This window comes from Novosphingobium sp., from assembly GCF_036820275.1.
Classification (GTDB): domain Bacteria; phylum Pseudomonadota; class Alphaproteobacteria; order Sphingomonadales; family Sphingomonadaceae; genus Novosphingobium.
In genome coordinates this window covers 112,342-276,540 of sequence record NZ_DAISLT010000003.1, presented here as the reverse complement: position 1 = coordinate 276,540, position 164,199 = coordinate 112,342, and the positions used below count along the sequence as shown (strand labels likewise).

General features: G+C 65.9%; 148 protein-coding genes, 2 tRNA genes and 1 pseudogene (1 of these 151 only partly in view). 62 read left to right on the top strand and 89 right to left on the bottom strand.

Annotated elements, in window-relative coordinates; all coding sequences use genetic code 11:
• The 6 genes and pseudogenes from V7066_RS04085 to V7066_RS04060 form a co-directional block, all read right to left on the bottom strand.
• Window positions 1-382, bottom strand: a pseudogene (locus V7066_RS04085) (hypothetical protein); the annotation flags it as partial.
• A 112-nt stretch (window positions 383-494) separates the two neighbouring features.
• Complete coding sequence (gene tilS / locus V7066_RS04080; protein WP_334181957.1) at window positions 495-1,472, bottom strand: tRNA lysidine(34) synthetase TilS; 978 nt, start codon at window positions 1,470-1,472, stop codon at window positions 495-497.
• A 4-nt stretch (window positions 1,473-1,476) separates the two neighbouring features.
• Window positions 1,477-2,415, bottom strand: coding sequence for a tetratricopeptide repeat protein (locus V7066_RS04075; protein ID WP_334181956.1), 939 nt, complete (start codon window positions 2,413-2,415; stop codon window positions 1,477-1,479).
• Between the two features lie 145 nt (window positions 2,416-2,560).
• The gene (locus tag V7066_RS04070) at window positions 2,561-3,457 is read right to left on the bottom strand and encodes a helix-turn-helix domain-containing protein (RefSeq protein WP_334181955.1); all 897 of its coding nucleotides are present in this window, start codon (window positions 3,455-3,457) and stop codon (window positions 2,561-2,563) included.
• A 246-nt stretch (window positions 3,458-3,703) separates the two neighbouring features.
• Entirely contained in the window at window positions 3,704-5,980 is a 2,277-nt protein-coding gene (gene ptsP / locus V7066_RS04065; protein ID WP_334181954.1) for a phosphoenolpyruvate--protein phosphotransferase, read from the bottom strand.
• A gap of 204 nt (window positions 5,981-6,184) precedes the next feature.
• Window positions 6,185-6,340, bottom strand: a complete 156-nt coding sequence (locus V7066_RS04060) for a YdcH family protein (RefSeq protein WP_086490165.1) — start codon at window positions 6,338-6,340, stop codon at window positions 6,185-6,187.
• Window positions 6,341-6,564: 224 nt separating this feature from the next.
• Here V7066_RS04060 and V7066_RS04055 point away from each other — a divergent pair, with 224 nt between their 5' ends.
• The 5 genes from V7066_RS04055 (at window position 6,565) to V7066_RS04035 (ending at window position 9,856) form a co-directional block, all read left to right on the top strand.
• The gene (locus tag V7066_RS04055; protein ID WP_334181953.1) at window positions 6,565-6,762 is read left to right on the top strand and encodes a YdcH family protein; all 198 of its coding nucleotides are present in this window, start codon (window positions 6,565-6,567) and stop codon (window positions 6,760-6,762) included.
• A 121-nt stretch (window positions 6,763-6,883) separates the two neighbouring features.
• Complete coding sequence (locus V7066_RS04050; RefSeq protein WP_334181952.1) at window positions 6,884-7,336, top strand: DUF1465 family protein; 453 nt, start codon at window positions 6,884-6,886, stop codon at window positions 7,334-7,336.
• A 42-nt stretch (window positions 7,337-7,378) separates the two neighbouring features.
• On the top strand, window positions 7,379-8,266 hold the full coding sequence (locus V7066_RS04045) for an MBL fold metallo-hydrolase (RefSeq protein ID WP_334181951.1): 888 nt from the start codon (window positions 7,379-7,381) through the stop codon (window positions 8,264-8,266).
• Window positions 8,267-8,374: 108 nt separating this feature from the next.
• Window positions 8,375-9,361: a quinolinate synthase NadA gene (gene nadA, locus V7066_RS04040; protein ID WP_334181950.1), complete on the top strand. Its 987-nt coding sequence runs from the start codon at window positions 8,375-8,377 to the stop codon at window positions 9,359-9,361.
• Between the two features lie 288 nt (window positions 9,362-9,649).
• Window positions 9,650-9,856, top strand: coding sequence for a cold-shock protein (locus V7066_RS04035; protein WP_334181949.1), 207 nt, complete (start codon window positions 9,650-9,652; stop codon window positions 9,854-9,856).
• An 85-nt stretch (window positions 9,857-9,941) separates the two neighbouring features.
• On the opposite strand, the gene V7066_RS04030 is transcribed toward V7066_RS04035, so the two are convergent.
• From V7066_RS04030 to V7066_RS04010, 5 genes are all read right to left on the bottom strand, one after another.
• Window positions 9,942-10,091 carry a hypothetical protein gene (locus tag V7066_RS04030; protein ID WP_334181948.1) on the bottom strand — a complete coding sequence of 50 codons (150 nt, stop codon included), beginning with the start codon at window positions 10,089-10,091 and terminating at the stop codon, window positions 9,942-9,944.
• 35 nt (window positions 10,092-10,126) lie between these two features.
• A complete protein-coding gene (gene infA, locus V7066_RS04025; RefSeq protein WP_334181947.1) occupies window positions 10,127-10,396 on the bottom strand; it encodes a translation initiation factor IF-1 in 270 nt (89 codons plus the stop codon).
• A 179-nt stretch (window positions 10,397-10,575) separates the two neighbouring features.
• Complete coding sequence (locus V7066_RS04020) at window positions 10,576-11,124, bottom strand: pseudouridine synthase (RefSeq protein ID WP_334181946.1); 549 nt, start codon at window positions 11,122-11,124, stop codon at window positions 10,576-10,578.
• A gap of 72 nt (window positions 11,125-11,196) precedes the next feature.
• Complete coding sequence (locus V7066_RS04015) at window positions 11,197-12,180, bottom strand: TerC family protein (protein WP_334181945.1); 984 nt, start codon at window positions 12,178-12,180, stop codon at window positions 11,197-11,199.
• 72 nt (window positions 12,181-12,252) lie between these two features.
• Window positions 12,253-12,438, bottom strand: a complete 186-nt coding sequence (locus tag V7066_RS04010) for a DUF465 domain-containing protein (RefSeq protein ID WP_334181944.1) — start codon at window positions 12,436-12,438, stop codon at window positions 12,253-12,255.
• 275 nt (window positions 12,439-12,713) lie between these two features.
• Here V7066_RS04010 and V7066_RS04005 point away from each other — a divergent pair, with 275 nt between their 5' ends.
• The 6 genes from V7066_RS04005 to V7066_RS03980 all read left to right on the top strand — a co-directional run bounded on the left by V7066_RS04005 (window position 12,714) and on the right by V7066_RS03980 (window position 16,271).
• On the top strand, window positions 12,714-13,625 hold the full coding sequence (locus tag V7066_RS04005) for an SPFH domain-containing protein (protein WP_334181943.1): 912 nt from the start codon (window positions 12,714-12,716) through the stop codon (window positions 13,623-13,625).
• A gap of 12 nt (window positions 13,626-13,637) precedes the next feature.
• Window positions 13,638-13,859, top strand: a complete 222-nt coding sequence (locus tag V7066_RS04000) for a toxin-antitoxin system HicB family antitoxin (protein WP_334181942.1) — start codon at window positions 13,638-13,640, stop codon at window positions 13,857-13,859.
• Window positions 13,859-14,440: a hypothetical protein gene (locus V7066_RS03995; RefSeq protein ID WP_334181941.1), complete on the top strand. Its 582-nt coding sequence runs from the start codon at window positions 13,859-13,861 to the stop codon at window positions 14,438-14,440. Before V7066_RS04000 ends, V7066_RS03995 begins: the two co-directional genes overlap by 1 nt.
• A gap of 77 nt (window positions 14,441-14,517) precedes the next feature.
• The gene (locus V7066_RS03990) at window positions 14,518-15,474 is read left to right on the top strand and encodes a right-handed parallel beta-helix repeat-containing protein (RefSeq protein ID WP_334181940.1); all 957 of its coding nucleotides are present in this window, start codon (window positions 14,518-14,520) and stop codon (window positions 15,472-15,474) included.
• Between the two features lie 62 nt (window positions 15,475-15,536).
• On the top strand, window positions 15,537-15,908 hold the full coding sequence (locus V7066_RS03985; protein WP_334181939.1) for a hypothetical protein: 372 nt from the start codon (window positions 15,537-15,539) through the stop codon (window positions 15,906-15,908).
• Window positions 15,909-15,971: 63 nt separating this feature from the next.
• On the top strand, window positions 15,972-16,271 hold the full coding sequence (locus V7066_RS03980; RefSeq protein WP_334181938.1) for a hypothetical protein: 300 nt from the start codon (window positions 15,972-15,974) through the stop codon (window positions 16,269-16,271).
• Window positions 16,272-16,376: 105 nt separating this feature from the next.
• Here V7066_RS03980 and ribA read toward each other — a convergent pair whose 3' ends face one another.
• The 8 genes from ribA to V7066_RS03940 all read right to left on the bottom strand — a co-directional run bounded on the left by ribA (window position 16,377) and on the right by V7066_RS03940 (window position 25,877).
• Complete coding sequence (ribA, locus tag V7066_RS03975) at window positions 16,377-17,495, bottom strand: GTP cyclohydrolase II (RefSeq protein WP_334181972.1); 1,119 nt, start codon at window positions 17,493-17,495, stop codon at window positions 16,377-16,379.
• Complete coding sequence (xth, locus tag V7066_RS03970; RefSeq protein WP_334181937.1) at window positions 17,444-18,232, bottom strand: exodeoxyribonuclease III; 789 nt, start codon at window positions 18,230-18,232, stop codon at window positions 17,444-17,446. Before xth ends, ribA begins: the two co-directional genes overlap by 52 nt.
• 524 nt (window positions 18,233-18,756) lie before the next feature.
• Entirely contained in the window at window positions 18,757-19,413 is a 657-nt protein-coding gene (locus V7066_RS03965; RefSeq protein ID WP_334181936.1) for a LolA family protein, read from the bottom strand.
• A 63-nt stretch (window positions 19,414-19,476) separates the two neighbouring features.
• Complete coding sequence (gene rpmG / locus V7066_RS03960; RefSeq protein ID WP_021232219.1) at window positions 19,477-19,644, bottom strand: 50S ribosomal protein L33; 168 nt, start codon at window positions 19,642-19,644, stop codon at window positions 19,477-19,479.
• A 304-nt stretch (window positions 19,645-19,948) separates the two neighbouring features.
• Window positions 19,949-20,758, bottom strand: coding sequence for a polyphosphate kinase 2 (ppk2, locus tag V7066_RS03955; protein WP_334181935.1), 810 nt, complete (start codon window positions 20,756-20,758; stop codon window positions 19,949-19,951).
• Between the two features lie 15 nt (window positions 20,759-20,773).
• Window positions 20,774-21,586: an undecaprenyl-diphosphate phosphatase gene (locus tag V7066_RS03950; RefSeq protein ID WP_334181934.1), complete on the bottom strand. Its 813-nt coding sequence runs from the start codon at window positions 21,584-21,586 to the stop codon at window positions 20,774-20,776.
• Between the two features lie 149 nt (window positions 21,587-21,735).
• Window positions 21,736-23,883 carry a M13 family metallopeptidase gene (locus V7066_RS03945; RefSeq protein WP_334181933.1) on the bottom strand — a complete coding sequence of 716 codons (2,148 nt, stop codon included), beginning with the start codon at window positions 23,881-23,883 and terminating at the stop codon, window positions 21,736-21,738.
• Window positions 23,884-24,011: 128 nt separating this feature from the next.
• The gene (locus V7066_RS03940; RefSeq protein WP_334181932.1) at window positions 24,012-25,877 is read right to left on the bottom strand and encodes an ABC transporter transmembrane domain-containing protein; all 1,866 of its coding nucleotides are present in this window, start codon (window positions 25,875-25,877) and stop codon (window positions 24,012-24,014) included.
• Window positions 25,878-26,075: 198 nt separating this feature from the next.
• On the opposite strand from V7066_RS03940, the gene V7066_RS03935 reads away from it, so the two are divergent.
• The 5 genes from V7066_RS03935 to V7066_RS03915 all read left to right on the top strand — a co-directional run bounded on the left by V7066_RS03935 (window position 26,076) and on the right by V7066_RS03915 (window position 30,459).
• A complete protein-coding gene (locus V7066_RS03935; protein ID WP_334181931.1) occupies window positions 26,076-27,320 on the top strand; it encodes a polyhydroxyalkanoate depolymerase in 1,245 nt (414 codons plus the stop codon).
• 269 nt (window positions 27,321-27,589) lie between these two features.
• Window positions 27,590-28,204: a murein L,D-transpeptidase catalytic domain-containing protein gene (locus tag V7066_RS03930; RefSeq protein ID WP_334181930.1), complete on the top strand. Its 615-nt coding sequence runs from the start codon at window positions 27,590-27,592 to the stop codon at window positions 28,202-28,204.
• A 79-nt stretch (window positions 28,205-28,283) separates the two neighbouring features.
• Complete coding sequence (locus V7066_RS03925) at window positions 28,284-28,895, top strand: TetR/AcrR family transcriptional regulator (protein ID WP_334181929.1); 612 nt, start codon at window positions 28,284-28,286, stop codon at window positions 28,893-28,895.
• Window positions 28,892-29,881 (top strand): XdhC family protein, encoded by a 990-nt coding sequence (locus tag V7066_RS03920; RefSeq protein WP_334181928.1) that lies wholly within the window; start codon window positions 28,892-28,894, stop codon window positions 29,879-29,881. Before V7066_RS03925 ends, V7066_RS03920 begins: the two co-directional genes overlap by 4 nt.
• The gene (locus tag V7066_RS03915) at window positions 29,878-30,459 is read left to right on the top strand and encodes a nucleotidyltransferase family protein (RefSeq protein WP_334181927.1); all 582 of its coding nucleotides are present in this window, start codon (window positions 29,878-29,880) and stop codon (window positions 30,457-30,459) included. Before V7066_RS03920 ends, V7066_RS03915 begins: the two co-directional genes overlap by 4 nt.
• 12 nt (window positions 30,460-30,471) lie before the next feature.
• Here V7066_RS03915 and V7066_RS03910 read toward each other — a convergent pair whose 3' ends face one another.
• Entirely contained in the window at window positions 30,472-30,981 is a 510-nt protein-coding gene (locus V7066_RS03910) for a YqgE/AlgH family protein (RefSeq protein WP_334181926.1), read from the bottom strand.
• A gap of 323 nt (window positions 30,982-31,304) precedes the next feature.
• Here V7066_RS03910 and V7066_RS03905 point away from each other — a divergent pair, with 323 nt between their 5' ends.
• The 5 genes from V7066_RS03905 (at window position 31,305) to V7066_RS03885 (ending at window position 35,792) form a co-directional block, all read left to right on the top strand.
• Window positions 31,305-32,009 carry a fumarylacetoacetate hydrolase family protein gene (locus tag V7066_RS03905; RefSeq protein WP_334181925.1) on the top strand — a complete coding sequence of 235 codons (705 nt, stop codon included), beginning with the start codon at window positions 31,305-31,307 and terminating at the stop codon, window positions 32,007-32,009.
• Between the two features lie 6 nt (window positions 32,010-32,015).
• Window positions 32,016-34,031: a TonB-dependent receptor gene (locus V7066_RS03900; protein ID WP_334181924.1), complete on the top strand. Its 2,016-nt coding sequence runs from the start codon at window positions 32,016-32,018 to the stop codon at window positions 34,029-34,031.
• Window positions 34,032-34,143: 112 nt separating this feature from the next.
• Window positions 34,144-34,716: a (2Fe-2S)-binding protein gene (locus V7066_RS03895; protein WP_334181923.1), complete on the top strand. Its 573-nt coding sequence runs from the start codon at window positions 34,144-34,146 to the stop codon at window positions 34,714-34,716.
• Window positions 34,713-35,057 (top strand): arsenate reductase (glutaredoxin), encoded by a 345-nt coding sequence (gene arsC / locus V7066_RS03890; RefSeq protein WP_334181922.1) that lies wholly within the window; start codon window positions 34,713-34,715, stop codon window positions 35,055-35,057. Before V7066_RS03895 ends, arsC begins: the two co-directional genes overlap by 4 nt.
• A gap of 102 nt (window positions 35,058-35,159) precedes the next feature.
• Complete coding sequence (locus V7066_RS03885) at window positions 35,160-35,792, top strand: class I SAM-dependent methyltransferase (RefSeq protein WP_334181921.1); 633 nt, start codon at window positions 35,160-35,162, stop codon at window positions 35,790-35,792.
• Between the two features lie 70 nt (window positions 35,793-35,862).
• Here V7066_RS03885 and V7066_RS03880 read toward each other — a convergent pair whose 3' ends face one another.
• On the bottom strand, window positions 35,863-36,675 hold the full coding sequence (locus V7066_RS03880) for a hypothetical protein (protein WP_334181920.1): 813 nt from the start codon (window positions 36,673-36,675) through the stop codon (window positions 35,863-35,865).
• An 82-nt stretch (window positions 36,676-36,757) separates the two neighbouring features.
• Between V7066_RS03880 and lipB the strand changes: the two genes are divergently transcribed.
• Together lipB and V7066_RS03870 are read left to right on the top strand one after the other, a co-directional pair.
• On the top strand, window positions 36,758-37,453 hold the full coding sequence (gene lipB / locus V7066_RS03875) for a lipoyl(octanoyl) transferase LipB (RefSeq protein ID WP_334181919.1): 696 nt from the start codon (window positions 36,758-36,760) through the stop codon (window positions 37,451-37,453).
• Window positions 37,450-37,782 (top strand): hypothetical protein, encoded by a 333-nt coding sequence (locus V7066_RS03870; RefSeq protein ID WP_334181918.1) that lies wholly within the window; start codon window positions 37,450-37,452, stop codon window positions 37,780-37,782. The genes lipB and V7066_RS03870 overlap by 4 nt, the downstream gene beginning before the upstream one ends.
• Before the next feature lie 27 nt (window positions 37,783-37,809).
• On the opposite strand, the gene V7066_RS03865 is transcribed toward V7066_RS03870, so the two are convergent.
• The gene (locus V7066_RS03865) at window positions 37,810-38,976 is read right to left on the bottom strand and encodes an N-acetyltransferase (RefSeq protein WP_334181917.1); all 1,167 of its coding nucleotides are present in this window, start codon (window positions 38,974-38,976) and stop codon (window positions 37,810-37,812) included.
• A gap of 147 nt (window positions 38,977-39,123) precedes the next feature.
• Here V7066_RS03865 and V7066_RS03860 point away from each other — a divergent pair, with 147 nt between their 5' ends.
• Entirely contained in the window at window positions 39,124-40,230 is a 1,107-nt protein-coding gene (locus tag V7066_RS03860) for a fatty acid desaturase family protein (RefSeq protein ID WP_334181916.1), read from the top strand.
• Window positions 40,231-40,291: 61 nt separating this feature from the next.
• Here the strand turns inward: V7066_RS03860 and lptG are convergent, their stop codons facing one another.
• From lptG to V7066_RS03835, 5 genes are all read right to left on the bottom strand, one after another.
• Window positions 40,292-41,389, bottom strand: a complete 1,098-nt coding sequence (gene lptG / locus V7066_RS03855) for an LPS export ABC transporter permease LptG (protein ID WP_334181915.1) — start codon at window positions 41,387-41,389, stop codon at window positions 40,292-40,294.
• Between the two features lies 1 nt (window position 41,390).
• The gene (gene lptF, locus V7066_RS03850; protein ID WP_334181914.1) at window positions 41,391-42,617 is read right to left on the bottom strand and encodes an LPS export ABC transporter permease LptF; all 1,227 of its coding nucleotides are present in this window, start codon (window positions 42,615-42,617) and stop codon (window positions 41,391-41,393) included.
• Between the two features lie 553 nt (window positions 42,618-43,170).
• Window positions 43,171-43,617, bottom strand: a complete 447-nt coding sequence (gene clpS, locus V7066_RS03845) for an ATP-dependent Clp protease adapter ClpS (protein ID WP_442947300.1) — start codon at window positions 43,615-43,617, stop codon at window positions 43,171-43,173.
• 144 nt (window positions 43,618-43,761) lie between these two features.
• On the bottom strand, window positions 43,762-44,985 hold the full coding sequence (locus V7066_RS03840) for a phasin family protein (protein ID WP_334181913.1): 1,224 nt from the start codon (window positions 44,983-44,985) through the stop codon (window positions 43,762-43,764).
• A 342-nt stretch (window positions 44,986-45,327) separates the two neighbouring features.
• Window positions 45,328-47,205 carry a PHA/PHB synthase family protein gene (locus V7066_RS03835; protein ID WP_334181912.1) on the bottom strand — a complete coding sequence of 626 codons (1,878 nt, stop codon included), beginning with the start codon at window positions 47,203-47,205 and terminating at the stop codon, window positions 45,328-45,330.
• 217 nt (window positions 47,206-47,422) lie between these two features.
• On the opposite strand from V7066_RS03835, the gene V7066_RS03830 reads away from it, so the two are divergent.
• Together V7066_RS03830 and V7066_RS03825 are read left to right on the top strand one after the other, a co-directional pair.
• Complete coding sequence (locus V7066_RS03830; protein WP_334181911.1) at window positions 47,423-48,622, top strand: LL-diaminopimelate aminotransferase; 1,200 nt, start codon at window positions 47,423-47,425, stop codon at window positions 48,620-48,622.
• A gap of 134 nt (window positions 48,623-48,756) precedes the next feature.
• Complete coding sequence (locus tag V7066_RS03825) at window positions 48,757-49,518, top strand: winged helix-turn-helix domain-containing protein (protein ID WP_334181910.1); 762 nt, start codon at window positions 48,757-48,759, stop codon at window positions 49,516-49,518.
• A gap of 6 nt (window positions 49,519-49,524) precedes the next feature.
• On the opposite strand, the gene mobA is transcribed toward V7066_RS03825, so the two are convergent.
• Window positions 49,525-50,088 (bottom strand): molybdenum cofactor guanylyltransferase, encoded by a 564-nt coding sequence (gene mobA, locus V7066_RS03820; RefSeq protein ID WP_334181909.1) that lies wholly within the window; start codon window positions 50,086-50,088, stop codon window positions 49,525-49,527.
• Between the two features lie 173 nt (window positions 50,089-50,261).
• On the opposite strand from mobA, the gene V7066_RS03815 reads away from it, so the two are divergent.
• The gene (locus tag V7066_RS03815) at window positions 50,262-51,653 is read left to right on the top strand and encodes an RNB domain-containing ribonuclease (protein WP_334181908.1); all 1,392 of its coding nucleotides are present in this window, start codon (window positions 50,262-50,264) and stop codon (window positions 51,651-51,653) included.
• 73 nt (window positions 51,654-51,726) lie between these two features.
• Window positions 51,727-51,800, top strand: a tRNA-Cys gene (locus V7066_RS03810).
• Between the two features lie 157 nt (window positions 51,801-51,957).
• On the opposite strand, the gene V7066_RS03805 is transcribed toward V7066_RS03810, so the two are convergent.
• Window positions 51,958-53,046, bottom strand: a complete 1,089-nt coding sequence (locus V7066_RS03805; protein ID WP_334181907.1) for a Gfo/Idh/MocA family protein — start codon at window positions 53,044-53,046, stop codon at window positions 51,958-51,960.
• Window positions 53,047-53,076: 30 nt separating this feature from the next.
• Between V7066_RS03805 and V7066_RS03800 the strand changes: the two genes are divergently transcribed.
• The 4 genes from V7066_RS03800 (at window position 53,077) to V7066_RS03785 (ending at window position 58,945) form a co-directional block, all read left to right on the top strand.
• Window positions 53,077-53,997, top strand: coding sequence for an aldo/keto reductase (locus V7066_RS03800; protein WP_334181906.1), 921 nt, complete (start codon window positions 53,077-53,079; stop codon window positions 53,995-53,997).
• Complete coding sequence (locus tag V7066_RS03795; RefSeq protein WP_334181905.1) at window positions 53,994-55,061, top strand: LLM class flavin-dependent oxidoreductase; 1,068 nt, start codon at window positions 53,994-53,996, stop codon at window positions 55,059-55,061. Before V7066_RS03800 ends, V7066_RS03795 begins: the two co-directional genes overlap by 4 nt.
• Before the next feature lie 290 nt (window positions 55,062-55,351).
• Window positions 55,352-56,587, top strand: a complete 1,236-nt coding sequence (locus V7066_RS03790; RefSeq protein WP_334181904.1) for an MFS transporter — start codon at window positions 55,352-55,354, stop codon at window positions 56,585-56,587.
• 72 nt (window positions 56,588-56,659) lie between these two features.
• Window positions 56,660-58,945 (top strand): TonB-dependent receptor, encoded by a 2,286-nt coding sequence (locus tag V7066_RS03785; RefSeq protein ID WP_334181903.1) that lies wholly within the window; start codon window positions 56,660-56,662, stop codon window positions 58,943-58,945.
• Window positions 58,946-59,143: 198 nt separating this feature from the next.
• Here V7066_RS03785 and V7066_RS03780 read toward each other — a convergent pair whose 3' ends face one another.
• Window positions 59,144-60,508, bottom strand: a complete 1,365-nt coding sequence (locus V7066_RS03780; RefSeq protein WP_334181902.1) for an FAD/NAD(P)-binding protein — start codon at window positions 60,506-60,508, stop codon at window positions 59,144-59,146.
• 173 nt (window positions 60,509-60,681) lie between these two features.
• Between V7066_RS03780 and V7066_RS03775 the strand changes: the two genes are divergently transcribed.
• Window positions 60,682-61,269 carry a uracil-DNA glycosylase family protein gene (locus V7066_RS03775; protein ID WP_334181901.1) on the top strand — a complete coding sequence of 196 codons (588 nt, stop codon included), beginning with the start codon at window positions 60,682-60,684 and terminating at the stop codon, window positions 61,267-61,269.
• Here V7066_RS03775 and V7066_RS03770 read toward each other — a convergent pair.
• Entirely contained in the window at window positions 61,257-62,099 is an 843-nt protein-coding gene (locus V7066_RS03770) for a MipA/OmpV family protein (protein ID WP_334181900.1), read from the bottom strand. The two genes, V7066_RS03775 and V7066_RS03770, sit on opposite strands and share 13 nt — an antisense overlap.
• Window positions 62,100-62,228: 129 nt before the next feature.
• On the bottom strand, window positions 62,229-62,771 hold the full coding sequence (locus V7066_RS03765; protein WP_334181899.1) for a GNAT family N-acetyltransferase: 543 nt from the start codon (window positions 62,769-62,771) through the stop codon (window positions 62,229-62,231).
• A 74-nt stretch (window positions 62,772-62,845) separates the two neighbouring features.
• On the opposite strand from V7066_RS03765, the gene crtY reads away from it, so the two are divergent.
• From crtY to V7066_RS03735, 6 genes are all read left to right on the top strand, one after another.
• Complete coding sequence (crtY, locus tag V7066_RS03760; RefSeq protein WP_334181898.1) at window positions 62,846-64,069, top strand: lycopene beta-cyclase CrtY; 1,224 nt, start codon at window positions 62,846-62,848, stop codon at window positions 64,067-64,069.
• The gene (locus V7066_RS03755) at window positions 64,066-65,544 is read left to right on the top strand and encodes a phytoene desaturase (RefSeq protein ID WP_334181897.1); all 1,479 of its coding nucleotides are present in this window, start codon (window positions 64,066-64,068) and stop codon (window positions 65,542-65,544) included. Before crtY ends, V7066_RS03755 begins: the two co-directional genes overlap by 4 nt.
• Window positions 65,541-66,008, top strand: coding sequence for a hypothetical protein (locus V7066_RS03750; RefSeq protein ID WP_334181896.1), 468 nt, complete (start codon window positions 65,541-65,543; stop codon window positions 66,006-66,008). Before V7066_RS03755 ends, V7066_RS03750 begins: the two co-directional genes overlap by 4 nt.
• The gene (locus V7066_RS03745; RefSeq protein ID WP_334181895.1) at window positions 66,008-66,604 is read left to right on the top strand and encodes a TIGR00730 family Rossman fold protein; all 597 of its coding nucleotides are present in this window, start codon (window positions 66,008-66,010) and stop codon (window positions 66,602-66,604) included. The genes V7066_RS03750 and V7066_RS03745 overlap by 1 nt, the downstream gene beginning before the upstream one ends.
• Window positions 66,605-66,673: 69 nt before the next feature.
• Complete coding sequence (locus V7066_RS03740) at window positions 66,674-67,636, top strand: phytoene/squalene synthase family protein (RefSeq protein ID WP_334181970.1); 963 nt, start codon at window positions 66,674-66,676, stop codon at window positions 67,634-67,636.
• A gap of 321 nt (window positions 67,637-67,957) precedes the next feature.
• Window positions 67,958-68,107, top strand: coding sequence for a lmo0937 family membrane protein (locus tag V7066_RS03735; RefSeq protein ID WP_021232111.1), 150 nt, complete (start codon window positions 67,958-67,960; stop codon window positions 68,105-68,107).
• A 37-nt stretch (window positions 68,108-68,144) separates the two neighbouring features.
• Here V7066_RS03735 and V7066_RS03730 read toward each other — a convergent pair whose 3' ends face one another.
• The 7 genes from V7066_RS03730 to V7066_RS03700 all read right to left on the bottom strand — a co-directional run bounded on the left by V7066_RS03730 (window position 68,145) and on the right by V7066_RS03700 (window position 73,177).
• The gene (locus V7066_RS03730; RefSeq protein ID WP_334181894.1) at window positions 68,145-69,404 is read right to left on the bottom strand and encodes a multidrug effflux MFS transporter; all 1,260 of its coding nucleotides are present in this window, start codon (window positions 69,402-69,404) and stop codon (window positions 68,145-68,147) included.
• Window positions 69,405-69,494: 90 nt separating this feature from the next.
• Window positions 69,495-70,019, bottom strand: coding sequence for a GNAT family N-acetyltransferase (locus tag V7066_RS03725; protein WP_334181893.1), 525 nt, complete (start codon window positions 70,017-70,019; stop codon window positions 69,495-69,497).
• Window positions 70,009-70,473: an NUDIX domain-containing protein gene (locus V7066_RS03720; protein ID WP_334181892.1), complete on the bottom strand. Its 465-nt coding sequence runs from the start codon at window positions 70,471-70,473 to the stop codon at window positions 70,009-70,011. Before V7066_RS03720 ends, V7066_RS03725 begins: the two co-directional genes overlap by 11 nt.
• 26 nt (window positions 70,474-70,499) lie before the next feature.
• Complete coding sequence (locus V7066_RS03715) at window positions 70,500-71,120, bottom strand: 6-phosphogluconolactonase (RefSeq protein ID WP_334181891.1); 621 nt, start codon at window positions 71,118-71,120, stop codon at window positions 70,500-70,502.
• Window positions 71,121-71,289: 169 nt separating this feature from the next.
• Window positions 71,290-71,748 carry a Dps family protein gene (locus tag V7066_RS03710; protein ID WP_334181890.1) on the bottom strand — a complete coding sequence of 153 codons (459 nt, stop codon included), beginning with the start codon at window positions 71,746-71,748 and terminating at the stop codon, window positions 71,290-71,292.
• Between the two features lie 99 nt (window positions 71,749-71,847).
• Complete coding sequence (locus V7066_RS03705; protein ID WP_334181889.1) at window positions 71,848-72,405, bottom strand: hypothetical protein; 558 nt, start codon at window positions 72,403-72,405, stop codon at window positions 71,848-71,850.
• A 19-nt stretch (window positions 72,406-72,424) separates the two neighbouring features.
• Window positions 72,425-73,177 (bottom strand): HAD-IIB family hydrolase, encoded by a 753-nt coding sequence (locus V7066_RS03700; protein WP_334181888.1) that lies wholly within the window; start codon window positions 73,175-73,177, stop codon window positions 72,425-72,427.
• 309 nt (window positions 73,178-73,486) lie between these two features.
• On the opposite strand from V7066_RS03700, the gene otsB reads away from it, so the two are divergent.
• From otsB to V7066_RS03680, 4 genes are all read left to right on the top strand, one after another.
• Entirely contained in the window at window positions 73,487-74,308 is an 822-nt protein-coding gene (gene otsB, locus V7066_RS03695; protein ID WP_334181887.1) for a trehalose-phosphatase, read from the top strand.
• Entirely contained in the window at window positions 74,305-76,119 is a 1,815-nt protein-coding gene (locus tag V7066_RS03690) for a glycoside hydrolase family 15 protein (protein ID WP_334181886.1), read from the top strand. The genes otsB and V7066_RS03690 overlap by 4 nt, the downstream gene beginning before the upstream one ends.
• Before the next feature lie 60 nt (window positions 76,120-76,179).
• Window positions 76,180-77,598, top strand: coding sequence for an alpha,alpha-trehalose-phosphate synthase (UDP-forming) (gene otsA, locus V7066_RS03685; RefSeq protein ID WP_334181885.1), 1,419 nt, complete (start codon window positions 76,180-76,182; stop codon window positions 77,596-77,598).
• Between the two features lie 269 nt (window positions 77,599-77,867).
• Window positions 77,868-78,122, top strand: a complete 255-nt coding sequence (locus V7066_RS03680; RefSeq protein WP_334181884.1) for a hypothetical protein — start codon at window positions 77,868-77,870, stop codon at window positions 78,120-78,122.
• Between the two features lie 57 nt (window positions 78,123-78,179).
• On the opposite strand, the gene V7066_RS03675 is transcribed toward V7066_RS03680, so the two are convergent.
• From V7066_RS03675 to V7066_RS03650, 6 genes are all read right to left on the bottom strand, one after another.
• The gene (locus tag V7066_RS03675) at window positions 78,180-79,535 is read right to left on the bottom strand and encodes a UDP-glucose dehydrogenase family protein (protein WP_334181883.1); all 1,356 of its coding nucleotides are present in this window, start codon (window positions 79,533-79,535) and stop codon (window positions 78,180-78,182) included.
• Window positions 79,536-79,679: 144 nt separating this feature from the next.
• Window positions 79,680-80,840: a hypothetical protein gene (locus V7066_RS03670; RefSeq protein WP_334181882.1), complete on the bottom strand. Its 1,161-nt coding sequence runs from the start codon at window positions 80,838-80,840 to the stop codon at window positions 79,680-79,682.
• A 6-nt stretch (window positions 80,841-80,846) separates the two neighbouring features.
• Window positions 80,847-83,051: a GumC family protein gene (locus tag V7066_RS03665; RefSeq protein ID WP_334181881.1), complete on the bottom strand. Its 2,205-nt coding sequence runs from the start codon at window positions 83,049-83,051 to the stop codon at window positions 80,847-80,849.
• Window positions 83,052-83,126: 75 nt separating this feature from the next.
• Window positions 83,127-84,512 (bottom strand): O-antigen ligase family protein, encoded by a 1,386-nt coding sequence (locus tag V7066_RS03660; RefSeq protein ID WP_334181880.1) that lies wholly within the window; start codon window positions 84,510-84,512, stop codon window positions 83,127-83,129.
• A gap of 518 nt (window positions 84,513-85,030) precedes the next feature.
• A complete protein-coding gene (locus V7066_RS03655) occupies window positions 85,031-86,218 on the bottom strand; it encodes a glycosyltransferase (protein WP_334181879.1) in 1,188 nt (395 codons plus the stop codon).
• Between the two features lie 236 nt (window positions 86,219-86,454).
• Entirely contained in the window at window positions 86,455-87,621 is a 1,167-nt protein-coding gene (locus V7066_RS03650) for a nucleotide sugar dehydrogenase (RefSeq protein WP_334181878.1), read from the bottom strand.
• 714 nt (window positions 87,622-88,335) lie between these two features.
• Here V7066_RS03650 and V7066_RS03645 point away from each other — a divergent pair.
• Window positions 88,336-89,379, top strand: a complete 1,044-nt coding sequence (locus V7066_RS03645; protein ID WP_334181877.1) for an NAD-dependent epimerase — start codon at window positions 88,336-88,338, stop codon at window positions 89,377-89,379.
• 58 nt (window positions 89,380-89,437) lie between these two features.
• On the opposite strand, the gene V7066_RS03640 is transcribed toward V7066_RS03645, so the two are convergent.
• From V7066_RS03640 to V7066_RS03600, 9 genes are all read right to left on the bottom strand, one after another.
• Window positions 89,438-90,400, bottom strand: coding sequence for an acyltransferase family protein (locus tag V7066_RS03640; protein ID WP_334181876.1), 963 nt, complete (start codon window positions 90,398-90,400; stop codon window positions 89,438-89,440).
• Window positions 90,401-90,419: 19 nt separating this feature from the next.
• Window positions 90,420-91,778 (bottom strand): O-antigen ligase family protein, encoded by a 1,359-nt coding sequence (locus tag V7066_RS03635; protein WP_334181875.1) that lies wholly within the window; start codon window positions 91,776-91,778, stop codon window positions 90,420-90,422.
• A complete protein-coding gene (locus V7066_RS03630) occupies window positions 91,775-93,229 on the bottom strand; it encodes a lipopolysaccharide biosynthesis protein (protein WP_334181874.1) in 1,455 nt (484 codons plus the stop codon). Before V7066_RS03630 ends, V7066_RS03635 begins: the two co-directional genes overlap by 4 nt.
• Window positions 93,226-93,696, bottom strand: a complete 471-nt coding sequence (locus V7066_RS03625) for a serine O-acetyltransferase (protein WP_334181873.1) — start codon at window positions 93,694-93,696, stop codon at window positions 93,226-93,228. Before V7066_RS03625 ends, V7066_RS03630 begins: the two co-directional genes overlap by 4 nt.
• Entirely contained in the window at window positions 93,693-94,238 is a 546-nt protein-coding gene (locus V7066_RS03620; RefSeq protein WP_334181872.1) for a serine O-acetyltransferase, read from the bottom strand. The genes V7066_RS03625 and V7066_RS03620 overlap by 4 nt, the downstream gene beginning before the upstream one ends.
• Window positions 94,228-95,475 (bottom strand): glycosyltransferase family 4 protein, encoded by a 1,248-nt coding sequence (locus tag V7066_RS03615; protein WP_334181871.1) that lies wholly within the window; start codon window positions 95,473-95,475, stop codon window positions 94,228-94,230. Before V7066_RS03615 ends, V7066_RS03620 begins: the two co-directional genes overlap by 11 nt.
• Before the next feature lie 47 nt (window positions 95,476-95,522).
• The gene (locus V7066_RS03610) at window positions 95,523-96,899 is read right to left on the bottom strand and encodes a hypothetical protein (RefSeq protein ID WP_334181870.1); all 1,377 of its coding nucleotides are present in this window, start codon (window positions 96,897-96,899) and stop codon (window positions 95,523-95,525) included.
• Entirely contained in the window at window positions 96,896-98,014 is a 1,119-nt protein-coding gene (locus tag V7066_RS03605) for a glycosyltransferase family 4 protein (protein ID WP_334181869.1), read from the bottom strand. Before V7066_RS03605 ends, V7066_RS03610 begins: the two co-directional genes overlap by 4 nt.
• 103 nt (window positions 98,015-98,117) lie before the next feature.
• Complete coding sequence (locus V7066_RS03600) at window positions 98,118-98,750, bottom strand: polysaccharide biosynthesis/export family protein (protein WP_334181868.1); 633 nt, start codon at window positions 98,748-98,750, stop codon at window positions 98,118-98,120.
• Window positions 98,751-99,336: 586 nt separating this feature from the next.
• On the opposite strand from V7066_RS03600, the gene galE reads away from it, so the two are divergent.
• The gene (gene galE / locus V7066_RS03595; protein ID WP_334181867.1) at window positions 99,337-100,341 is read left to right on the top strand and encodes a UDP-glucose 4-epimerase GalE; all 1,005 of its coding nucleotides are present in this window, start codon (window positions 99,337-99,339) and stop codon (window positions 100,339-100,341) included.
• A gap of 58 nt (window positions 100,342-100,399) precedes the next feature.
• Here galE and V7066_RS03590 read toward each other — a convergent pair whose 3' ends face one another.
• From V7066_RS03590 to V7066_RS03580, 3 genes are all read right to left on the bottom strand, one after another.
• Window positions 100,400-103,576, bottom strand: coding sequence for an autotransporter outer membrane beta-barrel domain-containing protein (locus V7066_RS03590; protein WP_334181866.1), 3,177 nt, complete (start codon window positions 103,574-103,576; stop codon window positions 100,400-100,402).
• Between the two features lie 99 nt (window positions 103,577-103,675).
• Window positions 103,676-104,611, bottom strand: a complete 936-nt coding sequence (locus tag V7066_RS03585; protein ID WP_334181865.1) for an intradiol ring-cleavage dioxygenase — start codon at window positions 104,609-104,611, stop codon at window positions 103,676-103,678.
• Between the two features lie 155 nt (window positions 104,612-104,766).
• Window positions 104,767-105,561: a response regulator gene (locus tag V7066_RS03580; RefSeq protein WP_334181864.1), complete on the bottom strand. Its 795-nt coding sequence runs from the start codon at window positions 105,559-105,561 to the stop codon at window positions 104,767-104,769.
• 656 nt (window positions 105,562-106,217) lie between these two features.
• On the opposite strand from V7066_RS03580, the gene V7066_RS03575 reads away from it, so the two are divergent.
• On the top strand, window positions 106,218-108,371 hold the full coding sequence (locus V7066_RS03575) for an ATP-binding protein (RefSeq protein WP_334181863.1): 2,154 nt from the start codon (window positions 106,218-106,220) through the stop codon (window positions 108,369-108,371).
• Window positions 108,371-109,321 carry an autotransporter domain-containing protein gene (locus tag V7066_RS03570; RefSeq protein WP_334181862.1) on the top strand — a complete coding sequence of 317 codons (951 nt, stop codon included), beginning with the start codon at window positions 108,371-108,373 and terminating at the stop codon, window positions 109,319-109,321. The genes V7066_RS03575 and V7066_RS03570 overlap by 1 nt, the downstream gene beginning before the upstream one ends.
• 184 nt (window positions 109,322-109,505) lie before the next feature.
• On the opposite strand, the gene V7066_RS03565 is transcribed toward V7066_RS03570, so the two are convergent.
• Window positions 109,506-111,752 carry an FdhF/YdeP family oxidoreductase gene (locus V7066_RS03565; protein ID WP_334181861.1) on the bottom strand — a complete coding sequence of 749 codons (2,247 nt, stop codon included), beginning with the start codon at window positions 111,750-111,752 and terminating at the stop codon, window positions 109,506-109,508.
• Between the two features lie 239 nt (window positions 111,753-111,991).
• On the opposite strand from V7066_RS03565, the gene V7066_RS03560 reads away from it, so the two are divergent.
• Window positions 111,992-112,930: a glycosyltransferase family 2 protein gene (locus tag V7066_RS03560; protein ID WP_334181860.1), complete on the top strand. Its 939-nt coding sequence runs from the start codon at window positions 111,992-111,994 to the stop codon at window positions 112,928-112,930.
• Here the strand turns inward: V7066_RS03560 and V7066_RS03555 are convergent.
• From V7066_RS03555 to V7066_RS03545, 3 genes are all read right to left on the bottom strand, one after another.
• Window positions 112,927-114,405, bottom strand: a complete 1,479-nt coding sequence (locus V7066_RS03555; RefSeq protein WP_334181859.1) for a lipopolysaccharide biosynthesis protein — start codon at window positions 114,403-114,405, stop codon at window positions 112,927-112,929. The two genes, V7066_RS03560 and V7066_RS03555, sit on opposite strands and share 4 nt — an antisense overlap.
• 6 nt (window positions 114,406-114,411) lie before the next feature.
• Entirely contained in the window at window positions 114,412-115,311 is a 900-nt protein-coding gene (locus tag V7066_RS03550) for a hypothetical protein (RefSeq protein WP_334181858.1), read from the bottom strand.
• 286 nt (window positions 115,312-115,597) lie between these two features.
• A tRNA-Leu gene (locus tag V7066_RS03545) sits at window positions 115,598-115,684 on the bottom strand.
• Window positions 115,685-115,942: 258 nt separating this feature from the next.
• Between V7066_RS03545 and V7066_RS03540 the strand changes: the two genes are divergently transcribed.
• A complete protein-coding gene (locus tag V7066_RS03540) occupies window positions 115,943-116,890 on the top strand; it encodes a complex I NDUFA9 subunit family protein (protein ID WP_334181969.1) in 948 nt (315 codons plus the stop codon).
• Between the two features lie 87 nt (window positions 116,891-116,977).
• Here the strand turns inward: V7066_RS03540 and V7066_RS03535 are convergent, their stop codons facing one another.
• The 5 genes from V7066_RS03535 to tsaD all read right to left on the bottom strand — a co-directional run bounded on the left by V7066_RS03535 (window position 116,978) and on the right by tsaD (window position 122,090).
• Window positions 116,978-117,598 carry a hypothetical protein gene (locus tag V7066_RS03535; protein WP_334181968.1) on the bottom strand — a complete coding sequence of 207 codons (621 nt, stop codon included), beginning with the start codon at window positions 117,596-117,598 and terminating at the stop codon, window positions 116,978-116,980.
• A 159-nt stretch (window positions 117,599-117,757) separates the two neighbouring features.
• Window positions 117,758-118,480 carry an OmpA family protein gene (locus tag V7066_RS03530; RefSeq protein ID WP_334181857.1) on the bottom strand — a complete coding sequence of 241 codons (723 nt, stop codon included), beginning with the start codon at window positions 118,478-118,480 and terminating at the stop codon, window positions 117,758-117,760.
• 54 nt (window positions 118,481-118,534) lie between these two features.
• Window positions 118,535-120,058 carry a lipopolysaccharide biosynthesis protein gene (locus V7066_RS03525; protein ID WP_334181856.1) on the bottom strand — a complete coding sequence of 508 codons (1,524 nt, stop codon included), beginning with the start codon at window positions 120,056-120,058 and terminating at the stop codon, window positions 118,535-118,537.
• Complete coding sequence (locus tag V7066_RS03520) at window positions 120,055-121,059, bottom strand: NAD(P)H-dependent glycerol-3-phosphate dehydrogenase (protein ID WP_334181855.1); 1,005 nt, start codon at window positions 121,057-121,059, stop codon at window positions 120,055-120,057. Before V7066_RS03520 ends, V7066_RS03525 begins: the two co-directional genes overlap by 4 nt.
• Window positions 121,056-122,090 carry a tRNA (adenosine(37)-N6)-threonylcarbamoyltransferase complex transferase subunit TsaD gene (tsaD, locus tag V7066_RS03515; protein WP_334181854.1) on the bottom strand — a complete coding sequence of 345 codons (1,035 nt, stop codon included), beginning with the start codon at window positions 122,088-122,090 and terminating at the stop codon, window positions 121,056-121,058. The genes V7066_RS03520 and tsaD overlap by 4 nt, the downstream gene beginning before the upstream one ends.
• Window positions 122,091-122,150: 60 nt before the next feature.
• Here tsaD and hemC point away from each other — a divergent pair, with 60 nt between their 5' ends.
• From hemC to V7066_RS03500, 3 genes are read left to right on the top strand one after another with little or no spacing between them, the layout of a single operon-like run.
• Window positions 122,151-123,095 carry a hydroxymethylbilane synthase gene (gene hemC / locus V7066_RS03510; RefSeq protein WP_334181853.1) on the top strand — a complete coding sequence of 315 codons (945 nt, stop codon included), beginning with the start codon at window positions 122,151-122,153 and terminating at the stop codon, window positions 123,093-123,095.
• Window positions 123,096-123,103: 8 nt separating this feature from the next.
• The gene (locus tag V7066_RS03505) at window positions 123,104-123,799 is read left to right on the top strand and encodes a uroporphyrinogen-III synthase (protein WP_334181852.1); all 696 of its coding nucleotides are present in this window, start codon (window positions 123,104-123,106) and stop codon (window positions 123,797-123,799) included.
• 19 nt (window positions 123,800-123,818) lie between these two features.
• A complete protein-coding gene (locus V7066_RS03500) occupies window positions 123,819-124,787 on the top strand; it encodes a hypothetical protein (RefSeq protein WP_334181851.1) in 969 nt (322 codons plus the stop codon).
• A 330-nt stretch (window positions 124,788-125,117) separates the two neighbouring features.
• On the opposite strand, the gene V7066_RS03495 is transcribed toward V7066_RS03500, so the two are convergent.
• Window positions 125,118-126,362 carry a UbiH/UbiF/VisC/COQ6 family ubiquinone biosynthesis hydroxylase gene (locus V7066_RS03495; protein ID WP_334181850.1) on the bottom strand — a complete coding sequence of 415 codons (1,245 nt, stop codon included), beginning with the start codon at window positions 126,360-126,362 and terminating at the stop codon, window positions 125,118-125,120.
• Window positions 126,359-128,035: an alkaline phosphatase family protein gene (locus V7066_RS03490; RefSeq protein ID WP_334181849.1), complete on the bottom strand. Its 1,677-nt coding sequence runs from the start codon at window positions 128,033-128,035 to the stop codon at window positions 126,359-126,361. The genes V7066_RS03495 and V7066_RS03490 overlap by 4 nt, the downstream gene beginning before the upstream one ends.
• Window positions 128,036-128,132: 97 nt before the next feature.
• Here V7066_RS03490 and V7066_RS03485 point away from each other — a divergent pair, with 97 nt between their 5' ends.
• Window positions 128,133-130,193, top strand: a complete 2,061-nt coding sequence (locus V7066_RS03485; protein WP_334181848.1) for a protein-disulfide reductase DsbD family protein — start codon at window positions 128,133-128,135, stop codon at window positions 130,191-130,193.
• Window positions 130,194-130,256: 63 nt separating this feature from the next.
• On the opposite strand, the gene V7066_RS03480 is transcribed toward V7066_RS03485, so the two are convergent.
• From V7066_RS03480 to V7066_RS03435, 10 genes are all read right to left on the bottom strand, one after another.
• Entirely contained in the window at window positions 130,257-132,338 is a 2,082-nt protein-coding gene (locus V7066_RS03480; RefSeq protein WP_334181847.1) for an MGH1-like glycoside hydrolase domain-containing protein, read from the bottom strand.
• Between the two features lie 156 nt (window positions 132,339-132,494).
• Window positions 132,495-135,395, bottom strand: coding sequence for a TonB-dependent receptor (locus tag V7066_RS03475; protein ID WP_334181846.1), 2,901 nt, complete (start codon window positions 135,393-135,395; stop codon window positions 132,495-132,497).
• Window positions 135,396-135,598: 203 nt separating this feature from the next.
• Window positions 135,599-137,023 carry a glycoside hydrolase family 43 protein gene (locus V7066_RS03470; protein WP_334181845.1) on the bottom strand — a complete coding sequence of 475 codons (1,425 nt, stop codon included), beginning with the start codon at window positions 137,021-137,023 and terminating at the stop codon, window positions 135,599-135,601.
• 101 nt (window positions 137,024-137,124) lie between these two features.
• Complete coding sequence (locus tag V7066_RS03465; protein ID WP_334181844.1) at window positions 137,125-138,150, bottom strand: arabinan endo-1,5-alpha-L-arabinosidase; 1,026 nt, start codon at window positions 138,148-138,150, stop codon at window positions 137,125-137,127.
• Window positions 138,151-138,172: 22 nt separating this feature from the next.
• A complete protein-coding gene (locus V7066_RS03460; RefSeq protein WP_334181843.1) occupies window positions 138,173-138,805 on the bottom strand; it encodes a 2-dehydro-3-deoxy-6-phosphogalactonate aldolase in 633 nt (210 codons plus the stop codon).
• Entirely contained in the window at window positions 138,802-139,686 is an 885-nt protein-coding gene (locus tag V7066_RS03455) for a 2-dehydro-3-deoxygalactonokinase (RefSeq protein WP_334181842.1), read from the bottom strand. Before V7066_RS03455 ends, V7066_RS03460 begins: the two co-directional genes overlap by 4 nt.
• On the bottom strand, window positions 139,683-141,248 hold the full coding sequence (locus V7066_RS03450) for an alpha-N-arabinofuranosidase (protein ID WP_334181841.1): 1,566 nt from the start codon (window positions 141,246-141,248) through the stop codon (window positions 139,683-139,685). The genes V7066_RS03455 and V7066_RS03450 overlap by 4 nt, the downstream gene beginning before the upstream one ends.
• 22 nt (window positions 141,249-141,270) lie before the next feature.
• Window positions 141,271-142,197, bottom strand: a complete 927-nt coding sequence (locus tag V7066_RS03445) for a Gfo/Idh/MocA family protein (protein ID WP_334181840.1) — start codon at window positions 142,195-142,197, stop codon at window positions 141,271-141,273.
• Between the two features lie 3 nt (window positions 142,198-142,200).
• Entirely contained in the window at window positions 142,201-143,205 is a 1,005-nt protein-coding gene (gene araD1, locus V7066_RS03440) for an AraD1 family protein (RefSeq protein ID WP_334181839.1), read from the bottom strand.
• A gap of 79 nt (window positions 143,206-143,284) precedes the next feature.
• Complete coding sequence (locus V7066_RS03435; RefSeq protein ID WP_334181838.1) at window positions 143,285-144,811, bottom strand: aldehyde dehydrogenase (NADP(+)); 1,527 nt, start codon at window positions 144,809-144,811, stop codon at window positions 143,285-143,287.
• A gap of 130 nt (window positions 144,812-144,941) precedes the next feature.
• Here V7066_RS03435 and V7066_RS03430 point away from each other — a divergent pair, with 130 nt between their 5' ends.
• Window positions 144,942-145,682 (top strand): FadR/GntR family transcriptional regulator, encoded by a 741-nt coding sequence (locus tag V7066_RS03430; RefSeq protein ID WP_334181837.1) that lies wholly within the window; start codon window positions 144,942-144,944, stop codon window positions 145,680-145,682.
• A 101-nt stretch (window positions 145,683-145,783) separates the two neighbouring features.
• Here the strand turns inward: V7066_RS03430 and V7066_RS03425 are convergent, their stop codons facing one another.
• Window positions 145,784-147,100, bottom strand: a complete 1,317-nt coding sequence (locus V7066_RS03425; RefSeq protein ID WP_334181836.1) for a sugar MFS transporter — start codon at window positions 147,098-147,100, stop codon at window positions 145,784-145,786.
• Between the two features lie 175 nt (window positions 147,101-147,275).
• Here V7066_RS03425 and V7066_RS03420 point away from each other — a divergent pair, with 175 nt between their 5' ends.
• The 3 genes from V7066_RS03420 to V7066_RS03410 all read left to right on the top strand — a co-directional run bounded on the left by V7066_RS03420 (window position 147,276) and on the right by V7066_RS03410 (window position 151,222).
• Window positions 147,276-148,427, top strand: a complete 1,152-nt coding sequence (locus V7066_RS03420) for an aldose epimerase family protein (protein ID WP_442947299.1) — start codon at window positions 147,276-147,278, stop codon at window positions 148,425-148,427.
• Window positions 148,428-148,449: 22 nt separating this feature from the next.
• Entirely contained in the window at window positions 148,450-150,249 is a 1,800-nt protein-coding gene (locus V7066_RS03415; protein ID WP_334181835.1) for an IlvD/Edd family dehydratase, read from the top strand.
• 118 nt (window positions 150,250-150,367) lie between these two features.
• Window positions 150,368-151,222: an SMP-30/gluconolactonase/LRE family protein gene (locus tag V7066_RS03410; protein ID WP_334181834.1), complete on the top strand. Its 855-nt coding sequence runs from the start codon at window positions 150,368-150,370 to the stop codon at window positions 151,220-151,222.
• A gap of 142 nt (window positions 151,223-151,364) precedes the next feature.
• Here V7066_RS03410 and V7066_RS03405 read toward each other — a convergent pair whose 3' ends face one another.
• Both V7066_RS03405 and V7066_RS03400 read right to left on the bottom strand, forming a co-directional pair.
• Window positions 151,365-151,688 (bottom strand): sigma-70 family RNA polymerase sigma factor, encoded by a 324-nt coding sequence (locus tag V7066_RS03405; RefSeq protein WP_334181833.1) that lies wholly within the window; start codon window positions 151,686-151,688, stop codon window positions 151,365-151,367.
• Window positions 151,689-151,885: 197 nt separating this feature from the next.
• Window positions 151,886-152,260, bottom strand: a complete 375-nt coding sequence (locus tag V7066_RS03400; protein ID WP_334181832.1) for a hypothetical protein — start codon at window positions 152,258-152,260, stop codon at window positions 151,886-151,888.
• Between the two features lie 199 nt (window positions 152,261-152,459).
• Here V7066_RS03400 and ahpC point away from each other — a divergent pair, with 199 nt between their 5' ends.
• Both ahpC and ahpF read left to right on the top strand, forming a co-directional pair.
• Entirely contained in the window at window positions 152,460-153,026 is a 567-nt protein-coding gene (gene ahpC, locus V7066_RS03395; RefSeq protein ID WP_334181831.1) for an alkyl hydroperoxide reductase subunit C, read from the top strand.
• Window positions 153,027-153,161: 135 nt separating this feature from the next.
• Complete coding sequence (ahpF, locus tag V7066_RS03390) at window positions 153,162-154,760, top strand: alkyl hydroperoxide reductase subunit F (RefSeq protein WP_334181830.1); 1,599 nt, start codon at window positions 153,162-153,164, stop codon at window positions 154,758-154,760.
• Between the two features lie 64 nt (window positions 154,761-154,824).
• Here the strand turns inward: ahpF and V7066_RS03385 are convergent, their stop codons facing one another.
• From V7066_RS03385 to V7066_RS03370, 4 genes are all read right to left on the bottom strand, one after another.
• Window positions 154,825-155,511 (bottom strand): DUF2490 domain-containing protein, encoded by a 687-nt coding sequence (locus tag V7066_RS03385; RefSeq protein ID WP_334181829.1) that lies wholly within the window; start codon window positions 155,509-155,511, stop codon window positions 154,825-154,827.
• Window positions 155,512-155,693: 182 nt separating this feature from the next.
• On the bottom strand, window positions 155,694-156,086 hold the full coding sequence (locus tag V7066_RS03380) for a flagellin (protein ID WP_442947298.1): 393 nt from the start codon (window positions 156,084-156,086) through the stop codon (window positions 155,694-155,696).
• Window positions 156,087-156,436: 350 nt separating this feature from the next.
• Window positions 156,437-156,814: a hypothetical protein gene (locus tag V7066_RS28755; RefSeq protein WP_442947297.1), complete on the bottom strand. Its 378-nt coding sequence runs from the start codon at window positions 156,812-156,814 to the stop codon at window positions 156,437-156,439.
• A 13-nt stretch (window positions 156,815-156,827) separates the two neighbouring features.
• Window positions 156,828-157,301, bottom strand: a complete 474-nt coding sequence (locus V7066_RS03370) for a hypothetical protein (RefSeq protein WP_334181827.1) — start codon at window positions 157,299-157,301, stop codon at window positions 156,828-156,830.
• Between the two features lie 367 nt (window positions 157,302-157,668).
• Between V7066_RS03370 and V7066_RS03365 the strand changes: the two genes are divergently transcribed.
• The gene (locus V7066_RS03365; protein WP_334181826.1) at window positions 157,669-158,397 is read left to right on the top strand and encodes a DUF3617 domain-containing protein; all 729 of its coding nucleotides are present in this window, start codon (window positions 157,669-157,671) and stop codon (window positions 158,395-158,397) included.
• A gap of 3 nt (window positions 158,398-158,400) precedes the next feature.
• Here V7066_RS03365 and V7066_RS03360 read toward each other — a convergent pair whose 3' ends face one another.
• The 4 genes from V7066_RS03360 to V7066_RS03345 form a co-directional block, all read right to left on the bottom strand.
• A complete protein-coding gene (locus tag V7066_RS03360; protein ID WP_334181825.1) occupies window positions 158,401-159,570 on the bottom strand; it encodes an aminotransferase class I/II-fold pyridoxal phosphate-dependent enzyme in 1,170 nt (389 codons plus the stop codon).
• A gap of 459 nt (window positions 159,571-160,029) precedes the next feature.
• On the bottom strand, window positions 160,030-160,824 hold the full coding sequence (locus V7066_RS03355) for an SDR family NAD(P)-dependent oxidoreductase (RefSeq protein WP_334181824.1): 795 nt from the start codon (window positions 160,822-160,824) through the stop codon (window positions 160,030-160,032).
• A gap of 13 nt (window positions 160,825-160,837) precedes the next feature.
• Window positions 160,838-161,590: an SDR family oxidoreductase gene (locus V7066_RS03350; RefSeq protein WP_334181823.1), complete on the bottom strand. Its 753-nt coding sequence runs from the start codon at window positions 161,588-161,590 to the stop codon at window positions 160,838-160,840.
• Between the two features lie 226 nt (window positions 161,591-161,816).
• Window positions 161,817-162,926 carry a helix-turn-helix transcriptional regulator gene (locus V7066_RS03345; RefSeq protein WP_334181822.1) on the bottom strand — a complete coding sequence of 370 codons (1,110 nt, stop codon included), beginning with the start codon at window positions 162,924-162,926 and terminating at the stop codon, window positions 161,817-161,819.
• Between the two features lie 124 nt (window positions 162,927-163,050).
• On the opposite strand from V7066_RS03345, the gene V7066_RS03340 reads away from it, so the two are divergent.
• Both V7066_RS03340 and V7066_RS03335 read left to right on the top strand, forming a co-directional pair.
• Entirely contained in the window at window positions 163,051-164,169 is a 1,119-nt protein-coding gene (locus tag V7066_RS03340; protein ID WP_334181821.1) for an LLM class flavin-dependent oxidoreductase, read from the top strand.
• A 2-nt stretch (window positions 164,170-164,171) separates the two neighbouring features.
• Window positions 164,172-164,199, top strand: the 5' portion of a protein-coding gene (locus V7066_RS03335) for a sulfotransferase family protein (RefSeq protein WP_334181820.1). Its footprint extends 1,136 nt past the window's final position; the window shows 28 of its 1,164 coding nt (coding positions 1-28); it begins with the start codon at window positions 164,172-164,174; the stop codon falls past the right edge of the window.

The following is a 164,199-nucleotide window of genomic DNA, read 5'->3' as shown; positions in this document are numbered from 1 at the left end:
AGTCCCACGCCATCCGCTGCCGCAGCGCCGGCGCCAGCACCAGCGCCGCCAGCAGTCCGCAGGGACCGGCGCCGATCACCACCGGGCGCGGCCCGTCGTAGTCGGCGGGCGCGTGGGTGACGAACTTGTACGAGGTATCGGGCGTCGGGCGGACATGCTGGTCGCCGTGGTGGGCAGCCAGGACTTTCGCCTCGTCCGTCAGTACCAGGTCGAGCGTGTAGACCAGCTTGATCGCGTTCTTCCGCCGCGCGTCGTTGCCCCGGCGCACCACGATGACGCGTTCCAGTTCTTCCGCCGCGATTCCCAGCCGCGCGCAGACGGCGGCGTCAAGGTCCTCGGGAGCATGGTCGAGCGGCAGGGTAAGGTCGGACAAGCGTAACATCCGCGCGCCCTTATACCTGTTCGGCCCATGACGCCACGGGTTTGCGGGGCTGACGGGTTTCCCGGATCGGGAGAACCGCGCAAGGCGCTGTGTTCCCACCGATAGGGACGGCTTACGTTTTCCTGCGCGCCGCGCGCACCGGCGCCCGTGCGAAGCTCCAGCCGCCGGCATTGGGCCGCACCACGAGTTCGCCAATCGAGGCCGGGCGACCTTCCCCCAGACTCTCCAGCAAGCGCGCCACGGCGCCGCCGCGCGGCTCCTCGCCGCCGAGTTCGGTGACGCAGCGCGCCAGCACCCGCAGCACGACGGCGCGCGGCGCCTGGGGGCGATAGCGCAGGCCCATCGGCTCCTTACTCACGCAAGAGCGCCATTCCAGCGCCGCCATCCAGTCCAGCGCCGCATCGGCTTCGGCCAAATGCTCGGCGCAGCGGGCCACGGCGGCCACATCCAGCCACTCGGCCGAGGCGAGCGCCTTGCGAATGCGAACACGGTCGAAACGGTCGTTGGCGTTGCTCGGGTCCTGCACGGTATCGACACCGGCCTGCTCGACGACCGCGCCCAGCTCGGCGCGGCGCCAGTCGAGCACCGGCCGCAGCAGCGGGATCGGCGTGCCCGGCACCTTCCCGCGACCGCGCGCACCGGCCAAGCCGGCAACGCCGCTGGCGCGGTTGAGGCGCATGAGCAGGGTCTCGGCCTGATCGTCGGCATGATGAGCGGTGGCGAGGGCGGCAAGCCCCCGGCGTTCGATCCACGCCGCCATGGCCGCATAACGCGCGGCTCGTGCCTCGGCCTGGACATTGCCCGGCGCGACCTCGACCGTCAGAGTCTCGTGCGGAACCCCGAGTTCGGCGCAGAGCGCGGCCACGGCAGCGGCTTCTTCCGCGCTCTCGGGCCGCAGCCCGTGATCGACGGTCGCGGCTTCCACCCGTCCCGGCACCGCTGCATGGGCCAGCAACAGGAGCGCCGTGCTGTCCGGCCCGCCGGAGACGGCCACGGCGAGGCGGGCATCGCTCTCGATCTCCGGCCAGACCGCCGCCAGCCCCGCCCGAAACCGTTCGACAGTCTCGGGCGCGAGGACGGGGGTCAACACCGGATCAGGCGCACTTGAGCCCACTGCGGGTGGAATCGTAAGTGCCCTTGAGGCGACCGGCCGCTTCCGCTGCGTAAGTCTCGCTGAATTCGGCCAGCGCAATGCAGGCGCGCTTGGTGTCCTTGAGCTGCTTCATCGACACGGCGAGATAGAGCAGGCTGTCCGGCGCACGGTCGCCGCGCTTGTCGGTCTGGTAGTTCTGGACGAACCACTTGGCCGCTTCCAGCGCATTGCCGTCGTCCAGATAGGCACGACCCAGCAGGTTGCGACCAAAGCTCGCGCGCGGGTGCTTGGGATACTTTTCGAGGTAGAGCTTAAGCTGCTGCTGTGCCTCGGGATAGAACTTCGCTTCCCAGAGGCGGAAGCCGTAGCTGTACTCGTCGTCGGCGGCATCGCCGGACTGCGGCTTGACGACGGCACGAACCGCCTCGATCCGCGAGTTCGACGGAGCGGCCGGACGCGATGGGGCAGCCGTTACCGGAGTCGGCGCAGGCGCGGGCGAAAATCCGGGAGCGGGCTGCTGCTGGATCGGTGCGGGCGACATCGCACCCGGCTCCGGCGCGGCGGCGGCACCGGCCGCAAGGCGCGCCTCAAGCTGGTTGATGCGGTTGGTGTTCTGCTCGACCTGCGAGGTCAGCTGGCGCAGTTGGCCTTCCACCGCATCGATGCGGACGAGCACATCGGCGATCGGCGTCGAGGCGGGCTGGCCCGGCATCGGCGTGGGAGTCGGCGTGGCGGGCGTGATCTGCGGCTCGAAGAACTTGCCGTCGCCGCCCGGAAATACCTTGCGCTGGAGGGCGCGGACTTCGGATTCCACCTTGTTCAGGCGGGTATTGGTGTTGTCCTGCGCCTGGGCCGGCAGACTTGCGCCCACCAGCGCAAATGCCACGACGCTCGTCGCGGCAAGGCGCATGCTGCGCAGATCCATCGAAAAACGGTTCATCGCCAAGTCTACTCCGTGTCAGGGCGCCCCGCGCGCCCTATCGGGTTCCGCGACGCCATGGACAGGAGAAACGGAACCGCTCGTTAACCAGAAAATGCCTTGCGGGCGGAATTGCCGCAAGCGTGGCCACCTTGTCGAGGCAGGCTCAGTTCGAAGTGGTGGAAAGCGCAGCCGGAGCCGATGCGCCTGCGGTGGGGACCGTCGCTGCCGGAGCCGGTGCAGAGACCGGCGCCGTCGCCTGCCCCCGCGCCAGCAGGTCGGCGGGAAGCAGCGAGACACCGGACATCACCGTGGGCTTGGTCGCCAGCGGGGCAAGGGCCTTGCCGCCGACCGTGATCGCCAGACCGTCAGGACGGCCGAGACGAAGCTGCGGGGCCTGCGCACCTTGCGGCACGGTCCAGCTTTCGCCCTGCTTCAGCGTCTTTTCCAGCAGCTTGCCGGTATTGTCGGTCACGCGCAGCCAGACGCCGTCGACGGTGGCCGTGAGCACGACCGGACCATTGGTCGGCTGCGGCGCGGGCGCCGGAGCCTGCGTCGCGGCGACGGTGGCGGCGGGCTTCGGCGCATCGGACGTCAGATCGGGAAGCTGTCCCTCGGGCGAGAGATAGCTGCTCCAGAACACCAGCAGCAGCGCGATCACCACGACCGCACCGGCAGCGGCGACCCAAGCGAGGCGCACGGAAGGAACACGGGCCGGGTCGCCCGGCTCGAAATGCGGAACCACGACCGGCTCGCGCGCGCCCTCGGCATCGAGCTGGCGGCGGACCTGTTCGGCAATGGCCTTGTCGTCCAGCCCCAGGGCACGGGCATAAGTGCGGGAAAAGCCGACGGCATAAGTGCGCGCGGCCAGATCACCCAGACGATCTTCCTCGATGGCGGAAAGGTGGCGCTCGGCAATCCTCGTCTTGACGGCGATCTGCGCAAGGGTCAGCCCCGCCGCCTCGCGCGCCTTTCGGAAAGTCGCACCTACTGTAGACGAAGAGCCACCGGCCCCGACATCGGCCATACCTTCGGACGGCTCTTGATTTTCAACGTTTTCCATTCCGCTCCCGAAGGGATGGTAGATTTGAACCTGACGGGAATCCACCAAACCGCGCGAGAATCCAAAGTCAATCACGACACAGCGGACAACTCGATCGTTTTGCGGCGGATGCGACCCCGTGCACGGCGAGTAACATCCCCGCAAGTCTGCTTTATGTCAATTCTCGCTCAAGACGTGAATCGGGGGAAATCCAGAGTTCTCTCGCGGAACAGGCACATTATCCCCGCCGGATTCTCATTCCGTCCCTCAATCCACGGCAATATCGCGCTCGGCGGCCCAGGCGGTCAGCGCTGCGCGCATGTCCTGAGGCGGATGGGCCAACCAACCTGCCATGGCCGCCTCGATCTCGCCGATATCGATCTGACCGACGAGATCCTTGATCGGGCCGACCGAAGCCGGGGTGATCGACAGGCGCCGGATGCCCAGCCCCAGCAGCGCCAGGGCCTCCAGTCGGCGACCGCCCATCTCGCCGCAGACGGCGATATCGACATTGTGCCCGTCCACGCTGCGGACCACCCGGCGCAGGAAGCGCAGGATCGCCGGACTCACCCAGTCGTAGCGCTCGGCCAGCTTGGGATTGGCGCGATCGGCGGCGAACAGGAACTGGGTGAGATCGTTGGTGCCGATCGACAGGAACGAGATCTTCGGCGCCAGCAGGTCGAGCTGTTCCGCCAGAGCCGGAACCTCCAGCATGATCCCGTAGTGGATCGCCTCGGGCAGCTGCTTCTTCTGGCTGCGCAGGAAAGCGAGCTGCTTTTCGAAGACGGCCTTGGCCTGGTCGAACTCCCAAGGCTCGGCCACCAGCGGGAACATGACATGGAGCGTGCGCCCACCCGCCGCTTCCAGCAGCGCGCGTGCCTGCACCTTGAGCAATCCCTCGCGTTCGAGCGCGACGCGCAGGGCGCGCCAGCCCATCGCCGGATTCTCCTCGCCCTCGCCGTCGTCGTGGCGGAGGTACGGCAGGGTCTTGTCGCCGCCGATGTCGACGGTGCGGAACTTCACCGGCTTGTCCCCGGCAGCCTCCATCACGTCGCGATAGAGCCGCGTCTGCCGCTCTCGCGAGGGCAGCGTGGCCGAGACCAGGAACTGAAACTCGGTGCGGAACAGGCCGATGCCGTCGGCGCCGGTCTGGCTGAGATTGGCGATATCATCACGCAGGCCCGCGTTGATCATCACCTGGATGCGAGTGCCGTCGCGGGTGGTCGGCTGCACTTCGCGCAAGGCCGCATAAGCGGCCTGCCGCTGGCGGCTCTTGGCGAAGCGCGCCTCGAAAGCCTCTATCACCCCGGCTGGAGGACGAACCATCGCGCTGGCCTGATCGGCGTCGAGCAGAAGCTGGTCGCCTTCGCGCACCACGCCGCGCAGGCCCCGCACGCGGCCGAGCACCGGAATGCCCATGGCCCGCGCGACGATGACGACGTGGCTGGTGAGCGAGCCTTCCTCCAGGATGACGCCCTTGAGGCGGCGCTTGTCATATTCGAGCAGTTCGGCCGGGCCGAGGTTGCGGGCGATCAGGATCGCGTCGTTGCGCAGGCCCAGCGAGGCGGCAGTGCCCATCTGGCCGGAGACGATCCGCAGCAGGCGGTTCGCCAGATCCTCCAGATCGTGCATCCGGTCCGCCAGCAGGGGATCGTCGATCTGGCGCATGCGCATGCGGGTGCGCTGCTGCACGCGCTCGATCGCGGCTTCGGCGGTGAGGCCGGAATCGATCGCCTCGTTGATCCGCCGCGTCCAGCCTTCGTCGTAGGCGAACATGCGGTAGGTATCGAGCACTTCCTCATGCTCGCCGCCCATGCCGAATTCAGCCTGGCTGGCCATGCGGTCGATCTGCTCGCGCATCTTGTCGAAAGCATGGATCACGCGCTGGCGCTCGGCCTCGGTATCCTCGGCCACGACATGCTCGATATTGACGCGCGGCTGATGATAGACCGCCTGCCCCGAGGCCAGCCCCTTCACCAGCGTCAACCCGCGCAGCTGCTCCGGGCCGGTCAGAGCCGCGCCCGAGCCTTGGACGTCCACCTCGTCGATCAGGTCGGCATTGGTGATGAGTTCGGACAGGACCATGGCGACCGTCTGGAGCGCCTCGATCTCGACTTCCTCGTAACGACGCGGCTCGACGTGCTGGACGCAGAGCACGCCCGCGGCGCGCTCGCGGCGCACGATCGGCACGCCCGCGAAGGAGTGGTAGCGATCCTCGCCGGTTTCGGGGCGATAGGAAAAGTCCGGGTGCGCGGCGGCTTCGGCCAGGTTCAGCGTTTCGATCCGGTCGGCGATCGTGCCGACGAGGCCTTCGCCCACCGCCATCCGGGTGACGTGCACGGCTTCCTGCGCAAGGCCCCGCGTCGCGAACAGCTCCAGCATGCCCTCGCGCAGGAGATAGATCGAGCAGACCTCGCTGTTGAGGCATTCGCCGATCACTTCGACCACGGTATTGAGCTTGGCCTGGGCGTGATTTCGCGACGCCATGACCTCGTGGAGGCGGGTGAGGATGTTTCGTGCTGCTTCTACGGCGCCGCTGGTCATGAAACCCGCGTAACCCAAAGCGAGCGCTTTGGAAACGCGGTGGCGTCAAAAGTGCGCGTTAAAAGATGTGTTAGTAGGACAAAGGGAAGTTTGCGCTTCTGCACCTGGAGGAGGAAGCACCGGGTAAACGAATCGCGGCTGCCCCCGATGCGCTCGTCCGAGAACGAGCCGCACCGGAGGCGCCTGATGAAGCGTTATACGCGCTTAATGGCGGGAGATCTCTTCCTTGATCCTGAGCTTCCGCTTCTTGAGGGCCTGAATCATGGCTGCGTCAGGTATCGGGCGGCTCATCTCGTCATGAATCTGTCTTTCGATTCCGGCATGCTTGAGCTGCAGAGCGCTGACGTGCGAACTATCCATGGACGGTTCTCCTCTATTTTCGGGGGGTGGGCCGGCCCCCATGCCCGCGACCTCTCTTGGCGACTCGGCATGAGCAATCCGGCGCAAAACGGATGGAACCACATCCGGCCCATCTTGCGAAGAGCGCTAATGCTTCATATCGGTGAATCGCGTGTCTGCTGCGTCGAGCAGGGCATGGAAAATTCGCATCCGCAGACTGCCATTCGAGAGTAGGAAATCCCGGCGTGACCGAAGAGGAAATGCGTAAACGCCTAGAAATCCTCAAGATCGAGCATCGCGATCTCGACGCGGCGATCGATGCCCTGACCATGCCTGGCGCCGGCGACCAGTTGCAGATCGCCCGCCTGAAAAAGCGCAAGCTGCGGCTGAAGGATCAGATCGCAGTGATCGAGGACTTCCTGATTCCGGATATCATCGCGTAGTTTGCTCGACCTCGCGGCCGGGCAAAAAACCGTACCGATTGGAGACAAGGGCCGGATTCGTCACGGGAAATGCCATTCGGGCAGTTGCCCCGGACTCGCCGTTCGGAAATACCAGCCCCGCATGCCCAACTCCGCGACCATAAATCCACGCATCGTCGAGGCGCTCTATTGCGAAGCGCTGCTGCTGGCGGACGAGGTGCGTCATGTCTTCGATTGGCCGGGAAGAGCGGACAATGACGAACCCTTGCGCCTGGCCCTGTCGAGCGAAGGTCTGCGCACGACCACGCGGATGATGCATGCCATCGCCTGGCTGCTGAACCACCGCGCCTATTTCATGGGCGAGATCAGCCATTTCGAGCTGCGCCGCAACGGCCGCCTCTCGCCGGACCTGCGCCATTCGGAAACGGCCGGGCTGGCACGCCTGCAGCCGGAAATCGTCGATCTGGTCGAGACCACCCAGCGCTTCTACGACCGGCTGCTGCGTCTCGACAGCCGCTGGCGCCTGTTCGGCGAAGTGCAGCCGAGCGCGATCGAGCGCCTGCGCCAACGCCTGGAACGTCGGCTCGCGAGCTGAGAGCCGCTCGACAGGGCCTTCGCGAATCCCCATATCGGCCGCATGGACGCGCTGAAAGACATCGAGAAGCCCTATGCCGAAGCCGAGCGGATCGCCCCGCTCGTGCGCCGCGTGCTGGCGCGGAACCCCTCGCCTTTCACGTTCACAGGCACCCAGACCTATATCGTCGGCGACGGCCCCGAGGTCGCGGTGATCGACCCCGGCCCGGCCGATCCCGAACATCTGGACGCAATGCTGGCAGCGGTCGGCGACGCGAAAGTCGTGGCGATCTGCTGCACCCATACCCACCGCGACCACTCGCCCGCCGCCGCCCCGCTGAAGGCGCTGACCGGCGCGCCGATCGTCGGCTGCGCGCCGCTGACGCTCGACGACGACGGCCCGCGCGCCGATGCCGCCTTCGACCCCGACTACCGCCCCGACCGCGTGCTGGCGGACGGCGAGACGATCTCGGGCCAGGGCTGGACCTTGGAAGCCGTCTCCACCCCGGGCCATACTTCCAACCACGTCTGCTTCGCCCTGCGCGAAACCGGCGCGGTGTTCACCGGCGATCACGTCATGGGTTGGTCCACCAGCGTCGTCTCCCCGCCGGACGGGGACATGACCGACTATCTCGCCAGCCTCCAGAAGCTCTACGAACGCGAGCAGGACACCGTCTATTTCCCCGCCCACGGCCCGGCGGTGGAGAAGCCGCGCCAGCTCGTGCGCGGGATGATCGGTCATCGTCGCCAGCGCGAGCGGCAGATTCTCCGGCAGATAGAAGGCGGTAATCACACCGTCGCGGCGATGGTGCCGCAGATGTACAAGGGCGTGGACGAGCGCCTCTGGCCTGCCGCCGGGCGTTCGGTGCTGGCACACCTGCTCGATCTGGAACGCCGCGACCTCGTGACTCATCAGGATGATATCTGGTCGCTGCGCGCACCGGATGCCTGATCGCGCCATATTTTCCTTGGGTCTCGCCACAAGCATCCCTAGATAGGCGCCAAATCCCGGCAGCCGAAACATCGGTAAAACGCCGGAGCGACCAGACAGAGGGATACCATGACCGTAATGCCCGCCGACCTTTCCGGTATCGACGTGCGCGCCGAAATCGAGCGGCTGCGCAAGGAACGCAATGCGGTCATCCTGGCGCACTACTATCAGCGTCCCGAGCTTCAGGACCTGGCCGACTTCGTGGGCGACAGCCTGGAACTCAGCCGCAAGGCCGCCGAGACCGACGCCGACGTGATCGCCTTCTGCGGCGTGAAATTCATGGCCGAAACCGCCAAGATCCTCTCGCCGAACAAGATCGTGGTGCTGCCCGACCTCGAGGCCGGGTGCAGCCTGGAAGATTCCTGCCCGCCCGAGAAGTTCGCCGCATTCCGCGCCGCGCATCCGGACCATATCGCACTCACCTACATCAACTGCTCGACCGAGGTGAAGGCGCTGTCCGACATCATCGTCACCAGCTCCAGCGCCGAGACGATCCTCCAGCAGATCCCCGCCGACCAGAAGATCATCTTCGGGCCGGACCGTCACCTCGGCGGCTATCTCAGCCGCAAGTTCGGGCGCGAGATGCTGCTGTGGCCGGGCGTCTGCATCGTCCACGAAGCGTTCTCGGAAACCGAACTGCTCAAGCTGAAGGCGCAGCACCCGACCGCGCCGATCGCCGCGCATCCCGAGTGCCCGCCGCATATCGTCGACCATGCGGACTACGTCGGCTCGACCAGCGGCATCCTGCAATATGCCAAGACCACGGATGCCGACACGCTGATCGTCGCCACCGAGCCGCACATCATCCACCAGATGCAGCTCGCCATCCCGAACAAGACCTTCATCGGCGCGCCGGGTGCGGACGGCAACTGCAACTGCAACATCTGCCCCTACATGGCGCTGAACACGCTGGAAAAGCTCTACATCGCGCTGCGCGACCTGGAGCCGCGCATCGAGATCGACGAACAGCTTCGCCTCGATGCCAAGAAGAGCCTCGACCGCATGCTCGACATGGCCAGCGGCACCGTGGGCAAGGGCGATCTCGGCACACGCTGAGGTCGGAACCGAAGCCAAACGATTGCATGGAACAATGCGAGCCGCGAAAACGGCTCGCGCCCGTGATTCCGGGGACTTAACCGGTTGCCATTAGGTATCGGCCGTAGGCCATGCTACATCCGTCCTGCTGATGTCGAATTTGCAACGGGGTGTCGCCACGGGATGGCGGGCGCGGAAAGTCTTTTCCCGTCCGCTTTGCCTGGGACGATTTCCTTTCAATTGACGATGTGACGCACGACCGGCCTTCCCTCCGGAAGGCCCAACTTCGTTTCTTGAAAGGAAGCAGACATGCCGATCGGAACCGTAAAGTTCTTCAATGCCGACAAGGGTTACGGCTTCATCGCTCCGGAAGACGGCGGCCAGGACAGCTTCGTCCACATTACCGCCGTGCAGAACGCCGGGATGCAAACGCTCGAAAAGGAACAGCGCCTCTCCTATGACGTCGAAGTGGGCCGCAATGGCAAGGCTTCGGCGGTCAACCTGAAGTCGGCCTGATTTCCGCTCCGCCTTAGCGGATATGAAAAACCCCCGCGGGCAAAGGCCAGCGGGGGTTTTTTCATAAGCTCTTCGGGCCGGAGGGTCAGTCGACCATGGCAGCGACGATGCGCCGCAGGTCCTGCCGCGAGAGCGCTCCCGGTTCGCCTTCGCGCCGGAAACCGGCGGCAAGAAGCGGAACGGAATGAGGTACAGCGTGGACGCGCTTGAAGGCGTCCGGTCTTTGGTAGTTCATGTAGTCCTTATAGGCGGCATCGGAGCCGCATCCTGTTATCTTCTGAAATTGCTGCGCCGCTTGGGCGGACCGCCCGTCTGTCCGGGGGTGCGTTCACGGAAGACGATCCGGCCCTTGGTCAGATCGTAAGGCGTCATTTCAACGTGTACACGATCGCCGACGACCGAGCGGATGCGAAACTTGCGCATCTTGCCCGCGGTATAGGCGATAATACGATGCTCGTTGTCGAGCACCACGGCGAAACGTCCGTCGGGAAGGATTTCTTCGATGAAACCCTCCATGGTCAGCAGTTCTTCCTTGGCCAATGCATCCAGTCCGAAAAAAGGGTTGCCCCAAAGCTGCCGCGCGTGAGGCGCGAATCGGCCTTGAGGGCCAGACAGCTGAAATGGGGAGAAGAGGCTGCCAAATGCAGCCGTCAGTTCCCGTCGCAGGCGACGTAGCTCGGCCTATATAGAGTATATCGCGAAAAATGCAAGTCGGGCACTTACACCACTATTTCGCGCCATTCTCCGGGAGCCAGACCATCGAGCGACCACGCCCCGATGCGCTGGCGCACGAGGCGCAGGGTCGGATGGCCGACCGCCGCGGTCATGCGGCGGACCTGACGGTTACGGCCTTCGGTAATGGTCAGTTCGATCCAGCAGTCCGCCACGGTCTTGCGGAAGCGCACGGGCGGATTGCGCGGCCAGAGCTGCGGATCCTCGATACGCCGCGCCGAGGCCGGGCGAGTCGGCCCGTCGTTCAGCACGACGCCGTTGCGCAGCGCTTCGAGCGCCGCCTCGTCCGGCTCGCCTTCCACTTGCGCAAGGTAGGTCTTGGCGGTCTTGTAGCGCGGGTCGGAAATCCGCGACTGGAGGCGGCCGTCGTCGGTGAGCAGCAGCAGCCCTTCGCTATCGCGGTCGAGCCGCCCCGCCGGATAGACGCCGGGCAGATCGATGAAGTCCGAGAGCGTCGCGCGCGGCGTGGGCGACCGCGCATCGGTGAACTGCGAGAGGACGTCGTAGGGCTTGTTGAACAGGATGAGGCGCGCCATCCGCTCGCCCTAGCATCGCGCCCCTCCTGTTCATAGCCGAAGGACTCGGGCCACCGACTCACGGCCGATGGGTCAGTGGCCGAGCTGCGGCTCCTCCCCCCGCGTCTTCCACAAGGACCAGCCGACGCCGCCCGCGATCAGCGCCAAGGTCACGCCGAGACTGACGAGCGGCGGGAACTTTGCTCCGCCGAGCACGAAGTCGGCCACCAGAATCTTCGCCCCGATGAACACCAGCACCAGCGCCAGCGCATACTTCAGGTAGTGGAAGCGGTGCACCATCGCCGCCAGCGCGAAGTAGAGCGCGCGCAGGCCGAGGATCGCCATGATGTTCGAGGTGTAGACGATGAAGGTGTCGGTGGTGATCGAGAAGATCGCCGGCACCGAGTCCACCGCGAAGACCAGGTCGGCGAGGTTGATGACCACCAGCGCCAGGAACAGCGGCGTCGCCGCCCAGACCAGCCGGCCCGCGGAGTTGCGCTCCCGCACGAAGAAGTGCTCGCCGTAATGCGCCTTGGTCACGCGCATGTGGCGCGAGATCCAGCGAATCACCGGGTTGTTGCCGATGTCCGGGTCCTGCTCCTTGGCGAAAAGCATCTTCACGCCGGTGAACACGAGGAAGGCGGCGAACAGGTACATCACCCAGTGCGCCTGGGAGACCAGCGCCACGCCGCCCGCGATCATCAGGCCGCGCAGCACGATCACCGCCAGGATGCCCCAGAGCAAGGCGCGATACTGGTACTTCGGCGCGATCGCGAAGAAGCCGAAGATCATCGAGATCACAAAGACGTTGTCGATCGAGAGCGCCTTCTCGATGAAATAGCCGGTGAAGTAGGCAATGCCGTCTTCCGAACCCTTGGCCCACCAGACCCAGCCGCCGAAGGCCATGGCGATGGCAATGTAGAACACCGAGAGCTTCAGCGATTCGGCGATGCCCATCTCCCGGTCTTCCTTGTGCAGGAAGCCGAGGTCGAAAGCGGTCAGAAGGAAGACGAGGCCGGCGAAGGCCAGCCAGAACCATGCGGGTGTTCCCAGCAGGTCATGAAAGAGAAAATCCACGGGGTTGCTCCCGAAACACATTGAAACAGGAAGCGCCGACGCGAAAATGGGGGGAACGCGCCGGCGCGAGGGTTACAGACCGTTGGCCGCGATTGCTGGGGGGAGTAGCAACCGCGCAAGTCTGCCCCTGAACTCCTGTTTCAGTCTCTTCAGCCTTGCGATCTCCGAAGGATCGGCAAAGCGTCTGCCCTGCGCGAGGCGCAGCAGGGCGTCGAGCTTCTGGTTTCGCTCAAGCAGGCGGAACATCTGGTCGGTCATAGTCAAATCCCTATCGAACGGTTGGTGGTTCGATCGGATGACCCGAAACAAGGTTCCTGTTGCCTGAGCTGTGGGGGCTGAATGGACCCCGGAACCTGCATCGGTTTCACCCGATGCGGTCCGACATCACGAGGCGCTTCCAAGGGAAACGCCGCGCCAGAGGGGCCCGGCCCGCACCCGTCACATAGCCATCGCATCCGCGTTTTTCAACCCTGCTTGACCGAATGTGCACTTATGATATTAAGGTGATATCACTTTAAGAGGGGAAACGCGCGATGGCCGATACGCATCTTCCGATCAACTCCAGCCATGAAATCAGGGCGTCCAGCATGAACGGCTACCTCATGCTGCTGATCTTCCTCGGCGTGCTTGCCGCCATCTTCATGGGTGTGGTGACGCTGGCGAGCGGCGATCCCGCCCCTTCCGCCGTGCTGGGTTTCCTCGCCCTCGTCGTTCCCGCCGTGATCGCCGAAGTGCTGATCGCCTCGGGCTTCTACATGATCCAGCCGAATCAGGCGGCGGCGGTCACGCTGTTCGGCTCCTATCGCGGCACCGACCGCGTGGCGGGGCTGCGCTGGGTCTGGCCTTGGATGGCCAAGCGCAAGATCTCGGTGCGCGCCAACAACGTCGTGTCGGAGAAGCTCAAGGTGAACGACTTGCGCGGCAATCCGATCGAGATCGCCACCAATGTCGTCTGGCGCGTGGCCGATACCGCGCAGGCGCTCTACGACGTGGACGACTACAAGGCCTTCGTGAACGTCCAGATCGAAGCCGCCGTGCGCTCGATCGGTTCGCGCTATGCCTATGACGACGTCGAGGATGCCGAGATCACCCTGCGCGGCAGCCACGAGCAGGTGAACGCCGAACTGCGCACCGAACTGATCGAGCGCCTGCGCGTGGCGGGCATCACCGTGGACGAATGCGGCCTTACCCACCTTGCCTATGCGCCGGAGATCGCCGGAGCCATGCTGCGCCGCCAGCAGGCCGAAGCGGTGATCGCCGCCCGCCGCAAGCTGGTCGAAGGCGCGGTCTCGATGGTCGAGATGGCGCTTGCCCAGCTTTCCGAGAAGAACGTGGTCGAACTCGACGACGAACGCCGCGCGGCGATGGTCTCCAACCTGATGGTCGTGCTCTGCGGCGAGCGGGACACCCAGCCGGTCGTCAATACCGGCACGCTATACCAGTAGGATCGCGGGCGGATGGCGAGTCCGAGCAAGAAGGCCTTTGCCCTGCGGCTGGACCCGGCGCTGCACGAGGCGCTGGAACGCTGCGCCGCGGCCGACTTCCGCTCGGTCAATGCCCAGGTCGAAGTGCTGCTGCGCGAGGCGCTCGCCCGGCGCGGCATGAAAGTGGAGGCCAGCACCCCGCCTCGCCGGGGCCGCCCGCCTGCCGTACCCGAGTGTCCGGAGGCCGAAACCTGATGCACGAACCGCAGAACCATCATGCCTGGTTCGCCGCGCGCCGGTTCGGCTTCGGCGTCGGCCTGCCGATCGCCTGGCAGGGCTGGCTGCTGCTGCTCGCCTATTTCACCGCACTCGCGGGCATCAAGTGGCTCGATCATTCCGCCTGGTCGGGCGGCAAGGCTTTCGCCTTCGCACTGTTCCTGCCCATCACGGCGATCTTTCTGGTTGTCGCGAAGGCGCGCACGGCACGCAAGACAAGCCCCGCCGAGATCGAGCGCAAGGATGAAGTCACCATGCCCCAGGAAGACACCCTGTTCATCTGCTACCGGAGGGGCTGGCAGCTCAAATGCCAGCCGCGCGGCCGGGCCGGATGGCTGGCCCTTGCAGGCTGGACGCTTCCGCTACTGCCCCTGAGTCTCGGCCTTGCATGGATGCTGCTGCGCTTTCCCGAAAACGTGACAGCCATCGCTATCGCCTTCACGCTGATCGTAGTGCTGTGGTCCGCCGTCATGGTGCTATGGATCGTCAGCCACAGCGAGATGGTAGACCTCAAGGCACGACCGAAGCCGGAGCGCCGCCGCCAAAAGGAGCGCCGATAGCCCCGAAGCTCTGTCCCGCCGTGGGACGCGGCAAAAGCCTGTGCAGCGTTCCGCTCCACAGGCGCTAGACCGGTGCCATGAACCGCTCGACCCGACTCGCCCTTGCCTGCGGCCTTCCGCTGCTCGCCGCCGTTCCCGCCGCCACCTCGTTCGGCCAGACGGAGAACGCCGCGCCCTATACCGTGGTCGAGACGGGTCGCAGCTTCACCCGTCTGCAAGACGCGGTGGACGCCATCGGCGAAGGCAACGGCACGATCCGCTTCGCCTCGCTGCGCTTCTCGGACTGCGCGGTGCAGAGCAAGGGTGAGATCACCTATCAGGCGCAGGTCCCCGGCCAGTCGGTGCTCGACGGCAAGGCCTGCGAGGACAAGGCGGCGCTCGTCCTGCGCGGACGCGGTGCGCGGATCGAGGGACTGGTCTTCGCCAATATCCGGGTGCCGGACAAGAACGGCGCGGGCGTGCGGCTGGAGCACGGCAACCTCTCGGTCTCGCAGGCCTGGTTCCGCGACAGCGAGCAGGGCCTGCTCAGCGGCGAGGATCCGGAAGGCACGATCGCGATCGACAAGTCCACCTTCACCCGCCTCGGCACCTGCGAAGGCTCCGGCTGCGCGCATTCGCTCTATATCGGCAACTATGGTTCTCTGACGGTGACACGCAGCCGCTTCGAGGCAGGCACCGGCGGCCACTACGTGAAGAGCCGTGCGGCGCGGATCGAGGTGCTGAACTCCAGCTTCGACGATTCCGCCGGGCACGAGACGAACTACATGATCGACCTGCCCGAAGGCGCCACCGGGCGCATCGCCGGCAACTGGTTCGTGCAGGGCCGCGACAAGGAGAACTACTCCGCCTTCATCGCCGTCGCCGCCGAGCACCGCAGCCATCCTTCGGCGGGCCTGACGGTCGAAGGCAACAATGCGCGTTTCGCCCCCGGCATCGACCGGCACAGCGCCTTCGTGGCCGACTGGTCGGGCGAGCCGCTGAAGCTCGGCGAAAACGCGTTGGGCACGGGTCTGTCCTCTTTCGAGAAGCGCTGAGAGGGCGCGCTACTCCCTCTGACGGGCTTGCCTCGGCCCATCGTTGACCCTAGCTTTCGGGGATGCCGAGCGGCCCGCAACAGATACTGGCCTCCTTCACCCGCTTCCGGATCTGGGGGCTGCTGCTGCTGGCGGCGATCGGCCTCCAGGCGGGCGAGCCGATTCGCGCACCGCTGGAACGAACGCAAGGCTCGGCCTTCAGCGCGGCCACCGCCGATCTGGCCCTGGCAACCGGACGCCGGGTCGAATCCGGCAAGGCGCAGGCCCTGCCCACGCCCGCGCTTCCGCCGATGGCGCCGACCACCTTCGCTGCCCCGCGCCTCGCCCTCCTGCCCGCGACCACGCGCCCGCACTTGCGCCCCGATGTCCGCGGCCCGCCGCCGCGCCGTCACCCCGCGCGGCTTCCCGACAGCACCGCACCGCCGCTCGCCTGATCCGCCTCGCGCGGCGCCGCCTTCGCGCGCGCCGTACCCGAATGCAGATCAAGGACAGCCGCCATGTCTTCAGAAAATATCGAGGCCCTGCGCACCGCCGACCGCGAGCGCATGGCATCCCTCTTCGTCCGCTATCCCGCGCTGACGGAAGCCGAACTTGAGGAAATCCACGCCTGGTTCAACCGGCGCGCGACTTCGCTCGACCTCGGCCTGCTCGCCGGAATGCCGGAAATCGCCGAACAGTTTCAGGAATATCGCGCCCAGCATCACGACCGCTTCAAGCCGAGCGACATCGGCAAGGCGGCGCTGTTCATAGGCGCGGTTGCAGCCGTCGTCGGATCGATCGTCATCATGATCCCCTGACCGACGGTCCCGGAGCGCGGCACCCCCTCATACCCTCGTTCGCGCTCCGGGCTTTTTGCTGCAGAGGTCAACGCCTGTTCTTGCCCGGACTTCAGTCCGGACAAACTACAATATATGCCCGGTGCGATCCCGCTTGGTTTCGAGATAGCGCGCATTGTGCGGGTTCGGTGGCAACTGGTGCGGCACCCGCTCGACCACCTCGACGCCGACACCTTCGAGCGCGGCGACTTTGGCCGGATTGTTGGTCATCAGCCGGATCGCCGCGACTCCCAGAAGGTCGAGCATCCGCGCCGCCACCGGGAAATCGCGCGCTTCGGTCGGCAGGCCGAGGCGATTGTTGGCATCCACCGTGTCGTAGCCAAGGTCTTGTAGACTGTAAGCCCTCAGCTTGTTGACGAGACCGATGCCGCGCCCTTCCTGCCGGAGGTAGAGCAGCACGCCCCAGCCGCCGTCCCTGGCCTCGTCGGCCATGGCCCGCAGCGCCGCATCGAGTTGCGGGCCGCAGTCGCATTTCAGGCTGCCGAGGATATCGCCGGTCAAGCATTCCGAGTGGAGCCGCACCAGCGGCGCCCGGTCGCCGTCCTGCTCGCCGATCACCAGTGCGACATGTTCGCGCAAGTCGTCCAGCGAACGGAAGGCGACGATCTCCGCTTCCTCGCAGGCCGCCACCGGCAGGCGCGCGCGCGAGGCGATGACGAGACGCCCGGTGTCCTTCCATTCCGCGAGATCTGCAGGCGAGACGGACTGCGCCTCGCCTTCAAGGTCGGGCGAGACGAGGAAGGCAGGCAGGATACCGGCGAGCCGCGCCAGTTCCATCGCCGTGCGAGCGAGATCGATGTCTTCGATATGCTCGGCGGCGAAGGGGCCTTTCATCGGATGCGCCAGATCCAGCGCCGGGTCCGCCACCGCGCGGGCGGTCTCCAGATCGAACGGCTCTGCCGCGCGAATCAGTACGGGCGCCTCGGGAACGGCCGCCTCGCGCTGGTTGGCAAGCTTGAGCGTCACCGCCCGCGCCGCCGAGATCAGCATGCGGGGCGCCGTAACGCCCGGTGCAAAGCCGGTCTCGGCCGGGAGCAGGACGGCGCCTTCGCCCATCCGCACCGGCCAGCCATGGCGCAGCGCGTCCAGCGCCAGCGCGACCCGGCGCGACCCGGCGGAAGGCAAGTCGGTGCTCAGAGCTCGAACTCCGTGACGAGCGGAACGTGGTCGCTCGGCTGTTCCCAGCGGCGGGTCTCCTCGACGAAGCTGTGCGCCCGCGCCTGCTTCGCAAGGTCGGGCGAGGCCCACATGTGGTCGAGGCGGCGGCCCTGGTCCTTCTGGCGCCAGTAGCTGCGATAGGACCACCAGGAATAGTTGCGTTCCGGCGCGGGGATGAATTCACGGCCCAGATCGACCCAGCCGTGGGCATCGCGGAAGCGCCCGAGCGTCTCCACTTCGATCGGCGTGTGGCTGACGACCTTGAGCAGGGCCTTGTGGTCGTAGACGTCCGATTCGAGCGGGGCGATGTTGAAGTCGCCGACGATCAGGGTGGGCCGGTCGATCTTGTCGGCCCAGCGCGTCATGCGTTCGAGGAAGTCCAGCTTCTGGCCGAACTTCAGGTTCACTTCGCGGTCAGCGATGTCGCCGCCGGCGGGGATGTAGACGTTCTCCAGGATCATGCCCTGCCCGGCGCCCTGAAGCTCCACGCCGACATGGCGCGCCTCGCCGTTGTCCTGCCAGTCATGGCGGCTGAACTCGGTGAACGGCACGCGGCTGACCGTGGCGACGCCGTGGTAGCCCTTCTGCCCATGGATCGCGCGATGCGTGTAACCGATTCGCTCGAACATCTCGTGCGGGAAGAGGTGCTCGGCGACCTTGATCTCCTGGAGGCAGAGCACGTCGGGCGACTGCTCGGTCAGGAAACGCTCGACCTGGTCGATGCGAAGGCGGACAGAATTGATGTTCCAGGTGGCGATTTTCATGCCGCAGGCAATAGGGATGCCAACCCGCAATTGCCAGAGGTGCCGGGCGAAAACACTGGCGACGAAGCGACATGCTGCCCGTGCCCCTCCACCACGCTTCGCGTGGTCCCCCTCCCCCGAGGGGGAGGAACGCGCACTTTTTCGGGCTTGTGGTCTGGTCCAGGCCGGAGCGAGAATGGTGCCGGTAGAGAACCGGAGCGGAGCGGCCTTCTGGCCGTGAGCACCGGAAGCGCAGACAGGTGCCATTCGCAGCCCGGCATGGGCCAGACCACAAGCCCGAAAAACAAAAACCCTCGGTCCGGGGGCAGAGGACCGAGGGTTCATGTAAGCGTTCGTCACGCTAAATCAGAGGACCCTTGTGGAGGCGTGGGCAACAGGGGGGAAACCCGCCTCGAGCCGCTCTGACCATCTCAATGTAGGTGCTCTTGGCTTGCTGGCAAGTGAACGGAATTCAGAAAAGTGTCGCATTCCGTCGCAGCCAGCGGGCAACTCGCGACCAAGCGGTGCGCCTTATCGACGAGTACTTATCGGCGCGTCCTAGGACGCGGGTCGACCCAGCGGAAATCGTTGTCGGTCACCGGAACACCGTAGCGCTGATTCGACAGCGAGATCGTGGTGCGCTTGTTCTGCGAATCGAGCGAGACCCAGTAGCTCAGCTCAAGCCCGCCCGGCGCCGAGGCCTTGCGGGTGAAGATCAGGGTTATGACGCCGTACTCGGGATGCGAGCGGTCGCGCACTTCGATGCTGACGACGTTGGGATTGCCGGTCTGCTTGACGGTGCCGAACTTCGCCACGTCGCGCTTGGGATCGAGCAGCGCGCCGAGCGGGCTGTTGCTGATCGGCCAGCGCTGCACTTGGCGCACCGAGTAGTCGATCATGGTCAGCGCCTTGCCGTCGCTGACGATCAGCATCTGGGCGCTCTTCTCGTACTGGAAGCGGATCTTGCCGGGACGCATCAGCGTCAACTGGCCGGTCAGGCTCTGGCCGTTGCGGTCCGTCTGGACGAAATCGGCCTTCATCGTCGAGATCGCGCGCAGCGCCTCGACGGCCTGGCTCAGTTGCGCCGAATCATCGGATGGCGCAGCCAGCGCGGGCGTCGCCGGAAGGAGGGCAGGAACGCAAAGCGCGGCCAAACTGGCCGCGCCTACGCAAGAGCGAAAGATCTTGAAGGTGCGGTTCATGATGCTCCCATTGGGTTTGCAGGCTTGAACCGCCCCTTAATCGCAAAGTTCCCGAAGGAAGCCTTACTTGATCTTGGCTTCCTTGAAGTCGACGTGCTTGCGCACGACGGGATCGTACTTGCGGAAGGTCATCTTCTCGGTCGTGTTGCGCGGGTTCTTCTTGGTGACGTAGAAGAAGCCGGTGTCGGCGGTCGAGACAAGACGGATCTTGACGGTTGCGGGCTTCGCCATGGCGGTTTCCTGTATCTCTCGTTTCAGCCGCCCTGGCCGGCCGGCGTTCCGTTGAAAAATTTCAGGGCGGCAATCGAGCGCCGCCCCTCAAGGTTGCGGCCCATGCGATAGTGACAGCCCAAAGTCAAGCGGAAGAGTCTTTTCCACTGGGCTTCCACCCAGTCAAAACGGCCATTCGGCCGTTTTGTGCGGCACCGGCCCACGCCCCCACCCGACCTCCCATCAAGGGTACACTAAATGGTAGGTCGGGTGGGGGCGTGGGCCGGTGCCGCAAGCCATTCGCGGATGCGAATGGCGCACTCAACTAAGACTCATCGAAGGAGTCGATCGGCTCCAGAACGCCGAATTTCTCGTTGTAGGGCGCGTGATTCAGTTTCGGCATCTTGATCGTTTGCGGCTCGACCTTGGTGTCGGGCAGGCGGTCCAGCAGATCGCGCACCAGTGTGAGCCGACCGATTCGCTGGTCGTTGAAGTCCACCACCGTCCAGGGCGCATGCTTCTTGTGCGTGGCCTTGAGCATGACTTCGCGCGCCTTGGTGTAGTCCTCGTAGCGCTCGCGCGCGGCGACGTCGATCGGGGAGAGCTTCCAGCGCTTGAGCGGATCGTCGAGTCGCTCGTGGAGGCGCTCCTCCTGCTTATCCTGGTCGCAGGCGAGCCAGTACTTGAACAGCAGGATGCCGTCGTCGACCAGCATGCGCTCGAACACCGGAGCCTGCTGGAGGAAGCGCTTCACTTCCCAGCCGGTCGCGAAGCCCATGACTTTCTCGACCCCGGCGCGGTTGTACCAACTGCGGTCGAACAGCACGATCTCTCCGCGAGTCGGCAGGTGCTCTGCATAGCGCTGGAAGTACCATTGGCCTTGCTCGCGCTCGCTGGGCGCGGTGAGCGCGACGGTGCGGCACTGGCGGGGATTGAGCTGGCCGCCGACGGCCTTGATCGCCCCACCCTTGCCTGCGGTGTCCCGTCCTTCGAACAGGACGACGATGCGGGCGCCGGTGGAGGAAGCCCAGCGGGCCATGCCCACCAGCTCCTCCTGCATCGGCTCCAGCAGCTTTTCGTATTCCTTACGCCCCAGTTTGTTTTGGCCGAGCTTCTTGGGTTCTTTCTCGGCCATGGCGTAAATCCCTGATCAGACCTGCGAAAGCAGGAAGAGTGCAAGTGCGCCGGCAACGATACGATACCAGGCGAACGGTGCAAAGCCCGAGCGGCTGACGAAGGCCATGAAGGCCTTGATGACGACCAGTGCCACCACGAAGGAGACGGCAAAACCGATCCCGATCTCGCCCCAGCCCACCGGACCGGCACCGGCCATCAGTTCCTTGTGATGCTTGAGCAGTTCCAGCGTCGTTGCGCCGATCATCGTCGGCACCGCCAGGAAGAAGCTGAATTCGGCCGCCGTCCGGCGCTCGACACCCATCGACAGCGCGCCCATGATCGTCGCGCCCGAACGGCTGACGCCGGGAACCATCGCCAGGCACTGCGCTAGGCCGACGCCGATGCACTTGACGGCGGGCAGCTCGGAAACGCCGGTCAGCGGACCGGGCTTGGCCACTTTCTCGATCCCGAGGATGGCGATGCCGCCGATGATCAGCGCCCAGGCGACCACGGCGGGTTCGCCCAGCAGGCCCTCGATATAATTGTTGAACAGCAGGCCCAGCACGGCCGAGGGAATGAACGCCAGCAGCACGTTGCGCACGAAACGGATCGAGGTGGGATTGAGCTTGAGCAGCCCCATGCCCACCGCCCAGAACGTGCGCCAGAACTGCACGATCACCGCCAGGATCGCGCCCAGCTGAATGACGATGTTGAAAGTGGCCCACTGGCTCGAATCGTACCCGAACAGCCGCGTGGCCAGAATCAGGTGGCCGGTCGAGGAGACGGGCAGGAATTCGGTGAGGCCCTCGACAATGCCGAGGAGGATCGCGGTAAGGGTCAAGCTCATGGGGCGCAGGTCATGCCGGACGCACCGGCCAAGTCAACCCGCCCGGAGGCTCTCCAGTCCCTATAGTCGTTCAGAAAATACGGCTGGGCGTATTTTGCAGTCGGGGCCCGGTCTTCATCAGACCGAGCCCCTGTTTTCTTACCGTTTTCTTACCAGATGCGCACGCGCTGGGCGGGCGGCAGGTAGAGCGCGTCGCCGGGCTTCACGTCGAAGGCCTTGTACCATTCGTCGAAGTTACGGACGATGCCGTTGATGCGGTAGTGCGCGGGCGAGTGCGGGTCGGTGATGAGCTGCTGGCGCACCGATTCCTCGCGGTACTTGCTGCGCCATACCTGCGCCCAGGCCATGAAGAAGCGCTGGTCGCCGGTCAGGCCGTCGATCACCGGGGCTTCCTTGCCGTTCAGCGAGAGCTTGTAGGCGCGGTAGGCGAGGCTGAGGCCGCCGAGGTCGCCGATGTTCTCGCCCATGGTCAGCTTGCCGTTGACGCAGGTCTTGCCGTCGTCGAACGGGCAGAAGCTGTTGTACTGGGCTTCCAGACGGTCCTGGAGCTTCTGGAAGTTGGCCTTGTCCGCCGCGCTCCACCAGTCGCGCAAGTTGCCGGTGCCGTCGGACTTGGCGCCCTGGTCGTCGAAGCCGTGGCCCATCTCATGGCCGATCACCGCGCCGATGCCGCCGTAATTGACCGCCGGGTCAGCCGAGACGTTGAAGAACGGCGGCTGGAGAATGGCGGCCGGGAACACGATCTCGTTGAACGGCGGGTTGTAGTAGGCGTTGACCGTTTCGGGCAGCATGAACCATTCGGTCTTGTCGACCGGCTGGCCGATGCGCTTCATCTGGTCGTCGTTCTCCCACGAACCGGCGGCAATCGCGTTGCCGAGCGGATCGGTGGCCGAGAACGTCAGGCCTTCGTATTCCTTGTACTTCGCCGGAGCGCCGATCTTGGGGTTGAAGGCATCGAGCTTGGCCTGGGCTTCCTTGCGGGTCGCCGGGCCCATCCAGGCCAGGTCCTTGAGGTTGACCGCCATGGCCTTGCGCAAGTTGGCGACCAGGTCGGTCATCGCTGCCTTGGCTTCGGGCGGATAGTACTTCTCGGCATAGATCTTGCCGACCAGTTCACCGGCCATGCCCTCGACCGCGGCGACGCCGCGCTTCCAGCGGGCGCGCTGCTCGGGCTGGCCGCTCATGACCTTGCCGTAGAAGGCGAAATTGGCGTCGTCGATGTCGCTGGGCAGCACGGCGGCATTGCCGCGCAGGAAGTGCGCCGCGAGCCAGGCCTGCCAGGTGGCGACCGGCACGTCCGAGACCAGCTTGGCCACGGCGGGAACGCCGCCGCCGAACAAGGTCTGTGCCTTGGCGGGATCGATGCGGGCGGTCTTCAGCTCTTCCGGCGTCGGCGGCATCTCGGTGACGAGCACGTAGCCCGCCTTGCCCGCGCCCATCGTGTCCATGAAGGTGCGCAGCAGGCCGGGGGTGCCGAGGCCTTCGAATTCGGCCAGGGTCAGCTTGTTGTAGGTGAGGTCCGGGTCGCGGCTGGCGGCACGGTCCCAGTCGGCCTGGGCAATGCGGGTTTCCAGCGCCACGACCGACTTGGCGGCGGTCGCCGGATCGGCATAACCGGCCTTGCCCAGCAGGAAGGTCAGATAGTCGGTGTACTTGGCGCGCAGGTCCTGCGAACGCTGGTCGTTCTTCAGGTAGTAGTCGCGGTCGGGCAGGCCGAGACCGCCGACTCCCACCTGGAAGGCGTTGATGTCGCTCTGCTTCTCGTCGGGACCGACATAGGCGCCGATCGGCGAGGCGAAGCCCGGCGATGCGAAGATCTTCATCAGGTCGTCGGGGGTCTTGGCCGCGAAGATGCGCTCGAGATAGGGCTGCGCGGGGGCGAGACCGGCCTTGTTGATGGCGTCGACGTCCATGAAGGCCGCATAGGCCGCCTCGACGCGGGCGGCATCGGTGCCGGCGGCGGGCTTCGAGGCGATCAGGTCATTCATGATGGCATGGACGCGCTGTTCCGAAAGGTCGCGCAGCGCGGTGAACGAGCCCCAGTTGGTGCGGTCTGCCGGAAGCACGACGGCGGCTTCCCACTTGCCGTTCACGAACTTGTCGAAGTCCACGCCGGGCTTGGCGGCCGTGTCCTGCCACTGGGTCTGGATGCCGGACTTGCCCCAGTCCATCTTCGCAGGATCGATCTGCATCGGATCCGAAGCGGCAGGAGCATCGGCGAGAGCCGGTACGGCGGAAAAGCTGAGAGCGGTAGCGAGCGCCGTCGAAGCGAGCACCCGGCCGAGAATGCGGGTCATGGTCCCACCTTTCTGAATTGCATGACACGAACGGTCCGGCGACGAACCGGAACGGCCCGTCGATAGCAGCGCAACATAATTGCCATATTCGGCAACGCCAGCCCTGAAATGTCGTTCGTCGTCGCGGATCAGGCGTTCGTCGAACGAGCGAAGGCGGCGACAGCATCGGCATCGAACTGGAGCGAAGCCAGCCTTGCGTAAAGCCCGCCCGCCTGGCTCAAGCTTTCATGCGTGCCCTGCTCGACGATGCGCCCGCCGTCCATCACCACGATCCGGTCCGCCTTGCGCACGGTGGCGAGGCGGTGCGCGATCACCAGGGTCGTGCGGTTTTCCATCAGGTGTTCCAGCGCGTCCTGCACCAGCCGCTCGCTCTCGGCATCGAGCGCGCTGGTAGCCTCGTCGAGCAGCAGGATCGGCGCGTCACGCAGCAGGGCGCGGGCGATGGCGAGGCGCTGGCGCTGGCCGCCGGACAGGCGTGCACCGTCCTCGCCCAGGAAAGTATCGAGACCCTGCGGCAATTCGCGCAGGAAACGCTCGGCATTGGCGGCGCGGGCCGCCTGCCAGATCGCCGCGTCATCCGCCTCCTGGTTGCCGTAGCGCACGTTGTCGCGCGCGGAAGCGGCGAAGAGCACGCCTTCCTGCGGCACGAGCGCGATCCGACGGCGGATCTCGGAGGGATCGGCGGAGGTCAGCGGCACGCCGTCGATCTTGATGGCGCCGCTCTGGGGATCGTAGAATCGCTCGGCCAGCTGGAACAGCGTGGACTTGCCCGCACCCGAAGGCCCGACGATCGCCACCGTCTCGCCCGGCTCGATCGAGAGGCTGAAATCGTGGAGCGCCGCCAGTTCGGGGCGAGAGGGATAGCGGAAGGTCACGCGCTCGAAGGCGAGCTTGCCGCGCCCCGGCGAAGGCAGGGTGAGCGGGCGCGCCGGAGCGGTGATCGTCGGGTGCTCGCTCAGCAGTTCGGCGAGGCGGCTGGCCGCCCCGGCACCGCGCACAAGGTCGCCATAGACTTCGGTGAGCGAGCCGAAGGCGCCTGCGACGATGCCCGCCGTCACCACGAAAGCCGCGATCGTGCCGCCGGTGATCGACCCTTCGGCCACCCCGATCGCACCGCGCCACATGATGACGGTGATCGAGGCGAAGATCAGGAACATGATAACTGCCGTCATCACCGCGCGCAGGGCGATGCGATGCCGGCCGGTCTCGAAAGTACGCTCCACCGCGCCGGAGAAGCGCTCCAGTTCGCGCCCTTCCTGATTGAAGGCCTGGACCACGCGCAAGGCGCCGAAGACCTCGCTGGTGGTGGCGCCGATATCGGCCACGCGGTCCTGGCTCTGGCGGGCGACGGCGCGCAAGCGGCGACCGAAGGCGGCGATCGGCAGGATCACCACCGGAATCGCGACGACAAGCCCCAAAGTCAGCGTCGGCGCCAGGACGAAGAGATAGGCCACCCCGCCCACCGCCATGATCGCATTGCGCAGCGCGACGGAAACCGTGGTGCCCACCACCGTCTCGATGATGGCGGTGTCCCCCGTCATGCGCGAGGCGATTTCCTTGGGGCTGTTTTCCTCGAAGAAACTGGGCGAAAGCGTCAGCAGGTGGCGCTGCACGCGCAGGCGCACGTCGGCGACGACGCGCTCGCCCAGCCACGATACGCTGTAGAAGCGGATCGCCGTCGCCACCGAAAGCACGGTGACGACCCCCAGCAGCATGGCGAACCACCAGCGGATCGCCGAAGGATCGGCGCCCTGGGCAAAGCCCTGGTCGACGATCTGGCGGAAACCGTAGGGAATCGCGAGAGTCGAAGTCGCCGTGGTCAGCAGGGCCAGACCGGCGATGGCCATGCGGCCGGGATACTTGAACAGCTCGCGCCAGACCATGGCCAGCGCACCCAGGTTCCTGCGACGAGGATCCTGGGCTTCGGTGCCACTGTGGAAGCTAGTGGCGTTCTCGTTCTCAGGCAGCCCGTCCTGCCCCGCATTGGCATCCATGGGCGCGGCCTTATCCTGTCCCTGCTCCAAGGAAAAGACATATGAAAAGCCCCTTTACGATCAAGGTCTTCGGCAAAAGACCGTGCTGACCGATTGATGCAATCGGGTTTACCGCATTGCGCCGGCAACGATTCGGTCCCAAATGGCCTTTATACCTTGCAGGACGGCGCGGTCGCATTGCCGTTCGGGAGACGCATCTTGCTTTACAACGCCTATGAATTGCAGCGCACCATGCTGAGCGGCGCCGCCGCCTGGGCCTCGGTGAGTTCCGAACTTCTCAGCAATCCCGCCCTTCCCATGGGCTATTTCGGCTTCGGCCCGGTCATGGCCTCGGCGCTCGACGTCTTCGCCCATGCCGCCGCGCCGCGCGGCAAGCCCGCCTTCGACATCGAAACCGTCACCACCGGCGGCAAGACCTACGACATCACCGAGTCGATCGTGCTGCGCCGCCCCTTCGGCGACCTGATCCGCTTCAGCCATCCGGGCCTTGCCAAGGACGCGCCGAAACTGCTGGTCGTGGCTCCGATGAGCGGCCACTTCGCCACCCTGCTGCGCGGCACCGTCGCCCGCATGCTGGAAAGCTGCGAAGTCTACATCACCGACTGGGCGGACGCGAAGTTGGTGCCGCTGGACGCCGGTCGCTTCGATCTCGACGACTATATCGACTACCTGATCAGCTTCCTCGAACACATCGGTCCCGGCGCGCACATGCTCGCCGTCTGCCAGCCCTCGGTCCCGGCCTTCGCCGCCGCGGCGATCATGGGCAAGAAGCAGCATCCCTGCCGCCCGGCAACGCTGACCATGATGGGCGGCCCGGTCGACACCCGCGAGGCCCCCACCAGCGTCAACGACGTCGCCATGCAGCAGCCGCTCTCGTGGTTCGAGAACAACGTCATCGCCACCGTTCCGCTCACCTATCCGGGCGCCGGACGCGAGGTCTATCCGGGCTTCCTCCAGCTTGCGGGCTTCATGGCGATGAACCTCGGCAACCACATGATGAGCCATTACGGCATGTTCAAGCACCTCGTCACCGGCGACGGCGAAGGCGCGGCGGCCACCAAGGCCTTCTATGACGAGTACCGCGCGGTCTGCGACATGACCGCCGACTACTACCTCCAGACCATCGAGCACGTCTTCCAGAAGCACTCGCTGCCGAAGGGCGAATTCGTCCACCGGGGCGAGCGCATCGATCCGTCCGCGATCCTCGACACCGCACTGCTCGCCGTCGAAGGGGAGCGCGACGACATTTCCGGCATCGGCCAGACCAAGGCCGCGCTCAAGCTGGCGACCCATCTGCCGGACAGCAGCAAGAAGTACCTGCTCGCCGAAAACGTCGGCCATTACGGCATCTTCAACGGCAGCAAGTGGCGCACCCGCATCGCTCCGGTGCTGGAGGACTGGATCCGCCAGCATGCCCGCAAGCCGCAGGAAGTCGCGGCCTGACGATTTCACTTCCCCGGCGGAAGCGCTTTGCCTCCGCCGGGCCAAACCCGCGAATCGGCGCCGCGCCGCACGGATCGGCAAACCGGTTAACCCTTGCGGCAGCCTGCCTTCCGAACGGGAACCGGACGTCGATGAGACTGGAAAGTCTTCCGCGTTTAGGTTAACTTACCGGTATGGAACAGACGTTGGGTCGACGTGCTGTCCTCATGGGCGGACTGGCGGCAGGCGCAAGCCTGGCATTGCCGTCGCGTGTGCTGGCAGCAGAAAACATGGCAGGAACAACGACGGGACAGATCGGTCCTGCCGGGCTGCCCTCTCTCGGTGCAAACATGGGCACGCTCGATGCCGTGCCAAGCGCCCTCACCCCTTATCAACGCCGCATCCTCGACGTTGCCGCGAAGCAGGTACACCGTGTTGGCACGCAGATCTGGCGCACCGACCTCGTCGGGATCGCCGATTTCGCGCAGCCTTCGTGGAAACCGCGCCTGCACTTCGCCAATATCGAGGCGGGCACGGTGCGCTCGTTCCTGCTCGCCCACGGGCGCGGCTCGGACCCGGCGCACAGCGGCTGGCTGCAGAGCTTTTCCAACCTGCCGGGATCGGAAGCCACCTCACGCGGGGCCTTCCTCACTTGCGAGTGGTACTCGGGCAAATACGGCACCTCGATCCGCCTCAAGGGGCTGGACAACGACAATTCGATGGCGCTCGAACGAGCCATCGTGATGCATCCGGCCTGGTACGTCGATGCGGCAATGATCCAGAAGTGGGGCAAGCTCGGCCGCAGCGAAGGCTGCTTCGCGATGAGCAATACCGACTTCAACGAAGCGCTCTGGCACCTCTCGGGCGGGCGCCTGCTGTTCGCCGACCGCATCGGGGAATACTGAATCCCGTTCATCACTACATGCAACGATCGGTGGTAGTGCCGCGTTAGACACCCTTTCGCCGGGGTGTTACGGATCGGCCATGCACGGAAATCTCGCCGGATTCAGGAAGGATGCGCCTACCGACGCGCGGCAGGTGCGTTCCCGCATGGCGCTGAACGCGGCCATGCTGTCCCTGCTTGAGGAAAAGACCTTCGACCAGATCACCATTCGCGAGATCTCGGCGCGGGCGGGCACCGGCTATGCCACCTTCTTCCGCCACTACTCGACGAAGGAAGCGCTGCTGGGCGACGTCGCCTCGGAAGAGATTGCCGGGTTGCTGGCCCTGACCATTCCCATCCTCCATGCTGCCGACAGCTACGAATCCACACTGGCGCTGTGCACTTATGTCGGCGAGCACCGGCCGCTCTGGTCGGCCCTGCTGGCAGGCGGTGCCACGGCGATCGTGCGGGAAGAGTTCATCCGGCAGGCGCGCGGCCTGATCGAGGACCTTGCCGATCCGGCCGAGTGGCTGCCCCGGGATCTCGGCGTGGTGCACGGCACCGGCGCCACGATCGACATTCTCGGCTGGTGGCTGGCCAACGGACATGACCAGAGCGCCGAGGATACCGCGCGCATCCTCCATCGCCTGGTCATCGCGCCGCTGGTGGGCGACGGCGCGGAAGTCCGCGATCCGGCTCGCCATCGGGAATGAGCGGACTGGAAAACGCCGACTGGCCGCTGTTCGGCTGGATCGACGACATTCGACAACCCCTGGCACGGGCGCGAGACGCCGGACGTCCCGCCGCGCTGGCGACGCTCTACCGGGTCGAAGGCAGCGCGCCGCGCGGCCCCGGCGCGCAGATGCTGTTCGTCGCGCCCGAAGACAGCGCCGATATCGGTGCCAGCGGCTATTTCTCCGGAGACTGCATCGAAGGCGATGTGGCCGGCCATGCGATGCAGGTCCTCGCCGACGGTCGCCCGCGTCGCCTTCACTACGGCAACGGCAGTCCGTGGATCGACATCCGCCTGCGCTGCGGCGGCGCCCTGCATGTTCTGGTCGAGCGCATCGCTGCGGACGATGCGGCGGCGGCCGAGCTGCTGCGCCACGGCGCGGCCCGCCGCGCCTGCCGCTGGCACAGCGACGGCGCCGCACGGCACGTCACCGCCGACGAAGGGCCCTTGCTCGACTTCTCCGAAACGCCGTTCTCGCTCGCCCGCCGCTACGCCCCGCCCCGCCGCCTGATCGTTTCCGGCGGCGATCCGGGGGCCTTGGCGGCAGCCCGGCTTGCCGCCCTCTCGCAGTTCGAGACGATCCTGCTGCGCCCCGGCGGCCCGGCGGAGCCGCCCCCCTTCCCCGTCTCCCGCTACTTGCGCAGCGATCCGGCGACGGCGCTGGCAGAGCTGGGGGTGGACCGCTGGACCGCCTATCTCGGTGCCACGCATGAGGATCACCACGATCTCGGCGGCTGCCTCGCCGCGCTGCGCGGCGGGGCCGGCTATGTCGGCATGATCGGCGCGAAATCGCGCGCGGCAGCGCGGCGCAGTGCGCTCGAAAATGCCGGAGCGACGCCGGAGGAACTGGGCCGGCTCCATCTCTCGCCGGGCGTGGCGGGGCTGGGCAAGTCGCCGTGGGAAGTGGCCACGGGCATCATCGCCGAGATCATGCAGGCGCTGAACCCGGCGTGCGAACGGACGTGACTTTCGCCGCCCTCGTGCTCGCGGCGGGAGCTTCGCGGCGGTTCGGCGACGACAAGCTCTCGGCCCCGCTGGCCGGCGAGCCGCTGCTGTTCCACGCCGTCCGTGCCGCCCGCGCCGCGCCGGTGTCGCGCGTGCTCGTGGTGGCGCGACCAGGGCTCGACTGCGGACTATGGCCGGAAACCCCGCCGGTGGAGGTACTGCGCATCACCAGCCCCGCGCTGTCGGAATCGCTCAAAGCCGGAATCGCGGCCCTGCTCTATACGAACGGCGTCTTCGTGTTCCTCGGCGACATGCCCCTCGTGCCCCATGACATGGCCGCACGCCTCGCCGCCAAGATCGGGGACAACAGCGCCGCCCTGCCCCGCCGCGACGGCAGGCCGGGACACCCGGTGCTGCTGTCCTCGCGTCTCTATCCCGAGATCGCCCGGCTCTCCGGCGACGAGGGCGCAGGACGTCTGCTGCGCGGACGCAGCGATGTGATCTTCGTCGAGACCGAAGATCCGGCGATCCATCTCGACATCGATCGCCCGCAGGACCTTGCCACCCTGCGGGCAGCCGATACGCCGCCCTCTACCTGAACCTTGCCCCCTTCAGGCGCTGCCGGTCTGGCTCGACAGCAGCGCCGGATCGATCCCTTCGGCCCGCCAAGTCGCGGTCCAGCGATCGTCGACCGCCGTATCGAACAGGATTTCCGGATGCGGGTCGGCCGCGTACCAGCCGTGCTGCCGCATCTCGCCTTCGAGCTGCCCCGGCGCCCATCCCGCATAACCCAGCGACATCAGCCAGCGCTGCGGCCCGCGCCCCTCGGCAATCGCGCGCAGCACGTCCATCGAGGCGGAAAGCGAACAGAGCGGATGGACCTCGATCGTATCGCTGCCGCCCCAGTCGGTGGAGTGAAGCACGAAACCGCGCCCCGGCTCGACCGGGCCGCCTTCATGGACCTCGCAGTCCGGCGCGACGCCGGGATCGATGCCCAGCTCCTCCAGGATTTCGTGAAAGCGCACGCCTTCACGCAACCGGCCGATGCCGATGCCCAGCGCGCCGTTCTCGTCATGAACGCACAGGACGCTCACGCTGTGGTCGAAGCGGGGATCGAACATGCCCGGCATCGCCAGCAGGAGCCGTCCGGATAAGTATTGTTTCTCGGTCACATCACGAATGTAAGAGTGCCTCGGGAAAATGCCCATAGGGCATTTTCGTTGCGGCACCGGCCCACGCCCCCACCCTACCACCCGCAGGATACTACCGATGGGTGGTAGGGTGGGGGCGCCTGAGTCCAACTGGGGCCGGTGCCGCCAAAATCCGCCTGCGGCGGATTTTCAAACGAACTCCAAGCCCTTCGCGGGGGACGGCAAGCCGGTTGCGCTTCCCCGACGCGCCGCCGCGCTCTATGCCTGCGGCCAAGCAACGAAGGAAATCGCGCGTGAGCCTGCTGTTCGAACTGCCGGAAACCCCCTCCGTCCCCGTCATGGGCGAGGAAGCGCGCTATCCCGTGCGCCGGATCTTCTGCGTCGGCCGCAACTACGCCGCCCATGCCCGCGAACTGGGCAACGCGGTGGACCGCGAAGCCCCGATCTGGTTCACCAAGGCCCCTGCCGCGCTCTGTCATTCCGGCAGCGCGATCGCCTATCCGCCGGGCACTGAGGACTGCCATTACGAGATGGAACTCGTCGTCGCGCTGGGCGGCCACGGCTTCGAGATCGCCCCCGAGCAGGCGATGGACCTCGTCTACGGCTATGCCTGCGGTCTCGACATGACCCGGCGCGACCTCCAGAACGCCGCCAAGGCCAAGGGCTACCCCTGGGACACCGGCAAGGACTTCGAGAACGGCGCCGTGATCGCCCCGATCACCCGCGCCGAAGCATTCGGGCAAAGAGGCGGGCTGGCCGGTGAGCAGCGCATCACCCTCGCTAAGAACGACGAGACGAAGCAGGACGCACCGCTCTCCGAAATGATCTGGAGCCTCCCCGAACTGATCGCCGACCTTTCCCGCATGTATCACCTCGCCCCCGGCGACCTCATCTATACCGGCACCCCCGCGGGCGTCGGCCCCGTTGCCCCCGGCGACCGGCTGGAAGGCCGCGTCGAAGGGCTTGAACCCGTAACTCTGGAAATCGAAGCTCCCTGACCTGACATGCCTTGCCTGAACTACCGCGCCGCCCTCTTCACAAGCTGCGCCTTCCTTTTCGCGACACCCGCCTTCGCCGACGAGAGCGCTGGGCCGACCACGCCGATCATCGTCACCGGCCACGGCCTGGAAGCCGGCCCGGCGACCCCGGCCTACGACGTCCAGACCATCGAGCGCGACGCGGTAATCGCCAGCGCCTCGGGCCGGATCGAAGACGTGCTGAACTCTGTCGCGGGCTTTTCCCAGTTCCGCCGCTCGGACAGCCGCTCGGCCAATCCGTCCTCGCAGGGCGCGACCTTGCGCGCGCTCGGCGGCAATGCGTCGAGCCGCACGCTGGTCCTGCTAGACGGCGTGCCGGTGGCCAATCCGTTCTTCGGCTATATTCCCTACAGCGCCATCGCGCCGGAGCGGCTGTCGTCGATCCGGGTGACGCGCGGCGGCGGTTCGGGCGCCTTCGGCTCGGGCGCGGTGGCGGGCACCATCGAGATGACCAGCGCCGGTCCCGACCAGATCGGCATCCTGCAAGGCAGCGCCCTCGTCAACGACCGCGGCGAGACCCAGACTTCCGCCACGATCGCGCCGAAACTGGGCGCGGGCTTTCTCATCGCCAGCGTGCAGTGGGACCGGGGCGAAGGCTTCTGGACCACGCCGAAAGACCAGCGCGTCCCGGCCTCCGCCCGCGCCGCCTATGACAGCTGGTCGGCCTCGCTCCGCGCCGTCGCCCCTTTGAGCGAGACCGTGGAGCTTCAGGCCTCCGCGCTTGCCTATGGCGACCAGCGCACCTTGCGCTTCAAGGGCGCCGATTCGACCTCGGACGGCCAGCAGGCCTCGCTGCGACTGGTCGGCCGGGGCGATTGGCAGTTCGACGTGCTCGGCTATGTGCAGGCGCAAGACTTCTCGAACATCGTGATCAGTTCGAGCACCTACAGGAAGACGCTCGACCAGCACCGCACGCCGACCACCGCCATTGGCGGCAAGGCCGAACTGCGCCCGCCGGTGGGCGAGAATCACGTCCTGCGAATCGGCACCGACCTTCGCCTCAGCGACGGCCGCCTGCTGGAACTGCCCTATAACGCCAGCGGCGCCTTTACGGCGGTGCGCCGCGCGGGCGGCAACCAGTCCGATCTCGGTTTCTATGCCGAGGACGACTGGACCTTGGGCGACCTCGTGCTTACCGCCGGTGGCCGCGCGGACCGCTGGACGATCCGGAACGGCTTCTACCGCTCGGTCAGCCCCGCCGGTGCGGTGACGCAGGACGATGCCTATGCGAATCGCTCGGGCTGGATGGGCAACGGCCGCGCCGGTCTGGTCTGGCACGCGAACAAGGCCGTAAGCCTGCGCGCCGCCGCCTATACCGGCATGCGCCTGCCGACGCTCAACGAACTCTACCGCCCCTTCGTGGTCTTCCCGGTCACCACCGAGGCCAACCCCAACCTCAAGCCCGAGCGCCTGCGCGGCTACGAGGCGGGGATCGACGTGCATCCGCTGGAAGCGCTGACCCTCTCGCTCACCGCCTTCGACAACAAGGTGAAGGATGCCGTAGCCAACGTGACGCTGAACGGCACGACCCGCGAACGGCAGAACGTGAAGGCCATCCGCTCGCGCGGGCTGGAAACGGCAGCCGCGCTCGACCTCGGCCAGGTCCGCTTCGACGGCTCGCTGGCCTGGACCGACGCCAAGGTCCGCGCGGACGATCCGGACCTCGACGGCATGCGCCCCTCGCAGACGCCGAAGTTCGCCGCCAGCGCCACGCTCGCCTGGCTTCCGGCGGACGGCTGGCGTTTCGCGGCGACGCTGCGCCACGTCGGCGCCCAGTACGAGGACGATCTCCAGACTTACGTGCTCCCCGCCGCGACGACGCTCGACGGTTATGTGCAGGTTCCGGTAACCGATGCGTTCTCGCTCGTCCTGCGCGCCGAGAACCTGACCGACGAGACCATCGTCACCCGCAACCAGAACGGTTCGATCGACCTCGGCACCCCGCGCACCTTCTGGGCGGGCCTGCGCGTGGCGCTTCGCTGATGCACGGCGTTTCAGAGAACGGCGTTTCAAAGAACGACAGGCCGTGCAGGAGCACCGCCCCGTCGCAGGGCGTGCACTGGCGCAGGGGTCGCCACGCGCATAAGAAAGCGCCATGCCGCGCCTGACCGTCAACGATCACCCGGTCGAAATCGCCATGGACCCACAAACGCCCCTGCTCTGGGGCCTGCGGGACGGGGCGAACCTCACAGGGACCAAGTACGGTTGCGGCGTGGGCGACTGCGGCGCCTGCACGGTCCTGGTCGACGGCGCCGCCCTACGCGCCTGCCTCGTCACCCTTGGCGAGTGCGAGGGCCGCTTCGTCACCACTATCGAGGGACTTTCGGCCGACCGCTCGCATCCGATGCAGCAGGCGATGGTGGCCGAGCAGGCGATCCAGTGCGGCTTCTGCACGCCGGGCATCGTCATCGGCGCCGCCGCCCTGCTCGCCCGCAATGCGAATCCCAGCGAAGCGGAAATCCGCGAGGCGCTTCCCAATCTCTGCCGCTGCGGCGTCTACCCGCGCCTGATCGCCGCCGTGCAGCGCGCGGGCCGGGTCCTGCGGCGCGAGGAAACCATCAGCGCCGCGCCCGCGCCGGGCATCGCCCCGCGCGACGCCGCACGCAAGGTGCCCGCCCTGGCGCCTTTGAAAACCACATCACCCGAACAACAGGAGAAACGCCCGTGAAGGCGACCATCTGGCACAACCCGAAATGCGGCACCTCACGCAAGACCCTGGCGATCCTGGAAGAAACGCCCGGCGTCGAAGTCGAAGTGATCGAATATCTCAAGACCCCGCCTTCGGCCGAAAAGCTGGCCCAACTCTACCGCGATGCGGGCATCACCCCGGGGCAGGGCCTGCGCCTGCGCGGCACCGATGCAGCCGAGCGCGGCCTGCCTGAAGCCGACGATGCCACGGTTCTGGCGGCCATGGCGGCCGAACCGGCGCTGATCGAACGCCCCCTCGTGGAAACCGAAAAGGGCGCCAGGCTTTGTCGTCCGCAGGAAAAGGTCCACGAGATTCTGTAATCCCCGCGTAACATTGGCCGACGCTCGCTTGCATTGTCGGCCCCGATCTGTCACCGAATCGCCCTTCGCCGGACGACAACAAAAGCGAGAGCTTCCTCCAGCATGACCAGTACCGAGCTTGCCCGAGAGGCGCTGCCCCAGCGGCTCAAGCGGAAGATCAAACACAGCCTTGGACCTTGGGGCGTGTTCATCGAAGGCTTCCTGCGCAATCCCGTGATGGTCGGTTCGATCGTTCCATCCTCGCGCTTCACGATCAATCGCATGCTTGGCCCCGTCGATTGGGCCAATTGCAAGCTCTTCGTCGAGTACGGCCCCGGCGTCGGCACGTTCTGCCGCCCGGTGCTCGACCGTCTCGGTCGCGACGGCCAGCTGATCGTGATCGACACGAACCCGCTGTTCATCGACTATCTGCGCCGCACCATCACCGACAGCCGCTTCATCGCGGTGCTCGGCTCGGCGGCCGACGTCGAGGACATCGTGCGCGCACACGGCCATGAAAAGGCCGACTACGTGCTGTCCGGCCTGCCGTTCTCGACCCTGCCCGACGGCGTCGGCCCGGCCATCGCGTCTGCCACCTACCGCGTCATCCGCAAGGGCGGCGCCTTCCTGGTCTATCAGTTCACGCCCAAGGCGCGCGAATTCATGGCGCGCCACTTCAAGCGGATCGACAACGGCATGGAGCCGATCAACGTCCCGCCCTGCTTCCTGTTCTGGGGCTGGAAGGACGAAGACTGAGCCTGACGGCCCGGTTTCGAACCACTTGATACGAAAAAGGCCGGTGCTCCTCGCACCGGCCTTTTTCGTTTTACTCGAAGGTCTGCGTCACCCGCTCCTCACTCGGCCCGGCGAGCTGGCGGTGCACTTGCGCGATCACCGCGACGAAGTAGAGCGCCATGATCGTCGCCATGATCGATTCGACCACCGCCGCCGTGATCCGGACCGCTTCGCCCGGCGCCAGCAGCGTGACCGGCAGCGTCAGGATATTGCCGAAGATCATCAGCACCACCATGGCCAGACCCAGCAGGGCATAGAACCCGAGCAGGCGCGCGGTATTGCCCTTGGTGAGCGTCCACGATCGGCCGAGCGCCAGTATCGGATTGAGCGTCTTCTCCACAGCGACGACCGGCGCCGTCACAGAGAACCGCACGAACACCGCAATCGCAAAGGCCAGCGCAATCGCGAACCCGATCACCGCGCCCACGCTCCCGCCGACGGCGCCGAGCACTCCGGCGATGACGAGGACCACCGCCCCCAGCCCCATGCCTAGCAGGATCTGCGCCACCAGATAGGGCACCAGCCCCTTCACACCCGCGCGAATCGCCTCGCCCACGGTCGGTCGGCGGTCGCTATCGAGCAGGCAGAGCAGCGAAAGCGTGCCCAGCGCCTGAAGCAGCGCGAGCGGAATCATCACCGGCAGGATCGAGCCGTAATAGGCCTTCACCGCCGCCATGACCTGCTGCTCGTTCATTCCGCTGCCCATCTCCGGCTGCGGGAAGAAGATCGCGAAAGCGAGTTGCGGCAGCAGGAAGAACACGCCCGCCAGCGCCAGGACAACCTCCCGGTTGGCGGAAACCGCTTGGGATGCCTGGGTCCAGGCCCTGTTGCTGTCGAACTTCATAACTGCTCCTGATGCCGCCAGATGAGAGCCGGCCTTTCAAAGTGACTTGATAACCGCAGGGAATGACGCCACGCAACGCGGCATGACTTTTCCGTCCACGCTTCCGGCCACGCTTCCGGGCGATATCGAACTGCGCGTGAGCGCCCAGCCTGTGCCCTATCGCGCCGCGCTTGAGGAAATGACCGAGCGCAACGCGCAGATCGCCGCCGGAGAGGCGCGCGAACTGATCTGGCTGCTCGAACACCCGCCCGTCTACACCGCCGGCACCAGCGCCGACCTCACCGAACTGCTCGACCCGCGCTTCGAAGTCGTCGAGGCCGGGCGCGGCGGGCGCTATACCTATCATGGCCCGGGCCAGCGAGTCGCCTATGTCCTGCTCGACCTCAGGAAGCGCGCCCGCGACGCGCGCGGCTTCGTCCATGGTCTCGAAGGCTGGGTGATCGAGACGCTGAAGGATTTCGGCGTGGAGAGCTTCCGCAGCGAAGGCCGTATCGGCATCTGGACCCAGGACGTGGACGGGCGCGAGGCCAAGATCGGCGCGATCGGCGTGCGCATCCGCAAGTGGGTGACGATGCACGGTTTCGCGGTGAACATCCGCCCGGACCTTGCGCATTTCACCGGCATCGTGCCCTGCGGAATCGAGGAATTCGGCGTCACCAGCCTCTCGCGACTCGGGAAGGAAGTGGAGTTCGCCACCTGGGACGAGGCGCTGATCGCCCGCGCGCCCGCTTTCCTCGCCGCTCTCGACCGCCCCTGCCCTCCGGAGACGCCCGCATGACCTATCCCCGGAACGCCAAGACGCTGGCCCTCCTGCTGGCGGCCTCCACCTGCCTCGCGCTCGGCGCCTGCAAGAAGGAAGAAAGCCCGGCACAGAATGCCGCCGCCGGGGCGAAGATCCTGCCCCGGTCGGTGGGCGACGACATGCTGCCCTACGACACGGTCCGCTCGCAGTCCGCGCCCGCCGCTCCCGAGTCGGGTCCGCACGGTTCGGGCACTTCACCGCGCGCTTCCGCCAGTGAAGCCGCCGCGCCGGAAGACAGTGCCGCCAATGCGGCTGCGGCCGCAGCCGCCGATGTGGAAGCCGCGGCCGCAGGGCCCGATCAGTAAGAAGCGGAGACGATCAGGCGCTCAACCTCAGAGCGCCTTTTCGTAGATCGCGTATTCGCGGTTCACCTTGCTGTCGATGGCGCCCGCGATGGCGACCATGCCCTGGTTGTCATCGAGCACCCAGCCGATCTCGGCACGCTTGGCGCCGAACTTGGCCGTGGCGGCACGGCGAATGTACTCGATCATCATGAAGGCAAGCTGGCTGGCGAGTCGCGAGGACTGAAGCTTCTTGCGCACGCCCATCAGCGGCACCCGCATATCCGCCGGATTCGGCTTTCGCAGCCAGAGCAGCAGCCTGATGAGGCCGAAGATGCCCGGCTTGCCCTTGGGTCCGTTAAAGCGCTTCTGCGCCTGGTTGAGATCCGGCCAGGTCATCATGAAGGCCACGGCCTCGCCCTCGTACTCGGCGATGCGGATGAGTTCGGGATGGACCAGCGGCTTCAGCGCCTTGCCGGTATATTCGATTTCCTTTTCGGTGAAGGGCACGAAGCCCCAGTTGTCCGACCAGGCATCGTTGAGGATTTCGCAGATCAGCGCCGCTTCCTCGTCGAAACGCTTGGGATCGACTTCGCGAATGCGGATCTTGGCGTTCTTCTCGCCCGACGCGACGATGCGCTGGACCAGCGGCGGGAAGTTCTTCGAGACGTCGAGATCGTACGTATAGAGCGTCTTCACCCGCTCGTAGCCCGCGCCCTCGATCCAGGGCTGGTAGGCCGAATCGTGGTGCGCCATCATCACCATGGGCGCGTGATCGTGCCCAAGGACCTGCAGGCCCGGCTCTTCCCAAACCGAAAGGTTCATCGGCGCGAGAACGCGGGTCATGCCTTCCTCGCGCAGCCACTGTTCGGCGGCAGCGATCAGCGCGCAGGCGGTTTCCTCGTCCTCGGCCTCGATCGCGCCCCAGTTGCCGGTGCCGGGCCCCATGCCCTGCTCCGGCGGCTGTTTCAGCGCCAGTTCATCGATATGCGCCGATATGCGCCCGACGACCTCGCCGCCGCGCTTGGCCAGGAAAAGCTGGCCGTGCGCATGGTCCCAGAACGGATTCTTGCCCGGCGTGAACTTGGATATCTCCTCCGAGCGCAAATTCGGCACCCAGTTTTGATCTGTAGCATTGTGCCGATAAGCGTAATCGACAAAGGCGATCCTGTCGGCCTTGCTGGAAACGGGTGTGATGACTAGTTCGGCTTTGGCCACGATCCTGCCTTTGTTCCGCCTTATGGGACTTGCTTGGATCGCGACCTGCGGTCGGTCCCGGCATGTTGTCAAGCGGGACCGCAGGCAGGACCGCCCGCAAAACACGCACCGGGCCGTTTATGCCCGGAGACTTTGGACTAGAATTGTATGATTGCCCAGGAAGCCATCGATCTGTCGCCATCGGCGCCGCGTGAAGCGCCCCTTTCACGCGAGAGCGCGCGCCCGCGCTCGTCGGAGATTCCCGACGACAAGGCGATGCTGCGCGCCGCCGTCGAACTGACCCGCGACATCGCGACCGCGCGCCCAGGAATCTACTGGCCCGACATGCTCGGCTCGGCCGCGGTCGGCTATGCCGCGCTGGCAGGGGCGATCCTGGTCGACAACACCTGGGCGGCGGTGGCTCTCGGCCTCGTCTCGGCCCTGGCGCTCTACCGCGCGCTGCTGTTCATCCACGAGCTGACCCACATCCACCGCGACGCCCTGCCCGGCTTCCGCTTCGCATGGAACCTGCTGGTCGGCATTCCGATGCTGATCCCCTCGCTGATGTATGAGGGCGTCCACACGATCCACCACACCCGCACCCGCTACGGCACCGTGGAGGACCCGGAATACCTGCCGCTGGCGCTGATGAAGCCGTGGAGCCTGCCGGTCTTCGCGCTCACCGCGATCCTGCTGCCGGTGGCCCTGCTGATCCGCTCGGCCGTGCTGGTGCCGCTGGGCGCAGTAATCCCGCCGCTGCGCAAGCTCGTGTGGGAACGCGCCTCGGCCCTCGCCATCAACCCGCAGTTCGCCCGCCGCCCGCCCGAAGGCAAGTTCGCGCGCATGGTGTTCTGGCAGGAGCTGGGCTGCTCGGTCTGGGCGATCGCCGTGCTCGCCGCCAGCTATGCCTATGGCTGGCGCTCGCTGCTGATCGCGCTCTGCGTGGTCTCGCTGACGGCGTTCCTCAACCAGGTCCGCACCCTGGTCGCCCACCTCTGGGAGAACGACGGCGACGCCATGACGGTGACCGCGCAGTACCTCGATTCGGTCAACGTGCCGCCGCCGGCGAAGTTCTCGGAACTCTGGGCGCCGGTCGGCCTGCGCTATCACGCGCTGCACCACCTGCTGCCCTCGATGCCGTACCACTCGCTGGCCGAGGCCCACCGCCGCCTCGCCGCGCAGTTCGGCTCGGGATCGACCTATTCGAAGGCAAACTATCCGGGGCTGATGCCGCTGCTCTCCCGCCTCGCGAAGAGCACGATGGGCGCCCGCTGAAGAACCAAACAGCCCGAAACGAAAAAGCCCCGCCGAAACGCGGGGCTTTTTCTATGGGGTCTTATTCCTCGGTTCTTATCAGCACCGTCTCGCCGATCAGCGCGAAGAGCACGAAAGGCGCCCAGGCCGCGATCAGCGGCGGATAACCGCCGAAATTGCCCATCGCCAGAGCCGCATTGTCGAGCACGAAATAGGCGAAACCCAGTGCCATGCCGATCACCGCGCGGATCAGCAGCTGGCCCGAGCGCGCCAGACCGAATGCCGCGACGGCGCCCAGCAGCGGCATCAGCACCGAAGAGAACGGACCGGAGAGCTTGTGCCACCAGGCCGCTTCCAGTTCGCTGGTACGGCGCCCGGCCACTTTCATCGCCTCGATCGAGGAGGAAAGCTGGAACAGGTCCTCGGAATCGGCATCGACCTTGGAGAGCGTGATCTTCTCCGGCGTGATCCCGGGGGCAAGGACCGTGGGGCCGAGCTTGGTCGCGGTGGTCGTCGCCACCACGAAACGGTTCGGGTTCTCGAAACGCCAGCCGGGATTGGCGAAAGCCGCACGGTCGCTGCGATACTGCTCGACGATGATGCCAGCGTCATCGCGGCGATAGAAAGTCACCCCGTGCAGGACCATGCCGGTGCCTTGGCCTTCGAGGCTCGATGCCATCAGCAGATCCCGGCCGTCGGCCAGATAGAGGTTCGCCTTGACGCCGGGGTCCTTGGGAATCGGCCCGTAGTTCACCGACTGCCAGGCATTGAGCGTCGCGGTGGAACGGGTGACGACGCGCTCGTTGAAGGCCAGGCTTCCGGTCGAGATCACCAGCGCCGTCAGGATCAGCGGCGCCAGCACCTGATGCGCCGAAAGCCCCGCCGCCTTCATCGAGATGACCTCGCTGTTCTGGTTCAGCGTGGCGAGCGTGATGATCGTAGCCAGCAGCACCGAATAGGGCAGGAAGCGGGCGATCAGCTGCGGAACGCGCAGCGACACGTAGTAGAGCAGCTGCTCCTGCCCGTTGCCGGGATAGGCGAGGATATCGCCGCTCTCGCCCAGCAGGTCGAGCATCTGGAGCACCAGCACCAGCATGAACAGCACCGCCAGGATGCGTGTCACGAAGAGGCGCGCCAGATACCAGGTCAGCGTGCGCGAAGGGAAGAATTCCATCTGCATCTCAGGAAGCGTCCGCAGGTTCGGGCAGGATCGGGCCGCGCTTGGAGCGCTTCAGCAAGGACTTGAACCGCTTGACGACGATCTCGGCACCCTTTTCGAGCCAGCCGATCGCCTGTCCGCCCGGAACATAGGCAACGCGCCAGTACATCCACAGGATCAGCGCGGCGAAGAGGAAGAACGGCCCCCATAGGCCGAGGATCGGGTTCATCTTGCCGAGCGAGGCGACGTCGGCGGCATACTGGTTCACCTTGTGATAGGCGACGACCATGACGATCGAGACGAACAGGCCCAGCGCCGACGTCGAGCGCTTGGGGGGAATGGCGAGCGCCACCGCCAGCAGCGGCAGCAGCAGCATCATGATCACTTCGACCATGCGGTAATTGAAGTTCGCCTGGCTGGAAATCCGCTCTTCCTTGGGAAGATCCTTGTCCCAGCCGAGATGAGCGAGTTCAGGCAGCAGGTATTCGCGGTCGGAACCGCCGCGCTTGCGGAACTTCTCGATCTGCGGCAGCTCGATCGGTAGGTCATGCCGCGTGAACGACAGCACGCGCGGCTCCTTGCCGGGAATGTCCTGGATAATCTGCCCCTGGTCGAGACGCAGGATGATCGTGTCCGGCGCGCCCTTCAGCGCCAGGAACTGCCCCTGCCGCGCGGAGATGGCAAGGACTTGCCCCTTCTTGTCGACGACGCGGGCGAAGATGCCGATCAGGCGGCGGCCGTTGTCCCGGCTTTCGTCCACACGCAGCGCAATCCGGTCCTTCAGCGAGTTGAACTCACCGACCTTGATCGAAGCGCCGAGCGCACCCGACTTGAGCTCGTAATTGAGCTCCTCATAGTAGTAGCGGGACAGCGGCTGGAGGTAACCGACGATCGCGAAATTCAGCGCAGCGAGCAGGAGCGCCAGAATATAGGGCACGCGCAGCAGCCGGGTATAGCTCAGCCCCACCGCGCGCATCACGTCGAGTTCGCTGGAGGTCGCCAACTTGCGGAAGGCGAGCAGGATGCCCAGCATCAGGCCCAGCGGAATCGCCAGACTGGCATATTCCGGCAAGAGATTCGCCAGCATCTTGAAGACGACGCCGATCGGCCCGCCCTCGGTTGCCACGAAGTCGAACAGCCGCAGCATCTTGTCGAGCACGAGCAGGGACGCCGCGAGCAGGAAGATGCCGAGCATCGGCACCAGCACGAGGCGAAAGATATAGCGATCGATGGCGCTGAGAAATTTCACGCTGAAAGTTTCACCGGAGGTGTCGTTATAAAACCGTGCACCCCAAGCCCTTAACGGCTTGGCGCCTAGGGGCAAAGCGAATTGTCTCGCGGCGTTCCGACTTCCAGCTCCTCGTCCCCGGCAAATCGACAGGCCGGAGCAAGGCAGCGCCGAAACGTAACCCATCGGATAGGGCGGAGCGAACGCTGACTTCCGCTGTTTCCCGCCATGTCACAGTTACATGCCCTCTCCGGCGATTGCTTTTCGGGCGCCGGGAGGCGGTGCTCGTTCTGGGACAATGGGGACGCGCGATCGGCGCGGACTGCTGGCAGCAACGCGAGGAACGAGCCACCCGCCTGCTCGACAACGGCATCAGCGGGGGCATCTGCGGTCGCGCGGTGGTGACGCTGCTACCGGCCGAACCCGTGAGCAACGGCCCATTCGGTCGCCGCAGCGCTCCTGTCGGCCCTGTTCAAGCTTGTCGCTCAGGCTTTCCGGTGGCGGCCAGCAATGGGGATGGGAAGTCCCTATTCCTGCCGATTAGCGGGAAACAGGTCGTCAAGACCTGAGTGGTTCAGGCCTTTTCCAGCGTGCACTGGAGCGGATGCTGGTTCTGCCGGGCGAAGTCCATCACCTGGTTCACCTTGGTTTCCGCGATCTCGTAAGGGAATATCCCGCAGACGCCCACGCCCTTCTGGTGGACATGAAGCATCACGCGCGTCGCCTGCTCCAGGTCCATATGGAAGAAGCGCTTGAGCACCATGACGACGAACTCCATCGGCGTGTAGTCGTCGTTGAGCATCAGGACCTTGAACTGGCTCGGCTTCTTCGGCTTGGCGCGGGTCTTGGTGGCAACACCGAGTTGGTCGTCGCCATCGGTGCCGTGATCCGAATCCCGCTCATCGGAAGCGGTTTCCGCTGCCGAAGCTTCATCGACCGCGCGGACGGACAGGGTGCGCGGCGCCTTGGCGCGCGCAGGCACGGGAATGGACAGTCTGGAATCGGCGGCAAGGGATAGCATGATGACAGAATATCGTATGGAGGCGCCCGGAAACAAGATGCGACGCCGAATTTGCAGGTCAGATCGGTTCCGATAACGACAGAACGGTCGGATGGGAGACCCATCCGACCGTTCGAATATCGAGCGAAAAGTGCTCTACGCGGTTCAGACCGCGACCTGGCGAGCCTTCTCGACGGCGACGCTGACGCGGCCGGAGATCGGCGCGATGGTGTCGCTGAACAGCTTGAGAGCGGCTTCGCTGTTCTTCGAACCGTAAGCCACGGCGCTGTCGAAGTTCTTGCGCAGGATATCGCCCTGGAGCTTGAAGAAGTCGGTCGGCGACTTGGCAGCGGCGAGTTCCTTGATGTCACCCGTGAAGGTTTCGAAGGCGGTGCGGCCTTCGGCCACAAACTCGGAACCGAAGCCCTGGATGCCCTCGGCGAAGATCTTGCCCGATTCGATAACGGCTTCGACGTTGCCCTTGGCGAAATCGCCGGCTTCGCCGAAAGCGACCGAGCTCTTTTCGAACGCAGCCTTGGCCTTGGCCTGGGCTTCGGTCACGGCGTCCTGGAAACCGGCGAAGTTAGCGCTAATGTCCATCGTTTTTTCCTCAAGGATGAAGGGGGTAAACAATCCTGCAAACGTATTGGTCTTGGATTCGGCGGTCTTCGCCGCCTTGGTTGCTGCTGCGGGAGGCACCGGCGCCGAAGCGGGTTTGTCCTTGGCAACAGCGATGGCCGGCTTTGCGGCGACCGGAGTCTCCGCAGCCGGGGCCTTTGCGACCGGGGGCTTCACGGCGGCTGCCTTCACGGGCTTGGCCGGAATTTTCTTTGCCTTGACCACCGGCGCCGGCTTCGGTGCAGCAGCGACGGGCGCCTTGACTTCCGGGGCCTTCGCGGCCGGAGCCTGGGCAGGGGCCGCTTTTGCGGGAGGCGTCTTCGCGACCGGCTTCGCCGGAGCGGGTTTGGCGGCAACGGGTTGGGGAAGTCCGGGAAGCGGCTTCGAGGAACCCGAAGCAGGAACCTGAGCCGATTTGGCTTCGGCCGGCTTCACGCTCTCGTCTTTGGGGCTGGCATCCTTGGAGGCGGACAGCGGCTGGGGAGAAGGCGATTTGGGCGGTGTAATCGGAGTCTTCGCTGCGGCGGCTTCATAAGCCTTCTCAGCGAGTGCGTCGTCTTTCTTCTCTTCCTGGCCGGCCATGTGACACTTCCTGCTTTTCTGCTGGCAATCTCGTCTCGGGCGGATCGCGCACCGGGCAGCTGGAAGGGCGGATAGACATCCGCATTCAGACCAACCTCTCCCGACGGCGATTCGGAAAATCTCTTTGCTGCGATGCACAATATGGTTTTGCCGAAGCGAAGTCAATCGAGTTATGTTGCAGTGCAGCATGCGGCAAAAACGCCATCGATCACGGTAAATACGAGGCTGGAAGCCAGGCTTTTCACGAAAGGCGCATCCAACCTGGAAGTGCTGTAGCGACTACAGAACTTGCTGAAAATACGGTGAAATATGGAGTTTTCGAGTATTTGTTGCAGCCATTGCCGATGCCTGCGGAGCTTATGCAGGCACCCCGCGAGCGAGCCGACGCAAACGGATTACCTCCGGATTGCAGAAAAGAAACCGCCGATCCGGAGATGATTTCCGCAAGCGCTCCGCCGCATTGCACGCTCGGCTCGTCGCTGTGATTAAGGCGCGGTTCAACGCTTCATTTCGGCGCGCCTTTTCACCCCCTCAGCGCAAGGTCACGTAGCGACCCGGTGCATCCTCGATCACCTTGTCACCGCGCCCCCCCGGACGACGCTTGCCGCGCGCCGCGACTTCGCCGTCGTCGAGATCGCGAAGCCATTCGGCCCAGTGCGGCCACCAGCTTCCCGGATGTTCCTGCGCGCCTTCCACGAAATCTTCCAGCCTATCCGGCCGGGCATCGTTGACCCAGTACTGGTACTTGTTCGAGCTGGGCGGATTGACCACGCCCGCGATATGGCCGGAGCCCGCCAGCACGAAGGTCCACGGCCCCGCGAGATAGTGCGTCAGTTTCCACACGCTCTCGGGCGGCGCGATGTGGTCCTCCCGGCCGGACTGGACATAGACCGGCGTTGCGATGCGGTGGAGGTCGATCGGCACCCCGCAGGCCTGCATCGAGTCTGCCACGACCAGCCGGTTGTCCCGATAGAGATCGCGCAAGTAGTCGCGGTGCCAGCGGGCGGGCAGATTGGTGACGTCGCCGTTCCAGTGCAGCAGGTCGAAGGCGGGGTAATCCTCGCCCTTGAGGTAGTTCTTCTCGACATAGCTCCAGATCAGATCGTTGCCGCGCAGGACGTTGAACGTCGCCGCAAGGTAGCGTCCATCGAGATAGCCCTCCGGAGACAGCTTCCCGAGCGTCTCGATCTGCGCGTCGTCCACGAAGTTCTTGAGGTCGCCGGCATCCTCGAAATCGACTTGCGCGGTGAAAAAGGTGGCGCTCGCCACCTTGTCCGCCTCTCCCTTGCGGGCAAGCACCGCCAGGGTTGCGGCCAGGGTCGTCCCGGCGACGCAATAGCCGATCGTGTGGACCGCAGGCACGCCCAGCCTGTCGCGCACGACGTCGATCGCCTCGATCTGCGCGGCGATGTAATCGTCCCACACGATGTCCGCCAGCGAGGCGTCGGCCGACTTCCACGAGACCATGAACACGGTGATCCCCTGCTCCACCGCCCAGCGCACGAAGCTCTTCTTGGCGTTGAGGTCGAGGATGTAGAAGCGGTTGATCCACGGCGGGAAGATCAGCAACGGCGTCTTGAGCACCTTGTCGGTGGTCGGCGTGTACTGGATCAGCTGGTAGAGCGGCGTCTCGAACACGACCTTGCCCGGCGTCACCGCGATGTTCTCGCCCAGCACGAAAGCGCCGGGACGGGTGTGGGTGAGCTGGCCCTTGCGCAAGTCGTCGAGCATGTTCTCGAACCCGCGCACCAGGCTTTCGCCCTTGGTGCGGCTCGCCGCCTCCAGCGCGACCGGGTTGGTCAGCGGGAAGTTGGCCGGGCTCAGCGCATCGACGATCGCCCGCGTGGCGAAGAGCAGTTGTGCCTTCTTCGCAGGCTCCAGCCCTTCGGTCGCTTCCGCCAGCCCCATGATCTCAGCCGAGAGCAGCAGGTAGACCTGGTGAAGGACGGCGAAGAACGGCTGCTTTCGCCACTCGGGATCGGCGAAGCGGCGATCGCGCAGCGGCAGTTCCGGCTCGCCCTCTCGCGCCTTTCCGCCTGCATCCGCGCCGAGGCCGTACTGGGCCAGCACGGCATTGATGAGCATCGACACCCCATTCCACAGTCGCTGCTGCACCTCGGGGCTGGCCAACGGCAATTGCCGCAGGACGCCTTCGCCGGTGGCGATCCACTTGATCGGATCGGCATAATGCGGCGGACTGTCCTTCGCCTTGCCCAGCTGCTCCATCTGGTACTCGGTCCAGATCGTGTGCAGACGGCCGGCGACCTGCGCCCATTGCACCGCGTTTTCGGCGTCGGGCGAGCCTTCAGCGGGAAGCAGCTGGCCGAACAGGCCGGTGATCTGTTGGGTGATCTGTTGAGACTGGCTGCGGACCATTTCAGTGAACAGTTCGGTGGCATCGGTCGCCATAAGCGGTGCAACTCCGGTGCAGATCGGGAGATCCGGGCGAATCTCCTTCCCTGCTGTTCCTATCGACTGCCCGCGCAATCGCCAACCGGACAAAAGTTGCGCAATCCACCGTTTGCGAATCTCACTATTGCGCATCGGCCATTTGCGCTCGGGCTTTATTCCCCTACAGGAACCCGCGCGGCACTTTCGCCGCGTGTTTTATGGATTCTCAGAGGTCATGGAAGACGAGTTCTACCGCATCAAGCGACTGCCGCCCTACGTTATCGCCGAAGTCAACGCGATGCGTCATGCGGCCCGCCAGGCGGGTAGGGACATCATCGACCTCGGCATGGGCAACCCGGACCTGCCGCCGCCCGCCCATGTGATCGACAAGCTCTGCGAAGTCGCCCGCAAGGAAGACGCGCACGGCTATTCGGCCTCCTCGGGCATTCCCGGCATCCGCAAGGCCCAGGCCAACTACTACGGCCGCCGCTTCAACGTCGATCTCGATCCCGAGACCGACGTGGTGATGACGATGGGTTCGAAGGAAGGCCTTGCCAGCCTCGCCACCGCGATCACCGCGCCGGGCGACGTGGTGCTGGCCCCCAACCCGAGCTACCCGATCCACACGTTCGGCTTCATCATCGCCGGGGCGACGATCCGCTCGGTGCCGACCACGCCCGACGAGCGCTATTGGGAGTCGCTGGATCGCGCGATGGCCTTCACGGTGCCGCGCCCGTCGATCCTGATCGTCAACTACCCGTCGAACCCCACGGCAGAGACGGTGGACCTCGCCTTCTACGAGCGCCTCGTCGCCTGGGCGAAGGAGAACAAGGTCTGGATCCTGTCCGACCTCGCCTATTCCGAACTCTACTTCGACGGCAACCCGACCCGCTCGATCCTCGAAGTGCCCGGCGCCAAGGACGTGGCGGTGGAATTCACCTCGATGTCGAAGACTTTCTCGATGGCCGGTTGGCGCGTCGGCTTCGCAGTGGGCAATGCGAAGCTGATCGCGGCGCTCAAGCGCGTGAAGTCCTACCTCGACTACGGCGCCTTCACGCCGATCCAGGCTGCCGCCTGCGCCGCGCTCAACGGCCCGCAGGATATCGTCGAGAAGAACCGCAACCTCTACCAGAAGCGCCGCGACGTGATGGTCGAGGCCTTCGGCCGCGCCGGTTGGGACATTCCCAGCCCCAAGGCCTCGATGTTCGCCTGGGCACCGCTGCCGCCCGCCCTGAAGGAAATGGGCAGCCTCGAATTCTCGAAGCAGCTTCTGACCGAAGCGGAAGTCGCGGTGGCTCCCGGCGTGGGCTACGGTGAGGACGGCGAGGGCTTCGTGCGCATCGCCATGGTCGAGAACGAACAGCGCCTCCGCCAGGCCGCGCGCAACATCAAGCGCTTCCTCGCATCGAAGGGTGTAAACACCCCAGCATCTTGATTTTCAAGGCTTACAGGCGGGCGATTACAGATTTTTCATAGCCCGCCTGTAAGAATTTAGGTGTTGTTCCCATGGGGATTTGTCCCAGTATATAGGCCATGTTTTCATCTTTGGCTGAACAGATTGGGGGGGGAATGACCTATCTGGGAAAGAGTGAGTGCCACGCGCCGCGGTTTCGCTGGCTGGCACCCGATACGATGCCCGAACGACTGGACCTGCAACGCTGCGGCTGGATCCTCGATCCCGAGGGTGTACCGGCCACCAACTGCGTCGGCCTGATCGACGCCGCCGATCTCGACAGCGTCGGCTGGATGCAGGTACTCTCCCAGCTTGTGCCGGAAGCGCGGCGCTGCGTTCTCGTGGCCGGAGTCAGCGAAGCCCACGACCGCACCTCGCTGCTTCAGATCGGCTTCGGCGACGTCGTCAGCGAACGAATCGGCATCGAGGAACTCGGTGCCCGCGCCACCCGTCTGGCGCAATTCAATGAATGGCTGCCTCGCACCCGCCGGGTCGGGCGCCTGACGCTCGATCTGCTGGCGCGCGAGGCTTTCGGAGACAACAAGCCCCTGAACCTCAATCCGCGCGAATTCGCGCTGATCTGGCGCCTGGCCGATTCGATCGACCAGTTCGTCAGCAAGCAGGCGCTGATCTACGACGTCTGGCGGATGGGCTTCGTCCCGGAGACCAACAGCGTGGCCGTGCACATGTCGCGCCTGCGCCGCAAGCTGGCCTTCGTCGGCTTCGCCGGGATCATCGAGACCTCGCCGAGCGGCGGCTATCGCCTGCGCCTGCCCGAGGAAGCGCCCCAACCCGACCGCACGTCCGATCGCGGACTGGCGAGCATGGAGGTCTTGAGCGCGCGACGCGAAGCGAAGGCTACCTCGCTCGCGCACTGAACCTCGTCACCCTGGTTCGCGCGGGTCGTGAACCAGGGGGCGGACCGGAAACCGCGCCTGAAGAGCCGCAAGGTCTTCAGGCGTATTGACGTTGGCCAGCTGCACGGGAATTTCGACCAGTCGCGCGCCGACAAGCTCGGCGAAGCGCTTCATCGAGTGGCGGTCCTCGCTGTGCAGCAGGGCCTCCAGCGTCGCTGCCGCAGCGCTGGGCCAGATGCCGATCACCGGCTGCTGGGCCAGGCAGGCCGGCGCCGGTCCCAGCAGCCTGGGCAGATCCTCGGGCAGAATCACGGCGTCGACCCCGCAGGTCAGCACCATCTCGTAATCCTCGTCACATGCGGCGTGGAGCGCGGCGGCCAATCCGCCGAGCGGGCCCATGCCGGGCCTCGGCCAGTCCGGCAGCGTCGGCGCCGGAGCCGTTTCGCGGCCGACCACCACGACTTTCTCGCACCAGCCGGATAGCGCATCCACGGCGAGCGCGATCAGCGTGTGCCCCTCAAACTCGGCCAATGCCTTGTCCGTGCCGAATCGGCTCGACATACCGCCTACGAGAACCGCGCCCAAAATCATCGATCCCGCCTCATAATTCGCCTTTCCATGGCCCGAACCAGATAACTGACGCCAGTTAGGCGCGTTCCCGCAGCGCCGGGCAAGCCTCTCTTTCGCATTTCCATGCGGCCAGTCCGAAGCGCGCAAGTCGAGCACGCTTGCAATTGCGGGCAAGCTGCCCTCCAATTCGCGCGATGAAGACGCTCGTCGATCCCGGCCGCCTGCTGGACCAGGGCCTTGCCCGCCTCCGCACCCGTTTCACGATACCCGGCGCCTTTCCGCTCGAGGTCCTCGAAGCAGCCGCCAAGGCCGCACAGAAACGCCCCGATGCCCGGTCCCATGCCGACCGCACCGCCCTGCCCTTCATGACGCTGGACCCCGCCAGTTCGACCGACCTCGACCAGGCCTTCGCGATCGAGCCGAGCGGGCCGGACTGGCTGCTCCACTATGCCATCGCGGATGTCGCCTGGTTCGTCGAGGATGACGACGCTCTCGACCGGGAAGCCTGGCGGCGCGGCACGACCACTTATCTGCCGGACGGCAAGGCCAGCCTCTATCCGCCCCTGCTCAGCGAAGGCGGAGCCAGCCTGCTGCCCGATGTCGAGCGCCCCGCCGTCATCCTCACCGTCCGCATCGATCCCGAAGGCCAGCCCCGGCTCGACGGCGTGGAGCGCGGCGTGATCCGCAGCCGCGCCAAGCTCGCCTACGAGACGGTGACGGACGACGACCTGCCCTCCGGCTTCCACGAGATCGCCCGGCGCATCGAACGTGCCGAGGACCGGCGCGGCGCCCAGCGCGTCGATCCGCCCGAACAAGTGGTGGAAAGCAACGGCAATGGCGGCTTTGCCTTGGGCTTCCGGCCGCAATTGCCCTCCGAGCGCTGGAACGCCGCCCTGTCGCTGGCGACCAATCTTGCCGTCGCGCAGGCCATGATCGAGGCCGGGACGGGCCTGTTCCGCGTCATGGCCTCACCCGATGCCCGCGCCGAAGAGCGCCTGCGGACCACGGCACAGGCCTTGCGACTGAACTGGCCTGCCGCCATGCCGCTCGCCCAGTTCCAGCGCCGCCTCGACCCCGGCAAGCCTGCCGAAGCGGCCTTCATGCTCGCGATCCGCCGTTCCGGCTCCGGCGCGAGCTACAAGGTCTACGATCCTGCCGAACTCCCATGGCATGCCGCCGTGGCCGCACCCTATGCCCATGCCACCGCGCCGCTCCGGAGATTGGCGGATCGCTACGTCCTGCGCAGCGTCCTCGCCCTGGCAAAGGGCGAAGCGGTTCCGCAGCCGGTTCTCGCCGCGCTTCCCCAACTCCCGCCGGTCATGGCCCGTGCCGCCTCGCGCGATGCCCAGATCGACCGCTCGGTGATCGACCTCGCCGAAGCGACGATGCTCCATGGCCGCGAAGGCAGCACGTTCCCCGCCGTGGTGACCGACGTGCGGGAGAGCAAGGTGCAAGTGCAGCTCAAGGACCTGCCGATCATCGCCACCACCACCGCGCCCGGCGCCTTTCCCGGTGCGGCGCTGACTCTCCGCCTCGTCCGCGCCGATCCCATGGAAGGCACCTTGTCTTTCGAGCCCACCGATTAATTTCACGGCTTTTGGAAAATGGGCGTTGCGCAAGCCGCGATCCGTTGTTAGGGGCGCGTCTCTCCACACGGATGGCCCGATGGCGGAGTGGTGACGCAGAGGACTGCAAATCCTTGCACGCCGGTTCGATTCCGGCTCGGGCCTCCACTTTCCTTACATTACAGCGATTTACAGGCAGCGCGACCCAATCAGGGAACGCTTGCCTCGCCGGCGCCTGCATGCCTTCGCCGTGCAGGCACATACGCTCGGAAAAGCCGGACCGCCGCCCCGAAACCGATTCCGGGGCGACGTCCTGTAACCGGCCTCAGCCCAGCAGTTCCGCCATCTCGACAACGCGCTTCTCGCGCGCGCTCAGTTCCGCCGCCGCGCCGATGGCGACCGCCATCAATCCGTCGCGCGCCGTCACCTGAACCTCACCCTCGCCGCGAACGGCGCGGGCGAAGGCCTCGTGCTGGTAGAAGGTGGCGCCGTGGTGCGAACCGGCGTCCATCGCCGCCTCGTCCACCGCGACATGCCAGCGCTCGACCGACTTCGGCCCCGGCCACGGCACGCGCGGCGACCAGACGAGATCGCCCGGCGGGATCAGCACGTCGAGGCGGCCCTTGTCGCCCGTCGCGCTCATCTCTTCCTGGTGCTCGGCGCCCTCGGCGAACATGCAGAGGTCGAGCAGCGCGCGGCTGCCGTCGGCGAAATCGACGGTGGTGAAGCTGTTGTCGATAATATCGGGCTGGCGGCCGTCATAGCGCTCGTCCAGATGGTTCACGTCCATCGCACCCGAGCAGTAGACCCGCACCGGCTCCGAGCGGGTGATCAGGCGCATGAGGTCGAAGAAGTGGCAGCACTTCTCCACCATGGTGCCGCCGGTGTTGACCGAGAAACGGTTCCAGTCGCGCACCTTGACGAGGAACGGGAAGCGATGCTCGCGGATCGAGAGCATCTGCAGGCGGCCGACCTTGCCGCCGTGAATCTCGTCGATGAAGGCCTTGGCCGGCGGCATGAAGCGATATTCCATGCCGGTCCAGAACACGGCCTTGCGGGCCTCTGCCCGCTCGACCACCCAGCGGGCGTCTTCCATCGTCGTGCAGAGCGGCTTTTCGCAGAGGATCGCCACGTCGCTGTCCAGCAGCGGCTCCAGCACGGCGCGGTGCGTGAAATTCGGCGAGACGACGACCACGGCATCGAGCCCGGCATTGGCGATCATGCTGGCGCTGTCGGCATATTCGGCCACGCCCTCGGCTTTCTCGCCCAAGGCATCCTTCGCCCAGCCGAGCGAGGTCGGCTCGGGATCGGCGATGGCAACCACTTCGGCGCCTTCGAGGATCTTCAGGTTGTGGATGTGCTCGACACCCATCATCCCGGTTCCGACAATTCCGTAACGCAGCGTCTCTACCATTTCACGACTCCATGTGTCATGTGGCGGTCCATGACCTCCCTCACGACGACGCGCCTATCGGCCCAACCCGTCCCGCTCGGCAAGAGCGGAATTTCCGTTTTTCCGATTGCCTGGGGCATGTGGCGGCTCGCCCGTCCCGACGGCAACGACGATATCGGCGCCATCGTCGCCCGCATCGAGGCGGCGCTTGAGGCCGGGATCACCCTGTTCGACACCGCCGACATCTACGGCTGCGACGCCGCGCTCGGCTTCGGCGGCGCGGAACTGCTGCTGGGCAAGGCGCTCGCCGCCCGCCCGGACCTGCGCGACCGCATGACGATCGCCACCAAGGGCGGCATCGTGCTGGGCGTGCCCTACGATTCGAGCCCGGACTATCTGAACAAGGCGCTGGAAGCCTCGCTCGAACGCCTCGGCCTGCCCTCGGTCGAGCTTTACCAGATTCACCGCCGCGACTTCCTCGCCCACCCGCGCGACGTGGCCGCTACCCTCGCCGCCATGGTCGAGAGCGGCAAGGTAAAGTCCATCGGCGTTTCCAACTACAGCCCGGCCGAATTCGAAGCGCTTCAGGCCTACCTGCCTTTCCCGATCGTATCGACCCAGCCCGAATTCTCGGCCGCCCGCTACGCGCCGCTCTATGACGGCACGCTGGACCAGGCGATGGCCCGCGACGTAGCGGTGCTCGCATGGTCGCCGCTCGGTGGTGGTCGTCTCGCTGCGGGTTCGGAAGACCCGGTGGCGAAGCTCGTGGCCACACAGGGCGAGCGCTACGGCACCGATGCCGCCGCCGCCGCGCTGTCGTGGATCATGGCGCATCCCTCGCGCGCGATCCCCATCGTCGGTTCGCAGACCCCCGAGCGCATCCTCGCCTCGCGCGATGCCTTCAAGGTCGAATGGACCGCTTCGGAATGGTATGCCGTGCTCGAAGCCTCGATGGGAGCACGCCTGCCGTGACACTCGACCCTTGCGAGATCAGCTGGTTTTCGGCGCTCTGCGACGATGACTACGAGTTCCTCGGCCAGCCGGACCCGATGCTGCGCTCCAGCTGGGAACACTGCCGCAATATCGTGACCACCGCCGAGGAAGGCGGTTTCGACAACGTGCTGCTGCCCTCGGGCTATGCGCTCGGGATCGACACCACCGCTTTCGCCGCCGCCATCGCCACCCAGGTCCGCCGCATCAAGCTGCTGATGGCTGTGCGCATCGGCGAGATGTGGCCCGCCCAGCTCGCGCGCCAGATTGCCACCATCGACCAGATTGTTGGTGGCCGCCTGAACATCAACGTGATCTCCAGCGAGATGCCCGGCGAAACCCTCGACGGCGGCGCGCGCTACGAGCGCACGACCGAGGCCATCGAGATCCTGCGCACCCTGCTCTCGGGCCAGCCGCTCGACCATCAGGGCCGGTTCTGGAACCTCAAGCTAGACGCGCCGCGCATGATCGCGCCGGGATCGAAGTGCCCGCCGCTCTACTTCGGCGGCCTCTCCGAACCGGCCCGCGAAGTCGCCGCCAAGGGCTGCGACGTCTACCTCATGTGGCCGGACCGGATGGAAGCGGTGAAGGAAACCATCGCCGACATGCGCGCCCGCGCGGCCAAATACGGTCGCAGCTTGCGCTTCGGCTACCGCGTCCATGTGATCGTGCGCGAGACCGAAGCCGATGCGCGCCTCGCCGCCGACCGCCTGCTCTCGCGCCTCGACGCGGCGGAGGGCGCCGCAATCCGCGCCCGCTCGCTCGACTCGCAATCGGTGGGTGTGCAGGCACAGGCCGCCCTGCGCGAAACCGCCAGCGACGACGGCTATGCCGAAGACAACCTCTGGACCGGCATCGGCCGCGCCCGCTCGGGCTGCGGCGCGGCAATCGTCGGCGATCCGGACCAGGTGCTGGCGAAATTGCAGGCCTACCGCGAGGCGGGGATCGATGCCTTCATCCTCTCCGGCTACCCCCATGCCCGCGAGGCGGACCTGTTCGCGCGGCATGTGCTGCCCCGGATCGATCACGGGCCGCTGGCTTTTTAAGAACAAGGGAAAAGCAGGGGAGCATAGCCCCCCTGCACCCCCATTACCGTCCAGGTCTGGCGGACCGACTGCGCAGTGCGCTCAAGGCGGCGTCGGGAGACTTAATGGCTGCGCCGCAGGGAGCGCACCACGGATAGGCGAGGCGCACCGCTGACATTCCGAGGGTCCGGGGGATCATCCCCCGGATCTTCTCTTCCCTTCTCCCCTAGAATTTCTTGTTCGCTCCTGCTCTCCCCCATCGCTAGACGATCCGCGATGCAGAAATTCGCTTTCCTCCGGACGCGCCGCGCATGACCCTGTCCCCGCGCCGCCGCTGGCTGCTTTTCGCCCTCGCCTTGACGGCGGGTGTGCTCAACCTCGTCGACCGCCAGATCATCTCGGTGCTGAAGCCGACGATCGCCGCCGACCTCGGCTGGAGCGACGACGATTACGGCACTTTGGCTGCCTGGTTCCAGGCGGGCGCGGCGTTCGGGTTTCTTGCGGCGGGCTGGATCGTCGACCGGCTGGGCGCCAAGTGGGCCAATGCGGCAGGCGTGGCAGCGTGGTCGCTGGCGGCGATGACCCACGGCTGGGCGCATAGCTTCAGCCAGTTCGTGCTCTGCCGCATCGGCTTGGGCGCGACGGAATCGATGGGGACACCGGCCAATGTGAAGACCATCGCGACGATCTTCCCGCCGAACTTGCGCTCGCTCGGCTTCGGGCTTTCGAACGCGATGAACAGCCTTGGCGCGATCCTGGCGCCGCTGGCGATCCCGGTGGTCGCGGCGGTCTGGGGCTGGCGGGCGGCGTTCGTGCTGGCGGGCGTGGTCGGACTGTTCTGGGTCGGGGCGTGGCTGCTGGCTTCACGGGGCGTGGATTTCGGCGACCGCCAGCCTTCGGGTTCCGGCAACCTGATCTCGGGTGACAAGCTGTTCCTCAAGGAAGGTCGCACCTGGACGATCGCGCTGGCAAAGGTCCTCTCGGACGCGACCTGGTGGCTGATGCTGTTCTGGATGCCGGACTATTTCAACCGGCAGTTCGGGCTGTCCGGCACCGACCTCGGCCCACCGCTGGCGCTGGCCTATTGCGGCTCGGCTGCGGGATCGCTGATCTCCGGTTTCGCCGCGAACCGCCTGCTGTCGAGCGGCTGGAGTGCCAACCGCACGCGCAAGACGCTGATGCTGATTTCCGCGCTCTGCGTCTTGCCGGTGCCGCTGGCGCTCCATGTCGAGGGCTATTGGCCCGCCGTCGGCCTGATGGCGCTGACTTTGGCCGGGCATCAGGGCTTCTCGACCAACCTGTTCGGCCTGATCGCCGACGTGACGCCGCGCCACAAGGTCGGCCGCGTGACCGGCTTCGGCGCCTTCTGCGGCAATCTGGGCGGCACCGCGATCAGCAAGATCGCCGGTCTCGTGCTGGCAGCGGGACTGGGTTACGGTCCGCTCTTCGCCTTCGCGGCCGTTTCCTACCTGCTTGCACTGGGCTGGATTCAGCTCACCATGCCCCACATCGTCCCGGCAGAGGACGCCAGTTCATCTCGCGCATAAGGCGACTAAAGGAAAACTATCTTTCTCAACTTAAACAGTTGAGTTAGCGCCGCGCGATCCAGGGAGAATTCGATGACCATGACCCCGCTCCGCGCCGCCCGCACCCTGCTGCTGGCCTCTGCGGTCCTGCTGCCCGCCAACGCCTACGCCGATGAAGCCCCCGAGGCCGCCTCCGGCGAAATCGTCGTGACCGCACGCTACCGCGACGAGTCGCTCCAGCAGGTGCCGATCGCGATCACCGCCGTCAGCGGCGAATCGCTGAACGACCGCGCGATCCACAACCTTCAGGACCTCAGCGCCACGGTGCCTTCGGTCGACTTCCGCAACGGCGCCTCCAACAAGGACCGCACCGTCTTCGTGCGCGGCGTCGGCACGATCAGCACTTCGCCGGGCGTCGAATCCTCGGTCTCGACCGTGCTCGACGGCGTCGTCCTGACCCGTCCCGGCCAAGCCACGCTGGATGTCGGCGAAGTCTCGCGCATCGAAGTGCTTCGCGGCCCGCAGGGCACGCTGTTCGGCAAGAACGCCTCGGCGGGCGTCATCAGCGTCGTCACCGCCGCACCCTCGCAGGAATTCCACGCCTACGCCGAAGGCTCGGCGACGACGGATGAAGAATACCGCATCAAGGCAGGCGTCACCGGCGGCATCGCCCCGAACGTCGCCGCCCGGATCGACGGCCTCTACGCCAATTACCACGGCAACGTGCGCAACGTCACCACCGGCAACGAGGTCAACGGCTACGAGCGTTACGGCGCCCGCGCCAAGATCGAGGCCACGCCGACCGACACCCTGAAGCTCACCCTCTCGGGCGACTATCTCTACTCGCACGACACCACGCCAAGCGGCGTCTATGCGCGCACCAGCCAGATCGCCTATCCCACCGGCGCCGTCACCAATTCCCCGGCGCTGGCCGCGTTCCTCGCCAGCAAGGGCATCACCGCCGGCCCGGAGAACCGCGAAGTCAGCACCGACTTCGACACCGATGTGCGCGACAAGAACTACGGCGGCTCGCTGACCGCCGAGTGGGGTCTGGGCGACTACACCGTCACCTCGATCACCGCCTATCGCGAGTGGAAGAACCGCCAGCACCAGGACTATGACGCGCTGTCCGAACTGTCGGCAACTTTCCCCGAAGGCGACGACTACGGCACGGTCAACAACAAGCAGTTCTCGCAGGAACTGCGCCTGACCTCGCCCAAGGGCAAGTTCATCGACTACGTGGTGGGCGCCTATTACCTCCACGCCAAGACCGACGAAGTCTACACCCGCTCGCTCACGCGCCTGATCTCCGGCGCGGAAAGCACCGTGACCGGCGTCGCGAACTACGGCGTGAAGAGCGACAACTACGCGCTGTTCGGTGAAGCCAACATCAACTTCACCCCGTGGCTGCGCGCCATCGCAGGCTATCGTTCGACCTGGGACGACCTCGGCTACTACCACGTCCGCACGTCGACCAACGACCCGACGAACTCGGGCGCGACCGCGCTCGATGTCGCAGGCATCCGCGCCTACCACAATTCGACCGGTTCCACCTCGACCCGCGGCGATTCCTATCGCGGCGGCCTCCAGGCGGACTTCCTGCCGGGCAACCAGGCCTATTTCACCTACTCGCGCGGCTACAAGGGCCCGGCCTACAACGCCTATTTCAACATGCGTTCGCTGAATGCCACGACGCCGCTGGATGAAATCGCGCTGAAGCCGGAAACCTCGGATTCGTTCGAAGGCGGCATCAAGGGCACGGCCCTGAACCACCAGATCACTTATGCCCTGGCGGTCTACTCGACCAAGTTCCACAACTACCAGGCCAACTACAACGACGTGGTCGGCGGTGCGCAGGTCACCCGCCTGATCAACGCGGGCACGGTGCAGACCAAGGGCGTGGAACTCGACTTCGGCCTGCGCCCGATCCCGGGCCTCTCGCTCGACACCTCGGTCGCCTATACCGACGCCAAGGTGCTGAACTTCATCTGCCCCGAAGGCGCTCCGTCGAGCTGCAACATCAACGGCGAAGTCCTGCCCTTCGCACCGAAGTGGAAACTCTACAGCAACGCCGCCTACCGCTTCGCGCTGTCGAACTCGCTCGACCTCGAAGTGCAGTCGGACATCACGCTCAAGAGCCGGACCCAGTACCAGCTGACCCAGACGCCGGGCACGATCCAGCCGGGCTACTACATCTGGAACGCCAGCGTGGCACTGATCGGCACGACCGGCGACTGGCAGCTCCGCGGCTTCGTGAAGAATATCACGAACCAGAGCTACTCGAACTTCCTCGCCAACGGCACGCTCGCCGGGATCGTCCGCTACGTACCGCGCGACGACAAGCGGTATGCCGGGATCATGCTCCGTAAGGATTTCTGAAGATAAGGGAAAAGCAGGGGAGCATAGCCCCCCTGCACCCCCATTACTGTCCAGGTCACGCGGGCCAACAGCCTCGTGCACCCATCGCTGCGTCGGGAGACTTAATGGCTGCGCCGCAGGGAGCGCACACCGGATAGGTAGCGCGCGCCGCCGACATTCCGAGGGTCCGGGGGATCATCCCCCGGGACTTCTCTTCCTTTAAAGCCCCTCACCCCCAACCCAATGCGCATCCGCCAGATAGCGCGCAAGGTTCCACACCTGCCGCCGAATATCCGGCACCGCGACGATCTCCCAGGCCTCACCCTTGGTGACAGGACCGACCGCAAATAGCGTATCCTGCGGCGTACCTTCGGCATCGCGCACCCGGCCGAGATGGTCCACGTCCAGCCCCAGCCGATGCGCGTCCGAGCGCACCTTGCCCTGCGCAAGCAGGTTCTTCACCAGCGGCGCCCCGCTCCGCATAAGGTCGCCTTCGGGGCCGGTGCAGTTGATGATGCGCGAGACCTCCAGCCCTGCGATGTCATCCTTGCCGCGCGGGCAATAGGCCACCGAGACCCCCCGTTCGCCCGGCTCGGCGCTGACGAGTTTGCCCGCCACGAACTCCAGACGCCCCTCCGCCTCGATTTCGGCGATGCGCTTCGCCACGTCGGGCGCAAGGCGGTGGCGGTGGACGTCCCAATAGGGACGCAAGTGATGGAGGAAGCGCCGCTGCCCGGCCTCGTCATGGCGGCGCCAGAGGTTCTGGGTATGCGGGCGCAGTTCGTCCACGGCGGCGCGCCAGCCGATCTCCGCCGCGCGGTTGCGCACCCGGCGCACGAGATGCGAGCCGCGCTCCTCCGGGGCGGGAACGTAGTCCACCGAGGGACCGCTTTCCGCATGGGCCAGCGGCTTGAGACCCCGGCGCGAGAGCGCGGTGATCTTGCCCTTGAACCCGGCCTTGTCGAGCGAGAGCACCATGTCGGCGGCGGTGAGGCCGGTGCCGATCAGCAGGACGTGGTCGATCTCGTCGATCTTCTCCAACGTCCCGGGCTGCCATGGGTCGGTGAACCGGCGGTCCTCGGGCACGGCGGCGAGCACCGGGTGCGGCGAAGGCGGGAAGTTACCCAGCGCCAGCACGAGGGCACGGGCCTCGATCACGTCGCCGTCCGCCATGTCGACGATGACGCGGCCGCCCTCGAAGCGGGTGGAGCAGGCCTCGGCATTGACGATCAGCGCGTTCTGCCCGGCTTCGGCGAGCGCCCGGATCAGTAGCTCACGCAAGTAGAGGCCGTAGGACAGGCGCGGGACGAAGCGGTTGGCCTGCTCGTCGCCGCTATGGCCGATCCAGCGCAGGAAGTTGGCCTGGTCGTCCGGGAAAGCGCTCATGTTGGCGGCGCGGACGTTCAGCAGGTGCTCCGGCCAGCGGGTGCCGAACGCGAGGCCCTTGGCGAGCTGGGCATCCTTGCGCTCGATCAGGACGACGCGCACGCCGTTGCGCAGGAGGTTGATCGCCATGAGGGTTCCGCTGAACCCCGCACCGACGATCGCGACGGGAAGCGCGCCGTTACCATTCTGATTATTCAAGGGGCATGCTCCGTTGGGTATTCGATGCGTGGTCTCTAGCGAAGACGCCAGGATATTATCAACTGAATTGGTTGAGAATATGACATGGCGGTTTCAGCGGCAGATGAGCCGCTTTGGAAAAGCACAGCTTAACAGTCCTTGCGGTCGGGCCAAGTGCTCGCCATCTGATCCTCGTGACCGCCCTTCCCGAATTGCTGACATCCATACGCGCCTGCCGTATCTGCGAAGGCAAGTTGCCGCACGAGCCACGCCCGGTGGTGCAGGCCGGTTCGGACGCGCGCATTCTCGTCATCGGGCAGGCGCCGGGAAGCAAGGTCCACGCCAGCGGCGTGGCCTGGGATGACGACAGCGGCGATCGCCTGCGGGAGTGGACCGGCATCGATCACGCGACGTTCTACGATCCCCAGCAGGTCGCGCATATGCCCAGCGGTTTCTGCTATCCCGGCAAGGGCAAGGGCGGCGACCTCCCTCCGCGCCCCGAATGCGCGCCGCTGTGGCATCCTCGGCTGCGCGCGGCCTTGCCGGAGATCCGCCTGACCCTGCTGGTCGGGCAATATGCGCAGAAGCTCTATCTGCCACGAGGATTCGCGCCGAATCTGACCGAGGCGGTACGGAACTGGCGAAACGCACCGGACGGCCTGTTCCCTCTGCCGCATCCCGCCTGGCGAAGTCGGCTGTGGATGGCCCGCAATCCCTGGTTCGAGGCCGAAGTGCTGCCCGACTTGCGCGCGCGCATTCGCAGGGCGCTTCAGAACGTATAGGCGACGCCTGCGCCAACGGTCCACTGATCGGCACTGCCCCGCAGCGAGGTGTAAGGCGTGCGCTTGCCGTCGCCCAGCATCCTTCCGTAATTGACCGCGCCGATCAGCATGAAACCGCCATCGCGCAGATCGCCTGAAAGATCGTAGCCGACCAGCGCGCCCAGGCTCATGGTGTCCCAACCGCCTTTGGCCTCATAGCCCGGCAGACCGGACGCGGCGGACTGGGCGGGCGTGACGGAGTAGTAATAACGGGCATAGTCGTCGTCGGCATGATGCGCGCGCAGATTGACGGCGGCGATCATCGCCTTGCTCAGCGGTGTCATGTACGTGACCTGCGGCCCCCAGGTCATGCCCTTGTAGGCGCCGTTGACATCCCACTTCACGTCGGCCGAAACCGTCAGCGAGTCGTAGGGATTGAGCAGGCGATAGGCCGTGATGCCGCCGTTCACGCCCAGTTCGATCGCCGCATCGAGCTTGCCGGCGGCTCGAACCACATCGTCCTTGATCCGGCGATTGCGGTTGAACGAGACGGCGGCAACCGGCCCCAGCGAGAACCCGATCTTGGCGTCCTTGCCATCCGGGATCAGGTCGATCGCGGCGCCGCGCGGGCGGGGGTTGATCTGGATGCCCTTGTAACTGCCCTGCACCACCGGAATCGGTGAGACGACCGTATCGTTCGAGCCCTCGTAGCTCGGCCCATAGATCGCGCCGACGCCGACGGTCAGGTGATCGCGATCGTAGACATTGTCGGCATCGGCAGCGTCCTGGGCCAAAGCGGCAGGCGCCGAACAGAACGAAAGAGCGGTGGCGACGATCAAGGGCTTGCGCATGGGGAATCCTCATGAGTTTCCCCTCGCAACGCGCCTGCGGTCGCTACGGTTGCACAGACCGCTTTTTGGAACTGGCGCCGGAGCAATTTGAAAGTTCCCGATAATTCCGGAAACTTTCGGCAATCTCACTCAGGGCGCACGCTCGGGCAAGCTCTGTTTCCCCTCGCCCAACTGGCGCTGCATCACGAAGACGTCGAGCCACTTGCCGTGCTTCCAGCCCGCACCGTCGAGCGTGCCGACCGGCCGGAAACCGGCACGGGCATGGAGCACCACCGAGATCGGCTCGCTTTCGGCGATGACCGCGAAAGCCTGCCGGAAACCGCGCTTTTCGCATTCCGCCAGCAAAGCCCCGAGCAGGCGTCCGCCGATCCCGCGCCCCACGCAGTCCGGAGCGACATGGATCGTGGTTTCCACGCTGTAGCGATACCCCGCACGCGGACCGTAGCGATGGGCGAAGCCGAAACCGATCACCCGTCCGCGATCTCCGTCCCGCATGACGAGAAACGGATAGCCCGAACCGACGATGTCGCCAATCCGGCGCGCCGTTTCCGCCAGGTCCGGCGGCTCGGTTTCGAACGTCGCGGTGCTTTCAAGCACGTAATGCGCGTAGATTTCGGCAATGTCCGCAGCGTCTTCGAGCGAAGCGTCGCAGATGATCAATTCCTCGGTCATTGTCATGACAATGCCGCAAAGCATCGGTCCTGCCAAGTTGCAGCAAACGGAACCTCTCCCTACACGATACGGTCATGCCGACATTTTCCCCCAATCTGGCCATTCTGGGCGGCGGTCTCGCCGGATCGCTGATCGCGCTTGCAATGACGCGGCAGCGCCCGGACGTGCGCGTCCTGCTGGTCGAACGGGGCGAGCGGATCGGCGGCGATCATGTCTGGTCGTTCTTCGAAACCGATATCGCCCCCGCCCACCGCGACCTTGTGGAGCCGCTGATCGCCCGCCGCTGGAGCGGCTACGAAGTCCACTTCCCCGGCCACTCGCGCCTGCTCTCGACACCTTACGCCAGCGTCACCAGCAAGCGGCTGGACGCCTTGGTCCGCGCGACGCTGGGCGCGGAATCGCTGCTGACGGGCGTATCCGTGGCCGAAGCAAGCCCGCAGGCGGTCCTGCTCGCCGACGGCCGGAGCATCGCGGCCGACGCCGTGATCGACGCGCGCGGCGCCCATGGCCTGCCGCACCTGACCGGCGGCTGGCAGAAGTTTCTCGGCCGAATGCTGCGCCTCGCCACGCCGCATGGGCTGGAACGCCCGGTGGTGATGGACGCCCGCGTCGACCAGCACGACGGCTACCGCTTCGTCTATTGCCTGCCCTTTTCCGAGCGCGAGATCTTCGTCGAGGATACCTATTATTCGAGCGATCCCGGCCTCGACCTGCCGGTCCTGCGCCAGCGCGTCGGGGATTACGCCGCGCAGATGGGTTGGCACATCGATTCCGTCACGTATGAGGAAACCGGCGTGCTGCCGGTCATCGCGGGCGGCGATTTCGAAAAGTTCTGGAACTCGGCCCCGGACTCCGGCGCTTACTCCGGCGCTAACTCCGGTATTGCCCGTGCCGGAACGCGGGCCGCGCTCGTCAACCCGATGACATCCTATTCCTTTCCCGATGCTGTAAGATTTGCCATGCACCTGACCACTCTCGACAATCTCTCCGGCGTCAGCCTAGGAAGGAGGAGCCATGCATGGGCAGCAGATCACTGGCGCGGGGGGCGCTTCTACCGAATGTTGACGCGCATGCTGTTCGGAGCCGCAAGGCCCGAGGAACGCCGAGCCGTAATGGAACGCTTCTACACCCTGCCCGAGGGGCTGATCGAACGCTTCTACGCCGGTAACCCGCGCCTGGCCGACATGGCCCGCGTACTCTCCGGCAAGCCGCCGGTGCCGGTGGGCGCGGCGATCGCCAGCCTTGCAGGGCGCGGCTATCCACTGAGCGATCTTGCCCCCAAGGGCGCGAACCGATGAAGAAGGTCTGCGTCATCGGTGCCGGTTTCGGCGGCCTCGCCCTCGCCATCCGCCTGCAAAGCGCCGGGATCGAGACCACGGTGGTCGAGGCGCGCGACAAAGTGGGCGGCCGCGCCTATGCCTGGGAGCGCGACGGCTTCACCTTCGATGCCGGCCCCACCGTGATCACCGACCCCGACGCCCTGCGCGAACTCTGGACGCTGTCCGCGCAGGACATCGCCGACGATGTCGACCTGATGCCGGTCATGCCGTTCTACCGCCTCAACTGGACCGACGGCGTCACCTTCGACTATTCGAACGACGAGCCATCGCTGCGGCGCGAGATCGAACGGGTCGCCCCCCGCGACCTCGCCGGGTATGACGAATTCCTGCGCTATGCCGCCGGGGTCTACCAGGAAGGCTACGTCAAACTGGGTCACGAGGCGTTCCTCGACTTATCCAGCATGATAAAGGCCGCCCCGGCGCTCGCGCGCTATCAGGCCTGGCGCTCGGTCTACTCGATGGTCAGCCACTACGTGAAGGACGAGCACCTGCGGCAGGCGCTCTCGTTCCACAGCCTGCTGGTCGGCGGCAATCCGATGACCACCAGCGCGATCTATGCGCTGATCCACAAGCTGGAGAAGGACGGCGGCGTCTGGTGGGCGCGCGGCGGCACCAACAAGCTGGCCCAGGGCATGGCCCGCCTGTTCGAGCGGCTCGGCGGCACGCTGCGCCTCGGCGAGAAAGTCGCGCAGATCCATACGCTCGGCGACCAGGTCACCGAAGTCGAGACGGAAAGCGGCTGGAAGCAGCGCTTCGACGCGATCGCCAGCAACGGCGACATCATGCATACCTATCGCGACCTGCTGTCCGGCAACCAGCGCGGGCAGGACATGGCGCACAAGCTCAAGAAAAAGCGCTTCTCGCCCAGTCTCTTCGTGGTCCATTTCGGCCTCGAAGGCACCTGGCCCGGCATTCCGCATCACACGATCCTGTTCGGCCCGCGCTATCAGGGCCTGCTTGACGACATCTTCGAGCACGGCGTGCTGCCGCGCGACTTCTCGATCTATCTTCATCACCCGACCGTCACCGATCCCTCGATGGCCCCGGCGGGCAAGAGCACGTTCTATGCGCTCGTCCCCGTCGCCAACATGGGCAAGCTGCCGATCGACTGGGCGGAAGTCGGCCCGATCCTCGAACAGCGCGTGCTCGCCGAAGTCGGCCGCCGCCTGATCCCGGATATCGACGACCGTATCGTCACGAAATTCCACTACGCCCCGCCGGACTTCGAAAGCGATCTCGGTGCCTACAACGGCAACGGCTTCAGCCTGGAGCCGCTGCTGACCCAGAGCGCGTACTTCCGCGGCCACAATCGTGACGACAAACTGAAGAACTTCTACCTCGTCGGGGCCGGCTGCCATCCGGGCGCGGGCATTCCCGGCGTCGTCGGCTCAGCCAAGGCCACCGCGAAGCTCATGCTGGAGGGGCTGAAGTGACGTTCGGCGGGACCGTCGTGACCGAACCGGCGCGCGCGCTCAATGCGCTGCGGCAGGCCTGGGGCTGGACCCATGTCGATTTCGCCGAGATCGTCGGCCAGAGCCTGATGGGCCACCTGCTGGTGATCGACCGCACGGGCACCTACCATTACCTCGACCCCGACCTCCTGAGCCTCGCCGCACTGGGCGACGAAGCTGCCGCGCAGGCCTATATGGCGCAGGACGAGACGAAGCTGGTCTGGCGCGCCGACGCCCTCGTCGATGCTGCCACCGAGCGGCTGGGCTTTACCGCGATGGGCGAAGTCTATAGCCGGACGGTTTCCGCGCTGCTGTCCGGCGACTACGGGCATGAGCATCTCGTGAGGATCAGCCTCGTCGAGCTGATCTACCTGACGGGCGACCTCGCCCGGCAAGTCCACGATCTGCCGGACGGCGCCGAGATTCAATTGAAGGTTATCGACTGATGAAACGTATCGCCGTCTACTGCGGCTCCGCCACCCCCGCCGATCCCCGCTACGTCCAGCTGGCCCGCGATGTCGGTGCCGCCCTTGCCGCGCGCGGCGTGGGCGTCGTCTATGGCGGCGGACGCCTCGGCCTGATGGGCGCCGTGGCCGCCGGGGCGCTCGAACAGGGCGGCGAAGTGATCGGCGTGATCCCCGAAGCGCTCACCGGCAGCAATGGCAAGGGCGGCGAAGTCGCGAACCACGACTGCACCGAGCTTTACGTCGTCAAGACCATGCACGAGCGCAAGGCCGAATTCACCCGCTTGTCCGACGGCTTCCTGGTCCTGCCCGGCGGCGTCGGCACCATGGACGAACTGTGGGAAGCGGTGAGCTGGGCGCAGCTCGGCTACCACGACAAGCCGGTGGGCGTGCTCAATTCCTTCGGCTTCTACGACGGCCTGCTCGCCTTCAACCGCCACATGGCCGAAGTCGGCTTCGTGCGCCCGGCGCATCAGGGCATCATCCTCGCCGAGACCGAACTCGACCTCCTGCTCGACCGCATGGCCGCGCACGAGCCGATCGTTCCGATCGTCAGGATGGACCCCAGCACGCTGTGAGACTTGCGGGTGCCGACTGAAAAGCTCCTCGAAGCAGCCCAGCGCGGCACCGCCCTCCGTCCCGGATCGCTGGACCGTGCGCATCTCGTCAGGGAGGCGCACCGGTCCATCCGCAAGGGATCGAAGAGCTTCGCGGCGGCCAGCCGCCTGTTCGACCGCGAGACGCGCGAACGGGTCTGGCTGCTCTACGCCTGGTGCCGAGCCTGCGACGACATTGCCGACGAGCAGGATCACGGCCACGCCATCGGCCCGGTCCGGCTCGGCACCCGCCTCTCGCCCGAGGACCGGCTGGCAACGATCCGCACGCTGACCGAACTGGCCATGGCGGGCGAGAGCACCGGCACCCCCGCTTTCGACGCGCTGGGTCAATTGATGCGCGAAGTCCCGCTGACGGCGCAGATGATAGAGGACGTACTCGCCGGCTTCGCGCTCGATGCAACCGACTGGCGCCCGCGCTCCGAGGCGGACATGCTGCGCTACTGCTACCATGTCGCCGGAGCGGTGGGAGTGATGATGGCGGCGGTCATGGGCGTCGCGCCCGACGACGACGACACCCTCGACCGCGCCTGCGACCTCGGCATCGCCTTCCAGATCGCCAATATCGTGCGCGACGTCTGGGAGGACGACGCGAACGGCCGCTGCTACCTGCCGGTCGAATGGCTGGTGGAAGCGGACATTCCGCCCGGCGAAGTCACCAAGCCGCACTATCGCCACGCCCTGGTGCCTATGGTCGCCCGCGCCTGCGCCCTGGCGCGGGACTACGAGGCCTCGGCCCGTATCGGCGCGACGCGGCTGGCCTTCCGCCAGCGCTGGGCGGTGCTTTCGGCGGCCAATATCTACGGCGGCATCGCCCGCGAGGTCGAACGGCTCGGCGCCCATGCCTGGGACCACCGCGTCGGCACGACCCGCGGCGAGAAACTGGCCCATGTCTGGTCGGCACTGGAAGAAGCCCGTGCGGCGGGCGAAGCGGGAGACGAAGCGCCGCGTCCGGCGCTGTCGCGACGGGAATTACGCGCGCTGGCGCAGGCCTGACCGTACGGCGGATGCTCCCGACCTACGGGAAAGGATCGCGTTGCAGACCTGTTGTGCGGCTCAGCAACGCGGCATGCGGTGGACCCGAGGAACTCGCGTCGAGATGCGCCCAAGGGCGATTCGCGGTCGCGCGCCGAGAATGCCGCGGCTCGCGGTAGGCGGCAACCGAGCCGGTCGCATCGATCTACCGCCCGCTCTCCTGCTGAGACGAACCGTGGGGCAGCGATCCTGCCGCGAAAGATATGAAAACTACGGCGAACGGATGGGAGCCTCCGGCGTTACGAGGCGTTTCACACTTCGTAACAATAAGGGAGAACCATCATGCTCTTCACCATTGCCGCCGTGCTGCTGGTGCTCTGGCTTCTCGGCTTCGTCGTGTTCCACGTGTCGAGCGCGCTGATCCACGTCCTGCTGGTGATCGCGATCGTCGTCGGCCTCGTCCAGCTCTTCCGGGGCGGCCGGGCAGTCTAGCAGACAAAGGGGGGCTTCGCGGCCCCCCGTTTTCTATTCAGGGCCGCTTGCCGGGCGCGTAATAGCCCGGAGGGTAATTGAGGCGCCGGAACAGAATGCCGCGCTCCGAGTAGAGCACGAAGATCAGCGCGGTCAGTCCCGCGATCACCATGGAGGCCAGGATCGGGCGCGGAGTGCCATCGTAGGCCTGCCCGATCATCGCGCCAAGCACCGATCCCATCACCATGCGCACGAACGACATGATCGATGCCGCCGCCCCCGCCGTGCGGGCGAAGGGCTGGATCGCGATCGACTGGAAGTTCGAGCCGATGAAGCTCATCATGCACATCGAGAACGTCATCAGCGGGATGAAGACCCAGATCGTCTCACCGTTCAGGGCGAGCACGAAGTGCAGCACCGAACTGGCGATATAGCCGAACAGCGCCGTTTGCGAGACGCGCCGGGCGCCGAAGCGCTGGACGATCCGCGCATTGACGAAGTTGGTCGAAGCCATGACCAGCGCCATGCCGCCGAACACCATCGGGAAGAAGAAGCCCGCGCCGAAGTGCTCGCCCACGAGCTGCTGGGCGCTGTTGATATAGCCGAACATCGCGCCCTGCACGAAAGCCACGCCGAACAGGTAGCCCACTGCCTCGCGCGTGCGCAGAGTGAGCGCCATGTTGGCGGCGATGACCTTGGGGCGGATTTCCTGGCGGTAGTCGGGATGCAGCGTCTCCGGCAGGCGCATGGCGGTCCAGACGCAGACGCAGGTGCCCAGCACCGCGATAAGCCCGAAGATCCAGCGCCAGCCCGCCACCAGCATCACCCCCTGGCCGACCATCGGTGCGATCATCGGCACGACCATGAAGGTCATCGAAACCAGCGACTGGGTGCTGGCCATCTTGTCGCCCTCGAAACGGTCGCGGATGACCGTCATCGGCATGACCATCAGCGCCGAAGTGCAAAGCCCGGCCACGGCGCGGGCTGCCAGCATCATCGGGAAGCTCGTCACCAGCGCGCAGGCCAGGGCGCTCAGGACATAGGCGGCGATCGCGAAGAGCAGCACCGGCCGCCGTCCGTAACGGTCGGCGATGGCGCCGGGAAACAGCGAACCGAGCCCGGTGCAGATCAGGAACACCCCGACGATCAGCTGACGCTGGTTGGGATCGCTGACCGACAGGTCGCGGCTGATCTCGCCAAGGGCGGGCAACATGATATCGATCGAGAGCGCCTGAAGAGCCTGAAGCGCGGCCATGAGGACGACGAACTCGACCCCCCGCATCGGAAACGGCGCGGGATTCGCTTTGTCGGAGGTCATGCCCCGGCGCATGCAGCACTTGAGCGGCACTGGCCAGCCTTTTCGCGCTTCGGAGCGCGCTTTGGCGCAAGGAATGCCCCTGCGGGCCGTTCAGGCCTCGCGCACCAGCACGACTCTTGCGCCGCCGTCACCCGTAAGGCGGTCCACTTCCCGATAGCCGAGCTTTCCGGCAAGCCGCAGCGAGGGCAGGTTCGCCTCGGCGACGATGCAGGCGGTGCGCCGGGTCCCGCGCGCATCGAACCAGTCCAGCGCAGCGCGGCCCGCTTCCGAACCATAGCCCTGTCCGTGAAAACCGGAGGCCAGCGTCCAGGTCATCTCGATCTCGGCCTGTGCCTTCGGCCCGAGATCGCGCAGGAAACGGGCATGGCCGAGCTTGCCGACATAGCGGCCGGACGCTTTCTCCAGCACCGTGAATTGGCCGAAACCCTCCAGCATCCAGTGCCCGACGTCGCGCTGGAAACGGCCCCAGGCATCGGCGCGCGGCAGCGGATGGGCGCCGATATGGGCGACGACCTGCGGATCGCAGAACATCTGCCGCATCGGCTCGAAATCCGCCGCAGACGGCGGGCGGAGCAACAAGCGGTCGGTCTCAAGGCGCGGCCCCTCATCCCTCATAGTCGGCCAACCATTGCCGCAGTTCGGCCGGAAGCCGGGCCGCCATCCGTTCCGGCAGATCGTCGAGCGCGAAGAACCGCGCCTCGACGATCTCGCGGCCGTCGACGCGCGGCCGGTCGTCGGTCCGTCCCGCAACGACATGGACATGGTTGCTCGCCCCGACGAGATCTTCGGTGGCGATCGTCAGCAAGCGCGCATCGGCGAGCCGGCAGCCGGTTTCCTCCAGCAGTTCGCGGCGGGCTGCCGAAACCGGCTCCTCCGCGCGGTTGAGGCCGCCACCGGGCGGCATCCACTTGTCCGAACCGTAGGAATGCCGCACCAGCAGCACGCGCCCTTCCGCATCGATGGCGAGCACCCTTACGCCGTCGAGGCTGGGTCGCCACAGGCGCCAGACCTGTTTGCGCGCCCAATGGGCCAGCCGATAGAGCCTGCGATGCAGCGGCGGGGGCAGCATGTGCAGCCCCCTTTTCACCAGGGCGCTCAGCAGAAGCACGTCACCTTGTGCCGGGCCGTGCGCAACAGACGGGCGATCGGCAGGTCGTGCTCGCCCTTCACGGCGGCATCGAACACCGCGCGCTTGTCGGCGCCGCGGATCACGAACAGGATCTCGTCGCTGTCGGTCAGCGCCGGAATGGTCAGGCTGAGGCGGTCGAACGGCGCCTCGGGCGGCAGCGGATCGGGGGTCAGGCGGCGAACCGCATGAGGGTCGTCCACTTGCGGATCGGTGTTGGGGAACAGCGAGGCAATGTGCCCGTCCCCGCCCATGCCGAGCCAGGCGATCGCGAAGTGCGGCGGCTGGGCATCCTCGGTCAGCGGCACGATCCGTGCGCCCACGGGTTCCAGCCGGGCGCGGATCTTGCCGACATTGCTGGCCGGATGGTCCTCGTCGACGATCCGGTCGTCGCCCGGCCAGACCGCGATGCGGTGCCAGGGCAGGTCCATCGCCGCCAGCCGATCGAAGATCGGGAACGGCGTGGAGCCGCCCGGCACGGTCACGGCGATGTCTTCGGGGCTGGTCGCCAGCGCCGCCTTGAGGCGCTCGGCGAACCAGGCGGCAATCGCGCCGTCGTCGGCGCCTTCGATCAATTCGAGTTTCGGCATGGCCGATACTTAGGCCGGTTTTGCCGATTGCGCGAGAGGAAGCGTCAGCGAACAGCTGCCAAAAAAAAGGAACGGCGCCGCCTCCGCGTGGAAGCGACGCCCTCCTGTACCGAAACGAAACCCGCAAAGGGACAGCGCCTCCGTTCCGGTGAAAAGTGCCTTCAAACCGTCAGGCGATGATCTCGCGCAGGAACCAGGCGCGCTGCTCGGCCTGGTCGGTCCAGTCGTCGATGATGCCGTCGGTGGCATTGTCGCCCGCTTCGCCTGCCAGTTCCTTGGTCGCCTTGAGCGCGGCGACATAGGCGGTGTTGTCCTTGAACAACTCCTTGACCATGGCCTGCGCGTCGAGACCGGTGTTGTCCTCGTCCTTGATCGAGGTCTTGGCGGCAATCGCGCCGATCGAGGTCAAGGTGGTGCCGCCCAGCTTACGGACGCGCTCGGCGATCAGGTCGGTCAGGCCGAACACTTCGGTAGCCTGGGCATCGAACAGCAGGTGCAGATCGTGGAACTGCGGGCCGCGAACGTGCCAGTGGAAGTTCTTGGTCTTGATGTAGAGCGCGAACGTGTCCGCGAGCAGCCCGTTCAGGCTGTCGATCAGAGCGGCCTTGGAATTGTCCTTGGAAGTCATGACGATGGTTCCCCTGGTTACTGGCTGGTGTGTCTGTCTGTTGACTTATGTAGAAGGGTGAACGCGGAAATGAACCCCCGGTTCGCGATCAATTTCCGATCAGAGTATCGAAAATTCCCGCAGGAACAGAACCAGCGCCGCCACGACGAGCAGAAGCCCGACGATCTGCCGCACCCACCGCGCTGCGGGATTGTCGAGAATCTGCGGGAAGGCCCAGGCCATGGCGGCCAGAACGGCGGCGCCCAAGCCCCCCGCTGCACCAGAAGCGATAGGGGCAGCCATGCCGACGCCCATGCCGAAAATGAGGAAGCGCGGCGCGTCGGTGATCTGGCTCGTCAACAGCACCAGCAGCAGCGCCCCGAGCGAATTGGTCGGCTCGGCCGGACGGCGGTGCGGCACGAGGATCAGCGATTCGAGGCCCGCCAGCCCCAGCGCGATAGCGGCGAAGATCGCGCGCGCAGGCGGCGGCAGCTGGACCAGCATGATTCCCGCCACCCAGGCCGCGAGAGCCGCAGTCAGCCCCGCACTCAGCAGCGCGACCAGCAGGACGCCAGGCCTTTGCCCTTGTCGAGCGGAGAGACCGGCGATCGTCATCTGGTCCCGCGCGCCGAAACCGGCGAGCAGGACCGCGATGAGCGTGAGATAGAACGCGGGCATCCGTGCCGCGTCCCGGTAATCAGCCCGCCTTCTGGCAGGCGACGATGGCCGCGATGACGTTCGCGGTATCGGCGGGATCGCGCACGCAGATCGTGTCGAGACCCATGGCCTTGGCCGGATAGTCGTTGCCGCCGGGGAAGATGGCGTCGCCGATGAACAGCATGTCCGCCTCGGCCACGCCGCTGCGCTCGGCCAGGCGCTTCAGGCCCCAGGCCTTGTCGACGCCGGGCTGGGTGACGTCCACCGAGGTCGCGCCGCCGAGGTTCACCGAAACGCCGGGAAGGCGCTTCACGAGATCGGCCTGGATCACCTTGCGCTTGGCGAAGTCCGGGTCCCAGACTTCCTTGGCTTCGAGCGGTGCCTGCTGGCCGAGCGCGGAGAAGGTGATCTGGCTGCCGCGATCCTCGATCCGCTCGCCCCAGGTCTCTTCCGGAGTGAAGCCGGTGGCCGCCAGCGAGGCATCGAAGGCCTCCAGAATCTCGCGCTTCTGCTCGTCGGTGAACAGCTCGGCATAGACCGGGGTCCAGACGTCGCTCTTGTGCACATAGAGCTTCGCGCCGCTGGTGGGCATCAGCCAGAGCCGCGAACGGTCGGCACGGGCGGGCAGGCGGCTGGCCACCTGCTTGTCGAACTGCGGCCAGTCGCCGCCGGAAATCACGGCGACTTGCGCCACGTCCAGCAGGTCGGCCATGAGCTGCGCCATCTCTTCGGTCAGCGGCTGCTTGCTCAGCGCCAGGGTTCCGTCGAGGTCGAACGCTACGATCTGCTTCATTTCCTGCCTTTTCGCATTTGCGTGTGGAGGGGCCCTGCCATCATCGGCGCTGGAAGGAAATCGTGTTCCTGCGCCAGCATGATGACAATTTCCGCGAAACGTGCCGAAAATTCCATGGACTGCAATGCGTTGCCTCGGAAACGGGGATATTTCCCCTCACCCGGAAACGTCAGCGCCACGGGCGCTAGAAGGGGGGCGGGGGAACCGGGCGCGGGACCGTTCGTTGCACTGCGGTATCCGGCCCGCCCGGCGCGCGTTTCGCCGTGACAGGGGTGGCCATCCTCCTGCGAAGGTGCAAGACTGACCGCAATGACCGATCCACGCGAAACCCCCTCGCTGGCGGAACATGCAGCATTTCCCCGCGATCTGCCGCCTCCTCCGTTCCTCTCTGCCCCGGCGGCCGAGCCTGTCGCGCTGTTCCTGGATTTCGACGGCACGCTCGTCGAAATCGCCGACCATCCGGACGGCGTCACCGTACCGCCCGACCTGCCCGCCCTGATCGCCCGCCTTTCCGAGCGCCTCGACGGCCGTTTCGCGGTGGTGACGGGCCGTTCGCTGGACGCGCTCGAAGCCCTGCTCGGCCCGCTCGACGTGGCGGTGGCCGGCTCCCACGGCGGCGAGTTCCGCCCGGCGGGAAGCCGCACGGTCGAGGCGCTGGCGCAGCCGCTACCCGAAGACGTCACCGCCCGCCTTTCCGCTTTCGCCAAGGCCCATGGCGGGCTGCTGGTCGAACCCAAGCCGTTCAGCATCGCCGTGCACTATCGCCGTCATCCAGAGGCGCTCCCCGCCCTGCTCGCCTGCGCCGAGGAAACCGCAGCCGTATTCGCGCTGAAGCTCAAGCACGGCAAGCAGGTGATCGAACTGGCCATGCCCGGCTCCGACAAGGGCAGCGCGGTCCGCCGTTTCATGGAGGCGCCGTCTTTCGCAGGCGCGACGCCGCTGTTCGTGGGCGACGACGTGACCGACGAGGACGCCTTCGCCGCCGTCTCCGCGCTCGGCGGAGCCGGCATACTCGTCGGCCCCTTGCGCCAAACCCACGCCGCATGGCGGCTCGGCAGCGTCGCCGAGGTCCACGCCTGGCTCGCGGCGATTGCAGACACGAATTCACACAAGGAGAACAGCCCCGCATGAGCGCGCTCGAACTCTGGCCCATCGGCAATTGTCAGGTCTCCGGCCTGATCGACACCAGCGGCGCCCTCGTCTGGGGCTGCGTGCCCCGCGTCGACGGCGACCCCACGTTCTGCGCCCTGCTGCGCGGCCCCGAAGGACAGGATGCCGGAACCTGGCGCTTCGAACTGGAAAACCAGACCTCGGTCACCCAGCGCTATTCGCGAAATACCCCGATCCTCGTGACCCGGCTGGAAGACGACAAGGGCGGCGCGGTGGAAGTGATCGACTTCTGCCCCCGTTTCGAACGCGCCAGCCGCACCTACCGTCCGGTCGCCTATGCCCGCATCGTCCGGCCGGTGGCAGGCTCGCCGCGCATCCGCACGGTGCTGACACCGATGAGCGGCTACGGCGCCCAGCTTGCCCCGACCACGCGCGGTTCCAACCACATCCGCTACCTCGTCGAGCGCAATACCCTGCGCCTCACCACCAATGCCCCGGTCGGCTACGTGCTGGACGAGCGCTATTACCGGCTGGAAAGCGCCCAGCACTTCTTCCTCGGCCCGGACGAACCCTTCACCGGCGATATCGAGCACGAGCTGGAATCGATGCTGCGCCACACCGGCGACTACTGGCGGCTGTGGGTGCGCGGCCTCGCCACCCCGCTCGACTGGCAGGACGCGGTGATCCGCGCGGCGATCACGCTCAAGCTCTGCCAGCACGAGGAGACCGGCGCGATCGTCGCCGCCCTCACCACCTCGATCCCCGAGGCGCCGGGCAGCCAGCGCAACTGGGACTATCGCTACTGCTGGATCCGCGACGCCTATTACACGGTGCAGGCGCTCAATCACCTCGGCGCGCTCGATGTGCTGGAAAAGTACCTCGCCTACTTGCGCAACATCGTCGACGATGCCGAGGGCGGTGCAATCCAGCCGCTCTACGCGGTCAGCGGCGCGCGCGAGATCATCGAGTGGGAGGCCCCGGACCTTGCCGGCTATCGCGGCATGGGGCCGGTGCGTATCGGCAATGCCGCCTATTATCAGGTCCAGAACGACTGCTACGGCCAGATCGTCCTGCCCGCGATCCAGGCCTTCTCCGACCGGCGCCTGCTGCGAATCGCCACCAAGGAGGACTTCGCCAGCCTGGAGCAGGTCGGCGAGATGGCGTGGAAGACCCACGACCAGCCCGACGCAGGCCTCTGGGAACTGCGCACGCGCACGGCGGTCCATACCTATTCCAGCGTGATGAGCTGGGCCGCCTGCGACCGCCTGGCCAATGCCGCCGAGTTTCTCGGCCTCGACGAACGTGCCGCCGTCTGGCGGGAGCGGGCCGGGACGGTGCGCAAGAACATCGACGCCCAGGCCTGGCACGAAGTGGAAGCGCCGGAATTCGACGACAGCGGCGCGGGCGGCCACTATGCCGCCAGCTTCGGTGGTTCGCAGCTCGACGCCAGCCTGCTCCAGATGGTGGAGCTTCGCTACGTCGAGGCCGACGATCCGCGCTTCCGCGCCACGCTCCAGGCGGTGCAGAAGGCGCTGCGGCGCGGCGAACACATGCTGCGCTACGACAGCGAGGACGATTTCGGCCTGCCCGAAACCGCCTTCAACATCTGCACCTTCTGGCTGATCGAAGCGCTCCACCGCAGCGGCCAGGACGAGGAAGCACGCCGCCTGTTCGAAGCCATGCTCGAACACAGAACCCAGTCCGGGCTGCTGTCCGAGGACATGGATTTCGAAACCGGCGAGCTGTGGGGGAACTTTCCGCAGACCTATTCGCTAGTAGGTATCATCAATTGTGCCGGGCAGCTGTCCCGGTCTTGGCGGGACTGGCGCTGAGCCGGTCCCGCAAAGCGTGTCCGCCATCATCTCTTCAGGACACGCCACAGGGGATTTGAAATGGGTAGATTGATCGTCGTCTCGAACCGGGTCTCGGTTCCCAAGGCGGCCGGGGCCGCCGGGGCTCAAGGAGGGCTTGCAGTGGCGCTCAACTCCGCGCTGCGCGAGCATGGCGGCATCTGGTTCGGCTGGTCGGGTCAGGAAACCGAGGAGTTCACCGGCCACCTCGACATGCAGCGCAACGACGGGATCACCACGGCGACGATCGATCTCGAACCACAGGACATCGAGGAATACTACAACGGCTACGCCAACCGCACGCTCTGGCCGCTGTTCCACTACCGCATCGACCTGACCGAATACGATCGCAATTTCGGCGAGGGCTACGAGCGGGTCAATGCGCGCTTCGCCGATTCGGTGCTGCCGCTGATCGAGCCCGAGGACCTCGTCTGGGTGCACGACTACCACCTGCTCCCGCTCGGCTCGCAGCTCCGCGAAAAGGGCGTGAAGAACCGCATGGGCCTGTTCCTCCACACCCCCTGGCCGCCGACTCGCCTGCTGGTATCGCTGCCGTTCCACGAGCGGCTCGTCGCCTCGATGCTGGAATACGACGTGATCGGTTTCCAGAACACCGAGTGGCTGGAGAGCTTCCTGCACTATGTGCAGAAGGAAATGGGCCTGAAGGTGGGTCTCGACAATTCGATCGAATACAAGGGCCGCAATGTGATCGCCCGCGCCTTCCCGATCGGCATCGACTTCGCGGAGTTCACCGAAGCCGCGCAGGGCGCCGAAGCCAAGGAAGCGCACGACCGCCTGAAGTCCAGCGTTCGCGGCCGCAAGATCCTGATCGGGGTGGACCGGCTCGACTATTCGAAGGGCCTCGGCGAACGCTTCGAGGCCTTCGGTCGCTTCCTGGCCGACAATCCCGAGGATTCGGGCAAGGCCGTGTTGCTCCAGATCGCCCCGCCCTCTCGCGGGGACGTCGCCAGCTACCAACAGATTCGCGAGGATCTCGAACGCAAGACCGGCCATATCAACGGCGCCCATGCCGATGTCGCCTTCGTGCCGATCCGCTACGTCAACCGCGGCTATCCGCGCGCGCAACTCGCAGGCTTCTATCGCGCGGCGGACATCGGCCTCATCACCCCGCTGCGCGACGGGATGAACCTCGTCGCCAAGGAATATGTTGCGGCGCAGGATCCGGAAAATCCGGGCGTGCTGATTCTCTCGCAGTTCGCCGGCGCCGCGCACCAGCTCAAGGACGCGCTCCAGGTCAATCCGCACTCGATCGAGCACGTTGCCGAAACCATCCGCAAGGCGCTCGACATGCCGCTGGCGGAACGCCGAAAGCGCCACGCCAGACTGCTCGCCTCGGTGAGGGAAAACGACGTACAGCGCTGGCGCGAAGACTTCGTGACGGCGCTTGAGGGGAAGGCATCCAACAAGGCGGGCGCAACAAAGCATAACGAAGCTGCCTGATTCGCAGTCCGGACAGTATTTGTCCGGATTCCCTGCGGGCCTCTCTCACGTTACCTCGAAAGAGAGCGCGTTCATCAGGAAAACCCCCATGAAAACGTCCGTTATTCGCAAAATGTCACTCGCCTGCCACCAATCTGACCTCTAACGTCGCTAAGAAGGGAAATGCGGAAGTAACACTCCGCAAGGTCACGCGGCAAAGCCGCGGGCCGCAGGATGACCAGGCAGTGCCCGGAAAACCGGGCCTGCCAAGAACAGGCTTTTGAAAGATTATGAGCACGACCCTCTATGGCGAATGCGTGAGTGCTGGCGGATCGACCTCGGTCCGCATTTCCGACCTCGCCAGCCTCGGCTGCGCGGTGGAAACCGATGCACCCGCTACGGCGATCGAAGGCGACCTGACCTTGTGGATCGGCGCCGTCGGCCCCTTTGCCGCGACCGCAATCCGCAAGGGCGCACGCAGGCTCGCCGTTCGCTTTGCCGAACCGCTGGACAGCCAGATCGTCCAGCATTTTTCCCTCGCATGATACAGGAAGGCCCGCCGATGGGCGGGCCTTCCAATCCACATTCCCGACGATAGCGTTTCAGGCCAGAACCGGCCCTGCCCCGCGCACCCTTTCCTTCGCCGACGTGCCGCGCCCTACCGACAGGTAGGTGAAACCGGCCTCGCGCAGATGTTCGGGCTTGTAGACGTTGCGCAGATCGATGAGCACCGGCGCCTTGGCGATGGCCTTGATGCGGGCGAGATCGAGCGCACGGAAAGCATCCCACTCGGTCACGAGGACGACGGCATCGGCACCCTCGATCGCGGCATAGGTATCCGGCTTCATCTCCACCTCGGGCATCAGTGGCTTGGCCTGCTCCATGCCCTCGGGGTCGTAGGCGGCAACTTTCACCCCGGCATCGGCCAGGGTCTGGGCGATTGCAATCGCGGGCGAATCGCGCATGTCGTCGGTATTGGGCTTGAAGGTCAGCCCCAGCATGGCGACCCGCTTGCCGCGCGCCTCCTCGGCGCCGCCGAGCGCATCGACGACCTTGCGCCCCATGGCGCGCTTGCGAGCATCGTTGACCTTGACCACCGCCTCGACGATGCGGACCGGGCTGTCATAGTCCTCCGCCGTCTTGAGCAGGGCCAAAGTGTCCTTGGGGAAGCAGGAGCCGCCATAGCCCGGCCCGGCATGGAGGAATTTCGAGCCGATACGGTTGTCGAGGCCGATCCCGCGCGCCACGTCCTGCACATTGCCGCCGACTTTCTCGCAGAGATCGGCCATCTCGTTGATGAAGGTGATCTTCACCGCGAGGAAGGCGTTGGCTGCGTACTTGGTCAGTTCCGAGGAGCGGCGGCTGACAAAAAGGATCGGCGATTCGTTGAGGAACAGCGGGCGGTAGACCTCACGCATGACCTCGCGGCCGAAATCGTCCTCGGCGCCGATGACGATGCGGTCGGGCCGCTTGAAGTCGCCGATCGCCGCGCCCTCGCGCAGGAATTCCGGGTTGGAGACGACCGAGACCCGGTGCGCCGGATTGCAGGCGCGGATGATCCGCTCCACCTCGTCGCCGGTGCCGACCGGCACGGTCGACTTGGTGACGACCACCGCGTCGCCCGACAGATGCTCGCCCAGTTCCTGCGCCACCGCGTAGACGTAGGACAGATCCGCATGGCCGTCCCCGCGCCGCGAAGGGGTGCCCACGGCGATGAAGATCGCCTGCGCCCCGGCAATACCCTCGGCAAGGTCGGTGGTGAAGGACAGACGCTTCGCCGCGACGTTGGATTCCACCAGTTCGGCCAGTCCGGGCTCGTAGATGGGCATCATGCCGTGGAGCAGGCGCCGGATCTTGCTCTCGTCCTTGTCGATGCAGACGACTTCATGGCCGAAATCGGCGAAACAGGCACCCGAAACGAGGCCGACATAGCCCGAGCCTACCATCGCAATCTTCATGGCGCTTCCAGTCCTTCCGAACGAGGAGATGAACGGAGGGAAGGTATCCCTGTCCCCCGCACGCTCGGCAAGTCAGCCATTCGGGCAGGGCCTTAGCCGAAATCTCTCGCGTTCCCGCCGGAGCGGCCCATCGGAGATCCCCGCTTAACGCGGCACGATCTGCAGGTTGCCGATCTCGCCTTCGCCCCGGCCGGAGAGGAAGATCAGTTCCTGGCTTTCGCAGAGCGTGTCCGGAATGAAGAAGGCGGTGGCGCCCGCGTTCATTTCCCCGTCGCCCAGCCGCCGCCCGCTGCCGTCCTTCGCATAACAGATGATCTGGAACACGATGGGCCGGAAGCCCGCCTCGGCCCGCGCCGCGCCGTCGAGATGCGCCGCATAGTTGCCCGGCTTCAACAGCGCGTTGCGCTTGGCGACAACGCTGCGCAGCGGTTCGCGGTTGCGATAGTGCAGCACGATGCCGCTCTTGGCCTGGGTGAAGGTCCGCTCCAGACCCGGCTCCTCGGGATATTGCCAGTCGAACGGGCCGATCGGCGCGTCGTCGCCGAGGTCTTCGCGGAAGGCCAAGGCGGTCGGCTCGGTGAAGCGGCCGTTCGCGCAGAGGTCCCGCCACAGGATCGAGGCGGCCTCGGCGCGTCCCATGCGGACCAGAGCCAGCGTCCGCGGCGACAGCGCCGCGCAGTCCACCCGCGCGCCCTTGCGGGCCATGGAGTCGGCCACTTTCCGCAACGCATCAGGCCCGATCGCCAGGCCGGACCAGGGCAGGAAGGCATTGGCCCAGTACTTCTCGCGGCCCACTTGCGCCGCGAAGGCATCAGCGCCTTGGGGGCGTGAGAGCAGTTCGGCGGTCATCGCCCGGAGCCGGTCGTCGCTGATACCGATCCGCCAGAGCGCGACGGTGCGCTGCGCCGCGACATCCCACTTGCCCGCCTGGAGCGCCAGCATCACCAGCATCTCCTGCGTAAAGCGGTCGCGCCAGCCCCGGTCGCCGGACAGGATCAGCGATCGCAGCGCCGCGTCCTTGTCGCCCTTCTGAAGCTGGCCATAGGCGAGCAGCCCCAGGCCCTCGGCAGGCACCGGACGACGGCGCACCATCGCCTTGGCAAACGCCAGGCCCTGATCGACATGCTTGCCGCCGTAAGCTGCCTGAGCGAACGGTTGCAGCGAGGACGAGCGGAGCGGCGGGGGAACCAGCATGGCGGCGCTCGGATTGCGGCGTCCTTCGCGGTCCAGTTCGACGCCGATCGCCAGCAAGGCGGCCAGAACCAGAATCGCGAACCATGCCAAGCGGCCGAAGAGCGAGGTCATCCCGGCTCAGTCCTTTTCGCCGTAGCTGTAATAATTGGCCGCGTAGTAATCGTAGTCCTCGCTGCCGACCTTCGGTGCGAAGCGGTTGAGCACGACACCCAGCATGTTAGCCTTGATGAGAGCCAGACGGCGCAGCGCCGACTTCACCGCGCCGCGATGGAAGTTGGAGGCATCGACCATGAACAGCACCCCGTCGGCATGGTTGGCCAGCAGCGCCGCGTCCGAAAGACCCAGCAGCGGCGGCGCATCGATCACCACCACGTCGAACTTGCGGCGCGCCTCCTCGATGAAGTGGCCCACGCCTTCGCCCGAGAGGATCAGCGCCGGATCGGGCGGTGCAGGCAGCGCCGACATGTAGCTGAGCGTCGCGACTTCGGCTGGCTGGAGCGCGGCATCGAAAGTCTTTTCACCGGTCAACACGTCGGTCAGCCCGGTCGCCTGACGGTCGCTCAGGAAGTTGTGCAGCGTCGGCCGCCGCAAGTCCGCGTCCACCAGCAGCACCCGCTTGCCGAGCACGGCGATGTCGTGGGCGACGGCGCGGGCGGTGGTCGACTTGCCTTCGGACTGGCGCGAACTTGTGACCATCAGCACTTCCGGCAGCCCGCTGGCGGTCGAGTAGCGCAAGTTGGTGACGAGCGAGCGATAAGCCTCGCTGACGCGCGAGCGGCGGTCGTCGAACTGGTTCGACACGTCGCCGCCCTTCTCCAGCGGGATCAGGCCCAGCAGCGGCATGCCCAGCTTGCGCTCGACATCCTCGGGCGAGCGGATCGCGTCGTCGAAGATCTCGCGCAGCAGCACGGCCCCGGCGGCAAGGATCAGGCCCAGCACCAGCGAAGCGACGATATTGACCAGCAGGCGCGGCGAATAGGGCTTGGCCGGCACTTCCGCGCGGTCCACCAGGGTCAGGTTGTTCGACGAGGCGCCCGCCGTCGCATTGAGCTGGTTGAAGCGCGAAAGCAGCGTGTCGTAGAGCGTCTTGTTGGTATCGGCGATGCGCTTGAGCACCGCCAGCTGGACGCCGCGATCCTGCTCCTTCAGCGCCTCGCCGCGCAGCGAGTTCACTTGCCCGGTGAACGACTTCTCGCGCTCCATCGCCGCCTGGTATTCGAGATAGGCGGACTTCTTGATCGAATCCGAGATGGCGGCGATCCGGCTGTCGTATTCGGCGATCTCGGCCTGCTTCGACTTGACCGTGGCGAAGTCGTCGAGGTGGCGGGTGCGCTCTTCCGCAAGGCTGGCCTCGACCTTGGCCTTCTCGGCCAGCAGGTTCGACACCGCAGGATTCGCGTTGACCTCTGGAATGGCGAGCGGTGCGGCCTTGGCCAGGGTCAGCCAGCGATCCTGCGTCGCAATCCGGTCTGCGGTCGCCTTGGACGCCGCGTCGTTAAGCTGGACGAGGCTGTTGTTGGTGACGGAGAGAACAGATTCCTGGTTGCCGTCCTGCCCCTGGCTGGTCACCCGGATCAGCCCGGCGGCGCTGGCGTACTGGTTGAGATCGCGCTCGGACTGGGTGACCTTGGCGCGCGCCTCGTCGAGCTGGTCGGCCAGGAAGCGGCGGGCGTAGGAAGAACTGTCGTACTTCTGGTTGAGGTTCCGCTCGATGTAGCGCTCGCCGTAAAGCTGGGCCAGCTTGGCGGAATAGACCGCGCTGCGGCTGCTCATGCTGATGCTGGCGATGCGGCTGTCCGGCGGCAGCGCCACGGTGAGATTGCCCAGCAGCGCCTCGATCGCGGCTTCCTTGCGGATCTGGTCGAGCTTCTTGGTGCCGCCGGACTTGAGCACGTCCTCCTGCGTCGGCATGTCCTTGCCCATCGCTTCGTAGAAGGCCGGATCGCGGTCGAGACGGCCGCTCTCCACCACGCTTTCCGCCAGCGAGCGGCTCTGGATGATGCCGAGCTGGGTCTGCAGGAAGCGCTCGGCGTCCTGGACATTGGTGGCTTTCTGAAGTTCGCTGCCCTCGATGATCTGGTCCGTCTGGTCTTCGATCATGACGCGCACCTGCGCGCTGTAGCGCGGGGCGATCAGCAGGGTGGCGATCACGCCGAGCACCAGCGTCGCCGCGACAATGGCCGCGATCAGCGCCAGATTACGGCGCACCATGCCCATGATGGTCTTGAGCAGCGCCGTCAGGTCCGGGCCGGACTCCTCACCATAGGGATCGCCCTGGGTGGGGCGTTCCAGTTCGACCCGATCGAGAAAAGCATCGTTCAAGATATGTCCCGCCATCCTGTTGTTTCCACGCGAGCGGTGATTGACCCGAAGTTCGTTCATAAGTTCAGGGAATCCCTAAAGATGGGCGGAAGGACGGCTGCCGTCCTTCTGTCCCTGTCGCCGTGCTTCGCTGCGCGGCGTGCGGCGGGCTTCGGGTTCCTCCCGGCCCGCATCGGCCAACAGCGACAGCATGAGCGCGAAAAGGCAGAGCATGGTCTGGCTGCGCAGGGGGTAATCGGTGATCGACTGGAGCGCGACCAGAGCGAACGTTCCGGCCGCCGCCAGCCCGGTGCTGCCGCGGCGCAGCGCCTGCAAGCCGAAGCGCCCGAGCACGACCGCCCAGCCCAGCACCAGCGCGATGCCGACCACGCCGGTCTCCAGCGTCGCCTCCAGGAAATCGTCATGCGCGCGCTGGGCACGGCCATAGCTGAGGTTTTCGAGCGCTTCGTCCGGCTGGAACACGTCGTCGAACGAGCCGATACCGCTGCCGACCGGCCAATAGCGCCCGGCGGCGACCACAGTATCCTTCCAGATCAGCGGACGCTGCTCGTCCTCCACCGTATCGAAGCGGCCGAAGGCGCTCTGCACCCGCTGGTTGCTCGCAAGCAGACTGGCACCGCCTGCCAGCACCAGCACCAGAGCGCCTGCCAGCAGTACCGTGCGCCGGTTGAGCGCCGGACGGCGCCAGCGCAGCCAGCGCCACAGCGCGAGCGCGGCGGGCACCAGCAGCAGCGCCATGCTCGAACGCGAACGGGTGAGCACCACGCCGACGACCAGCAATAGTACCGTGGCCGCGCCGCCAAGGGTCCAGATCGCGCGGATCTGCCGCAAGGGGAACACCGCCACCAGCGTCACCAGCGCGACATTGAGCATCAGCCCGCCGGTATTGCGGTTGGCGAACGTACCCTGAAGGTCAGCCGAACCGTAAGTCTGCGCATAGAAAACGAGATGGCGGTTGCCGGTCGCCAGCTGCTGTGCCCCCAACAGGACGACTGCCAATCCACAAGCCACGACGAGGATGAGCAGCCCGCGCTTGTCCTCACGCGAAAGCTGCCAGGCCGTCACGAGGATGGCCAGTGCCGGAACGAGGGCAAAGAAGGCGATCGCGGTGCGGTTGGGGTCCAGCGAGAAGGGCTTCCAGACCTGGCTGCCGCCGGTCAGTTCAAGCGATTGCACCGCAAACTCGCGGCCGGGCAGCGCCTGCCAGATCGCCGGCGGCAAGGGAACCACCTGCAAGAGCGGCAGCAGCAACGTCGCCGTAACCAGAACGACCAGCGCGCGGGGCGCGGTGCGGAAGAAGGCGAAGACGGCCGGGCCGTTGCAGGCCAGCACGGCAAATCCCGCCAGCTGCACCACGAGATTGGCAAGGCCCATCGCCGAACCGCCGCCGCCGAACAGCAGCGCGACCAGCACCAGGAATCCGGCCTGCACCGCAGGGTTGCCCGGTCGGATTTTCGGCACGATGGCACCGCGTTTCTCAGCTAACGACCCAGACAGAGCTTTTTCCTTTTGATTGCAGTTCGGGATGCAAGACCCCTGCCCTCGATCGTTTCGCTCGGCAGGTATCGGAAACTTCTCGGCCTATCCGTTCATACGGACAGAAACCCTGCCCGCCATGGCAGGACTAATTCAGACCTGTTCCAGTATTCGATAAAGAAAGACTGTCGTACAGGAGGCCTAACGACCGGCGACCGGAGCAAAAGGAGCGCTGACGGCGATCGCCGAAACCGGCACGTTTCTCTGCTTCATGAGTCCTCCTGGAACTGCGCTATACAGGTCATTCGTCTGGCCTGGACTATACCGCGCTGCACAATGAAGGGCAAATCCGCGCGGGGGCATTGATCTTCGATCTGCCCCCTCTCGTCGTACTTTCAAACTCTTCCGTCCATGCCGCAGAGGAGAGGTCCGAATTGTGCAACCGATAAAACCGATTGCATCGATCGATCCGCTTCAAGCCCCACATAGGGAAGTAAAGTACATCAGCTAATAAGACTATTCACACAGTCCGAATACTGCTGGCGGAACCGTTCCTCACCGAAGCTGGCGGCATTGGCGATGCAATCCTCGGACCGAATATCGCTCTCGCCTTCCACGAAGCGGTCGATCGCCGCAACGAGGCTCTCGGGCGTCTGCTCCTCGAACCAGACGCCGGTTGCCGCGCTGCCGCCGAGTGGCCGCACGGTCTCCGCCGTACCGCCCTTGCCAAGACAGATCACCGGCGTTCCGCAGGCCTGTGCCTCGACCGGAACGATGCCGAAATCTTCCAGCGCTGCGAAGACGAAGGCCCGCGCGGTCTGGAATTCCGCGATCAGTTGCTCGAACGGAATGTGCCCCAGAATCTCGATATTCGGCCCCGCGATCTGGCCGACCTTCTTCATGTCCGGCCCGTCGCCGATCACCCGCAGGCGAAGGTCGGGACGGCGATTGAAGGCCTCGACGATCATTTCCACCCGCTTGTAAGGCACGAGACGCGAGGCGGTGACGAAGTGATCGCCGCGCGCGGCGGTGCCGGGCACGAAGTTGCCGGTATTGACCGGCGGATAGATCACTTGCGCCTCGCGGCGGTAGATCTTCCAGATGCGCCGGGCGATGAACTGCGAGTTCGCGAGGTAGTGATCGACGCTCTGCGCCGTGCGCATGTCCCAGAGGCGGAAGCGGTGCATCATCTCGCGCGCGACCGCGCGCTTCAGGCCGCCCAGTTTCCCGCCGACCGTGGCGATGTATTCGTGAGTCAGGTCCCAGGCGTAACGGGCGGGACTGTGCACGTAACTGACATGCAACTGCCCCGGCCCGGTAATCACCCCCTTGGCCAGCGCGGCCGAGGAACTGAGCACCACATCGTGTTCGGACAAGTCGAAGCCTTCGATGGCGCGTGTCGATTGCAGAAGAAGGAAGCGGTAATACTGCTCGACCAGCGGCAGATCGTTCAACCCGGACGTATGGATCTTGTGATCCGCGCCGAAGACATCCCGCGTGACCTCCTCCGGCAGGAAGTTGAACAGGGTGTAGATATCGCTTCCCGGCGTGCACCGCGCCATCTGCTGGAGCACCCGCTCGCCCCCGGCGACCACCGGTAGCCAGTCGTGGACTAGAGCGATGCGTTCGCCGCGGATCACCGCTTCCGAAGCTGCTACGGGGGCCTGAGCGACAGGAACACTGTGTTTCATGAGGCTGGTGGTCCTTCGAATGGGATCATGGCGCGTTCAGCGCGCGGCCATAGGACCGCCGGGAGACTGTGCTCCCGCCGGTCCGGCGCCACGTCGGTTATGGAGGGAGGCCAACCGAGCGTCCCGAGGAGACTCAACCGAAATGGTCCAACGCTGAACCCGGAAGCCTTGAAAGATAGACATAAGTCCTGCCTCTTCCTTGCCCGCGTTGAACCGATTTGCAGTTACTCGATAGGCTAGTCGGACCCGAACAGGTCGCGCGAGAACACCTTGTCCTTCACGTCGTCCAGTTCGGGCAGAATGCGGTTGGTGACGATCACGTCGGCCCGCCGCTTGAAGGTTTCCAGATCGGATTCGACCGGCGTGTTGAAGAAGCTCGCCTCGGGGAAGCTCGGCTCGTAGAGCACCGTTTCGATGCCCTTTGCCTTGATCCGCTTCATGATGCCCTGGATCGAACTCTGGCGGAAGTTGTCGGAACCGGCCTTCATGACGAGGCGGTAGAAGCCGACCACCTTGGGCTTGCGCGCCAGGACCGCATCGGAAATGAAGTCCTTGCGGGTGCGGTTGGCCTCGACGATGGCACCGATGATGGTCTGCGGCACGTCGTGGTAATTGGCCAGCAACTGCTTCGTATCCTTGGGCAGGCAGTATCCGCCGTAACCGAAGGAAGGATTGTTGTAGTGCGTGCCGATGCGCGGATCGAGGCCGATGCCTTCGATGATCTGCCGCGCTTCCAGTCCGCGCGACAGGGCGTAGCTGTCCAGCTCGTTGAAGTAGGCGACGCGCATTGCGAGATAGGTATTGGCAAATAGCTTGATCGCTTCCGCTTCGGAAGGATCGGTGAAAAGAACCGGCACGTCTTTTTTGATCGCGCCTTCCAGCAGCAGTTCAGCGAAGACTTTCGCCCGCTCCGACTGTTCACCGACTACGATACGACTGGGATGGAGGTTGTCGTGAAGCGCCCGGCCCTCGCGCAGGAACTCCGGGCTGAAGATCAGGTTCCGCGTTCCCATCGCCTGCGCGGTCGCAGTAGTGAAGCCGACGGGGATGGTCGACTTGATGACCATGACCGCGTCGGGCGCATGTTCCATGACTTCACGGATCACGGCCTCGACCAGCGTGGTGTCGAAGCGATTGGTCACTTCGTCATAGTTGGTCGGCGCGGCGATGATCACGTAATCGGCGCCCGTGTAGGCCTCGACAGGATCAAGCGTCGCGCGCAGATTCAGGTCGTCGCGGCGGAGGAATTCCTCGCACTCGGCATCGACGATCGGCGAGCGACCGGCATTTATCATGTCCACCTTGGTAGGAACGACGTCCTTCGCCACGACTTCGTGGTTCTGCGCCAGCAGCAGCGCATTCGACAGACCGACATAACCAACGCCTGCAACAGCGATCTTCATTTCTGCTCCTCTGACCGGCCCGGCGGGCAGGTTCGGCAATTTCGTGCCGGTAACAGCGACCGGAACTTCCGAAGGGGGCATATCGGAAAGTTCCGGCCGCTGAAACTGCTACCAATGGGCAAGCAAGCTCTGCCGAGGATCGCCTGACTGTTCAAGCGCTTCACGGAAATATGGGATAATCGGGTGCAGTAACGCGACGGAATCCATTTGCCACCGCAAATCGACGCCCTGAAGGATGCTGCGCCGCACCCAAGAGCACCTCGAAAAGGAGACAAGCGGTCAGTTCAAAGCGATGCCGGGTACTCTCCGAGCATCTTGCCGATTCGCATCATGGCCAACCCGAAGGCATCGGCATCGCCGTTCATCTTGCAGACATCTTACTGATAGAAAATAATAGTTTCAGCATAATTTACCAACGGCTCACCGCATGCGCTCGCCCGACAGGACGAAACGGTCAGGCCATGGTCGTGAGCGATCATGTTCGGCGACAGAATGCTGCGGCGCAAAATGATTCGATCGTCGGACGCTCTCCCGCCCGATCCGTTTTGTAGGATGGCATGGCCGCGGTCGAAACACGCTCGACTGCAAACAACCGGTCTGCAAACTGTCGGCCACCCGTTCCCCACTTCGGACGCCTGCCCCTAAAGGTCACTTGCCAAGACTTCATCGCCCCTTCACAAAGTGCGGACATCTCCACAAAATCTGGACTTTAGCATGACTGATGACGTCGTCGGCAAGGCAGCCCCCCGCACGGCTTTGATTACGGGCGCCGCGGGTTTTATTGGGTACTACCTCTGTCGCAGACTGCTGGATGACGGTTTTCGCGTGATCGGCCTCGACAGCCTCAACGATTACTACGAAGTAGCCCTTAAAGAGCGCCGCCTGGCGATGCTCAGCCAGAACGAGCATTTCCGCTTCATCAAGGGCAAGCTGGAAGATCCCGACCGGCTGATGCAGCTTTTCGCGGACGAGCAGCCAGACATCGTCGTCAACCTCGCCGCCCAGGCGGGCGTGCGCTATTCGATCGACAATCCGCGCGCCTATGTCGAGGCGAACCTGATCGGCGTGTTCGAATTGCTGGAAGCCGCGCGTGCCTATCCGCCGCAGCACATGCTGATGGCGTCCACGTCATCGGTCTACGGCGCCAATACCGAGATGCCTTATGCGGAGACGCACAAGGTCGACACGCAGATGTCGTTCTATGCGGCGACGAAGAAGGCCAATGAAGCGATGGCGCATTCCTATGCCCATCTCTACGGCCTGCCGATCACGATGTTCCGCTTCTTCACGGTCTACGGTCCCTGGGGCCGCCCGGACATGGCGCTGTTCAAGTTCACCAAGAACATCCTCGCCGGCAAGCCGATCGACGTCTACAACCACGGCGACATGAAGCGCGACTTCACTTATGTGGAAGACCTCGTGCAGGGCATCCGCCTGCTGATCGACAGCGCCCCGGTCCGCCCCGAAAGCGCCGAGGACATTGCCGAGCACGACAGTCTCTCGCCGGTGGCGCCGTGGCGCGCGGTCAATATCGGCAACTCGGATTCGGTGCAGCTCATGGACTTCGTCCGTGCCATCGAGACGGCGACCGGCGTGAAGGCCGAGATCAACATGATGCCGATGCAGCCCGGTGACGTGCCCGCGACCTGGGCCGATGCCTCGCTGCTCCAGCAGCTTACCGGCTACCGCCCGACGACTTCGGTGAAGGAAGGCGTGGCGAACTTCGTGGACTGGTATCGGGATTACTATCAGGTCTGATCCGCGCCGCTGGAAACGAAAAAGGCCGCCTCATCGGGCGGCCTTTTTTGTGCCGGGATCAGCCCGCCGTCGCCGGAACCGCTACCGCCACACGGCGCTTTCGCAGCGGTTCGAAGCCGAGCACGCCCGCAAGTCCGAGACGCTGGGACAAATCGAAGAGGATCAGCGGCAACATCACGCCTGCCGCGGTCGAAACTAGCACGACCGTGGCCACGTCCTTCAGCCCAAGCCGCGTCAGCACGACCCGCATGCCCGCGGCGAAGATGATATGCGTGAGGTAGATCGGCATCGTCCGTTCGCCGAGTTTGCGCACGAGCGCCGAGCCCTTGAGGCAAATGCCGAGGAAGCCGACACAGGCCACGAAGCCGCAGAGGTAGGCAGGCACGCTCTCGAAGGGCGAGACGGCAAGCGCCCAGGCCACCGCCTCCGCCAGCACAAATGCCGCGAGGCAGGCCGCGATCGGGAGGCCCTTCTCCAGCCAGCGCGTACCGGCCAGCAATCCGACGAAGAAGAACGGCGCGTGCTGGACGATCTGGCCAGTCAGCCCCTGCGGCTGCGCCAGCACGACCACCGCCACGCTGCCCACCGTGATCACGGTCGCCGCGACCCGGCCGCGCAGGACCATCGCCGCCGCCTGGAACAGGAACAGCGCCAGCAGGAACCAGAACACGCTCTTGGGCGGGAAAGGGTAGGTCAGCACTTCGAAAGGCGAGATGCGGCCCTTGTTGCCCGCGCCCGTGACGAGATGAACGCAGCCCTCGACCCAGGCCCAGAGGCACATCGGCCAGAGCAGGTTCACCGATATCCGCGAGAACCCGCCGAGCAGCTTCTCCGGCACCTTGAACAGCATGCCCGAGATCAGGAAGAACACCGGCATATGGAACAGGTAGACCGCCCTGTCGATCGTCTCGAACAGATGCGGATCGACCAGTCCCTGACCGTCCAGCCCGCGCCAAACGTGGCCGAACACGACGAAGACGATCGCGGCGCCGCGCGCGGCGTCCAGACCCTTAATTCTCATGACTTCCTCGGGTAAGTCATCACAGCGTCCGGGGCTGCCACGCGCCCGCAGCCGGGCGCGGTTTCGGGAGCATGCGGATCGCCTTGCGCGCCGTATGCCTCGCGGTGTTCGCCAGCGCCGGGTAGGCTCCGAGCGAGGCGGCGAGGCCGATCAGCACCAGCGGCGCGGCGCCCTGGCAATTGATCGTGGCCGAAAGGATCGCGATCACGAAACCGATGTGGCGGTCCGGCCGGGGAATGCGCACCAGTCGCCGGATCAGTTCCACGCCCATCAGCAGGCCGAACAAACCGAACTGGTAGAGGATGTAGAGGAACAGGTTGTCCACGGCGCTGAACGGCGAGACATAGACCCCGGTGTAAAACGCCGCCGGACCGACCGAGCCAAAGCCATGGCCGAGCAGCGCGGTGGCGGGACCGCCGTCCACGATCATGTCCCAGACGCCCGGCCAGGTGACGTGGAGGCGCACGACCGTGCTGCTCATGCCCACGGAAATTTCGCCCACGCCGTCGATCGCCAGCAACCACAATCCCGCGACCGCGGGCAGGAAGAAGCAGATCGAGAGCAGCCCGCCCAGCGACTTGCGGCCCGGCCCGAGGTTCTGGAACCAGTGCCAGGGCCAGAAGTCGACCGCCATGGCCACGGCGAGCGCAATGAGGTTGGTGCGCGAAGTCGTGGTGTTCAGCGCCCAGAGCGTCGCGACATAGATCAGCAGGCGCACATGCCAGGCGCGGGCCTGTCGCAGCACGATCAGGGCGAGCAACAGCAGGATACTGGCCGAGGCACTGCTCGCCGCGCCGAGTCCGGCGATGCGCTCCTGCCCGTGAATCCACCATTCGCGGCCCGCCTCACGCTCGACGCCGAACTGCGAGACCGAATAGCCGGTCCAGGGCATTGTCATGCGCGTATCGGCGGCGATGCCCGCAATGCCCAGCACCAGCAGCACGAGACAGGCCGTGCGCCACCACTTGGCGTTGATGTAGCTCGGCGGCAGCATGAGCACGGCGATCACCGGGCAGAGCAGCTTGAAGCCGGAAAACACCGCGACCGGGTTGTGATAGACCACCATGCCGACCGCCATCTGGACGATGGTTGCGGCGAAAAGCCAGATCAGCGGCGTCGGCAGGCGCAGGGTCACGGCGGCGAGCAGCATCCGCATCAGCACCACCGCAATGACCGCGAGATCGGGAACGAACCAGAGCGGGCCGAGGCCGAAACGGTCGAAGTAATAGCGCGCCGCCCCGCCGAAGACCTCGCGCGCCATGATGAGCAGCACGGCGGCGCCGGTCAGTCCGGTCAGAAGCGTGGCGAAGCTGCGCTTGCCGGGTTCACGCGAAACGGGTCGCGGTGGAGTGTATCTGGGCTGGGCGTCCGCCTTCATGCCATGCTCCAGCTCTGGCTGTTGCGCATGATCCATCCGCGACCGCGCCAGATCACCAGGCAGTAGACGAGGCCTGCCGCGCCCAGCAGACCGAGGCAGGCGACCGGCTCGCTGAAGCCCCGCAGCGGCACCAGCGCTGCGCCAAGCGCCAGCGAGAGCACGACCACGAACAGCGAGGACCGCGTCAGCAACGGGGTGCGGACATGGCGGCTCACCACCAGGTAGAACAGCGCGAAGCTGCCGATCTGCGAGATGGCGATGCCGATCGCCATGCCGGTGAGACCCGCCAGCTTCACGCCGATGATCCCACTCGGCACCAGCAGCGCCAGATTGACGGCAGGCGAGATGATCAGCAGCCGGGTCTTCTTGACGAGTTGCAGCGCGACCGAGAGGTGGAAGGTCGTCAGCGCCTTCAGGATCGCCGCGATCGCCACATAAGGCAGCAGCATGGCCACCGTGTCGCGGAACGAAGGACCAACGAAGAGCCGCGCCACGCCGGGCGAGAGCGCCGCGAGGATCGCCGCCGCCGGGGCACCGATCATCAGGTAGATGATGAAGTTCTCGGCCAGGATCTTCTCGCCCGCCTCGCGCCCGTCCTTCTCGAAAGCGCGGACGATGGCGGGATAGGCGGACAAGTTGACCGCCAGCATCAGGAAGATGACTGTTTTTGGCACGACGTCCACCGAGACCGAATATTGGCCGACCGCCGCCTTGCCGAGCGTGGAGGAGACGATGTAGCGGTCCGCTACGGCGCTGGCATAGCCGAGACCGGAACTGACGATCAGCGGCGCGCCGTAGCGCATGATTTCCTTGAGATCGGCGCGGCGGGCGCGGAAGGGCCGAAGCTCTCGCCAGGCGGCATCGGTCAGGTTGCCGAGCACCGCGCAGCCGATCTGGGCGCCGAGGATGCCCAAGGCCACGCCCAGCGCGCCCATGTCGAAGAACCACACGAGCACCGCGCCCACCGCCAGCGAGAGCGAGGAGCGCAGCGTCATCATCGCGAAGAAGCGCCAGCCCAGCAGGCGCAGGCGCGCGGTGACGGTGCTGATCGCGAAGAGCATTTCCGAGAACAGCCAGAGCCACATGGCCGGCCACCAGTCCGGCGCGACGCCGAGGAAATGAATCTGGAACGCGCGCAGCGACAGCGCCACTGGCAGCAGCAGCAGGATCAGCCCGAGGCCGACCATGGAGAGCGCATTGGCGATGTCGGGATTGAGCTGGTGCTCGGCCTCGGGATCGTAGAGCAGCCGCGAGGCGGTGAGGCGCAGCCACTCGAAGATCGCGGCGTTGAGGAACAGCACCGTCGCCGAGACCAGCGCGTAAGTGCCGAACTCGGCGGGGCTGAGCAGGTGCGTCCAGACGATCAGCGAGAGGAAGTTCAGCCCGCTGGAAATGCCGAGCGCCGCCGTGGTGATCGCGCCCTTGGAAAGTTTCATGCGCCCGAGCTTCATGCGGAGAGGCGATCCTTGCGCTTCGGCGTCACGATCCGCGCCGGGGCGCCGACCGAAGTGGCGCCTTCCGGCACGTCGCTCAGGACCACGGAGTTGGCGCCGATCCGGCTTCCCCGGCCGATGCGGAGCGGCCCAACGACTACGGCGCCGGCATAGATCACCGCATCCGCGCCGATCACCGGATACCCCTCCCCACGCCCGGACTGGCCGAGTGTGACGTTCTGGTAGATCGTGGCGTTCTCGCCGATCTCGACATTATGGCCAACCACGATGCTCACCGGATGGGGCAGGTTGATCCAGCCCGCCGGGCGCGAGAGCGGGGAGATATGGCAGGCATAGCGCCAGTGGATGTAGCGCCGGATCGCCGTCGCCATGACCCGGCTTATGCCGCCGCGTCGGTGGAGGCGGCACATGCGCAGCCACAGCGAGACGAGGCCCGCGCCTTCCATCGCGCGGGGGCCGCTCATCGCACTGCCTCCACGCGCGCCGCCGGTCGCGGCGGCAGGATGCGCGCGGGAACGCCCACGGCGATGTGCCCGGCCGGAACCGACGTCTTGACCACGGCATTGGCGCCGATCACTGCACCCGCGCCGATCTCGATATCGCCGATCACCGTGGCGCCCGCGAAGATCGTCGCCCCGGCGCCGATGCGCGGGCAGCGCCCGGCTGCGCCGTCCTGACCGATGGTGACGTTCTGGTAGATCGTCACGCCGTCCGCGATCACGGCATTGTCGCCGATCACCACGCCCACGGGGTGCGGCAGGTAGACCGCCTCGCCCACTTTCGTCGTCGGCGCGATGTAGCAGCCGTAGGCGCGGCGGATATGCCCGCGGATCGCCCGCGCGAGCACGCGCCCCGCCGGCCCCGAGGCCCATAGCGCGCTCATGCGCTGCCAGGCGCGCAGCACGCCGCTGCTGGGGCTCATGCGGCCCACCGGCAGGCGTGTCGGCACGGGAAGAAGCGGCGGCACTTCTCCGAACGTCACGGCCATTTCGCGCTCAGGCCGCATCGAACAGCTTCTCCAGATGGCTCTCGTAGCGATCGATCACAGCGCCCGAGGTGAAGACGCCGCCCATGTCGAGCGCCCCTGCGCTGTAATGCGCGTAAGTCTCGGCCGGGAGAGTGCGGAAGTGCTGGATCTTCTCGGCCAGTTCGGCCGCGTCCTCGCCCTCGTAAAGCTCGCCGGTCTCTCCGGGAGTCACGACTTCGGGATTGCCGCCGACGCGCGAGGCGACGACCGGCAGCGCGAAGCCATAGGCCTCGTAGATCACGCGGGGCAGCGGCTCGTTGTAGACCGAGGGGCAGATCACCACGTCGACCGCGCCGTAGAAGTCTTCCGCCGCCTGCCAGCCGAGGAACTTGACGCGCGGATCGCCTGCCGCCTGCGCCTTCAGCCCCTCGACATAGCCGGGTTCGCCGTCGCCGGCGATCACCAGCGACCAGGGACGCCCGCCCTGCGGCAACTGGCGGACCGCCTCGATCAGCTTCTCCACGCCCTTGGTCGGGGCGAGGCGGCCGATATAGCCGAAGACCATCGGCGCGCCGTCGGCCAGTGCCCGTGCCTCGGGCACCAGCGGCCGGTCGTTGACGTTCCACTGCACCGCGCAGGGCTTGTCGTCCCCGAAAGCGCCGTGGCGGCGATGAGTCTCGGCCACGAAGGCGCTGTTGGACAGGAACATGTCGACATTGCGCGTCTGGCGGCGATTGACGCCGGCCACCACCTTGCAGCCCGAGCAGAGCGAGGTGCAGTTCTCACCAGCGCGGTACATGCCGGAGCGGCTGCAGATCAGGTAGTAGTCGCGCATCGTGTGGATCAGCCGCGCGCCGCTGCGCTTGGCCTCGCGCAGGATCGCGGTGGAGAAGCCGTCGATGATGCTGGTGTTGACCACATCGGGGCGGATGATGTCCAGCATCTGCCGCACGTCGCGCGCGGCGCGGAAGTTCCAGAGATCGAGCGTGTGCCACACCGCCTTCATCGCCGGGGAACGGCGGCGCTTGTCGTAGGGCCAATAGATGTTGCGGATCGGCAGGACGTGGAGCGTCGGCTTGCCCGGTCCGGTCACCCCAGCTTCCATCCCGGCGCGCAAGGTGGCGGCTTCCTCGCCGCGCGGGGCGAGGCGCAGGATGTGGACGTCGTGGCCGCGCTCGACGAGGCCCTCGGCCAGCGTCTGCACGGACTTGGCGCCGCCGCCCACCTGATCGGGCCGGTAGGAGCGGATGATGAAGAGAATTCGTCGGGACGTCATGGACGTACTGTCTCCGTTGCAGGGTGCAGTGCTCATATCGCTCGTGCTCATGCGGGTTTGGGGCAGGTCAGCGCCGGTCGCGCGCCACCGGCGGCGGGGCGCAGGCGCAAGTAGACGGGGGCATTGCCCAGCCGCTGTTCGCCGCCGGGAAGGGCCTTGCCGGTCATGTCCACCAAGCCCGCGAGCTTCCAGCCGGAAGGCACCAGTTTCGCCGGTTCGAGCAGGGCCGCTCCGGCCTTGGCCCAGACCAGCGCCGCGGCGCCGTTCCCGCCCGAGAAGATCGCCCCTTCCACTCCGGCGCGCTGGACCGGGCAGACATAGCGCATCGCGCCGAGTTCCTTCAGCAGCGTCTGCAAGGCGAAATAGGAGGGCTTGGGCGTGCCGTTCGCCTGCAGCAGGCCGAAATTGTGCTGGTCGTAATCGGGATTGCTGCCCGCGTCCTTCCACGAATACCAGACGTTCGGCGCCACATCCGCGGCCAGCGCGGAGACCAGCGTGCGAACGAGGTAGCGCGCCTGGGCTTCGCCATCGACGCGGCCGATGATCGGGCGGCCCCATTCGGAATTGGCGATCTTCGGGGCCTTCACTTGTCCGCCCGCCACGATCCGGCGGCGCAGGCCGCCCCAGAGCGCCGCGTCGCGGGTGACGTCGCCGGTCATCTGATAGGGATGAACGCTGATCCGGCTGAAGCAGGTCACCGCCTTGGAACCGGCCAAGGCCGTGAGAAACGCACCGTCCACCCACTTCGAGGCGGCGGGGCCGTAGACTTCGGCGGAACCGTCGGCACCGCGGATCGCCTGGCAGGCGGCGAGCGCCATGCGGCCATAGGCGGCGGCGTCCGGTTTCGGCGGCCAGAAACGGGGGTGGTCCGGCTCGTTCCAGACTTCCCAGATCGGGTCGTAGGGGGCGAAGGCCTTGGCGGCGGCAGCGGCCCAGTCGCTGTAAGCCTTGATTTGCTCCGGCGCGACCGGCGGCGAAGTGCGCCGTTCGTCGCGGCCGCGCCACTGGATCTTGGTGAAAGGCGTGTGGACCGGGTTGCCGTAGTCGAGAATGAACAGCGGCCGCATCCCGCGCGCATGCACTTCCCGCGCGAACTCCAGATAAGTGCCGAAGTCGTAAGTGCCCGGCTTGCGCTCCGTACCGGCCCAGCTGAAGTCGCTGCGCACGTAGCGCAGGCCCAGTCCTGCCACCCGATCAAGATCGGCGGGCGTCAGGTTGTTGCCGGCAATGCCCACCACTTGCCCCACCGGCGCGGCGACATGGCTTTCGGAGCGAACGGCGGCAGGCTGGAGCAGCAGGGCGGCCAACAAGGCACCCGGGCAGAGCAGCAGCACCCCGGCCAGCATGCCGTTGCGCAGGCGCGCACGCCTCGCGCGGCGGCGTGCGGAACCAAGTCCACCGCTACTCTGCTGCCAGCGTATCACCGGCCCAGCACCGCCGAATAGACCGCGTTCACCTGCCGGTGCATGCGCTCCATGCCGAAGCGCTCGGCCACCGTGCGCGCGGCACGCTTCTGAAGCTCGACCAGCATCGGGCCGAGGCTGGAGATTTCCTCCATCGCCGTGCAGAATGCCTCGGCGTCGCCCGCCAGCCAGCCGTTCTCGCGGTGGTCGATCATCTCGACAATACCGCCCGCCGGATAGCCGACCACCGGCAGGCCCATCGACATCGCCTCCATCACCGAACGCGGCAGCGGATCGGGCGTCTCGGAAGGCACCAGTACCGCATCGAGGCCGTTGTAGATCGCGGCCAGACCCTCGAAGCGCCCCTCGAAACGGACGAAGTCCGTGAGGCCCAGCGCCTCGGCCTGACGCTTCAGGCTTTCGAGATAGGGCCGGTCCTCCGCTTCCGCCTCGCCGCGCACCAGCAGGGTGATGCGCTGTCCGCGCCGATGCGCGGCGCCGAGCCAGTCGAGCGCGACATGGTGGCCCTTGAACGGATGGATGCGCCCGCAGATGCCGACGACCAGCCCGCTTTCCCCAGCGCGGGCATGGAAAGATTGGGGCACATCGTCGCGCTTGACGCCGTTGAACACCACCGAGACGTTCTGCGGCAGCGCCTCGCCTGGCCAGCAGGCCCGGCTGACCAGTACGGTGTGGTCGGAACTGCGGGCCAGCCCCTTCCAGATCAGCCGCTCGGACCCGCGCACGGCGATGTCGCGGACGTGGAACACGCAGGCCTCACCGCCCAGCTTGCGCGCGAGACCGGCGATGCAGTGCGCCTTCAGTCCATTGCTGTGGACGATCTGCGCGCCGTGGCGCTTGGTCACGTCCTTGAGCCGGCGCGCGGCGCCGATCCAGTCACCCACCGCGGCGCTGACGCTGGACGGCCGCACCGGCCGCCGGATCGCGGCGACCTGGCCGAAATCCACGACTTCGACCGGAATGCCCCGGCTCGCCGCCTGTTCGGACACCGGACCTTGCGCCGGAACGACCAGCAGCGGGTCCACATGGGGATTCGCCATCAGGTCGAACAGCGACCGCTCCGCCCCGCCCTTGAAGAAGGACACCGGGGACAGGAAGGCGACTCGATAGTTCATAGGATCAGTCCCGCCATTTTTCAGGATACAACATCGCTTGTCCTTTCGCTGCGCCGCCATGGCCGCGAGGACCGCCTTCGCCGCGAAAGGATCGCCGCCACCGTCAGCGGGCCATCACCGCGAAGGCATTGAAGAGCGGCGCCGTCTTCAGGAAGTCCTGCCAGAGCGTCTTGATCTTCGAATTGCCGACCACGACGAGATCACCGTCCATGATGATCGGATCGGGACTGACGCCGCCGCGAATGTCCTTCACGTCGAAACGCGCGACCATGCGCTGCCCGTCGATGGTCCGGAAGATCACCACCTGATCGAGCTTTGCGGTGGGCGACGGACTCTGCGCCTTCGCCAGAGCGCCCAGCAGCGTGGTATCGCTGTTCAGCTCGAAGGAACCGGGGACCTTGACCTCGCCCTCGACCGTCACGAAGCGCGGTGCGGCTTCATCCACGGCGACGGCGACTTGCGGGTCTTTCAGGTACTTGCGCGCGAGAATGCCGGTGATCTCGTCCTTGACCTCCGGCGCGCTGCGGCCGGCCGCCTTGACCTGCCCTGCGAAGGGAAGCTGGATGAAACCGGCCTCGTCCACGCGCGCCTTCTCCACCGAGAGATCGGGTTCGCCGAAGACGCGCACCTGAAGAACGTCCTTCGGCGCGATCGCATAGACGGTCGGCGCGGGAATCGTCGCCGGAATGGTCCTATAAGCAGCCTCGCCGACCGGAACATTCGGGTTGCGTGTCATCGTCGACGTACAACCCGCCAGAAGCGTGCCGGAAAAAAGGACAGCGAGCCCGAGAAGCGTTCTTGTGCCGTGCACTTACGGTCGTCTCCATAAGGCCTAAGTCAATCACCTATTCGGGTAATCGGCGGAGCATAGGGGTGCAAGTGCTTGAGCCCTGTTCAAAAACGGCGAGACCCACTCCTAAAACGGCACGTCGCAAAACTCTTCCGCAAGTGCGAAATCGATCGGGTCGCGAGAGGTTCGGCCGCCATTCGGCAGCGAATCCGCGATGGCGCCACAATCGATGACAGCCGGATCGACCGTCATTCATGTGACGTTCAACTGATCCGGACCGTGCGACATCAGTTGAATATCAGTATTTCTCCTAAAAGCGCGCCTTCGATTGGTTAGCACTTGCGAAAGGATAGCACCGCAATGGAGGCGGTTCGATTTGACGCACCGCAGCACGACCGCCTATTCCTCTAACCGGTTGAAACGACCACGCTCACCTGCCCTCTTGCGCGGACGGAACCGGCCGTCCAACAGGATATCGAAAGCCACCCGGCACAGACCCGCCAACCGGGTTGCCGCCCAGCAGAGCGAGACCATGAGCGCCAAGATTCCCGTCCTCGTAACCGGCGGTGCCGGTTATATCGGCAGCCACGCCGTTCTCGCCCTCAAGGATGCCGGTTGGCCGGTCTCCGTGATCGACAACCTGACCACCGGCTTCCGCTTCGCCATCCCCGATGGCGTTCCCCTCTACGAAGGCGATATCGAGGACGCGGCGCTGCTGGCGCGGATCTTCCGCGAACAGGGGATCAAGGCGGTGATGCATTTCGCCGGTTCGATCATCGTGCCGGAATCGGTCGAGAACCCGCTCAAATACTATCACAACAACACCGCCAAGAGCCGCGCCCTGATCGACGCCGCGGTGAAGACGGGCGTGCCGCACTTCATCTTCAGCTCGACCGCGGCAACTTACGGCATCCCGGAAGTCTCCCCGGTGACCGAGGACAGCCCGAAGCTGCCGATCAATCCTTACGGCATGTCCAAGCTGATGACCGAGATCATGCTGGGCGACGTATCCCGCGCCCATGCCTTCAACTATTGCGCGCTGCGCTACTTCAACGTCGCCGGGGCCGATCCCGAGGCCCGCACCGGCCAGTCGACGGCAGGCGCCACGCACCTCATCAAGGTGGCGGTGGAAGCGGCACTGGGCAAACGCGAGCATGTCGGCGTGTTCGGCACCGATTTCAATACGCCGGACGGCACCGGGGTACGCGACTATATCCACGTCTCGGACCTCGCCAGTGCCCACGTCCTGGCGCTTGAGGCGCTGATCGCCGCGCCTAGTGAGTCGCTGACGATGAACTGCGGCTATGGCCAGGGCTTCTCGGTGCTCGACGTGCTGGACGCGGTGGACCGCGTCACCAACCGCACGATCGACCGACGCCTGCAGGGCCGCCGCGCGGGCGATCCCGATTCGCTGATCTCGGACAATCGCCGGATCAAGGCGACGCTGCCGTGGCAGCCGAAGTATGCCGACCTCGGCACGATCGTCGAACATGCCTTGGCCTGGGAGCGCCGCCTGACCGAATTGCGGGCCGAGTAACGCTGCCCTCCGGAATAATACCGTTCCGGATGCCCTCCGGAACGGTATGTAACCTGCGTTAGAAAGCCACGCTCAGCGAAGCGCGGGCCGAGAGATCAGTGGCATCCTGGGTCCGCTCGGCGCGGGCGGTGATCTTCCAGGTAAAGTCGTAGCCGCCGGCCAGCATCGAGACTTCGCTGACCCAGGCGCCCTTCAGGCTCTCGGGCGTGATCGTGAAGGCCTCGCCCGCGTCATAGGTATCGCCGCCGTTGAAGTAAGCGGTCGTGCTGCCAAGCTTGCCCGAAACCACTTCCCGGCGACCGGCTTCAAGCTGGAATGTCAGCGGGCGCCAGTCGGGCGAGATCGTGCCCAGCGAGTAGGACGCGATCAGCGTCGGCGTCACCGTGGTCATCTTGCTGGTGCGGCTGGCCACGCTTAGCGCGATCGCGTCGCTGTCGGCGGTTTCGCTGTAGCCGTTCTCCTTCAGCCAGAACTGTTCCAGTTCGACCTTGGGCTTCAGGTTGAAGCGGCGCGACATCTGGAAGCGGTAGGACGCACCCGCAAGGCCGGAGAACATCCAGCCGCTCCACTTGCCGTCGGCCGAATAGGTGAAATCGGTGTCGTCGATCGTGCCGGTGAACGTGCGGGTCGAATCGACCGAGATCTTCGAGGCCCCGATGCGCGCCCAGGCCATGAACGGTCCCTTGCCGGTGCGCCAGAACAAGCCGAGGTCGTGCTGCCCGACACCCAGATCGCCGGTGCCGCCGTTATCGGTCACCGTGCCATGGAGCCAGGCATAGGACACGCCGAAATAGCCGAGATCGGTCCGCCTCTCGACACCGGCGGAGAGACCCCAACCGCTTGCCTTGTAGCCCGCCGTCGAACCGGCATCCTTGGCGGTGCGCCAGTAGACCGGCTCGAACCAGCCGCCCACGTCGGAGATCGTGAACAGCGAAGTCTCGTCCGAAAGGTGGCGCGAGGCCATGCGGTCGCCGTGGGTCACGGCATCGAAGACACCGCCCGAATGGTCGGGCAGCAGGCCGGAGACCTGGCTCTGGAGAGTCGCCGAATTCTCGACCTGGAGCAGGCTGGAAGTCAGGCTGTCGTCGTTCTGCGCCGTCGCGTAGATCGCGTCCCAGGCCGAGGCCTCGCTGCGGGTGAGGCCCAGTTCGTCGGTCGTCTTGCGCGCGATGGTGAGATAGATGCTGTTCGCATCGGTCGAGACTTCGCCGTTGTAGATGAACGGCAAGTCGGTGTCGGTCGCGCTCAGCGTGCCCTGCACGTCGAGGCTGCTGGCGGTGAGCACCGTGTACGTGCCTTCCGCATCGCCGAGATCGGTGACGGTAGCGGTGATCTTGGCGCCCTCCTCCAGCGTGGCGTTGGCTACGGTGTAGAGCGAGCTGGTGCCCTCGGCCGTGTCGACATAGACGCCCAGCGAGCCGCCCGACTTCACGATCAGGCTGCCGAAGCTGATGCTGTCGGAATCGCTGGCGGTCAGCTTGGCGCCGCTGCCCACCGTGACTGTCAGGTTGTCGGCATTGCCGAAGTTGCCCGAATAGACCGAGCTGCCCGACAGGGTAAGCGTGCCGACGTTTCCGTCGAAGTCCATCGTCCCGACGAAGCTGGAGGTTCCGGCCAGAGTGGCCGTGCCGATGCCGCTGCCGAAGTACACATCGCCGGTGTAGACCGTATTGCCCGAGAGGTTCAGCGTGTCGTCGCCGTCTCCGAAAAGGGTGTTGCCGGTGATCGTGCCCGACGAGGCATTGAGGGTGTCGTTGCCCGAACCCAGCAGGATATTGCCGGTGATCGCGGTGTAGACGGTCGGATCGGTGTCGGTATCGTTGTCGTCGAGATAGTCGGCACTGGTCTCGGCATCGGCGTCGTTGAGGTATTGGTTGATGGTGACGCCGGTGGTGTTGGCGGACAGGTCGATCGCCGTGCGGGTATCGGTGCTCGATCCGCTTGCGGCGATGTAGCCGGTGTTCTCGATCGTCGTCAGCGTGCCGGACAGGTCGCGGATCGCGGTGGAAGAACCCTCCCCTTGCGAGGTGATCGAGGCCGCGATCGAGCCGCTGTTGTAGAGGCTCGTCACGGTGCTGCCCGCATTGATGAGCAATGCGGTCGCCGCCGAATCGTAGGTCGTGGCGCTGAGGGTTCCGGTCACGCCGATGCCGTCGGTCAGGGTGACGTTGCCACCCTGACCGCCGATCACCAGACCATAGGCATCGGTATTGCTGTAATAGGCATTGGAGGTGACCGAACCGTCGATGGCGATCGAGTAGGTGCCCGAATTGCTCGACACCCCGCCCACGGTGATGTCGCTGGTGCCGCCGACCTGGATCGCCGGGCCGTTGCCATAGGCCGCGACCGCGCCGGTGCCTTCCTCGTCATCGTCGACCCCGTCGCCGTCCTCGTCGTCGTTGGTACTGTCGTTGTCGACCGGGGGCGCCGCTACATAGATGCCGCCAGCGACGTTGCCGGTGATCTCCACGGTCGCCGCGCCCGAACGCAGGGCGGCGCGCGAAAGGACCATCGTTGCGCTGTCGTCATCGGTATAGGAGGCCCGCTGCGAGACGGTGCCCTGGATGGTCACGGTGCCGCTGACGTCGCCGTCCACGACCAGCCCCTGGGCACCCGCGCCGGTGGCGTAGACGGTGCCTTCCACCGTCACGTCGCCATCGACGTTCCTGGTCGAGATGCCGACGGAGTTGTCGCCGATGACGTTGATCGTGCCGGTGTTCCTGATGTCGCCCACATAGTCCGAATCGACGACGATACCGCCCGAGTTCAGGCCTTCGACCGTGATCGTGCCCTCGTTGAGGATCGAGCCGCTGGTGGTCGTGCCGGACAGGACATGGATGCCGTAGCGGTTGCTGGCCGAGGCGATCGCGCCGTCGGCAATGCCGTTGGAATCGGTGTCCGCGGGAACGAAGTCCTCGGTCACGGTGAGCGTGGCGTCCTCGCCCACGGTGATGGTCGAAGTGGTGCCGGCATTGATGGTAATGCCGGTGGCGCCATCGGCATCGTCGAGGACGAGCGCGCCTTCGAGGTCGACGGCATTGTTGCTGTCGACGGTGATCGCGCTGCCGCTGGGCAAGGTGATCGTACCGTCCTCGGTCACGGTCACGTCACCCGCACTGGAGGTGACGAGCGCCTTGGTCGTGGAAGTGGAAATGGTCGTAGCCGCAAGCGAAGGTGCGGCGGAAAGCGCGAGAACGAGCGCGCCGATGCTGGAAGACGTGTGCAGCGAGTTCATGATGATGGGTCTCTTGGTGAGCGCAGGGCATCAGGCAGGACCGGGAGGTTCAGGTCCTGCTGGAATTTCAGTCAGGCGACGATTTCAGTTTGCCGCCGGTCAGGCAGCGATGCCGATGAGCGCAGTGCCGGTATATCCGGCGGTCAGGCTGCCGCTCAGCGTGGGCGTCATCTGCGCGATCTGCGCCGAGCTGTTGTCTCCAAAGACATTGTCGGAGGAGAGCGAGATCGCATTGTAGTTGGCGATGCTGGCGGTGTAGCGCGTGTCGCCGGTGAAAACGGCGGTATTGGTCGCGGCAGGCAGGGCCAGCTGCGAGATCAGGCTGGCAGTGCGGCCGGTGCTCGCGGAAGTCAGGCCACCGGTGAAGATCTCGAAATGGATATGCGGCCAGCGTCCGGAATAGCAGGCGGGGTAGATCGTCGTGAACGTCACCTTGCCCTCGGCATCGGTCACCTGCACGCCGCGCAGATAGCTCTCGGTGGTCACGCCGCTGGAATAGAGCGAGTATTTGCCCGCGGCATCGCACTGCCAGATATATATCGCCGCGCCCTCGATGGCGGCGCAGCCGTTGTTCACGTCCACCAGTTGCAGCGTCAGCTCCAGTTGCACGCCGTCCGCCGTAGTGGTGGAGTTGATGAAGCTGGACCGGATGTCGGAACGAACCACGCCGCTGACGGTCAGCACGTTGGAGGTCGATCCGCTCGCGCTGTTGGTGCCGTCGGCCGGATAGGGGCCGTTGGTCTCGGTCGGATCGGCAATGCAGCTGCTGCTGGAGGTCCCGCCCGAAGTCGTCGTGGACGAACTGGTGGAAGACGTGCTTGTCGAGCTCGTGCTCGATGTCGACGAGGAACCCGTCGAGCCGGTCGATCCGCTGGTGCCCGAGGATGAGGAACCGTCATCGCCGCCGCAGGCCGTCACCGCGGCAAAGCCGCCCGCACTGGCCAGGACGGCCAGCGCCCGGCGGCGTCCTATCAGGTTTTTACTGATCGTCTTCAGGTCGTGGGCGAGGCCGCCATCATGGTCATGGTCTTCCATCTTGAATCTCCCCTCGTGTCGCATTTCGCGCGACGGGCCGGGAGACCGGCGTCGCGGATCAGGTCACGACGAGGAGTGGAAGAGCGCTTTTGCGATCGGATTTCACAGGCATTTCATCTCTGTCGCGCCACGACTCACCGCTGGCGCGCGCGCTGTCACGCAGGTGAAATGTCGCCCGAAACGGACGGGACGAACAGGTAGCCCTCATTGCGTACGGTGCGGATGATGTCGCCGCCGCCCTCGCCTTCCGCCAGCTTGCGGCGCAGGCGGGAAAGCTGGACGTCGATGGCACGATCGTAATGATCGCTGTCCTCGCCGCGCGACCAGTCGAGCAACTGGTCGCGGGTGAGCACGCGGCGCGGGTGCTCGGCAAAGGCCTTGAGCAGGCGGAACTCGCCGTCCGACAGCGAGATCAGGCGATTGGCCGGATCGAACAGCAGGCGCAGACCCAGGTCCATGCGCCAGCCGGCGAAATGGAGGCACTCGCCCGAGTGGATGTCGTTGACCGGGCGCTGCTCGGGAACGGAAGATGGCGAGACGATCCGCTCCACCGGCCCCATATTCGCCCGGCGCCGCAGCACGGTGCGAATGCGGGCGAGCAGTTCGCGCGGATTGCAGGGCTTGGCCAGATAGTCGTCCGCGCCCATCTCCAGCCCGACGATCCGATCGACATCGCTACCGACGGCCGAGAGCATGATGACCGGCGGGGCACCGGGACCGAGCGCACGCAAAGCGGTCAGCCCGTCCTCGCGCGGCATCATCACGTCGAGCACGATGAGGTCGAAATCCGCGCGCGCCAGATGCTCGCGCATCTCGGTGGGATCGGCGGCCGTTTCGGTGGCATAGCCGTGCTTGCCCAGGAACTCGCTGATGAGCGAGCGGATGCCGTCATCGTCGTCGACAATGAGGATGCGGGTTTCAAGGTCCATCGGTGCGCGTTCTAGGATCATTGCACGCCAATAGAAACCCCGTGTTCCAGCCGGATTTCAGCCGGGATACAGCTTGCGACAAGATCGCAGCCGCATTGCAATCTGGATGAAATCCGCAGGCAAACTCGCACCGCAAGAAGCAGCGCCATGGACATTCAAGTTCGTCAGGTTCCGTCCTGGATGGACTGCAGCGCGGATCGAGCGACATCCCCCGTCGCCCTCGCCGCCATGCTGCATTCCTCCGGAACGGCCGGAACCGCCGTTCGGTTAGCCACCGCCAAGGCGCCGAACGGCGCCGGGTCCGTCGCAGCGACAGGTCACGTAGTCGCACCCGCCCTGTCCTGCGACGGCCCCGGAACTATATCCTCAAGCAGATCGCCCACAGCCCTACCCGATACTGACACATATCGGTGTTACCCGGCTCAGCGACCCACCGGCCCCGGCCGGTACGACAGAGTTTACCTTCCGGCACCACAGGGGACAGGTCTGCCGGAAAGGACCCGAGGTGACCGTCCTCGCCGGGCAGCTTCAAGCTGTCGGGCGCGGGCGCGGAGCGGGTTCGGAAGGGACGTGTCCCTCTCTTCCGAGCCCGCGCCGCAAAACCTCGCTTTGCCCTTACGCCTTCTCTCGACGCACATGGCTCGAATTGGCCACAGAATCGTGGCAATGGCGGGAACATGAGCCTGCCCCGCCCCATCATGCCCCGTCTCAACAGTCGACTCGGCCTGCCGCTGGCGATGCAGATGATCGTCATCCTCGTCTGCGCGCTGATCGGCGCCCAGCTGGTGACGCTTGCCCTCACGGTGATCCTCCCGCCCAGCCCGACTGCGCGCTGGAACATGGACGAAGTCGCCAGCGCGCTCACCACCAGCGATCTGCCCGACCGACTCGAGCGCAAGCCGATGGTCGGTCCGCCTGACGTGAGCGGTCAGGGCTGGCTGGTTTCCGAATCCTCGCGCGATGCCCTTGCCGAACGTCTCGGACGAGACCGCAGGGACGTTGTCCTCGCTTTCTACACCCAGCTTCCGGTCGGCGGCGTCGCAGTGCCCAGCAATGCCCGCTCGCCGCTGGCCAGCCTGAAAACCAAGAGCGCCCGCCCAACCGAAGTTTCCTCGCTGCTAGTCGGCTCCGCCGATGCCCAATCGATCCCCGGCGGTCCCCCGCCCGGCGGCCCGGCTGGCCCCGGCGGCATGCCCGGCGGACACTTCCCCGGCGGCATGCCTCCGGGCGGAACAATGCCGCGCGTGCCCTCGATGCCCCATCCTTCGATACCGGGCGGCGGACGCCCCGGCGCACATGTGTCGAATGCGGCCATGCCTGGCGGCAAGGTCCCGGGTTCTCCCGCCGTAACGCCGGGCGGACGCCCCGGTGCTCAAGGTCCGGGCGGTCAATCCGGTCCGCAGCGCCCCGGAAACGCTCAGGGCGGACAGACCGGAGCGCCCGGCGGTTCCACCGGCTATCCTGCCAACGGCATCCCGAATCAGGACGGCCAGCCGGGCCGGATCATGGCCCCGGGCATGCGTCCGGGTGGAATGCTCGGTCCGGTCGGCGGGGGCGCCATCGGTTCGGGCATGCTGGCCCCGGTCATGCCGAGCATGAACGATATCCCGCGTGCGACTTTGCCGATCGCCACACCCGAACCGATCGCCAGTCCGACTCTCAGCAGCCGACCGGTCACCGTGTCCATTCCCCTGCCGCCGATAACGCTGGCCTCCCCGACGGCCACCCCCACCGCCACGGCCGCCATCCACCCCGCAGAAAGCACGGCGGCGAGCCCTTCCACGCCGCTGCCCGCGGTGCCGGGCAAGCCGCAGCCGATTCCCTTCCGTCATTCGGGCGGCAGCTTCTTCGCGCTGACCTCGCCGCCGTTCATCGAGGGCGATTTCGTCGCCGCGACCCGCCAGCCGGACGGGCAATGGCTGGCCGTCGCCCCGCGCGCGGAGCCTTTCCCGAACGCCTGGCAGAAGCGGGTGATGCTGTGGTTCGCGCTGTCGCTGGCGATCATCAGCCCGCTGGCCTGGCTCTTCGCCCGCCGCATCGTCGTGCCGCTCAAGGACTTCGCCCAGGCCGCCGAACAGCTCGGCCGCGACCCTTCGGCGACTATCCTGCCGCTTTCCGGCCCGGCCGAGATCGGCCGCGCCGCCAATGCCTTCAACCAGATGCGCTTCCGCCTGCGCGCCTTCGTGGACGACCGCACGGCGATGGTCGGCGCCATCAGCCACGACTTGCGCACGCCGCTCACCCGCCTGCGCTTCCGCATCGAGGACGTGCCCGACGACCAGCGCGAAGGGCTGCTGAAGGAAGTGAGCGAAATGGAAGCGATGATCAGCCAGGTCATCGCCTTCATCCGCGATGCCTCCACGCCGGGGCCGCGCAAGCGTGTGGACTTCGCCGATCTCATCGCCGGCAGCGTCGCCGATGCCCAGCTCGTGGGCGGCAAGGTGACGATCGAGCACAATGTCCACATCCCCGTCGAGGTGGACCCGGTCGGCATCCGCCGCCTGCTCGGCAACCTGCTGGAGAACGCCATCAAGTACGGCGAAAGCGCCAAGGTCCGCGTCAGCCTGCTGGACGGCGAGGCGGTTGCCGAGATCGTCGATGCCGGTCCCGGCATTCCCGAAGACGAGTTCGACCGCGCGTTCGAGCCGTTCTACCGTTCCGAAACCGCACGCAAGTCGGGCCAGAAGGGCACCGGACTCGGCCTCGCGGTCTGCCGCTCGATCGCCCGCGCCCATGGCGGCGACGTCAACTTCGTGCACGGCGGAGACGGTTTCGCGGCGCGCGTGACGGTTCCGGCCGCCTTCGATCCGACCCTGCGAAAGGCAGCCTGATGCCGCGTATGATACCGGCATGCCTGCTCATGGCGGGCATGGCCGCCCTGCCCGCCGCTCCCGCCGCAAGGGCGCAGGAGGCTCCTGCTGAACCGGCCTCCGAGGTCGAAGCCACGGAAGAGCCGAAGTCCGAGACTCCTCCCGAAGCTCCGAAGCCCACGCCCTGGACCGTCACTGCCTCGGCAGGCGTCAGCAATCGCGACGACGGCCCCGACGGATCATGGCAGGCGCTCTCGCTGACGCGGCAGGTCGGGCGCGGCTATGTGCGCGGCGGGCTGATGCGCTACCACGGCACGCTGATCCAGGCCTATACGGCGCTGCCTTCCGACTACTATGTCGGCACGCTCGGCGCCGGCGGCAACTTCGACAACTGGGTGGTGGACGGCTGGGCCAGCTACGGCCGCCAGGACTACGGCCGGATCACCAGGGAATGGGGCGGCAGCCGCGAGAGCACCGGCGCCAGAAGCAGCGCCTACTACGCGATGGGCGGCGATTTCGGGCGAATCTTCCCGCTGTCGCCGCGCTGGTTCGTGACGCCGACCGTCGTCGGCTCCTATGCGCTGGGCCGCCTGCTGCGCCCGGCCCCGGACTTCACCGGGCTCGTCGATCTCGAAACCCGCGAGCCGACCTGGACGCTCGGCAGCACCGTGCGCGTCGACCATGCCTTCGGCCGGAACGCCGATCACTATGTCGGGCTTTCGGTCTCCCGCAACTGGACCAGCAATGCCGTCTCGCAAGTCACCGGCGGCCAGTTCGAGGACCTGAACGACATTCCCCGCTCCGGCCTGCTTGATTCGCAGCACACTGCGGACGCTTGGTGGGAAGTGGGCGTGAGCGCCAACATGAAGCTGACGGACCGGCTCCACCTCGATCTCTACGCCTCGCGAAGCTTCGATGCGCTGGCGGGGAACACGACTTCGGCAGGGGTGTCGCTAAGGCGGTCGTTCTGACGTTCCTCCCCCGACGGGGGAGGGGGACCACCCGCAGGGTGGTGGAGGGGCACAGGCGCGTTACGTGACCGTGACGGCAAGCGGAAAACCGGCGGCGGCCCGCGCTCGCCGGATAGCTCCGCTTAAACCGACGGTGCCCCTCCACCATGCTTCGCATGGTCCCCCTCCCCGTTTCGGGGAGGAATCACGCGGCGCGGGCGATTTGCACCGGGATCGACTTGTAGGCCGGGGTTCCGCTGACCGGATCGAAATCCTCCAGCGGCACCAGACAGTTCGCCTCGGGATAGTAGGCCGCCAGCGATCCGCGCGCGATCGCGTGCTTGACCACCGTGAAACCCTTGAGCGAACGCCCCGCGGCGGTGACCACATCGACCACATCGCCATGCGCGAGACCCAGCATGTCGAGGTCCACCTCATTGGCGAAGATCACGTCGCGGCGGCCGGTCACGCCCCGGTAGCGGTCGTCGAGGCTGTAGATCGTGGTGTTGTACTGGTCGTGGCTGCGGATCGTGGTGAGTAGCAGCGGCCGCGCGCCTTCCATCGCTTCCACTGGATGGGCGATGAACTGCGCCTTGCCGCTGGGGGTGTTCCAGACGCGGTGATCCGGCGCGATGGTCAGGCGGAAGCCGCCCGGCTCGCGGACGCGGCGGTTGAAATCGTGGAAGTCCGGATAGACCTGCTCGATCCCCTCGCGGATGCGGTCGTAGTCGGCAACGAGCGCGTCCCAGTCGACCAGGCTGCGCGGCATCGCCGCCTTGGCCAGCCCCGCGACGATCGCCGGTTCCGAGCGCACCAGCGGCCCCGGCGCCTTCAGCTTCCCGCGCGAGGCGTGGACCATCGACATGCTGTCCTCCACGGTCACGAACTGCGCGCCCGTGGCCTGCTCGTCCAGCTCGGTGCGGCCGAGGCAGGGGAGCACCAGCGTCTCCTTCGCGGTCAGTAGGCAGGTGCGGTTGAACTTGGTGAGGATACTGACCGAAAGATCGAGCTTCCGCACGGCAGCGAAGCAGGCTTCCGGGTCGGGCATGGCGACGGCGAGGTTGCCGCCGAGGCCGATCAGCGCCTTCGAGCGCCCGTCGCGCATGGCCTCCAGCGCCTCCACCGCATTGTGCCCGTGCTCGCGCGGCGAAGTGATCCCGTAGGTGGCATCGAGCCGTTCGAGCATCGCCTCGGCCGGAATCTCGGTAATGCCCACGGTGCGGTCGCCCTGCACGTTGCTGTGGCCGCGCAGCGGGCAGATCCCCGCCCCCGCCTTGCCGAAGTTGCCGCGCAGCAGCAGCAGGTTGGCGATCGACTGCACGTTCTGCGTGCCGTGGCGGTGCTGGGTGATGCCCATGCCGTAGCAGACGATAACCCGCTCGGCATTGATGTAGACTTTGGCCATCGACTCGATGGCATCGCGCGTCAGGCCGGACGCTGTCTCGATCCAGTCCCACGACGTCGCTTCGAGATCGGCCCGGAGCGCCTCGATCCCCTCCGTATGCTCAGCGATGAAGGCGTGGTCGATCGCATCGGCCGCGATCACCAGCTTCATCATGCCCTTGAGCATCGCCATGTCGCCGCCGATGCGCACCTGATGGTAGGCCGAGGCCAGCGGCGTCGCGTGGGTCGACAGCATCTCGGTTGGGTGCTGCGGCGACTTGAAGCGCTCCAGCCCGCGCTCGCGCATGGGATTGGCGACGACGATCGGCACACCCCGCTTGGACGCGGCGGCCAAGGTGGAGAGCATGCGCGGATGGTTGGTGCCGGGATTGTGGCCGATGCAGAAGATGGCATCGGCATGGTCGAAGTCTTCCAGCGTCACCGTGCCCTTGCCGATACCGATCGACTTGGGCAGCCCCACGCTCGTCGCCTCGTGGCACATGTTGGAGCAGTCGGGGAAGTTGTTGGTGCCGAACTCGCGCGCGAAGAGCTGGTAAAGGAACGCCGCCTCGTTGGAGGCGCGGCCCGAGCAGTAGAATTCGCAAGCGTGGGGATCGTCCAGTTCGCGCAGCACCGCACCGGCACGGGCAAATGCCTCGTCCCAGCTTACGGCCACGAAATGGTCGGTCTCGGGATCGTAGCGCAGCGGCTCGGTGAGGCGCCCGGCATCTTCCAGCCGGTGATCGCTCCAGGTCCACAGTTCGCTGACGCTGTGCTTCGCGAAGAATTCGGGATCGACGCGCTTGACGGTCGCTTCCCAGGTCACCGCCTTGGCGCCGTTCTCGCAGAATTCGAAGGAAGAAGTGTGCTTGGGGTCCGGCCAGGCGCAACCGGGACAGTCGAACCCGTCGGGCTGGTTCATCTGGAGCAGCGCGCGGGTGTCCGGGCTGGCCTTCATCTGCTCGCGCACCGTGCGCGCCACGGCACCCAGCGCGCCCCAGCCGCCCGCCGGGCCCTTGTAGTCGCCGATGCCCTCGAGATTGCCGTCCGCAGTGTGATTTTCGGCCATGACCCTGATTCCTTTTCGCCTTTCCGGCCCTGATCCTTTTCGCCTTTTCGGCATAGCCGATGCAACGCGCGAGAAACAGCGTGGCTGCGCTCAAGTGCTCCTGCGAAAATCGCAAGACCGCGATGCATCCAGGGGCGACCTGACTCATTGATTACCCCTGAAGTTCAACTTCATGTGCCGCCCACGCTCGGATACCAAAGGCGGAACCCTCACCTTCCCGGAGGGCAGGAGCCATCACGATGCCGCAGGAACAGGTGACGGTCGTGATCCCCGCCTATCGCGCCGCCGAGTCCATCGAGCGGGCCGTATTGTCGGCCTTCGCCCAGCCCGGCGTCTCATGCCGGGTAATCGTGGTGGTCGACGATGAGGAAGGCACCACCGAAGCCGCCCTCGCCGCCCTCGCCGCCCTCGCCGACGAGCGGCTGACGGTCCTGACCAACCCCGGCAACATGGGCGCGCAGAAAAGCCGGAACCGGGGCCTGGCTGCCGTGGAAAGCGACTGGGTCATGTTTCTCGACAGCGACGATTTCATCATGGGCGACCTGCTGCCGAGCCTCGTCCAGGCGCTGGAACAGGGCACCGATGTCGCCTTCGGCCCCTGGTTGCTGCTCGACGAGAGCCGGGGCCGGGCCGAGCGGCACCAGGAGCGCTATGCCGACGCTGCCGACCTGCTCGACCGCTGGCTGGTGCGGCGGCAATGGACGCCGCCCTGCGCGGTGCTCTGGCGCACGGCGTTCCTCCGCCGGATCGGCGGCTGGAAGGAAAGCGTCCGCCGCAACCAGGACGGTGAAGTGGTCTGCCGCGCCCTGCTCGCAGGCGCACGACCGGGCCATTCGGCGCGGGGCTGCGGGGTCTATGTCCAGCACGATTCCCCGCACCGGATCTCTCAGGCCCGCTCCACCTTCGGAGACCTGATCGCGGTGGCGGATAGCCTGCTGGAGCAGCCGACCGAAGCCGTCGAGGAAGCCCGGCGACGCAAGATCCTGGGCGACTACTTCTACTGGCTGGCTGACAGCGCCTTCCGCCGCGGCGACCGCGAGCAGGGTCGCCGCGCCCGGCAGCGCGCGGTGGAACTGGGCGGCTCGCTGCCCATGGGCTCGCGCCTGCCCCGGCTCGGCGCTGCCGTGCTGGGTCTGGAAACCTATCGCCGGGCCGTCTCCTGGGCGACGAAGCCCTAGGTTGCTGCCTTTCGCCGCCGCAACCGGTCAGGCAAGAGATTTCCGGCAAGGCGCAGCATCTCCGCCATGGCCTGCCGCCCGCCCGGCGTAGCGGCCTGCGCCGCCACCGCGCCGAGGTAACTGGAGGCCACGGCAAGCGCGAGCAATCCGACGGTCGGCAGCCCCTGGCCCACGGCCGCGACGATCCCCCAGGCGAACAGCCCGCCCAGAAGCGAGGGCAACTGCACGAAATACATGAAGCCCTGGGAGATCGGGGTATCCCGCGTCGCGAAATGATAGAGCGGAGGCAGCGAGGCAAGCTGTCCGATGAAATAGGCACAGGCCACGCCCACTGCTCCCCAGCGCACCCCGATGAAGAAACTGGCGATCGACACCGCGCTCGAGAACACGCCCCAGTACATCATCCGCCGGGTGTTCCCGCTGCTGATATAGAGCCAGCCGGTGGTGTTGGGCACGCATTGCACGATCGCGGTCAGGCTCAGCCAGAAGAAGATCGGACTCGCCGCCGCCCAGCGCTCGCCCAGCAGGAAGGGCACGAGCTGCTCGCTACAGATAGCCGCTGCCAGTATCCCCGGCATCGACACGAGTGCCAAGGCGCGCAGGGCCAGTTCGTAGACACGGCGATAGCGCTCGGGCTCGTCGCGCACCCGGCTCAGCACCGGCAGCATGACCCGGCTGAGCGGCTGGTTGATGTTCTGCAAGGGGAACAGCATTAGCTTGTAGCTGCGGTCGTAGAGGCCCACCGCATCCGCACCCTCGGCCTTGGCGATAATGACGTTGTCGAGATTGCGGGCGAAGAAGTTGACGAGGTTGAAGCCCGTCAGGTTGGCACCGAACACGACCAGCTTGCGCACCCCGGAGAAGGACGCGCCCAGCCGCGGGCGCCAGGCGCAGGCCCGCCACATCATCGCCGTGCTGATCGCCGCGTTGAGCAGCGTGCCGAGCCAGATCGCCCAGTAACTTTTCAGCGCCAGCGCCGCCGCGGCAGTCAGGACGAACGTGCCGATGGCAACGACCACGTCGTTCACGCTCAGCGCATGGAACCGCATCTCGCGGTTGAGCAGGGCCTGGTGTTGCAGCTTGAGACCGGTGATCAGGATCGTCAGCCCGGTCGCCGCCGTGACATATCCCGCCCGTGCATCGCCGTAGAACGCGCCCACCGCAGGCGCCAGCGCGACCATGACAAGCGCGGCCACGACCGAGACGAGCACATTGAGCCAGAACAACGCGTTCGAATGCTCCGGATCGAGTTCGCGGGCCTGTACAACGGCCTGCGCAAAACCGAGGTTCTGGAAGGTCATGATAAGGCCGGTCAGCGGCGCCACCATCGCCGCCACGCCGTAGTCCGAAGGCGAGAGAATGCGGGCGACCACGATCGTCGTCGCCATCGTCGCAAAGACCTTCACGAGCTGGGCGACGGCGGTCGATGCCACACCTCGGGTGGCACGGCGGCCCATGTCCTCGGTCCTGGCCATCTCCGCCTAGTCTCCCGATGCGGCCGGACCGGTCCGGCGGGGCATTGCGAGGGGGTTTCCGAATTGCTCCGCCAGCATGGCGATCTGCGCATCGTTCTGCACGATATTGTCGTCGAACAGCCGCACTTGCTGCGACGACCACCAGCCCATCTGCACGAAAGTGGGGCCGACCTTGCGATAGGTCGTCCCCGCCCGCCGCGCGCACCAGTAGAACCAGAGATCGTCCGCAGACGGTGCATAGCGCTCGAACAGGTCCCGCCGGGCGACATCGGGATGCAGCGTGCCGGGCGGATAGAGGATACCGCCGACGCCGGTGGGCATCACATCCACGCTCGGGCGCCGCGATGCCGCGTCCTCCACGTCCCAGACCCAGTCGCGATAGGGTGCGATCCGGCCTTGCGCGTCCTGCGTCAGGCGATGCGCGCGGTGGCAGGTGATGGAATCCTGCTCGCCGCCCTGCCCTTCGACAAGCCAGGTCAGCCAATCCGGCTTGTAGAAGACGTCGTCGTCCGCCGTCGCCACCCAGGCATCCGGGAACGCGGCCAGCGCGAAAACCAGTTTCTTGTAGCTGCGCAGATCCTCGACAAGGCGAAGCTCCACCCCCTGCCCTAGCAGCTTGCGGACCGCTTTCGGCAAGGAAACCTCATCGCCGCGCGCCAGCCACAGGACGATGCGGTCGGCAGCGATATCCTGGCGTAACAGCCCCAGCAGCGTCAGATGCAGAGTCGGATAGCGGGGCGGATAGGACGTCAGCGAAACGACGAGTTCGCCGGGCAGCCCATGCGCGCGCGGCATTCCCTGCGGAAAGTCCCGCGTGCGACGGCGATATTGCCGCCCGCTCCAGAGACGCACCGCCAAGGGACGAGGCAAGGCGGTCGTGACCCACTGCTTTGCCCATGCCTTCAAGAGCGCGCCCTTTCGAAGCTGCTTACGGCGGCGGAGAATGCCGACGACCGCAGCCTAGCCACGCTGCCGGAGCGGCACCATCATCCCAATGGTCCAAGCTTCCGGAATCTCATGTCTTTATCGGCATGGCGTGCGGGTCGGCGATCACCCCAAAGGATCGGGAACATCCCGATGGGATTACCTCGCCGGAGATTTTTTCGGAAAAAGCCCGTGGCAGATGTGGTGGCCACATACGACTAGGGGCCGCCTTGCGGCGGCCCCTGCCGTTTCTCAGTCACCTGAGAAATGGTGCCCAGAAGAGGACTCGAACCTCCACGCCCTTGCGAGCGCCAGCACCTGAAGCTGGTGCGTCTACCAATTCCGCCATCTGGGCACGGAAGCGAGGGGGCCGTTGGTGCCGTCCTCGCCGGGTAGGAGGGCGCCTCTAAGCGGGTCCTCGATTCGTGTCAACGGCCCTCCCTCAACTTTTTTCAAATCACGCGAAAAAAGGCAAAATCCCGGTCCAGCGCCTGCCGCCGGTTGCTCGGGAACCGGGCTTGTGCCAAGGGCGCTTATCATGCGCGAAACCGGCGCAGGCGGCTATATTCTCCTTCAGCCGCGCCTGCGCCACGCTGAAGGACCCGTTCTGATCATGAGCCAAGCCACCGACCCTCTCTACGGCAAGATCGTCACGCTGCTGGGCGGCAGCGGCTTCGTCGGCAAGCACGTTGCCCAGGAACTGCTCGCCCGCGGCGCGCGCCTGCGCATCGCCAGCCGCAATCCCAAGAAGTCCTATGCCCTGAAGCCGCTCGGCAACCTCGGACAGGTGCAGTTCGCGGGCGTCGACGTGACCAAGCCCGAATCGCTGGCCGAAGTGCTGGCCGGTTCGGATGCCGTGGTGAACCTCGTGGGTGCCTTCACCGGCAACCTCGACGCCGTGCAGGGTGAAGGCGCAGGCCGCATCGCCGCCGCCGCCAAGGCCGCCGGTGCCACTGCTTTCGTGCACATCTCGGCCATCGGCGCCGATGCCTCGTCGAGCGTCGCCTATGCCCGTACCAAGGCCGAAGGCGAAAAGGCCGTCCTCGCCGCCTTCCCGACCGCGACGATCCTGCGCCCCTCGGTGATGTTCGGCCCGGACGACAACTTCGTGATGATGTTCGGCAACCTCGTCTCGCGCATGCCCGTCCTGCCGGTCTTCGCCCCGCAGGCGCAGCTCCAGCCGATCTTCGTGGATGACGTCGCACTCGCCGTCGCGGAAACGCTGAGCGCGCCCGAAGTGCACGGCGGCAAGACCTTCGAGATCGCCGGTCCCGAAGTGATCTCGATGATCGACCTCAACAAGCGCATCGCCGCCGCCGCCCAGCGCGACCGCAGCTTCGTGGAACTGTCCGACGGCATCTCCGGCCTGATCGCCGCGCTGCCGGGCACGCCGATCAGCGGCGACCAGCTCAAGCTGCTCAAGGCAGGCAACGTCGCCGGCGGCACCCTCCCCGGCCTGACCGACCTCGGAATCGCGCCGCGTCCGCTGGAACTGTTCCTCGACCGCTGGATGATGCCGTTCCGCAATCACGGCCGCTTCGGCACCAAGGCCGCAGCCTGAGCCTGAGCCTTTTCGGCGAAGAAACAGAAAAAGGGGCGGGAAGTTCGAACTTCCCGCCCCTTTTTCGTTGGCGCTCGGATCTCTGGTTCAGAGCTTGCCGAACTTGCCTTCGTAGGCGCCGGTATCGCCGCCTGCGAGCAGGCTCGCCTGTTCCACCCAGCTGTCGCGGCGGGGACGACCGGCAAAGGCGCCCAGCTTGCCGTCGAGTTCGTCGAGATCGGCCTCGGTCCAGGCCGCGATCTGCTCGAAGCGGGTAATCCCCAGCGAATGGAGCAGAGTCAGCATCTTGGGGCCTAGGCCCTTGATCTTGCGCAAGTCATCGCCTTCGGAAGCGACGACAGGCGCTGCTTCGGGTTCCGCCTGAGGCTGGACCTGCGACTGGGCCTGCGACTCTGCCGCAATCGTCTGCGGCGGGGTCTTGGCCGCGTCCACTTCCTCCTGCGCGGCCACCGCGATCACTTCGCCGATACCGGCCATCGTCCCGGCCATGGCCGGCGGATCGATGTGGACGGGCGCGGTGAACTGCGCAGCGGGCGGGGCATCGTCTATCAGCGCCTGGTTGCGCTGCGCCGGGGCGGCACCCTCGTCCAGCACGTCGGGACGATGCTGGCGCGGCGCAGGCTTGGAGGCACGCGCGAACAGCCAATAGGCAATCGCGATGCCGACCAGCAACGCAACGACGAATATCAGCCAATTGGCTGAAATCATTTCCACCACAACTTATCCCTTCCGGTTCCACACGACCCAGCCGATGCCGAAGCCGGCCATATAGGTCAGCAGCACCGAAACGGCCATCTCAAGCCATAGCGGCATCGGCGGCTCCTTTCATCGTAATTTGCATTTTCCCGCCCTTCACTCCGCACATCCTCATTCGGGTCCGGGCGTATCGATCGGCGTCGGCTTGATCGGCGCCGAGGCGATCACGGAAAACTCGATGCGGCGATTGGCAGGGTCGAGCGGATCCAGTCCCTCGATCGGCGTCTTCGATCCCAGCCCCGCGGCCCGCAACCCGTCGGCGGGAATGCCGCGCCCGATCAAGGCCCAGCGCACCGATTCCGCCCGCGCCAGCGAAAGCGCCTTGTTCGCCTCGGGATTGCCGGTGGCGTCGGTATGGCCGGTCACCGCGATGATGCTGCCGAGGCAGGGACGCAGAGCCTTGGCCACTTCGTCGAGCAGGCGCTCGCTGACCGGATCGATCCGGGCGCTTGCCTCGGTAAAGCGGATCGTGCGCGAGGCGAGGATGGCCTCCACGTCGTTCTGGCAGCGCAGCTTGGCCACCTGACCCTCGCCATCGCGGATCCAGCGGATGCCGCCGATGCCGGGCACCGCGTCCACGGCAGCGGCGACCCGGGTGCGCGTCTCGGCATCGAGGTCCTTGCCGCCAGACAGCACCGGGTGGCGGGTCAGCCAGCCATAGCGGTCGCGAAAGGCGAGCGAGACGCCCTTGCCGCCCGCTCCGTCGCGCGCCGCCTCAGCATTGTGTTGCAGGCGGCCGATGAAGACCGGGCCTTGCATGCGGGTCGAGACGAAGGAAAGTGCCAGACAAAACGCGGCACCGGCGGCAACGATGGAAGCGCGGCGGGGATTCATGCGGAGGAGCCTAGAGCAAGGCTCTCCCCTGCGAAACCACCTGAACGACGGAAATCACGCGGTTTTGGTCTTCTGGAACAGCTTGCGGTCCTCCGGACCGAAGGCCTTCTTCCAGATCACCAGGAAATAGGAGCCGAGAATCGCCGGAATACCGAAGGCCAGCGCGGCCCATTCCGGCAGGAACCGGGTGGCGAGATAGCCCAGAACCACCGCCGGGACGGCCGCCCAGACCAGCGCCCAGCGCCAATTGTTGATCGGCTCCTTGAGGTAGCGCGCCAGCATCTTCGATTTCACCAGCGATGCAAAGCCGAGCGAGACCATCAGCGCCGCCGCCGCCGTGGCGGCCTGGAACAGCGTATTGTAGCCCAGCTTCTGCATCGCCAGAATGCCGCCCAGCGTCAGCACCGCCTGAAGCGCGATCGTCACCACCGAGACCACGAGGTTGCGCATGCGCGCCACGTAGACAAGCGCCGCCTCGCTGACGACGGCCGTGGCGGCCACCACTTCGGCGGCGAGCAGGAAGGCCAGCGCCCCGGTGCCGCCCACGAACTCGCGGCCGACGAGGCCCATCACGCCCTCGCCCGGAATGCCCAAGGCCAGAGCGATGCCCGCCTGCGCGGCAGTGATCCAGAAGCCGACCTGGCAGACCTGCCGGGCGATCGCCGCATAGTCCTTCTGCTTGAGATTGCGGGTGATGACCGGGCCGAGCACCGGCTCGAAGCTGGTCTTGAGCTTCTGCGGCAGGCTCGCGACCTGCTGCGCCGCATAATAGACGCCGACCGCCGAGGACGGCGCCAGGAAGCCGAGCAGGAAGATATCGACGCGGCGGGTCGCCCATTCGATCGTATCGGCCAGCGCGATCGGGGTAGAGCGCAGCGCGAGCCTGCGCATGTCGCCCAGACGCGGACGCCAGCCCTGCGGCAGGCCGTATTCGCGGAAGAACGGAATGAAGGCCGTGACGGCAGCCGCGCATATCGAGCCGATATAGGCGATCGACAACCCGCTCTCGGGCGCGACCCAGATCATCGCTCCGGCCAGGATCGAGATCGTCCATGGCTCCACGATCGCGCGCGACCAGACCGTCGGCGTCACCCGCAGCCGGTAAGCCAGCGCCGCCAGCCAGATCTCGGTCATCGTCAGCGGCAGGATGGCGATCACCATCAGCCGGTCGATCTGGGTATAGTGCCCGCCGGGGAACATCGGCGCGGGCACGCACCAGAAGAACAGCGCCGCCACGCTCGAAGCGATCAGGGCGATGATCATGCCGTCGGCGATCACGTTGGCCGGATGCACCTGCCCCTCGCTGTCCGACAGGCGCTGCGCGAGGCCGCGCTTTTCGCCCATCGTGCAGATCATCGAGGTCAGTTCGATCACCACCAGCGCCGAGGCGAAGCGCCCGAGCGCCGCCGGGCCGTAGACCGAGGCGCGACCGGCGATGAACAGGAACGGGATACGCGCGGCAAGCCGCAGGAAGAACCCGAAGAGATTGGTGCGGCCGCCCTTGGCGAGCGCCGCGATATCGTCGTGTTCCTTCTTGGCCTGCTCCGCTGCGGTGCGGCTTACGATGGCATCGGTCAAGAAAGCGGCTCCTGCTCGGCACGCAGCGGTCGGGCGAGAATCTGGGCGACGACGTCTCCGGCCGGGGCCTTGCCTTCCAGCAGGCGGCAGACCGCTTCGGCGATCGGCATCTCGATGGCATCGCGGCGGGCGATCTCGGCCAGGACCGGCGCGGTCGCGGCGCCTTCGGCCACGGAATTCTTGCCCGAAAGCGCTTCGGCGGCGGTCAAGCCCTGCCCGAGCGCGAGGCCGAGCGAGAAATTGCGGCTCGACGTAGAGGAACAGGTCAGCACGAGGTCTCCAAGGCCGCAGAGGCCCGACAGCGTTTCCGCGCGGGCGCCGCGCGCAAGGCCGAAACGCAGCATCTCGGCATAGCCGCGCGCGATCAGCGCCGCGCGGGCGTTCTGGCCGAGCTTCAGGCCGTCGACGACGCCGCAGGCGATGGCCAGCACGTTCTTCACCGCGCCGCCGATCTCGGCCCCGATCACGTCGTCGGAATAATAAGGGCGCAGCGCAGGCCGCGCGATGACCGGCGAGAGCCGCTGCCACTGCGTCTTGCCGCCCGAGCAGGCCAGCGTCACCGCCGTGGGCAGCCCTGCCGCCACTTCATGGGCGAAAGTCGGGCCGGAGAGTACCGCGATCTCGGCGCCCGGCACGGCGCCGGTCGCGACTTCGGCCATGAGGCGGCCGCTACCGGCCTCGATCCCCTTGGCGCAGAGCACCAGATCGCCCGCAAAGCCGAGTGCCGGAAGCTGCGCCAGCACGCCGCCGAGGAACTGCGCGGGGACCACCGCCAGCAGCACCGGCAGCGCCGCCAGTTCGGCAAGGTCGGTCGTCGCCCGCACCGTCTCGGCCAGTGCGGCGCTCGGCAGATAAGTCGCATTGCGGCGATCGGCGTTGATCCGCTCCACAAGCTCCGGCTCGCGCGCCCAGAGCAGGACTTCGCTGCCGTCGCCCGCAAGCGACTGCGCCAGCGCGGTGCCCCAGGCACCGGCGCCGATCACGCCAATCTGAGCGTTCATGCCTTCACCCCCGCGCCGCGCACGGTCTCTGCTTCGGGATCGAGCGGCCAGCGCGGACGTGCGGCGACGTCGAGCGGGTCGGACTGGCCCATGGCGAAGCGCTCCACGCCCGCCCAGGCGATCATCGCCGCGTTGTCGGTGCAGAGCCCCAGCGGCGGCGCCACGAAATCAAGGTCATGATCGGCCGCCAGCGCTTCGAGCGCGCCGCGAATCGCCTTGTTGGCCGCGACGCCCCCGGCAACGACAAGCGCGTTGACCTTACCCACCGAATCAAGCGCGCGCCGCGCACGGTCGATCAGGCAATCGATCGCCGCCTGCTGGAACGACGCCGCGATATCGGCATCGGCGTACTGGCCCGACTGCTTGGCGCGCATGACCGCGCTCTTGAGCCCTGCGAAGGAGAAATGCGGCTCTTCGGAACCCTTCAGCGGGCGGGGCAGCGGCACGGCCTTGGGATTGCCCTCCAGCGCCAGCCGCTCCATCGCCGGACCGCCCGGATAGCCGAGGCCCAGCAGCTTGGCGGACTTGTCGAAAGCCTCGCCCAGCGCATCGTCGATGGTCGTGGCGAGACGGCGGAACTTGCCGACGCCCTCCACCAGCAGGATCTGGCAGTGCCCGCCGGAAACCAGCAGCAGAAGATAGGGATATTGCAGATCGCCATCGGCAAGGCGCGGCGACAGCGCGTGACCTTCGAGGTGATTCACCGCGATCAGCGGCTTGCCGGTCGCCATGGCCAGCGCCTTGGCGGTGACGAGGCCGACCATGACCCCGCCGATCAGGCCGGGACCGGCGGTGGCGGCGATCGCGTCGACATCGTCGAGCGTCATCCCGGCGTCGGCCAGGGTCGCCTCGATCAGCGGCGCGATCTTCTCGGAATGCGCGCGCGCGGCGATTTCGGGCACGACGCCGCCATAGGGGCGATGCGCCTCGTCCTGCGAAGCGATGCGCTGGGCGAGAATCGTGCGGTCGCTGGTGACCAACGCCGCTGCCGTCTCGTCGCACGAGCTTTCGATGCCCAGTACCGTCCGCATTCCAACTTTCCCTGAACGACCCTTCCACTGGACGACAATGGCGGGTAGCACAACCCGCCGATGACGACGCAAACAGACACGCAAAAACAAAGGTTCCGCCTCGGCACCCGCCGTTCGCCGCTGGCGATGGCCCAGGCCGAGGAAACGCGCGACCGGCTGGCCGCCGCACACGGAATCGATTCCGCGCATATAGAGATCGTGGCCGTGACCGCCAGCGGCGATCGCATTCAGGACCGCGCATTGGCGGAAATCGGTGGAAAGGCGCTGTGGACGAAGGAACTCGACGCCTGGCTGGCGGCGGGTGAAATCGATTTCGCCGTCCATTCGGCGAAGGATGTCGAGACGATTCGCCCCGAAGCCTTTGCCATCGGCGCGATTCTCCCGCGCGAGGACGTGCGCGACGTGCTGATCGGGGCCGAGAGCATCCGCGCCCTGCCGCAGGGCGCCGTGGTCGGCACCAGCGCCCCGCGCCGCGCCGCGCAGCTTCTCCACGCCCGTCCGGACTGCAAGGTCGTGACCTTCCGGGGCAATGTCGCCACCCGCCTCGCCAAGCTGGCCGCCGGGGAAGCCGATGCGACCTTCCTCGCCGCCGCCGGACTCAAACGCCTCGGCGAGACCGGAACCGGCCATCCGCTGGATGCACAGGACTGGCTTCCCGCCCCTGCGCAGGCCGCGATCATGGTCGAATGCCGCGCCGATGACGAACGCACGCTCTCCTTCCTGAAGGCTGTCGATCACGCGGAGAGCCGCGCCTCGGTCCTCGCCGAACGCGCGCTGCTGGCGGGGCTGGGCGGCAATTGCCACAGCCCGATCGCCGTCCTCACATCCCACGAGGGCGAAGCGCTGACCATACGCGCGGCGCTCTACAGCCCGGACGGCGCGGAAAAGGTCGAGGGCGAGGCCCGCTTCGCCGCGAACGATCCCGCAGGCCCGGCCCGCCTCGCCGTAGACCTGCTTGCCCGCGCGGTTCCGGCCATCGCGGTGCACTTCACCGGCGCCGCCTGAGGCCCTTCATGCCGCCGGTCATCGTCATCCGCCCCGAACCGGGAACTTCGGCAACGGTGGCTTCAGCGGAAAAGCTCGGGCTACAGGCTTACGGCTTTCCGCTGTTCGCAGTGGCGCCGCTGCCATGGGAGCCGGTCCCGCGCGAGGAGGTGGACGCAGTGCTGCTGGGCAGCGCCAATGCCCTGCGCCATGGCGGCGCGGAACTCGCCCGCTATCGCGGCCTTCCGGCCTATGTCGTCGGCACCAAGACCGCCGAGGCCGCGCACGAGGCGGGGCTGGAGGTCCTGAGGATCGCCCACGGAGGCCTGCAAGCGGTCATGGCGTACCTCGCGCCTGAACACCGACGCCTGCTGCGCCTTGCCGGGCGTGAACGGATCGAACTTGCGCTGCCCCGCGGCCACGAGATGACGACCCGCGAGATCTACGCCAGCACTTCGCTTGCCATGCCCGCCGAATTGACTGCGCTGCTGAAGGAACCGGCGGTCGTGCTGCTCCATTCCGGCGAGGCTGCCGCCCATTTCGCCGCCGAATGCACGCGGCTCTCGGTCGACCGGCGCCGGATCGCCCTCGCCTGCATCGGCCCGCGCGTGGCGCAGAAGGCCGGAAGCCATTGGATTTCCACGCGCAGCGCCCAGACGCCGGACGATACCGCGCTGCTGGCCTTGGCCGCCGAGATGTGCAAAGACTTCCCCTCGGGATCGTAAACTGACAGAACCAGACTTGATGCAGGACTTCACCTCGCCGCAAAATCCTTCGGCCTCCATTTCGGCTACCGGCTCTCGTTCACGCGGGGGGGTGTTCTTCGTCGCCTTCATCGCCTTCCTGCTCGGCGGCGCTCTCGTCGTCTGGGCGGCGCAGGACGGGCTGCTCGCCAAGCTCCTGCCCCAGCGCGCGGACGAACAGGCCTCCAGTGCGGAGCAACCGGAAGCCGAACAGGCTCCCACACCCCAGCCGGTACTTCCCGCCGCCACTGCCCCCGCCTCTCCGGAGCAGCTTTCCTCGCTCAGTTCGGTCGAGGGACGGCTCGCGCTGCTGGAGGACCGTCTCTCGCGGATCGATTTCCAGACCGACGCGGCTTCGGGCAATGCCGCCCGCGCCGAAGGCCTGCTGATCGCCTTCGCCGCGCGCCGCATGGTCGATCGCGGCGAGCCGCTCAGCTACGTCGCCGACCAGCTGCGCCTGCGCTTCACCAATGCCCAGCCGCGCGCGGTGCAAACGGTGATCGAATTCTCGAAGAATCCTGTCACCATCGACGAACTTTCCGCCCGCCTCGAAGCGCTCTCCCCCGAACTCAGCGAGAACCAGAGCAACGAGAGCCTGTGGCAGAAAGCCCGCCGCGAACTCTCCAACCTCTTCGTGGTACGCCGCGAATCCTCGACGCTGCTGACCCCGATCGCGCGCATCGACCGCGCCCGCCTGATGCTGACCGCGCGCCGTATCGGCAATGCCATCAGCGAAGTCGAACGCCTGCCCAACGCGCAGGCCGCGCAGACCTGGATCGCCGACGCCCGCCGTTTTCAGGACGTGCAGGATTCGCTCAACCTGCTCGAAACCACCGCCATGCTGGAACCGCGCAAGCTGACGGATGCCGAAGGGCATGTCGTCGATCAGCCGAGCCCGCTGGCGACGCCCGGCGTGCTGCCGACCGACCTGCCCTCGGCAGATGCTTCGGAGGCGGTTCCTTCCGAGTAAGGTTAAGGGTGAATGCGAGGGTTAACACCCTCGCGCTCCCGGAACTGTCGGGCGGCGTGCCCTGCGCGCCCACGCTGTGCGCATACACCATCGTCATCCTGAACTTGTTTCAGGATCCATTTCGCCGCTCAGGCCACCGCTGATGGTCATAAATCGATCCTGAAACAAGTTCAGGATGACGTGGATTTTCAGCTCCACCCTCTGCGTCACAACGCCCCCGTCATTGCGAGCGTAGCGAAGCAATCCAGAGCGGCATGAGACCGACTCTGGATTGCTTCGCTACGCTCGCAATGACGAAAGGGAGAGGTCGTCCAGCAGGCGCGCGCGCCCTTACCCCTGCAAAAGCTCGGGCAGCTTCCCCGACATCCCGCGCGCCTCGTCCATGAAGAAGCGCTTGAGGCTGGGCAGGCGCTGCACCGCGCCCATGCCGAGACGGCGCGCCGCGCTGGGCAGGCGGCCGGGAATGCCGAACAGGCGGGTCAGCCCGTCCGTCACCGACATGACCATGAACGTATCGAGGCTGCGCCACTTCTCGTAGCGCGCCAGAAGCTGTGCATCGCCCGGTTCGAGGCCGAGCCGCATGCCTTCGGTCAGCACGTCCACAAGCGCCCCCACATCGCGCAGGCCCAGGTTGAGGCCTTGCCCGGCGATCGGGTGCATGCCGTGGGCCGCATCGCCGATCACCGCGAGGCGTTCGTCGATCACATGCCCGGCATGGTGGAAGCGCAGCGGATAGCTCATGCGCGGCGCGGAAAGCGTGATCTTGCCGAGTACGCCGTGCATCCGGCTCTCGACCTCATGCAGGAACATCGTATCAGGCATGGCGATGATGCCCGCGGCATCCTTTTCCGCCACCGTCCAGACAAGCGCGCTGCGGTGACGGCCCTGAGCATCGTCGAGCAGCGGCAGCAGTGCGAAAGGCCCCGCCGGATAGAAGATTTCCCAGGCGGTGTTGTCGTGCGGTTTCTCGTGGAACAACCCGGTCACCATGGCGCGGTGCTTGTAGTCCCACTTGGCGAGGGCGAAGCGGGCCTCGTCACGGGTGGGCGACTGGCGGCCCTCGGCTGCGACCAGCAGGCTCGCCTTGAGCACGCGCCCGTCGGAAAGCTCCACCTCGACACCGTGCGGGCCGCGATCCCGGCGGACGGCTTCGGTGCGGACATGCCAGGCGATGTTCTGCTCTTCCCGCGCGGCGGCGAAGAGGGCGAGGCGCAAGTCGCGGTTGGCGAACATGCGGCCCAGCGAGCCTTCCTCCGGCTTGGGCGTGAAGTCGATCCGGCCCGGCTTCATCGAATCGGTGACGGCGATCGAATCGATCGGGCAGCCCAGATCCTTCAGCGCGGGCGCGAGGCCGATATTGGTGAAGAGGTTCCAGCTCGCCGTCGAGATGGCCGAGGCGCGGCCGTCCGCGCCCTCGGCCGTGAGATCGGCCGGATCGGCGCGATCGATGACATGGCTGGTAATACCCGCCCGGGCAGCGGCAAGCGCCAGCGTCATGCCGACGAGGCCGCCGCCCAGGATGATCAGGTCGCGGTATTCCGCCTTTTGGTCTTGCTTCGCTACAGAGTCGTTCATCGACCGCAGCTATCGGCCTCTCCGGCGTCGATGTCGAGACACCTTCCGTCCCAGGTGCCGACAGGCGCGGTCAGGCCCACCGTCGCGGCGAGGGTCGGGGCGATATCCACCGTCTCCACCGGGGTCGGCTGCTCGAAGCCGACCATGCCCTTGCGCCAGAACAGCATCGGCACGCGGCGGTCGTAGTCCCAGGGGCTGCCGTGCGAGGCGACCTTGAACGGCTTGGCCTCGCCGGGCACCACACCGCGCACGGTCAGCATCTGCACTTCGCCCGAACGGCCCGGCACGAAGGAAGCGCGGACCTTCTGTTCCATGGTCCAGTCCTGCGGGTTACCCTTGGGCGCGGGCCACTGCATGATCTGGTCCTGCGTATAGACGGCGGCGATCTGCGGGTTGGCCTTCAGGCGCGCGACGAGTGCGGCCATGACCTTCTGCTTCTGCTCGGCGGTCAGTTCGGACGAGAACCAGACACTGCCCGATTCGCCCGCGCCGTAGAACAGCGGGCCGTCCTTCACGGTCACGCCGGTCTCCTGCGAAACGGCAGCGGCAAGCGCCTTGGCCTCCAGCACAGGATCGATGCGGGTGGCATCGGGGTTGCCGCGCAGCTTCTGGCGCTCGGGTGCATCGAAGCCGCCGTGGTCGGCGCTGAGCACGACTTCATAGTCGATCCCGCGCGCGTCGAAGCCGTCCAGCAGGGTGCCGATCGCCTCGTCCAGCACGTTCATCTGGATGCACATCTCCACGCCCTCATTGCCGAAGGCATGGCCGACCTTGTCGGTGGCGGAGAAGCTGACCGACAGGATATCGGGCACTGCATCCTTGCCCATGCCCAGTTCGTCCACCATGCGCACGGCCATCTCGGCGGTGGCCGTGTCGATGCGCGGGCCGTTCGAATAGGACTTGAAGTCACCGGCGGCCAGCGGGAAGCGATAGGTGCCGATCGTGAAGTCCTTGATCGGCGTCGCCCGGTCCACGTTGCCACACCAGCCCGGCACCGGCAGGGCGCCGTCACCGGCGGCGACGCGCTTCGCCATCACCGCGTTCTCGGCCTCCACCGCCTTGCTGATCCTGCGGTTCTCGAAAGTCGTGAAGCCCTTGGCACCGATCCAGTAGACGGCATCGGTATCGTGCCCGCTCATCATCACGGCGGCGCGGTCCTTGGCGGAAACGGCGGCGTTGATGGTCTTGGGGTTCTTCTTCTTCATCAGGTCGCCCAGCGTCGGCGCCTTGAGGTGCGCGGGGCTGACCACCGGATTGTCCGGCGTGGACTTCGGGTTGGTCTCGTCCTCGACGCAGTAGACTTCCTTTTCGGCACGGGCGATGCCGGGCTGATACCACGAGTTCGCAGTGATGCCGGTGCGCGAGGGGTGCACGCCGGTCAGCAGCGTCGAGTGGCCTGGGCAAGTCTCGGTCGCGGCGTGCGACTGGAAGCCCGAAGCGAAGACCGCGCCTTGCAGCAGGCGCGGGAAGCCCTTGGTGAAGTGCTGGCGATACTGGGCGAAGAGGTCTGCGGAGAACTGGTCCACCGAGATGGCGACGATCAGCTTGGGTTCGCCCTGAGGTGCGGTTGCAGGCGCCGCTGCGGTAGGGGCTTCCTGCGCCATGGCAGGGGCCGCAGCAGCGAGTGCGGCGACAAGAGCCAGCGGAGCAAGCGACAGGGAGCGAAGGCGCATCGGGGGTCTTCCTTGAAATCTGGGTACAATCGGCGCAGATGCAGCGATGTCTGGAATGCGCCTGTGACGCAAGCGCCACCCAACGCACGGGAGTCTCATGGAAAAGCGCCGCTACCGCCTGTTTATGGCACTCATGTGTCAATTGCTGGCGCTCCTGCTGATGCCCCTCGCGGCGCAGGCCGCGCCCGCGCATATCGCTGCCGAACTGGTGGCCGGTCCCGCGACGACGCCGGGCGGCGAGACGACCATCGCCATCCACATGACGCCCGAGAAGGGCTGGCACGGCTATTGGTCCAATCCGGGCGACGCGGGCCTGGGCATGCAGCTTGACTGGACGCTGCCGGACGGCGCCAAGGCCGGAAGCCCACGCTACCCGGTGCCGCAGACGCTGGTCGTCTCCGGGCTCATGAACCATGTCTACGAAAGCGACTACGCCGTCCTGGTGCCGTTCACGGCTCCGGCGAATGCAGTGCAGGGCAGCCGGATCCCGGTCCATCTCCGCGCCCAGTGGCTGGCCTGCACCGAGCAGATCTGCGTGCCGGAACAGGCCGACCTCGCCGTAGAAGTGCCGATCGCCGCGACGGCCTCGCCCGATCGCGACCCGCGCTTCGCGGAATGGCAGCGCCGCCTGCCCGCCCCGCTCGACGCGGCAGGCACCTTCAGCCTCGACGGCAACGCCGTGCGTCTGGCCATTCCCCTACCCGCCTCGACGCCGCTCGAAGCACCCCATGTCTTCGTGGGCGAGGACAAGCTGATCGACTACGCCGGTGCCCAGCAATTCGCCTGGCAAGGCGACAGACTGATCGTCACCCTGCCCCGCGTCAAACTGGACCCGCGCGGATCGGACACCCTGACCGGCGTGCTGCGCCTGAACGGCGCCGGTGACGGCATCGCCTTCACGGCCCGCCCCGGCACGGTTCCGGCGGGAGGAACGCCGATAGCGAGCGACGCTGCCGCGCCCGAATTACCGGCATTGCCTCTGCTGCTGCTGGCCGCACTGGCGGGCGGATTGCTGCTGAACGTGATGCCCTGCGTCTTCCCGATCCTGAGCCTCAAGGCGCTGAGCCTCGCCCGCGCGGGCGAGAGCGAGGCCCATGCCCGGATCGAGGGACTGGCCTATGCGGCAGGTGTCATTCTGGCCTGCCTCGGCCTCGGTGCCCTGCTGCTTGTCCTGCGCGCAGGCGGCGAGCAGGTCGGCTGGGCCTTCCAGTTGCAGGAGCCGCTAGTTGTCGTCTCCCTGCTGTTCCTGGCGGCGGCAATCACCGCCAACCTGCTGGGCCTGTTCGAATTCACCGTGCCGGGCTTCGCATCGAGCGGTTCGCCTTCCAGCTTCACCCGGGGCGCTTTCGCCACCGGATTGCTGGCCGCCTTCGTGGCGACGCCCTGCACCGGCCCGTTCATGGCGAGCGCCATGGGCGCGGCGCTGCTGCTGCCGGTGCTCCCCGCCATGAGCCTGTTCGCGGCGCTCGGCATCGGCATCGCCCTGCCCTTCCTGGCGGTCGCCTTCATTCCGGCACTGCGCAAGCGCCTGCCCAAGCCGGGTCGCTGGATGGTCACCTTCCGGCACTGGATGGCCCTGCCCATGGGTCTCACCGTTCTCGCCCTCGCATGGCTGACGTGGAAGGTCGGCGGGACCGGCTTCGCGCTGGCGGCTCTGGTCGGGCTGCTGCTCGTTTTTGCGGCGCTCTTCGCGGCTGGCCGGGCGCAGCGCCGGGGCCGATCCGCCAGACCTGCCGCCCTGATCGCCGCCGCGGTCGCGCTGCTGGCGCTCCCCCTGCTGCCGGAACCGGCGCCTCCCGCCGCCAGCACCGATTCCCTGCTGGCCGCCAAGCCCTTCAGCGAGAAGGCGCTCGCCGAGGCCCGCGCCTCGGGCAAGCCGGTCTTCGTATGGATGACCGCCGACTGGTGCCTGACCTGCAAGGTCAACGAGCAAGTTGCCATCGAGCGTGAAGACACCCGCGCCGCTTTCGAGAAGGCAGGCGTCGTGGTGCTTCGCGGCGACTGGACACGGCGCGATCCCGAGATCACCCGTTACCTCACCGCCCAAGGGGCAGCCGGGGTGCCGCTCTACGTGTGGTATGCAGGCGGATCAGGAAAGCCCGAGCAATTGCCGCAAGTTCTCACGCCCGAACTGCTGGCAGGTAAGGCCGGAGGCTGAGGGGACCCTCTTCCGCCCACTATTTCGTCATTGCGGGGGTGGCCGAAGCCACCCCCGCAATGCTCAACGCGCAAAAGCCTTGAGTTCGGCCAGCCGGATCGCCTTCTTGCCGGCAGGCGTCATGACCACGCGAACGCGCTCGGCCTGAACCGGCGTCCAGCTCAGGCGGGTGACGCCATTGGCGAGCGGCGCGGCGGCGGGCCTTGCCACCACCTGCCAGCCGCCATCGCGCCATGCCTCGATACGAACCTTGCGCGGAGCGGCGAACTTGCCGCCATCGGCGAAGAACGCGAGTTCTGTCGCACCAAGCGTGACGGTCTTGCCGAAGTCCACGGCGTACCACTGCTCAGCGCCGCTGGATGCCGAGTCCCAGCCGTTGGGCAGTTCGGGATAGAACCACGCGCGGCCGTCGATGCCGTCGTGGAGGTTTTCCGCCTCTGTGCCTGACGAGGCGCTGGCCTTGGGGAAATTGCCGCGCACGAGTTGCACGGCAAGGTTGGTCTCCCGCGCAACCGGCGCATTGGCCTTGCGGGCCAGCGGCAATTCGATGCGGCCGAGGTCGTCGCGGTGCGCGACTTCGCTGCCGTCCACGGCGATCGTCAGCCCCTTGCGGCCATAGCGCTTGCCGTCCGCGTCCCAGGTCACGGAGACCTCGTGGCCATGGTAGGGCACGCGCTCGATGTGGAACCAGCCCAGCGCCTGCGGGTCGCCCGCCGCCGGGAGCAGCGGATTCACTTCCAGCACGTCGTCCGCGCGCGGGCGGATGCCGACGAGTCCGGTCAGGATCAGGTCGAGATAGCCCGAGTGGAAGTAGTGATGGCTGCGGTCCAGTCCGACGATCGGCTTGCCGGTCTCGGGATGATAGTCCTCTTCCAGGTCGAGGCGGGCATTCTTGCCCTCACCCTGATAATGCATCGTCGTATACTGACGCAGCAGGCGCATGTAGTCGCTGCGCGTCACAGGCCCCTTGCGATCGTAGTGGTCGAGCAGGTTGGCCATGCCGGTCAGCACCTGCGTGGTCTGGTAAGGCCAGATCGGGCCGTTCCACTGGCACTCGGGCGCCGTGCCGAGATAGCGGTATTGCCGCATGTAGTATTCGTAGCCCTGTTCGACCGTCCGCATGCCTGCCTTGCCCGCGAGCGAGTTCGGATCGAGCAGATGGGACCAGGCGCCGGAATACTTCGCATCGTCCGGGACGAGATCGAACATCCACGGCAGATAGCCGACGAGTTCGCGGTTACGGATCTGGTCCCAGTATTTCACATGCTCGTTATTGACCTGATAGCGATCGACGAAGTGGCCGAGCTTCGGGCTCCACAGGTCTTCCAGCACGCGCGTACGCAGCGCTTCGGCGCGGTCCGCGTATTCTTTGGCCATGGCGGTGTCGCCGGCCATCTGCGCCATGCGCGAAAGCGCGCGGGCATTGGCGAACATGTAGCTGTTGACCGAGGGCCGGAAGGAATCGCCGCCCCGGAACCCGTCCTTGCCGCCGGAGGCGTCGATCGAAGACACCGTGTACTCGGTGGCATCGAGCAGCGGTTCGACGAAGTAGAGACCCTTGGTGAAGTCGAACTTCTCGTCCCACAGGCGGTAGATGTGCCGCATTGTCTTGAGATGCGCGAGCACCGCCTCGCGGTCGCCGTCGACGAGATAGCGGCCCCAGACAGAGTCCGCCATGTGATCGGTGAAGTGACGGTCGTTGCCGCCTTCGTACATGAAATTGATGTAGTCGTCGGTGAAGCGGCGATCGTTCAGCCAGCGTCCCTCGGCGATATGGAAGCCGCTGGCGTCGTTGAGGCTGGCGAAAGGCTCGCGCTGCCAGTCCACGTCGTCGGCGAATTCGGTGGTGACGTAGCCCTGCGCGCCGAGATCGCGCTGGTGCGCGCGGAACAGGCCCCAGCGGTAATAGTAGACCGCATCGATCTTCGGATCGGCGCTCTCGAAGAAGGGGATGCGCTGTTCGTACCAGGCGGCATCGTTGCCGAAGCGGGCCTTGGCGATGGCAGCGGCGTCGAGCCTCGGGGATGCCGGAGCGACAGAGGTCCTGGAAGACGGGGCCTTCTGGGAAGATGCGGCAAGCGGCAGGCTGGCCCCGCTCGCAAGAAGTGCCGCGGTGGCGAGGATCGTCCGGATGTTTCCGCGCATCGTTACCCCTTCTATGGTCTGGCGAGCGTCAGCAGATGTAGAAATAAAGAGGCGGCCGTCCTCCGGGCCTTTGTTGGGAGAGGAACCCGGAGAAACGGCCGCCCGTGACAGGCCGCGACACGGAATGGCGTGTGTCGCGGCCTGTCTTGTCAGGTGTCAGTCGAACTTGAAGCGAACGCCGACTGCGAAAGTACGGTCGATCAGCAGCGTGCTCGAGTTGAACTGGGTCGGGTTACCGACATCGCCGAACTTGTAGTAGTTCTGCTGCTTCGCCTTGGTGAGGTTCACCGCATCGAAGGTCACGCCGATATCGTCGTTCACGTTCCAGGTCAGCTGGAGGTCGAGGCTCTTTTCAGGAGCGCGCCAGAAGCCGATCGGGTTCGCGAAGGAGCGACCCTCGTTGCTCTGGAGGAAGCCCTTGCGCCAGATGTACGACAGACGGGCGCCGATCGGGCCGTTGTCGTAAGCCAGCGTGGCGTTGTACGAGAGCTTCGACACGCCGAAGAACGCCGACTTGGTGCTGCCGGTGATCTCGCCCTCGGTGTTCACGACCGGAATGGTCTGCGAGGAGTCGAGGATCGTGGCGCTGCCGGTGAAGCCAAGGCCGTTGAGCGGACCGGGCAGGTACGTCGGGAAGTAGGTCAGACCCAGTTCGATGCCCTTGAGAACGCCGTTCGAGGCATTGACGGGACGCGTGATGTTGAACGTCTCGGTGTACTGCTCGTTGCGCGGCAGGTAGTTGTTCGGGATGATTTCGCGGGCGACGAGCGGAACCACCAGGCCGTTGATCTCGCGGCGGAAGGCCGTCGCATAGATCGCGCTGTTGCGCTCGAAATACCATTCCAGCGCGAGGTCGAAGTTCTTCGAGTGCGTAGCGCCGAGATTGGCATTGCCCGCGCTGCCGGTGCCGAAGCCGATCCGCGAGAGATCGCCCGTCAGCGTGACGTTCGGGTTGAGATCGCCGAAGGCCGGACGACGCAGCGTCTCGCCGTAGTTGAAGCGGACGCGCAGCTTGTCGGTGATGCCGTAGCGCAGGGTGAACGAAGGCAGGAACTTCGACGAACCGGTCGAAACCGAGGTACGGGCGAAGTTGGCACCGCGATCGAAGTAGTCGTAGTCGGTATCGATCGCCACGAAGCGAACACCGCCCTGAACCTGGAGCGGACGACCGAACAGCTCGATCTCGCCATCCGCCATGATGTACGCGGCGGTGTTGATCTCGTTGATGCCGAAGACGTGGCCGAAGCTCAGCTGGTTCGACAGCAGAAGGTTCGCGGCTGGATCGGCAACCTGGTAGAGCTTGCGGATCGCATCCTTGTCCATGGTACGCGGATCGGCGAGGACCCAGCTGGTCGGGATATCGGCCTTGCCGTCGAAGAAGCCGCTGTTCGTGAACGGCGTGCCCTCGCCAAGCTGGTCGAGGGTAATGCCCAGACCACGAGCGCCCTGGTCACGAACGTAGCTGTCGGCCTTGCGGTTGTCGTAGCGGAAGCCCGCCTTGATGCGACGCAGGAAGCCGCTGTCCCACTCGTACTCGCCGTCGAGCATCGCGGTGAACGCGTTACCGGTGTTCTTCGTACCGCTGTCGAACAGGTTGCCGACGGTCCACTGCGACGCGTCGGTCAGGAACGCCTCGTTGGCAAAGTGGTACGAAGGCAGGCCGCCGCCAGCATTGAAGTCCACCGAAATGTCCTGCGGAGCGCGATCGGTGCGCATGGCGAAGAACGAGGTCTCGTTCTTGCTGTCCTGATAGGTGACATCGGCGGTGATCTTGCCGCGATCGGCTACATCCCACTTCGCATTGAAGGCGTAGACGTAGCTGTCGGTCTTGTTGGTCGAATAGTCGCCGCTGTTGAAGCCCGAGACCGCGCCGACCTGACGCGACTTGACGATATTGGTGCCGTCGTACAGCTCGAAGCTGTTCGCAGCGTCGGCCGGGAGATTGCCCCACCAGTCCACGAAGCTGAAGTTCAGGCTGTTGAAGGTCTTGCCGCGGAAGCCGCTGTAGAACACTTCGGCGGTGTAGACCGAGCGATCGTTGGGCGCCCACTGAAGCGCAGCATTGACCGAAGGACGCGTGCGCTTGCCGTAGAAGTCCGAGGCAATCACGGCATCGCGCGAAAGGTAATAGGGAACTTCGACGCCGTTGATGTTGAGCGTCGAACCCGCTGCGGTCGGCAGACCGGCATCGAGGCCGGGCGTCCACAGGTTGCCCTGCGGGTTCGAAGCGGTCACCGCGCGGCAGTCGGTGGTGAACAGGCGTTCCAGGGCACCGAAGGCCGGGCCGCCCGGGCACGCACCGGGTAAAGTGCTGGTCGTCACGGAAGGACGCGCACCGTCGACCGTCAGGAACGGCACCATGGCGCCGGACTGAAGGTTCTGGTTGCGGTATTCGGCGCGGGTATAGCTGGCATTCACGAGGAAGCCGATCTCGCCGATGCCGGTATCCCACTTGTCCGCCACGAGCAGGGCGACGTTCGGGTTCGCCTTGTCGCGCAGTTCCGAATAGACGCCGCGCGCCAGGCCGGAGATGGTGAACCCATCGAAGTCGAGCGGACGACGGGTCTGCACGTCGATCTGACCGGCAAGGCCGGTTTCGAGCTGGTCGGCCGAGCGGGTCTTGTAGACATCGACCTTCTTGACCAGGTTCGCCGAGATATCCTGAAGCGCGAACGAAGTGCCCGCAGCGGTGAAGATGTTGCGGCCGTTCAGCGTGGTGAGCGGATCGGTCAGGCCGCGAATGGTAATCGTGGCCGCTTCACCGCCGGCACGGTCGGTCACCTGGATGCCGGTGACGCGCTGGAGCGCTTCGACCACGTTGTTGTCGGGCAGCTTGCCGACGTCTTCAGCCACGATCGAATCAACGATCTGGATGTTGTCCTTGCGGCTGTTGATGGCACCGACGATCGATGCGCGCACGCCGGTGACGATGATGTCCTCGGCCGTGGTTTCCGTGTCGTCAGCCGACTGCGGAGCTGCTTCCTGCGCCTGCGCAACGGAGGCGAGGCTGAGAGCAAAAATGGATGCTGTGCAGAAAGCGAATGGCTTGAGCGCCATGGATCAACCCTCCCATTGGGGCTGGCCCATACCATGCCCCTTCAATTACTCGGACTAATTATTAGTCTGACTAATGCGTTGCAAGTGGAAAAGCGGGAGGGCTGTCAAAAAGCTGAAATAGGTGTGGCAGAATGGACGCAGAACCGGCCGAAAAGCTTGCTTTCCGGCCGGCCTGTAAGGATTCTTGTCGGACTTGTTGCCGATCAGTCGACCAGCCAGCTCGTCGCCGGATCAGTCTTGTCGGCCAGCTTGATGGTATCGCCGGAGAAGGCCAGCGCCTTCGTCGAGTCGGCCTTGGAGACGAAGCGGACGGTGTCCTTGACCTCGCCCGCCTCGCGCAGGAACAGATCAGCGCCGCCGAGTGCGGCGAGAGCGACCGCTCCGTCCTGACCGACCTTGAAGCCATGGTCACGCTGGAGAATCGGCGAAAGCTGCACTGCGCCGTCGGCCCCGGCGATCTGGCGGAACTGGGTCTGCGGCAGCGGCGTGCCCTTGGCCAGCACCAGCTTCGTACCGTCATGGCCAAGCATCACGTCCTTGCGCACAGCCGGGCTGAAACGCTCGGGCAGCGCGCCGTTGCCGACCGGAACGCCGAAATCGGGGCGGCCCTGCGCATCGTAATAGAGGCGCTGCACGCGGGCATGGCGGTCCGGGTTGAGCAGCGGGTCGCCTTCGATCTTCTCGTAGTCGCGGCCGTGGTAAACCAGCAGGTCGCGGCCCTTCTCGTCCACCGTGAAGCTGTTGTGTCCCGGACCGTAGACCGAGGTTGCGACGTTGGTGGTGAAGACCGGCTTCTGCGACTTGGTCCAGGCGCGCGGGTCCATGAGGTCGGCGTCGTCGGCGGCGCTGAGCAGGCCCATGCAATAGACCGCGCCGGTGCCGCTGGCCGAATAGGTCATCAGCACCTGCCCGTTGCGGACGATCACGGAAGGACCTTCGGCAACCTTGTACTGCTGGATTTCCCAGTCAAGCGTCGGAATGGTCAGGCGGATCGCCTTGGCCGCGGGAGTCAGCGCGTCCTTCATCGGCGCGAGATAGAGGTTCGAATTGGTCTCGATCCCCGGCTCGCGCTGCGCCCAGGCCATGTAGCGCACGCCCTTGTGGTGGAACGAGGTCGAATCGAGGTTGAAGCTGTCCCACGGCGTCTTCAGTTCGCCCAGCACGGACCACTTGCCCGCCATCGGGTCCTGCCCGTCGCAGACCACGGCATAGGTACGGATGCGGAAGACGTCGGCACCGCCGCCGCTCGGGCCTGCGGCGAAGTAGACGATCCAGCGGCCATCGACATAGTGCAGCTCGGGCGCCCAGAGGTAGCCGGACATCGGGCCGCTCTTCTCATGGCGCCAGAGCACCCGCTCCTCGGCATCGGCGAGACCGGCGATGGTCTTTGAGCGGCGCAGGACGAGGCGATCGTACTCGGGCACCGAGCCGGTCATGTAGTACCAGCCGTCTTCGGCCCTCACGACGTAGGGGTCGGCGCGCTGCTGCACCAGCGGATTGATCGGGGTGGGCGCTGCGGCGGCGCTGTCCTTTCCGGATTCCGAAACGGCGTCTCCTGCCTTGGAGCAGGCGATGGGAAGCAGGGCGGCGCTGGCGGCGAAGGCGCGGCGCGAAAGGGAAAAGTTCATGTCATCCTCTCCGAGATTCTTGATTCGTGGCGCCGGAGTTCTGTCCGGCGGTAGGAAAAAAGGGCACCTCGGTCGGGGGACCGAGGTGCCGTCAGGTGGGTTCAGTATTCGGCAATAGGCCAGCCGTCCGCATCCCAGCGGATCGGCGCGATGCGCAGCGTGGGCGCGCCGTTGGCCTGCTTGTCGTAAGCGTGGTAGACGACGTAGGTGGTGCCGTCCTTGTCGGTGAAGGCGCCGGCATGGCCAGGGCCGCGGAAGCGCTGCTGTTCCTCGAGATCGGCGCGCAGGAAGATCGTGCCGCGCCCTTCCATCATCGAGCTGCCGTCCTTGCCGAGGTAAGGCCCGGTGATCTTCTTCGAGCGCCCGACCACGGTGTAATAGGTGCTGTTCACACCCTTGCAGCAATAGTCGTAGCTGGCGAGCAGGTAGTAGTAACCGCCGTGCGGGATGATGAACGGCGCCTCGACCGGTGCCGGACCGCCTGCGGGAGCGAGGCGGCGCGCGATCGAATAGGGCTCGGTGCCGGGGGCGACCTTGCCGGTCTTGGCATCTAGCGGAAACAGCTTCAGGCCGGTCCAGAAACTGCCGAGCGAAAGCCACTGGCGGCCCTGCGCATCCTCGACGAAGTTGGGATCGATGGCGTTGAAGTCGTCGTCATGCGTCGACATGACGACGAGGCCCTGGTCCTTCCAGCCGTAGCCCTTGGCCTTGGGATCGAGCGTCTTGCTCGTGGCCAGACCGATGGCGGAGCGGTTGGAACCGAACGTCGAGATCGAGTAGTAAAGCCGGTATTCGCCGTTCACATAGGAGATGTCGGGCGCCCAGATGCCTTCGGTGCCGGGGACCGCCTGCTTGGCCCAGGCCGGAATCTCGGCGAAGACCGAGCCGGCATCCTTCCAGGTCTTCAGGTCCTTCGAGGTCTTGATGCCGATATAGCGGCCCACGGTGCTGAAGACGTAGTAGGTATCGCCTTCCCGGATGATCACCGGGTCATGCACGGTGAGGTCGCCGGTCAGCTGGGAATTGAGCGTGCCCGCCCCCTTTTCACCCACCTGCACTTGCGCATCCGCCGTTCCGGCGACGGCCAGAACGGCAAGGCTGGCAGCGGCGAGGAATTTCCTGAACACGTTAACTCTCCAAAATTCGTTTTTATGCTGCGCAGGCATTCCACGCGGCGACGATCTCGGCCGCCTTGGCGCCGACCGTCGCGGCATCGAAGCCGGGCTTGTAGAGGCTGCCGCCCACGCCGATGCCGAAGACGCCCGCTGCGCGGTATTCCGCGACATTGGCGGCGCCGACGCCGCCCACGGCCCAGACGCGGCTGTGCTTGGGCAGGACTTCGCGGATCGCCTTGATGTAGCTGCTGCCCAGCACCGAGCCGGGGAACAGCTTGAGGTCGCTGGCGCCCGCCGCGACGGCGGCGAAAGCCTCGGTCGGCGTCAGGAAGCCGGGAAGCACATCCATGCCGAGTTCGATCGAGCGCTTGATGACGGCCGGATCGACATTGGGCGAAACCATGAAAGTGCCGCCGACGCCCGCGAGCGTCTCGGCCAGATCGGTGCCGATCACGGTGCCGCCGCCGATGGCCGCACGGTCGCCCAACGCTTCCGCCATGGCGCCGATCGAACCGGCCGGATCGGGCGAGTTGAACGGAACCTCGATGATGCACACGCCGGCCTCGACCAGCGCCTCGCCGATCTCGACCGCCTCATGGGTCTGGATGCCGCGCAGGATCGCCACAACGGGTGCATGGCCTGCGGCCAGAACGTCTTCGATCTTCATGCCTTCTGTCCTTTCGCGATGGCGAGTCCGGCGAGGACCGCCGCATCGCCGTCGATCTTGCGCGAGGTGCAGCCACGGGCTGCCAGCGCACGAACATAGAGCGCGGAAAGCGCCGGGTCGCCGATCAACACCACCGAAATTCCGTTCGGCACTTGCGCGGCCACTTCGCCCCCGATCAGCAGGCCCGAGATATAGCCGCGCGACCAGTCTTTCGAGCGCCCATCGAGCATGCGCGCGGCGCGGGCTTCGAACAGGGCGCCGGTCAGCGAATCCTCGCAGCGGTCAAGACCGCGCGCGAAACCTTCGTCGAACGTGCCCTCACCCGGCGTATCCGGCCCGGTCAGCGTCGACTGGCCTGCCAGCAGCGCAAACAGTTCGCCGGTCGGGTGGGTGCGGAAACCGACGATGGTGCCGTTCACCACCGAGACCCACTTGCAGTGAGTACCCGGCAGCGCGATCAGGTGCTCGCCCGAACCGAGTTCGGGATGAAGCGCGAGGGCGCCGAAGACTTGCGCCTCCTCGCCCCGCATCACTTCGGGCACACCTTCGGAATCCTTGCAGCTCAGCCCCGGCAGAACCGAGACCGGGATGCCGGACACTTCGAGCCGCGCACGCGAGGACAGCCACTTGGCAGCGTCCGCCGGGCAGGCTGCATAGCCTGCCGCGACGAGCGCTCCGGGCGCCCCCGCCATGCCGCAAAGCACGACTTCGGAAAGCGGCCCTTCGGCCTTCCAGGTCTCCAGCCTCTCGGCCAGAGCCGCGTCGGCATTGCCTTCGAGCGCGCCCGGCCCGTTGAGCCGGGCGACCACGTCCTCGCCGTCGAGGCGGAACAACCGAAGCCGGGTCGTACCCCAATCACCGAGGACGTGGTTCACGCTCATTGCAGTTCGAGCACCACGACCGACTTGGCCGGCAGGGTGACGACGAGGTTGCCGCCCTGCACGGTCGCACCGGAGAAGGCCTCGGGCTTGACCGCGTTCGGGGTGTCGAACGTGTTGTGCGAATTGATCGCCGGTGCCGTCAGGATACGGCCGGTAACCGCCGAAGCGCTCACGCCTTCGAGCTTGATCGTCACCGTGTTCGACTGGTTCGGATCGAGGTTGGACAGGCCGACATGGATCTTGCCGTCCTTCGCCTTCACCGCCGAGCCGCTCACCGCCGGCATGTTGAACTCGTCCTTCGCATACCACGGCGACTTGATATCGATCGGCAGCACGGTGGCGTCCTGCCACGGCTTGTACATTTCGAAGACGTGGTAGGTGGGCGTGAGCACCATCTTGTTGCCGTCGGCGAAGATCATCGCCTGGAGCACGTTCACCATCTGCGCGATGGCGGTCATGCGCACGCGGTCGGCGTGCTTGGCGAAGATGTCCAGGTGGACGGAAGCGATCAACGCGTCGCGCAGGGTGTTCTGCTGGCGCAGGAAGCCCGGATGCGTGCCCGGATCCTGTGCATACCACGAACCCCATTCGTCCACGGCCAGGAAGACCCGCTTTTCGGGATCGTACTTGTCCATGATCGCCGAGTGCTTGGTGATCAGCTCATCCATCTTGCGCGCGCCGTTCAGCGCGTCGGCCCAGCCGTGCTCGTCGAAATCGACGGCAGGCGCGCGCGGCGGCCAGCCACCGGCGGGGTGGACGTAGTAGTGCAGCGAAACGCCGTCGAGCTGCGGAGCCGCGACGCGCATCATCGTCTCGGTCCAGTTATAGTCGTCGACATTGGCACCCGCGGCAACCTTCAGGATCTTGGTGCCCGCAGGCGCCTTGACGAAGGTGGCATAGCGGCGAGTCTCATCCGCGGCGAACTCGGGACGCATGTTGCCACCGCAGCCCCAAAGCTCGTTACCGACGCCGAAGTACTTGACCTTCCACGGCTCCTTGTGGCCGTTCTTGGCGCGCAGTTCGGCCAGCGAACCGGCAGGCGCGGTCATGTATTCGACCCATTCGGCCATTTCGCGCGGGGTGCCGTCACCGACGTTTCCGGCGATATAGGCTTCCGCGCCGACCTGGCGGATCAGCTCGAAGAATTCGTGGGTGCCGACGGTGTTCGGCTCGGTCACGCCGCCCCAGTGGGTGTTGACCTTGACCGGGCGCTTATTCTGCGGGCCGATGCCCTCGCGCCAGTTGTATTCGTCGGCAAAGCAGCCGCCGGGCCAGCGGATCACGGGAACCGAGAGGTCCTTGAGCGCACCGATGACGTCGTTGCGGAAGCCGTTGGTGTTCGGAATCTTGCTGTTCTTGCCGACCCACAGGCCGCCGTAGATGCCCGTGCCGAGATGCTCGGCGAACTGGGTGAACACTTCCTTGTGATAGACCGGGCCGGGCTTGTCGGCTTCGATCGTCGCGGTGGTCGGCTGGCCGTTGGTGTCAGCCTGCGCCATGCCTGCGAGCGCGGTGGCGCTCAGCAGGACGGCAGCAGTGGTAAGGCGAAGCGCCTTCAGCATTGTCAGTCCCCTCCCTGGGATATCAGTCGTGGAATTCTTCAACGAGGTCGCGCTTGCCGCGCAGGAATGCGTCGGCAACGAGACGCAGCGGCGCGATGTCCACATCGCTGCGGCCGCCGCGGATCAGATTGGCGAAGCGCGCATAGAGACCCGGATACTCAAGGTCTTCATTGTGCTCGGTGCCGGTCGGCAGGGTGAGCACGGCGCCGCCGTTCGAGAGCTTCAGCGTTCCCGCATCGGTCTCGACGATGATGTCCCACGACTGCGGGCCGGTCTGGCGCCAGTCGAGGTCCATGTGGATTTCGGCCCCGGCGGTGTCGCGGAACTCGATGTCGGCAGCGATCGGCGCGGCGCGATTTGCGGGCAGGCTGAGCGTCGCTTCCTTGAGGAAGAACGGGCGCGGCATGATGTGGGTAGCGATCGAAAGGGCATTGATGCCCGGATCGAACACGCCAAGGCCGCCCGGCTCCCAGATCCAGTCCTGACCCGGATGCCAGACGCGCACGTCCTCGCGCCAGACGATCTTCGCGCTCTTGATCTGGCGCTCGGCCAGCCAGGCGCGAGCCGGAGCGACACCGGCGGCGTAGCGCGAGTGCCACGAGGCGAACAGGGTGACGCCCACCTTGTCGGCGCGGCTTTCCAGCGCGGCCACTTCGGCCAGCGTGGCGCCCGGCGGCTTTTCGAGGAACACGTGCATGCCCTTCGACAGCGCGAGCGCGGCCAGATCGTAACGGACCTGCGGCGGGGTGCAGAGGGCCACGGCGTCGATCGCCGGACCGCTCTCGATCAGCTCTTCAAGGCTGCTGAAGTGCGGGATGCCTTCAGGGCCGCGATGATTCGGGCTGACCGTGGCGCCGATGCTGAAGTTCGGGTTGCCCTCGATCGCGGGGATGTGCTGGTCGCGGGCAATCTTGCCCACGCCGACGATGGCGATGCGGATCGGATCCATGGCTCAGAGCGCCTTTACGGTCGTGGTCGCCTCTGCCGAAGCGGCAGCGCGGGCGAGCGGGTTCGAAACCGGCAGGGTGAAGGGCGCGGCGTCGATCTCGAACACGTCGCCTTCCTGCGTCGTCACGCCGTCCGCGAACGAAAGCGTGGCGGTGCCGAAGAAGTGCACGTGCACGTCGCCGGCCCGGCGGAACAGGTCGTACTTGAAGTGATGGTGCTCCAGGTTCGCAAAGGTGTGCGACATGTTGCCTTCGCCCGAGAGGAAGGGCTTTTCCCAGATCGTTTCGCCATTGCGCACGATCTTGCTGGTGCCTTCGATCTTCTCCGGCGGGGTGCCGAGCAGCAGTTCCGGGCCGAGGGCGGCCTGGCGCAGCTTCGAGTGGGCGAGCCAGAGATAGTTGTGGCGCTCGGTGATGTGGTCCGAGAACTCGTTGGCGAGCGCGAGGCCGAGGCGGTAGACGTTACCGTCTTCACCGACGAGGTAGATGCCGGCCAGTTCGGGCTCTTCGCCGCCGTCCTTGGCGAAGGCAGGCATGGTCAGCGCTTCGCCGGGGCCGACGAGCAGCTGGCCGTCGCCCTTGTAGAACCATTCCGGCTGCTGGCCTTCGGTGCCTGCGGCGGGCTTGCCGCCTTCGAGGCCTTCCAGGAACATGCGCATGGAATCGGTGACGTGCTCACCCGAGGCGGCGGCCTGGTGCATCTTGTTGCGGCCTTCGGCCGAACCGAGGTGCGTAAGGCCCGTGCCGGTCATCAGCAGGTGGGCGGAATCGTCGTGGTCGATCGGGGCGAGCAGGTTGCCCGCCGCGAATTCGGCCTTGATGTCGACCGCTTCGCCCTGCCCGGCAGCCTTGGCGGCATCGGCCAGCGTCACGCCTTCGGCGATCGCACGCTGCGCGAGTTCACGCGTGGTGGTGACACCCTTGAGGAAGTGGGCGGCATCGCCCTCGGCAAGGATGACGGAGCGCACGCCGTCGGGCGCGCGATGCTGGAGCAGGCGAAGGTAGGTCATGGATCTCTCCCGGAGGGGACTTGGCCCGGACCGCGGCGCGCCTTCTTGGGGACGCGCCGCGGGGATGGGGTTGGACTGGTTAGAGGGTAAGCGCGCCGTCGATCAGGCGGGGAGCGCCGTCACCGAAGGCTGCGTCGCGCAGTTCTGCCGGAAGCAGGCCCTGGGCGAAGTTCTGGTAGCTGACCGGACGCAGGAAGCGGTCGATCGCCATGCTGCCGACCGACGTGGTGCGCGGATCGGAGGTCGAGGGGAACGGGCCGCCGTGGACCATCGCGTGGCACACTTCGACGCCGGTCGGCCAACCGTTGACGAGGATGCGGCCGACCTTGCGCTCCAGCACGGGCAGCAGACGCGAAGCAGCGGCTTCGTCGGCGGCGTCCATGTGCAGGGTGGCGGTCAGCTGGCCTTCCAGGCCTTCGAGCAGGCTGGCGAGTTCGGCTTCGTCCTTGCAGCGCACGACGATCGATGCAGCGCCGAACACTTCGTGGCCGATCGCCTTGTCGGCGAGGAACTGCGCAGCCGTGGTCTGGAACAGGATCGCACCGCCGGTGGTCTTGCTGCCTTCTTCGCCCTTGGCGAGGGTTTCGACGCCCGAGTTACCTTCAAGCGCTTCCACGCCCTTGGCATAAGCGGCGGCGATGCCGGTGGTCAGCATGGTCTGCGACTTGGCTTCCGAGACGCCGCCGGTGGCGGCAGCGACGAAGGCGTCCAGGCCTTCGCCCTCGACGGCCAGGATCAGGCCGGGATTGGTGCAGAACTGGCCTGCGCCCATCGTCAGCGAACCGACGAAGGCAGTGCCGAGGGCTTCGCCGCGGGCCTTGAGCGCTTCGGGAAGCAGCAGGACCGGGTTGATGCTCGACATTTCGGCATAGACCGGGATCGGCACTTCGCGGGCCTGGGCCAGCTTGGCGAGGGCGAGACCGCCACCACGCGAGCCGGTGAAGCCGACCGCCATGATACGCGGGTCCTGTACGAGGGCGGCGCCGAGTTCGTTCGACGGGCCGACGAGGTGCTGGAACACGCCTTCGGGAAGACCGGCGTCCTTGACGGCCTTGGTGATCGCGGCGGCAATCAGGCTGCCGGTGATCGGGTGGGCCGGGTGGCCCTTGACGACGACAGGGCAACCGGCGGCCAGCGCCGACGCGGTGTCACCACCGGCGGTCGAGAAGGCCAGCGGGAAGTTGGAGGCACCGAACACGGCAACCGGGCCGACCGGGATCATGCGCAGGCGCAGGTCAGGACGGGGCAGCGGGGCGCGGTCCGGCAGGGCCGGATCGATGCGCAGCTGCTGCCACTGGCCCTTGCGGACGACATCGGCGAACAGACGCAGCTGGCCGACGGTACGGCCGCGCTCGCCTTCGCCGCGACCGCGGGGCAGGCCGCTCTCGGCGATGTAGGCTTCGACCAGCGAATCACCGATGGCCATGATCTCGTCCGCGATTCGCTCGAGGAACGCGGCGCGGGTTTCACGGTCAGTGGCACGGTAGGTATCGAAAGCGGCAGCCGCTGCGGCGCAGGCGGCAGCGACGTCGGCAGCGCCGTTCACGGCCAGCGGTTCACCCTGGGGTTCGCCGGTTGCGGCCACGATGGAACGGAATTCGGTCATTTGGGATCTCCCTATTTACTCCGACATATTCCCAGCGCATCAGAAACGCAATGTTTGTCGTTCCTTCGCATGAGAAGGACTGTTAGGTTCCATCGGAGAGGTGCCAATAACAGTGTCAGAAGCCAATTTTGTGAACGAAGAAGAAAGTGCGAGACCCGCCGACGAGGCCCGGGGTCCCGGACGACGCCTGCACGGCGCCATCGCCCATAAACTGGGAACGGCCATCTTGTCCGGCAAATATGCACCCGGAGACATTCTTTCTGGAGAAGTCGCTTTCGCCGAGGAGTTGCAGGTCTCGCGCAGCGCCTATCGCGAGGCCATTCAGGTCCTGAGCGCGAAGGGCCTTGTCGCCAGTCGACCCAAGGCCGGAACGCGCGTGCTACCGCGCGATCGCTGGAACCTGCTGGACCCCGAAGTGCTCGGCTGGGCCTTCGCCGGAGAACCGGACATCGAGTTCGTGCGCAGCCTGTTCGAACTTCGCGCCATCGTCGAACCCGCCGCTGCGCGCCTTGCCGCGCAGCGCCGCGACAAGGACGACCTCAAGGCGATGAAGGAGGCGCTGGCAGCCATGCGCAGGCACACCCTCACCACCGAGGCCGGGCGCGCGGCGGACCGCGATTTCCACAATGCGATTCTCCAGGCGACGCGCAACGACGCCCTGCTGGTGCTCAGCGCCTCGATCGGCGCGGCGGTGAACTGGACCACCCAGTTCAAGCAGCGCGCCCGCGCCCTGCCCCGCAACCCGATTCCCGATCACGTGCGCGTTTACGATGCAATCGCCGCCGGCGATGCCGCCGCGGCGGCCGAGGCCATGAACGTACTCGTCGATCTGGCCCTGGAAGACACCCGCAGCGCGATGGTGAAGAAGTAACCATCCTCGCCCCGGAATTGATCGGGACGACAAAGTCATAAACAGAAAAGGCCCCGGCGATCGCTCGCCGGGGCCTTTTTCGTAGACGCTGGACCGTCCGATTACTCGGCAGGTTCCGGAACGAGATCCGGCTCCGCGTTGGTCGTCTTGCTGCCCCACAGAGCGTAGAACAGCACATAGAGTTCGCAAACAGCCGTCAGGATGAACGAGTTCTGGAGGCCGTAGTTGTCAGCCAGCCAGCCCTGCACGATCACCAGCGCACCGCCCGCAATCGCCATGACCAGCAGGCCCGAGCCTTCCTCGGTCAGCGGGCCGAGGCCCTTGATGCCGAGGGTGAAGATGGTCGGGAACATGATCGAGTGGAACAGGCCCACGAGGATCAGCGACCACATGGCGACGGGGCCGTGGGCGAAGATCGTCACGACCATCACCGCGAAGGCGCCGACCGAGAAGAACGCCAGAACCTTGCCCGCGTCGAAGCGCTGCATGATCGCGGAACCGGCGAAACGGCCGACCATCATGCCGCCCCACAGGAAGGTCAGGTACTTGCCTGCCTGCTCATGCGTCAGGTTGGCGATGTCCGGCTGGCTGACGAAGTTCACGAAGAGGTTCGCCACGCCGATCTCGGCGATCAGGTAGATGAAGATCGCGGGAATACCGAACACGAGGTTGCGGTGGTTCCACAGCGACAGACCCTTGCGCTGCTCCTTGGCGAGACGCGAGTTCGCGGACCCCATCGAGGGCAGCGGGAACTTGGCGATCACCACGGCGAGGATCACCAGCACCACGGCAACGAGCGCGTAGGGCAGGATCACCGAGTGGGCGTCAGCCAGACGCTCGGCATCGGTCAGAACCGTGCCGGCAGCCGAGGTACCGCTCTTGGAACGGCCGAGAATCAGATAGGCGCCGAAGAGCGGGGCCAGCATCGTACCGGCCGAGTTGAGCGCCTGCACCAGGTTGAGGCGCGAGGACGCGGTCTCGGGCTTGCCGACGACGGCGACATAGGGATTCGCCGCAACCTGAAGCAGGGTGATGCCGCTGGCGATCACGAAGAGCATGACCAGCGTGACACCGTAGGACGGGATGCTGGCGGCCAGCATCATGCCCAGCGCGCCGGCCGCCATGATCAGCAGGCCGATGACCAGCGACTTCTGGTAGCCGACTCGCTCGATCAGCTTGGCCGAGGGAATCGACGCAACGAAGTAGGCGATGAACCAAACCGATTCGATCAGCGTCGTCTGGGTGTAGCTAAGATCGAACACGCTGCGCAGGTGCGGCAGCAGCGTGTTGTTGATGACGGTGATGAAGCCCCACATGAAAAACAGGCTGGCAAGCAGCGTCAGCGCCGGGCCGTAGCGGACGCCCGCTGGCTGCGCGTGAAGCACTGGAGCATCTCCAGATGAAACCACTGGGGGCATGACTATCCTCTCTAAACCAGAGAACCGCGCCGTGCCCTGCGGCAAACCGGCTTGCGCTCTTTCTATTTGTCGGACTATATGCGGGAAGCAATATCGTCAATGGGCGTCGTCGTCTGACAGCGTCCGGTAACACGATGCGGAAACGACTTACAGGATAGATATGGGAGCCAGGATAATGAGGAAACTGCGCAAGGCGTTGATGGCAATGGCGATATCCGCCCCGGCCTTGGCTCTTTCCAATCCCGCACTTGCCGCCGATGCCTCACAGGCCCCGGCAGGCACGCTTGCCGACGGTACGCCGGTAGGCGCAGTCACGCTGAAGGCCGCCAACGGCGTCTCGGCGACGATCCTGACTTACGGCGCCACGCTGTGGAAGATGATGGCCCCGGATCGTGACGGCAAGTCCGCCGACATCCTGCTCGGCTACGACGACGTCGCCAGCTACGAAAAGCGCCCGAACTACTGGGGCGCCACCATCGGCCGCTACGGCAACCGCATCGCCGACGGCAAGTTCACGCTCGACGGCAAGAGCTACCAGCTTCCCCAGAACGACCACGGCCAGTCGCTGCACGGCGGCGGCAAGGGCTGGGACGTGCAGAACTGGAAGGTCGAATCGATCAAGTCCGGCGCGGTGGCAACGGCGGTGTTCTCGCTCGTCAGCCCCGACGGCGATTCGGGCTACCCCGGCACCGTGAAGGCCAAGGTCACCTACTCGCTGGACGAGAAGGGCAACCTTCAAGTCGTGTTCGAGGCCACCACCGACAAGCCGACCGTGCTCAACCTGACCAACCACGCCATCTTCAACATGGCCGGTGAAGGCTCGCCTCGCGACGCCATGCAGGAAGTGCTGACGATCCCCGCTGGCCACTATACCCCGGTCAACGACAAGCTGATCCCCACGGGCGAACTGCGCGACGTCACCGGCACCGTGTTCGACTTCCGCAAGGGCCGTCTGGTCGGCGAAGGCATTCGCGACGGCAAGGACGAGCAGATCGTCATGGGCCGCGGCTACGACCACAACTTCGCGCTCGACAAGGGCGTGACGAAGACCCCCGAACTGGCCGCGCGCCTCGAAGACCCCGTCTCCGGCCGCGTGCTGGAACTGCTGACGACCGAACCCGGCGTGCAGTTCTACGCAGGCAACTTCCTCGACGGCACGTTCATCGGCAAGAACGGCCACCTCTACCGCATGGGCGACGGCATCGCACTGGAACCCCAGAAGTTCCCGGATTCGCCGAACCACGCGAACTTCCCGTCCACCCGCGTCGATCCCGGCAAGCCCTACAAGCATGTCATGATCTACCGCGTTTCCACTTCTTCGCGCTGACCTCGAAAAGAAACGATCGCCCATGACCGACAACAAGACTGCACCGAAGCTGCGCTCGCGCGCCTGGTTCGACAATCCCGACAACATCGACATGACCTCGCTCTATCTGGAGCGATACCTCAACTTCGGCATCAGCCTTGAAGAGCTTCGCTCGGGCAAGCCGATCATCGGTATCGCCCAGACCGGCAGCGACCTGTCGCCCTGCAACCGCCACCACATCGTGCTGGCCGAGCGCATTCGCGAGGGCATTCGCGAAGCCGGCGGCATCGCGCTGGAATTCCCGGTCCACCCGATCCAGGAAACCGGCAAGCGCCCGACCGCAGGTCTCGACCGCAACCTGGCCTACCTCGGCCTGGTCGAAGCGATCTACGGCTACCCGCTCGACGGCGTGGTGCTGACCACCGGCTGCGACAAGACCACCCCGGCGCTGCTGATGGCCGCCGCGACCGTGAACATCCCGGCGATCGCACTTTCGGTCGGCCCGATGCTCAACGGCTGGCACAAGGGCGAGCGTACCGGTTCGGGCACGATCGTCTGGAAGGGCCGCGAGATGATGGCCGCAGGCGAACTCGACGCCGACGGTTTCATCAAGCTCGTTGCCTCCTCGGCCCCGTCGACCGGCTACTGCAACACCATGGGCACGGCGACGACGATGAACTCGCTCGCCGAAGCGCTGGGCATGATGCTGCCCGGCTCGGCAGCGATCCCGGCGCCTTACCGCGACCGCCAGGAATGCGCATGGCGCACCGGCAAGCGTATCGTCGACATGGTACACGAGGACCTCAAGCCCTCGGACATCCTGACGCTCGACGCGTTCCATAACGCCATCGCCGTCAACGCCGCCATCGGCGGCTCGACCAATGCCCCGATCCACCTCGCCGCGATCGCCCGCCACATCGGCGTCGACCTGCCGCTGAAGGACTGGGAACGCATCGGCCACAAGATCCCGCTGCTGGTGAACCTCCAGCCCGCCGGTGAATACCTGGGCGAAGACTACTACCGTGCCGGCGGCGTCCCCGCCGTGGTCGCGCAGCTCATCAAGCAGGGCCTCATCCATGAGGGCGCGATGACGGTGAACGGCCAGACCATGGGCGACAACTGCCGCGACGCCACGATCGAGGACGAGAAGGTCATCAAGCCCTTCGACCAGCCGCTGGTGGAAGAAGCCGGCTTCCTGGTCCTGTCGGGCAACCTGTTCGACGCCGCGATCATGAAGACCAGCGTGATCTCCAAGGAGTTCCGCGACCGCTATCTCTCGAACCCCGCCGACCCGGACGCCTTCGAAGGCAATGCCGTGGTGTTCGACGGTCCCGAGGACTACCACCACCGCATCGACGATCCGGCGACCGGCATCACCCCCGACACCCTGCTGTTCATGCGCGGCGCCGGTCCGATCGGCTATCCGGGTGCGGCGGAAGTCGTCAACATGCGTCCGCCTTCGTACCTCATCACCGAAGGCGTGCACTCGCTGCCGTGCATCGGTGACGGTCGCCAGTCGGGCACTTCGGGCAGCCCCTCGATCCTCAACGCTTCGCCTGAAGCCGCGGCCATGGGCGGCCTCGCCCTGCTGGAAACCGGCGACCGCGTGCGCATGGACCTCAAGAAGGGCCGCGTGGACGTGCTGATCTCCGACGAGGAACTGGCGACCCGCCGTGCCGCTCTCGAAGCCAAGGGCGGTTACGCCTTCCCGGCCTCGCAGACGCCGTGGCAGGAAATCCAGCGCTCGGTCGTCGGCCAGATGGACACCGGCGCGATCCTCGAAGGCGCCGAGAAGTACCAGCGTATCGCCCAGACCATGGGCCTGCCGCGCGATAACCACTAAGGTCTGGCACTGATCCTGTCCGATCTAGCCGTCGGATGACCTTTCGGCCCTCGTCCCTTCCTGTTCCCTCAAGGGAAAGGACGGGGCGGGGGCCGATTTACTTTTAGGGAGAGTTTTGATGACGCTTTGGCGCAAGATCGATCGCGACGTCCGCGATACCCTGGGTGAAGGCGCGCTCTGGAGCGCGCGTGACAATGCCTTCTACTGGGTCGACATCCTCGCCCCCGCGCTCAACCGCCTCAGCCTGGCCGACAACACCGTCACCCGCTGGGACATGCCTGCCCGCCTCGGCTGGGTCGCCCCGCGCGCCGAAGGCGGCCTGATCGGCGGCTTCCAGGACGGTGTGGCGAACATTACGCTCGATCCGCTGACGATCTCGGACCGCAACGATCCCGAACCGCATCTGCCCGGCAACCGCATGAACGACGGCAAGGCCGACCGCCACGGTGCGATCTGGTGCGGCACCATGGACATGGCCGAGGAAGAGGTGACCGGCTCGCTCTACCGCCTCGCGCCTTCGGGCGAATGGCAGGTGATCGACACCGACTATACGGTGCCCAACGGCCCGGCCTTCTCGCCTTGCGGCAACTGGATGTACCACGCCGATTCAGGCCGCCGCGTGATCTACCGCTTCGCGGTGGACGAGAACGGTGCGCGTGATCGCGAGGAATTCATCCGCTTCTCCGAGGAAGACGGCTACCCCGACGGCATGACCACGGATGCCGAGGGCTACCTCTGGACCGCGCACTGGGACGGCGGCAAGATCAGCCGCTTCGCCCCCGACGGCACCCGTGAGCGTTCGATCGAACTGCCCGCCAAGCGCATCACCAACATCGCCTTCGCGGGTGACAAGCTGGACCGCATGTTCGTGACTTCGGCTGCGACGGGCCTGCCCGAATCCGAATTCGACGGCGCGCTGTTCGAGGTCGAGTCCGGCGTCACCGGCAATCCGGCAGGCATCTACCTCGGCTGATTGAGGCCATCTCTCGTACCGACCTCTCGTCACTGCGAGCGAAGCGAAACAATCCGGAGCGGCGTAAACCGCTCTGGATTGCCGCGTCAGCTTCGCCTCCTCGCAATGAACGGGAGGATGGACGATATGGTGGAGCGCCCTTTCACAGGATATCCGCCACGCCCTCCAGTCCTTCACGCAGCCTGCCCAACGCCTGCGCCTTCAACTGGTGGACGCGCGGGATCGAGACCTGGAGCACTTGCGCGATTTCCGCGAGGTTCAACTCCTCGACGAAGTAGAGCTGCACCACCAGCTTCAGCCTGTCCGGCAGTTCGGTGACCGCCTCCACCACCGCCCCGCGCAATTCCTCGTCGGCAAGCAGGGCATGGCTGTCCGGCCGGTCGTCGGCGAAGGCCGTGTTCTGGGCTAGATAGGCTTTGAATGGCGGACTCGGATCACTCGAGGGGGCGCGTTCCTCCTTCGCCATGCCCCGGCGTCCGCCAGTTCATGCGGCAATGGTTCGCCGCCGAGCGACCCGCAAATTCAGCTTACTTGCCTTCGCATCGACGACGGCGCTCACCCATCCTGCGCGACATAGGCTTGGCGCGTTAGATCAGATCGACCATCGCCTACTTGCCCGCATTTTCGCATAGGCAGCGAAACCGTCCTCGGCCTTGAGCTTCCCTACCGCAGCTTCGCATCCGGCAGCGCCGAAGTGCGCGCTTCCAGTCGCCCCGCACCGCGATAGACCAGCGCGCAGCTCGAACTGCCCGCACAGAACTGCTGCACCGGGGCCAGCGCCCGCGTGCCATAGCGATAGGTCAAGCCGCCCTGGGTGATCTCCAGCCCGGACATGTCGCGCACTCGATGCTCGTGGGCGAAGAGCACCGCCTGCCCCTGCGACACCGGCGCCCAGACCGACCATTCCTCGTAAAGGCGATGATGATAGCGGAACCGCACATCGCCCGAGGCACGATTGTCCAGCGAGGTCGGCCAGCCGTTGCAGGCGCCGAGCGACGCGCAGGCTGCCAGCAGCAGCGCAAGTCGTATCGTCTTCATGCCGCCGCTGTTGCCCGATTCACTGCGCCGCCGCACGGCTTTTCGCACCTGCGAGCATTTTATCGACAGAAACGTTCAGTCCGCCGCGACTGATCGGCCATTCCGATCAAGCCAATCGGATCAACGCCCTACACATCGTCACACGAGGGCCCTATCTCCGTCCTCGAACTTCAACACCCAATCGAGGGAGCTTACATCCATGGGTATCGTCGGCAGCCAGATCAAGCCGTTCAAGAACACCGCCTTCCAGGCAGGCAAGGACTTTTTCGACGTCACCGAAGCAGACATCGCCGGCAAGTGGGCCGTGTTCTTCTTCTACCCCGCCGACTTCACCTTCGTCTGCCCGACGGAGCTGGAAGACCTCGGCGAGCAGTACGCAACGCTCCAGGGCCTCGGCGTCGAAGTCTACGGCGTTTCGACCGACACGCACTTCAGCCACAAGGCCTGGCACGACACCTCGGACAAGATCGGCAAGATCAAGTACGCCTTCCTTGGTGACCAGAACCACAACCTGACCAACAACTTCGGCGTTCTGCGCGAAGGCGTTGGCCTGGCCGACCGCGCCACCTTCGTGGTCGATCCGGACGGCGTGATCCAGCTGGTCGAAATCACCCCCGAGGGCGTGGGCCGCAACGCCGCCGAACTCGTCCGCAAGATCAAGGCCGCCAAGTACTGGCGCGAGCACCCCGGCCAGGTCTGCCCGGCCAAGTGGGAAGAGGGTGAAGAGACCCTCGCTCCCTCGCTCGACCTCGTCGGCAAGCTCTAAGACTACCGCGATCTTCCGGGTCGCGTGCTGAAGGTGCGCGGCTCGGGGATTTCCCTCGTCCCGAGCCGCGCCCTCACGCGGAACAGAAATCCCCGGCCGCCCCTTTACCAACGAAATTCCAAAGGACCCCAGACAATGCTCGACGCCAACCTGAAGCAACAGCTCTCGCAATATCTCGGCATGCTGCGCGAGCCGATCGAGCTGGTCGCCTCCCTTGGCGACGACCAGAAGTCGGTCGAGACCCGCGAGTTGCTGACCACGATCGCCTCGCTCTCGGACAAGGTCACCGCCACTTTCGACGGCGACGACAAGCGCCGCCCCAGTTTCATCATTCGCCGCGCAAGCGACGCAAGCGCCTGGGTGCGCTTCGCCGGTCTGCCGCTCGGCCATGAATTCACCTCGCTGGTCCTCGCCCTGCTCTGGGCCGGCGGCCATCCGCCCAAGGTTTCCGACGAGGCGCTCGAAATCGCCCGCGCCATCGAGGGCGAGCACGAGTTCGAGATGTACTTCTCGCTCTCCTGCCACAACTGCCCCGACGTCGTGCAGGCGCTGACCCTGCTCGCGCTCAACAACCCGCATGTGAACGCCACCCTGATCGAGGGCGGCACTTTCCAGGCGGAAGTCGAGGAACGCGGCGTCATGGCCGTCCCCGCCGTCTTCCTGAACGGCAAGATGTGGGGTTCGGGCAAGATGAGCATCGAGGAAATCCTCGCCAAGCTCGACACCGGTGCCGATGCCAAGGCCGCCGCCGTGCTGGCCGGCAAGAAGCCCTTCGAAGTGCTCGTCGTCGGCGGCGGACCCGCCGGAGCCTCGGCCGCGATCTATACCGCGCGCAAGGGCTTCTCGACCGGCGTGGTCGCCGAACGCTTCGGCGGCCAGGTGCAGGACACCATGGGCATCGAGAACTTCATCTCGGTTCCCTATACCGAAGGCCCGAAGCTGGCCGCCGCGCTGGAATCGCATGTCGGCGAATACGACATCGACGTGATGAACCTCCAGCGCGCCGAGAAGCTGATCCCTGCCAAGGAACTCGGCGGCTATCACGAGGTCGTCTTCGCCAACGGCGCTTCGCTCAAGGCGCGTTCGCTGGTGCTCACCACCGGCGCCCGCTGGCGGAACCTGGGCGTGCCGGGCGAAGCCGAGTACAAGAACAAGGGCGTGGCCTATTGCCCGCACTGCGACGGCCCGCTGTTCAAGGGCAAGCGCGTGGCAGTGATCGGCGGCGGCAACTCTGGCGTGGAAGCGGCGATCGACCTGGCCAATATCGTCGGCCATGTCACCCTGATCGAATTCGACTCCCAGCTGCGCGCCGACCAGGTCCTGGTCGACAAGCTCAAGTCGATGAAGAACGTGGTGATCCTCACCAGCGCCCAGACCACCGAGGTCGAAGGCGACGGCGACAAGGTCAACGCCTTGGTCTACAAGAACCGCGAGACCGGCGAGGAACACAAGGTCGAGCTGGAAGGCGTGTTCGTCCAGATCGGTCTGGTGCCCAACACCGAATGGCTCAAGGACTCCGGCGTCGAACTCACGGGTCGCGGCGAGATCGTGATCGACGACAAAGCCGCCACCAACCTGCCCGGCATTTTCGCCGCGGGCGACGTGACCACGGTGCCCTACAAGCAGATCATCATCGCCATGGGCGAAGGCTCGAAGGCGGCCCTGTCGGCCTTCGACTACCTGATCCGCAACTCGGCACCCGAAGAGATCGTCGAGGCTGCCGAAGCCGCCTGATCTCGATGGAATGAAATGGAAAAGGGGGCGGGAGTCGCGAGACTTACCGTCCCTTTTTCTTTGCTCAGTGCCGGAAGAATAGCGAGACCGAGGCCACGTGATTCACCCGCGTCCGCCCACGGGTCTGGTCGATCACCTGATTGAGATAGCCAAGTTCCACCGTCGTTGCGTCCTTCACGCCCAGTTCGACACCGACGAAGGAGCGTAACTGGTCGAAGCCGCCCCGCGCGCCCCAGTCGGTATCGTTGAGCGCCACGAAGCCCTCGGCATAGACCAGCGCGTTGACCGCATTGCTGCCGGGTTTCAGCGGCTTTTCGTAGCGCAGCATCTCGCGCAGGCGCCAGCCGGTGTCGCTGCCGTCCGAGCGCCAGCGCTGTTCTAGGCGCGTGCGCGAGGTCAGTTCGCCGCCCCAGGGCTTGGCCATGAACCAGTTTAGCTGCTGGAAACTGCGCTCCTCGTTCACGTCCCTGCCGCCGTCCACCGGCACCACGACATGGGCATAGCCCTGGTAGAGGGTGACCGCGGGCGAGAGCTTCAGCCCCACCGCGCCGCGCAGGAGCAGCTGGTCGAGCCGCGAGACGCCGTCCCCCATGCGCGGCTGAAGTTCGGCGAAATAGACGACGTCTCCGGCGATCGGCCCCATGGCCGTGAGGTTGACCCAGACCTGCTCGTCCTCGCGGGTTTCCGCCGAGGCGGCGTGAGCACTGAAGATCGAGGCGAAAGCGAGGCAGCAAGCAAGAACGCGGCGCATGGGAATCCAGAATGAGGAAACGGATATGTTCTTTTATGAACCGGCCGTTTCCTGTTCGTGTCCTCACAGTATTCGCTGATGGCCAGGCCTGCTTTCGGAACATGCAAAAAGGACCCGGCGCTCAGGGGGAATGGCGCCGGGTCCATGCGGCAGGCGTCAGCCCGCCGCCTTGTCAGTACGACTTAACGCAGCAGCGAAAGCACGTTCTGCTGGCTCTGGTTCGCCTGGGCGAGCATCGCCGTAGAGGCCTGGCTGAGGATCTGTGCCTTGGCCATCTGCGTCGTTTCCGCCGCATAATCGGCATCCTCGATCCGCGAACGGGCGTCGGACAGCTTGGTGACGTTGTTGGTCAGATTGTTGATCGCCGATTCGAGCCGGTTCTGACCGGCACCGAGCGAGGCGCGAGCCTGATTCACGTCTTCCAACGCATCATCGATGCTGTCGAGCGTGTCGGAGGCCGCAGAAGCGGTCGAGACGTCGAGCGCCGAGGCATTGAGGTTGGCTCCGTCGATCGTCTTCGAGGTCAGCGTGACGGTCTCGCCCGAGTTCGCGCCGGTCTGAATGTCGAACGTCACGTCGCTGCCGGTAGTGACTAAAATAATGTGATCATTAAAAATTATTTGCGTGCTGATGTCATCGATCGTGCCGGATGACGTCGCCTCTTCCAACTGCATCGCGCCGCTATCGGTCATCGCCCTTGCCCGAGGAGATCGCGAGGCGCGTCCGCTCCGACCTGTTCTACCGCGTCAACGTCCTCCCGCGCGTCTTGCGTTCGCTGCGAGAAAGGCCGGAAGTCATCGCTCCGCTCGCGTTCGCCATTGCCTTGCCCTAAGTAGCGGAACGGCATGGACGCCCGGCGCCGGTGCGATCGAAGACCTGATCGAGGGCATGGCCCGGCACGGCGAATGGTTCCCCGTCATCGGCTTCAGCGAGCATCGGAGCATGAACCGCATCGTTCGCCGTGCTGGAAGGCGGGATCGGCTAAATCGCCTGGCCCATCGCGGCAGAGGAACTCAATGCCACCCTCACCGAGGCCATCGAACGCGCCGAGCATGTCGGCAATGCCCGCCTGCGCGAAGTCATGGCCCGCGCCCGGATCGACCGCCTGACGCGCCGCGAGCGAGAGGTTCTCGGCGGCGTCGCCAGCGGATTGTCCAACCGTCTTATCGGCGAGCGCCTGTCGATAAGCCCGCGCACGGTGGAAATTCACCGGGCGAACATGCTCAACAAGCTTGGCGCGAACCACACGTCGGACGCGATCCGCATCGCCATCGAGGCCGCCTTGGTGCATTGAACCGGTCATGCCGGTCGTTCGCTCAATGCAGCCGAATGCCCAAGGCCGATGCCGGCCGCGCCGCGTCCTGCTGCTCCCTGCGCTCCAGCCGGACCAGCAGCTTCGACACATAGGCCGAAAGCAGGGCCAGCGAAAGCGTTGCAGCCTCGCACATCAGCTCTTCCGATCCATCCGGCATGACCAGCGTGGCAAGGCAGTTCCCACCGAGACCGCGGGACCAGATGAAAACCTCGTCCTCGCCGATCAGGGCGAGCACTGCGCTCTCGGTTGCGCCGCAAGCGAGCATGGCATCGATGCCGGCAGGGTCGAAACCTTCCCGCGCCGGTCTGGCCGCACCGGGCCGCAGCAGGCGCATCGCCTCGCGCACGCGATCGATTTCCTCGCAAGGCGCGCTGCCCGCACAATTCTCCAGGAAATTGCGCAATTGCACGGTCCATGCCGCAATATCGAAACCGACCTGATCCACGGGACTCGCCACCGTCTCATTGATTGACATCCGCCAAAGTCCTCAAGCCGGGCGGACTGTCAATCCGCATGAACCGCGAGACTCCCGCCGCGTCCCGCCTTGCGACACCCCGCCGGACTTGGTGAAACACCCTCGACCGGCAGCTCCCGCCGCCCGGAAAAACCGCTCGTTCCGATTAAAACCCTGAAAGGCGAGGTTAAACGGACATCGGTATGCTTGCCCCCCGGTCCGATTGGCATATCCTTCCGCCATGGGAGACAGGATAGCAAGAGGTGCCGCCGTCCGCTTTCTGATGGTCGGAACGCTCGCCGCGGCGCTGCCTTCCGCCGTCTCCCTTGCCCCGGCACAGACGCAGACGCAGACGCAGACACCGGCAGCCGAGAGCGAAGACATCGTCGTGATCGGCCGCAAGATACGCAAGGTCAGGCTGAACTACGCCCTTTGGGGGTCGCACATGAAACGCTGCGGGGTCGAGATTTCCAGCGGAGACGAGCATATCGACAGGTTCGTCTGCGCAGTTCTGAATGCCTGTATCAAAGACGGGTTTCGCGACGCGGTTTCGGCCAAGGCCTGCCTGGACGAGCGGATCGCTTCGGTCGCCTACCGACCGCCGCGATGGCCCCCTGCGGCGAACGAACCGGGAGATATCGCACCCTCGTCCCCCGTCGCCCTACCTTCCCCGATAGTGCCGGCAGAACCAGCCGATACGGAGATCGTCGTGGCCGTCGGAAGGCCGCATGTCACGCCGGGTCTCTGGCGAATCGACCAGTCCTCGACATTCAGCGAGACCCCCGGTCCCAAATTCCAGCCTCTTCCGGGGAGGGTCTACACCGTCTGCATTGCTTACGAGAGTCGTGACACAGCGCTGGAAAAGCTCCTCTCCGCCGTGATCGACCCGTCGACCGATGGCTTCTGCACGATGTCGAACATCCGCGTAAAAAACGGCAAAGTGACCGGCGGGAAGACCTGTAGCTTCAATAACGGAAATCTGGGCTACGATCTCCACGGCAAGGTGAACGGCGAGACGATGGACACCGCCCTGTCGATAATCAGCGAAAGCGGGTCCACCAAAACGCGGTATCGCAGACGCATAACAGGCGCACGGATCGGCGACTGCCCAGCCTGAGTGTCACGTGCCCGATTCGACCTTCCCGCTTGCCTTGCGCGCCGCGAACCAGGGTTCCATGCGCGCGATCGCCTCTTCCACCAGTGCCGTCGAAACCGCGAAACTGAAACGGATGAAGCGGTGGCCGTCGACCGGATCGAAATCGATCCCCGGCGCCGTGGCAACGCCGGTGTCGCGCAGCAATTGCCGACAGAAGCCAAGACTGTCTTCGGTCAGGTGGCCGATATCGGCATAGATGTAGAAGGCCCCGTCCGGCGGTGCGATCCGGTCGAGCCCGAGACGGGGCAGCGCCGCCAGCAGTAGCTCGCGGTTGCGGGCATAGTTCTCGACATGGCCTTCCAGTTCAACCGTCTCGTCCATGGCGATCAGGCCTGCGTGCTGAGCGAGCACCGAGGGCGTCAGGAAGAGGTTGCTCATCCGCGCCCGCGCCGGGACGACGAGGTCGCGAGGCACCACCAGCCAGCCGAGCCGCCAACCGGCCATCGAGTAATACTTGGAGAAGCTGTTCACCACCACCGCCTCGGGCAGATGCTGCAAGGTGGACGGGGCCGTGCCGTCATAGGTGAGGCCGTGATAGATCTCGTCCGAAACCACGCGGATATTCTTCCGGCGGCAAACCTCGGCAATCGCCGCAAGTTCCTCGGGCGCGATCACGGTGCCGGTGGGATTGGCGGGGCTGGCGAGGATCAGCCCATCGGGCGCGGGATCGAGCGCATCGAGCGCGGCAGCCGTGACCTGATAGCGCTCGGCCGGGCCGCAGGCCATCTCCACGGGTTCGAGGTACAGCGTCTTCAGCGTATTGCGATAGGCCACGTAGCCCGGCCGGGCCAGCGCCACCCGAGCGCCGGGCACGAAAAGGCTGGAAAGCGCCAGCACGAAAGCCGGCGAGGCGCCGCAAGTGAGGATCACCTGCTCGCGGTCGACCTCGACGCCGTAGACCTCGCGGTAGTGCCGGGCGATACGATCCAGCAATGCGGTGCTTTCCCAGTAACCGCCGGGATCGCTGTCTAGCACGCGATGCGCGGCGGCGATCGCGGCGGCCGGTGCACCGGTGGAAGGCTGGCCGTACTCCATGTGGATCACATCGCGCCCCTGCCCCGCCAGTTCATAGGCGAGGCGGCCGATAGCCATGGCATGGAACGGGTCTACTTGCGCGATCTGGGGGGCTGTCATGGCGGCGGTGCTAGAGCCTTTTGCAGTCCAGTGGAAACGCTGTTGTCACGCATGACCGCATTTTGTGCCGCCGCCTCGACGAAGCGTGATCTGCCTCACGGCCCGCCCGGCGCGAACCTGCCATAACCGCCTTGTTCGAATCGGAAGCCGCAACGCAACCGGTGCGGACACTGCCGAGACCGGCCGACCCGTGATGCGACCCCACGGCAAGACCTTTTCGGCAGGCGATTTTCGCATAACTCGGCGGCAGTCTGGCCGGTATCGGCCGAACCAGTCCTCTCTGGAACCAGTTCGTCTGGAGACTGCCGCGACTTTGTACGGTTTCCAATCCGGCCGCGACCGGATCGCGGTGCCGGTTCACGTTCGCCCAGAATGCGATAATCCCGGGGGGGAGTTATCGCGAAGGGGGTGACCTCCTCACCGAGGTCTGGCGATTTTCGTGAACCGGCACCGCGCCTCTCAACAGGCGCTGGCAATGCCGGGACGCTCCGCCCCCATGCCGGAAAATCCGATTGAATAGCCGCCGTCCACCGGCAGGACCACGCCGGTCACGTAAGCCGCCTCGTCGCTGGCGAGATAGAGCGCCGCCTGCGCAATGTCCTTCGCCAGCCCCCAGCGCCCCATCGGTATCCCTGCGAGCACCGGAAACTCCGCCGGCGGCTCGGCATGGGCGCGGGAGGCTTCCACAAGTCCCGTCCACATCGTGCCCGGCGCGATGGCGTTGACGCGAATGCCCTGATCCGAATAATCGAGCGCCGCCACTTTGGTCAGCTGGTTCACCCCTGCCTTGGCCGCACCGTAGACCGAATGGTGCTTCCAGCCGACCACCGCCGAGGCTGAAGTGGTGTTCACGATCGCCCCGCCGCCGGTCTTCAGCATGGAAATGATACCGTACTTCATGCCGAGGAAGGCGCCGCGCAAGTTGGTTTCGTGGACACGGTCCCACGTCTCCAGCGACTGCGTGTGCAGCGGCGCCATCGGCCCGCCGAAACCGGCGTTGTTGCACAGCACGTCGAGCCGCCCGAAGCGATCCTCGGCAGTGGCGATCATCGCCTGCACTTGCCCCTCGTCGGAGACATCGCAGAGCACCCCCACCGCGTCGCCGCCCAGCGATGCCGCCACTTCGTCCTGCTTGCCCGAGATATCGGCCAGCACCAGCCTCGCCCCCTCGGCATGGAACAGTTCCGCCATCGCCCGGCCCATGCCCGAACCCGCACCGGTGACGATGCACACTTTATCCTGAAGCCTTCCCATGGCCGCTCCCTCCTCAGGCGCTCGTGTCGATGGTCGGACGGATGGAGATCTCGGAGATGTTCGTCCGGCGCGGCATGGCAAGGATGAAGACGATAGCCTCGCCGATATCGCGCGGCTTCACGGCCCCTTCCTTGCTGACATGTGCCTTGATCGCGGTGCGCCACTGCGGGTCGGAGATCGAATCCGCCACTTCGGTCTCGGTCGCGCCAGGCATCAGCGTGGTGACGCGGATGTTCCGGCCGCCCAGTTCCTGCCGCATGCCGTCGGTCATCATGTTGACCGCATGCTTGCTGGCAGAATAGGCGCTGGTCATAGGTCCGCCCTTGCGCCCGGCGAGCGACGAGATCGTGATGATGTCGCCGCCGCCCTGCTCCAGCATATGCGGCACGGCAGCGGCGCTGGCATAGACGGTGCCCATCAAATTGATGTCGATCACCCGGCGATAGATCGCGGTATCGCAGTTCTCGATCCCTCCCGCTTCCATGATCCCGGCCGAGTTGATGAGGATGTCGATCCGCCCGAACGCGGTGACAGTCTTGTCCACTGCCCCGCGCGCATCGTCCTCCACGGTCATGTCACCCGGGATTGCCAGCGCCTTGGCGCCCGCTGCCTCGATCTGGGCGACCAGCCCCGACAGCCGATCATACCGGCGCGCGCACACGACGACCATCGCCCCCGCCTCGGCAAGGCACAATGCCGCCGCCTCCCCGATCCCCGACGACGCGCCGGTAACAAGCGCGACTTTTCCTGCAAGCTGGCCCGACATGCCTTCTCCACTCCACCGCGCGGCACCTTGCGACCGCTTTCGTCCCCCTTGGCTGAAGGCTGGAGGATGCCAAGTCAACGAAAAATGCTGAACACATGTTCAAATCGCCGTGGCAGGACGACTGGATTGTTTTAAGTGGGCCGGAAGTAAGAGCAAAAGCAGGATGGAGGCAGACATTTCGAGGGTCTTGGGGAATCATCCCCCCCGGGACTTCCCTCCTTTCCCTTCAAGCGATTGCCAACACGCTGCGGTGGATGAACCGCACCAGATCCGCCTGTCCCCGCGCCCCGGTCTTGGCGTAGATCCGCTTCGAATAGGTCCGCGCCGATTCCACCGTCAGCCCCACTTCCGGCCCGGCCTCGGCAATCGACAAGCCCCGGCTCAAGGCCAAAGCCAGCCGCGCCTCGCTGACGGTAAGGTCGAACAGTTGCGCCAGTTGCCCGCAGCGGTCGGCGGAGGACCAGTGATCGGCATGGAGGTAGCAAAGCACCGCCGGGGCCGCGCGCGTCGTGCCCATGCGGCGGCCGGAAGGCACCAGCAGCAGATCGAGCCAAGGCTCCCGGCACAGCACCAGCGCGCGCGGGCGGGCGTCAGGATCGCGTGCGAGGTCGCCGATCGTCTCTGCCAATTGCCGCCGCAGTTTGGTGTCATGCGCGCTCAGCTTGCCATCGCGCGTCCGCGTTAGCCCGTTCGAACCCGCCAGCATCCGCGTGCCCAGCGGATCGGCATCGAGCACCCGCCCATCGCCATCCAGCGTCACCCAGCCAAAGTTCATCCGCCGCACCGCCTCGCGCTCGATCTCCGCGCCCATGCGCTCGCGCTCCAGCGCTACGAAGCTGCCCAGCGCGGCGCGCAGATAGGGAGCGAGGCCTTCCAGCAGGGCGTCGATATCGGCGGCGAACTCGCCATCGCGCCGGGTGATCGTGATCCAGCCGTTCACCCCGCCCGCCTCGGCAAAGCGGATCATCCGCATGTGATTCATGCCCGACGGCGCGAGAAGCTGGTCAAGGTAAGCATCGTGGCGCGGATCGCCAAAGCGCAGCAATTCGTGCAGCGCATAAGCCCGCCCCTCCTGCATCGCGTGATAGGGCATCGGATCGCGCAGATAGAGGCTCTCTCGATAAAGCCGCGAGATCGGCGGCGGAGAGGGCTGGCCGGAATAGAGGTGAATCACCCTTGCCTCGGGCGTGCCCAGCGGCAGCGGGCGGAACACCAGGCTGGCATAGTCCGCCGCACCTCGCGCGCGCAAGTCGTCCAGGAAACGCCGCCACGGCGGGTCTTCCACCAGTCCCTCGATCAGCGGCACCAGCAGCGCCGCGTCCTCTCCATGCAGCATGTTCGTGATCCCCAAATGGGAATTTGCCTTGGCCGACGGCTAACCCACAACCGGCCTTGGAGACAACGAGCGGCGCCGAACCATCACCCCAGCGGTGCGGACGCTGCCTGAGAGGGATGAGCCAATGAAAGTGCAGCCCGCAGCCTTCCTGCGAACCACCCTGCCACTCGGCATCGACATGGCGCAGGACTACGATTCGGGTCGCTATCACTCGATCTGGCTGCCCGATCACATGGTCAGCTTCTGGCCCGATTCGATCTGGACGCCCGAATTCACCGACCTTGCCAAGGCATCGCCCAGCCCGCATCGCCATCTCGACGGACTGGCTGTGGCGGCCGCGACCGCGGTGCTGACCAAAAACACCCCGCTGGCGACCACCGTGGTCGATACCGTGCGCCGCCACCCTTCGCTGCTGGCGCAAACGGCGCTGACGATCAGCCATTTGTCGAAGGGGCGCTTCATCCTTGGCCTCGGCTCGGGCGAGTTGGAAAACACCGTTCCCTACGGCTTCGATTTCGACAAGCCGGTCGGACGGCTGGAAGAGGCGATCAAGGTCATCAAGCTGCTGTGGCATGCGGACGGCCCCGTCGATTTCGATGGGCAGTTCTTCCACCTCCACCACGCGCGAATGGATACCGAGTTCTACGAGGGCAAGGCGCCGCCGATCTGGCTGGGCGCGGCGGGCCCAAGGATGCTCTCCATCACCGGGCGAGAGGCGGATGGCTGGTGGCCGGCGGGATCGTGGACGCCGGAGGACTATGCGGCCAAGCTGAAGGTCATCCTGGACGCGGGCGACGCGGCGGGCCGCGACATGAGCCACTTCACCCCCGCCATCACGCAGATGTGCCTGATTGGCGAGCCCGAAGAGATCGACGAAATGCTGCGCGCGCCGATGGTGAAATCGATCATCCTGATGATGACCGCCAAGGACCTTGCCCAGTTCGGCTATGAGCATCCGATGGGTCCGGATTGGCGCGGCATCATGGACTTCGATCCAGTGCGCCTGAGCCGTGAGAAGATGCTGAAGTTCTGCGACGAGATGAACCCGCAGGCGATCCGCGACGTGCTGCCCACCGGCACGCCGAAGGAAGTGGCACGGAAGATCAAGGGCTTCGCCGATGCCGGGATGCGCGTCTACAAGCTGATGGAATATGGCGCGATGGGCGGCATGAAGTTCTCCGCCACCAGCGCCGCCAAAGTCCGCGAGACCGAGGATGAAATCGCCCGTCTGGTGGAGGCTTGAGCATGGCCGATCTGAACGCGCGGCAGTTGT

Coding starts and splice junctions, on each gene's coding strand:
- V7066_RS03815 (WP_334181908.1), top strand. CDS start 50,262: ATGAAGACGCTCGTCGATCCCGGCCGCCTGCTGGACCAGGGCCTTGCC.
- V7066_RS03655 (WP_334181879.1), bottom strand. CDS start 86,218: ATGAAACACAGTGTTCCTGTCGCTCAGGCCCCCGTAGCAGCTTCGGAA.
- V7066_RS03800 (WP_334181906.1), top strand. CDS start 53,077: ATGACCTCCCTCACGACGACGCGCCTATCGGCCCAACCCGTCCCGCTC.
- V7066_RS03415 (WP_334181835.1), top strand. CDS start 148,450: ATGACCGACAACAAGACTGCACCGAAGCTGCGCTCGCGCGCCTGGTTC.
- V7066_RS03725 (WP_334181893.1), bottom strand. CDS start 70,019: ATGAGGGATGAGGGGCCGCGCCTTGAGACCGACCGCTTGTTGCTCCGC.
- V7066_RS03945 (WP_334181933.1), bottom strand. CDS start 23,883: ATGACCCGCATTCTCGGCCGGGTGCTCGCTTCGACGGCGCTCGCTACC.
- V7066_RS03995 (WP_334181941.1), top strand. CDS start 13,859: ATGCACGAACCGCAGAACCATCATGCCTGGTTCGCCGCGCGCCGGTTC.
- V7066_RS03840 (WP_334181913.1), bottom strand. CDS start 44,985: ATGCTGCACTGCAACATAACTCGATTGACTTCGCTTCGGCAAAACCAT.
- V7066_RS03480 (WP_334181847.1), bottom strand. CDS start 132,338: ATGCGCGGAAACATCCGGACGATCCTCGCCACCGCGGCACTTCTTGCG.
- V7066_RS03625 (WP_334181873.1), bottom strand. CDS start 93,696: ATGAGCGGCCCCCGCGCGATGGAAGGCGCGGGCCTCGTCTCGCTGTGG.
- V7066_RS03540 (WP_334181969.1), top strand. CDS start 115,943: ATGAGCCAAGCCACCGACCCTCTCTACGGCAAGATCGTCACGCTGCTG.
- V7066_RS03500 (WP_334181851.1), top strand. CDS start 123,819: ATGCAGGACTTCACCTCGCCGCAAAATCCTTCGGCCTCCATTTCGGCT.
- V7066_RS03345 (WP_334181822.1), bottom strand. CDS start 162,926: ATGCTGCATGGAGAGGACGCGGCGCTGCTGGTGCCGCTGATCGAGGGA.
- V7066_RS03570 (WP_334181862.1), top strand. CDS start 108,371: ATGCCGCGTATGATACCGGCATGCCTGCTCATGGCGGGCATGGCCGCC.
- V7066_RS03990 (WP_334181940.1), top strand. CDS start 14,518: ATGAACCGCTCGACCCGACTCGCCCTTGCCTGCGGCCTTCCGCTGCTC.
- V7066_RS03825 (WP_334181910.1), top strand. CDS start 48,757: ATGACCTATCTGGGAAAGAGTGAGTGCCACGCGCCGCGGTTTCGCTGG.
- V7066_RS03675 (WP_334181883.1), bottom strand. CDS start 79,535: ATGAAGATTGCGATGGTAGGCTCGGGCTATGTCGGCCTCGTTTCGGGT.
- V7066_RS03520 (WP_334181855.1), bottom strand. CDS start 121,059: ATGAACGCTCAGATTGGCGTGATCGGCGCCGGTGCCTGGGGCACCGCG.
- V7066_RS03530 (WP_334181857.1), bottom strand. CDS start 118,480: ATGAATCCCCGCCGCGCTTCCATCGTTGCCGCCGGTGCCGCGTTTTGT.
- V7066_RS03720 (WP_334181892.1), bottom strand. CDS start 70,473: ATGCTGCCCCCGCCGCTGCATCGCAGGCTCTATCGGCTGGCCCATTGG.
- otsB (WP_334181887.1), top strand. CDS start 73,487: ATGACCGATCCACGCGAAACCCCCTCGCTGGCGGAACATGCAGCATTT.
- V7066_RS04045 (WP_334181951.1), top strand. CDS start 7,379: ATGGACGCGCTGAAAGACATCGAGAAGCCCTATGCCGAAGCCGAGCGG.
- V7066_RS03450 (WP_334181841.1), bottom strand. CDS start 141,248: ATGCTGAAGGCGCTTCGCCTTACCACTGCTGCCGTCCTGCTGAGCGCC.
- V7066_RS03370 (WP_334181827.1), bottom strand. CDS start 157,301: ATGTCAATCAATGAGACGGTGGCGAGTCCCGTGGATCAGGTCGGTTTC.
- V7066_RS03615 (WP_334181871.1), bottom strand. CDS start 95,475: ATGACGTCCCGACGAATTCTCTTCATCATCCGCTCCTACCGGCCCGAT.
- rpmG (WP_021232219.1), bottom strand. CDS start 19,644: ATGGCGAAGCCCGCAACCGTCAAGATCCGTCTTGTCTCGACCGCCGAC.
- V7066_RS03965 (WP_334181936.1), bottom strand. CDS start 19,413: ATGAACCGCACCTTCAAGATCTTTCGCTCTTGCGTAGGCGCGGCCAGT.
- ahpC (WP_334181831.1), top strand. CDS start 152,460: ATGGGTATCGTCGGCAGCCAGATCAAGCCGTTCAAGAACACCGCCTTC.
- V7066_RS03690 (WP_334181886.1), top strand. CDS start 74,305: ATGAGCGCGCTCGAACTCTGGCCCATCGGCAATTGTCAGGTCTCCGGC.
- mobA (WP_334181909.1), bottom strand. CDS start 50,088: ATGATTTTGGGCGCGGTTCTCGTAGGCGGTATGTCGAGCCGATTCGGC.
- V7066_RS03585 (WP_334181865.1), bottom strand. CDS start 104,611: ATGGAAGACCATGACCATGATGGCGGCCTCGCCCACGACCTGAAGACG.
- V7066_RS03640 (WP_334181876.1), bottom strand. CDS start 90,400: ATGAGAATTAAGGGTCTGGACGCCGCGCGCGGCGCCGCGATCGTCTTC.
- clpS (WP_442947300.1), bottom strand. CDS start 43,617: ATGCTATCCCTTGCCGCCGATTCCAGACTGTCCATTCCCGTGCCTGCG.
- nadA (WP_334181950.1), top strand. CDS start 8,375: ATGACCGTAATGCCCGCCGACCTTTCCGGTATCGACGTGCGCGCCGAA.
- V7066_RS03735 (WP_021232111.1), top strand. CDS start 67,958: ATGCTCTTCACCATTGCCGCCGTGCTGCTGGTGCTCTGGCTTCTCGGC.
- V7066_RS03565 (WP_334181861.1), bottom strand. CDS start 111,752: ATGGCCGAAAATCACACTGCGGACGGCAATCTCGAGGGCATCGGCGAC.
- V7066_RS04050 (WP_334181952.1), top strand. CDS start 6,884: ATGCCCAACTCCGCGACCATAAATCCACGCATCGTCGAGGCGCTCTAT.
- V7066_RS03460 (WP_334181843.1), bottom strand. CDS start 138,805: ATGAAGATCGAAGACGTTCTGGCCGCAGGCCATGCACCCGTTGTGGCG.
- V7066_RS03910 (WP_334181926.1), bottom strand. CDS start 30,981: ATGTTCGATCCCCGCTTCGACCACAGCGTGAGCGTCCTGTGCGTTCAT.
- ppk2 (WP_334181935.1), bottom strand. CDS start 20,758: ATGGCCGAGAAAGAACCCAAGAAGCTCGGCCAAAACAAACTGGGGCGT.
- V7066_RS03755 (WP_334181897.1), top strand. CDS start 64,066: ATGAAGAAGGTCTGCGTCATCGGTGCCGGTTTCGGCGGCCTCGCCCTC.
- otsA (WP_334181885.1), top strand. CDS start 76,180: ATGGGTAGATTGATCGTCGTCTCGAACCGGGTCTCGGTTCCCAAGGCG.
- V7066_RS03870 (WP_334181918.1), top strand. CDS start 37,450: ATGACCTATCCCCGGAACGCCAAGACGCTGGCCCTCCTGCTGGCGGCC.
- V7066_RS03435 (WP_334181838.1), bottom strand. CDS start 144,811: ATGACCGAATTCCGTTCCATCGTGGCCGCAACCGGCGAACCCCAGGGT.
- V7066_RS03575 (WP_334181863.1), top strand. CDS start 106,218: ATGAGCCTGCCCCGCCCCATCATGCCCCGTCTCAACAGTCGACTCGGC.
- V7066_RS03630 (WP_334181874.1), bottom strand. CDS start 93,229: ATGAAGCTCGGGCGCATGAAACTTTCCAAGGGCGCGATCACCACGGCG.
- V7066_RS03505 (WP_334181852.1), top strand. CDS start 123,104: ATGCCGCCGGTCATCGTCATCCGCCCCGAACCGGGAACTTCGGCAACG.
- V7066_RS03560 (WP_334181860.1), top strand. CDS start 111,992: ATGCCGCAGGAACAGGTGACGGTCGTGATCCCCGCCTATCGCGCCGCC.
- V7066_RS04000 (WP_334181942.1), top strand. CDS start 13,638: ATGGCGAGTCCGAGCAAGAAGGCCTTTGCCCTGCGGCTGGACCCGGCG.
- xth (WP_334181937.1), bottom strand. CDS start 18,232: ATGAAAATCGCCACCTGGAACATCAATTCTGTCCGCCTTCGCATCGAC.
- V7066_RS03405 (WP_334181833.1), bottom strand. CDS start 151,688: ATGGCGAAGGAGGAACGCGCCCCCTCGAGTGATCCGAGTCCGCCATTC.
- V7066_RS03455 (WP_334181842.1), bottom strand. CDS start 139,686: ATGAGCGTGAACCACGTCCTCGGTGATTGGGGTACGACCCGGCTTCGG.
- V7066_RS03705 (WP_334181889.1), bottom strand. CDS start 72,405: ATGCCCGCGTTCTATCTCACGCTCATCGCGGTCCTGCTCGCCGGTTTC.
- V7066_RS03385 (WP_334181829.1), bottom strand. CDS start 155,511: ATGCGCCGCGTTCTTGCTTGCTGCCTCGCTTTCGCCTCGATCTTCAGT.
- V7066_RS04070 (WP_334181955.1), bottom strand. CDS start 3,457: ATGGAAAACGTTGAAAATCAAGAGCCGTCCGAAGGTATGGCCGATGTC.
- V7066_RS03635 (WP_334181875.1), bottom strand. CDS start 91,778: ATGAAGGCGGACGCCCAGCCCAGATACACTCCACCGCGACCCGTTTCG.
- V7066_RS03770 (WP_334181900.1), bottom strand. CDS start 62,099: ATGCGCAAGCCCTTGATCGTCGCCACCGCTCTTTCGTTCTGTTCGGCG.
- V7066_RS03490 (WP_334181849.1), bottom strand. CDS start 128,035: ATGCGCCTTCGCTCCCTGTCGCTTGCTCCGCTGGCTCTTGTCGCCGCA.
- V7066_RS28755 (WP_442947297.1), bottom strand. CDS start 156,814: ATGACCGGTTCAATGCACCAAGGCGGCCTCGATGGCGATGCGGATCGC.
- V7066_RS03470 (WP_334181845.1), bottom strand. CDS start 137,023: ATGAACTTTTCCCTTTCGCGCCGCGCCTTCGCCGCCAGCGCCGCCCTG.
- lipB (WP_334181919.1), top strand. CDS start 36,758: ATGACTTTTCCGTCCACGCTTCCGGCCACGCTTCCGGGCGATATCGAA.
- V7066_RS03425 (WP_334181836.1), bottom strand. CDS start 147,100: ATGCCCCCAGTGGTTTCATCTGGAGATGCTCCAGTGCTTCACGCGCAG.
- V7066_RS03445 (WP_334181840.1), bottom strand. CDS start 142,197: ATGGATCCGATCCGCATCGCCATCGTCGGCGTGGGCAAGATTGCCCGC.
- V7066_RS03895 (WP_334181923.1), top strand. CDS start 34,144: ATGCCGCGCCTGACCGTCAACGATCACCCGGTCGAAATCGCCATGGAC.
- V7066_RS04075 (WP_334181956.1), bottom strand. CDS start 2,415: ATGAACCGTTTTTCGATGGATCTGCGCAGCATGCGCCTTGCCGCGACG.
- V7066_RS03790 (WP_334181904.1), top strand. CDS start 55,352: ATGACCCTGTCCCCGCGCCGCCGCTGGCTGCTTTTCGCCCTCGCCTTG.
- galE (WP_334181867.1), top strand. CDS start 99,337: ATGAGCGCCAAGATTCCCGTCCTCGTAACCGGCGGTGCCGGTTATATC.
- V7066_RS03920 (WP_334181928.1), top strand. CDS start 28,892: ATGAGCGGACTGGAAAACGCCGACTGGCCGCTGTTCGGCTGGATCGAC.
- V7066_RS04060 (WP_086490165.1), bottom strand. CDS start 6,340: ATGGATAGTTCGCACGTCAGCGCTCTGCAGCTCAAGCATGCCGGAATC.
- hemC (WP_334181853.1), top strand. CDS start 122,151: ATGACGACGCAAACAGACACGCAAAAACAAAGGTTCCGCCTCGGCACC.
- V7066_RS03700 (WP_334181888.1), bottom strand. CDS start 73,177: ATGAAGCAGATCGTAGCGTTCGACCTCGACGGAACCCTGGCGCTGAGC.
- V7066_RS03495 (WP_334181850.1), bottom strand. CDS start 126,362: ATGAACGACTCTGTAGCGAAGCAAGACCAAAAGGCGGAATACCGCGAC.
- tsaD (WP_334181854.1), bottom strand. CDS start 122,090: ATGCGGACGGTACTGGGCATCGAAAGCTCGTGCGACGAGACGGCAGCG.
- V7066_RS03930 (WP_334181930.1), top strand. CDS start 27,590: ATGGCAGGAACAACGACGGGACAGATCGGTCCTGCCGGGCTGCCCTCT.
- V7066_RS03600 (WP_334181868.1), bottom strand. CDS start 98,750: ATGACACGCAACCCGAATGTTCCGGTCGGCGAGGCTGCTTATAGGACC.
- V7066_RS03355 (WP_334181824.1), bottom strand. CDS start 160,824: ATGGGAAGGCTTCAGGATAAAGTGTGCATCGTCACCGGTGCGGGTTCG.
- V7066_RS03940 (WP_334181932.1), bottom strand. CDS start 25,877: ATGGATGCCAATGCGGGGCAGGACGGGCTGCCTGAGAACGAGAACGCC.
- V7066_RS03420 (WP_442947299.1), top strand. CDS start 147,276: ATGAGGAAACTGCGCAAGGCGTTGATGGCAATGGCGATATCCGCCCCG.
- V7066_RS03590 (WP_334181866.1), bottom strand. CDS start 103,576: ATGAACTCGCTGCACACGTCTTCCAGCATCGGCGCGCTCGTTCTCGCG.
- V7066_RS03580 (WP_334181864.1), bottom strand. CDS start 105,561: ATGATCCTAGAACGCGCACCGATGGACCTTGAAACCCGCATCCTCATT.
- V7066_RS03710 (WP_334181890.1), bottom strand. CDS start 71,748: ATGACTTCCAAGGACAATTCCAAGGCCGCTCTGATCGACAGCCTGAAC.
- V7066_RS03785 (WP_334181903.1), top strand. CDS start 56,660: ATGACCATGACCCCGCTCCGCGCCGCCCGCACCCTGCTGCTGGCCTCT.
- crtY (WP_334181898.1), top strand. CDS start 62,846: ATGCCGACATTTTCCCCCAATCTGGCCATTCTGGGCGGCGGTCTCGCC.
- V7066_RS03900 (WP_334181924.1), top strand. CDS start 32,016: ATGCCTTGCCTGAACTACCGCGCCGCCCTCTTCACAAGCTGCGCCTTC.
- V7066_RS03765 (WP_334181899.1), bottom strand. CDS start 62,771: ATGACCGAGGAATTGATCATCTGCGACGCTTCGCTCGAAGACGCTGCG.
- V7066_RS03885 (WP_334181921.1), top strand. CDS start 35,160: ATGACCAGTACCGAGCTTGCCCGAGAGGCGCTGCCCCAGCGGCTCAAG.
- V7066_RS03730 (WP_334181894.1), bottom strand. CDS start 69,404: ATGACCTCCGACAAAGCGAATCCCGCGCCGTTTCCGATGCGGGGGGTC.
- V7066_RS03340 (WP_334181821.1), top strand. CDS start 163,051: ATGAAAGTGCAGCCCGCAGCCTTCCTGCGAACCACCCTGCCACTCGGC.
- V7066_RS03555 (WP_334181859.1), bottom strand. CDS start 114,405: ATGGCCAGGACCGAGGACATGGGCCGCCGTGCCACCCGAGGTGTGGCA.
- V7066_RS03835 (WP_334181912.1), bottom strand. CDS start 47,205: ATGGCGACCGATGCCACCGAACTGTTCACTGAAATGGTCCGCAGCCAG.
- V7066_RS03650 (WP_334181878.1), bottom strand. CDS start 87,621: ATGAAGATCGCTGTTGCAGGCGTTGGTTATGTCGGTCTGTCGAATGCG.
- V7066_RS04005 (WP_334181943.1), top strand. CDS start 12,714: ATGGCCGATACGCATCTTCCGATCAACTCCAGCCATGAAATCAGGGCG.
- V7066_RS04010 (WP_334181944.1), bottom strand. CDS start 12,438: ATGACCGACCAGATGTTCCGCCTGCTTGAGCGAAACCAGAAGCTCGAC.
- V7066_RS03535 (WP_334181968.1), bottom strand. CDS start 117,598: ATGATTTCAGCCAATTGGCTGATATTCGTCGTTGCGTTGCTGGTCGGC.
- V7066_RS03980 (WP_334181938.1), top strand. CDS start 15,972: ATGTCTTCAGAAAATATCGAGGCCCTGCGCACCGCCGACCGCGAGCGC.
- V7066_RS03880 (WP_334181920.1), bottom strand. CDS start 36,675: ATGAAGTTCGACAGCAACAGGGCCTGGACCCAGGCATCCCAAGCGGTT.
- V7066_RS03950 (WP_334181934.1), bottom strand. CDS start 21,586: ATGAGCTTGACCCTTACCGCGATCCTCCTCGGCATTGTCGAGGGCCTC.
- V7066_RS03360 (WP_334181825.1), bottom strand. CDS start 159,570: ATGACAGCCCCCCAGATCGCGCAAGTAGACCCGTTCCATGCCATGGCT.
- V7066_RS04035 (WP_334181949.1), top strand. CDS start 9,650: ATGCCGATCGGAACCGTAAAGTTCTTCAATGCCGACAAGGGTTACGGC.
- V7066_RS03350 (WP_334181823.1), bottom strand. CDS start 161,590: ATGTCGGGCCAGCTTGCAGGAAAAGTCGCGCTTGTTACCGGCGCGTCG.
- V7066_RS03620 (WP_334181872.1), bottom strand. CDS start 94,238: ATGCGGCCTGAGCGCGAAATGGCCGTGACGTTCGGAGAAGTGCCGCCG.
- ptsP (WP_334181954.1), bottom strand. CDS start 5,980: ATGACCAGCGGCGCCGTAGAAGCAGCACGAAACATCCTCACCCGCCTC.
- V7066_RS03400 (WP_334181832.1), bottom strand. CDS start 152,260: ATGAAGACGATACGACTTGCGCTGCTGCTGGCAGCCTGCGCGTCGCTC.
- lptG (WP_334181915.1), bottom strand. CDS start 41,389: ATGCAGATGGAATTCTTCCCTTCGCGCACGCTGACCTGGTATCTGGCG.
- V7066_RS04030 (WP_334181948.1), bottom strand. CDS start 10,091: ATGAACTACCAAAGACCGGACGCCTTCAAGCGCGTCCACGCTGTACCT.
- ahpF (WP_334181830.1), top strand. CDS start 153,162: ATGCTCGACGCCAACCTGAAGCAACAGCTCTCGCAATATCTCGGCATG.
- V7066_RS03925 (WP_334181929.1), top strand. CDS start 28,284: ATGCACGGAAATCTCGCCGGATTCAGGAAGGATGCGCCTACCGACGCG.
- V7066_RS03670 (WP_334181882.1), bottom strand. CDS start 80,840: ATGACCTCGCTCTTCGGCCGCTTGGCATGGTTCGCGATTCTGGTTCTG.
- V7066_RS03475 (WP_334181846.1), bottom strand. CDS start 135,395: ATGGCGCTCAAGCCATTCGCTTTCTGCACAGCATCCATTTTTGCTCTC.
- V7066_RS03860 (WP_334181916.1), top strand. CDS start 39,124: ATGATTGCCCAGGAAGCCATCGATCTGTCGCCATCGGCGCCGCGTGAA.
- araD1 (WP_334181839.1), bottom strand. CDS start 143,205: ATGACCTACCTTCGCCTGCTCCAGCATCGCGCGCCCGACGGCGTGCGC.
- V7066_RS03830 (WP_334181911.1), top strand. CDS start 47,423: ATGGAAGACGAGTTCTACCGCATCAAGCGACTGCCGCCCTACGTTATC.
- V7066_RS04020 (WP_334181946.1), bottom strand. CDS start 11,124: ATGGCGCGCCTCATCCTGTTCAACAAGCCCTACGACGTCCTCTCGCAG.
- V7066_RS03485 (WP_334181848.1), top strand. CDS start 128,133: ATGGAAAAGCGCCGCTACCGCCTGTTTATGGCACTCATGTGTCAATTG.
- V7066_RS03645 (WP_334181877.1), top strand. CDS start 88,336: ATGACTGATGACGTCGTCGGCAAGGCAGCCCCCCGCACGGCTTTGATT.
- V7066_RS03985 (WP_334181939.1), top strand. CDS start 15,537: ATGCCGAGCGGCCCGCAACAGATACTGGCCTCCTTCACCCGCTTCCGG.
- V7066_RS03745 (WP_334181895.1), top strand. CDS start 66,008: ATGAAACGTATCGCCGTCTACTGCGGCTCCGCCACCCCCGCCGATCCC.
- V7066_RS03805 (WP_334181907.1), bottom strand. CDS start 53,046: ATGGTAGAGACGCTGCGTTACGGAATTGTCGGAACCGGGATGATGGGT.
- V7066_RS03605 (WP_334181869.1), bottom strand. CDS start 98,014: ATGAACTATCGAGTCGCCTTCCTGTCCCCGGTGTCCTTCTTCAAGGGC.
- V7066_RS03410 (WP_334181834.1), top strand. CDS start 150,368: ATGACGCTTTGGCGCAAGATCGATCGCGACGTCCGCGATACCCTGGGT.
- V7066_RS03715 (WP_334181891.1), bottom strand. CDS start 71,120: ATGCCGAAACTCGAATTGATCGAAGGCGCCGACGACGGCGCGATTGCC.
- V7066_RS03680 (WP_334181884.1), top strand. CDS start 77,868: ATGAGCACGACCCTCTATGGCGAATGCGTGAGTGCTGGCGGATCGACC.